This window comes from Paenibacillus sp. FSL E2-0190 (genome assembly GCF_037992965.1).
Lineage (GTDB): Bacteria > Bacillota > Bacilli > Paenibacillales > Paenibacillaceae > Paenibacillus_AQ > Paenibacillus_AQ odorifer.
In genome coordinates this window covers 2,825,408-3,056,093 of record NZ_CP150306.1, presented here as the reverse complement: position 1 = coordinate 3,056,093, position 230,686 = coordinate 2,825,408, and the positions used below count along the sequence as shown (strand labels likewise).

Annotated in this window: 223 protein-coding genes, 1 pseudogene, 1 riboswitch and 1 other annotated feature (2 of these 226 cut by a window edge); of the genes and pseudogenes, 63 read left to right on the top strand and 161 right to left on the bottom strand. The window is 43.8% G+C overall.

Annotated elements, in window-relative coordinates; genetic code table 11:
* On the top strand, nt 1-543 hold the final stretch of the coding sequence (locus tag NST25_RS13255) for a nucleoside recognition domain-containing protein (protein ID WP_339173818.1). 684 nt of this gene lie to the left of the window's left edge; only the last 543 of its 1,227 coding nucleotides appear in the window; the start codon falls outside the window, past its left edge; it ends in the stop codon at nt 541-543.
* Here NST25_RS13255 and coaD read toward each other — a convergent pair.
* The 8 genes from coaD to NST25_RS13215 form a co-directional block, all read right to left on the bottom strand.
* Nucleotides 521-1,033 (bottom strand): pantetheine-phosphate adenylyltransferase, encoded by a 513-nt coding sequence (gene coaD / locus NST25_RS13250; protein ID WP_339173816.1) that lies wholly within the window; start codon nt 1,031-1,033, stop codon nt 521-523. The two genes, NST25_RS13255 and coaD, sit on opposite strands and share 23 nt — an antisense overlap.
* The gene (gene rsmD / locus NST25_RS13245) at nt 1,017-1,625 is read right to left on the bottom strand and encodes a 16S rRNA (guanine(966)-N(2))-methyltransferase RsmD (RefSeq protein WP_076183712.1); all 609 of its coding nucleotides are present in this window, start codon (nt 1,623-1,625) and stop codon (nt 1,017-1,019) included. Before rsmD ends, coaD begins: the two co-directional genes overlap by 17 nt.
* Nucleotides 1,626-1,987: 362 nt before the next feature.
* Entirely contained in the window at nt 1,988-2,944 is a 957-nt protein-coding gene (locus tag NST25_RS13240) for an alpha/beta hydrolase (protein WP_339173814.1), read from the bottom strand.
* A 229-nt stretch (nt 2,945-3,173) separates the two neighbouring features.
* Nucleotides 3,174-3,278 (bottom strand): sporulation protein YjcZ, encoded by a 105-nt coding sequence (locus NST25_RS13235; protein ID WP_081389784.1) that lies wholly within the window; start codon nt 3,276-3,278, stop codon nt 3,174-3,176.
* Nucleotides 3,279-3,399: 121 nt separating this feature from the next.
* Nucleotides 3,400-3,822 (bottom strand): hypothetical protein, encoded by a 423-nt coding sequence (locus NST25_RS13230; protein WP_076183705.1) that lies wholly within the window; start codon nt 3,820-3,822, stop codon nt 3,400-3,402.
* Between the two features lie 112 nt (nt 3,823-3,934).
* On the bottom strand, nt 3,935-4,219 hold the full coding sequence (locus NST25_RS13225) for a holin (protein WP_076101776.1): 285 nt from the start codon (nt 4,217-4,219) through the stop codon (nt 3,935-3,937).
* A 20-nt stretch (nt 4,220-4,239) separates the two neighbouring features.
* Nucleotides 4,240-5,049, bottom strand: a complete 810-nt coding sequence (locus NST25_RS13220) for a glycoside hydrolase family 73 protein (protein ID WP_340394169.1) — start codon at nt 5,047-5,049, stop codon at nt 4,240-4,242.
* A gap of 990 nt (nt 5,050-6,039) precedes the next feature.
* On the bottom strand, nt 6,040-6,648 hold the full coding sequence (locus NST25_RS13215; protein WP_076126101.1) for a pentapeptide repeat-containing protein: 609 nt from the start codon (nt 6,646-6,648) through the stop codon (nt 6,040-6,042).
* Nucleotides 6,649-6,771: 123 nt separating this feature from the next.
* Here NST25_RS13215 and NST25_RS13210 point away from each other — a divergent pair, with 123 nt between their 5' ends.
* Nucleotides 6,772-7,152 (top strand): PilZ domain-containing protein, encoded by a 381-nt coding sequence (locus NST25_RS13210; RefSeq protein ID WP_076126099.1) that lies wholly within the window; start codon nt 6,772-6,774, stop codon nt 7,150-7,152.
* 114 nt (nt 7,153-7,266) lie between these two features.
* On the opposite strand, the gene NST25_RS13205 is transcribed toward NST25_RS13210, so the two are convergent.
* The 5 genes from NST25_RS13205 to NST25_RS13185 are packed head-to-tail and all read right to left on the bottom strand — an operon-like array spanning nt 7,267 to nt 10,776.
* On the bottom strand, nt 7,267-7,995 hold the full coding sequence (locus tag NST25_RS13205; RefSeq protein WP_340394167.1) for a hypothetical protein: 729 nt from the start codon (nt 7,993-7,995) through the stop codon (nt 7,267-7,269).
* A complete protein-coding gene (locus NST25_RS13200; protein ID WP_076126093.1) occupies nt 7,989-8,690 on the bottom strand; it encodes an ABC transporter ATP-binding protein in 702 nt (233 codons plus the stop codon). Before NST25_RS13200 ends, NST25_RS13205 begins: the two co-directional genes overlap by 7 nt.
* Before the next feature lie 13 nt (nt 8,691-8,703).
* Complete coding sequence (locus NST25_RS13195; protein WP_339190795.1) at nt 8,704-9,078, bottom strand: GntR family transcriptional regulator; 375 nt, start codon at nt 9,076-9,078, stop codon at nt 8,704-8,706.
* Nucleotides 9,079-9,080: 2 nt separating this feature from the next.
* On the bottom strand, nt 9,081-9,827 hold the full coding sequence (locus tag NST25_RS13190; RefSeq protein ID WP_340394166.1) for an ABC transporter permease: 747 nt from the start codon (nt 9,825-9,827) through the stop codon (nt 9,081-9,083).
* A complete protein-coding gene (locus tag NST25_RS13185; RefSeq protein WP_081383247.1) occupies nt 9,820-10,776 on the bottom strand; it encodes an ABC transporter ATP-binding protein in 957 nt (318 codons plus the stop codon). The genes NST25_RS13190 and NST25_RS13185 overlap by 8 nt, the downstream gene beginning before the upstream one ends.
* A gap of 195 nt (nt 10,777-10,971) precedes the next feature.
* On the opposite strand from NST25_RS13185, the gene NST25_RS13180 reads away from it, so the two are divergent.
* The 3 genes from NST25_RS13180 to NST25_RS13170 all read left to right on the top strand — a co-directional run bounded on the left by NST25_RS13180 (nt 10,972) and on the right by NST25_RS13170 (nt 12,804).
* On the top strand, nt 10,972-11,343 hold the full coding sequence (locus NST25_RS13180; RefSeq protein ID WP_076126089.1) for a hypothetical protein: 372 nt from the start codon (nt 10,972-10,974) through the stop codon (nt 11,341-11,343).
* Between the two features lie 151 nt (nt 11,344-11,494).
* Entirely contained in the window at nt 11,495-11,866 is a 372-nt protein-coding gene (locus tag NST25_RS13175) for a hypothetical protein (RefSeq protein ID WP_076126088.1), read from the top strand.
* Between the two features lie 101 nt (nt 11,867-11,967).
* Nucleotides 11,968-12,804 carry a sulfurtransferase gene (locus NST25_RS13170; protein WP_340394164.1) on the top strand — a complete coding sequence of 279 codons (837 nt, stop codon included), beginning with the start codon at nt 11,968-11,970 and terminating at the stop codon, nt 12,802-12,804.
* A 209-nt stretch (nt 12,805-13,013) separates the two neighbouring features.
* On the opposite strand, the gene NST25_RS13165 is transcribed toward NST25_RS13170, so the two are convergent.
* Nucleotides 13,014-13,706: a Crp/Fnr family transcriptional regulator gene (locus NST25_RS13165; RefSeq protein ID WP_076126085.1), complete on the bottom strand. Its 693-nt coding sequence runs from the start codon at nt 13,704-13,706 to the stop codon at nt 13,014-13,016.
* Between the two features lie 171 nt (nt 13,707-13,877).
* On the opposite strand from NST25_RS13165, the gene NST25_RS13160 reads away from it, so the two are divergent.
* The 6 genes from NST25_RS13160 to NST25_RS13135 all read left to right on the top strand — a co-directional run bounded on the left by NST25_RS13160 (nt 13,878) and on the right by NST25_RS13135 (nt 17,946).
* The gene (locus NST25_RS13160; protein ID WP_076126083.1) at nt 13,878-14,216 is read left to right on the top strand and encodes a cupin domain-containing protein; all 339 of its coding nucleotides are present in this window, start codon (nt 13,878-13,880) and stop codon (nt 14,214-14,216) included.
* Nucleotides 14,217-14,232: 16 nt separating this feature from the next.
* Complete coding sequence (locus NST25_RS13155) at nt 14,233-14,580, top strand: cupin domain-containing protein (RefSeq protein ID WP_076189939.1); 348 nt, start codon at nt 14,233-14,235, stop codon at nt 14,578-14,580.
* A 13-nt stretch (nt 14,581-14,593) separates the two neighbouring features.
* A complete protein-coding gene (locus NST25_RS13150) occupies nt 14,594-15,349 on the top strand; it encodes a class I SAM-dependent methyltransferase (RefSeq protein ID WP_340394160.1) in 756 nt (251 codons plus the stop codon).
* Nucleotides 15,350-15,474: 125 nt separating this feature from the next.
* Nucleotides 15,475-16,494: an MqnA/MqnD/SBP family protein gene (locus NST25_RS13145; protein ID WP_076308089.1), complete on the top strand. Its 1,020-nt coding sequence runs from the start codon at nt 15,475-15,477 to the stop codon at nt 16,492-16,494.
* Entirely contained in the window at nt 16,466-17,227 is a 762-nt protein-coding gene (locus tag NST25_RS13140; protein ID WP_076126075.1) for an ABC transporter permease subunit, read from the top strand. Before NST25_RS13145 ends, NST25_RS13140 begins: the two co-directional genes overlap by 29 nt.
* Before the next feature lie 11 nt (nt 17,228-17,238).
* Nucleotides 17,239-17,946 (top strand): ABC transporter ATP-binding protein, encoded by a 708-nt coding sequence (locus NST25_RS13135; RefSeq protein WP_248548146.1) that lies wholly within the window; start codon nt 17,239-17,241, stop codon nt 17,944-17,946.
* A gap of 116 nt (nt 17,947-18,062) precedes the next feature.
* Here NST25_RS13135 and NST25_RS13130 read toward each other — a convergent pair whose 3' ends face one another.
* Nucleotides 18,063-18,530: a hypothetical protein gene (locus NST25_RS13130; RefSeq protein WP_340394158.1), complete on the bottom strand. Its 468-nt coding sequence runs from the start codon at nt 18,528-18,530 to the stop codon at nt 18,063-18,065.
* A gap of 84 nt (nt 18,531-18,614) precedes the next feature.
* On the opposite strand from NST25_RS13130, the gene NST25_RS13125 reads away from it, so the two are divergent.
* Complete coding sequence (locus tag NST25_RS13125) at nt 18,615-18,995, top strand: hypothetical protein (RefSeq protein WP_312147788.1); 381 nt, start codon at nt 18,615-18,617, stop codon at nt 18,993-18,995.
* Here NST25_RS13125 and NST25_RS13120 read toward each other — a convergent pair whose 3' ends face one another.
* The 3 genes from NST25_RS13120 to NST25_RS13110 form a co-directional block, all read right to left on the bottom strand.
* The gene (locus NST25_RS13120) at nt 18,996-19,454 is read right to left on the bottom strand and encodes a hypothetical protein (RefSeq protein ID WP_076126068.1); all 459 of its coding nucleotides are present in this window, start codon (nt 19,452-19,454) and stop codon (nt 18,996-18,998) included.
* 113 nt (nt 19,455-19,567) lie between these two features.
* The gene (locus NST25_RS13115) at nt 19,568-19,753 is read right to left on the bottom strand and encodes a hypothetical protein (protein ID WP_312147790.1); all 186 of its coding nucleotides are present in this window, start codon (nt 19,751-19,753) and stop codon (nt 19,568-19,570) included.
* Nucleotides 19,754-19,965: 212 nt separating this feature from the next.
* Nucleotides 19,966-21,921: an AraC family transcriptional regulator gene (locus tag NST25_RS13110; RefSeq protein ID WP_312147792.1), complete on the bottom strand. Its 1,956-nt coding sequence runs from the start codon at nt 21,919-21,921 to the stop codon at nt 19,966-19,968.
* Between the two features lie 374 nt (nt 21,922-22,295).
* On the opposite strand from NST25_RS13110, the gene NST25_RS13105 reads away from it, so the two are divergent.
* Nucleotides 22,296-24,359, top strand: a complete 2,064-nt coding sequence (locus NST25_RS13105) for a methyl-accepting chemotaxis protein (RefSeq protein WP_076280766.1) — start codon at nt 22,296-22,298, stop codon at nt 24,357-24,359.
* A gap of 165 nt (nt 24,360-24,524) precedes the next feature.
* Here the strand turns inward: NST25_RS13105 and NST25_RS13100 are convergent, their stop codons facing one another.
* Genes NST25_RS13100 through NST25_RS13090 form a run of 3 tightly spaced genes read right to left on the bottom strand, consistent with a single transcriptional unit; the run spans nt 24,525 to nt 27,130 of the window.
* Nucleotides 24,525-26,663: a M56 family metallopeptidase gene (locus NST25_RS13100; protein ID WP_312147909.1), complete on the bottom strand. Its 2,139-nt coding sequence runs from the start codon at nt 26,661-26,663 to the stop codon at nt 24,525-24,527.
* Nucleotides 26,566-26,766 (bottom strand): hypothetical protein, encoded by a 201-nt coding sequence (locus NST25_RS13095; RefSeq protein ID WP_312147918.1) that lies wholly within the window; start codon nt 26,764-26,766, stop codon nt 26,566-26,568. The genes NST25_RS13100 and NST25_RS13095 overlap by 98 nt, the downstream gene beginning before the upstream one ends.
* A complete protein-coding gene (locus tag NST25_RS13090) occupies nt 26,750-27,130 on the bottom strand; it encodes a BlaI/MecI/CopY family transcriptional regulator (protein ID WP_254847611.1) in 381 nt (126 codons plus the stop codon). The genes NST25_RS13095 and NST25_RS13090 overlap by 17 nt, the downstream gene beginning before the upstream one ends.
* Before the next feature lie 200 nt (nt 27,131-27,330).
* Here NST25_RS13090 and NST25_RS13085 point away from each other — a divergent pair, with 200 nt between their 5' ends.
* The 5 genes from NST25_RS13085 (at nt 27,331) to NST25_RS13065 (ending at nt 32,395) form a co-directional block, all read left to right on the top strand.
* Nucleotides 27,331-28,821: a 4-hydroxyphenylacetate 3-hydroxylase N-terminal domain-containing protein gene (locus NST25_RS13085; protein ID WP_076280768.1), complete on the top strand. Its 1,491-nt coding sequence runs from the start codon at nt 27,331-27,333 to the stop codon at nt 28,819-28,821.
* A 214-nt stretch (nt 28,822-29,035) separates the two neighbouring features.
* Nucleotides 29,036-29,695, top strand: coding sequence for a response regulator transcription factor (locus tag NST25_RS13080; protein WP_076135640.1), 660 nt, complete (start codon nt 29,036-29,038; stop codon nt 29,693-29,695).
* Nucleotide 29,696: 1 nt separating this feature from the next.
* Nucleotides 29,697-31,070: a HAMP domain-containing sensor histidine kinase gene (locus NST25_RS13075; protein ID WP_340394156.1), complete on the top strand. Its 1,374-nt coding sequence runs from the start codon at nt 29,697-29,699 to the stop codon at nt 31,068-31,070.
* Between the two features lie 60 nt (nt 31,071-31,130).
* Entirely contained in the window at nt 31,131-31,937 is an 807-nt protein-coding gene (locus NST25_RS13070) for a hypothetical protein (RefSeq protein ID WP_340394154.1), read from the top strand.
* Between the two features lie 80 nt (nt 31,938-32,017).
* A complete protein-coding gene (locus NST25_RS13065; protein WP_076126051.1) occupies nt 32,018-32,395 on the top strand; it encodes a PilZ domain-containing protein in 378 nt (125 codons plus the stop codon).
* Between the two features lie 133 nt (nt 32,396-32,528).
* Here NST25_RS13065 and mnhG read toward each other — a convergent pair whose 3' ends face one another.
* The 7 genes from mnhG to NST25_RS13030 form a co-directional block, all read right to left on the bottom strand.
* Nucleotides 32,529-32,927: a monovalent cation/H(+) antiporter subunit G gene (gene mnhG / locus NST25_RS13060; RefSeq protein ID WP_076275808.1), complete on the bottom strand. Its 399-nt coding sequence runs from the start codon at nt 32,925-32,927 to the stop codon at nt 32,529-32,531.
* On the bottom strand, nt 32,902-33,195 hold the full coding sequence (locus NST25_RS13055; protein ID WP_036686407.1) for a Na(+)/H(+) antiporter subunit F1: 294 nt from the start codon (nt 33,193-33,195) through the stop codon (nt 32,902-32,904). Before NST25_RS13055 ends, mnhG begins: the two co-directional genes overlap by 26 nt.
* The gene (locus tag NST25_RS13050; protein ID WP_076126047.1) at nt 33,195-33,668 is read right to left on the bottom strand and encodes a Na+/H+ antiporter subunit E; all 474 of its coding nucleotides are present in this window, start codon (nt 33,666-33,668) and stop codon (nt 33,195-33,197) included. Before NST25_RS13050 ends, NST25_RS13055 begins: the two co-directional genes overlap by 1 nt.
* A gap of 4 nt (nt 33,669-33,672) precedes the next feature.
* Entirely contained in the window at nt 33,673-35,151 is a 1,479-nt protein-coding gene (locus NST25_RS13045) for a Na+/H+ antiporter subunit D (RefSeq protein ID WP_076189930.1), read from the bottom strand.
* Nucleotides 35,148-35,483, bottom strand: a complete 336-nt coding sequence (locus tag NST25_RS13040) for a Na(+)/H(+) antiporter subunit C (protein ID WP_036686402.1) — start codon at nt 35,481-35,483, stop codon at nt 35,148-35,150. The genes NST25_RS13045 and NST25_RS13040 overlap by 4 nt, the downstream gene beginning before the upstream one ends.
* Entirely contained in the window at nt 35,483-38,347 is a 2,865-nt protein-coding gene (locus NST25_RS13035; protein ID WP_076126230.1) for a Na+/H+ antiporter subunit A, read from the bottom strand. Before NST25_RS13035 ends, NST25_RS13040 begins: the two co-directional genes overlap by 1 nt.
* Nucleotides 38,348-38,474: 127 nt before the next feature.
* Entirely contained in the window at nt 38,475-39,113 is a 639-nt protein-coding gene (locus tag NST25_RS13030) for a universal stress protein (RefSeq protein ID WP_232061321.1), read from the bottom strand.
* Between the two features lie 345 nt (nt 39,114-39,458).
* Here NST25_RS13030 and NST25_RS13025 point away from each other — a divergent pair, with 345 nt between their 5' ends.
* The gene (locus tag NST25_RS13025) at nt 39,459-39,791 is read left to right on the top strand and encodes a metalloregulator ArsR/SmtB family transcription factor (protein WP_076280772.1); all 333 of its coding nucleotides are present in this window, start codon (nt 39,459-39,461) and stop codon (nt 39,789-39,791) included.
* 51 nt (nt 39,792-39,842) lie between these two features.
* The gene (locus NST25_RS13020) at nt 39,843-40,379 is read left to right on the top strand and encodes an SRPBCC domain-containing protein (RefSeq protein ID WP_340394150.1); all 537 of its coding nucleotides are present in this window, start codon (nt 39,843-39,845) and stop codon (nt 40,377-40,379) included.
* Nucleotides 40,380-40,442: 63 nt separating this feature from the next.
* Here the strand turns inward: NST25_RS13020 and NST25_RS13015 are convergent, their stop codons facing one another.
* The 7 genes from NST25_RS13015 to NST25_RS12985 all read right to left on the bottom strand — a co-directional run bounded on the left by NST25_RS13015 (nt 40,443) and on the right by NST25_RS12985 (nt 46,141).
* Nucleotides 40,443-41,195, bottom strand: coding sequence for an alpha/beta hydrolase-fold protein (locus NST25_RS13015; RefSeq protein WP_312147815.1), 753 nt, complete (start codon nt 41,193-41,195; stop codon nt 40,443-40,445).
* 11 nt (nt 41,196-41,206) lie between these two features.
* Nucleotides 41,207-42,007 (bottom strand): alpha/beta hydrolase-fold protein, encoded by an 801-nt coding sequence (locus tag NST25_RS13010; protein ID WP_248548138.1) that lies wholly within the window; start codon nt 42,005-42,007, stop codon nt 41,207-41,209.
* 19 nt (nt 42,008-42,026) lie between these two features.
* Nucleotides 42,027-43,031, bottom strand: a complete 1,005-nt coding sequence (locus tag NST25_RS13005) for an iron ABC transporter permease (RefSeq protein WP_076279113.1) — start codon at nt 43,029-43,031, stop codon at nt 42,027-42,029.
* A 25-nt stretch (nt 43,032-43,056) separates the two neighbouring features.
* Entirely contained in the window at nt 43,057-44,073 is a 1,017-nt protein-coding gene (locus tag NST25_RS13000; protein ID WP_076310429.1) for an iron ABC transporter permease, read from the bottom strand.
* A 13-nt stretch (nt 44,074-44,086) separates the two neighbouring features.
* A complete protein-coding gene (locus tag NST25_RS12995) occupies nt 44,087-45,103 on the bottom strand; it encodes an ABC transporter substrate-binding protein (protein WP_076310428.1) in 1,017 nt (338 codons plus the stop codon).
* Nucleotides 45,104-45,322: 219 nt separating this feature from the next.
* The gene (locus tag NST25_RS12990; RefSeq protein WP_081392446.1) at nt 45,323-45,775 is read right to left on the bottom strand and encodes a hypothetical protein; all 453 of its coding nucleotides are present in this window, start codon (nt 45,773-45,775) and stop codon (nt 45,323-45,325) included.
* A 27-nt stretch (nt 45,776-45,802) separates the two neighbouring features.
* Nucleotides 45,803-46,141, bottom strand: coding sequence for a winged helix-turn-helix transcriptional regulator (locus NST25_RS12985; RefSeq protein ID WP_076126032.1), 339 nt, complete (start codon nt 46,139-46,141; stop codon nt 45,803-45,805).
* Between the two features lie 164 nt (nt 46,142-46,305).
* On the opposite strand from NST25_RS12985, the gene NST25_RS12980 reads away from it, so the two are divergent.
* Nucleotides 46,306-47,034, top strand: coding sequence for an SDR family oxidoreductase (locus tag NST25_RS12980; RefSeq protein ID WP_340394147.1), 729 nt, complete (start codon nt 46,306-46,308; stop codon nt 47,032-47,034).
* Between the two features lie 171 nt (nt 47,035-47,205).
* Here NST25_RS12980 and NST25_RS12975 read toward each other — a convergent pair whose 3' ends face one another.
* The 7 genes from NST25_RS12975 to NST25_RS12945 form a co-directional block, all read right to left on the bottom strand.
* Complete coding sequence (locus tag NST25_RS12975; RefSeq protein WP_340394146.1) at nt 47,206-48,597, bottom strand: alpha/beta hydrolase-fold protein; 1,392 nt, start codon at nt 48,595-48,597, stop codon at nt 47,206-47,208.
* Nucleotides 48,598-49,110: 513 nt separating this feature from the next.
* Complete coding sequence (locus NST25_RS12970) at nt 49,111-49,833, bottom strand: sensor domain-containing protein (RefSeq protein WP_076183547.1); 723 nt, start codon at nt 49,831-49,833, stop codon at nt 49,111-49,113.
* Nucleotides 49,834-49,987: 154 nt separating this feature from the next.
* Nucleotides 49,988-51,127 (bottom strand): toxic anion resistance protein, encoded by a 1,140-nt coding sequence (locus NST25_RS12965; protein WP_076279087.1) that lies wholly within the window; start codon nt 51,125-51,127, stop codon nt 49,988-49,990.
* A 24-nt stretch (nt 51,128-51,151) separates the two neighbouring features.
* Nucleotides 51,152-52,840, bottom strand: coding sequence for a VWA domain-containing protein (locus NST25_RS12960; RefSeq protein ID WP_076279088.1), 1,689 nt, complete (start codon nt 52,838-52,840; stop codon nt 51,152-51,154).
* Between the two features lie 13 nt (nt 52,841-52,853).
* Nucleotides 52,854-53,597, bottom strand: a complete 744-nt coding sequence (locus NST25_RS12955; protein WP_076217794.1) for a hypothetical protein — start codon at nt 53,595-53,597, stop codon at nt 52,854-52,856.
* Nucleotides 53,598-53,749: 152 nt separating this feature from the next.
* On the bottom strand, nt 53,750-54,991 hold the full coding sequence (locus tag NST25_RS12950; RefSeq protein ID WP_339190749.1) for a molybdopterin-dependent oxidoreductase: 1,242 nt from the start codon (nt 54,989-54,991) through the stop codon (nt 53,750-53,752).
* A 49-nt stretch (nt 54,992-55,040) separates the two neighbouring features.
* Nucleotides 55,041-55,919 carry a LysR family transcriptional regulator gene (locus tag NST25_RS12945; protein ID WP_036686616.1) on the bottom strand — a complete coding sequence of 293 codons (879 nt, stop codon included), beginning with the start codon at nt 55,917-55,919 and terminating at the stop codon, nt 55,041-55,043.
* 115 nt (nt 55,920-56,034) lie between these two features.
* Between NST25_RS12945 and NST25_RS12940 the strand changes: the two genes are divergently transcribed.
* A complete protein-coding gene (locus NST25_RS12940) occupies nt 56,035-57,324 on the top strand; it encodes an adenylosuccinate synthase (RefSeq protein WP_340394145.1) in 1,290 nt (429 codons plus the stop codon).
* Between the two features lie 142 nt (nt 57,325-57,466).
* Here the strand turns inward: NST25_RS12940 and NST25_RS12935 are convergent, their stop codons facing one another.
* Both NST25_RS12935 and NST25_RS12930 read right to left on the bottom strand, forming a co-directional pair.
* Nucleotides 57,467-57,655 (bottom strand): hypothetical protein, encoded by a 189-nt coding sequence (locus tag NST25_RS12935; protein ID WP_036686376.1) that lies wholly within the window; start codon nt 57,653-57,655, stop codon nt 57,467-57,469.
* 119 nt (nt 57,656-57,774) lie between these two features.
* Nucleotides 57,775-59,016, bottom strand: a complete 1,242-nt coding sequence (locus tag NST25_RS12930; RefSeq protein WP_340394142.1) for a stalk domain-containing protein — start codon at nt 59,014-59,016, stop codon at nt 57,775-57,777.
* A 167-nt stretch (nt 59,017-59,183) separates the two neighbouring features.
* Between NST25_RS12930 and NST25_RS12925 the strand changes: the two genes are divergently transcribed.
* Nucleotides 59,184-59,720, top strand: coding sequence for a GNAT family protein (locus NST25_RS12925; RefSeq protein WP_076275817.1), 537 nt, complete (start codon nt 59,184-59,186; stop codon nt 59,718-59,720).
* Nucleotides 59,717-60,433, top strand: a complete 717-nt coding sequence (gene thyX, locus NST25_RS12920; RefSeq protein WP_038570515.1) for an FAD-dependent thymidylate synthase — start codon at nt 59,717-59,719, stop codon at nt 60,431-60,433. Before NST25_RS12925 ends, thyX begins: the two co-directional genes overlap by 4 nt.
* A 53-nt stretch (nt 60,434-60,486) precedes the next feature.
* Here thyX and NST25_RS12915 read toward each other — a convergent pair whose 3' ends face one another.
* The 8 genes from NST25_RS12915 to NST25_RS12880 all read right to left on the bottom strand — a co-directional run bounded on the left by NST25_RS12915 (nt 60,487) and on the right by NST25_RS12880 (nt 70,181).
* Nucleotides 60,487-61,893, bottom strand: a complete 1,407-nt coding sequence (locus tag NST25_RS12915) for a GNAT family N-acetyltransferase (RefSeq protein ID WP_081391841.1) — start codon at nt 61,891-61,893, stop codon at nt 60,487-60,489.
* An 81-nt stretch (nt 61,894-61,974) separates the two neighbouring features.
* The gene (locus NST25_RS12910) at nt 61,975-63,540 is read right to left on the bottom strand and encodes a PQQ-binding-like beta-propeller repeat protein (RefSeq protein WP_340394141.1); all 1,566 of its coding nucleotides are present in this window, start codon (nt 63,538-63,540) and stop codon (nt 61,975-61,977) included.
* Between the two features lie 700 nt (nt 63,541-64,240).
* Nucleotides 64,241-65,248 (bottom strand): ROK family protein, encoded by a 1,008-nt coding sequence (locus NST25_RS12905; RefSeq protein ID WP_340394139.1) that lies wholly within the window; start codon nt 65,246-65,248, stop codon nt 64,241-64,243.
* Nucleotides 65,241-65,927 (bottom strand): N-acetylmannosamine-6-phosphate 2-epimerase, encoded by a 687-nt coding sequence (locus tag NST25_RS12900; protein ID WP_038570497.1) that lies wholly within the window; start codon nt 65,925-65,927, stop codon nt 65,241-65,243. The genes NST25_RS12905 and NST25_RS12900 overlap by 8 nt, the downstream gene beginning before the upstream one ends.
* Nucleotides 65,928-65,935: 8 nt before the next feature.
* Nucleotides 65,936-66,853 carry a dihydrodipicolinate synthase family protein gene (locus NST25_RS12895; RefSeq protein ID WP_340394137.1) on the bottom strand — a complete coding sequence of 306 codons (918 nt, stop codon included), beginning with the start codon at nt 66,851-66,853 and terminating at the stop codon, nt 65,936-65,938.
* Between the two features lie 58 nt (nt 66,854-66,911).
* Complete coding sequence (locus NST25_RS12890) at nt 66,912-67,799, bottom strand: carbohydrate ABC transporter permease (RefSeq protein ID WP_051491452.1); 888 nt, start codon at nt 67,797-67,799, stop codon at nt 66,912-66,914.
* Nucleotides 67,800-67,811: 12 nt separating this feature from the next.
* Nucleotides 67,812-68,660, bottom strand: a complete 849-nt coding sequence (locus tag NST25_RS12885) for a sugar ABC transporter permease (RefSeq protein ID WP_052097471.1) — start codon at nt 68,658-68,660, stop codon at nt 67,812-67,814.
* 129 nt (nt 68,661-68,789) lie between these two features.
* The gene (locus tag NST25_RS12880) at nt 68,790-70,181 is read right to left on the bottom strand and encodes an extracellular solute-binding protein (RefSeq protein ID WP_076183515.1); all 1,392 of its coding nucleotides are present in this window, start codon (nt 70,179-70,181) and stop codon (nt 68,790-68,792) included.
* Between the two features lie 262 nt (nt 70,182-70,443).
* Between NST25_RS12880 and NST25_RS12875 the strand changes: the two genes are divergently transcribed.
* Nucleotides 70,444-72,072 (top strand): response regulator, encoded by a 1,629-nt coding sequence (locus tag NST25_RS12875; protein ID WP_340394135.1) that lies wholly within the window; start codon nt 70,444-70,446, stop codon nt 72,070-72,072.
* Nucleotides 72,073-72,077: 5 nt separating this feature from the next.
* A complete protein-coding gene (locus tag NST25_RS12870) occupies nt 72,078-73,883 on the top strand; it encodes a sensor histidine kinase (protein ID WP_076304193.1) in 1,806 nt (601 codons plus the stop codon).
* A gap of 2 nt (nt 73,884-73,885) precedes the next feature.
* On the opposite strand, the gene NST25_RS12865 is transcribed toward NST25_RS12870, so the two are convergent.
* Entirely contained in the window at nt 73,886-75,457 is a 1,572-nt protein-coding gene (locus NST25_RS12865; protein ID WP_340394134.1) for an ABC-F family ATP-binding cassette domain-containing protein, read from the bottom strand.
* A gap of 167 nt (nt 75,458-75,624) precedes the next feature.
* Between NST25_RS12865 and NST25_RS12860 the strand changes: the two genes are divergently transcribed.
* Entirely contained in the window at nt 75,625-77,946 is a 2,322-nt protein-coding gene (locus NST25_RS12860; RefSeq protein WP_340394132.1) for a hypothetical protein, read from the top strand.
* Between the two features lie 1,216 nt (nt 77,947-79,162).
* Here the strand turns inward: NST25_RS12860 and NST25_RS12855 are convergent.
* Together NST25_RS12855 and NST25_RS12850 are read right to left on the bottom strand one after the other, a co-directional pair.
* Entirely contained in the window at nt 79,163-80,284 is a 1,122-nt protein-coding gene (locus NST25_RS12855) for a DUF4179 domain-containing protein (RefSeq protein WP_076301841.1), read from the bottom strand.
* Nucleotides 80,277-80,813, bottom strand: coding sequence for a sigma-70 family RNA polymerase sigma factor (locus NST25_RS12850; RefSeq protein WP_036686352.1), 537 nt, complete (start codon nt 80,811-80,813; stop codon nt 80,277-80,279). The genes NST25_RS12855 and NST25_RS12850 overlap by 8 nt, the downstream gene beginning before the upstream one ends.
* Nucleotides 80,814-81,038: 225 nt before the next feature.
* On the opposite strand from NST25_RS12850, the gene NST25_RS12845 reads away from it, so the two are divergent.
* Nucleotides 81,039-81,422 carry a winged helix-turn-helix transcriptional regulator gene (locus NST25_RS12845; RefSeq protein WP_076125996.1) on the top strand — a complete coding sequence of 128 codons (384 nt, stop codon included), beginning with the start codon at nt 81,039-81,041 and terminating at the stop codon, nt 81,420-81,422.
* Nucleotides 81,423-81,572: 150 nt separating this feature from the next.
* Here NST25_RS12845 and NST25_RS12840 read toward each other — a convergent pair whose 3' ends face one another.
* A complete protein-coding gene (locus NST25_RS12840) occupies nt 81,573-81,998 on the bottom strand; it encodes a hypothetical protein (RefSeq protein WP_036686349.1) in 426 nt (141 codons plus the stop codon).
* A gap of 197 nt (nt 81,999-82,195) precedes the next feature.
* Nucleotides 82,196-82,478 (top strand) — a binding site (T-box leader).
* Between the two features lie 102 nt (nt 82,479-82,580).
* On the opposite strand from NST25_RS12840, the gene trpS reads away from it, so the two are divergent.
* On the top strand, nt 82,581-83,576 hold the full coding sequence (gene trpS, locus NST25_RS12835; protein WP_076183504.1) for a tryptophan--tRNA ligase: 996 nt from the start codon (nt 82,581-82,583) through the stop codon (nt 83,574-83,576).
* A gap of 69 nt (nt 83,577-83,645) precedes the next feature.
* On the opposite strand, the gene NST25_RS12830 is transcribed toward trpS, so the two are convergent.
* From NST25_RS12830 to NST25_RS12820, 3 genes are all read right to left on the bottom strand, one after another.
* Nucleotides 83,646-84,878: an aminopeptidase gene (locus NST25_RS12830; RefSeq protein ID WP_076189916.1), complete on the bottom strand. Its 1,233-nt coding sequence runs from the start codon at nt 84,876-84,878 to the stop codon at nt 83,646-83,648.
* 104 nt (nt 84,879-84,982) lie between these two features.
* A complete protein-coding gene (locus NST25_RS12825; RefSeq protein WP_076310416.1) occupies nt 84,983-85,441 on the bottom strand; it encodes a hypothetical protein in 459 nt (152 codons plus the stop codon).
* A gap of 103 nt (nt 85,442-85,544) precedes the next feature.
* The gene (locus NST25_RS12820) at nt 85,545-85,892 is read right to left on the bottom strand and encodes a hypothetical protein (RefSeq protein WP_076125990.1); all 348 of its coding nucleotides are present in this window, start codon (nt 85,890-85,892) and stop codon (nt 85,545-85,547) included.
* A 152-nt stretch (nt 85,893-86,044) separates the two neighbouring features.
* Here NST25_RS12820 and NST25_RS12815 point away from each other — a divergent pair, with 152 nt between their 5' ends.
* Both NST25_RS12815 and NST25_RS12810 read left to right on the top strand, forming a co-directional pair.
* Nucleotides 86,045-87,181, top strand: coding sequence for a VanZ family protein (locus tag NST25_RS12815; protein ID WP_076306324.1), 1,137 nt, complete (start codon nt 86,045-86,047; stop codon nt 87,179-87,181).
* Between the two features lie 87 nt (nt 87,182-87,268).
* Nucleotides 87,269-88,708 (top strand): serine hydrolase, encoded by a 1,440-nt coding sequence (locus tag NST25_RS12810; RefSeq protein WP_340394128.1) that lies wholly within the window; start codon nt 87,269-87,271, stop codon nt 88,706-88,708.
* A 67-nt stretch (nt 88,709-88,775) separates the two neighbouring features.
* Here the strand turns inward: NST25_RS12810 and NST25_RS12805 are convergent, their stop codons facing one another.
* Entirely contained in the window at nt 88,776-89,540 is a 765-nt protein-coding gene (locus NST25_RS12805) for an exodeoxyribonuclease III (RefSeq protein WP_076219164.1), read from the bottom strand.
* A gap of 191 nt (nt 89,541-89,731) precedes the next feature.
* Between NST25_RS12805 and NST25_RS12800 the strand changes: the two genes are divergently transcribed.
* Together NST25_RS12800 and NST25_RS12795 are read left to right on the top strand one after the other, a co-directional pair.
* Nucleotides 89,732-90,877 carry an MFS transporter gene (locus tag NST25_RS12800; RefSeq protein ID WP_340394127.1) on the top strand — a complete coding sequence of 382 codons (1,146 nt, stop codon included), beginning with the start codon at nt 89,732-89,734 and terminating at the stop codon, nt 90,875-90,877.
* A gap of 162 nt (nt 90,878-91,039) precedes the next feature.
* The gene (locus tag NST25_RS12795; RefSeq protein ID WP_076125983.1) at nt 91,040-91,327 is read left to right on the top strand and encodes a hypothetical protein; all 288 of its coding nucleotides are present in this window, start codon (nt 91,040-91,042) and stop codon (nt 91,325-91,327) included.
* Nucleotides 91,328-91,387: 60 nt separating this feature from the next.
* Here the strand turns inward: NST25_RS12795 and NST25_RS12790 are convergent, their stop codons facing one another.
* On the bottom strand, nt 91,388-92,248 hold the full coding sequence (locus tag NST25_RS12790) for a helix-turn-helix transcriptional regulator (protein WP_340394125.1): 861 nt from the start codon (nt 92,246-92,248) through the stop codon (nt 91,388-91,390).
* A 127-nt stretch (nt 92,249-92,375) separates the two neighbouring features.
* Between NST25_RS12790 and fabF the strand changes: the two genes are divergently transcribed.
* Nucleotides 92,376-93,614 carry a beta-ketoacyl-ACP synthase II gene (gene fabF, locus NST25_RS12785; protein ID WP_340394123.1) on the top strand — a complete coding sequence of 413 codons (1,239 nt, stop codon included), beginning with the start codon at nt 92,376-92,378 and terminating at the stop codon, nt 93,612-93,614.
* Nucleotides 93,615-93,698: 84 nt separating this feature from the next.
* On the opposite strand, the gene NST25_RS12780 is transcribed toward fabF, so the two are convergent.
* The 4 genes from NST25_RS12780 to NST25_RS12765 form a co-directional block, all read right to left on the bottom strand.
* Nucleotides 93,699-95,165, bottom strand: a complete 1,467-nt coding sequence (locus NST25_RS12780) for a family 43 glycosylhydrolase (RefSeq protein WP_340394122.1) — start codon at nt 95,163-95,165, stop codon at nt 93,699-93,701.
* A 189-nt stretch (nt 95,166-95,354) separates the two neighbouring features.
* Nucleotides 95,355-96,422, bottom strand: coding sequence for an ABC transporter ATP-binding protein (locus NST25_RS12775; RefSeq protein WP_076125977.1), 1,068 nt, complete (start codon nt 96,420-96,422; stop codon nt 95,355-95,357).
* Nucleotides 96,423-96,561: 139 nt separating this feature from the next.
* Entirely contained in the window at nt 96,562-97,101 is a 540-nt protein-coding gene (locus NST25_RS12770) for an HXXEE domain-containing protein (protein ID WP_340394120.1), read from the bottom strand.
* Nucleotides 97,102-97,168: 67 nt separating this feature from the next.
* Nucleotides 97,169-98,167: an aminoglycoside phosphotransferase family protein gene (locus NST25_RS12765; RefSeq protein ID WP_254848944.1), complete on the bottom strand. Its 999-nt coding sequence runs from the start codon at nt 98,165-98,167 to the stop codon at nt 97,169-97,171.
* A gap of 144 nt (nt 98,168-98,311) precedes the next feature.
* Here NST25_RS12765 and fabV point away from each other — a divergent pair, with 144 nt between their 5' ends.
* On the top strand, nt 98,312-99,502 hold the full coding sequence (gene fabV, locus NST25_RS12760) for an enoyl-ACP reductase FabV (protein WP_340394118.1): 1,191 nt from the start codon (nt 98,312-98,314) through the stop codon (nt 99,500-99,502).
* Between the two features lie 19 nt (nt 99,503-99,521).
* Here the strand turns inward: fabV and NST25_RS12755 are convergent, their stop codons facing one another.
* The 6 genes from NST25_RS12755 to NST25_RS12730 all read right to left on the bottom strand — a co-directional run bounded on the left by NST25_RS12755 (nt 99,522) and on the right by NST25_RS12730 (nt 104,782).
* Nucleotides 99,522-99,779 carry a DUF2164 domain-containing protein gene (locus tag NST25_RS12755; protein ID WP_076306328.1) on the bottom strand — a complete coding sequence of 86 codons (258 nt, stop codon included), beginning with the start codon at nt 99,777-99,779 and terminating at the stop codon, nt 99,522-99,524.
* A gap of 72 nt (nt 99,780-99,851) precedes the next feature.
* Nucleotides 99,852-100,823: an aminoglycoside phosphotransferase family protein gene (locus NST25_RS12750; protein WP_340394117.1), complete on the bottom strand. Its 972-nt coding sequence runs from the start codon at nt 100,821-100,823 to the stop codon at nt 99,852-99,854.
* Between the two features lie 5 nt (nt 100,824-100,828).
* Nucleotides 100,829-101,797 (bottom strand): sugar phosphate isomerase/epimerase, encoded by a 969-nt coding sequence (locus NST25_RS12745; protein WP_340394115.1) that lies wholly within the window; start codon nt 101,795-101,797, stop codon nt 100,829-100,831.
* A gap of 34 nt (nt 101,798-101,831) precedes the next feature.
* The gene (locus NST25_RS12740) at nt 101,832-102,902 is read right to left on the bottom strand and encodes a Gfo/Idh/MocA family oxidoreductase (RefSeq protein WP_340394114.1); all 1,071 of its coding nucleotides are present in this window, start codon (nt 102,900-102,902) and stop codon (nt 101,832-101,834) included.
* Nucleotides 102,903-102,924: 22 nt separating this feature from the next.
* Nucleotides 102,925-104,022, bottom strand: a complete 1,098-nt coding sequence (locus tag NST25_RS12735) for a Gfo/Idh/MocA family oxidoreductase (protein ID WP_340394111.1) — start codon at nt 104,020-104,022, stop codon at nt 102,925-102,927.
* Complete coding sequence (locus NST25_RS12730) at nt 104,015-104,782, bottom strand: sugar phosphate isomerase/epimerase (protein WP_076125967.1); 768 nt, start codon at nt 104,780-104,782, stop codon at nt 104,015-104,017. Before NST25_RS12730 ends, NST25_RS12735 begins: the two co-directional genes overlap by 8 nt.
* A gap of 277 nt (nt 104,783-105,059) precedes the next feature.
* Here NST25_RS12730 and NST25_RS12725 point away from each other — a divergent pair, with 277 nt between their 5' ends.
* The gene (locus NST25_RS12725; protein WP_076125965.1) at nt 105,060-105,878 is read left to right on the top strand and encodes an AraC family transcriptional regulator; all 819 of its coding nucleotides are present in this window, start codon (nt 105,060-105,062) and stop codon (nt 105,876-105,878) included.
* A 105-nt stretch (nt 105,879-105,983) separates the two neighbouring features.
* Here NST25_RS12725 and NST25_RS12720 read toward each other — a convergent pair whose 3' ends face one another.
* Together NST25_RS12720 and NST25_RS12715 are read right to left on the bottom strand one after the other, a co-directional pair.
* Nucleotides 105,984-106,715 (bottom strand): class I SAM-dependent methyltransferase, encoded by a 732-nt coding sequence (locus tag NST25_RS12720; RefSeq protein WP_339248404.1) that lies wholly within the window; start codon nt 106,713-106,715, stop codon nt 105,984-105,986.
* A 61-nt stretch (nt 106,716-106,776) separates the two neighbouring features.
* A complete protein-coding gene (locus tag NST25_RS12715) occupies nt 106,777-106,983 on the bottom strand; it encodes a hypothetical protein (RefSeq protein ID WP_076125962.1) in 207 nt (68 codons plus the stop codon).
* A gap of 162 nt (nt 106,984-107,145) precedes the next feature.
* Here NST25_RS12715 and NST25_RS12710 point away from each other — a divergent pair, with 162 nt between their 5' ends.
* Nucleotides 107,146-107,826 carry a TIGR00266 family protein gene (locus NST25_RS12710; RefSeq protein WP_036686316.1) on the top strand — a complete coding sequence of 227 codons (681 nt, stop codon included), beginning with the start codon at nt 107,146-107,148 and terminating at the stop codon, nt 107,824-107,826.
* Between the two features lie 73 nt (nt 107,827-107,899).
* Here NST25_RS12710 and NST25_RS12705 read toward each other — a convergent pair whose 3' ends face one another.
* Nucleotides 107,900-108,379: a transcriptional repressor gene (locus NST25_RS12705; RefSeq protein WP_036686314.1), complete on the bottom strand. Its 480-nt coding sequence runs from the start codon at nt 108,377-108,379 to the stop codon at nt 107,900-107,902.
* A 318-nt stretch (nt 108,380-108,697) separates the two neighbouring features.
* On the opposite strand from NST25_RS12705, the gene NST25_RS12700 reads away from it, so the two are divergent.
* Nucleotides 108,698-109,354 (top strand): S-layer homology domain-containing protein, encoded by a 657-nt coding sequence (locus tag NST25_RS12700; RefSeq protein WP_339248402.1) that lies wholly within the window; start codon nt 108,698-108,700, stop codon nt 109,352-109,354.
* A gap of 95 nt (nt 109,355-109,449) precedes the next feature.
* Here the strand turns inward: NST25_RS12700 and NST25_RS12695 are convergent, their stop codons facing one another.
* The 3 genes from NST25_RS12695 to NST25_RS12685 are packed head-to-tail and all read right to left on the bottom strand — an operon-like array spanning nt 109,450 to nt 111,774.
* Nucleotides 109,450-110,202 (bottom strand): amino acid ABC transporter ATP-binding protein, encoded by a 753-nt coding sequence (locus NST25_RS12695; protein ID WP_076189904.1) that lies wholly within the window; start codon nt 110,200-110,202, stop codon nt 109,450-109,452.
* 13 nt (nt 110,203-110,215) lie between these two features.
* Nucleotides 110,216-110,884, bottom strand: a complete 669-nt coding sequence (locus NST25_RS12690) for an amino acid ABC transporter permease (RefSeq protein WP_076125956.1) — start codon at nt 110,882-110,884, stop codon at nt 110,216-110,218.
* 53 nt (nt 110,885-110,937) lie between these two features.
* Nucleotides 110,938-111,774 carry an amino acid ABC transporter substrate-binding protein gene (locus NST25_RS12685; RefSeq protein ID WP_076183478.1) on the bottom strand — a complete coding sequence of 279 codons (837 nt, stop codon included), beginning with the start codon at nt 111,772-111,774 and terminating at the stop codon, nt 110,938-110,940.
* 222 nt (nt 111,775-111,996) lie between these two features.
* Nucleotides 111,997-112,100, top strand: a riboswitch (TPP riboswitch).
* 198 nt (nt 112,101-112,298) lie between these two features.
* On the opposite strand from NST25_RS12685, the gene NST25_RS12680 reads away from it, so the two are divergent.
* The 6 genes from NST25_RS12680 to thiE are packed head-to-tail and all read left to right on the top strand — an operon-like array spanning nt 112,299 to nt 117,121.
* Nucleotides 112,299-112,994, top strand: a complete 696-nt coding sequence (locus tag NST25_RS12680; protein WP_179088165.1) for an ABC transporter ATP-binding protein — start codon at nt 112,299-112,301, stop codon at nt 112,992-112,994.
* The gene (locus tag NST25_RS12675) at nt 112,975-113,751 is read left to right on the top strand and encodes an ABC transporter permease (protein WP_081383239.1); all 777 of its coding nucleotides are present in this window, start codon (nt 112,975-112,977) and stop codon (nt 113,749-113,751) included. The genes NST25_RS12680 and NST25_RS12675 overlap by 20 nt, the downstream gene beginning before the upstream one ends.
* Nucleotides 113,748-114,785: an ABC transporter substrate-binding protein gene (locus NST25_RS12670; RefSeq protein ID WP_340394106.1), complete on the top strand. Its 1,038-nt coding sequence runs from the start codon at nt 113,748-113,750 to the stop codon at nt 114,783-114,785. Before NST25_RS12675 ends, NST25_RS12670 begins: the two co-directional genes overlap by 4 nt.
* 41 nt (nt 114,786-114,826) lie before the next feature.
* Nucleotides 114,827-115,621: a hydroxyethylthiazole kinase gene (gene thiM / locus NST25_RS12665; RefSeq protein WP_076183472.1), complete on the top strand. Its 795-nt coding sequence runs from the start codon at nt 114,827-114,829 to the stop codon at nt 115,619-115,621.
* Nucleotides 115,622-115,644: 23 nt separating this feature from the next.
* Nucleotides 115,645-116,475, top strand: a complete 831-nt coding sequence (gene thiD / locus NST25_RS12660) for a bifunctional hydroxymethylpyrimidine kinase/phosphomethylpyrimidine kinase (RefSeq protein ID WP_340394105.1) — start codon at nt 115,645-115,647, stop codon at nt 116,473-116,475.
* Nucleotides 116,465-117,121, top strand: coding sequence for a thiamine phosphate synthase (gene thiE, locus NST25_RS12655; protein WP_081383238.1), 657 nt, complete (start codon nt 116,465-116,467; stop codon nt 117,119-117,121). The genes thiD and thiE overlap by 11 nt, the downstream gene beginning before the upstream one ends.
* On the opposite strand, the gene NST25_RS12650 is transcribed toward thiE, so the two are convergent.
* From NST25_RS12650 to NST25_RS12585, 14 genes are all read right to left on the bottom strand, one after another.
* Nucleotides 117,102-117,794 (bottom strand): pseudouridine synthase, encoded by a 693-nt coding sequence (locus NST25_RS12650; RefSeq protein ID WP_340394405.1) that lies wholly within the window; start codon nt 117,792-117,794, stop codon nt 117,102-117,104. The two genes, thiE and NST25_RS12650, sit on opposite strands and share 20 nt — an antisense overlap.
* Before the next feature lie 109 nt (nt 117,795-117,903).
* Nucleotides 117,904-118,086 carry a DUF3934 family protein gene (locus NST25_RS12645; protein ID WP_340394403.1) on the bottom strand — a complete coding sequence of 61 codons (183 nt, stop codon included), beginning with the start codon at nt 118,084-118,086 and terminating at the stop codon, nt 117,904-117,906.
* Nucleotides 118,087-118,202: 116 nt separating this feature from the next.
* Complete coding sequence (locus NST25_RS12640) at nt 118,203-118,601, bottom strand: hypothetical protein (RefSeq protein ID WP_340394103.1); 399 nt, start codon at nt 118,599-118,601, stop codon at nt 118,203-118,205.
* A gap of 121 nt (nt 118,602-118,722) precedes the next feature.
* Entirely contained in the window at nt 118,723-119,808 is a 1,086-nt protein-coding gene (asd, locus tag NST25_RS12635; protein WP_036686293.1) for an aspartate-semialdehyde dehydrogenase, read from the bottom strand.
* Nucleotides 119,809-120,428: 620 nt separating this feature from the next.
* Complete coding sequence (locus NST25_RS12630; RefSeq protein ID WP_036686291.1) at nt 120,429-121,031, bottom strand: response regulator transcription factor; 603 nt, start codon at nt 121,029-121,031, stop codon at nt 120,429-120,431.
* Nucleotides 121,031-122,167, bottom strand: coding sequence for a sensor histidine kinase (locus NST25_RS12625; protein ID WP_076125940.1), 1,137 nt, complete (start codon nt 122,165-122,167; stop codon nt 121,031-121,033). The genes NST25_RS12630 and NST25_RS12625 overlap by 1 nt, the downstream gene beginning before the upstream one ends.
* 158 nt (nt 122,168-122,325) lie before the next feature.
* Complete coding sequence (locus tag NST25_RS12620) at nt 122,326-123,390, bottom strand: fatty acid desaturase (protein WP_076125939.1); 1,065 nt, start codon at nt 123,388-123,390, stop codon at nt 122,326-122,328.
* A gap of 143 nt (nt 123,391-123,533) precedes the next feature.
* On the bottom strand, nt 123,534-124,730 hold the full coding sequence (locus NST25_RS12615) for a hypothetical protein (RefSeq protein ID WP_076125937.1): 1,197 nt from the start codon (nt 124,728-124,730) through the stop codon (nt 123,534-123,536).
* A gap of 14 nt (nt 124,731-124,744) precedes the next feature.
* Entirely contained in the window at nt 124,745-126,343 is a 1,599-nt protein-coding gene (locus NST25_RS12610) for a response regulator (protein ID WP_076183463.1), read from the bottom strand.
* A gap of 17 nt (nt 126,344-126,360) precedes the next feature.
* Complete coding sequence (locus tag NST25_RS12605) at nt 126,361-127,680, bottom strand: extracellular solute-binding protein (RefSeq protein WP_340394100.1); 1,320 nt, start codon at nt 127,678-127,680, stop codon at nt 126,361-126,363.
* 62 nt (nt 127,681-127,742) lie between these two features.
* Nucleotides 127,743-129,467, bottom strand: a complete 1,725-nt coding sequence (locus NST25_RS12600) for a sensor histidine kinase (protein WP_076125934.1) — start codon at nt 129,465-129,467, stop codon at nt 127,743-127,745.
* Nucleotides 129,468-129,550: 83 nt separating this feature from the next.
* Nucleotides 129,551-130,414, bottom strand: coding sequence for a carbohydrate ABC transporter permease (locus NST25_RS12595; RefSeq protein ID WP_038570403.1), 864 nt, complete (start codon nt 130,412-130,414; stop codon nt 129,551-129,553).
* Nucleotides 130,411-131,364: a sugar ABC transporter permease gene (locus NST25_RS12590; RefSeq protein ID WP_036686279.1), complete on the bottom strand. Its 954-nt coding sequence runs from the start codon at nt 131,362-131,364 to the stop codon at nt 130,411-130,413. The genes NST25_RS12595 and NST25_RS12590 overlap by 4 nt, the downstream gene beginning before the upstream one ends.
* A 103-nt stretch (nt 131,365-131,467) precedes the next feature.
* Complete coding sequence (locus NST25_RS12585) at nt 131,468-132,826, bottom strand: extracellular solute-binding protein (RefSeq protein WP_076125933.1); 1,359 nt, start codon at nt 132,824-132,826, stop codon at nt 131,468-131,470.
* A 270-nt stretch (nt 132,827-133,096) separates the two neighbouring features.
* Between NST25_RS12585 and NST25_RS12580 the strand changes: the two genes are divergently transcribed.
* Nucleotides 133,097-133,309 carry a hypothetical protein gene (locus tag NST25_RS12580; protein WP_076125931.1) on the top strand — a complete coding sequence of 71 codons (213 nt, stop codon included), beginning with the start codon at nt 133,097-133,099 and terminating at the stop codon, nt 133,307-133,309.
* Nucleotides 133,310-133,387: 78 nt separating this feature from the next.
* On the opposite strand, the gene NST25_RS12575 is transcribed toward NST25_RS12580, so the two are convergent.
* The 4 genes from NST25_RS12575 to NST25_RS12560 all read right to left on the bottom strand — a co-directional run bounded on the left by NST25_RS12575 (nt 133,388) and on the right by NST25_RS12560 (nt 136,966).
* Nucleotides 133,388-133,549 (bottom strand): hypothetical protein, encoded by a 162-nt coding sequence (locus NST25_RS12575; RefSeq protein ID WP_172628809.1) that lies wholly within the window; start codon nt 133,547-133,549, stop codon nt 133,388-133,390.
* Between the two features lie 229 nt (nt 133,550-133,778).
* Nucleotides 133,779-134,585, bottom strand: a complete 807-nt coding sequence (locus tag NST25_RS12570) for a polysaccharide deacetylase family protein (protein WP_340394097.1) — start codon at nt 134,583-134,585, stop codon at nt 133,779-133,781.
* A gap of 138 nt (nt 134,586-134,723) precedes the next feature.
* Nucleotides 134,724-135,317 (bottom strand): TIGR00730 family Rossman fold protein, encoded by a 594-nt coding sequence (locus NST25_RS12565; RefSeq protein WP_076125930.1) that lies wholly within the window; start codon nt 135,315-135,317, stop codon nt 134,724-134,726.
* Nucleotides 135,318-135,406: 89 nt separating this feature from the next.
* Complete coding sequence (locus NST25_RS12560) at nt 135,407-136,966, bottom strand: hypothetical protein (RefSeq protein WP_340394095.1); 1,560 nt, start codon at nt 136,964-136,966, stop codon at nt 135,407-135,409.
* Between the two features lie 194 nt (nt 136,967-137,160).
* On the opposite strand from NST25_RS12560, the gene NST25_RS12555 reads away from it, so the two are divergent.
* Nucleotides 137,161-137,832 carry a tetratricopeptide repeat protein gene (locus tag NST25_RS12555; protein WP_076310406.1) on the top strand — a complete coding sequence of 224 codons (672 nt, stop codon included), beginning with the start codon at nt 137,161-137,163 and terminating at the stop codon, nt 137,830-137,832.
* Nucleotides 137,833-137,913: 81 nt separating this feature from the next.
* Here NST25_RS12555 and NST25_RS12550 read toward each other — a convergent pair whose 3' ends face one another.
* From NST25_RS12550 to rpiA, 5 genes are all read right to left on the bottom strand, one after another.
* Nucleotides 137,914-141,075: an MMPL family transporter gene (locus NST25_RS12550; protein ID WP_339810724.1), complete on the bottom strand. Its 3,162-nt coding sequence runs from the start codon at nt 141,073-141,075 to the stop codon at nt 137,914-137,916.
* Nucleotides 141,072-141,527, bottom strand: coding sequence for a MarR family transcriptional regulator (locus NST25_RS12545; RefSeq protein ID WP_038570382.1), 456 nt, complete (start codon nt 141,525-141,527; stop codon nt 141,072-141,074). Before NST25_RS12545 ends, NST25_RS12550 begins: the two co-directional genes overlap by 4 nt.
* A gap of 171 nt (nt 141,528-141,698) precedes the next feature.
* Nucleotides 141,699-142,139 carry a GNAT family N-acetyltransferase gene (locus tag NST25_RS12540; protein WP_076125920.1) on the bottom strand — a complete coding sequence of 147 codons (441 nt, stop codon included), beginning with the start codon at nt 142,137-142,139 and terminating at the stop codon, nt 141,699-141,701.
* Nucleotides 142,140-142,142: 3 nt separating this feature from the next.
* Entirely contained in the window at nt 142,143-142,568 is a 426-nt protein-coding gene (locus NST25_RS12535; protein WP_339810727.1) for a VanZ family protein, read from the bottom strand.
* A gap of 47 nt (nt 142,569-142,615) precedes the next feature.
* Nucleotides 142,616-143,296, bottom strand: a complete 681-nt coding sequence (gene rpiA, locus NST25_RS12530) for a ribose-5-phosphate isomerase RpiA (RefSeq protein WP_139331057.1) — start codon at nt 143,294-143,296, stop codon at nt 142,616-142,618.
* Nucleotides 143,297-143,377: 81 nt separating this feature from the next.
* On the opposite strand from rpiA, the gene NST25_RS12525 reads away from it, so the two are divergent.
* Entirely contained in the window at nt 143,378-143,575 is a 198-nt protein-coding gene (locus tag NST25_RS12525; protein WP_076125917.1) for a hypothetical protein, read from the top strand.
* 152 nt (nt 143,576-143,727) lie between these two features.
* Here NST25_RS12525 and NST25_RS12520 read toward each other — a convergent pair whose 3' ends face one another.
* The gene (locus tag NST25_RS12520; RefSeq protein ID WP_076279787.1) at nt 143,728-144,183 is read right to left on the bottom strand and encodes a hypothetical protein; all 456 of its coding nucleotides are present in this window, start codon (nt 144,181-144,183) and stop codon (nt 143,728-143,730) included.
* A gap of 231 nt (nt 144,184-144,414) precedes the next feature.
* On the opposite strand from NST25_RS12520, the gene fsa reads away from it, so the two are divergent.
* Nucleotides 144,415-145,062, top strand: coding sequence for a fructose-6-phosphate aldolase (fsa, locus tag NST25_RS12515; RefSeq protein WP_036686257.1), 648 nt, complete (start codon nt 144,415-144,417; stop codon nt 145,060-145,062).
* Between the two features lie 56 nt (nt 145,063-145,118).
* On the opposite strand, the gene NST25_RS12510 is transcribed toward fsa, so the two are convergent.
* From NST25_RS12510 to NST25_RS12500, 3 genes are all read right to left on the bottom strand, one after another.
* Nucleotides 145,119-146,432: an MFS transporter gene (locus NST25_RS12510; RefSeq protein ID WP_081383235.1), complete on the bottom strand. Its 1,314-nt coding sequence runs from the start codon at nt 146,430-146,432 to the stop codon at nt 145,119-145,121.
* 132 nt (nt 146,433-146,564) lie between these two features.
* A complete protein-coding gene (gene helD / locus NST25_RS12505) occupies nt 146,565-148,916 on the bottom strand; it encodes an RNA polymerase recycling motor HelD (protein WP_076308123.1) in 2,352 nt (783 codons plus the stop codon).
* 219 nt (nt 148,917-149,135) lie between these two features.
* The gene (locus NST25_RS12500) at nt 149,136-150,179 is read right to left on the bottom strand and encodes an aromatic acid exporter family protein (protein ID WP_076125912.1); all 1,044 of its coding nucleotides are present in this window, start codon (nt 150,177-150,179) and stop codon (nt 149,136-149,138) included.
* Between the two features lie 184 nt (nt 150,180-150,363).
* Here NST25_RS12500 and NST25_RS12495 point away from each other — a divergent pair, with 184 nt between their 5' ends.
* Nucleotides 150,364-150,867 carry a hypothetical protein gene (locus tag NST25_RS12495; RefSeq protein ID WP_076183438.1) on the top strand — a complete coding sequence of 168 codons (504 nt, stop codon included), beginning with the start codon at nt 150,364-150,366 and terminating at the stop codon, nt 150,865-150,867.
* A 68-nt stretch (nt 150,868-150,935) separates the two neighbouring features.
* Here NST25_RS12495 and NST25_RS12490 read toward each other — a convergent pair whose 3' ends face one another.
* The gene (locus NST25_RS12490; protein ID WP_340394092.1) at nt 150,936-151,577 is read right to left on the bottom strand and encodes a phosphatase PAP2 family protein; all 642 of its coding nucleotides are present in this window, start codon (nt 151,575-151,577) and stop codon (nt 150,936-150,938) included.
* A 111-nt stretch (nt 151,578-151,688) separates the two neighbouring features.
* Between NST25_RS12490 and hfq the strand changes: the two genes are divergently transcribed.
* Entirely contained in the window at nt 151,689-151,910 is a 222-nt protein-coding gene (gene hfq, locus NST25_RS12485) for an RNA chaperone Hfq (RefSeq protein WP_036686247.1), read from the top strand.
* A gap of 136 nt (nt 151,911-152,046) precedes the next feature.
* On the opposite strand, the gene NST25_RS12480 is transcribed toward hfq, so the two are convergent.
* The gene (locus NST25_RS12480; protein WP_076217722.1) at nt 152,047-153,153 is read right to left on the bottom strand and encodes a lactonase family protein; all 1,107 of its coding nucleotides are present in this window, start codon (nt 153,151-153,153) and stop codon (nt 152,047-152,049) included.
* Between the two features lie 207 nt (nt 153,154-153,360).
* Here NST25_RS12480 and NST25_RS12475 point away from each other — a divergent pair, with 207 nt between their 5' ends.
* Together NST25_RS12475 and NST25_RS12470 are read left to right on the top strand one after the other, a co-directional pair.
* The gene (locus tag NST25_RS12475) at nt 153,361-153,696 is read left to right on the top strand and encodes a hypothetical protein (RefSeq protein ID WP_036686243.1); all 336 of its coding nucleotides are present in this window, start codon (nt 153,361-153,363) and stop codon (nt 153,694-153,696) included.
* A gap of 185 nt (nt 153,697-153,881) precedes the next feature.
* On the top strand, nt 153,882-155,039 hold the full coding sequence (locus tag NST25_RS12470) for a peptidylprolyl isomerase (protein ID WP_076125905.1): 1,158 nt from the start codon (nt 153,882-153,884) through the stop codon (nt 155,037-155,039).
* Between the two features lie 84 nt (nt 155,040-155,123).
* On the opposite strand, the gene NST25_RS12465 is transcribed toward NST25_RS12470, so the two are convergent.
* Entirely contained in the window at nt 155,124-155,318 is a 195-nt protein-coding gene (locus NST25_RS12465; protein WP_036686240.1) for a hypothetical protein, read from the bottom strand.
* Between the two features lie 71 nt (nt 155,319-155,389).
* Nucleotides 155,390-155,989, bottom strand: coding sequence for a nitroreductase family protein (locus NST25_RS12460; RefSeq protein WP_076125903.1), 600 nt, complete (start codon nt 155,987-155,989; stop codon nt 155,390-155,392).
* Nucleotides 155,990-156,261: 272 nt separating this feature from the next.
* Between NST25_RS12460 and NST25_RS12455 the strand changes: the two genes are divergently transcribed.
* Nucleotides 156,262-157,659, top strand: a complete 1,398-nt coding sequence (locus NST25_RS12455; RefSeq protein WP_076189892.1) for a metallophosphoesterase — start codon at nt 156,262-156,264, stop codon at nt 157,657-157,659.
* A gap of 97 nt (nt 157,660-157,756) precedes the next feature.
* On the opposite strand, the gene NST25_RS12450 is transcribed toward NST25_RS12455, so the two are convergent.
* The gene (locus NST25_RS12450) at nt 157,757-159,274 is read right to left on the bottom strand and encodes a copper amine oxidase N-terminal domain-containing protein (RefSeq protein ID WP_076125900.1); all 1,518 of its coding nucleotides are present in this window, start codon (nt 159,272-159,274) and stop codon (nt 157,757-157,759) included.
* A 92-nt stretch (nt 159,275-159,366) separates the two neighbouring features.
* Nucleotides 159,367-160,035, bottom strand: coding sequence for a TraX family protein (locus tag NST25_RS12445; RefSeq protein ID WP_076125898.1), 669 nt, complete (start codon nt 160,033-160,035; stop codon nt 159,367-159,369).
* Nucleotides 160,036-160,508: 473 nt separating this feature from the next.
* On the opposite strand from NST25_RS12445, the gene thrS reads away from it, so the two are divergent.
* Nucleotides 160,509-162,422, top strand: a complete 1,914-nt coding sequence (gene thrS / locus NST25_RS12440; RefSeq protein ID WP_076125897.1) for a threonine--tRNA ligase — start codon at nt 160,509-160,511, stop codon at nt 162,420-162,422.
* A gap of 80 nt (nt 162,423-162,502) precedes the next feature.
* Here thrS and NST25_RS12435 read toward each other — a convergent pair whose 3' ends face one another.
* The 12 genes from NST25_RS12435 to NST25_RS12380 form a co-directional block, all read right to left on the bottom strand.
* On the bottom strand, nt 162,503-163,492 hold the full coding sequence (locus tag NST25_RS12435) for an aldose 1-epimerase (RefSeq protein WP_076183424.1): 990 nt from the start codon (nt 163,490-163,492) through the stop codon (nt 162,503-162,505).
* An 84-nt stretch (nt 163,493-163,576) separates the two neighbouring features.
* Nucleotides 163,577-164,293 (bottom strand): MgtC/SapB family protein, encoded by a 717-nt coding sequence (locus NST25_RS12430; RefSeq protein ID WP_036686231.1) that lies wholly within the window; start codon nt 164,291-164,293, stop codon nt 163,577-163,579.
* Between the two features lie 181 nt (nt 164,294-164,474).
* Nucleotides 164,475-165,266, bottom strand: a complete 792-nt coding sequence (locus NST25_RS12425) for an SDR family NAD(P)-dependent oxidoreductase (RefSeq protein ID WP_076105002.1) — start codon at nt 165,264-165,266, stop codon at nt 164,475-164,477.
* Nucleotides 165,267-165,378: 112 nt separating this feature from the next.
* Nucleotides 165,379-166,491 carry a rhamnogalacturonan acetylesterase gene (locus NST25_RS12420; protein WP_340394090.1) on the bottom strand — a complete coding sequence of 371 codons (1,113 nt, stop codon included), beginning with the start codon at nt 166,489-166,491 and terminating at the stop codon, nt 165,379-165,381.
* A gap of 57 nt (nt 166,492-166,548) precedes the next feature.
* The gene (locus NST25_RS12415) at nt 166,549-167,388 is read right to left on the bottom strand and encodes a carbohydrate ABC transporter permease (protein WP_038570347.1); all 840 of its coding nucleotides are present in this window, start codon (nt 167,386-167,388) and stop codon (nt 166,549-166,551) included.
* A 3-nt stretch (nt 167,389-167,391) separates the two neighbouring features.
* A complete protein-coding gene (locus tag NST25_RS12410; protein WP_076105030.1) occupies nt 167,392-168,312 on the bottom strand; it encodes a sugar ABC transporter permease in 921 nt (306 codons plus the stop codon).
* Between the two features lie 143 nt (nt 168,313-168,455).
* The gene (locus tag NST25_RS12405) at nt 168,456-169,784 is read right to left on the bottom strand and encodes an extracellular solute-binding protein (protein ID WP_248548093.1); all 1,329 of its coding nucleotides are present in this window, start codon (nt 169,782-169,784) and stop codon (nt 168,456-168,458) included.
* A gap of 127 nt (nt 169,785-169,911) precedes the next feature.
* Nucleotides 169,912-171,480 (bottom strand): response regulator, encoded by a 1,569-nt coding sequence (locus tag NST25_RS12400; protein ID WP_076279781.1) that lies wholly within the window; start codon nt 171,478-171,480, stop codon nt 169,912-169,914.
* Complete coding sequence (locus NST25_RS12395) at nt 171,473-173,239, bottom strand: sensor histidine kinase (RefSeq protein ID WP_076279809.1); 1,767 nt, start codon at nt 173,237-173,239, stop codon at nt 171,473-171,475. The genes NST25_RS12400 and NST25_RS12395 overlap by 8 nt, the downstream gene beginning before the upstream one ends.
* 223 nt (nt 173,240-173,462) lie before the next feature.
* The gene (locus tag NST25_RS12390; RefSeq protein WP_076125889.1) at nt 173,463-174,257 is read right to left on the bottom strand and encodes an ABC transporter ATP-binding protein; all 795 of its coding nucleotides are present in this window, start codon (nt 174,255-174,257) and stop codon (nt 173,463-173,465) included.
* Entirely contained in the window at nt 174,250-175,173 is a 924-nt protein-coding gene (locus tag NST25_RS12385; protein WP_036686219.1) for an ABC transporter permease, read from the bottom strand. Before NST25_RS12385 ends, NST25_RS12390 begins: the two co-directional genes overlap by 8 nt.
* A gap of 62 nt (nt 175,174-175,235) precedes the next feature.
* Complete coding sequence (locus tag NST25_RS12380; RefSeq protein ID WP_076125887.1) at nt 175,236-176,306, bottom strand: ABC transporter substrate-binding protein; 1,071 nt, start codon at nt 176,304-176,306, stop codon at nt 175,236-175,238.
* A 324-nt stretch (nt 176,307-176,630) separates the two neighbouring features.
* Here NST25_RS12380 and NST25_RS12375 point away from each other — a divergent pair, with 324 nt between their 5' ends.
* Entirely contained in the window at nt 176,631-177,566 is a 936-nt protein-coding gene (locus NST25_RS12375) for an NlpC/P60 family protein (RefSeq protein ID WP_076301815.1), read from the top strand.
* A 90-nt stretch (nt 177,567-177,656) separates the two neighbouring features.
* On the opposite strand, the gene NST25_RS12370 is transcribed toward NST25_RS12375, so the two are convergent.
* Together NST25_RS12370 and NST25_RS12365 are read right to left on the bottom strand one after the other, a co-directional pair.
* Nucleotides 177,657-180,353, bottom strand: coding sequence for a calcium-translocating P-type ATPase, SERCA-type (locus NST25_RS12370; RefSeq protein WP_340394400.1), 2,697 nt, complete (start codon nt 180,351-180,353; stop codon nt 177,657-177,659).
* A 126-nt stretch (nt 180,354-180,479) separates the two neighbouring features.
* The gene (locus NST25_RS12365) at nt 180,480-180,893 is read right to left on the bottom strand and encodes a DUF2500 domain-containing protein (protein WP_254848946.1); all 414 of its coding nucleotides are present in this window, start codon (nt 180,891-180,893) and stop codon (nt 180,480-180,482) included.
* Between the two features lie 183 nt (nt 180,894-181,076).
* Here NST25_RS12365 and NST25_RS12360 point away from each other — a divergent pair, with 183 nt between their 5' ends.
* Nucleotides 181,077-181,439, top strand: a complete 363-nt coding sequence (locus NST25_RS12360; protein ID WP_076125882.1) for a hypothetical protein — start codon at nt 181,077-181,079, stop codon at nt 181,437-181,439.
* 593 nt (nt 181,440-182,032) lie between these two features.
* Here the strand turns inward: NST25_RS12360 and NST25_RS12355 are convergent.
* The gene (locus NST25_RS12355; RefSeq protein ID WP_340394086.1) at nt 182,033-182,266 is read right to left on the bottom strand and encodes a hypothetical protein; all 234 of its coding nucleotides are present in this window, start codon (nt 182,264-182,266) and stop codon (nt 182,033-182,035) included.
* A gap of 180 nt (nt 182,267-182,446) precedes the next feature.
* Here NST25_RS12355 and NST25_RS12350 point away from each other — a divergent pair, with 180 nt between their 5' ends.
* Entirely contained in the window at nt 182,447-183,307 is an 861-nt protein-coding gene (locus NST25_RS12350; protein WP_076125880.1) for a YitT family protein, read from the top strand.
* 1,634 nt (nt 183,308-184,941) lie between these two features.
* On the opposite strand, the gene NST25_RS12345 is transcribed toward NST25_RS12350, so the two are convergent.
* The 4 genes from NST25_RS12345 to NST25_RS12330 all read right to left on the bottom strand — a co-directional run bounded on the left by NST25_RS12345 (nt 184,942) and on the right by NST25_RS12330 (nt 190,088).
* Nucleotides 184,942-185,229, bottom strand: coding sequence for a stage VI sporulation protein F (locus tag NST25_RS12345; RefSeq protein WP_036686212.1), 288 nt, complete (start codon nt 185,227-185,229; stop codon nt 184,942-184,944).
* 66 nt (nt 185,230-185,295) lie between these two features.
* Complete coding sequence (gene recG / locus NST25_RS12340) at nt 185,296-187,347, bottom strand: ATP-dependent DNA helicase RecG (protein ID WP_340394083.1); 2,052 nt, start codon at nt 187,345-187,347, stop codon at nt 185,296-185,298.
* A gap of 9 nt (nt 187,348-187,356) precedes the next feature.
* Complete coding sequence (locus tag NST25_RS12335) at nt 187,357-188,220, bottom strand: DegV family protein (RefSeq protein ID WP_036686209.1); 864 nt, start codon at nt 188,218-188,220, stop codon at nt 187,357-187,359.
* A gap of 83 nt (nt 188,221-188,303) precedes the next feature.
* Nucleotides 188,304-190,088, bottom strand: a complete 1,785-nt coding sequence (locus NST25_RS12330) for a DAK2 domain-containing protein (RefSeq protein ID WP_076183402.1) — start codon at nt 190,086-190,088, stop codon at nt 188,304-188,306.
* Between the two features lie 190 nt (nt 190,089-190,278).
* On the opposite strand from NST25_RS12330, the gene rpmB reads away from it, so the two are divergent.
* The gene (gene rpmB, locus NST25_RS12325; protein WP_036686205.1) at nt 190,279-190,467 is read left to right on the top strand and encodes a 50S ribosomal protein L28; all 189 of its coding nucleotides are present in this window, start codon (nt 190,279-190,281) and stop codon (nt 190,465-190,467) included.
* 102 nt (nt 190,468-190,569) lie between these two features.
* Here the strand turns inward: rpmB and spoVM are convergent, their stop codons facing one another.
* The 16 genes from spoVM to NST25_RS12245 form a co-directional block, all read right to left on the bottom strand.
* Nucleotides 190,570-190,650, bottom strand: coding sequence for a stage V sporulation protein SpoVM (gene spoVM / locus NST25_RS12320; RefSeq protein WP_020431362.1), 81 nt, complete (start codon nt 190,648-190,650; stop codon nt 190,570-190,572).
* 176 nt (nt 190,651-190,826) lie between these two features.
* On the bottom strand, nt 190,827-191,492 hold the full coding sequence (gene rpe / locus NST25_RS12315; protein WP_340394082.1) for a ribulose-phosphate 3-epimerase: 666 nt from the start codon (nt 191,490-191,492) through the stop codon (nt 190,827-190,829).
* A 4-nt stretch (nt 191,493-191,496) separates the two neighbouring features.
* A complete protein-coding gene (rsgA, locus tag NST25_RS12310; protein WP_036686201.1) occupies nt 191,497-192,402 on the bottom strand; it encodes a ribosome small subunit-dependent GTPase A in 906 nt (301 codons plus the stop codon).
* 96 nt (nt 192,403-192,498) lie between these two features.
* Nucleotides 192,499-194,760, bottom strand: a complete 2,262-nt coding sequence (gene pknB, locus NST25_RS12305; protein WP_340394080.1) for a Stk1 family PASTA domain-containing Ser/Thr kinase — start codon at nt 194,758-194,760, stop codon at nt 192,499-192,501.
* On the bottom strand, nt 194,760-195,533 hold the full coding sequence (locus NST25_RS12300) for a Stp1/IreP family PP2C-type Ser/Thr phosphatase (protein WP_076129149.1): 774 nt from the start codon (nt 195,531-195,533) through the stop codon (nt 194,760-194,762). Before NST25_RS12300 ends, pknB begins: the two co-directional genes overlap by 1 nt.
* Nucleotides 195,534-195,539: 6 nt before the next feature.
* Nucleotides 195,540-196,580, bottom strand: coding sequence for a 23S rRNA (adenine(2503)-C(2))-methyltransferase RlmN (gene rlmN / locus NST25_RS12295; RefSeq protein ID WP_036686196.1), 1,041 nt, complete (start codon nt 196,578-196,580; stop codon nt 195,540-195,542).
* Between the two features lie 151 nt (nt 196,581-196,731).
* Nucleotides 196,732-198,063: a 16S rRNA (cytosine(967)-C(5))-methyltransferase RsmB gene (gene rsmB / locus NST25_RS12290; RefSeq protein ID WP_256715957.1), complete on the bottom strand. Its 1,332-nt coding sequence runs from the start codon at nt 198,061-198,063 to the stop codon at nt 196,732-196,734.
* Between the two features lie 137 nt (nt 198,064-198,200).
* Nucleotides 198,201-199,136 (bottom strand): methionyl-tRNA formyltransferase, encoded by a 936-nt coding sequence (fmt, locus tag NST25_RS12285; protein WP_076129147.1) that lies wholly within the window; start codon nt 199,134-199,136, stop codon nt 198,201-198,203.
* Between the two features lie 5 nt (nt 199,137-199,141).
* On the bottom strand, nt 199,142-199,621 hold the full coding sequence (def, locus tag NST25_RS12280) for a peptide deformylase (RefSeq protein ID WP_036686193.1): 480 nt from the start codon (nt 199,619-199,621) through the stop codon (nt 199,142-199,144).
* 85 nt (nt 199,622-199,706) lie between these two features.
* A complete protein-coding gene (priA, locus tag NST25_RS12275) occupies nt 199,707-202,238 on the bottom strand; it encodes a primosomal protein N' (RefSeq protein ID WP_076275857.1) in 2,532 nt (843 codons plus the stop codon).
* Nucleotides 202,238-203,473, bottom strand: a complete 1,236-nt coding sequence (gene coaBC, locus NST25_RS12270; protein WP_076280821.1) for a bifunctional phosphopantothenoylcysteine decarboxylase/phosphopantothenate--cysteine ligase CoaBC — start codon at nt 203,471-203,473, stop codon at nt 202,238-202,240. Before coaBC ends, priA begins: the two co-directional genes overlap by 1 nt.
* 216 nt (nt 203,474-203,689) lie before the next feature.
* Nucleotides 203,690-203,890: a DNA-directed RNA polymerase subunit omega gene (rpoZ, locus tag NST25_RS12265; protein WP_036686188.1), complete on the bottom strand. Its 201-nt coding sequence runs from the start codon at nt 203,888-203,890 to the stop codon at nt 203,690-203,692.
* A 51-nt stretch (nt 203,891-203,941) separates the two neighbouring features.
* Nucleotides 203,942-204,511, bottom strand: coding sequence for a guanylate kinase (gene gmk, locus NST25_RS12260; RefSeq protein ID WP_076129144.1), 570 nt, complete (start codon nt 204,509-204,511; stop codon nt 203,942-203,944).
* Between the two features lie 19 nt (nt 204,512-204,530).
* Entirely contained in the window at nt 204,531-204,791 is a 261-nt protein-coding gene (locus NST25_RS12255) for a DUF370 domain-containing protein (RefSeq protein WP_006209218.1), read from the bottom strand.
* Nucleotides 204,792-204,839: 48 nt separating this feature from the next.
* Complete coding sequence (locus NST25_RS12250; protein ID WP_076129143.1) at nt 204,840-205,733, bottom strand: YicC/YloC family endoribonuclease; 894 nt, start codon at nt 205,731-205,733, stop codon at nt 204,840-204,842.
* 38 nt (nt 205,734-205,771) lie between these two features.
* Nucleotides 205,772-207,640: a bifunctional homocysteine S-methyltransferase/methylenetetrahydrofolate reductase gene (locus NST25_RS12245; protein WP_076306354.1), complete on the bottom strand. Its 1,869-nt coding sequence runs from the start codon at nt 207,638-207,640 to the stop codon at nt 205,772-205,774.
* Between the two features lie 185 nt (nt 207,641-207,825).
* Between NST25_RS12245 and NST25_RS12240 the strand changes: the two genes are divergently transcribed.
* A complete protein-coding gene (locus NST25_RS12240) occupies nt 207,826-208,083 on the top strand; it encodes a hypothetical protein (RefSeq protein ID WP_036686181.1) in 258 nt (85 codons plus the stop codon).
* Here the strand turns inward: NST25_RS12240 and NST25_RS12235 are convergent.
* The 5 genes from NST25_RS12235 to NST25_RS12215 all read right to left on the bottom strand — a co-directional run bounded on the left by NST25_RS12235 (nt 208,056) and on the right by NST25_RS12215 (nt 215,982).
* A complete protein-coding gene (locus NST25_RS12235) occupies nt 208,056-209,156 on the bottom strand; it encodes a GerAB/ArcD/ProY family transporter (RefSeq protein WP_076129140.1) in 1,101 nt (366 codons plus the stop codon). The genes NST25_RS12240 and NST25_RS12235 overlap by 28 nt on opposite strands.
* A gap of 22 nt (nt 209,157-209,178) precedes the next feature.
* The gene (locus NST25_RS12230) at nt 209,179-210,465 is read right to left on the bottom strand and encodes a Ger(x)C family spore germination protein (protein ID WP_081383232.1); all 1,287 of its coding nucleotides are present in this window, start codon (nt 210,463-210,465) and stop codon (nt 209,179-209,181) included.
* Nucleotides 210,383-212,044, bottom strand: coding sequence for a spore germination protein (locus tag NST25_RS12225; RefSeq protein WP_076280822.1), 1,662 nt, complete (start codon nt 212,042-212,044; stop codon nt 210,383-210,385). The genes NST25_RS12230 and NST25_RS12225 overlap by 83 nt, the downstream gene beginning before the upstream one ends.
* 147 nt (nt 212,045-212,191) lie before the next feature.
* Nucleotides 212,192-213,028 (bottom strand): diaminopimelate epimerase, encoded by an 837-nt coding sequence (gene dapF, locus NST25_RS12220; protein ID WP_076129138.1) that lies wholly within the window; start codon nt 213,026-213,028, stop codon nt 212,192-212,194.
* 137 nt (nt 213,029-213,165) lie between these two features.
* The gene (locus NST25_RS12215; protein WP_076189874.1) at nt 213,166-215,982 is read right to left on the bottom strand and encodes a calcium-translocating P-type ATPase, SERCA-type; all 2,817 of its coding nucleotides are present in this window, start codon (nt 215,980-215,982) and stop codon (nt 213,166-213,168) included.
* 291 nt (nt 215,983-216,273) lie between these two features.
* Between NST25_RS12215 and NST25_RS12210 the strand changes: the two genes are divergently transcribed.
* The gene (locus NST25_RS12210; protein ID WP_076219511.1) at nt 216,274-218,163 is read left to right on the top strand and encodes an NFACT RNA binding domain-containing protein; all 1,890 of its coding nucleotides are present in this window, start codon (nt 216,274-216,276) and stop codon (nt 218,161-218,163) included.
* Nucleotides 218,164-218,250: 87 nt separating this feature from the next.
* Here NST25_RS12210 and NST25_RS12205 read toward each other — a convergent pair whose 3' ends face one another.
* The 10 genes and pseudogenes from NST25_RS12205 to NST25_RS12160 all read right to left on the bottom strand — a co-directional run bounded on the left by NST25_RS12205 (nt 218,251) and on the right by NST25_RS12160 (nt 227,542).
* On the bottom strand, nt 218,251-219,138 hold the full coding sequence (locus tag NST25_RS12205; protein ID WP_340394398.1) for a PHP domain-containing protein: 888 nt from the start codon (nt 219,136-219,138) through the stop codon (nt 218,251-218,253).
* Between the two features lie 72 nt (nt 219,139-219,210).
* A pseudogene (locus tag NST25_RS12200) lies at nt 219,211-219,663 on the bottom strand (GNAT family N-acetyltransferase); the annotation flags it as partial.
* A 23-nt stretch (nt 219,664-219,686) separates the two neighbouring features.
* Nucleotides 219,687-220,586 carry a selenium metabolism-associated LysR family transcriptional regulator gene (locus NST25_RS12195; RefSeq protein ID WP_076129135.1) on the bottom strand — a complete coding sequence of 300 codons (900 nt, stop codon included), beginning with the start codon at nt 220,584-220,586 and terminating at the stop codon, nt 219,687-219,689.
* Between the two features lie 161 nt (nt 220,587-220,747).
* Nucleotides 220,748-221,185, bottom strand: coding sequence for a hypothetical protein (locus NST25_RS12190; protein ID WP_076129159.1), 438 nt, complete (start codon nt 221,183-221,185; stop codon nt 220,748-220,750).
* A 164-nt stretch (nt 221,186-221,349) separates the two neighbouring features.
* The gene (locus tag NST25_RS12185) at nt 221,350-221,613 is read right to left on the bottom strand and encodes a YlbG family protein (RefSeq protein WP_036686170.1); all 264 of its coding nucleotides are present in this window, start codon (nt 221,611-221,613) and stop codon (nt 221,350-221,352) included.
* Nucleotides 221,614-221,653: 40 nt separating this feature from the next.
* Nucleotides 221,654-222,091 carry a YlbF family regulator gene (locus NST25_RS12180; RefSeq protein ID WP_076129134.1) on the bottom strand — a complete coding sequence of 146 codons (438 nt, stop codon included), beginning with the start codon at nt 222,089-222,091 and terminating at the stop codon, nt 221,654-221,656.
* A gap of 20 nt (nt 222,092-222,111) precedes the next feature.
* Nucleotides 222,112-224,037, bottom strand: coding sequence for a helicase-associated domain-containing protein (locus NST25_RS12175; RefSeq protein WP_076304156.1), 1,926 nt, complete (start codon nt 224,035-224,037; stop codon nt 222,112-222,114).
* Nucleotides 224,034-225,746, bottom strand: a complete 1,713-nt coding sequence (locus tag NST25_RS12170; protein WP_076280364.1) for a DNA repair helicase XPB — start codon at nt 225,744-225,746, stop codon at nt 224,034-224,036. Before NST25_RS12170 ends, NST25_RS12175 begins: the two co-directional genes overlap by 4 nt.
* A 119-nt stretch (nt 225,747-225,865) precedes the next feature.
* Nucleotides 225,866-226,297 carry a CBS domain-containing protein gene (locus tag NST25_RS12165; RefSeq protein ID WP_076129131.1) on the bottom strand — a complete coding sequence of 144 codons (432 nt, stop codon included), beginning with the start codon at nt 226,295-226,297 and terminating at the stop codon, nt 225,866-225,868.
* 63 nt (nt 226,298-226,360) lie between these two features.
* Nucleotides 226,361-227,542 (bottom strand): M20 family metallopeptidase, encoded by a 1,182-nt coding sequence (locus NST25_RS12160; protein WP_076301804.1) that lies wholly within the window; start codon nt 227,540-227,542, stop codon nt 226,361-226,363.
* 239 nt (nt 227,543-227,781) lie between these two features.
* Between NST25_RS12160 and NST25_RS12155 the strand changes: the two genes are divergently transcribed.
* Entirely contained in the window at nt 227,782-228,129 is a 348-nt protein-coding gene (locus tag NST25_RS12155; protein ID WP_036686159.1) for a YugN family protein, read from the top strand.
* Nucleotides 228,126-229,367 carry a putative lipid II flippase FtsW gene (ftsW, locus tag NST25_RS12150; RefSeq protein WP_081388260.1) on the top strand — a complete coding sequence of 414 codons (1,242 nt, stop codon included), beginning with the start codon at nt 228,126-228,128 and terminating at the stop codon, nt 229,365-229,367. Before NST25_RS12155 ends, ftsW begins: the two co-directional genes overlap by 4 nt.
* Before the next feature lie 88 nt (nt 229,368-229,455).
* Here ftsW and NST25_RS12145 read toward each other — a convergent pair whose 3' ends face one another.
* Nucleotides 229,456-229,821 carry an Asp23/Gls24 family envelope stress response protein gene (locus NST25_RS12145; RefSeq protein WP_019911482.1) on the bottom strand — a complete coding sequence of 122 codons (366 nt, stop codon included), beginning with the start codon at nt 229,819-229,821 and terminating at the stop codon, nt 229,456-229,458.
* A 154-nt stretch (nt 229,822-229,975) separates the two neighbouring features.
* Between NST25_RS12145 and cax the strand changes: the two genes are divergently transcribed.
* Nucleotides 229,976-230,686, top strand: partial view of a calcium/proton exchanger gene (gene cax, locus NST25_RS12140; RefSeq protein WP_076304153.1) — the 5' portion only. The gene runs 360 nt beyond the window's last position; the window shows 711 of its 1,071 coding nt (coding positions 1-711); it begins with the start codon at nt 229,976-229,978; its stop codon lies off the right edge, out of view.

Genomic DNA, 230,686 nt, shown 5'->3' with positions numbered 1-230,686 from the left:
GTGCAAAGTCTGATGGTCGTGGGCGGTTACATGATTATGTTCGCTGTAGTCATCAATATCATCACTACTGTACTTCCCGCATTGCCAGCTGCTCTGCCAGCAAGCTTGCTGGAAATTCATTTAGGCGCCGACGCAATCAGCAAAGGGCTAGCAAGCATAGGAACAGGTCCCTCTAGTATGTTTGGGATAGCTTTGCTGTCTGCTGCACTGGGCTGGAGCGGACTCTGTGCGCAACTACAGGTGCTGACCATGCTCAAACAAGCCAGAGTCAGATTTCTACCCTACGCTACGGTTCGTCTGATGCATGGACTTTATGCTTTTCTGTTAACTTTATTGCTCTGGAAACCATTGCTGGCTATCCCTAAAGCTGCTTTACCAGCACTTGCAGACTCACACCCGACTCCAAGCGGCACCATTAATATAACGGACATATGGAGCTCTTTTCCACAGCTGCTAAGTCTGCAAGCCCTTCTGCTCATCATCCTGTTGGGATTATCTGCTGGAACGTATCTAGTAAGTACTATTCGCCATCGGCTCGGTTAAATTTACGCTTCATCGCTTGTTCAACCTCAGGCGTCACAAAATCAGTCACATTCCCGCCGAAGTGAGCGATTTCTTTAACAACGCTGGAACTTAAGTAGGAATATTTCGGATTAGTCATCATAAAAATCGTTTCTGCATCGGGATCCAGGCTATGGTTGATCGATGCGTTTTGCAGCTCATATTCAAAGTCAGTAACGGTACGGATACCCCGAACAATGACTTGAGCATCTTTTTGACGAACATAATTCACTAACAGATCACGGAAGCTGTCAATTTCCACATTGGGAATATCAGAGGTCGCCTGTCTTAATAGCTCTGTCCGTTCATCAACAGTAAACAGCGGGTTTTTACTCAAATTATTAAGCACCGTTACAATCAAACGGTCGAATTGCTTGGATGCGCGCCGAATAATATCCATATGTCCCATAGTCACGGGATCAAAGGTACCTGGATAAATGGCAACACGTTCTTTTCTAATTTGCTGACTCATTCTCTACCTCCTCACCAGCTTCACTTTCCTCTGCAGGATTAGTTTCATACTGGTAAATAGAAATTGTCGTTTCTCCGTATACGGCCTGACGCAGCCTATAAAATCCTGGAATGTCTTCAGGATAGGCATAACTTGATTCATGCTCCAGAACAATAATTGCGTCCTCTTGCAGCATTCCTTTTTCGACCATCATAAGCATAAGCTCATCCCCGTGCTTCAAGCGATAGGGAGGATCCAAAAAGACCAAATCAAAAATTTTCCCCCGCTTCTCCAACGCACTTAGCGCTCTCCCAGCTTCATTACGGTACACCTGCGCTTGTTCTTCCAGCTTAGTAGCCTTCAGATTGGCGCGGATCGTGTCGATACTTTTAGGATCCATATCAACAAATACGCCGCTTTCCATGCCTCTGCTTAAGGCTTCGATCCCCAAACCGCCAGTACCGGCGAATAAATCCAGCACCGCTCCACCTTCGAAATATGGGCCTACCATGCTAAATACAGCTTCCTTCACCTTATCGGTCGTAGGCCTTGTCCCACTTCCCGGAACACTCTTCAGTGGCCTTCCTTTTGCACTTCCCGATACCACTCTCACTGTTATTCACCCGCTCTATATCTCTGTTTGTTATGCCCAAAAAGGCATAAGTCCACGCCTATCGTAACACATTTGCGCGATGAAATAAAAAATTTGTCTAGATATGAAATAAGAAGGCGAAACAGCTTATTCAGAGAAATAAGTCATCTTAATGTATAAGATTGGACTTCCAGGGACATCATGTAATTATCGACACCACAAATGTCGTAGACAACCGCGGAGCAGGCTTACGTTTCCCCATAAGCTCTTCGTCCGGTTTCTCCTCTCCCATGAAAGGGGCCCTAGAGATAGGGCCCCGAATTTATGTTTAACGGTATTATAAGCACGAAAAGACTACCTTTCGGCAGCCTTTTCAGCAACAACTATTTCACAAATCTTCCGATAAACTCAGAAACTACGCTCTCATACTTAACCGGATCCATGCGGAAAGCTTCTCCGTGACCCGCATTAGGAACGATGTAAAGCTCCTTCTCGACCGGACTATTCTCATATACCGTATGAACCATTTCCGTAGGAACAAAAGTATCATTATCGCCATGAATAAACAGGGTTGGCGTTTTAGATTTCTTCACCTGTTCTAAGGCTGAGGCTTCACCAAAGGAGTAACCTGCCCGAATCTTTGTTAGCATACTGGTCGTATCTACAATTGGAAAGGCGGGGAGATGGTACATTCTTTTTAATTGAAAGGTAAGCTCGTCCTTCACTGAGGTATAACCGCAATCTTCCACAATTGCTTTAACATTAGCTGGTAAATCCTCACCGCTTGTCATCATTACGGTAGCTCCCCCCATGGAAACACCGTGCAGTATAATCTGTGTATCCTCACCGTTTGCTTTCAGAACGTTCTGTATCCACTTCAAGTAATCCTTACGTTCTGGCCATCCAAATCCGATATAGTCACCCTCACTTTCTCCATGTCCTCTGGCATCCGGCAGCAAAATATTATATCCAAGTCTCTCATAATACATTCTGGCATACCCGCTCATTTGAATTGCATTTCCAGCATACCCATGAGCAATAATCACTGTCTTATTGGAATGTTCAGGAGCAGCTAAATAGTATGCTTTAAGCTCTATTCCGTCATCAGAATTCATCTCCCATCTATCAAAGCTCTGGGTATCCCACCACTCTTGGTCTGCCTTCGAGGTATCTTTAGATTGTTCTACCTCTGGACTGGACTGCAGGTCAGGGCTTTCATTCAAGAAGTCCTTTGAAGCACGTGCAATAGCAACATGATAGAAATAAAAGCTTCCCACAGTTACAACAATGATTAAAAGTACAATAACAGAAGAAATTCCGATCATCATTTTTTTCTTCAAACTAGCTCTCTCCTAAATAAAATTTAACAGTATTAATCTATGTTATCAGATTAAGATAACATGTATATTTGAATATTCAAAATCATAGTATTGTAAACTCATGTTATTCACTACGTGATTAGTATTCTTTTAACTTAATATTTTATATAGCCTTAATGGACAAAATACCTACAAAAAAAAAGCCCCAAGTCGGCAAAATGCCAACATGGAGCTCTGCTATTTTAGTGAATTAGAATATGCATGCGCTTGTAATAATTACTAATAAGATGAACAAAACTAAGATTGCGCCTGTAGAAGTAAAAGCACCACCAACATGACCAAATTCAGCACCCATGAGAAGACCTCCTTCGTATTTAGAATACATCATAAGATATGTAGATAACCCCTTAGAAGATTGGGCGTACGGTTAAAAAAAAGACCCCACTGGGTTACCAGCGAGGTTTAGGGCTATACAATTAATCAGAAACTAAAATACCATCAAAGCTTTCTGGGCCCACACGTACTGTACCGAGAAGATTAGAAGAAACAAATGCTGTATAAGTGAGCTGAGGAGTAATCGCGGGTAAGAAGTCATCTGCCGAAAAAGTTATTACTTGTGGAGCCAATATACTAAGACCAAAAGTTGAAGTAGCAGAATACACTTTTGGATCAGTAGCCAAGGTTCCTCTTACAATCGTAATTGTGATACCCACTAACGCTAGCGGAAGTGTCACTGATATCGTTCCTTTAAGGAGAACACGTGGATTGGTAGTCACTCCAGCCGTTAACAACCCAATCTGTCCAAAAAGCTGCGGCGTGTTAAGTACCGTAATAGGAATCGCTATAGAGTTGGCTAGGCTGGCATTTTGAGATGTTCTTGCATCAAGGTAAGTTCCCATCGTTGCACCCCCTTTATAAATTGGCATACCATAATATATTAGTGTTCTCGACTGAATGCATAGCCACATTACCAGTGTAAAACGATTGTTTTATAAAACTCATAGGCAAGATCTATTTATCATCTTTTTTCGTCCCATCCCTTTTATTAAAAGCCAGTTCAAACAAACCGGTCGCTGATAGCCCCGCAAGCCCCCCCGCCCAGAGTCGCAGAATCAGATTCATATCAGTGAACGGATAGGCAACTGCTCCAACCAGCAAGCCAATAGCCAACCCCACTACTGGCACAATGTTCCGCGGAAGTTCAATGCTATTCTTCACAAGTTGTACAAGTGCCATTACAAAAACAGCTAGGACTGAAGCAAAGGCAAGCACACTGTTGAGAGCATCGTTATACATGTTTTTTAATCCTCCTTATTTCATTTTTTACTTCCTGTTACAAGTAAACCTGCACGGTTCAGCACCGTTAATATGCGATAGAAATCGTAACTGCCACCCGATGGAGTATCGAGAAGTCCTGCCGCAGTCGCTGCTTTCACAGCCGCCTCAGCCCATGCAGGGACATTCATGACTGCCCGATTTTCAATGAATGTTACCCGATCCGTAAGCTTATTAATCGACTGCCCCTGTTCTTGCACACCTGTTTTCAGCGTATCCCTGCTATCTGTAAGAGCTGCTATAAGAGCACGCAGTTCCTTTACTTCCGATTCTAGACTAACAAGCTTTTGCTTATCCTCTGCTGACATCTCATCATCTCCTCCCATGGATTTGTCGTCATATTGATACAGATTATAGGTATTCATAATTTGAATCAGCTTAGCTGCATAGTTCGGATCAGTAGCGTAACCAGCTGCGGCAATCTCTTGTGCAGCCTCCTTGCCACTTGCACCGAGAACCTTGCTGTAAAGGTTGCGATTCCATGAGACTCCATTCACAATCAAGTCGGAGTGATCCGCGATAGATTCTCCCCAATTGTTATAGGCTCGAAAAGGGGCATTAACTTTAACAGCTTTACCGTTAATATATTCAGTAGTTTGTACAGTAATGCTGCCAGCAGGTCCACTTCCTTTGATCCCAAACAAATTATTCGCTTTGATAGTCAATCCACTGCTGCCCCAGCCTGACTCCAGAGCCGCTTGAGCAATGGTTAACGAAGCAGGAACCTTAGTGAGCTGCATGTCCTTTACAGCAAAATTCGCAATCTTCGCTATAAACTCGCCTTCTGTCATCTCATCACATCCTCTCCATTTATTAAATGCGGGGCATCATAAAATGACTGTGCTTATCCCCTTCTAACATTGTGTTTTTACTAGATTCGAATCCAACTCGGCAACAAAAAAAGCCATCCCATTACCCATGAAATGACTGCTGGAGTAGCCTCAATGATCTGAACATCTAACTTCCTAATTACATCTCATTCGCTTACGAATCCGCTATCGGACTCAGCCGACCTTAGTACGCGGCTTTAGCTCACATTTGGAATGTTAACGGACCCCATAGACGTAATTAGCACCAAAAGCACTCAATATCAAGCTCTTCATATGGAATAATGTCTCTGGGGTCCGAATCCATGCTCAAAAGGTTAAAAACATGCTAATAACGTCATCCGGGTCCTTAAGCTTCAGTAGACTGAATATGACTCGGTGGTGTAAAAGCAGCAATTAACAATCCCAAAAAAAGGAGTAGTAGTTCTCCTATTATTAGAGAACTACTACTCCGTTGTCTTTCATGACATCGACCACTCCTATCCACTATGACGTGGAGCGTCTATGTAAAATGGAGGGGTGCACTTCTCCGTAGCTCAAGCGGTGCCTTAAGTCCTGCATAATGCATCCTCAACTCCTTTCACCCGGACAATATGTAATTATTAGTAAATCTAGCTTGTGAATCCCGTAGAATTAGCGTAATATATAGTAATAATTTACTATATAGGAGGGTCTAACAGACTATGCCTTCATATTATTTTAAAGAAGTATGGACACCCTTGCGCTGGGTAGGTATAAAGTTTTTTCGTGATGATGATGGATTCTTATGGATTAAATGGTGGGCAAAATCCAGAAAACGGTTACGTTAACGCATACTATTACATATGCAATAATAAATAGGTTTAGCAGTTAGAGTACTCATAATAATCTGCGCTGCCACCCCCTCCGCTTCAAGCATTGATTTGCTAGCGGAGGTCTTTATGATCCACGCTAGCATCTGATGCCGTCAGTTTACTAATTCCCTACTTTTGCCCCAAATGAACGTGCCAAGAGTACCGCCTGTTCAATATCCATCCGCACTCCCTGCAGATCCAGACTCTTTAAATCAATTCCTTCAACAATCGCTTCCCGCATATCCGCTCCCTTAAGCTTGCATTGAGACAATTGTACACGGCTCAAATCCGCTCCGCGTAAGTCACTTTTTTGCAAATTACAGCCCATTAAATCCGCTTCTGTAAATCGAATCCCTCGCAGATCCTGTCTGCTTAGATTAGTATGTCTTAGGTTCGTGTACGACCAGTCCCCTCCGAGTAGGGAGATTCCGTCCAAATATGCATTTGAGAAATCCGATCCAACCATCTTGCAATCTTCGAATTTAGATACAAACAGGTTCGCTCCCGTAAATTTACAATTGGTAAACGCTGAACCTTTATGGTGAGACGCATTAAGCATGGCTCCAGTAAAATCACAATCAATAAATCGGCAGCCAATAGAGTTCATCTCTTCCATAGAAGTGCCTTTGAAGGAGCATTGCTCGAATGTACAGTTATTTAACTCACCATCCTGCAAGCTTCCTTGATCAAAATTGTGATTACGGAACGTTTCATTAAGGTATTGGTACATATAAATCTCATCACCTTCGTTAGTATTAAAAAAATTAATTCTTAATTAAAAATAGCACTTTAGTAGATTGTTCTCAACATTCCCTTTCGATATAATAGCAAATAAACAATGGGGAGGAAAATTATGGATGTGTCCAGCAGGAAAGAACCATTCCGTTATGTTATGAACCATCCGCTTGAATGCTGGATTGAAGTTCCGCTTAACAATTCCGGTCCAGGTGCTGGAAAGTTAACAGAGGCTGTATTACTCGATCTTAGCCGTTCGGGTTGTAAGGTACGTACTCCTTTGAATCTTCGATTCACTGCAAGAGATACTAGGCTTATTATTCATCTTCAATTAAATGAAGAGAAGCTTCAGCTCTTATGCAGCGTCCGGTGGGGTTGGATGTTTGGGCTTGGCCAATATCAATATGGAGTTAAATTCCGCTTGGACGAAAATGAGGAAGAACGCCTAATAAGAGAGCTTGAAACATGGACCGCCACCCTTCGGGTTGAAGGTCTGTAGAACTTACCCTAACAGATGCCCTTCACTTAGAAGGACGTCTTTTTTTTGCACAAAAACGAAGCCAAAGCTAAATCACTCTGCCTCCGTTCAAAAAACTATTCCGCCAAGTTGTGGCTAAACGTCCACTCTTTTATTAACGAGCTTGATGATGACCGCTATAAGAAGAACTGCTATCACCGCTTCAAACAGAAGAGGAGCTAGATTCAAATGACCCTGTATAAGCTGTATCCCATTTGCGGTATCCGTCTCATCTATGACCTCGAACTGGAATACACTTTCCCAAGCAGTGAAGTTACTTTTGAAAATAAAATACTCCAAATAGAATATTCCATTCTGTAACAAATACGCAGTGGCCAGCCCAATCCATACTCGCCCCTTAAATTTCACACTTCGTGCAACCGTAATGGAGACCATCAAGGTAAGCATGATATAACCGGTAAACCAATACGCCTGCAAGAGAACTAACAATCCCACTTTCCAGAAATTCTCCGGAAGAAATGAGGAGGGATACATTGAAAGATACACACCAAAATGGATCAAAGCTATTAAAATAATACCCAGCATTAGAGCTAAATAGAGCACTAACGGAGAAAGGACTGTGTTCAAAGTTCTTACGGGCACTAGGCGACGATTATAGGAATTTATATTGTTAAAAAAGGTTTTTGCTGCCATGACAAGAAAGATCAGTCCTGCAATAACATAAGCTATTCCGTTCAAAGTAAACCGTTCATAGTCATGCAGTTTGGTAAATCCTAACCCAATCTGTGCCAGAATTATGATTACAAAAACTGCAAGAAACTTATCCCTATCCCGTCTAAAATCATACTTCACTAGCTTTAGCATTCTGCGTACACCTCTCTGAACAGTTCGTCAATACTTTTGCCATGGCGTAGCCGAATATCCTCCACCGCAGTATGCATCAGAATTTCTCCTTCTTTTATAAAAATCACATCATCAAAGATCCGCTCAATATCCGATACTAAATGGGTTGATAAGAGAATGGTACTGTCCTCTTCATAAAACTCTACTAACGCGTTAAGAATTTTTGTTCTAGCTACCGGATCTACACCACCAATGGGTTCATCCAGCAAATAAAGGCTAGCTCGGCGTGATAGGGCAAGTGTAAGCTGTAAACGTTCGTTCATCCCTTTGGACAGGTCCTTTACCTTATCTTGCGCTCTTAGTTTCATAAACTCCAACATTCGCGAGGCTTTAGTCTGATCAAAATCCGGATAGAAGTCAGTTTGGAATTTCAGAGCATCAGAAACACTCATCCAGGATTCTGTAAGCGGCTTATCAGGCATAAACGACACCACCGCTTTACTTTCTGTTCCTACAGAACCCCCAATGACGGATACACGACCAGAGGTAGGTTGTGTCAGTCCAGCGATGATTTTCATAAGTGTACTTTTGCCGCTGCCGTTACTGCCCAGCAGTCCTGTGATCTTACCCGCACTCAGATTAAAAGATACCTTGTGGAGGGCATGCTTGGATCTATATTTTTTTGTAACTTCATGAACCTCAAGTATATTCCCCAACTTGTTTATCCCCCTATTCTTTATCCTTGTTACGGATATTCTCCGCAACCACCGCTAAAATATCTTCGCCTTGAAAGCCAAGATCCTGCATACCACGAATGAAACGATCTAGCACATCTTTGGCCATTTCTTTTTTGATGGTCAGGATAGTACCTTCATTACTTGTGACGTATCTTCCCATTCCACGCCGGGTTTCCACGATTTCTTCACGCTCCAGTTCCTGAAAAGTCCTTTGCACCGTATTCGGATTAATCTGCAGTTCACTGGCAAGTTCTCGTACTGAGAGTATTTTATCTCCCGGTTTCAGCTTGCCTGTGACGATTTCACCTTTGATGTAATTCATGATCTGTATATAAATCGGCAGGTTGTTATCGAATTCGATTGTCATGATTAAGCAACATCCCTTCGTCTAAAGACGGAGAAACCTACGAGAAGAAAGACAGCTGTGTATAAGACAAGCATCACGACAGAAAAGGTCAGTGTCATTCCAGGCATTGGTGCTCCTCCACCTTCATAAGCAGATAAATTTAAGTTTGGAAACAGAACATATTTGTAAAAATCACGAGAAATAATCAATTTGTCTATCATTAATGCAAACATAGTAGCCCCAATCGTTACTCCCGTTGAAGTGGTCAATATCCCCAGCATAAAAGCAAGTGTTCCATACACAACCGTACTAACGAGATTATACAATAGGTTTGTAAGCATCTCACTCATACCCGCTTCTCCACCACTTAGTCCAAACCACAAAGCTCCTGTTCCAAAAACGGCTATACCTCCGATGACAGTCAAAGTCAAAGCATACAACAGTACAACCACATATTTGGATGCGAGGATTGCTGTACGGCTTCTGGCGCGGATAAGCAGGAACTTAATGGTTCCTTGACTATACTCTTTTGAGACAATACCTGCTGTTCCGATGATCGCAAGAATTGTAATCACTTGCCCAATCCCTTGAGAAAGCAGCATCATAGCTGAAAAATCATAAGCTGATTCAAACAGGTCAGGTGAGACAGAATGAACTATATAACCTAACAGCAGGGATAATAGAATTAATATCAGATATGGCATAAAAAATGTGCGTTTTTTTGAGAGCTTGAGCCATTCATTCACAATCAGATTATTAAAGTTACGCAATGCGGTTTCCTCCTGTCCATTTCAAGAAATCTTCCTCAAGACTTTGTTTATTCTCCGTAATCCGAAAAATCCCCACACCTTCATCACTAAAAGTAGATACAAGCTCCGGTACTCTGCTATCAAGCAGACTTACTGTCACTTCAGATCGCGCGCTATCCATAGAGATCAATTCCGCATAATCCAAGCGCTCCAAGATATTTATAGCGGATTCGATTGATCCTACACGGATGGTGAGCTTCACTTGTGCGGTTGCTTCCTGCTCCTCACCAATCGTAGTTACGGTCACCAGCTTACCATTCTGGATCACAATAGCCCGATGGCATATTTGTTCAATTTCAGTAAGTAAATGGCTGGAAATCAGAATAGAAATGCCTTCCACTTCGGCGATGGTACGCATATAATCACGCATTTCCCGTATTCCGGCCGGATCAAGTCCGTTCGTAGGCTCATCTAAAATCAATAACTTCGGCCGATTGAGAAGCGCCTGAGCAATCCCAAGACGTTGGCGCATCCCCAGCGAATAAGCCTTTACTTTTTTATTCATCGCTTCTTGAAGTCCTACCAGTTCTACAACCTCATCTATTCTGCCAGCCTCAATGTTATCCGTCATTCTTTGATACTGCTTCAGATTATCAAGTCCAGTCATATAGGGATAAAACTCTGGATTTTCAATTATCGCACCGATATGGCCAATCGCCTGCTTAAAATCCTTTTTTACACTGTGGCCTTGGATAATCACATCGCCTTCGCTCATCCTTATTAAACCCGTCATCATTCGAATCGTTGTGGTCTTTCCTGCACCGTTTGGACCTAGCAATCCAACAATTTCACCCTTACGGATATCAAATGTCAGCTTATCCACAATTGGTCTTCCTTTGATGATCTTACTTACCTCATTCATTTGCAGAACGATTGAATCTTGCATTTCTACACCACTCCCCTGTTTCATGCGAATCCTCCCTGCCAACTAATGTATTGTTCATTTTTTATATTGTGTCAGTGTCTTAGTTAAATAGTACACTAATATATTGTTGGAGTAAAGCCCAAAATAATAAATTCATGCAAATAAGGGCTTTCTATTAGACTATCAGCCAAGCCAAAAAGTTATATGAACATAGATTAGATAACAAAGGAGGAATTACAAATGAAAAAAGAAGTTCACATTTCTCAGACTTTCCCTCGCTTGACCGTGTACGATGAAGAAAACTTCAATGGACGCCGTAGAGTATATACTGGCAACCTGGGTATTCGTAATACGGACAACATCCTCGATGGTATTGAGAGCCTTCGGTTCTTCTCTACTAGCAGCAATGCTACACTGGTACTCTTCACAAGAACCCGGTTTAGAGGAAATTTCCGTGTTCTTCGCGGGAACCGCAACATTAGGGATCTGGATGATTTCATTTCAGGTAATGACGTGGAATCCATTATTTCTACTAACCAACGCTTAACCCTCGAACAAATCCGTAATATCCGCAGCAGCGGTAACTTGCCTTCGGGATATCGTTTGATCTAGGAATTGCTTACAACAACAAAAAGGAGTAATCCGGAGCCTAGCGCCCAGGTCACTCCTTTTTCCAGTCGAAACTACCGCATTCATTTATGGTAAATCTGGCGGCGAGTTGTCGAAAACGACAGTTCGTCAATCGAACTTGGAGGGATTAACCATGATTACAAAAAAAGTAACATCTGTAATATATCCTAGGCTAAGAGTGTTTAGTGAGGAGAACTTTCGGGGGCTTCGCAGAACTCTTCGCGGCAACCTGGGCATTGCAGATATAGATTCAGTCCTTACAGGAATAGAAAGCTTGCGCTTCTTCTCCACAAATCCGAACGCTACGCTTGTGTTATTCGATCGTTCTGCCTTCCGCGATAATTTCGTCATTTTGCGTGGTAACCGCAGCATCCGCGAACTGGACGACTTTCTGCGAAGAGGAGATGTCGAATCGCTCATTTCAAGCAATCAACGGCTGACCCCGGCGCAGGTTCGCACCATTCAACGTACCGGCAGCTTGCCATCAGGATATCGTTTGATCTAATTCAATGAGGACGCAGTTTAAGCCATAAGCTTAAGGTGCGCCCTCTTTTATTTTCCGCTATAATGACTCCATACATATTAAACAGGAAAGAAGGCTACTTTATGGAACCGATCGTTTCTACTCGATGGCTGCTTGCTCGGTTATACGAGCCTGAACTTGTTATAGTCGATTGCCGTTTTTTACTCACGGATCCGGAAGCTGGGCGTAAAGCCTATACGGAAGATCATATTCCCGGAGCACTTTATCTACATCTGGAAGAACAGCTTTCCGCTCCAGTAAGCGCACACGGTGGACGCCACCCACTGCCTGAGATCTCGAAGCTAACCACCGTTCTTAGCAAGGTTGGCATTAACAGAGATAGCATTGTCGTTGCTTATGATGATCAAGGTGGAGCTTACGCTTCCCGTTTATGGTGGATGCTCAGTTATTTAGGGCATGAACGTGTGTATGTAATGGATGAAGGCTACTCTGCTTGGAAAAATGGTAAATTTCCCGTCAGTGATCATCAAGCGGTTAGGATTCCTAGCCAGTATGAAGCAGATGTTCAGAAGAAGATGCTTGTTAGCATGGAAGATGTGCAAAATGTAGTTAACGACGGTGGCGCACTATTGATGGATTCCCGCGAGTCCCGCCGCTATGAAGGACTTGAAGAACCCATTGATCCGAAGGCAGGTCATATTCCCGGAGCGATCAATAAGTTCTGGAAGGATGTACTGGATGAGCAAGGGCGCTGGAAATCAACTGAGGTGCTGAAAGAGCATTATGAAGGAATTAATCCTGAGCAAGAAATTATCGTGTACTGCGGTTCAGGCGTAAGTGCCTGCCCAAATGTGCTCGCACTAGGCAAAGCCGGGTACAAGAATGTGAAGCTGTATGCAGGAAGCTGGAGTGATTGGATTTCATATGAGGAGAATCCGGTGGCTACTGGAGGAGAGTAAAATACAAGAGCCCGCGTCCGACGCGGGCTCTTGTATTTATGAGTAACTCCGATAGATAGCTAAAATCAACAAATCAAAACTCAAGTCAACAGTTAGCTAACTTTAACTACGTCTTTTATGCTGTTTAGATCGGTCAAATCCTTTCCCAATGCGCTTTCTAGCTGATTATTCCCTCTGTTTACTCCTTTTCAATGTTTGGAGAAATTATTCTAAAAATCGCTGATCCGCAGCTGATTCTCCGCGTCCAACAGCTCGAATTGATTTCGATTAAACCGGATCAGCCCGTCCTGTGCCATTCGCTGCAGTTCTCTGGACAAGGCGCTGCGGTCAACAGTCAAATAATCAGCCAGGTCGCTGCGGGTAAACGGAATTTCAAAACAGGCGGAATTGTTTTTTTTGGTCTGGAGGGCCAAATAATGCAGGATACGGTCCCGCAGCGATTTGTGGGAGACCAGATCCAGCTTTTGATAGATAGACCGGTTGTTCTCAAGTAGCAGGGCCAACATATTCTCAATGATCCGTCCCCTTAAATGGCAAGTGTCCTGGCCGGGCCGGACGATTTTATTTATTTTGATAAACAGAATCCGGCATTCCGATCCCGCCACCGCTTCATAGCCGCTGTGCTCTTGGACAAGGCGAAGCGCCGTTTCGCCAAAGATTTCTCCATCCCCGAGTTCCGAGAAAATAAATCTCATGCCTGAGATATTATCTTTGCACAGCAAAACATTGCCATGGATAATAATGCCCACCGAATCCAGAATATCGTCTTTTCTAAAAACAACCTCCTTCCGCGCAAAATCCTTGATTGTGCCCTGCAGGCAGCTCAGTGCTTGCTGCACCTCCCGGTCCGCGAATCCCTTAAACAAAGTGGTGCTCTGTATCCTGCTCAGATATTTCTGCAATTTTCTCAGCCTCCTGTTGCCATGGCAACAGAGTCATGATGAATACTCTGCTACAATAAAATAAATGAGAATAATTCTCATTAGTCATTCTCATTATATCAAATTGCAGGAATCATTCAATCAAGCAATTTGGAAATAATCAAAACACTGTACTTTGAATAGGGGGATCGTATGAGTGGAATTACAGCAGGCAAGGTATTTTTCTTAACAGATATGATCAGCGTCAAGCCGCACCGGATTGCGAGCCGAACGCTGTCATTACCCGTAGCTGCAGCCGAAACAGCAGCACAACCGGAATGGGTATTGTATGCCATGGATCAGGAGGAGACTATCAGTTCGGAGACCTCCCCCAAATCTAAAATCATCCATGTGCTGGAAGGCGAGCTTCATCTGCTGGTGGCGGCAGAGCCCTATCAATTGACAGCCGGCGCATCTGTTATCGTCCCAGCGGGCACATGGCATGATTATTCCGCCCACAGCAGCTGCAAATTTTTGCAAATCAGTATATAAAACGGAGGTATTCAAAATGGAAACAGGTTTATTTATTAAAAAACTGCCGCAATCCGCAGTCATAGATTTGAAAGAAATCATCACAATAGAGGAACAGCAGGTTTCCAGTCTGACCCTTGTACAGCGGCCAAATCTGGCAATGACCTTACTTTCGCTGGATAAAGGCTCGTCGATTGGGGGCCATTCTTCCCCGGGCGATGCCATGGTCAACATTTTGTCCGGGCAAGCGGAAATTACAATTGGAGAAGATAACTACACAGTTCATGCGGGGGAGACCCTAGTTATGCCGGCCAATATTCCGCATGCCCTATACGCAACAGAAGCGTTTCAGATGCTTCTGGTTGTAGTCAAGCCGGATAAGTAATGGGGTGAATGCGATGAAAAAGGAAGTAGGCCATAATTTTTTGGCGCGGCTGGGAAAAAAACGTTTGCGGCCCGGCGGCGTTGCAGCAACCAACTGGCTGATCCAGCAAGCCAATCTGAGTACGGACAGCCAGGTTTTGGAGGTAGCCTGCAATATGTGCACCACCTCCATTCAACTGGCCGGGAAATACCACTGTCAAATTACCGGCATTGATATGGACCCGCGGGCGCTGGAAAAAGCAAACCGAAATATTAAAAATGCCAATCTGGAAAACTATATCCATGTCCGGCAAGGCAATGCGATGAAGCTCCCTTTTGAGAATGAGAGCTTTGACGTTGTCATTAATGAAGCCATGCTCACGATGCTTAACCAGCCTGCGAAGGAAAAGGCAGTCGCCGAATACTATCGGGTACTAAAGCCTGGCGGCATTCTGCTAACACATGATATTACCTTTGCCAAGGAAAATATGGAAGAACATCTAGCCGAGCTTCGCCGCACCATTCACATCAATGTCGAGCCGCTGTCTGTTGGGCATTGGGCGGGATTGTTCCACTCCGCAGGCTTTAAGCAAGTAGACAATGCTACCGGTCCCATGTCCTTAATGAGTATCAATGGACTCATTCGCGATGAAGGGGTTATCGGGGCGCTGCGTATTGTGAAAAACGGGCTCAAGAAAGAGAACCGGGAACAGTTCAAAAAGATGTTTACCTTTTTTAATACGACGGGTAAAGATCTGAATTATATTGCCGTTTGCAGCAGCAAAAAATAGTTGGGCGCAGGCCTATCATGTCTTATGATAGGTTTTTATTTTCACTGTAATTGAGAATAATTATCAATAAAATTCATCAATATTACCATCTAGCTGTCAAAATAACCGCTTGAAAGGAACTCACGATGAAAGCTAAATCTGTTTATGCCTTGTGCCTCAGTTTACTGTTAAGTTTATTTTTTATGTTAAGTGCCTGTTCGCAACAAAAAAATGAAAATTCGCCCAAATCCGCCGCTCCCTCCGCTGGCCCGGCAGAAACACTGAATATCACGGTCGGCGGCCCTCCTTCTCCGCCTTCTCTGCCTATTCTGAGGCTAATTGAATCCAAGGCGTTGGGAGAATCGGTCAACATCGAGTTCAAAACCTGGGAGTCCATCGACACGCTGACCGCGCTGGCTAAGGACAATCAAGTAAGCTTCTTAGCTCTGCCGCTGAACAATGCCGTCGTGATGTATAACAAGGGAATGGATCTTTCCTTGATGAATGTGAATACCTGGTCAGTGATGAGCATGATTACAACAGATCCGTCCATCCAGAGCTGGGAGGATCTTAAAGGAAAAACGCTGTATGTGCCTATGAAATCCTCGCCTGTCGATTATATTACGCAGACCTTTTTGAAGCATAACGGACTGGAGCCAGGGAAAGACATCACATTGCATTACACCCAGCTGGCTGAGGGAGCTCAGCTGTTGTTATCCGGCAAGGCCTCCACAATTGTGAGCATTCAGCCGCAAATTACCGCGATACAAATGAAAAATGATCAGGTGCGCACGATCGTGGATTACAAAAAGGAATGGCAGCAGGTTACCAAATTAAACACCGATCTGCCCAACGCCGGACTCGCAACCAAGCAGTCAGTAATTGCCAGCCAGCCGGAACTGGTCGCCCGCTTCCAGGAAGCATATCAAAAAGCGCTGCAATGGACGCTGGACAACCCCAAAGAGGCGGCTCAGTTGGCCAACAAGTATTTCAAGCTGGATGCCGGTGTGGTTGAGAAAGCGATTCCGCATATGGCGCTGGATTTCGCCTCCGCTTCCGAGAGCAAAGAGGTTCTGTCAACGTATTACCAGACGCTGATGAATTACAGCAAGGACAGCATTGGAGGCAAGCTTCCCGATGAACAGTTCTATTATCAGCCTAAGTAAAAAAGCCATATCCCTGTTGGGCATTGCCTTGCTGTGGCAGCTTGTAGCTATGCAGATGGACCCTTTTGTCCTGCCTGGCCCGCTGGAGACGATGCGCACGGTCCTGAGCTATTTCGGTGATCCGGAGTTTTATTATGCAGTTTATCGCACGCTGCTCAAGCTGCTGATCGGCATGGTCTGCGTTCTGCTGCTGGGCGGCTGTCTGGGGCTGCTGCTTGGACTTTATCCGCGTTGGAAGCCTTATCTGGAACCAGTCATCGATATAATGCAATCCGTGCCGCCGATCGCCTGGCTGGGCATCGCGATCATTTGGTTTGGGCTTACGGATCTGCCTGCAATTTTTATTATCGTGTTGTCCACTACACCGGTTTTGGTGGTCAATCTGTACGAGGGATTTGCGGCGATCGATGGCAAATTGATGCGGATGGCCAAGGTCTATCATGTGCCCGGCAATAAGATTCTCCGGCATATCATATTGCCTTCGCTCAAAAGTTATCTGAAATCAGGCATGATCACCTCAGCGGGACTGGGCTGGAAGCTGGCCGTAATGGCGGAGCTGTTGACCTCCGTCGACGGGATCGGCAGCCTGCTGTCCGATGCCAGAACAAATCTGGAGACCGATCGCGTGTTTGCCCTGGCATTGTTTATGGCTATTTTCTGGAATGTGATCAAATCTTGCATTACATTTCTGTTCCGCAGCAGGGTAAGCCTGCCGACGCATTTGAATAAATAAGGGTGGGGCTTATGCTTATTACACTACAAGAAGTTTCCAAGCACTATTCGGGAGTTCCTGTCCTGGAAAAAATCAGTTTTGAAATCCAGATGCCGAAAATCATTTGCATTCTAGGCCCTTCAGGTGCGGGAAAGACAACGTTGCTGAATATCCTGTCACAGTCCGAAAACGCCGATTCTGGCAGGGTCACTGTGCATCCAGAGCTGAAGCTGTCCTATGTCTTTCAAGAGAATTGTTTGCTGCCGTGGTCTACAGTTGGTGAGAACATCAGCTTTGTTAAGGAGGCTTCTCCGACCTCTGCGTCGGAAATCGAAGCATTTTTGGAAGAGGTCGGGCTTGCTGCCTACAAGAATCATTATCCTCATCAGCTGTCAGGAGGCATGCGGCAGCGCTGCTCCATTGCCCGCGCTTTTTATCACGGCGGAAATATGCTGCTGATGGACGAGCCTTTTCACTCCCTGGACTATCATCTGCGGTTTGATTTAGTTCAGAAATTAATCGCATTGTGGGAGCGCAAGAAATGTGCCATCGTTTTTGTGACACATGATATTGATGAAGCCCTGCTGTTGGGGGATGAAATTATGATCTTGTCCCGACATCCGGGCAGGATTGTAAAAATTATTGAAATTGATACTCCACAGCGCAGCCGTTCGCTGAAAGAGCTGAGCCTGCTGAAGATTCGCGCCGAAATTTTGGAGCAGCTGCTGACGGCACAGTAATTGCCTGAATGATGCAGAGCATTTCAAAAACAGGTATATAGAAAACGCGAGTCTGGGCGGCATTGCCCTGAACTCGCGTTTTTGTGCTAAGTGATTCGGTTATGTATTTCTAGCGCCTATTTTGCCGGGTATCGTTTCAACTGCTGCTCAAACACGGTATTATAGTAAAATTTTCGCGGATAGGTATCCTCCTTCAACAACTTGTAAAGCACGGATTGACCTTCTTCATAACGGACCGCAAATTCACATTCATCATAAAAACGCCGGGACAGCTCACGGATATTGTCTTTCTCGGACGAACAGCGCCATCCGAAATAAATCATGTCTAGCTGGTCCAGCGGATCACGGTAAGTGTCGAGGACAATACAAGCGTTTGGTTGCTCTGGATTGCTGTAAACGAGCACATGTCCGGTGTGAACAGGGTTGGCAAAAAAATGTTCATAAATCTCAGCAACGGGTACTGTAATACCCAATTGATCCATGATGATCTGAAAATTCGGGTGCGGAATATAGGTATCACTCTGCTCATCCGGGTACTCCACCAATTCTGTAATGGATGCCATGACCCCAAATTCATACTTCATATAAACATCCTTCCTGTTGATTGCTTGAAAAATATCCCTATGCTTGCTATGATAACAAAATTATTAGGATGAGAGGCGATTTTCATGAAAAAAAAGCTGCGTTCTATCACGCTCAGGGAACTGGAATACAGCTATATATTGGGCATGAGAATCCATGACGAACGGAGTCTGCTTGAATTAAAGATTTATCATAAAAATGTAAAGCTCCACCCCCTCCGCATCCAACTCCTAACATGGGATGATCCTATTGCCGGTTGTCCGCTAAATACAGGCTATCTGCTGCAAAACCATAAAAAGGGTTTTGAAGATGTCTATAATCTAAATCATCCACAGCGTATCCGCGAATGGATCGAATATGGAACGGCTAAAGGCTGGGACGGCACCCGGACAATAGAGATCATAGATGGATTGGATGCTATGCAGGAAATGGGCTATGATATTACTTCATTGCGCACCTCTATATAATCAGTCGAAAACCTGTTCCAGTGCTTGCGGATAATAAGGGCTGATAATTTTATAGGCATTCAAGTGAGGATTGCTTAAATCATTATCATAAATGATCATATGCTGTCTGCTTTTTAAAATAATATCAAATCGTTGCTTGCAGTCAGCCTGAACTATCGTAATATAATAGCTGAAGTTTTTGTCAGAACTGACATTTCGGGCCGATTTCATTAATTGAACATGAGAGAAATCAGCAAAAATCCGCTCAATAACAGCAGGATCAGTAATAATGATGTCTTTCTTTTCACCGGGAACTGAAGACAATCGCGAGATTTCTAGAGAGGCGATTTCTTCCAAACGGATGGTATTGGCTACGATTCGTTTAAACGAAGTATAGCGGCTTGCTGTATAGGCCATCAAAGAGACACCTACCCCTGTCAGAAGCGCACCGACAAGCATATATTTTCTATTTTTATCCATTTCCCCATTCCTCCCAGTAATACGATTAAGTAAACTACAATTATAAAACTATATAGACACCGGTGCAAATTCAGAAACATAAAGTTCAAACGGTACAAAAGGGCGGTGAGCTCCTAATCCTCAAGCTCGTCCAGCTTCGCTTCCAATTCAGCCAGCTTACGATTCGCTTGATCCAATATTTCTTGAAGCTTTGCAGCTTCTGCTCGTTTTATTTCTTTTTTAACGGCCTTAATCTGCTGCTCCAAATAAAGAATATCGGCTTCATTTCCTGAGTTGTTCCAGATCTGTGAGTAAGTCATAGTTAGCCTCCGTTTATCTATGTCGACGATTCAATCATAACCCGCATTCCACTTCTTCAGATTAATCGATGCTACTCTTGGAGTCTAGCTAATCAACAAAAAACAATGACCGATTACTATTCTATATTCAGCACTCTTTACTTTATAAACAAAATAAAGAAGCAGCGAGTTCCTCCTCTGCTTCTTTGTTGCGGATTAACCTGAGATCTCATTTATTTAGCCAGCAGTTTAGGGAACTCATCCAGCAGCATGCTGCTGGTCAACATATCGTCATAATTCCATTTAGTCTCCACAAAAGTAACTTTTCCGCTCTTTACAGCAGGGAGCGAGCTCCACAACGCAGTTTTCATTAACTCATTAAAGGAATTTTCCGCATCAGCATTGGCCGGATAGATGACAAACAAATGGTCACCAATAAGCATCTTATGCATTAGCTCAGGGGAGACCTCAATATAGGGTGCACCTTCTGCCGGCTCGATTTCCTTCACTGCCTCGGACATTTTGTAGCCCTGCGGCTGATACAGCAGTGCAGGAATACCACCAGTTTTCATCAAATACATTGTCTTGTTCCAATAATAAATCAGCACTACCGCTGTTTCTCCTTCGGCAAGTTTGCCTTCCTGACGCAATCCGCTCCACATATTCTCGGCCTTGCGATTATATTCGGACAACAGTTGCTCTGCTTCAGCCCTTTTACCCACTATCTCACCAATGACAGGCAGACGCTCAGACAAGGGTTTACTCTGGTCAAATACAACAGTAGGTGATATTTTGGACACTTCTTCATATTGTTTGTCCATCACATAACCCAGCATTGTCAAATCCGGTTCCAGATCCAAAACAAGTTCCAGATTTGTAGGAAATCCAATATCCTGTGCCGGGGTTGTCTCCTTATCCAAATAGACTGATTCTTCAATAAACCGGCGGTCGACACCGACCGGCTGAATCCCGAGTGCCAGCAGGTCTCCGATCGAATTACCTTGCAGCACAATCCGCTGTGGACGCTCTGGAATATCAACCTCATGCCCCTGACTGTCTTTATATACTCTTGTAGATTTTGAATTGGTGGCTGAGTCCGGTGGACTTGTCTCTGTTTGCACAGAGGATACCGGACTAGGGCCAGCATTCACAGAATTAACAGGACTGTTCCCTGAAGAACAAGCACTAAGCATTAAAACCAGACATAACAGCATCGCTGCTCCCATTGACATTTTTGTATTTCTAACCATCGGTAAATCCCCTTTTCTTCTATATTGATAATGATTATCATGATCATTAACAATATAACTTGGCTCAGCCCATCCTGCATTAGACAATCTTAGCCTGATTTTAGGACGATCTGATCCTTTGGCAGAGCCTAGGGCCAATGACTTAAAATTACCCGGAGTCACACCGGTTGTTTTCTTGAAAATACGGATGAAATAGGATAGGTCCGTGTACCCCACTCCGGCGGCAACCTCCTGCAATGATGCATCGGTATTTAGCAGCAGTTCCTGCGCCTTATCTATTCGCGTCCGAATAAGAAAATCAATCAGACTGGTACCCGTCTTGCTTTTAAACTGCTTCGCCACATAGGCCACACTATAATTAAGCTGCTCTGCAATAGAGGATAAGGTAATAGGCTGACTGTAATATTCTCGTATGTATCGAACTGCTTGCTCCACCAGATCCGGCTTGACGGGATAGACTCCATATGCCTGTCTCTGCCGCTCAACTTCGTAGACAAATTGATAAAGCATTGCTTTGATCTGAATCCGTTCAAGTGAACTTGAGTCCAGCCATTTCCAGTGCATCTCCTTTACTTGTGACAGCAAAGCCACTGGAGCATTCGGAGCAAATTCATATTGTTTTTGAAAAGGACTGTTTCTTTCAAAAAGTCTACGTACACCTGATCCGGACGTTAGCGAAAGTGAGGCTTTATAGAAAATAAAATAAAACTCCATTTCCTCCCTGACCCAATCAATATCCAGTTGCCCTCCTTTTCCGCTGTGTAGGATATGAAAACGTTCTGCAGCATGTTTATTTCCATTGAGCCGAAAAACCACGTTGCCGCGAACCATATATAAAAAACCTGCAGCCGGGAACCTATAGGAGTTCAGCTTGTCTCCTGCCTTAAACAACATATGGCGAATATCAATCAGCCGGATATGTGCATAATCCCAGAGCATCAAATTATCATCAGCGTTTAAAATCTTTACTCGCCTCCTTCCTATCGGAAGTATAATTGATAATCATTATCAACCGCAAGAGCTGGAAGCAATCTACAAACAAGAAGTCTGATAAAGGCAGTTAAGCATCACCTAAAAAAACAACAGTTCGCCTTGAATCAGTAGATGCAATGTGCCAAGCTACAGGCTAATTGTTAAGATCTCCCTCTCCCCCCACCATCTTGAAATCCCGCACCAGTCAAGGATTTATTCTGTGCATCATCCATTTTAATTTAATTTTTTCATTCTCAAAATTACTATTTCGAAAATCTCACTATCTTCCGATATGTTCTTATGAGCTATTTGCTCAGAGACAACTTGGGGGAGATGGTAGCATGTTACAACAACTAAAAAAAAGGCGGTTTGGTTCATCAAGCATAGCAAATACTTTGTCCATTGTACTTTTAGTTATTATTGTTGTCGTCTTCTCAATCTTGGGAACCTTTATGTTTTCCAGCACTCGCAGCATACTTGTGAAACAACAAGAATCTATGCTTCAGACCAAAACACAGGCACTTGTCAGTCAATTTGATGCACTATTTAAGGAAAAGGGTTCACTGGTCAAGCAAATGTCAACGAATAACTTATTCAAACAATACATCGAAACCACCGAAGCTCCTGAAATGGCCAAGACTTCTCCGCATGCCGCTGAAGTAGCAAAGACACTAGCTGACATAGTAAAGGTGGAACCCACTTTTGCAGATGCATGGATTGCGAGTACTGCCGGCAAAGGTTTTTATATCCTCAACAATGGTACGACATCAGATGCTGCTTTTAACATTAAAGAACGGCCGTATTATAAGCCAGCAGTCGAAGCAGACGGCCTGTACTACTCCGATCCTTATATTGACATCACTACAGGTGATATGCTGATGGGTATTTTCTATCCGATAAAAAATGACAACAATACATTAATCGGTTTTGTCGCGGTTGATATAGCGTCTAAAAATATCCCTGAGATAATGGAAAGCTATAAGCTAGGCAGCACAGGTTATTCCATTCTCGCCTCCAAAACAGGTGATATTCTGTATCACCCAGACCAGTCTAAGGTCACAAAGGAAAAGATTAATGAGCTGCCAGGTGATCTTGGGGGAATCGGCAAGAAAATGATCGCTGGTGAATCCGGCGTACATCTGATTAATGACAACGGAGAACGCCGTTACATCGGCTATGCTACAAGTAAAGATACCGGCTGGTCCGTAGGTTTAACTATTTCAGAGCGGGAAGTGCTCTCCGAATTAAAAAAGTTCACCTGGATTACGATTGGCGGGTTTGTTGCAGCGGCGATTCTGCTCGTTCTATTTTCGTATATCACGCTCCGTTATCTGCTCAGATCTATACCGAAGCTGCTTACCAAAATCAAACGGGTGGAAAATGGGGATTTGACGGTTCAATTTGATGCCTATTCCAACAACGAAATTGGACAAATCTCCAACGGAATATTCAACATGGTCCAGAAAATTCAAGGGATGCTCCAAATAGTGGGTACCTCCGCTCAGGTATTAAACCAGTCCTCAAAGGATCTGCAATCTATTTCTTCCCGTACAGCTATAACGATGAACGATACAGCCACAGCCATTAATGAGATTGCGAATGCAACCAACTATCAGTCGATCGAAACGGATACGATTTTGCAAAAAACCGGATCATTATCTGGTCAAATTGACGAAATCGCTAATGATGCCATAGCCATAGAGACGATGGTGCAGGCTTCTGCCGACCAGAGCGAACTGGGGTTGGGTGTGTTGGATCAGTTATCAAAATGGGCAGAAGAAAATCATAACTCCACTCATTCGATATCGTCTGCCATCCATGATATTGATCAAAGCCGTCATGAAATTTCGAGCATCGTGGACACGGTACATCAAATCGCTACGCAAACCAATCTGCTGGCACTAAATGCTTCCATAGAAGCAGCACGTGCGGGAGAACAGGGACGCGGATTTGCCGTTGTTGCCGGAGAGGTTCGCAAGTTGGCGGAGCAGACTGCACAGGCTACACAGGAGATTGGCAGAAAGGTTCATGAAATCGAAGAGAAAACTAGAGCATCTGTGGAATACACAGCCCAAGGACTTGAAATTGCCGAAGAAAATGCAAAATCCGTGCAGGCTACGAAACAGGTATTCTTTAGCATCAACAGCGATTTGGAGGCTTTAAGATTACGTATGATTCAAATCAGCAGCAACACCTCCAAAGTCCATAAACACAAAGATGAAATCCTACAGGCACTCGAAATCATTTCTTCAACTACAGAAGAGAATTCCGCTTCAACCGAAGAAGTTAGCGCAAGTACGCAGGAACAATTGGACAGCATTGAACAGGTTGCCGAACTGTCCCTGCAGCTCAATCAGTTGTCCAAAAAGCTTCAGGACGAATTAAACCAGTTCCAGGTCGAATAGTCCTTTAGTCATCCGTAATTTGCACAGTCGTAAGACTGTCCTCCCTTCTAGAAAAATTAAGCAGCCAGTGCATGCCGATAATCTATCGGCGCGTACTGGCTGCTTTTAGTTTCAATTCGCTAGTAATGGTCTCTTCAATAATACGGTACAGACCTTGAAACTTAACTATTGATACGGGTCAGGAATTTCCTCCCACTGACCAGTAAAGACATCTACTTTAATCGTGAATTCCCTGCTTCCTTGCCTAACATCACTGAACAAATAACCATCCCCGATAAAGCCTGAAATCAAGTCCGTATCTGTTGGCTTGAAACCCTCTGTATCAAAGATTGGTTGGAGTAACTTATACAGTTCCTTCTGGTATTCTGTACCGTTAGAGATGTTCCACAGATCTATCGCTTCTCGGTTTACAAGACTTCTCAGTGGACTGCCAGAAGTTACGTCATGAACCGTTCCGGTAAGCGGATTTATTTTATAGCTATTGCCTTCCCCTACGCCATTCAGTGGATCTATATCCACCCTATACTGATCTCCGTCTTTGCTAAAGGTCCAACCACTTGCCGGAAGCTGTTTTTCCATCATGGACTTGATATCCTGTTCACTGAGTGGTAGAGATATAAACGATCCATAGTACATCTGTGCGCTCTCAAGGGTCAGATTCTTCCCGTAAACGGCAATAACGTCGAGCGGAAACTCAGACATAGACGCCGCACCGGACATATGGGCTACAATTTGGTCATCTATCAGTTCGTATGAAACTATAGAGCCAAATCCGACCTTCTCTCCCCAAGCTCCCTCCGTGTAATCATACACTTTGGTCAAATGCTTTCCGTCCAGTTCAGCAGATACATAAGTGTGGTTATTTCGATGTGTAATGGATGATTTCAGCTTCTGATTCAACGTTTCGATCGGATCTTCGACCACAAGCTCTTCCAAGCTAGCAGGCTGGAGCACATGAATCTCACTCATAGAAAGTCCAGTACCCGTGCCGGTCGTAATGCGTATGAAAATTTCTTTCGTTCCATCTCCGTTCACATCTGCTTCTTCAATCAATGGAGGCCGAGTTTTATCTTCTCCTGCATTCCACAAGAACGTACGGCTTACTTCACCACGCACATCTACCGTGACTTTATGCAAAAGTGTATTCTCCCCAGTGGGATTAGCAAATACCGTGATTCCGTTTTTTTCCGCCAAAAGAGTGCCTTTAACCCCGGAAGCCGTGGTATTTTTATCCTGCACTTCTGCCTGAAAAGTAGCAGGAGCGCTCATTGCCGGAGCTGATGCAGAATTCAGCTTTGCTCCTGTAAGGGTACAGCCACTTAAGATCATAATTACAGCGAGGCCCAGCATTGAGCTTTTTGCCGTAAATTTTTTGTGCCTGGTGATCATAATAATCCTTCTTTCCATTTCCTTTTTACTGCTTGAAATGCCAGCTGTACCTGCCAACCGGATCGGATCGGGTAAGGTTTCTAACAATTTAAGAAGTGTCAAGGCATAACTTCTGTGGCAAGCTGGTTCAAGATGCTTCAAGGCCAGAGCATCACAGGCAACCTCTTGATCCTCTTTCATTTGGCGTACGGCATACCACAACAGAGGATTAAACCAATGCATGGCCAGCAGCAGACCTGTCAGCAGATTTAGCGAAATGTCATGGCGCTTCACATGTGCCAGCTCATGAAGGAATATATGACGGAGTCCGTTCGTCTCCAGAGTGTGTAAAGTAGAGGTGGGCAGCAGCAACTTGGGCCGCATAACGCCAAGTAGTGTCGGTACGGCAATCTGCTTCGTCCCGATCAGCTTGACTGGGCGACGCACCTGCATCTCCTGCTTACAGGATACGAACAACCGTTGGATTTGTGAGGAATGGATCTCCGTTTCCTGTCGAACCCGTGCGGTAAATCGCAGTTGCGCTCGAACCGACATGCCCAGCACCACCGCCGCTCCGCCAAACCACACCAAAACCAGTACATGTATCGGCTGCCATCCTGAATCGGTTTGCGGATTGACTTGTGCCATAACATCCGATGTCGATTCTCCCGGCAAAGGTCCAGTTTTTGCAATTCCAGTAACTGACGGCGGTTCCTTTTCCCCTCCGGTCAACTCTGGGACATAAGTAAAGCCAACTTCCGATTGCGCTGACGGAATAAAGGAACTCTGCGCCGTTTCTTTCTCCAGCGGCAACAGATTAAAAATACTAAATGTGCTTTCAGGTGCCCAAGGTATAGCCAGCCTCACGATCAATGGTATCCACAGAAGATACGTCCAGGTAGGTTTCAGACGATCCTTGAACAGAAAGCGGGTCAATAAGATCAGCAGAGCCAGCACGCTCGCCATGGCAGACAGCGACAATACCTTGACGAACAGATTGTATGCAGCTTCCAGCAAGCGGCTCAGTCCTTTCGTTCATCCAAAATTCTCTTCAGTTCTTCAATATCTTCCCGGGACAACTTTTCATCCTGCAAAAAATTGACCAACATCGGGCGCAGAGTTCCACCGTAGATCCGCTTCAGAAAGGATCTTGTCTCCGATTGGACACATTCCTCTTCCCGCACCAGCGGATAATAGGAATACACCCTACCTGTCTGGTTATAACCAATAGCCCGTTTCTCTGTCAGACGCTTAATCAACGTCCGTACCGTCTTTGGGTTCCAGTCCCTGCTGCCTTCTAGTGCTTCAACAATCTCACCTGCAGTGCGTGGGGCACTTGCCCACAGCACCTTCATCACTTCCCACTCGGCATCCGAGATCTTTGGAGTTTCCGTAGACATCATTCTATCCGCCTTTCTTTCCTCTGTATGACTACACTTGTAATCCAATATCCAAAATATACAAGTCAGCATCGTTTATGTCAACCCTAAACTCCCAGCTCACCACGGTTTATGGACAATGTACACGGAGATTCATGATTACGTACATTAATAGCAATAATACGGCTTTATTAGTCAAAGATGACTTCAAAGAGGTGGAACCTATGCCTATAAAAACAGGTAATCAATACATCGAACGAATCGACCGGCAAAAGATCAATATCTGGTACAAAGGAACACGTGTTGAAGGTCCTTTATCCAAACACCCTGCCTTTCAAGGTCTCTTACAAACACAAGCCGAAATGTATAACATGCAGTGTGATGAACGTTATTTGGCGCAGATGACCTATCCTTCACCTGATACTGGAGATCCGGTTGGTTTATCTTTTCTTCCACCCAAAAATGCTGAAGATTTAGAACGCCGGAGAAAAATGATTGAACTCTGGTCCAACAGACATCACGGATTTTTAGGACGTTCCCCCGATTATATGAATACGGCCATCATGTCTCTGTTCACAGCTGCTGATATCCTTGAGGATCATAATCCGAAATATGCTGAGAACCTCAGAAAATACTATGCCTACTGTCGAGATCATGATATTACCTTATCCCATGCTTTCATCCAGCCTCAAGCCAGCAAAATATCCGGCCAGATTGATGCTACAGAGGATTCTATCGCTGCAAAAGTCGTAGAAATCAATGATCAAGGGATGTTTGTTACCGGTGCTTTTATGATGGCAACACAGGGAGCTACATGCGATGAAATGCTTGTATTCCCAACTCCCTCACCCTCACTTGTGGATGATGATAATCCCTTTGCGTTTGCCTTTGCGGTGCCTAATGATCTGCCTGGGATGACTTTTTTTTGCCGTGAAAGCTACGCTGCCTCATCCACCTACGACCATCCGTTAAGTTCAAGATATGAAGAAATGGATACCCTTGTTATCTTTGACCGCGTACTGATCCCTCATGATCGTATATTTTATTATGGCGATGAGAGGTACTGTTCCCGATTATTCGGCGAGAGTAACTTTCATACGCATATGGCCCACCAAATTATCACCCGCTATATTGCAAAGACCGAGTTTTTTCTTGGTATGCTAGAGTCTTTGGCGGAAGAACAAAATGCTGTCCTTGAGGCCTACACGATTTTGCCTATTTCCAGAATATTAACCTATTTAGAAACTTTCAAAGCCTTAAGACTTGCAGCGGAAATAGGGGCTTCGCTCGACAAATTTGGATATCTCGTTCCAGATAAAGGTCCACTGTTGGCTTCAACCATTCACTTTTCAGAGTTTTATCCAGAGATGGTTGAAATGGTTCAAAACCTCAGTTCAAGCGGGCTCATCATGATCCCCTCTGAAGCCGACTTTACATCAAGCGCTGGTTCGTATCTTTATGAGTATTTGAAGGGAAATGTCTCGGATGCGTGGTATCGAAATGCCTTATTCCGGCTGGCTTGGGAACTAGGAGCGGGTGCATTCGGAGGTCGTCAAACCCAGTTTGAGCGGTTATTTTTCGGCAACTCCCAAACAGTGGCCTGGCGTATGTACAACAGCTATGATAATCACGAATATTTTCGTCAAATCGTTCACGAATTTATTGCCCCTGATGCCCACTTGTCTAAGTCAACAACAGATGGAATTTCCAATTAATCAAGAGTTGCGAAGGTTTATAATGATGTTTTTCAGGATTGATTAAGAGACTGCTTCCGCTCTCTTTTTCAGTCCTTTTTGAGCTTTATCAACAAACCAAATTAGGAAGAACTAGATGCTTTTCCATACCTGCACTGGACAATTCTGTAATAAGTTGTTTATAGTTTATTAGCATTAGGAAGTGATTTGCTAGCTTAGGAGGGAACAATGAACTATGGGACATATCATAGTCGTAGAAGATGAACGTGCAATCAGTGACTTAATTACTATGAATCTAAAATTAGTCGGACATACCTATAGCAAGGCTTATCGCGGGCTGGAGGTTATTGAACTGCTGGAACGTGAAAAGGCTGATTTAATTCTGCTCGATATAATGCTGCCCGAACTGGACGGTTTTGAGATCATGCAGCGGATTGCTCACTTACAAATTCCGGTGATTCTGATCACCGCAAAAGATTCACTGGCTGATCGCATCAAAGGCTTTGAGCTGGGCGCCGATGATTATATCATTAAACCTTTTGAAATCCTTGAATTGTTGGCAAGAATCAATGTGGTGTTACGCAGGAGCGAAAAAGGCATTTCCAATTTTCTCTGTGAAAACGTTGAGGTACGTTATCTTGAGAGGCTTGTGATGGTGGATCAGATACCCGTAGATTTAACCGCTAGGGAATTTGAGCTGCTTGAGGTCCTTATCCGCAACAGAAATATTGCTTTATCAAGGGAAAAGTTGCTGGAATTAGCCTGGGGCTATGATTTTGAAGGAGATACCCGTACCGTAGATGTTCACATCAGACAGCTGCGCAAAAAACTAGGCTGGGAAGAACGAATTAAAACCGTATTTAAGCTTGGTTACCGCTTGGAAGTTCAGGTCTAGTATGAGATTCTGGCATAAAATTCTGCTGTCAGTCCTCGCTTTCTTCATCGTCGCCCTAGATGTGAGTGTAATCATGATTATGAAAAAAAGCTGGCAGCTGAACATGGACAGCGAAATGCAGCGTGCTTCAAGCGAACAGCTATTAATTGCAAACAACATTTATGAAAATCTTGAATCGATTCAGACCCGTGGGGCCACACTTACCTCTACTTTAATCTCAAGTGTGGCTCAATCCTATGGTGAATTTTATCATAAGCAGGGAATCGGACTACAGCTCTGGGAGAATGACCAGCTGGTTTATCCGAATGTCGGAGTCCCATCAGTCTCAACACCGGAGTCACATTCTATTCAACTCTCTACTGAGCTCCCTGCTCCCTATCAAGCTTTGTCGATCGTTTATCAACGTGATATCAGTGACCTGTATGCTAAGCAGCATGAGCTGAACCGTTTTTTTGTAATGATTAACTGGATTATCGGTCCAATTCTGCTCCTATTACTCTACTTGCTGATCCGGCAGTTGACCAAACCACTTAAACAGCTTTCAAAAACTACAAAAACGATCGCTGAAGGCAAATATACCGAGCGCGTGCAGTTGCGCAGTAAAGATGAATTTGGTGAGTTGGCCCTGAACTTTAACCGAATGGCAAACGCAGTGGAGCAGCACGTGATCGAACTGTCTAATATGGCCGATGAAAAGCAGAGAATGGTCGATAACCTCGCCCACGAACTGCGCACACCTTTAACCAGTATGCAGGGATTTGCTGAATTTCTGACTTCCGCGAATATAGGCCAGGAAGAACAGCAAATGGCTGGTCAATATATCCTTAGTGAAACCTTACGCCTGAAGAATTTAGCCTTCAAACTGCTGGATTTGTCCGTCCTACGGCATCATCCTCTGACTCTGAAACAAGTAGACATATCAGATTTGTTCAAATCGGTTAAACAGATTGAGCAGCTTAAATTGGACGAAGCAGGCATCAAACTAGAAATGGATTATTCCATCCCTGCGGTTTGGGGTGATCATGATCTGCTAACTTCCTTCTTGGTTAACCTTGTCGAAAATTCCATTCATGCCTCTCCGCAAGGGAGCACCATCCGCTTGCTTGCCTATGTATTACAAAATGAAGCCATATTGGAAGTATGTGATTCAGGATTTGGGATGACACCGGAACAGAGCGCGCGTGTTTTTGAACCCTTTTATCGAGGTGAAAAATCGCGCACACGCGAATACGGAGGTGCGGGTCTTGGTTTATCTTTATGCAAGCAAATCGCAGATGCGCATCAAACTAGAATTTCACTGAATTCTACTTTAGGTCAAGGAACAAGTATCCGCATCTTTTTACAACTCCATAACATCTGTTCACCTACTCTATAACATCTATAGTTTAAGGTTAGGAAGATTCAGCATCATCCGAAGCAAATGGAGGATATTCAAGTGAATAACAAATTCCCCACTACTTTAGCTATACTCCTGTTCTCGGGGAGTCTGCTAATCGTCAGTGCAGTCATTCAAAACACCACCCATTTAGCTTTAACCAGCACCAAAACCCCAGGGGTGAAGTTGGAAGCACCAACGCCGGTGTCCACAGTGAATGACGATCTGCAACCGCAGATGAGTCCTAAAGAAATACAAACCATTAACAATTTCATAGACATGGCGGGTCATGAGACTTCTGAATCCAAACGGACCACTGTCACACCGCCTGCTGCAGAGAATTTGAGTCAGACTGATGCCGTTATTCTGGCTGCTTCAAGCGTACGCAAATTATTCGATGTGGACATTGCCAAGCTGCAGATGCGGGTTATTCTGAGTGATACCCGAACCTCGCTGCCGTGGACATGGGCTGTACATTTCAGTCCATATAACGCCAAGACCCTAGAAGGGCAAGGTAAGGAATTCTGGGAATATGATGTACTAATTGATCCCATAAACGGTATGGTAGTGAACACGACCGCGATTAATATTGCTCTGAAAAGAACACCAATTAGCGCTTCTGCTGCCAGCACTATCTATAAAGATGCCCGTTGGATCAATGCGGCCATAACTATCCTTACAGATAAACAAAAAGAAAACCGGAAAATTGCTACAGCAACACTGATCAACACTGACACCAATGATAAACGCGGCATGGTCGCTGTTCAGATGATGCTGGAAGATGGCAGCAGCTACACGGCAGAAATGCGTTATCCTGATCAAAGTCTACGCTGCCTTACCTACGAGACTGCTCAAGTAGTGAAATAAATCAAAAATGGAATCAGCTCTTCACTAATCCTACTTTTATGTCGATAATTTATATTACATGGAAAAGTATGGAGGAGCATATGAACACTAATCGCAGAACCGAACCTTTTCGATATACCCTTAAAGAACCTGTAACATTTGATCTTCATATTCTTACTATTAACGGAATCCAGGTTCCTTCCAAGCCTGTAAGGGCTGTATTGTTCGACATCAGTCGATCGGGTTGCCACTTATCGTTACCCCTCAATATCAACCCAGAAAATAACCTAGTACGCATTGGCATGGAAATGAATCTTACGGATGAATCTATGTACATAGAAGGAATATTGAAATGGAACAAAGAACAACAAGGCAGTTTCCACTACGGCATTCAATTGGACATCCCTGAGAATGATGGTGATCGACTCCCAAGGGTACTTCGCATCCTTGCTGGAGAAGGCAAAATATTAGTTCGTTAAGATAACAAAAAAGAGTAGTTTTAATCTAAAAAAGCAACAACCCCGCGTTTTCATGCAGGGTTGTTGCTTTTTAGCTATTGCGATCCAAACTTATTGTTGTAATCCGAAATCGCAGATCACCATTTCATGGATTTTATTCTTGAGGCACATCCCGTTCAGGGGATGCTGCTACAGCTTTTTCTTTCTCCAGTACCTCTCTTAAATCATCTTGAATTCTGCGATTCCATAAGGGAACCCCTGAGCGATAAGCAGCTCTGCCCGTCAAATGCGCAGATAAAGGTGAGGTCATAAATACAAAGACAATCCCCAGTAGCAGCTTAGCACTTATATGATCTAGAAAAAATGCAAAATATAGAAAGGCCCCGCTCAGAACACATAAAACTCCAAGGGTGGCACTTTTGGCAGCGGCATGTGATCTCAGATAAACATCAGGCAGCCGAATCAGACCATAAGCACTTACAGCACTAAGCAATGCCCCCATCAGTATTAATAAGGCAAACAGCAATTCACCGACTATCTTGATCGTTTCCATGTTCAAGCACCACTCCCCTTTCGATGTATCTGGCAAATGCCGTCGTGCCGATAAAGGAAAGAATGCCTATTAACAAAATAATTTCGATAAAAGCCTGCGTTCGGAGTAAAACAGAAAGAACGGCTACCATGGCTAACAGATTAATTCCAATCGTATCCAGTGCCGCTACCCGGTCGGGCAAAGAAGGTCCCTTCAACAACCGCCAGGCACATACACCAATCGCCAGCGCCATAATCGTAAGCGAGAGCATAAGAATAAAATGGATCATTAACGGGTCACCTCCAATATCGCACGCTCAAAGGTGTCACGGATATTCGCTCTGAACTGTGCGGGATCCTCAACATCCATGGCATGAATATACAAAGTCCGGTTATCATCCGATACTTCAAGTACCACAGATCCGGGAGTAAGGCAGAGCAATGTGATCAACGTAGCCACTTCCCAATCCGATTTCAGCTCTGTAGTATATTTCAAGATTGCCGGACGTATATTAAGCTCCGGTCTCAGAACAGCTTTTACCACTACATAACTTGAAACGACCAGCTCCCGCAGCAGCAACAGGATTAGCTTAATAATTGCCCACACTTTTCCTAGATATAATCTGGGCCAAAAACGTCGCATTCCGAGCAGAATGAGGATACCGATCAAGAAACCAATGACGAAACGTGGCCCAGTCCAGTCATTGTGCAGGAACATCCACAGGAATGCTATCATGAAATTCAATAATAGTTGAAAAGCCATAGTATCACTCCTTCATGACAGCGTTAATGTATAGTGCTGGATCAGCCAGTACAGCTCCGGCTTGGCTGACAAGTCCGTTTACCGTCTCCGCACCCACACCCATCAGAATTACAATTGCGAACAGAACAGCTGCCGGTGCCATCATAGCTTTATAATGAAGTGGTTTGACTTGTTCTTCCCTTTTCTCGCCACCCCAGAACACTTGCTGGAATACCTTGATCAAGGAATATAACACTACGAAGCTGGATGCAAGTGCAATCAGCGCCAGAGCCACGTGATTCTCGCCAAATCCACTCCGCACCATCATCACTTTTCCAGCGAAACCACTAAGGGGCGGAACACCAACCAATGCCAAAGTCAGTACAAAAAACATCCAGCCGGTCCACGGATAACGTCGGATTAAACCACCCATTTCTTTTAAGCGGTCAGTGCCTGAAGCTGAGATAATCATCCCACCCAGAAAGAATAATAATGCTTTGGCAACCATGTCATGCATTAAATAAAACACTACACCATTTAACGAATCCTGAGTCGCGACAGAGATCCCAAAAGCAATAAATCCTACACTGATGATGATATTATAATTAAATATTCGGCCCAAATCGTTGTATGCCAATGCCCCGATTGCCCCAAGTATCATCGTCGCCCCCGCCATCCAGGCAATCAATGTATGGGTGAGTCCCGGTTCTTGAATAAAAATCAAAGTAAAGGTACGAGTAATTGCATACAATCCGACCTTGGTTAGCAAAGCCCCAAACAGGGCTCTAACAGCCAATGGTGGTGCACTATAAGAATCGGGAAGCCAGAAAAAGAGCAGTAAACCTGCCTTAATCGAAAATACAATTAGCAGCAGGACCGCAATGACGTTCATTACACCGCCTTGTCCCGCCTCTGCTACACGCATAGATAGATGCGCCATATTCAGTGTTCCTGTCGCGGCATATAAATAAGCAATCGTCGCCACAAACAAGGAAGAGGAAATCACATTAATTAATACATACTTTAATGTCTCTCGCAGTTGACCCTTGGACCCACCAAGTACGATCAAAGCGTAAGAGGCAACTAACAGCACCTCAAAGCAGACAAACAAGTTAAACAGGTCCCCAGTGAGGAAAGAGCCAAATACCCCGGTTAATAAAAAATGGAAAAACGGATAGTAATAAAACCGTTCCCTGTCTTCCCCAATGCTAGCGAAGGAAAAAAACAGACAAGCCGCGCCAACAATGGCCGCAGTCAAAACGAGCAATGCCGAAAACATATCGGCAACAAACACAATGCCATAAGGTGGACGCCATCCCCCCATATATAAGGTCTGGATACCGTTTGTATTTACCTGATACACAATGAATCCTGCAACAAAGATATTTACAAACACACTGACGGCACTTATGATTCGTTGCAGACGTACTCGTTCTTTCAAAAAAATGAGTATAACTGCCGTAATGGCCGGAATCAGCAGAGGCAGCACTAACAAGTTGTTCATCGTCTCTCCTCCTTGGTTCCTTCCACATCATCGGTACCCGTCGAGCGGTAAGTCCGGTATGCCAAAACAATAAAAAATGCTGTTACTCCAAAGCTAATTACAATAGAGGTCAAAATGAGCGCCTGCGGCAAAGGATCGACATAAGCTTCCGCTTCCTCACCCAGCAATGGTGCAGCACCTGTCTTGAGGCCAGACATTGTCAGTAACAACAAATGAACGCCGTGCGTTATTAAAGTGGTTCCCAGAAGGATGCGCAGCAAGCTTTTGGAAAGAACTAGATAAACACCTACGGAAAACAGTACACCGATCGCCAGGGCAATAATAAGCTCCATTAGCTATCCCTCCCGATCGTAAATATGATATTCATAGTGACACCAATAACAGCCAAGAAAACACCGAGATCAAAGAACATTGCTGTGGTCAGTTCTGTTTTGCCCATAAGTGGCAGTTGGAAATAGCCAAACGCTTGGCTCAGAAAAGGTACATCGAATAAAAACGAACCTATTCCTGTAAGAAAAGCTACAGATACCCCAACCGCGATTAACTTACGATAGTCGATAGGCAATACCTTCTCAACCATATCAATCCCAAAAGTAATGGCGAGCAGTACCAATGCGGCTGATGCCATCAATGCTCCAATAAATCCGCCTCCCGGATTATTATGTCCGGCGAAAAACAGATAAAGCGAAAATATTAGTATCATAACGAAGGCTACTTTAGCTACCGCTTGTAGTAACACATCATCACTTACAGAAGAACGTGGTTTATTATCCTTCACAGCCCGCTTCAGTGGGGCAATAGTTCCATCCGTATCCAACTGCAGTTTGATCATGGAATAAATAGCAAGTGAGGCAAGGCCAAGCACTGTAATTTCAAACATGGTATCAAAGCCGCGGAAATCAACGAGCAGAACATTAACAATATTTTTACCGCCACCCAAGGTATAGCTATTCTCCACATAATATTTCGAGATGGATTCGAACGGACTACTGCCTAAAGCAGCAAGTGCAACCAATGTCATAGTTATTCCCATCCCGATGGAAATAATTAGCTTAGGCAAGCGGGACCGAAGTTTGAGCGGCTCTTTCTCCAGCTTAGGCAAATGCCGAAAACATAGCAGGAACAATGTAACGGATACTACTTCGACAATCATCTGGGTAAGCGCCAGATCAGGTGCCCGGAACAGAACAAAGAGTAAAGTAACCATATAACCAACCATTCCTGTTAACAAAATGGCTGTGATTCTGGAACGAACAAAGGGGATAGCCAAAGCGCCCACAAGCATAACCATAACAACAATAACTTCAAACAAAGAAAACGGAGCATATTCAGTTGTCCCAAGCGTTATTCCATCGGTATACCACACGGCTCCACCAATGGCTACGATCAGAAAAGCGAAGATATACATCAAGTAATGGCGCATGGAACCTGTCATATAGGTGCCAGTCAACGCCCTAGACGATTTCTCGACCAGCCGGATTACTCCGTCATAGACTTGATTTAAAGTGTAGCCACTGCCCCATTCTTTATCGACCAGACTCCAGCGGCCATAGATTCGGTATACAATAATACCAAGAATCACAACACCAAGTGTCATCCATATTTCTGGTGTAAAGCCGTGCCAGAAATGAATATTCACAACAAAGGGTTCTCCGGTCTGCAAGATAGGGTGAATAGCATTCATTGCAGGGATAATAAGTGTTTTGGATAATATATTCGGGAAAAAACCGATAAATATAGACAGCACTGCTAGCAGGCACGGGGCAAGCAGAAGTCCAAATGGGGCTTCATGCGGTTTTTTGTCCAGCTTCTCAGGCTGATATTTTCCGAAAAAGGTGTGGAAAACCAAAATCATACTGTATGCAAAAGTAAACACGCTGGCAATCCAGGCCAAAACCGGGAAGAGCGTAAACAACGAGGGAATAGACAATATATCCAGGTTTCGGATATTCAGAACAGCCGTAAAAAACATCTCTTTACTTAAAAACCCGGAAAATGGCGGCAAACCAGCCATCGAGAAACTGCCGATCATCGCTACCGTAAAGGTAACCGGCATAATGGAAATCAATCCGCCCAGCTTTCGCAGGTCGCGGGTACCCGTCTCATGGTCAACTATACCGACCATCATAAACAAAGAGCCTTTAAAGATGGCATGGTTAATAAGGTGAAAGATAGCCGCTGTTGTTGCAGCAGTGTAAAAGACTGAATCTTCCCCTACATAAAATGCCGCTGCCGATCCCATTCCCAGCAATCCCATAATCAGTCCAAGTTGACTAATCGTTGAATAGGCTAATAGAGCCTTCAGGTCCGTCTGCTTCATCGCCTGGATGGAGCCATAAATCAAGGTGATCAAACCGACGCCTGACACAACCCAGAACCACTCATATTGCCCCGCAAAAACAGGGCTGAAACGGGCGACAAGATACAATCCAGCTTTAACCATCGTTGCCGAGTGCAGATAGGCGCTGACGGGTGTCGGTGCCTCCATGGCATCCGGCAGCCAGATATGAAACGGGAACTGAGCTGATTTGGTGAAGGCGCCTAAGAGAATTAGTAGCATCGCCGGAATAAATAAAGCATGCCCGCTAATATCGCCAACCTCACTCCAAATTTCCCGGATACTAAAGGTGCCTGTCATTACATAAAGCATTAAAAAGCCGGCAAACATCGCTAAACCACCAAATACGGTAATCAACATAGATTTGAGAGCACCATACCGCGATTTTTGCCGCCGATGCCAAAAGGCAATTAACAGAAATGACGAAACACTTGTTAATTCCCAAAAGCCGTATAACACCATCAAGTTATCCGAGAGCACAACGCCAAGCATCGCCCCCATAAACAACATTAGATAAATATAAAAAGGGGTTAACGCTTCTTTTCGCCGGTCCAGATAATAAATTGAATAGATAATTACAAGACTACCCATCCCAGTGATTAGCAAAGCAAACAACAAACTTAATCCATCCAGATGGAAAACCAAATCAATTCCTAGTGAAGGAATCCATGAAATGGTTTCATATCCCAAATCCCCACCTTTAATAACGGGAATCCGGGTTAAGAAATAAACAAACAAAACGAGTGAACCAGGGAAAACAAGCCATCCTCTATGAAGGTTGGGTGCTCTCTTGGACAAAAGTGCGATTACTAAGGCCATTAGAAACGGAACAAGTATGATTACATGCAGCAAAGGCAGTCCTCCTTTTCCACTTGAGCTTATCAAGTTGTGAACTTTAGTACTTACTTTTTTACCAAAAGCCAAAGATCATATGATTGGTAGGGCCTTTTATACAAGGCCCCAAAGTTGATAAGGGCAAGCCCGATTATAAAGAATCGGTCAATGTGCCATCACAAATATGCAGATATCTAGCCTTTCCATCTTCTTGCTCAATTCTGAATAAACCGTTCTCAAATTCTGTGTGTAGTTCGTGAAAGAACTTTCCCTTAAGCGAATACTCTCCCTGAGGTTCATCACTGAGCTGGTACTCAGCCCCGTTTTTGACCAGGTAAGCGATAACGCCTTCCTCATGGGTTTCTTCCAGCCCTGCACGCATCCGCTGCACAGCCACGACATGCAGATCCATCATTTTCATTTTACCAATGAGTTCATTGATGAAATTACGTTTGGTAAGCTCCTGCCACCGAGTTTGAGCAGATTGTCCAATGACGATCTGTGTAACCTCATTCTCTTCAGCAACTTCTACAATAATATCTGTTGTTTTTCGGCCTTCACGTTTCCGAATGATAAACTCTGCGCCAGCTTCATCGGCAAGACGTTTCCAGACCGTCATATACATTTCTTTGCTCTGATTATATTCATCAATATCCGAACTATCGACATTTAATACAAACAATGGCGCCCCTATAATTTCAGATAGTTGGACACCACGCCGGATTAAACGCTCCCCATGCGGACCATAATGAACACAAACCATAATCTTTTCATTGTGTATGACCTTCACCCTCCTGTAACATGGCCAAGAAATACAAAAGGAGCCCACTGGCGTTAGGCCCCTTGCGTAATTCTAAAACCCGATAAGTTATACTTAATTATATCTATTCCTATGTTTTTTGTAAAGTTTGTTGGTTATCATGGAACATATTTCTTTTTAATGCTTGTATCATGCCCTTCTCTAGCAGTTGTCATACAATCGTTATTATATATTCCTTTACAGGAATATTCCCTCCGTGGTATATTATCATCACAAACAGGAAATACCAAAAAGGAGGCGCTATAGAGCCGCTTAACCAGAGTATGTCATAATAGAGATACGAATGAATTTAATGAATCGAAGTGATCCTTGTTTATGAATACTAACGTTATGAGTGCCTTAGCTGAGCCCCACCGCATGCAGATCGTTGAACTATTACGCGAGAATCCTCTAACCGTTGGGGAGATTGCAGAAAGTCTTCAGCTACGGCAGCCTCAAGCGTCCAAGCATTTGCGCGTCCTTAGTGAAGCGGGCTTAATTGAAGTTCAAGCTGTTGCTAACAAGCGCATTTGCAAGCTCCGTCCTGATCCATTTAAGGAAATAGACGATTGGTTAGACTCCTACCGCCATATATGGGAAGAACGATACGATCGACTGGATGATTATTTACAAAAGCTACAGAGAAATGAAAACAATAATAAATCATAGCCTCAGGTCGAAATTGGCAGGAAGCAAACAAATTTGAGGAGGATCTATCCCATGACAAATTCTAACCCGTCCAACCAAGTGGTATCCAAAGTTGTTGATGGCAACACATTAGTATTAGAGCGCGTATTCCAAGCTCCACGTGAGCTAGTATTCAAGGCTTTTTCTGAGGCTGAGCATTTGAAGCACTGGTGGGGTCCAAAAGGTTGGACGCTTCCCGTATGTAATGTCGATTTCCGTCCAGGGGGTACTTGGCATTATTGCATGAAGTGCGTGGATAAGAATCAAGGGGATTTCTACGGTATGGAGTCATGGGGCAAGGCGTTGTATAAGGAAATTACAGTCCCAGAACAAGTCATTTATACAGATGGATTCTCAGATGCAGAAGGTAATATTTCAAAAGATTTGCCTGAAACGCTTGTCCAGCTAGATTTTATCCACCTGGAGGGTCAAACGAAGCTGGTGAATACCGGTAAATACACTTCTCCGGAAGCCTTGCAACAAGTGATTGATATGGGGATGTTAGAGGGGATTTCCCAAACCTTCGATAATTTGGACGCCCATCTTGAGAATTTACAGAAGAATAACTAGAGCAGCTATCACACGATAAGTAGGACGATGCAAGGATACTCTCTCCTGCTCGTCCTATTATGTTTATTTTGCAGGAAATAAGAACCTGATACTATTCGGAAAATATTGCAGGAAAAACGTGTCATTATGCGTGCCCAGCGGATCCGTCTCAAACTTCACTCGCTGATCCGTTCCAACAATCTTCTCTTTTAAAATATCATAAGCACGTTTGCTGTTAGGCACCATGTCCTTCTGGGCGTTTGTCTTGTGGATCCCTTCCTGTTCACCAACATACATATAAATTCTGCATTCCCTATCTAGTCTTGATGTCTCCATGAAATGAATGAAATCTTTAAACCATACAGACGCAGATATCAATATAAAATTTCCAACAGTAGCTTCAGTCTTGTACATCGCATACAGACTTATTAATCCACCTAGTGAAACACCACCCAAAGCCAATTTCTCCGGCTCGTTGGAGATGCGATAGGAGCTTTTGATATAGGGTACAAGATCCTGATAGACATAATTCAAATAATCATCGCCCTTGCCCCCAAAGGACCAATCCTTAAAAAGAGCAGGCATTTCCCAAGGTGTATATTCATCATTCCGCAACTGAGAATCAATCCCTATAAAAATAACCGGTTCTGTTACTCCCTCTTCCATATCTTTCTCTATAGCTGTAATCGCCTCTTTGAACAAAAAATCTCCATCCTGTAAGAAAACCGCTGGGAATAACCGCTCCGGGAATAAATGGTATTCTTTCGGTAAATACACGGTAATCTGACGATCCATATGTTCAAAAAGCACAAGCTCGCCTGCCCTCATTTGGGTCATATCCCCACTCCTTAACAGTTCAGTACTCGAAACGCTCTACTCATAATCGTTGGTACTACAGAAGCGTGATTTTCATTGGGTGCGACATAGTGCTTAACCTCTAAATTAGGCAAAGCATACTCATTCAATTTTGAAAATAATATTGCTGCGTCATCGACCATAAACGACTCTTCACTCCCTACGGTAATCAATAACTTTTGTTTATCGGCCGTCAACTCTTGACCCTTGCTATAGAACTGCTCCGCATACGTCAGGATTTCATGATCATTCCACCAAATGGATGGACTAGAGGCCAAATAATACTGGAATAGCTTCGTACGAGTGAATAACGTCCAGAGGACAAATAGACCGCTGAGAGAGTGACCAAACAAGGCTTGTTTATACTGATCCACATTATATTTCTTGTTGATTGCTGGCATTAACTCTAATTCTAAAAAAGCCAAAAAATTCTCAGCCCCACCATGTGGACCTATGTCAGCATTTTTCAATCGGTCCGGATATACATAATGCTTCGCTGGAGGTGTGAAATCATAAAATCTTCTTTTAGAGACCTCTTCATCTGAACCATAATGTCCAATGCCAATCACAATTGCTGGTGCAATAAAAGTTTTCGGGGCATTTCTTGACTGCAATTTCACAACATCCCGACCCAATTGAAAATATGAATTACCATCGAGCATGTAATACACGGGGAAGCCCTTTTCTGGTGCTGCTTCTCTGGGAAGAGAAACCTTTATATCGTACGTGTAACCCATATACTGAGATTCAAGTTTCCATGATTCTGTGTGTTCGAGCTCTACTTGTGTTGTCATTTTTTCTGTACACTCTCCCCTACACTCTTGACTTTGCTAATAAATATAAGAAATAAGGAATTCCAATAATCGAAACGACTATACCCACGGGTAACTCTGCCGGCTGAAATATTGTTTTGGCAAAATAATCCGAGATCACCAGCAAAAACATCCCTACCACTGCACTGGATAACATAATATAGCGGTGATTAATCCCTACTAATCTTCTGGCGATATGAGGAGCCATCAAGCCTATAAAACTTATAGAACCGGATACAGATACACAAACACTTACGATCCCCACACTGCATAACAGAAAGATCAGCTTTTCTTTTTCTACAGAGATCCCTAAGCTCTTTGTACTGGAATCCTCCAATTGAAAATAATTGAGTAAATAGCTTTTTCGATACATTATAAATCCTAAAATAAGCACCCAAGGTGCGATCGTAATGATATAAGTCCAGTTCGCGCTGTAAATACTTCCGACACTCCAAACCGCAGCCATCTCATAATCACTTGCATTCATTTTCAGAGAAATATACAACGACAACGCACCAAAACCACTGCTAATCGCGATCCCTGTCAAAATCAAGCGTTGCATATCGAGTGCACCATTCCGCCATGAAAAAATAAAGATAATGACAACTGCGGCAAGCCCACCTACAAAACCAAACAGCGGCATGGCTAGTATCGAGAACCAGCTTTCTTTAAAAAAAGTAACTCCCGACATCTGAAAGAAAAACATAAATGCAACGATGGCAGCTCCTGCGCCTGCATTAATCCCAAGGATACCTGGATCAGCCAGCCCGTTACGGGTAATCCCTTGAATGACAGTTCCCGCCATCCCCAGACCTATTCCTACTAATGAGGCAATAATGATCCGTGGTAACCGAAACTGAAAAATAACCAGGTCAAATTTAGCATTAGGATCTATTCGCAGCAGTGTTTTTATCACGTCCATTACAGACATATCAAACACGCCATTCGTAAGATGAAAATACCCGGCCACAAGGGTTAACAGGATAAAAACTAATAGTGTAAGCATATAGCGGCTAAACTGTACTTTACTTCTATCCACGCTGCTCTCCCCCTTTAACCCGAATTAAATAAAGGAAGAAAGGGATGCCAATAAAGGCTGTTACAACACCAATTGGCGTCTCAAACGGAAAGTTAATATAACGGCTTAAGACATCGCAAAACGCTAAAAAAACAGCTCCAATCACCGCTGAGCAAGGAATGATAAAGCGATAGTCTATACCTACGATAAAACGTGTAATATGAGGAATGATTAGACCCACAAAGGCTATCTTGCCGACTAAAGCTACTGCTGTCCCGGTCAGACATATAACAGATATAATACTGACAATTTTCACCCATTTTGTTCGTTGACCCAAGCTAATCGCGGTTTCATCCCCCAGGGAAGCAACCATTACTGACTTAGAAATACTAACCGCCAAGAGCAGTCCAACGATTATAAAAGGAACTGATAATATTAGCATATCTGGATTAACGGTATGTATTTTCGAGCTATACCAGACGCTAACATTTTGTGAGACTTGAAAAAACATCGCTACTGCTGAGGCGATACTACTTAAAAAAGTACCAATTACAGTCCCAATAATAGCTAACCTGACTGGTGATAAACCGTTTTTAACCAATGAACCAAATCCGAAAACCAAACCTGCTCCGATGGCTGAACCCACCATAGATAAAATAATCATCTGAACATTCGATAATCCCGGATAAAACACCATAGCCAACGTAATAACAAATGCCGATCCGTCATTTACTCCCATAATCGATGGTGATGCAAGATAGTTACGTGTAATCCCCTGCATTAACGCCCCTGAAACAGCCAGAGCCGCTCCAACTAATAAAGCGGCGATTACACGCGGAAATCTAGATGTCATAATAATGTTGTGGTCCACATTATTAGCATCGAAGTGTGTAATCGCCTGCCATATTGTCAATATTCCAATATCTTTAACACCATATAAGACGGATACAACCATTGCTAATACGATGAATAATGGAGAAGTTGATAGGATCAATATAACTTTCCAATTTTTTGTATTCATCTTATTCATCGCACCTTCGGTTTTACTTCAACAGGTTTTCAATTGCCGCATCCAGGAATCTTACTTTAGACCAAGCCGTTCCACCTTGTGCCAACGGATCAATTGCATTTACAAACACATGCTTATTTTTGACAGCAGTTACGCTTTTGAAGATCGGATTCTTGAGCAAATCATCAAGTGCTGTTGCATTATCAGTATTCTCACTAGTCTCAAACTGCAAGAAAATATAGTCCGGATTAATATCCGCCAAAGCTTCTAATGAAAGCTCTGCTTGTGCTTCTGTAGAGGAGATCACCTCAGGAATGGCAGCACCCAGATCTTCATAAATAACCGGATTCAAATAAACGCCAGCAGGATACACACACATACTGCCCTGACGAATACGAATGACTAGAATGGATTGATCTTTCAGCTTTTCTCCAATTTCAGCCTTTGCACCCGCAGCTTTAGATTCATAATCACTAATAATTTTTTCTGCATCTGTGGTCTTACCGGATAATTGGCCTAATAAGAGCAAGTTATCTTTCCAGTTTGTTGAAATATGTGAATAAGGAATCATCGTTTGAATTTTATTAAGTGCGCCGGCCACATCTTCCCCAAACTTGGAAGACCCTAAGATAACATCTGGATCCAGTTGCAGAATCGCTTCATTACTTGGAGCAAATTTATCTCCCACTAAGGATGCACCCGCTAGGTCAGTTGACAGATAACCTGGAATAGCATCAGCTATTGCAAGTACACCTACAGGTTTCACTCCCAGTATGGCAGCATCTTCCATAGATTCGAGACTTGCTGCTACAATATTATTAATCTTTGCAGGCACGACATAATCCTTGCCCAAATATGTAACGGTTTGTTCAGTGGCAACAGCCTCCTGAGCCGCATTTCCATTGTTATTTGCAGTTCCTTCTGCTGCTACTGCAGCATTATTTGTGCTTTTTTCTGAAGCTGTCTTATCCTTTTCATTGTTACCGCAAGCTGCCAAACTCAAAGCTAAAACTGCTGATACCCCAGCTAATAAATATTTTTTCTGATTCATAATCAATCTCCCCATCTATATTTTATTTATCATTCTTCAAACTAAAGTAATGATAATGAGAATCGTTATCATATTAAATCATATGAGAATAATTATCAATACTTTTCTTTGATTATATGAAATCTTGTAATTTAACAGTTGCGTTGAATGATTAGTGAACATGCAGAAGAACCCGCACCAAATGCGGGTTCTTCTGCACTATAAATATGAGTCCATTTTTTAATCAGCGTTATAAAACTCAGATAAGTCACGGAACAATAATCCGCACGCCTCTAGTCTATTAAGTTCCTCATCCACATCAGTGAGCAAATTGCTTTCTCTCTCATGGGCTGTATTGATTAGCCACGGTTGTCCCTGTTTTAGAAAACAAAGATCATCAGGCAGCCTGGTCTGTACCCACGAGTACAAGCTGGTGGAATAGGATAAAAGAATATTGACCGCTTCAGGTGAACAATCAAAAAAATAAACATCTGCATAATGCCCCATAAGCCGAGTCCCCGGCCAATAGTCATCTTTTATGACCTTTTTGAGAAAAGGTTCCAGCTGTTCAAGCAGTTCATATCCTTCTGGCTCCAACTCCATCTGATCACGTTTTACTAGAATAAATTCATCACATACTTCCATAGCTACCTGTACCAGCGTCTTGTAGGTCTGACCCGTTGGTTCCTGCAAAATAGTATGAATAATAATGTACCCCCTCTACTTACTTGTATTATTCAAATATTCTTTATGCATCCTACCCCAGCCACACATGCTATCCAAAACTGTAATTAGGGATTTGCCATGTTCTGAAATACTATATTCCACCCTGAGTGGAAGCTCATGATAACTCACCCGGTCGATAAGCTGATCCTCTTCAAGCTCCCGTAATTGTTTAGCTAACGTACCTTGGGAGACATCTGGGATAATCCGTCTAAGTTCACCAAATCGTTTTGTGCCATCTATCAATAAAATAAATAAAATGAGCGGCTTCCACTTTCCACCGATCTTTTCAAGTGTTGTAAGAACCCCGGTTAATCTCGGCTCCAGCAAATCCATGCGATCCCCTCTTTCGATAGTTATATAACTGTATGTTCGAACCAGCTAGTACGAAAAATCGTACCTAGTACGAAAAAAGTGCGTACTGTGCAGGTTATATTTTATAGCTAATAATAAAAACAAAACTTAATAAGTCCAATTAACTATGAACGGAGAAGATAAATATGTCCACTATTTCATTAAAAAACCAGCGCATCGTCATTATCGGAGGAAGCTCCGGAATAGGGCTTGCGACTGCCAAACAAGCGATTGAACAAGGCGCAGCTGTCATAATCGCTGGGCGTTCACAAGATAAATTAGAGAAAGCTCAACACCTTCTGGGATTCGATTCTGTTGAAATTCATTCACTAGATAATCAAAATGAACAGGACTTGAAGGATTTCTTTGAAAAAATCGGCGTTTTTGACCATTTGTTCACTCCGGGAGCCTCCTATGTTAGAGGACCGATTACTTCTAGCTTGGAGATTGCACACAGTTGCTTTAATGCAAAGTTCTGGCCGCAATATAATGCTGTAAAGCATGCCATCCCTTCTATCAACCCAACAGGCTCCATTGTTCTTATGTCCGGCGCATTCAGCCAGCGTCCACTTGCAGACGGTGCCTCCTATGCAGCTTGTAACGGCGCGATTGAAAGTCTGGGAAAAGCATTAGCAGTAGAATTGGCTCCGATTCGGGTAAATGTCATCTCCCCTGGAACCATTCATACCAACTTTAATTGGGAAGGCGCAGAACAGGAAACTAGAGACAAGGCTTACGACGAATATACGAATATCAATATCCTTGGGAGGGTTGGTCATGCCGACGAAGCAGCACATACAACGATTTATTTGATGACCAATAGCTATACAACAGGAAGTACTTTATTTCCGGATGGGGGATATATTTTGCGATAAAAAACAGCTGAGTCAATAAGTTGGAAACGCTACTTATTGACTCAGCTTCTTTAGTTTAAAGAGTCAGGGAGAAATTCCCTGATTATCAGCCAGGGGATCATTTCCCCTTAGTTACGATCATAGTAAATTCAAAAAAGGAGCATAATCTCAGTTGAATTTTAATTTCTATGACTACTTCGTAGTAAAGATTATACGAATTACATCCTCCTGAGTCTCCTTAATTTTATATATACCGATTTTTTCAGCAGCGCTCACTAGCGCTGTGATATACTCAGGAGTTGAATTTATTTTTCGAGCAGAGGCCTTCAGATTAATGGAGAACTCATCCCCGTTCTCGTCAACATCAAGAGATTTCACATAAACTTTAAATACCTTTACATAATGCTCATAGTTAACCAAATGTTCTTCAGTAACACCTTGAAATGAAACATTTACTTTCAAGGATTCCGGCTTCAGGAAGCTCACCTTACCTGCCTTGTCTACCTGCCCTACTTCAGGATTCAACACTTGATATTCAACTCCATCAAGGATTGTAAAATCCATCCCATTATCCATAGTGACTAGTAAATTAAGACGTATATCGATAGCTTCTGGTCCGATTAATGTCAGATAGTCACTTACTTCATGCTTGATCGTTTGTCCAGCCTCTTTCCCGGCGAACATAATCAATGGACTATGTACACGTCTATTCCATGACTTCTCTTCATGTGTACCCAAAGGGTCCATCTGAAAGAATAGATCCTTCCCTAATACAAATCCCTTCGACTTTAGTACAGTCACAAGCGGATCAATTGGCATTCCTTCGGTTACGCCCATGTCGAGCCAAATCTTCAATGCAGGCTTCCCGGACTCTTTCGCCAACTCATCCAATATACGTCCATTGCTTACCCAAGTGGCAGGGGATAAAGCCCCTATCGCTGAGAAGGTCTCCGGGTGCTGATACCCCATCCATAAAGCCTGAATAGCACCGAATGACGATCCCATTATCATCCGGTGATCCCGATCGGGAATGGTCCGGTAAGCACCATCAACATAGGGAATAACTGTATTGATAAAATATTGGGTAAATTCGGCTGCACTCGCTCCATCCGAAGGAATAGACTCATCCGGAAATGGAACATACTCCATTCCCCGTTCTGATCCATCACTTGAAGCGACTCCTATCACGATAACCTTCTCCATGGTTCCATCAGCAACGAGCTGATCAATAATCTCCTCAACTCTCCATTCTTTGCCTAAAGAGCTGGTATTTGTATTGAAAATATTCTGCCCATCGTGCATATACACAACAGGATAACGCTCACTGTCAGCTTCATAACCTGCAGGTAAATAAACAAATATTCTCCGCTCACCTATATTTTCTATGTGCACAGTACCTTTTGCCGCCCCCACATTGGTTGGGTTCTCCGATGCATTAGAAGTATTGCTTATCGTTGGATTGGGGGTTGGTGATGTAGCAACTTTTTCATTTACATTTTCGTAACTGGAACATCCCGAAAGCGCTAACAAAACTAATACTGCAAACCCCAAAAAGCTCCATCTAAATAATCCATTTGAATGCATAGAACCCCTCCTGATTTTTTGTTCAAACGTTTTCACAACTCTTATTATACAGGATTTATATGGGATTATGAACATTTTTTCACAAGTTGGGGAGCGTTATAAAGCGCTCAAGTTTAATTGTATTTCATACAACTATAATCAAACAGAAGGCTCGATCACTGGATATAAGTGTATTTCGTGCAGTTATTTTCTGAAATTACTCCCTTATAAGTAGATTCTCTAGTTTTTAGTTGTATAAAGTACAGTTAAAGTCAGGATTATTCTTTGGGCACTCGAAATAACTGCACAAAGTACAGCTATTTCGCAGATTCCTTCAACATCCCACACCAACATCCGACACCAAAAAAATCAAAGAAGCAATCAGTCAGCTTCCACTAGCTCATCATTTGCAAAAGCAAACCTCCCCGCAGACCAAAAACACCAGACAATGATTCTTCACGAACTGAAGGATCATTGTCTGGTGTTTTATTCTGATTCAGAAAGGGTTGTTTTGAGACAATCTCTTCTTTCCAATTAGTACTGTTGTCTTTCCTCGTAGGATACGAACAGCATTCTACGTTGCACATCCATAAGCATACGAATCACCCAACTTGCTAACAAGGCAACAACAAATCCAGCTACTACATAGGAGATATATTGTTGGGATAATGTCCAGTCGATCTGGAACAAAGCAAACACACTATTCTCTAAAATGTTCAAATCCATGGTTTGCAAGAAAATCTGGTGCAGCACAGGTAGTGTAATCAGGCCCAGTGCAGCCGCTACTACAGTTACTGTTATTGAAAAGAAAATAATGCTGGATACGAATCGCCCCATAATCAGCATGACGTTACGGGCAAACTTCGCTCCATGAAAACCTAACTTCATTCGTTGCAGGAAGCCCGCTCCCTCTAGCTGCATATCCGATCTGGCCTCTTCACTAGGTCTAGGAATATCTAACAATGATCTGACCAGCTCTTGCTCAAATTGTACGATGTAATCCAATCCCTTAGCTACTGCAAAAAACAAAGGAATTCCGATGAATAATGGGGTTAACGCAATGGATAACGTCAGCCCTGTCACCATAAACACGAAATATACAATCGTAAGCGGCAAAGAGATTAAGAAGTATAAAATACTCCGATATGTCTTTGGACTTGCTCCACGTTTGCGCGTTTTGGATTGGGGTTGTGATTCTGCTGGAATATGCATGGAATCAAGAGCTCCCATCGGCATAGTGTATAACTTATCATTCATTTCTATTGTCCTTCCTCTCACGTTTTTCAATTAATCTCATTATACGTGGGAAAAAGAAGGCTCAAAACAGTCTTGGGGCTGGAGTCATACCAGACTAAAGGCTAGGATTTGTTGCTCAAGGCGCATAATTAACCGGATTTATGATTTTGCTAGGCTACAGCCCCAACTTATTTCCCTTTTCCAGCCGCACAATCTGCTGTTCGCCATTATCTGCCAGCTCTCTGAACTGATTAATGGTTTCACGCATTTTGGGGAGAGCTTCCTGCTTATAAGTACTGATGGAATCGAGAGCGGATAGCACATCTGTAAAAGCTTGCTTTAATGTATCCACTGAAATACTTGATTCTAACGACTGTTTATGGATTTCCGCCCCTTGGTTTTTCAACATTTTTGAGGTACCGCTGATCAGGCTATCGGTGGTTTGATTTAAAAGTTCGATCTTTTTCAAAACAATTCGTTGATTATACAGCGCACTAGCTACCGTAACCGATATTTTCAAGGCAGACACGGTAACATTTCTAGCTCTGTCCACCCCTCTGATCAGCTCTTTATTATTTCGAATAACCACCTCTATGGCCATAATTCCTTGTTGATTCACTACAAGCATCTGTTGCAAATCCATGACACGCTGCCGCAACGGAAAAAGCACTTCTTCTGTAATGAACCGAACTTTCTCCTCATCCTCATCACGCAGCTTAGCCGCTTCCAGTTGCGTCTCTATCTCCTGATCCATCAGCATGCCGAGCTGAATTTCTTTTTGTAGCTTTTTTGTAAGTTCCCGAAGTGCCTGTTGCTCAAATTCCAGCGTAGTATTATCGTTCTTCAAAACGGTCTTACCCTTGTCTAAAGAAATTATAATATCTGAAATGACAGCATCCGCCTTTTGATATTTAGCAAAATAACTACGTAATGGATTAAAGAACTTCCCAAGAAAACCCGTCTTGGCAAAATCTACTGCACTGGGATCCAAATCCTTCAGCTGGAGATTAAGCTCCGTCAAACCTTTTGCTACTTGGCCGCCTTCATCCCCTGTCTTTGATAAATTCCCCACTGAAACCTGCAACAGGGAGTTTTTGTCCGAAGAGGATCTCATCGTTTCCATACCGAAGCTATCAATGGATTGCAGCACCGCTTTCCGCTTATCCAGTGACTCTAAATTCAGATCCAGAATGGCGGAGACATTGTTTACTGCCAGTGTTTTCAGTTGTGATACTTCCTCAGGCTCAGGTTTGACCTGCTCTTCAATTACTGATTTCAGCTTTTCCTGACTTACGACTTCCATGGTAAACGACATAGAACCCCTCCTATAAAAAATAGCTTACATTTGAACATTGAGCAGGTTGCCGATTTTATAGACTACATCATCTGTATCTGCATTGATGTTGGCCGCTTCATTTATACTCGAAATACTCTCAAGCGCCTTAATATTCGCATTGTAGCCAATCGTGTAAATCGGGATTTTGTAGGTCTCAATAAGACCTCTGATATCATTCAAGGAATGCCCTTCATTGGTCTCTCCATCACTTAATACAAAGATCAACGGCTTCAAATCCGGATTTAGCTGTAATTCCGTTTGAAGCATATGGATGGCTACCGCGATCCCGTCAAAAGTAGCCGTCCCCCCATTTGCTTGTAGACTGTCAATCGCACCAACAAACATGGACTGCTGGTTCGTGTCATATTTTCCAATCGGAAGATTGATTGTAACGTTATCAGAGTAAGAGACAAAACCAATGCTGTTATCCTTGCCCAAGTACTTCTGGCCTGTTAATAAAGATTGCTTTAAGCGGTTCAAGGGTTCCCCGTTCATACTTCCTGAGACATCTGCCACAAATACTGCGGCGATAGGTTTATTGCCATTTTTCTTCTCTTTCCACAGCTTCTGAGCTGAGGATATGAGACTGCCATCCACTGTACTAAGCTCTGATTGGTAATCATTAAGACCATTGAAGCCTTTTTTCTCACCCAGCTCCTGGTATTTATCCTGTTCAACAAACTCAGCAAACTTCTTAATAATATCGAGTTTTTCCTGAGGAAGATCACCTAAAGCATAAAGCGGGCTGTCATGTCTTACACCAAAAGGAGTGAATACATACCCCCCTTTCAAATCTGTTGCATTCAAAAAGATCTGGTATTCTAAGACAAAAGCATCAAGCTTACCGGTTTTTGCAGCCTCTCGCATCTGTAAAGTGGTTGAGGCAATAAAGGGAACATTTGCTTGGAATTTCTCAAAGCCCTGCACCGCTTGCTCACCAAGTAAGTCTGAACCGCCAAACGTCCCAAGCGCTGTTACCAGAAAGTTTAAACCCGTAGAACTGGCAAAAGGGTCGGTATAGCCCATTGATAATTCATTATTTGCTATGGCATCTGTAACCGTCTTGACGTTTAAAGAACCGTATTTCTCTATTAGTTCATCATATTTCGCCTTACTGGTAACAATACCAGCTACATTACCTACAAGACGTTTAGTGATTAGCTGAGTGTTCATCCCGTTTGCTTTTACCATTTCGCCCCACAGCTCATTTGAAGGGGTAAAGGCATCTGGCACATACTTCCCAGATCTTATGTAATCTGTCGCTGTACCTGAAGCAATATTACGGATTTTCACAGAAACATGACTCCCGTTCACCTCAATATTAGAGTTGTTAAAATCTGTAGCAACTTCATTTAGCCAACCATCATTACCCGTTCCTGATTTCTCTGTAGAAGAAAATATCTCTACAAAGCTATCTGTTGTATTGTCTACGGATACAGGAAACTTTGAGATATCTGGTAGTGAATCCCCAATCGCGACAGGATCCAGATCAATCTGGCCTTTGATTTGCTCAGCAGTGGTCACGTTTATGTTCTTATATAGCTTCTCAAGCTGCTTCCCCGCATCTTCGGAAGAAATCTGGGTTTTGGTTTTTCCTATATTAGAAGTCAAGGTGATTCCAAAATACACGAGAGCAAAAACTACCACCGTAATGGTCCCTAAAACTGCTACTGTTTTTCCTTTATTAGCCATACACATCTCCCCTTCATTGCTTATAGAATTTCGTCTGCTTGATCAGCTCATCGATTTCCTTCATACAAGGCATCTCTTCAACATCTGTATAATCTGTACTGTCAAGTAGCGATATTTCCAGCAGCAGCTTATCCAGCTTCAGCAGAATCTCTTCATTTGCCCCAAGATACCCTGTTACGTAGGCTAAATATTCATTGTACAAAGCTGTCTTTTTTTGCACCAGTTTATCTGAGAACTGCGAGGGTCTATGCTGGCTGGAGAAAAGGGTGAACTCTGAGGCATCAAATACACTGAGTTTATTCAGAATCCCTCGAATGTTCAGGTAAAAAAGCTTTGCTACTTCATAACTGACTGCATTAAATTTTTTGAAGCTAAGTTCAGTGGATTCGAATCTCTGACCTAAAACATCTAACAAGGTACTTCTCTTCTTTTCCATCCGGGATATCTGATCTAGAGCAAGCGCAATGTCTTTTTTCAGCACTTTGACATTTTTGTATTGAGTAAGCGCGGCTATATAATCCTCATAAGATTTCAGTGTTTTCACAGCAGGGATAGATGAAGGTTTAAACAATAAAATATAACTTCCGTAAAGAACAACAAGTAGACTAACAAACAACAATGTCACACCTAAAGCTATTTCAAATACACTGGTTCCTCCGATTTCCACCCCTAATAAACCTGGTGACAACACGATAATGTTCAGTAGTACCACACCGAGAATAAGTCCCAACAGCTTTATGGCTCTAACCCCGTTCATCACAACCACCTCCTGCATCCCAGTCACTTCTATTGTATGGAGCAATTTCTGTTATTACGTCTCTTCATTTGCTATATGCTAAAAAAATAAGGAATTAATCAACAAAAAAACCTTAACAGGCAATAAGCCCATTAAGGTTAACGATCCCTATTTTATACCCACGCATCATTTGAATACCCGCGTTGCTCCCAATATCCCGTATGATCGCCTTCGATCAGCTCAATCCGGTTCAGCCACTTCACAGACTTGTATGCGAACATCTTCGGAACGATTAACCGTACAGGACCGCCGAGATCGCTAGGAATCGGCTTTCCATCATGCATTACCGCGACCAGCACATCATCCATGTCGGCTTGTTCCAATGTGAGCGTATCCGTGTATACACCATCACCCGAATAGAATTTCACAGTCTTAGCTGTGGGCTTCACACCGGCCTGACTCAAAAGATCTTTTAGCTTGATTCCTTCCCAGGTATTCTTATAGACTGACCAGCCTGTCACACAGTGAAAATCACTCACCTGAACGGTCCGCTTCAGCTTTACGAACTGTTCCCAGTTCCACTTGAAATTCTGCTCCACAAGCCCATCTATCGTAAAAGACCAATTGTTGTTCGTAAACTCTGGAATCGGAGTGACTGTGTAAACACGGAATTGTCCTTGCGCCCCTCCTCCGAGAGGGGGTGAGGATGCCGCCAGTGGCTGGGGTGCAGGCAACAACTGATTACGATCACTTTCGATCAGCTTATCAATTGTTTCGCTGCCTCCGATATTTCCAATTGAACTGCCGAGCCATTTTATAAACGATGGACCTATAGTTACCGCAAGCCCAACACCAATCGATCCGCGTATGAAAGCTCTACGTGTATAAACCGGCTGCGGGGTTTCCCGATGATTCGAAGGGCTGCCTGTCTCAATGCCACTTTTCACTATCCGCCGGCTCGGTTCTTTAAGCCATTTTACCCGAGTCAAAGAATGATAAATAATATAAGGAAGGCCTATCCAGGTCAATAAGTCATGGACGATCAGAGCAACGTTCGATACATGTGGACCCACCACGCGGAATTGCCAGAGTAGTACTCCTGAAACGAACCAGCCGAGCAGCAATGAAAGTACAACGATTACATTAAAACGTTGCCAAGGCCGCTCCTTCAGTTGTTTCCAATGTTTCCCTGCCAGCAGCAAATAATAAATAACCGGAATGATCGAAGCGACACCGACCACGATATGAAGCCCTTTGATCCATACTCTGCCTTCCCCTAAGAAGCCACGCCAGAAGCCACCTACAAGTACAAGTCCTGTGAGTGTGAGCAACACAACCAGCCAGCCATTCCAGGTATGAAGCGCCCGAAGCTTTTTCCCGTATCCCTTGCGCAGCCGAGCCAGTAAAGGATTCATTACCTTTCCTCCTCTTCACTATGTATGCTCTAATAGCTCTTTCCTGATTCTACTCTAATAATGTTAGAAAAGACTTTGAAGCAGCTGTAAGAGGAACTCCACGCAGGGTAGCAATTCCTATGTTACGTTCTGGCAAAGGTGGGTCCAGAGGAATCTCGACAAGCTCACCTTTCTTCAATTCTTCGGTTACGTAATCACGAATAACAAAAGCAAGGCCAAAACCACGTTTCGCAAACTGAACAAGCAAATCCACACTTCCCAGTTCAAATTCAGGTGTAATCGTCAGATGATTAGAAGCTAAAAACTGATCCATATACTTTCTGGTGCTGCCACCCGCTTCTAAGCATAACAACGGATACTGTTGAATGTCTGCAAGCGGCATGGTCTTGTCCGCCAAATGACGAAAACCTTTGCCCCCTACCAGGCAATCTTGAAGCTGAGTACTTTTGCGAAAATCAATCTGTTTATCAGATGTCGGCAAGCTGACGATACCAAAATCAATTTTCCCTTCTTTTAAAAGCGTAAGTGTTTCTGGTGTCGTACGATTCGTAATATGAATGCGGATATTGGGAAATTGTTCATGAAATTGCTCCAAAAAAGGTAACAGATAATATTTGCATAAGGTGTCACTTGCTCCGATATGAATCTCGCCGCTGTTCAGATTGTTCATATCTGCGATCGCTCTTTCGCCCATGTCTACATGATGAAAGGCTTGCTCAATAAAGCTTAGCAGTACTTTTCCTTCTGTTGTTAAATCGACCCCGCGAGAAGTGCGAAAAAATAACGGGCCGCCCATTTTTTCTTCCAATTGTTTAATCGTGTGACTTACTGCCGGTTGTGTAATATTGAGTCGTTCTGCCGCAGCAGTTAAACTCCCAGTATTCGCTACCCAATAAAAAGAGCGATACCACTCCAAATTAATGTCCATCCCCACGTCATTACTCCACCTTATAATAGATATAACTTATATCAATTTTTCTAATGATTTAACTAGCATTATACTTAGTCCTGTAGCCAAAAACAAGCTTGGGAGGCGAAAACGCGTGACCGTAATTGCAATTGTAGGAGCAAACTGGGGCGACGAAGGAAAAGGAAAAATGACGGATGTGCTAGCTGCACAATCTTCCTTTGTCGTTCGTTTTCAAGGTGGTAGTAATGCTGGGCATACCATCATAAACCAATATGGAAAATTTTCATTGCATATGCTGCCATCTGGGGTATTTTATCCTTCCGTTACAAACATTATTGGACCCGGAACAGCACTTGATACAGAAGTCTTAATAATAGAATTGAAAGCTTTAACGGATAGAGGTGTGCCAAAGCCTAGATTATTCGTATCCGAACGGGCGCAAATCGTGCTTCCAATCCATCGTTTGTTTGATGAACTAGAAGAGGAACGTCTGGGATCTCAAGGATTCGGTTCAACAAAACGGGGAATTGCACCATTTTACGCAGATAAATATGCAAAGCTAGGCATACAGGTAGCGGATTTATTTGATACCGCCCGACTTGAGAAACGTCTTGAACAATTACTCGCTTCCAAAAATATTTTACTTGAGCATTTATATAAGAAAGCGCCGATCCAAATCTCGGAATTAATGATTCAGCTGCAAGAAGAAGCTGCACAGCTAGCGCCTTATGTAGCCAATACAACAGACTTGCTGCAAGAGGCTTATGCTAAGGGAGAGACTATCTTACTTGAAGGTCAGCTTGGGGCTCTGCGTGATCCTGATCACGGTATTTATCCTTACTCCACCTCCTCTTCAACACTTGCCGGGTTTGCACCTGTCGGTGCCGGTCTTCCTGCAGCAGCTATCACGAATGTCATCGCTGTAACCAAGGCCTATTCCAGTTGTGTCGGCGCTGGACCTTTTGTTACGGAATTAGAAGGGCCCGTTGCGGATGAACTTCGTACAAGAGGTGGCGATGCCGGGGAATTCGGGGCTACGACTGGCCGTCCTAGACGTATGGGCTGGTTTGATGCTGTAGCTACTCGTTACGGTTGCCAAATGCAGGGTGCCACTGAAGTCGTGTTGACTAATCTTGACGTGCTTGGTTATTTGGATGAGATTCCAGTTTGTGTGGCTTATGAGCTTGAAAATGGAGAGATCACCGACAAGTTCCCGGCTACGAATAAACTGAACTCTGCAAAACCGATATTCACGCATTTATCTGGCTGGAACTGCGATATCTCTCAGATCACCGACTTCGAAGATCTGCCAGAACAAGCTAAGCTTTACATTGATTTTATTGAAACCTCTATTGGCACGCGTATTACTACGATTTCCGTGGGTCCTAGACGCGAACAGGTCATTAATCGGATAACGAAATAATCATATACGTACTAAATCTCTGTAGAATTTAAAAGAAGCGCCTCTCTTATTAGAGAAGCGCTTCTTTGTTTTATTCATGAGAAGGGCTGCCTCATACGTAGAAAAATCCACTTTTGAGACAGCCTCTTTTTGTGTACTCTTTTTAAATCAACACGGCATCCACTTTCGTCTGCGGAGCCTTGTCACAGCGTTTACAGACCTTAACGACTGCTCCATCCGTTTTTTTCTTGGGATAAAGCAGCTTAATACGGGTGTTCTGACAGATTGGGCAAGTGCCCCTGCCCCTTGATGGTAAATTCCAAAGTGCATGTCCACGTTTTGACTTTGCCATGAATAAACCCCTCATTTCGGCCAACAATAGTCAACACTTTAATTCTGAAAGTGCTTCTCCAAAATGATATGTCGCAAAGACAGGCTCTATGACTAAAGTAACGCAGAAGTTAGGAAGAATTAATTCGTATAAATCATGGAGACAACACCGTTCGTAAAGGTAACATAGTTATAATTACCATACTGCCAGGTCTCCACTTGAATGCCACTACCTGATAATGTGGATTTACTTATTGGCTTACCCCAACTAAACTCCACTTGCTGCTTGGTCATCCCAGTAGCAACTATGCTCTTTTTAATCTTACTCCAAATCGCATCTGACCACTTATAGGTCTTAAATGGATCCGTTGTTAAGAAATATTCTTTATTTCCTAATGTACGGATCAACTCATCCCCCGACATTGTATAAGAGTTAAGAATTTGCCCCGTTGATAAAACCTTAAATGAAATGGCGAATTCACCTTCATAATCAGGTAGAATATCTACAATAGTGACTTTTTGGAACTTATAATCGGAGTCGAATTGATTGAGCCAATATGTTTTTCCAATGAACTTAACGAGGTTTCCTTGTTCTTCCTTCTTAAAAATCTGCGCAGTTTGTTTCGTATAGGCGAACAACTCTGCTTTGCCGAAGTAGATCTCCATCGTCTGATAATTTCCATCCCAAATTAACTCTGCTGACAGTGCAGTTTTTAAAAGCGTGGCAGGAAAAACTGTAGATCCGTCGATCTTTTGCACTTTACCACTCATTTTGACCTTCGCACCATTCACCATTGCAATATCGCTTCCGAGTTGAAGCTGTATTGGCAAATCTCCTAGGCGAATGCTAAAGATTTTAGTTGCTGTATTAACTTGGACTGTTGCTCCCAACGTTTGAAAAACCGATTGAACCGGCAAATACATTGTTCCATTAACAAATGCACCTTGATCAATATCATGGTCCGCACTGATCGAAACTTTTATTGTTTTGGTATCTGATCCTGAAATGACCGTTACGTTCGTTTCTCCTACCGCTAAGGCTTTCATTGTGCCATCGGCTTGCTTTTGCAGCAAATAAGGTTTTTCAATTACGACATTTGCTTGAGCTAACGGAACGCGTTCAGATATGCCATCGGCATCTTTAGCATAGATTTGTACCGGAACATTGTCCCCAACAGTGATTTCGGTCGCATCCATCTGAAAAATCAAATCTTCAACCTGCGGATTGCCTTCATTGTATGATGACGAAACTGAACTGGCACTCCGTAAAATACTACCTTGATCGTAATCGACGTTACGCGTATCTGCCGCCTTCACTGTATGTATTGGACCCAACATAGATACTGCTAACGCTGCAGTGATGCTCCATTTAATAGCTTTCATTTTCCTTACATCCCCCTCTAAATATATAAACCTTAATTACTGTATCACAATTCCACAATTTTACTAGAGAAAAATTTACAGAAATATTTTTTTGTATTTCTAGTGAATTTACTCCGTGATAATTACAGAGTCTTCCATTATAATCATGGATTAGGAGGTATTAACTCATGGAAATAATAGCCGACAGATTGATATTAAGAGATTATACAAGCGATGATTTTTCTTTTTATGAAGAACTGGAACTTAATCCTTTGTCTCACAAATATGAAAACACCGCACCAGATGCAAAACAAATTAAAGAGAACTTCCTTTCGATTCTGACTCAGACTACCAGCGATCCGCGTGAGCATTATGATCTAGCAGTATGTACAAAGCAAAATAGAACCCCCATAGGCAACGTAAGTATAAAGTTAAATTGGGAAGAGATCAGAGAGTGGGAGATTGGCTGGGTCCTACTGCCGGAATACTGGAAAATGGGCTATGCGACAGAAGCCGTCAAAACACTGATAGGCTACGCCTTTAGCTCTCTTAATGCCCATAGAGTCGTTGCCTATGCCAATGCAGAGAATCTTCAATCTGAAAAAGTTATGATTAGAGCAGGAATGATTAGGGATGGAATCCTCAGAGAGACTAGATTTTGCAATCAACAATGGTGTGACGAACTCATTTACTCTGCTTTGGAAAAGGAGGCTACATTAAATTGACAACAATCAAAGTTTTAAATGAAGGTTATGTAAGATTAGTAGATCATATGGGCTCAGATTTAACGGTTGCTAACGCTGCGCGTGTTTCTTATGCAAAACAATCTTTTGAGCTTAGTGATCGGGATATTAAACTAATAAAATTCCTTGCCCGTGAAGGACATACCTCTCCTTTCCGCCATGCCATCACACAATTTGAGGTTTATGCCCCATTAATGGTTGCGAGACAGTGGTGGAAATACGTAGTCGGTTCTGCTCATTACGAAGGTACTGGAGATAGCTTGGAAGCCTGGAACGAATCCAGCCGCAGATACATAACAGAAGAACCCGTTTTTTATCAACCTGCTGCGGGAGAATGGAGATCCAAACCAGAGAATTCCAAACAAGGCAGTGGTGACATCATTGCATGGGAGCTTGGTGAAAAATACACCCGTGAGCTTCAAGAATACACCGAGTTAGGATTATCTAAGTATGAAGCAGCTTTAGCAGATGGTATATGTGCTGAACAAGCAAGACTGTTTCTACCTGCTTATGGATTATTCGTTCGTTGGTACTGGACAGCTTCAGTTCAATCTGTAGCCCATTTTTTAAATCAAAGACTGGAGCATGACGCTCAGAAAGAAATTCAGGAGTATGCAAAAGCAATTTTATCGCTAATTGAGCCACTATTCCCTGTCTCTTTTGATCAGCTGCTGACAACCGGCTCTGTAGATTAATTTATTTCCTAATATAAAAAAGAGCCGCCAAACCCTTGGCGGCTTTTCCCTTTTTACACTACCAACCCTCGTATAACTTCAAACTCGTCCCTACTGACTTCAACGAACCCGAGTGATGTATATAAATTCGTAGCACGTTCGTTTTCGATCCGATGGCCAATAACGATTTTGTCACAATGATGTTCTGCTTTAATATAACGAATTAAGGTATCCATACCCGTTCTGCCTAAACCCCTGTTCTGATATTTCTGGTCAATCATAAAAGCCATAATCCAATAACTTCCATCCTCAGGATCTACGCTATACACAGAGAAACCTACCAATTCTTCATCTGCGTATAAAGCGAGCGGGGTCATACCACAATAAGCTGCTTCTGCTAACCAATAGACCACTGGTACAGGAAAAATAGCCTTTTGCTCATCCGATACTTCTAATTGAGTACAAGCGTACCAGTTTTTTTCAGTGATATCCTTCAGCACTATATGTGCTTGAAAGCCGGTTCGTAATCGGTCACAAACTCTTTCTAATTTCAGTTTAAGCTGTTTCGCCCAATCCGGGAAAATAGAATCATCCGTATTCTCCATACACCGAAGTAATCTAGCAAAACTGTATAAGTCTGCAAATCTTTGAAATTCAGGTATCAACTTCATATACTCATCATCTAGCTGCTTAACCGATCTATATCCATTAATAAAATGGTCAATGTTTCTTCTACTCTCATTATCATCCGATTCCGTCAGGTCTCTTAACGCCGATGTAATATCCATCGCAAACCAGTGATACATAGAGTCATCAAAATCGATGGCACTGTAGCGGGATTCTTCTTGCATATAAAAGATATTATCCATCTCAAAATCATAATGTACGAGCCCAGTATGCCCTACTCCAAAAGGAAGCTCTGATAGCCAAGCTTCAATCCGCTCATATTCCTTAAGCGCCTTATGCTCCTCAGGATGCCTGCTCAATACGGAATAAATAAAATTCAATGAATCGACCCAGCTTTTGCGATAAGGTGTGCTCGGTGCATAGGTTTCCGAAAAATTATGCAGACGTGCAAGCGATTGGCCCCATTGATAAAAATGAGGTTCCTTCATCTCATCAAGTGAAACATATTCACCCTGGGCCTGTTCAAAAACTACCCCGTGGTATCGCCCGTGATCCGTTAACAACGTTTCAATCCAATTGCCAGACTTAGAACGCACTGGAGAGACAGTCTCATAACCTTGTTCTAATAAATACATCATAAAATCCAGCTCTGCCTGGATATTGTCTGGAGAATTATCCTCTTCATGAGTAAACCTTAAATAAAAGCGGTTACCATTCCACTGAAAGGTATAAATAAAATTGCTGCTGGCCCTTACCATCTTTAAGGTTCCAGGCTCATGATTCCAATACTTAATCATCTCTTTAGCAGGAAGATCGTTCTCCGTTCCCCGCACCATGTTCATTAAAGTCATCATTGTCCGATAGTGCCTCCTGCTTCATGACGGATTTGATTCTGGGTTCCCCCATTAACATTATCGGTAAATTATTCTATTAAATCAAGGGAATTTGATAGGCTCTATTATTTCTGAAAAAAGAAAAGTGTTCAGCTTAAACTTCAGTTTGTCATACTTGATTTCAAACTCAGCATGATCTCCGATAGCATGAGAAATCTGCACACTTATCCCCAGCGTATTCTCCGTCAAGTACCACCTTATATCCGCTTCACTAGTATCTGCGTGCTGAAGTGAAGTCAACAATTCCTCATCTGATCTTTCAGTAAGAATATTCTTTTGCTCAATAATATCGGATTGAAGTTCGCTTTGCTTCAGCTCCTTCAAGTTAGACAAAGATCTGGCGCTTTCACCAATCGTTTCCCAGTTGAATTTCTCCCCCAGTACTGTTGTCCAACCTTGGGACTGCCCGATGGAGATTTGCAAATGAAGTTCCCATTTAGGCTCCATCTTAGCCGTCCAATAGGAGGACAGGACGTAAATCACTTCATCATTTGCCAAAATCACCGAATGAATGGAACCTTTGATTGCGGTCTCTGCTAAATGCACTCCTTTTTGGAAAAAAATATCAACAACGGAGTAGCTTTCAATCGAGTTATCCATTAAGCGACTTTGAATAACGTTGCCGCATCGGCCGAGAATTGGCTGAGTTATTGCAAAACCTTTAGTTTCCGCTCTCCATAGCTGTTCACCGTTTCGCGTTAAACAAATGAATTCCCCGCCGGTCAAATTTACGTGTAAATTACCGTCTGCGCCCAGGGAAGGGCTGGTGTCAACGTAGCTTTCCTCCGGTTGGTATATCCATTTCACTTCGCCATCCGGAGCAATGGCATATAACTGGCTAGAAAGACACCCATACATAACCCCATCCTGATCTATGACAGGGGGACGGTGCCCTTCTCCTTGACCCATCGGTTTCTCCCACAACAACTCTCCATCAGGACTAAAAGCATAAAGTTTGGAATTCACATTTTGACCAATATATATGATTTCTTCACGGGAAATAACCGGATCGCACCAAAATATGGACGAGCACTTGTAAACCCATCTTATGGTTCCATCCGCATCAAAAGCATAGAGTCTCCCAATAATTTGTGACTCATCTTCATATGTACACAGGTAAATATACCCTTCGCTGTTTACCACCGGCCTGCCATACGGTACACCATCCACTGCAGTCTTCCAATTTATCTGGCCGTTTTCGTCAACCGAAATGAGCTGATTATCTCGAATGCTATTGGTCGCAACTAAAATGGAGGCTGGGCTGATCAGCAGGGGAGACATAAGGGATGCCTTAGTCTCCAATAGCAGCTCCACAGTGTCAGATTCAAAGCAAACCCGAAACAGTTTGCCGTATTGATGATTAAGCTCGAAATCACCCTGCCCCACAGCCAAAATGGCTCTCCTTTGTTCATTCACTGTAAACGAGCTTAATCCATATGAAAAATCCGGCCGCCCCGAGTCAACAACTCGCTTCAAAACTGAAAGCGATGTTGGAGCTCTGAATCGGGATTGTCTGGTCCAATTCGCCTCAATGGGATGAATGGCTAATGGACGATAGCTGCCTTGTTGAAAACCGCCTATTCCTTCGTTGTTATTATAATCGACCATAATTTTCCCATCCTTTGTTATATAAGTTAAGGGATACAAACTGGAAAATTTGTATCCCTTAAGCCTAATTAAAATCTTGCTAGGCTGGTTTGGTCAAACAAGTTATCCGAGCCGGACCAGTTAAGGTCGAATTTCCCCGAGTCTTTGGACACATTGAATTCGTCGTAGCGATATCGTGTGATATGCTCACATTAATGAATCATCATCATAAATTCAACGTAAAAAGCGAAAAACTGCTTCCCATAACATGGATTAGATGTGTTGATGGTTGAACGAAAGGTTTATTCGGCAGTGGGTACTGGGGCGGGCTATAACTAATAAAAGAAACCACATGGAGTATTATTCACATGTGGTTCTAACTAAATTATTTAAAAATTTAACCAATCCCAAAACACTAATCAATCTTCAATGGTTCAATTGTTTTTACCGCACTCAGGGGAATCTGAGAAATAGAATAAATGTATTCTATACAGTTATTTCGTAGGCGAATGCAATCATTTTGACTTTAGTTGCATTTTCTACAACTAAAAACACGAGAAGCCACCACTAAGGCTGTAAATCAAGAAAATAGCTGTACAAAATACACTTATACCCATCGGCTGGAGGGATTCGAGAAATATAGTTGTACGATGTACAATTAAACTCGCTTCTACGTATTGCTCCCCGTGATTTTCTATACAGATAGATGGTGAATAGCCCCTTATAACTCTGCTCTCTTTACTTTATCGGGACTATACTCCCACATCTGCAGCCCCGCACCGATCATTCCACATAAATTACCATGATAGGCTGCTTCAATACGAACATTTTCCAGCATCGATGGCATTACTCTGCCCTTTACTTCCCTTCTAATGCCTTCAAACAAAAGTTCGCCTGCTTCAGCAACTCCACCGCCAATGACGATGACTTTAGGGTTAAAAATATGGATTAATGAAGCAATCGCGGATCCGAGCGCAGCAATCGTGTCTTCCATTAACGCTGTAGCCAGAGAGTCACCTGCCCGCCATCTCGCTATCACTTCCCGTGAGTCTACATTCTCTGGGGACTGGTTATGTAATAAAAGCTTGTCGCGCATGCGACGTGCGATACTTGTGCCTGAAGCATACTGCTCTAAGCAGCCTGTTCCACCACAAACGCATGCAGGCCCTTTGAAATCTACGGACATATGGCCTAACTCTCCAGCCCCACCCCAAGAACCGTGGACAAGATGGCCGTCTACGACTATCGCTCCACCCACGCCCGTACCAAGGGCAAGACAGATAAAATCTTTTACCTCTTTGCCTGAACCTAAATATTTCTCTGTTATTGCTAATACATTCACGTCATTATCAACGATTACTGGAAGTTGAAATTGTGTTTGAAGCAACTCCTTCAAAGCTGTGCCAGCATAGCCAGGGATAAGCTCCGAAGCGGAGCGGATACGCCCCGCCTCCCAATCCATTTGCCCTGCCGATCCTACGCCAATTCCTTGGAGCTGAATTCCCGCTTGTTGTGCTGTTATTTCATCCATTAATGTCCGAATTGCTAGTATAATACGATCCATTGTTTTCGTCTGTCCAGCCAATGTGCTTAGGCTTACAGTATGTAAAACGTCCCCTTGTGAAGAGACGAGTCCGGCATTAATTTTCGTGCCGCCAATATCTACTCCGATCGCATATTCTATATGAGGATCATACCCTTCCATCGCGGACTCACCTCCGTCAGTCATTGAAATTGCTCACGGCCTTAACATATCTCGAAGTGATCAATTGCGGCCTAGTAATTGCACTTCCTACAACAACATAGGATGCCCCCGCATTCTTAGCTTTTGCTGCGTCTTCCGGTGTCCATATCCGTCCTTCCGCAACAACAGGAATGTTCACTAATTTGCTTAATTGTTGAATTAAGACAAGGTCCGGTCCTTCCTGCTGTGTACTGTATGGGGTGTAGCCTGAAAGCGTGGTACCGATGAAATCCACACCTAATTTCTCAGCGGCAAGCCCTTCCTCAAATGTCGAAATATCCGCCATAACCAGCACACCTCTCAGATGTGCATATTCTATTAATGGCTTTACTGACTCTAAGCGTTCTTCCCGATTCGTTACATCAAGCGCAACAATCTCTGCTTTTGCAGAAACAATCGCCTTCACTTCATCTAAGGTTGGTGTTATAAATATGGCTGATCCGGGAATATCCCGTTTAATAAGTCCAATGACCGGTACATTTACTTCTTTTTTGATAGCTACAATATCTGGAACACCATTTGTCCGGATTCCTATAGCTCCTGATTGAACCGCTGCTCTTGCCATTTTAGCCATTGTATCCCCACCATGAAGCGGCTCATGCTCAAGTGCCTGACAGGAAACAATCAGACCTTTCACCGGAAAGATATCACTTATTCGAGTCATTATTAACCCTATCCTTTCGCTTCAAGAATATAATCTAATATTCTATTGTTCAGAGCTTCCACCCGCTCCTGATCGGAATCCTTAATCGGTAAAAGCGGCATTCTTGGCTGACCTGTTTCAAATCCGCGCACACTAAGGATCGCTTTACACGCACCATATAATGAAGGAAAGGATAGCAATTCAACAATGAGATCATTGATGATAAACTGCCATTTCTGCGCCTCAGCCATCTCTCCTTGCACATAACATTGTTCCACTTTTAGGAATAACTCTGGCATCACCCCATAAGTTCCACCAATCCCGCCATCTGCCCCAATACTGCGGCCCGCCAAATACTGCTCATCAGGTCCATTTAAGACTAGAAAATCCTTCCCGCCTGCGGCTTTAAATTGCTGAAGCTCAAACGTGCTCTCCGCCGAAATTTTCACCCCGATCACTTTATCCTGAGCTGCCATCTTAATCAGCAAGCTTTTCGATAATTGAAAGCCTGTAGTTTGCGGGATGTGATAGATAATAAATGGAAGCGCTGTACTATTAATAATTGCCTGCCAATGACTTTCAACACTGTCCGGAGACAGACGATAATAGATCGCAGGAACAGCCGATACGGCATGTGCGCCAACTTTCTCAGCATGGATAGCTAGTTCAACACTGTCTCTTGTAGATGGAGCACCCACGTGAGCAATGATTGTAAGCTCTTTTCCAACCTCTGCTATAACTGCCTCGAGCATTTGTTTGCGTTCTTCTACAGATTGCAGCATACCTTCGCCAGAGCTTCCGCCAATATAAAGACCTTTTACTCCCGTAGAAGCATACTGACGAGCTAATTTTCGGGCTGCTTCTTTATCGATTTCCCCCTCAGCATCATAACTGGAGTACATAGCAATAATAATGCCTTTAAAGGATTCAAGATCATATAATTTCATAAATTACAGCCTCCATCGTTTAATTCATTACTATTAATTTTCGTTGTTATAAGAATAACTAGCCTTTTACAGCCCCCATAGTAATCCCTTGGGTAAAGGCTTTTTGGAACATTAGAAAAATTGCAATCATAGGAATAGAGGCTAACGCAGCACCCGCCATAAGCAATCCATAGTTTGTTGTGAATTCACCCCGAAGAGTCGCTACCCCAAGTGGTAATGTCATCATTGAAGTCGATCTGGTCATGATCAGCTGACTGAAATAATCATTCCAAGAAGTGATGAAAGTAAAGATTGCCAGTGCCCCTATTGCAGGCTTTAACAAAGGTAAAATGATGGTTCCGAACAAACGAATTTCAGAGCTGCCATCTATTTTGGCTGCTTCAATTAATTCTCCTGGAATCGTCTGCGCGAACTGCTTCATTAGGAAGACTCCAAATGGCCAGCCAATCGCCGGTAAAATAAGCCCTTTATACGTGTTGACCCACCCAAAATCTGCAAGCATCGTAAACAGCGGGACAAGAATAACTTGCTTAGGCAATGCCATAGCGGCAACAAACATCGTAAAGATAATGCCTCGGCCAGGAAAAGACTTTTTGGCTAGCACATATCCAGCACAGGAAGAAACGATACAAATCGCTGCCATTTCACAAAAAGCAATGATGAAACTGTTAAACATCCAGCGCTCAACGGGATTCTTAAATAACTCGGTCCAGTTTTGCAGAGTCGGCTTAGCCGGAAACCATTCCGGGGGGATCGTTGTTGCCACAGTCTGAAGCTTAAATGCCCCTGAAACCACCCAATAAAAAGGGAAGATAAAAAACAACGTTGCTAGAATCAACAGGATGGTCGCTAATATTTTTGGAATCGTCAATTCTTTTTTCCATTTGCTTACTTTCTTAGATTGGCCAATAGGTGCTCTCAGTTCTAACGGATTCGTAGAATTCATGATGTCCCCTCCTTAATACTCAACATCACTGCCAAAGTATTTGAATTGAATGATAGAAATGATCCCGATCACAATCGCAAGGATGACACCCATCGCCGAGGCATATCCAAAATGACCGAGCATAAAGGCTTGTTCGTAAACGCCATACATAACAGTCGATGTGCTATACACAGGTCCACCCGAGGTGAGCAACTGAATTAGTGCAAAACATTGAAAGGTGTTGATCGTGGTAATCACGATAATATATAAGTTCGTTGGCATTAGCATTGGCCATAATATTTTCCGGAAAATCTGCCAAGGCGTCGCTCGATCAATCTCAGCTGCTTCTATGTAAGAAGTAGGAATGTTCCCAATAGATGCCACATATAAAATGATCGGCTGCCCTACAGAGGTCGTTATCAGAACCACAATAATAGCAAGCAGTGCAGTCCTCGTATCTCCTAACCAGGATATAGGCTCCATTCCCAAAAAGCTGGTCAAATAATTTAGAATCCCATAGTTCGGATGATAGATCCAGCCCCAAACGACTGTGATGCTTACGACCGAGGATACAGCCGGCAAATAGAACACTCCGCGGAAAAACGATCTGGCAAACTCTTTTTTCTTATAAATATTCATAGAGATAAATAACGAGAAAATAATAACGATGGGTACGGTGATGAGTACAAGCAATAATGTATTTCCCATCGACTTCCTGAAGTTATCATCTTTTATTAAGGAGATATAATTATCGAGGCCAATAAAGCTGAAATCTCTCAAGGAGTAATCAAAGAAACTAATATAGACCCCTTTCACCATCGGATAAGCTACAAAAAGCAGGAAAAACCCAAATGCCGGCACTAAAAAGAGATAACTCATCATCCAGTCACGAATCACATAACCTTTTATTTTGCGAACCGTTGTCCCCACAGTCCTTCCCCATTTCTTCGATGATTTAAAAAGAAAAGAGTGCTTCCCGCACTCTATTCTTTTGGACACCATTCACTTTTTTTATTTCATTGCAGCCTTTGCTTTCGTAATCGCTTCGTTTGCTTTTGCAGCAAAGCTGTCCAAAGCTTCTTTACCGGTTGCTCCTCCAGTTAAAGCACGTTGTAATTCAGGGAACCAGAAGGTACGAATATCAGCATATCCATCGGCAATGGTAGGTGCATCTGTTGTGAATTTACGAGCATACTCAGCGTATTTGTACTCTGCATCATCATAGAGGCCTGTAATCGAATTACGAACAGACAAACCACCTGTTTGAATCAAGTTTTTCTTCCCCCATACAGGATCATTAGCAATAAAATCAATCAGCTTCTTAGAAGCTGCAATCTTAGCTTCATCACCATTATTGAATACAGCCATACCGCCGAGGTAAGGTTCAAGCTTAGGTTCCGATCCATCTAAAGTAGGGAATGGAAGCAGAACATCTTCGAATTCAACCATTTTTTTAGATACGTTCTGAGCTTTAAGTACTGCAGAATAGTTGAGTGTAAAGGCTAATTTCCCTTGTAAAAATAAGTCGTTCACGTCAGCAGCCGCAAGGGAAGCCGCACCAGAAACGCTAAGTTTATCTTTTGTAGCTTGAACGATCCAATCCAACGCTTTTGCAGCATTATCAGTATTGATAGCGACTGCGGAATTATCTTCATTTAGAAATCTGGATACACCTAAGTTAGCAAGATATGCACGAGTTCCTTGATCTCCAGCCTGGCTCTTCGCGAAGAATCCGGTAGGAATAACATCAGGTGCTTTTTCTTTAACAGCTTCCAGCGCTTTCTTATATTCTTCAAACGTCCAAGTTCGGTCTTCCTTATCCAGAGGAAGCAAATCTAGCGCGCCAATCTTCTCAAAAACGGTCTTGTTTACCGCCATCATAAAAGGAGCTGTATTGATCGGATACATAAAGATCTCTTCGCCAACACTAGACTGTTTCCAAAAGGCTTCCGAAATATCATTTTTCACTTCATCGGTCACCATATCATTAAGAGGTGCTAATAAGTCCTTTTTACCCCAGTCAATAATCCGTCCAGGAGCATCATAAATTACATCAGGTGCGGTATTCGAAGCAATTGCCACATTCAGTTTTTCAGGGCCGCCTTCAAAGGTGATCATCTCAAGGTTGACTTTAATTTCCGGATTCTTCTCATTAAAAGCTGCAATGATTTCCTTCTCATATTTGCCAACTTCACCATCTAAAGCTTGAAAGCTCGGAAAATTCCACCATGTTATTTCTACTGGTTTAGCAGCAGTCTCAGTGGCCGCGGGCTCACTCTTATCAGTATTATTACTTGGTTCATTAGCGGAATTCGCTGTATTCGTATTTCCGCATGCAACTAACTGTGTACCTAAAAGTGCGACACCAACAATGCTCATTAGCCCTTTTTTCATTGCTCTCATGTGCTACCCCCTATTATTTTTGTGGAATAGAATGCTTTCTCATTCCTTGCGCTAATCATAAATCAATTATAAATTCAGGAGAATCCCACTCCTTTTACATTTAGGGTCGTATTCTGACCTATACCTTCTTTCAGCCCCTCTTCAATGTTATAATACATTACATATTTCACCTATAATTATTTTAATTTTTAGCTTATAACTTACATTTGATGATATCGTTGTTGAAAAATCCACTATAAATCTAGTCTTCCGGAGGGATTTCATGTACAAGCTTATGATTGTAGAGGATGAACCGTTAATACGGACGGGATTAAAACATTACTTTTCGTGGCAGGAGCTTGGTGTTCAGAGTATTGTTGAAGCGGAGAATGGAAAAGAAGGCGTCGCTACCGCACTACGTGAGCAGCCAGATTTAGTGATCACTGATATTCGCATGCCCGAAATGGATGGTCTTCAGATGATAGAAGAGCTTCGCCAATTCCTTCCTGATACTTTGTTTATTATTTTGACAGGATTTAATGATTTCGAATACGCTCAACGAGCCATTAAACTTGGGAGTGTGCATGCTTTTTTGCTCAAACCTCTGGAATATGAAGAAAGCCTAACCGTGATTCAAGAATGCATGAACAAGCTGCAACTTAAACAACAAGAACAAAGGATACGTTCTACTCTGGAAGGCTCACAACTTATAAAGCTACTACTCGAAGAAGAACAACCTGCAATTGACACTAATTTGATCGCTGAATTATGTAATTTTAAAAGTAAACATTATCTGTATCTCCCTTTTGTTTTGGCAGGTTTCCCTATCAGAGAAACACCTTCACCATCCACAAGGTGGATGCGAGAACAGGCGACTAAGTTCATACATCTTGCAACGGAGGCCTATCTCCCGGCGAGTCTGCCACGATCTATTTTTACATATGCTGCTAAATCCAAACTCTACGGGCTAATAGTCATGGGATCACAGACTGCAACGAGCATTGTCCCTTTTGAGACCCAAGTACTTACTGAACTCGATCAGCATTTGAACAAGCTTACGTTAGAACGTCATCTTGCCCTTTATCTTGCCATAGGTACAGTGACGAACGAACTGTCTCAAATCACTTCATTACTTCACGAGTCTGAAAAGCTGTTATATCAACGCTTCTATCAGAATGAACAGAATATATTCCATATCTCTTCCATAAAGGCAGGCGCCACAGCTACTAAACCAATGCTTATCCAACTAGATGACAACGATAAGAAACGAATAATCTCCTGCATCGAAAATGCCAATAAACAAGAAATTCTACAATTAATGCAACGATTGGCACAAGATATTTTGCATAAAGCAGATTTCCCTTCACCTGATCTATGGCTTGCGTATGTACAAGAAATCATAAGTGTCATTATCCGCTTCGCTAATAAAAACCACATTCATAGGGATGGTGTGTACAGCGATAAACTATTAAACCTTACTTTTGTTGAGGATTTTCACTCCCTTGAGGTCATGTTCGAGTGGCTGGGGAATTGGATGGTTCATCTGGGGAACATATATACCGAAGGTCTGACGGATAACCATCAGCAGGATGTGATTATCTTTGAACATATTAAATCCTTCATTAGAGCTAATATTGATCAAGATATTACTCTACAAATGGTAGCGGATCGCTTTTTCTATAACCCTTCTTATTTAAGCCGTCTGTTCAAAAGAAAACTCGATAAGAACTATATGCGATTTGTAACCGAAATCCGTATGGAATACGCGCAGGAATGCTTAAAAAAACCGGAAATTCTAGTGACCGATGTCTGCACAATGTGTGGTTACAAGAGCTATAAGCATTTCGTTAAAACGTTCCGGCTCTTCACCAACATGACCCCATCAGACTATAGAAAACAATCGGGGTGGTAAGCAAAATGATGCAAATAAACCAGCCAAAAAAACGCTATCGGATGCGGCATGTCAATCGGCAGATTTTTGTGCTGATGATCCTGACCATTACTATTCCTTTGCTGATTATATCCGCGATTATCTATATTTTTTCAAATCAAGCCGTCAAAAATGAATATCAAAGCAGCTCTAATCTCATCCTTAATAATCTTTCTTTCAACATCGACCAGTATCTGCAAAGTATTGAAAAAGGGACCCTTAATGCCCAGGTAGATAGTCAATTACAAACCGCTCTCGAGCATTGGACTATCAACAAAGATAATATCGGGAATGATCTAAGTATTCAGTATGGAAACACGATTGAACAGTTCATCAGCGGGATTGAAATGACGATTAAAAATGTCGACAGTGTGCAGATTTTCGCGGGGTCACGTGTATTCTACTCCGCCAATTTCAATCGTGCGGATTATGATGTGAAGGACTACACCCAAGAGGATTGGTATTTACAGACGCAGCAAAAAAAGGGGGGCGTAATCCTGTTTGGAAGTCATCTCCCCTTCTATCGCACCAATTCCAAACAATCCGTCATCTCCATCGCCAGAGTCATTAATAAAAAAGGAAGCAAGCAGCCCTTAGGTGTCATGTTAATCGATATCCGGCTGGATTCATTACGGGAAATCTTAAAGCTGTCCGAGAATAGCAAGCGGAAATTTATTATTTTAGACGATAAGGGGGGCAACGTTTACAGCTCAGATTCATTGGAGACGAGTCCTTTAGAGCCAGTCCCTATCGACAAACAGGCGCTTAACACTTTTATGAACAATGACGCCGGGAGCTTATATGGTACTTTTGATGACAAGGATTCGTACATTAATTTTGTTACCTCTCCTTACTCCAACTGGAAGGTCATTCAATATATTGATGAAAAAGAGATGACTAAGCAGGCTTCTTTTCTTGGCAAAATCATTTTAACCTTGGCGCTCTTATCGCTTGTCACTGCACTCTTATTTATGTATATCCTCTCTGAACGCGTAACCAAACCTATTATTCTGTTAAGCCGGAAGGTGAAGCTGGTGGGGATGGGGAATTTCGATGTGGATTTGTACAGTAATCGTCAAGATGAATTTGGGGTTCTATATAATGGAATTCGTAAGATGGTTAAGGATTTGCAAAACTATATTGAGCGATCTTCGATGGCCAAGGCTCAACAAAAAGTAGCCCAGTATGGTGCGCTCAAAAGCCAAATCAATCCGCATTTTCTGGCAAATGTCCTTGAATCTATTCAAATGAAAGCCATCATCAATGGACAAAGAGAGATTGGCGAGATGGTGGGGATCGTGGGCAGATTGTTTCGGATTCATATCCAGACTGGGAAAATCACCGTTACCCTGCGCGAAGAACTTGAGCATGTCCGGCTATATGTGAAGATTCAGCAGTTGCGTTTTGGGGATAAATTACAGTACATGGAGCAGCTAGATCCGCAATGCGAGATCGTTAAGGTCATGCACTTCTCCTTGCAGCCCATCGTAGAGAATGCTATCGTACATGGCCTAGAAAGCCGCAGTGAACCAGGTCTGCTTGAGGTATCCTCGGTGATATCGGGGGAGGATATGCTGATTATCGTTAAAGATAACGGCATTGGCATCGAGGAAGAGAAACTTAAGCAGCTGCGTTTCCGTCTCTCTCAACCCTCAGATACCTTAGATGAAGAACATATTGGCATTAAAAATGTTCATGATCGCATTCAATTTCATTTTGGCGAAAAATATGGAATTGAAATTTCCAGTTACGTAGGTGAAGGAACGACAGTGATCATCCGACTTCCCGTGTAATCCTAGACATTTTGCTCAGTAATGCCTAATTCAGGATCAAAGGTGAGCATTTTCGTCGCTATTTTATCAATAAAAAACCGATCATGACTAACTGTTACTACAGCGCCAGGAAAATGAATCAACGCCTGCTCCATCACCTGAATACTGGTTAAATCCAAATGGTTAGTGGGCTCATCTAAAATAATGACAGCAGCTCCGGAGAGAAGGCATTTCGCTAAAGCCACTCTGGCCTGCTGTCCGCCTGAAAGGCTGCCAATCGTTTTACTCAGATCCATTTCCGAGAATTGCAGCATCGCTAGAAATTTATTCACCTTCTTCCGCGGTGCGTCCAGTCCCAGTCCATAAACATTTACGGCATGGCTGACGGTATCTTTATGATCCAGCTCATCCCACATCTGATTAAAGTACGCATAACCGCCCCCGCGTTCCCAAGTCACTTCCCCCGATTCCGGTGCTTCTTGTCCAGTCAGTACTTTGATTAGTGTCGATTTTCCGCTGCCGTTCGGACCTACGATAGCTATCCGGTCTTCCTTTTGAATATCGAAGCTAATGTTCTGGAAAATGGAGCGGCCATCATAACTTTGTCCAATCCGCTTCACTTCCCCCAGCTTGTCAGGAAAACGTAAATTACTATAAATATCAGTGATTAATACGTTAACTGGATGAGGTTCCACTCGTTTTTTCATATCCGTTAGCTTACGGGATAGACGGTCCTTAGAAGACTTCTTACTACCACGGTTTTCAATGGCCTCGGACTCCATAAGGAGAAGTTCTTCTTCCCACTCAAATTGCCGATCGAGCACTTTTTTACGCATCTTCTTTTTACGAACGTAATCGGTATAATTGCCTTCATATTCCTGAAAATGATAGTTCTCGATTTCTATCGTCCGCGTGACCACTCTGTCAATAAATTGCCGATCATGAGAAACCAGAAGCATCGCCCCATTGAAACGGTGCAGCCACTGCTCCAACCATACGATCCCTTCCATATCCAAAAAATTAGTAGGCTCATCGAGCAATACAACATCGGGCGCTTCAATTAAGACTTTAGCCAGTGCCGCGCGGTTCCTCCAGCCTCCGGATAACTCCTCTACAGGTTGATGCCGCGATCTCTCATCGAATCCTAATTTAGTCAGCACCGTATTGATTTCCACAGATACATTCCAGCCATCCAAATGCTCCATTTGTTCAAAAAGCTCAGCTTGGCGCTCTAAAAGTGCATTCATCTGGACATCATCCGACACCTGCCCAAGCTGTTCTCCTATTTGGTTAAGCTCCTGTTCAATGCGTGCTACCTCTTCGAAGCAAAGTTCTAACTCTTGTTGTACAGACAAAGACCCGGAAAGCTCCGAAAATTGAGAGAAGTAGCTGATCTTCACATTGGGATCTAACTCTACTTTTCCTGCCGTTGGCTCCTCTTTTCCCATGATTAGCTTAAAAACAGTAGATTTACCTGCTCCATTTCGTCCGATTAAGCCAATACGTTCACCCTTGCCCACGCGAAAATAAATATCTCGAAAGATCAATGTATTCTCATATTTCTTAGTTACGTTCTCCATTCGGATTACGCTCAAGTCTATCACTCCTAGTTCGTATAGATCAGAATTCATCGTTGAATACCCAAAAAGCTATTATAGCACTAATTAAAAAAAGGACTTTATAATCATATTATTACTTATATTTATTTCCGATATATGTATTTATATTAATATAAATTTATAAATACATAAGGAGGATTACAATGAGTTTGCTAAAATCATTCAAGAAAAATGCTAGTGTTATTATGTGCATTACCCTGCTCTTTTCTCTTTTTATTGTGTATCCGGCAAGTGCTTCTACCTTCTTCCAAGACCGCTTTGAAGAGGGCGATAATCTATGGACATCCACTAGTGGGAATTGGACTATTGTTGAGGACGAAGGCAACAGCGTATATTACCAATCTGCCACAAAAGAAGGACGTACTTCTGCAGGTGATCCAGCCTGGAGCGATTACACTGTGGAAGCGGATGTAAAAGTTGTTGATTTTAATGGCTCAAACAGAACTTATGTTGCAGGCAGATACATAGATGGAAATAATTTTTATGCAGCTTCTTTGTATAATAATAATGATGGCATGCTGGAAATCAGAAAGAAAGTTTCTGGATCTACTACAACTTTGTCCAGCAAACCTTACGCTCTGCAAACAGGAGTTTGGTATAACGTAAAACTCGAAATGAGCGGAAATACCATCAACATGTATGTAAATGATACGCTGGAGCTCTCAGCTTCCGATTCCAAATTAAAAAAAGGTGCAGCAGGGCTCGTTACCTTTAAGACAATTACGATGTTCGACAACGTGACCGTTTCTGACACCATTGGCACTACACCGACACCAACACCTACTGCTACGCCATTACCGACTGCTTCACCGACACCGACTGTTACACCAACACCAACTGCTATACCGACTCCGACTGTTTCACCAACACCGACTGTTACACCGATACCGACTTCTTCACCAACACCAACTGCTATACCGACTCCGACTGCTATACCAACACCTACTGCTACACCGATACCTACTGCTACGCCGATACCTACTGTTTCACCAACACCGACTGTTACACCGATACCGACTTCTTCACCAACACCAACTGCTTCACCGACACCTACTGCTACGCCGATACCGACTGTTTCACCAACACCAACTGCTACGCCGATACCGACTGCTTCACCAACGCCTACACCGGTTCAGGTTAGTGAATATGATTTGGCTGGGTTTGCCATAGGAACAACAGGTGGTGGAAATATCCAAGAAACCAGTCCACTCTATAAAAAGGTATATAGCGCAGAAGATCTTGCCACTGCACTGAGAAAAGGATCCAAAATAAAGGTTATTGAAATTATGAACGACTTGGATCTGGGATGGAATGAAATTTCTGATGCGGCAAAGATCTCCCCATTTAGCGCTCATAACAGTGCTTTAACACATCCCGTATTAATAGAGACTGGTGTCAGCAAAGTGTCTATAGACAACTTCGACGGTTTGACCATTTTCTCAGCTAAGGGTGCAACCATTAAACATGCCGCTTTTACTTTTAAAAGAAGCTCTAACGTCATCATCCGCAACCTTGAATTTGATGAGCTGTGGGAATGGGATGAAGCAACCAAAGGAAATTACGATAAAAACGACTGGGACTACATCACCATTGAGAACAGCAACAACATATGGATCGACCACTGCACCTTCAATAAATCTTATGACGGAGTTGTCGATGTTAAAAAAGGCAGCAACGGCGTCACCATTTCATGGTCATCCTTCTTAGGGGATGATAGAAACGCAAACAGCTGGGTTACTCAGCAAATTAATGCTATGGAAGCCAACAAGGCTGCCTATCCCATGTACGCTTATTTAAGAAGCAGCTCAGTTGGCCTAAGTAAAGACGACATCATTGCGATTGCCGCTAGTCAAAAAAAGGGCCACTTAATAGGCGCAACAGAGTTTGCAGCTGATAATGCGCTTCTTTCTGTAACGCTCCATCACAACTACTATAAAGATATACAAGACCGCATGCCCCGCCTTCGTAGTGGTAATGCGCATGCCTATAACATTGTAATGGACAACGAAGATACTAGATTGGCTAAAAAACGTCTAACTTCCGCTATGGAAAAAGCGATCTCAAGCAAGGGGTATCATTTCGGGGTTACAAGTAACGGAGCCATCTCTACAGAAGGAGGAGCTGTATTACTTGAAAGGTCTGTAATCATTGATGTAGTGTATCCTCTTCGCAACAATCAAGCGGATGCAAGTAATAGCAAATATACGGGTGCAATCGCAGCTTTAGATACGATCTATTCACTAGATGGAGCAACGTTCAGAGGAGACAGTACATCTAAGAACAGCCCTCTCTCCCCTGTACCCGCTGCCGTTAAAGCATTTGCATGGAACGGATTCACAACACTACCTTATAGCTACACTTCAGATGACCCAGCTAGTCTAAAATCTAGACTTACCGCTGTTGACGGCTCAGGGGCAGGCAAATTGTCCTGGTCAAACGAGGAATGGTTGAAAACAAATTACTGAACACATATCCCATTACTACAACGAGAAAAGTTACTAACTTAGTTGTCACACTAGCGCCACCTTTGCACCAAATTAGCGACATATTAGTGCTACTAGCGCCATATTAACGCCACATTAACACCACTTTTGTACCGCCGAAATTGCTCAGACGCTCAGACGGTGATTTTACAGTTTACAGTGTAATATTTACGAGGTCAGACGACAATTTTAGTTTACAGTACAGTATTTACGAGGTCAGACGACGATTTTACAGTTTACAGTGCAGTATTTACGAGGTCAGATGGTTCGGACTCAGGAGCCCTTATTTCGAAGAATCCGGGCATTTCGCAGTGCTATCGGACTCAGATGCAGCTATTCATCCCAATATGCTCATTTTGGGTGTGGATTTAGACCAATAAGAGCTATACAGTCCGAAAACTCAGCAAATTGGTCAAAAAAGCCAAAATAGTTGCAATACAGTCCGTTAGGAGTGTTACGCGCGTGAGGAACATGAGGAGCATGAGAAACCTGAGGAGCATGAGAAACCTGAGGAGCGTTATTAACTTAGTTGCCACATTAGCAACTCTTTTGTACCGCACTAATGCCACTTTTGTTCTGCCGAAATAGCTAAGACGCTCAGACGGTGATTTACAGTTTAAAGTGCAGTATTTACGAGGTCAGATGGCGAGTTTACAGTGCAGTATTTACGAGGCAGATGGTTCGGACACAGGAGCCCTTATTTCGAAGAATCCGGGCATTTCGCAGTGCTATCGGACTCAGATGCAGCTATTCAACCCAATATGCTCAATTTTGGTGTGGATTTAGACCAATAAGAGCTATGCAGTCCGAAAACTAAGCAAATTGGTCCAAAAAGCGAAAATAGCTGCAATATGGTCCGTTAGGAGTGTTACGCGCGTGAGGAACATGAGAAACCTGAGAAACGTGAGAAGCGTGAGAAGCGTGAGAAACATGAGGTGCCTGAGGAACATGAGAAGCCTGAGAAAAGTGTGAAGCCTGAGGAACATTAAGCGCCTATAGCCCCCGTGAGGAGCATTATGCACATACAGTCCCGATAGGAGCATCAGGAGTTTGTTCTCATTTAACAAGTGGCGTGTTTGGTGTTAAAAGGTAACTCGCAAAGTTAGTATAATGTCCCAACAATAACAAAAAGGCCGCAACCAGCGGCCTTTTTCTATATTACAACTCCCAACGCATATTCACTAATATCGCTTACCGCTCATTTTTTCAGAATATCAATATACTCTTCTTTCTCTCGATCTGCCCCCGCATTAAGTTTCAGTCGCAGTGACTTCGGGTGATCCAACACATTACTGCTGAAGTAACTTATAAATCCATCATCAGATCCACTACCAGAATTCGGATTAATTTTAATGTCGCGCTTCCCAACCTGCGCTGTTAATTCATAGGGGAGCTTTTGAAACAGTTCATTTCGGACGATCCAATCCGTTTTCAATTCCTCATTTATCGTAAATTTGAGCGCTATGCTTAACGGAGAAAGCTCGACTTCGGCTAGTTTTACTTCCTGTCCGTCAATTATGAAGGGGTGGTCTACAACTAATGTCTCCGTCTTCTGCTCCCAAAACTTAGGATCAATAGAGAAGTTCACTTTTAAACGATCAGAATACCGCATGTCGGATAAAACCGTTCCTGTTTTCGGTTTACTTAACATTCCCGGGTCTACAGAGGCAATCTGAAAATCCGCCACTACGTCTGTTGGCCTTGGTTTATTTCGGTCCAGTGAGAATACAGTTTTACCGAGCCAAGTATATATGGTTCCCTCTGCGTGTGCTCCCATTCCGCCCCTATTCCCATTCTCCTCCATTACGTCTCGTCCAGTTTCAGCTTCTGTCAGCTTCACACTATTAACACTGTACACTTCCTGACCATCACTTGTTGTCCCTGTATACAGCAGCATGATTTTATTTTCATCAGCAAGCACAGCATTTAGCGTAATTTTATATCCATTTGATTCAGCACTCTTATTAACGATTTGTACATAATCATTCCGAATTGCAGACTCTAGTGTAAGAGCATCAATATCAGCTGCAGCCAATGTTTTAAAAGGCTCCAATACGCCCCAATCGAACGTATCAACACTCGAAGTCCCTTGCTGTGGCAACAGCTGGGTTGGATTGAAGAACAGCAAGCCCGCTATCATCACTGCAGCCGCCAGCACAGACATCGCACTTTTTGTGAATATTAACCTTCTGCCACGTTTCTTGCCTAATTCCAAACCTGCTTGGATCGCATAGATCTGAGCGGCTGCATTCTCTATTTTTTGTTCTTGTGGGATACGTTCGGCATCGCTTAACATGGCAAGCTCCTCTTGACTACTCATTGTTCCATTCACCCCGATTCTTTATGATGGTTCGCAACTGCTTCAGCCCCTTATGCTGCCAAGTCTTAACCGTCCCCTCGGGTTTATTCATAATGTTAGCGATCTCAGTCAAGGTCATATCGTTGTAGTATTTTAGCAGCAGCACATGGCGATACTTGGGCTTAACCTGCTCGAGTGCCCACAGCATTTCCATCCGATGATGGCCAATGTGTGTGACCTGTTCTCCTATTCTTTCATCTACCAGCGGCATGGAACGTTTTCTCCGTCTTTGTTCATCTATACAGACATAAATTAGAATTCGAATAATCCATGATTTGAATGCTTTGGGGTCCTTTAAAGTTTTTCTTTTAATCCAAGCCCGGCAAGTCATTTCCTGCATCGCTTCCAGCGCATCGTTTCGGTTACGCAAGTAACTATAAGCAATACTGTACAATTGTTCTCTATGTACCAATATCGAATCGTAAAAATCTGTCTCGCTCCGAGTATCAAGAATCGTTACTTTTTTCATTTCTGCATTAGTCATCGTCATATCCTTCCTTAGCCTCCTCTCTTCAACCTTTCATAGATTAAGACGGGGGAGGTATAGAAACGGTTTTTATTTCATTTAACTTTTTTTCGCCCAAAGCTCTCTAAATTATAGCATTCTATAAAAATTGAACGAAAAATGTTATGATGAGTTATATTGGACATAATCAATAGTACGCACTCAAAAGTGCCATAGGTGCTAAAAAGTACCCATACCTTGGAGGTTATCATGACAACAACATCTACAACAACTGTCAAGAAAAAATACAATATTTCTGTTGAAGCCACCCTAGAGGTCATCGGAGGGAAATGGAAATGCGTAATTCTATGTCATTTAACTCATGGCAAAAAACGCACCTCCGAGTTAAAACAGTTGATGCCGGGCATTACTCAAAAAATGTTAACCCAGCAGCTACGCGAGCTTGAGGCAGATGGAATCATCAACCGAATTGTTTATAATCAGGTTCCACCAAAAGTAGAATACGAGCTTAGTGAATATGGGGATAGTTTAAGCGATATTTTGACTGCATTATGTAATTGGGGAGAACAACATATCATTAAACAATACGGTGATAAATACGCTGTTTTAGAGGATAACATCTTAAATAAATAAACCGCTATATCAAGGAAATGGTTGGAGATTTATGCTGTGAGAGTTGTACTTCAATTATATGCCCACGAAAAAAGGACAGCTGAATCAGATCGATTCAACTGTCCAAAGCTTTGATTCACCCGTCCCTTGAATGGCGCACAGGAACATAACTTAAATTACGCCCTCTCCTCCAATAGCAGTTGCTGTGAATGATATGGGTCCAAATAGATTAATAGGCAAGTTGCTATCATTCTGAATTACCAATTCATAGTTGTGGACTCCAATATAAGCACCATCGACCCACTGAGCACTTAATTGAATATCAGTAATTGTAGTGAAACGATAAAAGGATCTATAAATATCGACTCCAGCTCGTCGGATGATAACAAGAAATTGGCTATTAGCAAGTGCAGTAAGACTAAAACTTCCATTTAACTCGACTCTACTGGAGAAAGAAGCCGGATTAGCCGGACTAATATTTACTTGCGCTGTAGCTAAACCCGCTCCAGCTCCAGGAATCCCTGCAACCGTTATAGCAGTAGTAAACGGATCTAACGGGATTTTTGCCTGTGACCCATAACTTATTATTGTCGCCATTTATCATCACTCCATTTCAAGGTTATAGAGTAGTATATTGTGAATCCACAATGATAGATTGGACTTAATTCCTGATGATTATATACATTTAAGGTATACTTTGCTAGATCATATAAACCTAGATACCTCGTCAATCACCATACGATTTCTACTCATTGACAACACCCCTGTTCAGAATTACAATAATTCACATATCATGAACAACGATGACAAAGGGTAAGTAGACAGACGAACATGGTCTTCAGAGAGCCGGTGGTAGGTGCGAACCGGTGACCAGCGTATGCTCGAATGGCCTTTATAGTTGTTTTTCCGAACTATCTTAATGGATGCAGTAGGGAAAACCGGGGTTCCCGCCGTTATCAAGGGACCTGTATCGAGAATAAATTCAACCTCTCCGTACAGGTAAGAGAAGATCGAAAGCCAAGAATCGTAAGGTGACACGATCATTTAAGGTGGTACCACGACAACTTCGTCCTTATTGGATGAGGTTTTTTTGTCATTTAAAGGAGGTGATGGCCATGGATGATGGCTGGTGGTGGCGACTCGAGTGTAACCAAATGCTAAATAACAGGAGGAATTTATATGATGAACGAACGTGTCTTAACTGGAGATCGAGTGACGGGAAAGCTTCACCTTGGCCATTACGCCGGCAGCTTGCAGACCCGAGTAGCCCTTCAGGAGCAATATGAAACTTTTGTGTTTTTAGCGGATATTCAAGCCCTAACGACCCATTTTGATCGTCCACAGCTGCTGGGTCAACATCTGCATGAGATCACACTGGACTATTTATCTGCGGGTATAAATCCGGAGAAAACAACTATATTTATTCAATCGATGATCCCTGAAATCGCAGAGCTGACCCTCTTGTTCTCTATGTTTGTTACTGTGAATTCTTTACGGCATAATCCCACGATTAAAGCCGAATCGAAAAATTCGAGCTTAGATGAATTGTATTACGGTTTTCTTGGTTATCCAGTTAGTCAGACTGCTGACATAACATTTTGTAAAGCAACGATCATTCCTGTAGGGGAAGACCAACTCCCTCATCTGGAATTAACCCGCAAAATCGTCCGCAGATTCAACGAGCTGTACAGCCCGATACTGGTGGAACCCAAAGCGCTGATCAGTGAGACGCCGAGGCTTGTGGGTACGGATGGCAACGCTAAAATGAGTAAAAGCCTTGGCAATGCCATCGAGCTGGACTCCACTAAGGAAGAGATTATCTTTAAGATACGAAAAGCCACAACCGATCCAGCGCGTGTGCATAAAAATGATCCTGGACATCCAGATATCTGTCCTATTTTTGCTTATCATGGTGCTTTTCGCTCAGCGGGGGTAACCGAAATTCGTGAAGGCTGTGAGCGGGGTACCATGGGTTGTTCTGCTTGCAAACAGTTGATTTCGACAGCTCTAGATCAGCTTATAGAACCGATGCGAGAGCTTCGTTCCTATTATGCTACTAAGCCAAAGCTTGTGCAGGAAATCTTAATCTCTGGAACACAGCATGCCCGCAGCATTGCTCAAGAAACAATGGCCGAAGTACGTGAGGCTATGAGTCTTAACTATTTTTCAATCTAAAAATGACCAGTATAGGGACTCAAAAAAAGCCGGAATCTCATTGGAAGAGATCCGGCTTTTTTCTTCTCCTTACAACACCCAATTTCCCTTACGGAATACGGGTTCAATCGTGCCGTCCGCCAGCTCTCCGTCAATATCCAGCTCTGCTGAACCGATCATAAAATCGACATGAGTTAAGCTGACATTAGCTCCTCTAGCCACAAGCTCTTCGTTCGTAAGCTTTGTGCCGCCTTCAATATTTACAGGATAAGCACTTCCTAGCGCGAAATGGCAGGAGGCATTCTCATCAATCCCTGTATTGTAAAAAATGCGGTTCAAGCGAGAGATTGGAGAATCATGCTGCACTAAGGCTACTTCTCCTAGATAAGATGCACCTTCATCCGTTGCCAGCAGTGAGGTTAAATGTTCGCGTCCGGATTCAGCTTCATAAGCTACGACTTTCCCTTTTTCAAAAGTGAATGAAAGTCCTTCAACTAACCGTCCATTCAAATTAAGAGGGAGCGTGCTTCTAACTGTGCCATTAACGCCAGTACGATGGGGCATGGAATAAATCTCTTCCGTTGGCATATTAGCTACAAAATAAACGCCTTTATCATTCTCACCGCCACCCCCGCGCCATAAATGGCCTTCCGGAAGCTCTACATGCAGATCCGTTCCCGGAGCACGGTAATGCAAGCTTTTATAACGTTTAGCGTTCATTCTGTCCTGACTTTCTTTCAACTGACCAATATGCTCTCTCCAAGCAGCTACCGGATCATTGCTGCCCACACGATTCATCTGGAATACAGCTTCCCACATCGCCTCTACCCGCTCTTCTTCAGGAAGATCGGCAAAAACCTTGTTCGCCCAAGCACGTGTTGGCGCTTTGACCAGAGACCAGCTAATTTTGCTGTTCCGAGTATATTTGGAGTAGTTCTTGCGAGCAACAGCCGCTGCTTTGACTGCTCTAGATACCTTAGAAGAATCAATGCCATTAAACAGTTCAGGATCAGGTACTTTAATATGTAAGATGGCACCATTCTCTTCCGCGAATTTCTCCATCATCTCAGCCTGCCACTGTGGATAGTAATCGAAAGAATCCTCTGGGGCTTTTTCATAACGGATCCGTGTAGTTGCTTCATCGTCCCAGTCAACAATTACATATTTAGCTCCCGCTTCATAGGCTTTCGCTACAATCAAGCGAGTAAGTTCTGCGGTTTCTATCGGTGCATGTACCATAAGGACTTGTCCAGGCTGTACATTTACTCCTACTTTTACAACTAGGTTCGCATATTTCTCCAGCATTACTTCAAAATCTTTCATGAATTCTCTTCCTCCATCTCTAGGGTTGCTATAAGGACTCGGTCAGCTTCACTTCTTATTTTAACGCAAAACGAGGATAGTTGCGATTCGATTTAGATTCTCAGCTACTTCACTTCAGGTATTTCGCCTGTATAGACACCTAGATCATTCTTATGAATCTCTACATTGGACGTTCCGATCTGCTTATCATTATGGTAAGCAATCACTGTGATCTTGGTATCCTGAGGTTCATCTATTTGCTTATTCTCCCCATCCATTGGACTCCAATAAATTTGATCTCCAGATTTGATTTTCAGCTCAAGACCTTTGTTATGCACCTTGTAGTCAGGGGGGTTCCATAACAATAAATTGCCGGATGTAGCCTGTATCTTAATAACATCCGCCCCTTCAGCAGTTATAAGTATATGTAATCCTGGAGCACTACTATCAGTCACCCTGTATTCCGTTGTTGGGAACATAACATCCGGTTTTACCTCAAGTGATTGATTATTATGCCGCAAAATAAAGAAGAAAAAAAGTAAAATCGTTAAGCCCATGACGCCTCCGATGATTATTTTTTTCACTATTCAACCTCCCTTCCACCCTAATACTGTAACATATTTCCTTAATTTGGACAGTTATGAGCCAAATAAAGCGGCTCCCACGAGGAACCGCTCACTTCAATCCCTATTTTTTATCCACCTGTAACAGTGTCACTGTCTTCAAAGCATAAGTATGCATGATTTTATCCTCTGAAATTACATTCAACTTGGTCAAGCTTGCCACCTTTGCCGGATCTGATTTGGAGAGCAAACGCCACACTTCGGGGTCTGATAAGGTCTCATATAACTTTGCATCATCGTATTCTTTGCGGTTTTGCACGACCAGCTTCACTTTATAGCTGCCAATTTCAGTCTCGTTAGTTTCCTGCTGACTACAATAATTTAAAATATCCTGACGAAGCTCGGCCAATTCTTTTTCAATATCCTTTTGTTTTTGCTTGAGCCGATAATACTGCTGAACCTTTTTCTCCATCCACTTCACGCTCCTTCATAGACATATGTATGCCGGAAACGTTCGATAAATTAGTTGAGTTCCCTATCATAAAAACTTATAATGAGCCGGGGATAGCTTATTTCCAAGTAGAGTCAATTTTCTTATAAAAACAATTCCACGGCAGGTGACTTATGTTTCATTCGTACTTTTTTCCAATTTCGTATGCGTTCATGATGTTTCCAATAGCAGCGCTGGTCTTCACACTACCTTTTCTTATCGTACAATACCGCAGACATGGCTATATACATAAGCTTAGAGCTTTAATCCTATATCTGCTGCTGCTCTATCTGATGAACGCTTATTTTCTTGTCTTGCTTCCTTTTCCATCCTCCCGGCACAATGCAGCACCTTCTGGGAGTGTCGTCCAATTCATTCCCCTTCAGTTTATTCAGGATATTGTGGATGGATCGTCAATCATCCCTGAACAAATCTCGACCTACTGGTCATTACTGCGTGAGCCTGCATTTTTACAGGTCATTTTTAACGTTGCATTGACCGTACCGTTTGGAATGTTTCTGGGCTATTATTTTCGTACACGCTGGGTCGTGTGCATTCTACTATCCTTTGCCTTTTCCTTGTCCTTTGAGATCACGCAGATTACAGGAATTTATGGTTTCTTCGATCATCCTTACCGTCTTTTTGATGTCGATGATCTCATTACCAACACAATCGGAGGGATTTTTGGATTTCGAATTTCCATTTGGATCTCCGGGCTATTGCCACGTATAGAACAACTGGATACAAACATTGACCGCTCTGCCAAAAGAGTCTCCTATACCCGCAGAGGAATAGCTTTTCTAATCGATAGTATGGTGTGGAGCATTGGGTTTGGGGTACTCTTCGGATTCGATATAAAAGCTGCCTTCTGGATTGTAACTGGTATTTACTTCATGCTTGTTCCGGCTCTCACGGGCGGACGGACCTTAGGGAAATGGATGGTGCGGATTCGGGTGAAGAGCAGCGGGAATCATGCTTTTTTCTGGGCTCTGATGATCAGATATGGCCTGCTATATTGGGTGCTGCTTGGGATTCACGCTCTTTTGCTTGATTCCGCCCTTCTAGGGCATCTTTCCTCCGTATGGAATATGCTTATTCATCTGTTTGTTCTATTGATAGACTTGGCTTTCTTTATTCATTTAGTCATTAGTATATTCAAAAAAGAAACTCAGCTAATGTATGAGAAACTAAGTCGAACTTCTCATGTTATTTCTTGGCCAGAGAAACGGCTCCAATCTGATGTATCCAGCAACAGCCCTGTAGAAAGCTAAACTAGTTATTATTTAAATGGTATTTTTACATTGGAAATTATTATAGAATTAGGAGGTGAGCATTCTCAAAATTTAGGAGATGAGCGTATGGAAACTACAAGCAGCTTGCAGTTATCTAGAAGTCTTCCAGAAGAACAGGGGATTTCATCAACCGCAATATCCTGCTTTATTAGTGCAGTAGAAGAACAAAATTTAGGCCTGCACAGCTTTATGCTATTACGACATGGTTATGTGGTCTCTGAAGGCTGGTGGGCTCCTTACAGGTCCGTTCTTCCGCATATGTTATTTTCCCTTAGCAAAAGCTTCACCTCAACCGCAATCGGGTTAGCTGTTACTGAGAAACTTGTCACCCTCGATGATTCTGTCCTCTCCTTTTTCCCTGAAGAGGCTCCTTCGACTATCACGGAGAATCTATCCAATATGACAATCAGACATCTATTGATGATGGGTACCGGGCATGTCGTGGATACTATGGACACCCTTCGCAAAAGTACCGACGGGAATTGGGTGAAAGCTTTCTTCTCCGTCCCCGTCGAGAAACAACCGGGTACACATTTCCTATATAATACCGGTGCTACTTACATGCTGGCCGCGATCCTTCAACGGGTTACTGGCCAAACACTGCTAGAATATTTAGAACCGCGCCTCTTCGTTCCTCTGGGCATTCACGGTGCAACGTGGGAGTCTTGTCCACGTGGAATTAACACAGGGGGATTTGGCTTAAACATTACAACCGAGGATATCGCTAAATTCGGCCAGCTATACTTACAAAAAGGAATCTGGAATAATCAACGGGTTCTGCCTGAAAAGTGGATTAATGAGGCTACTTCCAAACATATTTCCAATGGCGAAGGTGATCATGACTGGGCAATGGGATATGGGTATCAGTTCTGGCAATGCCAGCACGGTGGCTACCGGGCAGATGGCGCCTTCGGTCAACTCTGTGTTGTGCTTCCGGAGCAAGATGCCGTAATTATTACTACTGCTGCATCAGACAGTATACAAGGAATGTTGAATGCTGTGTCGGAACATCTGCTTCCCGCGATGAAGCCAGCTCCCTTGCCATTAGAGCCGGCTGCTTCTGCCCACTTGGTTGAACAATTAAAGAATTTATCTATCCATCCGCCACAACTGCAGCCCTCTTCATCACAAGAAGAACGAATAAACGGCTTAACCTATAAGCTCGATGACAACCAATTTGCCTTGGACACCTTCTCTATCTCTTTCAATAACAACGAAGCTGCAGTTACTTTACAATTTAAGACTGGAGAGGATTCTGTGATCTGTCTTGGTCGAGGGGAATGGCTCGAAAGCTTCGCACAGGTCATTGATGCTTCCTTGAACCGAATCATGTCCAGCTTTACTTGGGTTGCTGATGATCAGCTACAGCTTACTTTATTGTTTATTGAAATGCCTTTCTGCATAACTCTTGAAATAATCTTACTAGAGAATCAGCTAATTCTTAAACAAAAGTTTAATGTGAATATGGGACCGACTGAATTCCCTGAGATCATTGGCAGACTATAATTCTTAATGAATCCAAAAGACCGCTTCGTCCTTTAAAGAGACTTAGCGGCCTTTTAAATATTCGATTCTAGTCTGTGAAATCAGCAAGCTTGAGGATGACCGGGCAATGATCGCTCCCCATAATGTGGCAATCGATTTGGGCATCCAGCAGATTAGGTGCAAGTCTAGAAGAAGCTAGGAAATAATCAATCCGCCAGCCTACATTCCGTTCTCTCACCTTCGGCATATAAGACCACCATGAATAAACGCCTTCAAGCTCTGGATGAAAATATCTAAAGGTATCTATGAAGCCGGACTCCAGCAGCGTACTCATTTTTCCTCTTTCTTCATCGGTAAAGCCAGAGTTTCCGCGGTTAGCTTTAGCATTTTTGATATCAATATCCTGATGGGCTACGTTCATATCGCCGCATACAACGACTGGTTTTAGCTTGTCCAGTTCCAGAAGGTAATTGCGGAAGCGGTCCTCCCATTCCATTCTGTAATCCAATCTAGCCAGATCTCGTTTGGCATTTGGTGTATACACATTCACTAGATAAAAATGTTCGAACTCCAGCGTAATAATCCGGCCTTCCGCTTCATCATCCTCTTCCATTCCGTATCTCACAGAGATCGGCTTGATTTTGGTGAATATAGCTGTGCCTGAATACCCTTTTTTCACTGCATAATTCCAATATTGATAGTATTCTTCACCCTGTTCCAGAACAATCTGCCCTTCTTGCAGCTTCGTCTCCTGTACACAGAAAATATCTGCTTCTACTTCCTTAAAATAATCATCAAACCCTTTTTTCACACAGGCCCGAAGACCATTCACATTCCATGATACCAACTTTATCATTAACGTTTCTCCTTGCATTTTGCTTTAATAGTAACCAGTTTATCATATTACGGCCAGAAATTTATAGAGGGTTAGGGTCATCTTAAGCAGTTCCGCGAATAGATTTATATCCTAATCATTTATTATCCATGATACAATAGCAAAATTGACTCTATACAAATTTTCTAACACGTGAGGTAAAAAAACTTATGAATGCACCAAATCTTTTACGAGGGTTTAACTTTTTGTATTTTGCTCTGCTAGCCATGTTTATTCCCTTTCTGCCAGTCTATCTAAGTGAACAAGGTCTAAGCCCATCGCAAATCGGCTTCATTATTGGAACTGGTGGTTTTGTTATCATCGTTGCCCAGCCTTTATGGGGGATGATCAGTGATAAAACCAAAACCATCCGCAAAGTGCTGTTAGCTCTGCTGTTATGCTCAGCGGTAACCGGATACTTTTTGTTCGATTCCAGCAGTTACGTTGTTCTCATTCTTTTTGCTATGCTGCTGTATTTCTTCTTGATGCCCATTGATCCGCTGACAGAAAGCTTGAATTTCCGAGTCTCTGAGGCGGCTGGAATTAGCTATGGTTCTATCCGTACATATGGTGCGCTAGGTTATGGTGTAATGGCTCTGATTACTGGCTATGTGCTTGGTTTTTTCGGCTCTCATGGAATAGCTCTTCTGTTTGTTGCCATTTGCCTTATAAGCTTTATAGTAAGCTGGAACATGCCAGATGCCCCCGTCACAGGTAAGCCGGTCACGCTGGATAGCCTCAAGCACTTTTTTGGCAACAAAAAGACATTGATGTTTCTGGTGCTCATATTTATTAGCTCTGTACCCGCACGAATGAACGATACATTTATTGGAGTTTATATTCGTGAGCTTGGTGGCAGTCCTCAACTGGTAGGCCAATCATTTTTCCTCGCGGCAATAAGTGAAATCATTGTCTTTGCATTAAGCTTCTGGTGGTTGCGAAAAGGAAAAGAACTGATTATCATATCGATTTCCGGAGCCTTCTATTTCCTTCGTTTCTTGATTTCAGCTTGGATCATTGATCCACACTTGTTAGCGTATTTGCAGATTCTGCAAATTCTTACCTTCCCTGTGTTCTACTCCGCTGCTATTCAATACCTCTACAGCATTGTACCCGAGGAATGGCGTGCTACAGGGCAAACCGTTCTTGCACTATTGTTCTTCGGTGTATCAGGTATCCTGGCTTCTTATGCTGGTGGGGCATTATATGATGCCTTTGGGGGTAAAGCTCTTTACTTAACGATCTCCGCAATGTCGTTTGTCGGCATGCTATTCGGATTGATACTGTATCTGATTTATCGTAAAAAAACGGAATAAGCGTACGAAAATAAACCGGGGATGTCCCAGCCGCTTTCTAAGTGGCTATTGGACATCCCCGGTTTTTTCTATTAAAAAGTGCTAATTCACCATGGCATTCGCTCTAGCATTAATAGATTTTCAACATAGAATATCCTATCAAACGAAAAGGAGGTCGTTACTATGGCCATCGTATTACCGCTTCAATATTTCAATTTAGCCCCTGTCATTGGTAAATCTTATTATGAAAACCTTGCAGGTGGAATTAACGCTGCTGTTACTGTGAACAACAACTCCAACTTCCCAGTAGATTTAGTAATCACTCGTGTGAATGCTCCAGTTATCACATACACGATTCCAGCATTCAATAGCCTTACGCTCGCAGTTCATGCCCTTTTGGTAGCTGCACTCTTAAGCACTCCTGCTGGCACCACATTCGGAACTATTGAAATTTCAACATCAGATTTCTAATAGTGTAGCATTAGGCATCTCTAGCTGGAAGTTCAGCTAGGGATGCTTCTCTATGTGAATCTAGCTTAATCCTTCTATTGTATGCTGCTCCATAAGCTGCTTCAGCTTGGTTTCAGTATTCGAATCTCCCGCAGGAGTATAGATGCTGCAGCGTAAATCTGCACTGCCATGAACCTTCAAAGAGGTTAGATGAAATAACATTTTTCCCGCCTTGGCATGTCTGAATTCTAGTAACACATCCGGGGCCGAGCTAACCCGACTTTGCTCCCACATCTCATTAAAAGCCGGATGCAATTCTTTCAATTCCTCTATAAATTCATCATACCAATGATCCTCTACATACTGTCCGTAATACGCTCTGAAGATAGAAAGATAACCGCTGACGAATTGTTCCCAATTCACTGCTAAGCGCCTAAACTCCTTACGAACAAATAACAATCGGATCATATTCCGCTCTTCGATAGGCAGCTTTGAGAAATCAAGAAAAACATGGGCGGCAGCTTCATTCCAACCGACGATTCCGCAACGTCTATCAGAAATTATCGTAGGACAATATTTAAGTTCCTGTAAAATTTTCTGCAGCGAAGGACTAATTACGGAAGATTCATCTTGCGGATAGGGTGTGGTTCCGGTTCCAGTTTCTAAAGCCAGTGCAAAAAGATACTTCCGCTCATCTTTAGTCAGCCTAAGTGCAGTGGCAATACAGTCCAAAACAGAGGACGAGACTTTTATATCTCTGCCTTGTTCAAGCCACGTATACCAGGTACTGCTTACCCCTGCAAGCTGTGCAACCTCTTCCCTGCGGAGTCCTGGCGTTCTTCTGCGTGTGCCTTCTGGCAAGCCTACAGAGCTTGGTGAAATTGCAGCACGACGTGCTTTCAAAAAATCGGATAATGCTTGTAATCTTGTTTGATTAGCCATAAGCTACCTCCACTTTGGGATTCCTGTTCCTTTAGTATAGTACAAATTATACTAGGATAAACGATAACTTGTAATAGGATAAATAAAGTGGAAAAATACTAGTATACACTAGCTGAGGAGGTTCATTATGGAACGCGTAGTGATTACAGGCATGGGCTTAATCTCACCACTTGGAAATACAATCGGGCAATTTTGGGATCGGCTAATTTCTGGTGAATCGGGTATATCCCCGATCACTTCATTTGATACAACAGGTTTTAAGACGAGAATTGCCGGCGAAGTACGTGATTTCGATGCCGAGGGCAGATTTGGGCGTAAAGAGGCACGGCGAATGGACAGATTCAGTCAGTTTGCCCTCGCAGCTACTGAAGAGGCTTGGAAACATTCTGGCCTCCAGCTTGATAAGATTGACAAGGAGAGACTTGGCGTTTATGTAGGATCTGGTGTTGGAGGAATTCAGACCTTGATGGATCAAGGTACGGTCCTGAAAGAGCGTGGACCTGATCGAGTCAGCCCTACCTTAATTCCCATGATGATCTCCAATATGGCTGCGGCGATGATCAGCATTAAATTTGGAGCTCTCGGCCCGACCATGTCTCCAGTAACAGCTTGTTCTATTGGAAATACTGCAATTGGCGAGGCCTTCCGTTTAATTCGTTATGGCGGTGCGGACATCGTTATAGCCGGGGGTTCTGAGGCTGCTATTACTGGAATCTCGCTGGCCAGCTTCGGGAATGCCACCTCTTTATCTACACGAAATGAAGAGCCTACTAAAGCGAGCCGCCCTTTCGATGGAGGACGGGATGGCTTTGTAATCGGTGAAGGTGGCGGCATAGTCATTCTTGAGTCACTCTCCCATGCTCAGCGTAGAAACGCCAAGATTCACGGTGAAGTGATCGGGTATGGTGCTAGCTCTGATGCTTATCATATGGTTGCCACTCATCCAGAGGGGATTGGTGCCTATCAAGCTATGAAGTTAGCGCTAAATGAAGCTAATCTCCAGCCCCACAACGTAGATGTAATCAGTGCGCATGCGACAAGTACAGTAGTAGGAGACCATTCTGAAACCCTAGCGATTAAAAAATTATATGGCGAGCATGCCTACCACATCCCCGTAACCGCTAATAAGTCCATGACTGGACATGCTTTAGGGGCCGCTGGCGGCTTAGAAGCCATCGCTTTAGTTAAGAGTATCCAAGAAGGGATCATTCCTCCTACCATCAATCAGGACACGCCTGATTCCATCTGTGATTTAGATTACGTACCTAACAATGCACGAAAAGCTAATCTCGAAATAGGCATCTCCAATTCATTTGGCTTCGGCGGCCATAATGCTGTTATTGTGATCCGAAAGTTCGTAGACTAATCCTACATTATAAAAGGGGTTTCAACTTAGCCATTACACATGACTAGTTGAAACCCCTTCTGCTGTTAATCCTTTTAAACTATCTTATTCCGAAGGTGATACCTGACTTCCCCAGATAGAGATCCCTTCATTAGAAACCGCGGTGAACGTCATAACATTACTGGCTGTAGCTTCATTCCACTCTTTCAGGAACACACCCTTATAAGTAGAACCACCTATCGTTAACTCTGCAGTATGATCGTCGATAAGCTTCCACTTGCCCTTTACTGCGCCTTTGATTTTACCACTCTTCGTCAATTGAATTAGCTCCGATTGCACGATATCTGCCGTAATTTCTTTATTATGATTCACATATTTGTATTCGCCTGCGATTTGCTCTTTCGTATATTTATCAATGGTCTCGCCACCATAACGGTGTGGTGCGACCACCGGCCAGCCATCAGCGTTCATGAACATCTGGTGTACTCTAACCTCATGCTTTTCACCACGATTCGGGAACCGTGTATGGAAGATCAAATAATACTTGCCAGTCTCTTCATCGTAAAATGCGGAGTTATGTCCTGGTGATACATATCCTTCCCCACTTACTGGGAGCTCATCGTCATTATTCAGGAATTCGAAATTCCCCATGAGTTTAACTCCGTAAGGAGCATAAGCAGGATCATCAAACAATACGCCAGCTGTGCCCTGTGAATCGATCATATCCTGGCCCTCAGAATCTTCAAATGGTCCATCAGGTGTCTTCGAGCGAGCTACACGGATGTTATATCCGCCATCAGCAGCCAGCCCCCCGTAGGATAGGAACAGGTAGTAGTAATCCGTCTCAGGACTGTACAGCATATAGGGAGCTTCTATCCGCGCATGATTTGCGCCTAGAAGCTTTTTGCCATAACCTTGATCTGGCAGTGGGAATCCTGTGCTTGTATCCAGTTCCATAATAAAAATACCACCGGAATAAGAACCATACACCATCCACAATCTGCCTTCTTTATCAAAGAACACATCCGGATCTACAACATTCGGCTTTTGTGTGGCATCATAAGTTTCTCCGTCATCGCCTACACCCACCATACCTGACTTTAAGAAGATCCCTTTGTTCTTATAAGGTCCTTCAATCTGGTCTGACACGGCTATACCAAGTGCTGATAATGGGGAATCACCTTTACACGCGTTGTAATACATATAATATTTACCATCCGCCAATTGAATGACATCCGGTGCCCATAAAGTGTCCGTCTTTCCCCAGGTTAAGGCCTCTTTTAATTCCTCTTTGACATTCGGGATGAGTACGTTTCCATCAACAACTCCAGAGGACAATTGAGTCCAGGACATCAGGTCGTCGGATTTAGCAGAAGCCAAATGTGAGCCAAACACATAGTACTTATTATCAGCCAAAATAATGGAAGGATCATGTACAGAAACATTCTTGAAGACAGGCTGAACAGGCTCAGGTCCGCTGTTTGTGTTGCCAGAATTAGCCGTGTCGTTGTTGCACGCGGTTACAGCTAATAATGAAACGCTAAGTAAAGTAGTAATAATTATCTTCTTCATCGTTATACCCCCTATGTATGCCTTTTCATTTTGAGATGAAAACGATAAATAGTCAACCCTTTTATTTAATTAAGTTCGTATTAATTCATATTTATTTAAATAATAGTGAACGTTGTAGAAAATAAAAAAAACGCTAAGCCAACTAAATGGCCTAGCGTTTCCTCTTATTATTTAGTTAAAACAAGTTGCTTACTTAGCGCCTTCTTGCACTAAAACTGGCTCTGGATAAGCGTTCTTAAGTATACGTTGTCTATTCTTAACGACTGTTGGTGGTTCCACCTTAGGTGCCATCGGATGCATTAACCAAGACTTCACCATATGGGTATCCGAAACCTTATACATTGGAGGCTCTTTCTCCATATCGATTTGCATCGCATAGGTGCTGCGAAGTGCGAAGGCATCACCCTTAGGCGGTTTGATCAAATCTGGAGGGGTACCAGGAATAGCGGTAAGCAAAGAACCTTTGCTCTCTAAACTTGGCATGGACGCAAGCAATCCCCAAGTGTAAGGATGTCTTGGATCGTAGAAGATCTCTTCTGCAGTTCCCATTTCAACAATTTGTCCGGCATACATTACTGCTACACGATCCGCCATTCTTGCTACAACACCAAGATCATGGGTGATAAAAATAATCGCCGTATCAATCTTCTTCTGCAATTCCTTCATCAGGTCAAGAATCTGTGCCTGAATGGTAACGTCGAGCGCTGTAGTTGGTTCATCCGCAATCAGAAGCTTAGGGTTTGCTGCAAGTGCCATTGCGATAACGACACGTTGACGCATACCGCCACTGAACTCATGCGGATATTGATTGAAGCGGCGCTCTGGTGAAGGAATACCTACTAGCGTAAGCAGTTCAACCCCACGTTTATTGGCAGCTTCTTTGGAGATTTTCTCATGTTTGTGCAGTACTTCAGTAATTTGTCTGCCGACCTTCATCATCGGGTTCAAGGAAGTCATCGGATCCTGAAAAATCATACCGATCTCTTTACCACGAATCTTCTGCATTTGCTTCTCAGACTTACCGATCAAATCTTGTCCATCAAATAAAATTTGTCCACGTTTATATTCTCCTGGCGGCGTTGGAACTAACTTCATTACCGCTTGTGAAGTTACACTTTTACCGGAACCGGATTCCCCAACAATCGCTAGAGTTTCACCTTTATCTACATGGAAGCTAACACCACGGATCGCTTGTACTTCTCCACCGTGTGTTTTGAATGATATCGCTAGATCTTTTACCTCTAAAAGGCGCTCCATCTTGTCACCCTCTCATTTCCTCGTCAATTATGATAATGATTCTCACCAAGTTGTAAGCAATAAGTATTATTTTATCTAGTTCTAAGGGTTCTAGTCAAGATTTTTCTGAAAAAGATATGGCCAGCAGCAGCCTTATGTACTAGTTCTGTTTAATGCGAGTTCTATTCTTCACTAACAACCACAATATTGGCGGAAGCAGCAAAAGAACTAACAGCAGAGACCATCCGATATCTCCAAGAGATACCAAGTTGTCATTCAATAGTCGATAATACGCATAAAGAGAATAGGGAAGAACTACTAGTACTGCTGTAACTACCCCTGGTGTATATATCTTTAAATATATCGTCTGTCCTAGATGAGTAAATAAATGTAAGAAAAATACCGCAAGCACTGCCAAGTACAATAAGTAATTAGAAAAGAATACTGCAATACAAGTTACCGTCACTATAAAAATATACACGAATAATACGTCCATTGCAAAATTACGTGTAGTCATTTGTAACATCGAATGATACGTCTTGCGCATAAACGAAGGAATTGCGTCCTCTAACCTGGTTCTATACTTTGCCCCCCATGCTTCAATCGTTAATATTTCTTCAAAATCATGAAACATAAATAGGATCGGCAACAGCCACAGCAAACTTACGATATCTATATGTACACTTAGCCACTCAAACATGAGAATCCTCTCCCTTCTCCTGCTCAGCCTCCTTACCTTCTTATGTTGTAATCTTGCTGAAAATGTCCTAACCCATGAAACGTTCCCAACCTTCCAGCAGATTATCCTGTGCCCACTGGAAATGGCCTTGGCTATCGTATTTACGCGAATAACACTCAATGAAATAAATTAAATCGATATATAAGTCGTAGAGTTTTTTGCGTGCACATTCATTAGGGCTATCAAAGCTGTCCCCATAACCTCTACAGAAATGCTCAGAATCCTCAATATAGCGAAAATAATATTCCATAAGGTGATCGCCCCATAACGCCCGTTCCCAATCGATTAAGGCAACAATGCTTCCCTCTCGCACAAACACATTCCCATCCCATAGATCCCAGTGAACTAAACGTGGCTCAGTGACCACATCCATCACATGTATACGGCTGTTGATCTCCGCCTCAATCTTTTCTAAAGGAATGGGCATCTTTGCCTCTAAGCGCCGAGCATCATCAAGGAGGTTGCCAATCAAATTTTGAAAGGTTTCCCGCCAAGAAGTCCCCTTTATCTTCGAGGATACATTAAATAATCCGAAATGATCCCCTTGAATCTCATTGATAATCCGGCTATAACGACCTAATTCTTCCTCAATACAACTTCTTTGCTGCGGACTAAGCTCTTCCTTAATTTCATTATAGGGCTGGCCGATTATTTTCTCCATGAAAAAAAAGTCACTCGATATTAAATTTCTGCTGTTATCATAAGCGTATACCTCAGGCACAGGTACCGTTCCTTTAGACTTCATTAGCTGCATTGCCGCAACCTCTGTAGCCATGATATCGTGCTCGTAACTTAGCGTGTCTGTCTCATCGGATGGCGATATTTTAAGGATCGTAGCTCTGCCATCTGACAATAGGAGGTCATAAGCTGCGTTGAAATAACCTCCCGTCAATTCCGTACTTTGAATGATTTTCACATGGCTTCCAAAAGCAGCACCCACCAGGATGTCCTGCTGCTCAACCGTCAATTTTGTTTTAGTCTGACTTTCCAAGACTTCACCACCATACAGAGTTAAGTAAAAATGCAAAAATCCAACCTCATAAAAGCCCGGGATTCATTGTATTTGATATAAGAAAGATAAACAATCCTTCTCCATTGGAATGAAAATTGTTAAAATTAGAAATAACACGTATCATTAGCTGCTTTTCATGAAAGAGAGGAAACTATTATTATGATCATAAAACCTAGAACACGTGGCTTTATATGTACAACCGCACATCCGCAAGGCTGCGCTCGTCAAGTCGAGCGGCAAATTGAGTATATTAAGGCACAACCCGCGATCAAAGGACCCCGGAAGGTACTTGTCATTGGCGCATCCACAGGCTACGGCCTCGCCTCACGGGTTACAGCCGCCTTTGGGGCTGGAGCCAGCACAGTAGGCGTATATCGGCCGAGCAGCAGCAATGGAGCCCGTACAGCCTCTGCTGGGTGGTACAATTCCGCCGCCTTCGAACAACTTGCGGAGTCTGCAGGCCTGCAATCCTACAGCGTTACCGGAGATGCTTACTCCAAAGAGACCAAAGAAAGAACGATTCAGCTGATCCGCAGCGAATTAGGACAAGTCGATTTGGTCATCTACAGTGTTGCTTCTGGGCGCCGTACAGACCCGGAGACAGGTGAAGTATATAACTCTGTTCTCAAACCTATTGGCGACACCTTTACCAACAAAACTGTAAATTTTCATACGGGTGAAGTCACTCAAATCTCCATCGAACCCGCGACCGATAAGGAAGTTCATGATACCGTACGGGTGATGGGCGGTGATGATTGGCAGTTATGGATAGAAGCACTCCAGCAAGCCGGAGTATTAGCTGATCACGCAACCACTATTGCTTATTCGTATATCGGATCAGAGCTTACTCAAGCCGTATATCGCCAGGGAACGATTGGACTTGCTAAAGACCATCTCGAAGCTACGGCAAGAACACTTAACGAAGCGTTATCTGTTACTCACGGTAGAGCTTATGTAGCGGTCACAAAAGGTCTTGTCACACAGTCCAGCTCGGCGATTCCTGTCGTGCCCCTCTATATTTCCGCCCTTTACAAAGTCATGAAAGAGCACGGTCTTCATGAAGGTTGTATTGAGCAAACCTATCGGTTGTTTGCTGAACATCTCTACGCAGCGAAAGGAACTTCTCTGGATGAAGAAGGGCGTATCCGTATAGATGATTGGGAATTGTCTCCGGCAGTCCAGCAAGAAGTAATAGAAATCTGGGACCAGCTTACTTCAGACAATATCTACGACCTAACGGATCTGCATAGCTATAAACAGGAATTCTTCCAGCTATTTGGATTCGAGACTGAAGGTGTAGATTACGAAGCTGATACTGATCCAGACGTAACTGTTATAAATCTGCGCTAAAATTAATCGTGTTTTTGGATTATCTTCTGCCTGAGGATAAGGGTTGTTCGAGAGCATAAATCTCCTCTTCCAGAGAAATCATCTTTTGCTCAATCATTTTTCGTGCATCTGCCAACGCTTGATTGTAAATATAAGGCGAAAGTTCTTTGAGCATAAAATCGAGAAGGTTCTCGCTGGCTAATTGCCCAATTTCACTGGACAGCTCTGTGTCAAAATATTCTTGCATACTAGCTGTAATCTGAAGCTTATGTTCTCTCGGTATTTTTAACGGCTGCATGGTAATCCTCCAATCTAATTAGATACAGGAAAATGACGTGCTTTCGCACGTCATTTTTCACACCTATAACCTTCATTCACTGCTGCCTTTAAAACGGTTCCAACCCTCAGTCAAGTTATCATGCGTCCAACGGACATAACCTTCGTCTGCATATTTGCGTGAATAACATTCGATAGCAAGAATAAGATCAAGATAAAGATCATAAAGCTTCTTCCGCTGAATCTCGTTCGGACTGTCGTAGGTTGTTCCGTACCCCTTATAGAAACCGGCAGAATTCTCAAAATGCCTAAAATAATACTCCATCAGCACATCGCCCCACAGGGCTCTCTCCCAGTCAATCAGCGATACGATGACTCCATCCTTCACAAATACATTCCCATTCCATAAATCCCAATGCACCAGTCGTGGCTCGGTTACAGCATCTAATGCAGGGAGATACTTGGAAACCTCCTGCATTATCTCTTCACTGGACGCAGGGAGCTGTGCATTCAGCCTCTTGGCATCAGCAAGTACACTTTCCATCAGGCATGAAAAGGTCTCTCTCCACGAGGCTTTTGGCTCCTCTGAATCCGTTCCAAAAATGCCAAAACGTTCTCCGCGTATCTCATTGATTATGCGATTGTAACGCCCCAGCTCAGTTTCGATAGCGTCTCTCTCCGGAAGCGAAAGACTCTCCTTTACATCACTGTAGGGCTGGCCCTCCACCTTCTCCATAATGAAATACGGAATAGGAGTAAGCAGCAGACTTTCATCATAATGGTAGACGGCAGGCACGGGCACAACACCCTTATCTGCAACCATACGGAGAGCTTCCACTTCAGTTCTCATAATGTTCTTCTCGTAACTTAACGTATCTGTCTCTACAGCAGGGGCAACCTTTAGAATGACAGATTTCCCAGTGCTGAGTTCCAAATCATAGGCTGTATTAAAAAAGCCTCCCGTAAGTTCTGAACTAAGGTTAACCGCAGTTTCTGAACCGAAAACCGCTTTCACCAAAATATCCAGCAGTTCATCATTTAATTTAACTTTCGTGAAGCTCTCCATTTCGTTTAAACCCACCACATTTCTGTCAGTGGCTCCTCAATCAATACTTGTTGAAGGTTACTTACAGCTTTGGAGAAACCTTCTTCAATAGACATCAGCCCATCTTCATGCTCGATACTAACCACATAGTCATACCCAACCAAACGAAGTGCACTAATAATGTCAGCCCAAGTCTTAAGATCATGTCCAAAGCCGACAGAACGGAACTGCCAAGCACGGTCAAGCATCTTGGTATACGACTGCATATCAGTTAATCCGTGCATATTGACATTCACAGGATCAATAACGGTATCCTTCGCATGGAAGTGATGGATTGCACCTTGGCGTCCCAAAATATGAATCGCTTGCACAGGATCAATTCCTTGCCACCACATGTGACTCGGATCAAGGTTCGCACCGATCACTTCACCTGCTGCTTCTCTCAGCCGCAGCAGAGTACCTGGTGTGTGTACAGAGAATCCGCCATGCAGCTCAAGACCTACCTTTACATTTTGCTGAGCGGCAAAGGCACCCCATTCTTTCCAATAAGGAATAACCTTGTTCTCCCATTGCCAGTCCAGAATTTCTTGATAATCATTGGGCCATGGAGCTACAGGCCAGTTCGGATATTTAGCACCCTCATGATCTCCAGGACATCCAGAGAAGGTATTCACAACCGGAACCCCTAGCTTCTGCGCCAATTTGACCGAGTTTACGAAATCCTCATGATCCTTTTGAGCAAGTTCTTTTTGCGGGTGCAATGGGTTACCGTGGCAGCTCAAAGCACTGATTGTAAGTCCGCGAGATTCCACAGCATGTTTGAATTCATGTAAGGCTGTTTCATTCTCCAGCAGCATTTTAGGGTCGCAGTGGCTGTTGCCAGGATTGCCTCCCGTACCGATTTCTACCGCCTTTAGCCCTTTGGATACTACATAATCAAGAGCATCCTCCAGCTTACGACCTCCAAACAAGACCATAAATACTCCAAGTTTCATTGTAGGCCACCTCCTCTTGGAAATAGTTTATTTATTATTTATCGTAAAGATCAAAATTCTTCACCACTTGATTACTCTCAGCAGCTTCAAAAATAACTTCAATCAAATTCTGTACCCGCATAACCTCAGCGTTCTTAACGATAGGTTCTGCAGTACCCTCAATGACAGCAGCGAAATTATCATAAAAGCTAGAGCTTAACTCCGACGGCTGAGGTAATTCCTCAGTGATCGTTGCCCCCTCCGATGGAGGTGCCATAGTTTTAGTTAGTCCTACACCTGCACGAATCGGCTTCGGTTCGATTTTTTCGCCTGCATTATTTCTTGTCACCAATCTTCCAGTTAAAGACCAGTCTTCAATAATTCCAGTGCCTTCGATACCCTTCACATACCATCTTGGCAAAGTAATAAAGTTAGTCGTCCCAACCTCTACGATCGCTTTAATTCCATTCTCAAATTGCAGAATAGCTTCAAAACCGTCATCGACATCGTTTCCTAAAATAAAGCTTAAACTACTGCTCACACTGGTAATTTTGCTATCAATCATGAATAATAGCTGGTCCAATAAGTGAACGCCCCAATCCAGCAGCATCCCTCCGCCTTGTGCCTTAACATGACGCCAGTCTCCAGGAATTCCGTTCGCTCCGTGCACGCGGGATTCGATCTGGAATAGGGATCCAATCGTCTCCTCGTCGTACATTTTTTTGATGGTTAAAAAATCTTCATCCCAACGTCTGTTCTGATGCACCATAAACACACGTCCGGCTTTATCAGCCGCCGCCAGTATTTCTTGAAATTCAACCTTTGATAGAGCAACTGGCTTCTCACAAATGACATGTTTGCCAGCTTGTAATGCACGAATCGCAATTTCTTTGTGCACATCGTTCGGTGTGGCAATTAGAATAATTTCGACCGAAGAATCTGCCAATACTTCTTCATAACTTTGGTACGCCTTGTAGCCAGCGTCGTTGGAATTGGTACGACGTGCTTCAAGCACATCGTACGTTCCAACTACGATTAAGGTAGAGGTCTCTTTTATCAATCCTGCGTGATAACTTCCCATTCCTCCAAAACCAACAATGACTACAGAATGTCTGTTTGAACTCATGAACTTCACACCTGCTTCTCGTTTAGTTATCTGATGTTCCGTCAAAATACACAGCACGACCTGTACGGGAAGATTCGTAAATAGCCTCCAAAATTTGGGTAACGACAAGGGCTTGTTCAGGTTTAACTACTGGTTCTTTATCTTCCCGAACTGCTTCAAGCCACAAGCGAGCTTCACGATCGGATTCACTCTCTTGTCCTCCGTTAAAGAAAGCTACTCCCCCTGCGGACAAGTCAATTTTAGTCTCGTATAGACGGCCACCACGGTCACCATTTAAGCGTAACCCGTCCTTCATATCTGCACCACCCTCTGTACCTGCTAGGAGCGTCTTCGCTTCTCCAAATTCAGATACATTAAGAGCCCAGCTTGATTCCAGTACAATTGTAGCACCATTTTCCATGGTAATAAATCCAAATGCTGAATCTTCTACTTTAAATTGTTCAGGGTCCCATGGACCAAAGGCATTTCCGCCGTTTTTACGGTTACCAAGCTTATGGAAAGTCGAGCCCATAACACTACGCGGTTTATAATTGTCCATCATCCATAATGTTAGATCAAGCGCATGCGTACCGATATCGATCAGTGGACCGCCGCCTTGCTTTTCTTCATCCAGGAATACGCCCCATGTAGGAACCGCACGACGACGAACGGCAATCGCTTTTGCATAATAGATCTCACCAAGCTCACCGTTTTCACAAACGTCTTTAAGATATTCACTATCCGCACGATAACGGTTCTGATAAGCTACAGACAATTTCATGCCTGTACGTTTGGCAGCCTCTAACATTTCCTGTGCTTGAGCTGTAGTCTTCGCCATTGGCTTCTCACACATTACATGATTGCCAGCTTCCAATGCTGCGATTGTGATCACGGAGTGACTGTCATTCGGTGTACATACATGCACGATATCGAATCCTCCGGCTTTCAAAAGCTCTTGATAATCTGTATATACAGCCGCGCCTTCAGCACCATAGGTTTTTGCTGCTTCCTGTGCACGTTCTTCGACGATATCACAAAAGGCTACCATTTCAGCGTTTGCTTGACGTGACAAACTTGGCATATGTTTTCCATTAGCAATTCCACCGCAACCGACAATAGCAATTCTCAACTTTTTAGACATGAACATTTCCCCCTTGATTAGCGTATGCTTTTACCCATTTCAAACTATCTTCTACACTTCCTAATGGTGAACGGCTGCAATAATCCTGCTCCACTACCGCCCACTCTACCTTTGCCTGTACAGCCGCATCAAGAATTGCTGTAAGGTTTACTTCTCCTTCGCCTAGAACAACCGTTTCCGGTGAACCATCCTCATGTTTCTTCAAATCTTTCAGATGGATGATTGGCAACCGGCCAGCGTATTTATTGATATACTCTACGGCATCATAACCTGCGTGATGTACCCAGCATGTATCCATTTCAACTTGCAGCAAATCAGCCGGCACCTCTTCAAACAAACCGTCAAACGCTGTACGGTCACCATATCGATCAGTTAACTCAAAGTCATGATTATGGTACAAAAGAACCGCTCCACGCGCCTTACACTTTTCTCCAATAATCTTCAGATTCGCAGCAACTTCTTCATAGTTACGTTGTTCTTCTGACAGATACGGCACAATTAGATGATGATTTCCAATCTCCAGGTTGTACGCGATCTCTGCCTCTGTATCATTCAACAATGCGTCATAGGGACGGTGTGCGCCCAGCGCTACTAGTCCAAGTTCATCAAGCAATTGTTTGACTTCTGCTGCGCTACGGCCGAAGTAATGGAAAAACTCCACACCTTTATAACCAAGGGCTGCTACTTTACGCAGTGTCCCTTCAAAATCCTGTTCCAGTTCTTCTCTGAGCGTATACAATTGCAGGCCTATCTTCAGCATTTTCGAATCACTCCAATTGGATTTAAAGTTAGCTTTCTGTAGTGACAATCACTTGAACAATAATGCTGTAACAGAATTGACTAATCTGATTCACATCAGTTTCCTTAAACTGTCATTCTTGTAAGCACAGCTAATACCGACTGTTTCTAGCGTTGATGGTCGATTTCTTTCTTTATTGCTTAGCTACATAGTAATATGAAAGCGTATATATTAAAATGAATAATATGATTAAAACATGAACAATCTGCTTATCATTTCAATACACCCAGGAGGACCTATGACTCATTCTGCTACCTGTCACGTATTATCAGCCGGATTTTCTTTTCATCGCAAGCCTTTTCATATGTCTCAAAGTCAAGGGAACCAGAACTTTCTTATACGTCTGCAAACAGAAGGAAGGAGCCGTGCATTGATCGATGGTGTAATGTCACCTGTGGAAAGCGGGGATATTATGTTATTCGCTCCAAATGATCCTTACTATTTGATCATAGATAAAGAAGAGTACCCTGTGGGCAAGCCACGAATTGAAAGCGGAGATTATCATATCTTTTGCGGAGGAACATGGATTGATGAATGGTGGCAACGTTCACAAAGACCCACTCGCCTAAGTGTGCCGCTTAGTGAGAGTTTTCTTGGCTTGTTTCGCCAATTGATTCTGGAGCACCGTCGACTTTCCGACTTCTCTCCAGAAATATCTGCCTGCTATCTGCAAATTCTATGTATGGAAATCGACCGGCTAATTACAGATCAGCCAGCAATTACTCCAAAAGGTTATCTGGCATACCGAATGAAGCAATATGTTGAGGAGCACGCAACCCTACCCTTTCTATTGGAAGATGTAGCAGGTTTTGTGGGTATATCCGTCTCGCGGGCCGTTCATTTATTTAAGGAAGCCTTTGGGACCAGTATTATTAAATATGTAAACGATGTCCGACTGGAAATGGCCAGAGAACGGATAACCTTCAGTCCCATGCCGCTGGAGCAAGTAGCAGAAACTTGTGGTTTTGCGAACTACACCTATTTTCACCGGGTCTTCCGAAGTCGTTTCGGGATGTCACCAAGAGAATATCGTGTGCACAGCAGAGAACAGGTGTAAATGAAGAAAACCCGTTTCATTGCAAAAGGGTTGTCCTTTAGTAGAAAAAGCTACTTTTAGGACAACCCCTGCTTCTATATTCGAACATAACTCGTGAGCATGAGATTATTCTTTTACAGCCGAAATGATCAGGAACATCGGTCTACGCTCCTCATCCTTCATCCATAGATCATTACTCATTTCTGCTGAAGGCTTTGGTTCTTTAACCGCTTTAATAGTAAAGCCAGCTTCAATCAGGTCATTGAAATAGGTGGAAATCGTGCGATGGTATTTAATCACATTTTCTGTTAAGAATTTCGTTTCACGAAGTCCTTCTGATTGATAATGATCTACGGGCCAATGCAGGCGGTTTCCTTGTTCATCGGCATACCAGTCTTGCTCTTCACGTGAAGTAAAGATTGGATGCTCCACTGAAAAAATAAAACTCCCGCCAGGCTTAAGAAACGAATGCACCTTTCGGCAGATGGCTGCAAAAGATTCAATATAGTGGAAAGCCAATGAACTGAGAACCACATCAAATTGCTCGCTCGCAAAATCAATGTCCTCAATCGGCAGCTGGATATAAGTTATAGCAGGATCGTTCGTTTTTTCACGCGCCTGTTGCAGCATTTTTTCAGAGATATCCACACCTATAACTGAACTCGCCTGCTGCTCACGGGCATATAGGCAATGCCAGCCAAAGCCGCAGCCCAGATCAAGCACACTTTTATTATGTAAGTCTGGAAGAAGCGCCTTTAATACATGCCATTCTCCTGCTGCTGCAAGCCCTCCAATAGAACGGGGCATTTGCTGGTAGGCAGAGAAGAAATTCGAATCGTCATATTTATTTTGTTTCATCAGGGATACATCTCCTATATATTATTTCTTCAATTACTATACGCTGAGCGATGTTCTCTTATCAAATAGCCAATAAAAAAGGAGCATCATCTTGGAAGATCTGCCCCTTATATCTATTCTTATTCAATTGTTCCTGCTTGCTTGGTGTTAATCGTACATGCTGTGAAATGGCTCCATAATCACTATTCAATCTACGACTCTGTGCTGCGCACCAGGCTCCGGAGCGCTCTGCCTTACGCAAGGCTTTTTGTGTCTTGGTTCGTGCCATGTGACACCACTCTCCTATTCATGGGTGAATGATTATTGATCTTACATCTATAAGACAACTTCATTTTAACATATTCCAGACTATGAGCGAAGCAAGAATTCCGTTACACTTAGAGCAAAGCTAGTATTCTATCTTATCTAAATAGATGCGGAGGTTTAAAGGATGAATTACCAGGTTTTGTATGAAGGTGCTTTTGCTATGTTAAAGGTCCAACTAAATCCCGGTGAAAGCGTAAAGGCTGAAATGGGCGCAATGGTCGCGATGTCACCTAACGTAGAATTAAAAGGAACCGTGGATGGTGGTTTAATGCGCGGTCTCGGGAGAATGCTGAGCGGTGAGAAATTCTTCTTTCAAGAACTTAGAGCGACCCGTGGTCAAAGTGAGGTATTGCTGTCACCTGGCTCACTCGGCGATATTCAGGCGATAGAATTAGACGGATCGTATAAACTGTTAGTTCAAAAAGACGGATTTCTCGCCGGAACTGAAGGCATTCAAGTAAATACCAAAATGCAGAATTTAACCAGAGGGCTCTTCTCCGGTGAAGGCTTCTTCATTGTAGAAATCAGTGGCAGAGGAACGGTGTTCCTGTCTTCCTTCGGTGCTATCCATGCAATAAATTTAGGACCTGGTGAAGAAATGATTATCGATAACGGACACCTCGTAGCATGGCCAGACTATATGGACTACAAGGTGGAAAAGGCAGCCTCTGGCTGGCTTAACAGCATAACCAGTGGTGAAGCACTTGTCTGCCGCTTCCGTGGAGAAGGTGTAATTCTCGTTCAGAGCCGTAACCCTGGCAGTTTCGGAACGTGGATCAAATCCTTTGTACCTACTCGAAGCTAGACTTCCTAGAACGCAGTAATCAAAAAAGACACAGGCTTAGAGAAAGCCTGTGTCTTTAGGTTAGAAAGCAATCTTACGAGACTGCTTTATCTGCTTCTGCTTTTGCTTTTTTGCAGCCAGTACGTTTACATGTTCCATAAGTACCCTTGAAATCAAGGCGGTGATCCGTGACGTTAAAGCCATATTCACGTTCCACTCTTCTCTCCAGCTCCACAAGCCAGTCGTCCTTAATTTCCTCCAACCGACCGCATACGCTGCATATCAAATGATGATGCATATGCGAATGATCGTTCCCGCGCAAATCGTAACGGGCAACTCCGTCTCCGAAGTTCATCTTCTCTACAATGTGTAGCTCACATAAAAGCTCAAGTGTACGGTATACCGTTGCCAGGCCCAGATGTGGATAGCTGTTCTTAACAAGCATATATACTTCTTCTACGCTTAAATGATCCTTCTCATTGTCGAGCAGAACGTTCACTATAGCTTCACGCTGAGGCGTTAATTTATATTTTTGCGCCGCAAACAATTGACTGATATTTGATATTTGATCCATTTGGTCTCCTACCTTCCCGGAACGATTTAACATCCGTACCCTCTGAGACGCTCCTATTTATGCAGTTAAGACAAACCATAAATAGTAATCGTTACGATATAATCATAACAAAATTAACCACGAATGAAAAGAGCCTGACATCATTATATCATTTCATGCCACTTATCCAAAGTACTACACCCCAATCTGGCCTATATTTCTATTAAAATCTACTTTTTCGTGAAATAATACAGATTAGACCGCAACCTTTCCATAATTTACAACGTTAAAGGAGTGACAAAGGCTAAGGAGCCTATCCATACAACGAGGTGAAAAGACATGAACATGAAAAAAAGCACACTAGCAGTGATCACAACCGTAGCCATTTTCTCCTTTTCTTTGGGTGGTCAGATGTTTGCAGCTGGGAACACCTTTAAGGATATTGATAACATAAACGGCAAAGAAAAAATCATTTCTTTAAAAAATCAAGGGTTAATTAAAGGTGTCAGCGAATCTCAATTTCTCCCTGGCTCTAAGGTAACTACAGCCCAAGGGATTCAGTTTATCTCCGGCGGTCTCCAGCTCAGCCTCGCAGCCATTGACTTTAACAAAGCTCCTGTTGCCAGCGGCTTGTTCACAAAAGTAAAAGACAAAGCCTGGTACGCTGAAGCCTTTATCAATGCTTATTACAATCAAGTTAAGCTACCAAAAGACATTGATCCTAGCCTAATTATGACCAAAGAGCAATTCACTAACTATCTAGTGCAAGCGATCGAAGGCGTAGGTAATCTGCCGATGATCAATATCGTTCCAGTAGATATCGCTGATGAAGCGTCACTGACCCCTGCATATCAAGGCAGTATTCAGCGCTCCCTGAAATACAAGATCAATACTCTAGACGCTAACGGAAAGTTTAATCCAAAAAGCGAACTCACCCGTGCCGAAGCTGCGATTATGCTCTACAACGCTTTGGAGTTCCTGAAAACAGGAGTATAAGCCAAATTTCAGTTACTCTTCTCATTTGAATAATCTACACAAGAAAAAGCAGCTCCGGATGATTCCCGAGCTGCTTTTTCTTGTATATTGTCTTTCTACTCTTCTTCACCATTCAGTCTATTCAGAAATTGCAGAGCCCGGGGATTCTTCGGATGCTCCAGCACTTCTTGCGGAGTCCCTTGCTCTAAAATATGACCACCATCCATCAAAATGATCCGGTCCGCTACATCGGCGGCAAATTTCATCTCGTGGGTCACAATCACCATAGTCATACCTTCTGCTGCTAATTGTTTGATGACCTTAAGCACTTCCCCTACCAGCTCGGGATCGAGCGCCGAAGTGGGCTCATCAAACAACAGCACTTCTGGATCTACTGCCATAGCCCGGGCGATGGCCACTCTCTGCTGCTGTCCTCCTGACAGCTGATGTGGATAGTTATCAGCTTTATCAGCCAAACCCACCTTAGCCAGCAGTTGAAGGCCCCGCTTACGCGCTTCTTCCTTGGTTCGTTTCAAGACAGTTACCTGTCCCTCCATCACATTGCCTAGCGCAGTCATATGCGGAAATAAATTATACGATTGAAAGACCATCCCTGTTTTCTGCCGAAGAGCTAATACGGAATTCTGAGGAATTTTCTTATGATCTGTAAAATTGATGGTGATATCCCCAAGTGACAGGCTGCCTTGATCCGGGATTTCCAACAGATTAAAACAGCGCAGCAGTGTAGTCTTTCCGGAGCCGGATGGCCCAATAATGACAAGTACCTTTCCATGCTCCATTTTCAGATCAATACCCTTTAACACTTGGAGTGCGCCGAAGGATTTATGCAAATTAATGATTTCAATCACAAGTATCTCTCCTTTAGGTCGCAGAGTAACGATCGAGTCGTTTCTCCAAGTAATTTTGCAGCACCGACAGCACAGAACAGAACACTAAATAAAACAATCCTGCTTCGGAGTATACCAACAGAGGCTCATAAGTGGTAGAGGCTACCTGCTGAGCAGTTCTAAACATCTCCGTATAGGTGATGATCGCTGCAAGCGATGTATCTTTGACCAAGCTAATAAAAGAATTGGATAACGGCGGTACAGAAACGCGTGCAGCTTGTGGCAGAATTACGCGGCGCAGAGCCTGCCCACGAGTCATCCCGACTGAGAAGGCAGCTTCCCACTGGCCTTTATGTATCGACAGGATAGCAGCGCGTACGATTTCCGATGAATAAGCCCCTACGCTAAGGGTAAATCCAATGGTGGCGGCAATGAAAGGGTCGAGTACAATACCAACAGCCGGCAAACCATAAAATATAATAAATAGCTGCACTAACAACGGGGTTCCCCGAATGACCCATACATAAAAACGGGCGATTAGCTTCGGAATTACCCACGGTGAAAGACGTGCCAACGCGGTTAGGATCGCCAAAATCAATCCAAGCACAAAGGAAAGTAGCGCCAACGGAATGGTAAAAGCCACCCCGGCTTTAAGCAGGGGTAGCAGTGTATCTAAGAAAATTTGTATTTTGCGGTCATCCATTATTCAGACATCCTTTTTAGCTTCTAGGCTTAATTAGCCTTGCTAGCCTTGTATTATTTTGAAACGTCAGCTCCAAAGTATTTCTCGGAAATTTTCAAGTACGTTCCATCACTTTTCATCTCTTTAATCGCATCACTGACCGCATTCACCAGCTCATCATTGCCTTTCAGGAATACCGCAGCACTTTGTGAGCCTTCAGGAATCTCATCAACCACTTTAATTTTTGCATCTGGTTTTTGTTTTTTCAGATCCAGATAAGACAAGCCATCATTCACAGTTGCATCAATACGTCCCGAAGTCAGCAGATCCATCGCTTGATTGAAACCGTCCGTAGCTACGATTTCAGCACCGTTCTCACGAGCGATGTCGGATAAGTTACTAGTCAGGGATTGTCCTGCTTTTTTACCCTTTAGATCAGCAAAGGTCTTAATATCCTCATTGTTTTCGCTCACGATCAATACTGCCTTGGATACAATATAGGGTTCAGAGAAATCATATTTCACTTTGCGATCTTCGTTAATGGAAACTTCATTAAAAATGACATCAAACCGTTTCGCATCCATCCCAGCAAAAATACCATCCCACTGAGTTTCAAAAAATTCAGCTTCAACACCTAAACGTTTGGCTACTTCTTCGGCAATTTCCACGTCAAAACCCGTCAATTTCCCCGCAGTGTCATGATAAGTAAAAGGTGCATAAGTCCCTTCTGTACCTATCCGCAATTTGCCGCTGGCCTTCACAGCCTCCAAACTGTTTTGCGCTGAAGATGCTGCTCCACCATTCGTTCCAGCTGTTGGTTCAGCAGCCGTATTGGTATTCGAATTATTGCCGCAAGCCGCTACAAGGACCACGGTTAACGCCAATATAATAGTTAAACTCCATTTTTTCATTATTAAATCCCCTCTCTCTATCCGGTTTTTTTCCGGTAAATTGAATAGTACACTGCCATCACATGATCGTCAATACTTTTTTCCGATTATATACATCGGAATTGTAATATTAACTAGATTTCTACTTATATCTTACCCAATCTTGGATTAATCCTTCACTTCTTTCTCTCTTTACTTCTCAGAAAGATATGGTATATTTATAAACAAATTAATATGGACCTGTTATTTCACTAGGGGAGTCGGCCGACTGAGACGGAGCTTCAAGCTCCGGACCCTTGGAACCTGATCTGGATCATACCAGCGGAGGGAAGTGGAGCAGAATTTTCATCAAGCATGTTAAGTGTTATTATGCAGAATGAACTTTTTGACCCATTCATTTCCTCTGGAAATGGATGGGTCTTTATTTGTTTAGACGCTCCACAAAAATATTAGGAGGTTAGATCATCACGACCATTTTATCTATTCAAGGCCTAACCTACTCTTTTCCGGAAACTGAACAACCCCCTGTATTCGCAAATCTATCCATGGATATCAGGCAAGGGGAATTCGTCTCCGTAGTAGGTGCTAGCGGATGCGGGAAAAGCACATTTTTCAAAACGGTTGCCGGTTTACTCGAACCTACTCATGGAAAAATAAAACTCCCTACGCTCCCCTCAACCGCTAGTCGTTTAGGTCAGATCGCTTATATGCCTCAGCAGGATTTATTGCTGCCTTGGAGAACAGTGCTCGACAACTGCCTTTTGCCCTGGGAGATCAAGCCCAGATTTAGTAAACAGAAAACGATCACTCAGATTCGGGAAATGTTGGCCCGCTTCGGCTTAACAGATGTAGAGAAGGCTTATCCCCATGAACTTTCGGGAGGTATGAAACAGCGAGTAGCATTTCTGCGCACCTTAGTGGCTGGAGGCGGAAGTGGTCTTATGCTGCTGGATGAGCCCTTTGGCGCTCTCGATGCCATGACCAAACGTGAGATACACCGTTGGCTGTTGGAGTTATGGGGTGAACTGAATCAGACGATTATGCTCATCACTCATGATCTGGAAGAAGCCCTATTGCTCAGTGACCGGATTTATTTATTATCTGGCGGTACGCACAGCGAATTACAGGAGATCATTGTCGATCTACCAAAACCAAGACATTATAAGATGAACTATGAACCCCGGTTTATAGCACTACGGGCAGAGTTGGAGCGAAGATTGCATGCAACCTATACCTTTTAAAAAACATCTAGACAACTATGGTCCCTTCCTTCTTCTGGTACTGCTCATTCTTGTAATCTGGGAGTCAGCTGTTCGCCTTCACTTGATTCCAGCCTTTATTCTCCCTGCACCTTCATCTATTGGCATCGCATTGATCGAGCACAGGCAATTATTATTTGGACAGCATTTATTAGCGACCTTGCAGGAGATACTGGTAGGTTTTGTCCTTTCTGTGATTTTTGGTGTATTGCTGGGTATTGGAATGTTCCTGTTTCGCCCCGTAGAAAAGGCCATCTATCCCTTCCTTATCATTAGCCAGACGGTCCCATTAATTGCGCTATCGCCCATTTTTATTATGTGGTTCGGATATTCGCTGTGGAGCAAAGTGGCTGTGGTGTTTTTGACGGCTTTTTTTCCAGTTGTAGTGAGTACATATGATGGACTTCGTACAAGTGGCCAGACTTACAAGGACTTATTATTAACATTTGGTGCAAACCGCTGGCAGCTGCTTGTCAAAACCCAAATTCCACTGGCGTTGCCTGCTTTTTTCTCTGGCTTAAAGCTGTCCATTGTATACTGCGTCATCGGAGCTACTATCGGGGAATGGCTCGGCGGCAGTAAAGGACTCGGTTACTTCAGCCGCAGAATGGCCGGAAATATGCAGAGCGATGAAATGTTCGCGGCTGTATTTCTGCTGTCCGCGCTTGGTGTTGTGCTTTTTCTGGCGATAGCTTTACTCGAACAATTATTTTTAAAGAAAAGAGGATCTAACCAATGAATCATTTAAAATCACCACAACGAGGACTTATTTCTGTATTTCTAGTATGCACACTTTTGCTCTTAAGCAGCTGCGGGAAGGCAGACAAGCTAAATAACAACTCCCAAACCGGTTCCTCCAATTCCGAAAATAAACAGTCACACAAGCTGACGATTATGCTTGATTGGTATCCCAATGCCGTTCATTCCTTTCTATACGCTGCGCAACAGCAAGGTTTTTTCCAAGAGGAAGGTTTGGATGTCGAGATCAAAATGCCTGCGGACAGCAATGACGCCCTAAAGCTTGTAGCAGCAAATCAAATTGATCTAGCGCTCAGCTATCAGCCTCAGGTACTTATGGCACGCGGCGAGAAAATTCCTGTACGTTCGATTGCAGCTATCGTGCGGCATCCACTGAATCATCTGATGGTTCCTCAGGCAGGCAGTATTCATAGTCCCAAAGAGCTCGTGGGAAAACAAATCGGCTATTCCTCCATTCCGCTCTATGAAGCAATGATTCGGACAATGATCCAGAGTGATGGAGGCGATCCTTCATCCGCCAAGCTGATTGACGTAGGTTTTGACCTTATCCCTGCGATCTCTACAGGACAAGTGGACGCAATAATGGGCGGGTTCATCAACCATGAACAACTGATCCTTGAAAAAGAGGGACATCCGGTCACCTCGCTTAATCCAACGGATTACGGAGTACCTGACTATTATGAGCTTGTGCTGGTGGCCAGCGAACAAGGATTGCAAAATTCTGAAGCCTACTTCAAAAAATTTCTAAATGCCATAACAAAAGGACAGATATTTGTGGAGCAGAATCCTGAACAAGCCCTGGATTTACTGGTTGCACATGAAGATGCAACTTCACCGCTCGACAAGGAGATTGAGAAAAAAAGTCTTGAGATTCTACTGCCACTGATGAATGCTGGCGATCAATCTTTTGGTTATCAAGACCCGACATCTTGGGAAAAGGTTCAGCTGTGGTTATCCACCAACGATCTTCTACCAGAAGATATTAAAGCACAGGAAGCTTTTATCAATCTGTAACGTTTAGTTAGTTATTCATACAAGCTTGAGGAGGAATTATGATGAGTTACTTAGCCAAAGTACGGGAATCCAACCCCTTGATCCACAACATCACTAATATTGTAGTAGCCAATTTCTCAGCCAACGGTCTGTTGGCGCTGGGTGCCTCTCCCTTTATGGCGGATGCCCACGAAGAAGTGATCGACATCGCCGCTATGTCGTCTGCTGTAGTTCTAAATATAGGCACACTCAATGACTACGCCATTCAATCTATGTTGCTCGCTGGTAAATCCGCTAATAAACACGGGGTTCCCCTAGTGCTTGACCCGGTAGGTGCAGGCGCAACTTCTTATCGGACCGCTGTCACTCAAAAGCTAGTGAATGAGATGCAAATCACCGCACTGCGGGGGAATGTAGCTGAAGTCGCTAATGTCATTGGAGAGAGTTGGTCCATTAAAGGGGTGGATGCTGGCGAAGGTGAAGGCGATGTAGTCCTTTTGGCTGAAGCTGCTGCGAGGAAGTTAAGCTGTGTGGTCATCATAACTGGAAAAGACGATGTGATCACGAATGGAAAAAACACTTATATTGCCAGCAACGGTCACCCTATTCTCACGAAGGTTACAGGAACTGGCTGCTTGCTCAGCGCTGTTGTGGGTGCATTTCTCGCGGTAAGTGGAGGTGCCTCGTTGGAGGCTGCAGTGGAAGCCCTCTCCTTCTATGGAGTAGCCGCTGAAATCGCCGCTGAACTAACAACTGGTCAAGGGCCGGGAAGCTTTCAGGTTGAGTTTCTAAATCAACTGACATGGGTCACGCCAGAAGTCTTCCTAGAAAGATCTAGTATCAAACAGCTCAGTTAATGACCCTCAAAGGAGTGAAATCGATGATTATATCCAAAGCTCTAACCATTGCCGGCTCCGATAGCGGCGGTGGTGCTGGCATTCAGGCCGATCTAAAAACCTTTCAAGAGCTTTCTGTCTATGGCATGTCCGTCCTCACAGCTGTGACAGCGCAGAATACGCTGGGTGTCCAAGGGGTTTATCCAGTGACTCTGGACGCCATAATTCAGCAGCTTGATTCTATAGGACTTGACCTGCAACCAGATGCCGTAAAGACAGGGATGTTATTTAACAGCGACATCATCCGCATTGTGGCAGATAAAATTAAGTATTACGGCTGGTCTAATCTTGTAATTGATCCTGTGATGGTCGCTAAAGGAGGGTCCACACTGCTGCTGCAGGAGGCGGTTCAATCCTTAATCAGCCATCTGCTGCCCTTAGCATTGGTGACGACACCCAATATTCCCGAAGCCGAAATGATCACAAAGATGACGATCTCCACCATAGAAGAACGCAAAAAAGCAGCCAAAATCATTCATGGCATGGGCTCCAAATATGTAGTACTAAAAGGGGGACATGATACCTCGACCACAGCCGTAACCGATCTTCTATATGATGGTCACGAATATACCTTATTGGAGAGTAGCCGGATTCAGACCAGACATACGCATGGTACAGGCTGCACCTATTCAGCAGCGGTCACCGCCGAGCTAGCCAAAGGCAAATCCGTAGCTGAGGCCATTCAAACTGCCAAAGCATTTATACAAGCGGCGATTGAGGACGAGCTGGGCATAGGGGCTGGGCATGGACCAACCAATCATTTTGCTTATCAAAACAGACTGCGAGGGATAAACAGTGCAACGAATGAACAGTGAACATCTGCGAGATCTATTAAAAGTCTATTTCATAATGGGCAGCGTAAATTGCCGTAAAGCTCCCGTTAAGGTGTTGCAGGAAGCGGTAGCTGGGGGCATAACCATGTTTCAATTCCGTGAAAAGGGTACCGGATCCTTAAGTGATAAGGCACGACTTAATCTTGGCAGACGACTTCAAAAGATCTGTCATGCCAATGGCGTGCCCTTTATCGTGAATGACGACATTGATTTAGCGATCGCGCTTGATGCGGACGGAATTCATGTAGGACAGGAGGATACACCTGCATTGGCGATCCGCCAGCTACTTGGAGAGAATAAAATCATTGGTGTATCCGCTCACTCCTTCGCTGAAGCTCAGCAGGCGATTGCCGATGGAGCCGACTATCTGGGCGTGGGTCCCATTTATCCTACGTCATCCAAGGAGGATGCCAAAGCTGTTCAAGGCACTGCGATGATTGAAGAACTAAGAAATAAAGGCATTACCATCCCTTTGGTTGGCATTGGGGGAATCACGCTGCAAAATGTTGCACCAGTATTAACAGCTGGTGCGGATGGGATCTCTGTTATCTCAGCGATTGCCGGAGCTGAAGATATTACCACAACTGCCAGAGGCTTTGTTGACAAAGTCAGTTTAAGCGGGACATAAGCTCACACAGCTCTTCACTGCTTAAATGCCGCCATTGTCCCAGCTCCAAGCCGTCTAATGTAATATTCATAATTCTTATGCGCTCCAGCTTTAGTACTCTATATCCTAACTCCTTGCACATTCTGCGTATTTGCAGATTAAGACCTTGAGTTAGGATAATTCTAAACTGACATTCAGTGATCCGATAGACCTCACAAGGTTTCGTTGTGACTCCAAGAATGTTCACGCCGCTAGACATCTCTTGTAAGAATTCTGACGTAACCGGTTTGTCTACATGAACTACATATTCTTTTTCATGCCCATTCTCGGAACGCATCATTTTATTTACAATCTCTCCATCGTTGGTTAACAAAATGAGGCCTTCCGAGTTTTTGTCTAATCTGCCAATCGCAAAGATCCGTGAAGGATACCCTACAAAATCAATAATGTTCCCAGCCACATGTGGGGCTGCTGTACAGGTAATGCCTATCGGCTTATTCAAAGCGAGATACACTGGCTCCCCTTTACTGCTTGTTATCGGCTCCCCATCGATCCATACGATATCCTCTGGCTCTATAAGAATGTTCGCCTCACAGACAATACCGTTTACAGCGATTCGACCTGCTGCAATTAATCGTTTGGTTTCCCTTCTGGAACAAAAGCCTGTTTCGCTTATATATTTATCGATTCTCACTGCTGATCCTACTTTCATTCTATATACTTACCTCTAGTCATAAAAAAACACCTGATTTTAACGATCAAAATCAGATGTTAACCTTCAGGAATAACCCAGTTTAAGGGAGCTATTTGGTGCTTCCGCTTTTTTTCACGTTACTGCCCTTGCTTCCACCTGCACCTTTAGCACCTGGACCCGTCGTTGGGTCACTTTTAGCAGGTTTAACTGGTTTTGCTGTTTTGTTCCAGCGTGTCCAGCCTTTACTCCCCGTACCTCTGCCTGTGCCGCCACCTTTACTTTTTGCACCCATCATATCACTCCGTCAGTCATTCAGAATTCGTATAGTTTATACACTTTACCTATCTTACCACACTCTCAACCTTTCTGTTTAAGTAATAACAAATGCTTCATCTAACTAGCAACTGTTTAGAATTTAGCATCTTTATTCATTTCATGAATATCAAAGGTATCCTGATGTATTTCGATGGCGATGACGGTGTCCTTTTTTTCAAAAAATTGCACATGCCCTAACCGCTTGTCCTCCAGCTCTATCCATCCAGCATCGTTTAATTTATTAAAATAGCCGTCAGGCCGATAAAGACCTTGTTCTCCCCCTATATTATCCAATTCGTACTTTACACCTATTTTTATATTAGGATTATTTGAATTTGTTATCACTTCGATTTCTTTGGCATTCTTCGGAATAGGAATTTCGGCATTTATAGAGGACACTCCATACTCTTGTTCCTCTTGAGCTGACGATGTACAACCGCTTGTAAACAGGATTAATGGTAACCATATAAAAGCTAATAAATATTTATTCAATGGTATCCTCTCCTTCCATAACTTATTTTACCAAATTCAAAATTAAAATAAAAACACCCCACCAAAGACTAAGCTTTGATGAGGTGTCTATTCACATCAGCTTTGCAGCTCATGCATGGACTTATTTCGGTTGAATATAACCTTCTGCTTTCAGAAGCTCAGCGATCAGCACAGCACCGCCAGCTGCTCCGCGCAGGGTGTTATGGGAGAGACCTACGAATTTGTAATCATAGAGGGCATCTTCCCGAAGTCTGCCCGTCGATACGCCCATTCCGTTCTCGATATCACGATCCAGCTTAGTCTGTGGACGATTGTCCTCTTCAAAATAGGTAATGAACTGTTTAGGTGCGCTAGGCAGTTCAAGCTCCTGAGGACGTCCTTTAAAACTCTTCCAGAGATTCAGAATCTCTTCTTTGGACGGTTTTTTCTCAAAAGAAACAAATACAGCAGCCATATGTCCATCCGCTACAGGCACACGGATACACTGCGAAGTAATCGTTGGCGCTTCACTCTTTACGATACCCTCTTCTTGAACACTTCCCCAGATCCGCAAAGGCTCTTGCTCGCTTTTCTCTTCTTCGCCACCGATATAAGGAATCACGTTGTCCAGCATTTCTGGCCAGTCTGCAAAAGTCTTTCCTGCACCAGAAATGGCTTGGTAGGTGGTGACCACCACTTTAGATGGATTGAAGTCTTTGAGTGCATGAAGTGCAGGCACATAACTTTGAATGGAGCAGTTAGGTTTAACCGCAATGAAACCTGTCTCTGTTCCCAGACGTTTTCTTTGCTGTGCAATAACCTCAAGATGCTCCGGATTAATCTCAGGAATGACCATAGGCACGTCAGGCGTCCAGCGATGCGCTGAGTTATTGGAGATTACTGGCGTTCCAGTGCGCGCATAAGCTTCTTCGAGCGCTTTAATCTCATCTTTTTTCATGTCTACAGCACAAAAGATCAAATCTACATCCGCAGCTACTTCTTCTACCTTAGAAGCATCTTGGACCATAATATTCTTTACGTTCTCAGGCATTGGAGTAGATAACTTCCATCTGCCCTTGGCCGATTCTTCATACGTTTTTCCAGCAGATCTAGCACTGGCAGCAATCGCAGTTACTTCAAACCAAGGATGATTCTCTAGAAGGGCAATAAAACGTTGTCCTACCATACCTGTGCCGCCAACTATGCCGGCTCTTAGCTTTCTTGACATCAGAAAATACACTTCCTTTTGATTAACTGTCCTATTGTGGATAATAGGCCGATAATTAATGATATACGGCGCGGGAACATTTGGCGAGTGTTAACATCAAAATAACATTAAAAATTTTATTTTTAGCGGATTATATTGAATTTCACTAATGCTAATAAAAGAAATAGCTGCACTCAGTACAATTATAAGTCTATTTTCTGCTTAGACAACTCTTTAACTGCATTCTCTACAACTATTTCCCCGAAAAATAATGGAAATGCCCTCTAAGTGAACTTTTAGATGTAAGAAATGCAACTAAATCGCATCTGCAGAGCATTTTATAGCATATAGTTGTAGGAAATACATCTATTTGCGATTGGTGAGTATAAATCAGCAATCGGCAATCAGCGATCAGCAATCAGCGATTAGCGATTAGCGATTAGCAATCAGCAATCAGCAATCAGCGATCAGCAATCAGCGATCAGCAATCAGCGATCAGCAATCAGCGATCAGCAATTAGCGATCAGCAATCAGCGATCAGCAATTAGCGATCAGCAATCAGCGATCAGCAATCAGCAATCAGCGCTCTGCTATTCACGTTTACAAGCTGCTTCAACCAACTAATCGTTTCTTACCCCCGCTTACTTAAACCAACCTTTTTCCTTAAATCGAGTGATTGCCTCGATGCGGTTACCTACATCCAGCTTATCTAGAATAACTGAGATGTAATTCCGGACTGTTCCCGTGGTAATGTACAACTGGCTGGCGATCTCTTTTGTATTTTTACCGTCGGCAATGAGTCCAAGTACTTCCTTCTCCCGCTGAGTCAGAGGATTTACTTCACCGCTGTAGGCTTCATCCATTAGCTCCGGTGCATACATGCGTCGGCCTGCCATCACATTACGTATCGAAAGTGCCAGTTCTTCGCTAGGACTGTCTTTCAGCAAATAAGCATGAACTCCCGCCTTGAGCGCACGTTCGAAATATCCCGCACGGGCAAAGGTGGTTAATATCATCGTTTTGCAACCGCTATTCTTCAGCGCTTCCGCAGCGTCGAGACCACTCATCGCTGGCATCTCAATATCCATAATACAGATATCCGGCTTATGCTGCTGAACCATCGCTACAGCTTCTTCCCCGTTGCTTGCCCGGCCCACGACCTTCATATCCTCTTCTAAATCCAACAAAGATGCCAGCGCTCCAAGGAGCATTCGCTGATCCTCAGCGATTACAATCTTAATCATTATACGGTTACCTCCTGTTCCGGATGCTTAAATGCATTTGGGACCTTAATCACTATCGTAGTACCCTCATCTCGCACGATATCCATACAGCCATTTACAAATTCAAGACGTTCCCGCATACCTTGCAGCCCATGTCCTTTAAAATAAAGATCATTGCCCGGGATGCCGGTTCCATCATCTTTCACTTTAATGATGAGATCTGTGCGTGTGGGTTCAATGATAATTGCGCAAGATTGTGCATTACTATGCTTCACAACATTTGTGACAGCTTCCTTAATACACATGCTGAGCACATTCTCCGTAATCAATGAAGTGTTAGACAGTTTAGGATTGCCTTGCAAAACATAGTCGATCTCCGCAGCCGCAAGAAGCTGCTGAATATGAACGAGTTCGTCCTCAAGCCGAATGCCGCGCATTCGCGTAATCATCTCCCGGACCTCTTTCAGTGCACTTCTTGCCGTCTGGCGTACATCATTAATCTCGGCTTTTGCTTGCGTCGGATTACTGTCGATAAGCTTTCCTGCCAAATCACTTTTCAGACCAATTAACGAAAGCTTCTGACCTAATGTATCGTGAAGATCACGTGAAATCCGCTGGCGTTCCTCGAGCTTAACCAATTCTGAAATACGCTTATTAGCATCCTCCAATTGGTCTTGCAGCTTCCCTTGATTATTCCGGTTATAGGTACTGATTGGCAGCAGGATCACTGCAATCATACTGACAAGCACAAAGGGAAGCTGGCTGATAAATACGGGATTACGCGACAGCAGCTCATAATTGATCGTAATAATCGTAGTCAGCAAATGAATGGAGTACAGGGTGAAGAACCCTACTCGGTTCTGGATATTCCCAATAAAAAAGGCTAAAAAAAGCGCAAAATACATATATCCGAACAACAACGTCATCGTTATAGAGACCAGTATCTGCACGCTCGTCCAAAAATAAACTAACCAACCCTTGGAGACAAAAGAAAGCACATAACAAACAAAAAACACAGCGATCATCAAGATTCCCGAAACTACCTGGTAGGGAGAAGAGGACCGAAAGATGAAATAAAACGGTAGAATATAAAATACGACCCATACATAAGGGCTAAGACCTGTACTTTTATGAAAAATATGATGCCACTTCTGCATGTTCGCTCTCCTTTTTGCCATATGCCACTCACCTTATTCTAGCATAAATCCGGTAAAATCCGGTGAACCACAACGATAAAGAGAAAAAAGATTAGAGCGCGAATGAGTTCTCCGGCTCTAACCTTCCATTTTGCTGCTATTTGATTACAATGTAGCTATTATTCTCCCTGGAGTCTGGGCTTATGAACTTGCAGGACCTCGCCTGCAGTTTTCGGTTTATTTAATATGGACTTCATCTCTTTGAAGCTAATGAATCGTTTATTTTCCTCATCCCAAAGACGGAAATTAAGGGCCTTCAAGCTGGTACCAATCGTAATCGTTGTTGCTTTTTGTAGCGGTGGCGTCGCGTTATGCGCTTTTTCCAAATTATAGTTTGGCACCTTTGGACTTAAATGATGCACATGGTGGAAGCCGATATTGCCCGTAATCCATTGCAGCACCTTCGGCAGCTTATAATATGAGCTACCTTCAACCGCGGCCATCACATAACTCCATTCAGATTCATTCTCGAAATAAGAGTCTTCAAACTGATGTTGGACGTAGAACAACCATATGCCGAGAAACCCTGATACAAATGCTACAGGCAGCTGCACCATAAGAAATGCCTGCCAGCCAATAGCCCATATTAGCAAGCCATAAAGCGCTGCGATTGAAATATTCGTCAAATAGGTATTCATCCGCTCTTTGCGTCTAGCACCTTTAACATTGAAACGATACTGAATCATAAAAACAGCAATCGGTCCAAGACCAAACATCACGATGGGATTGCGGTAAATCCGGTAATATAGACGTTTCCAGAAGGAAGCCGCTGCGTATTCCTCGACCGTCATAATCCAAATATCGCCGATCCCTCTTTTATCGAGATTACTGGAGCTGGCGTGGTGAATGGAATGACTATGTTTCCACTGCCGATAAGGAACCAGTGTCAGTACACCTGTGATCGTTCCGATAATATCATTCGCTTTACGATTCTTAAAAAACGATCCATGTGTGCAATCATGAAAAATAATAAAGGTTCGAATTACAAATCCTGCTGCAGGAATAGCTAACAGAAGGGTGAGCCAATAGGAAACGGATAAAGAGAAATAAGCTCCGCCCCATAACAGCACAAGTGGTCCTAAAGTATTGATGAGCTGTCTTATACTTGCGTTGCGGTCATTTTTCTCGTAAGGGGCTACACTCTTTTTAAGGCTGGAGAGCTGTGATGTCTGTTTTGTAGTCATCTATATCGTTTCCTCCTTGATGTGTCCGGCTAAGGATCTTTTCATCTACTCTAAGTATAGAAGATAAAGTGTCATCCTATAAGTCATAAACATCAAGTAGAGAGTATGACAAATGTCATACTCTCCTTCTCATTTAAATTACGTTAGCATTGCAGCCAACATCCATCTTCCTTCACTTCGTATTGACCTTTGATCTCACCAATTCCATTAAGGATTAACGAATCTTTATTAAAAGTTGGAGGTTCATCTAGTACGAGGTGCAGTTTATTAATATTTCGAAGGTCAGCTGTATAGTAGCTAATCACTGGCTTTTCCAGAAAATACTCCGCATCATTGATTTGGATTCGTAAATTATTCTTATGAATGCATTTCTCATCTCCACCAATAATACCCATAGGATTAAAACCCGTAGATTTTATATCTCCTTCAATATACAGGTGGTACCCTTCAAGGCTGATAAAATCAATGAATTCCTTCTCCCTGATTGTTTTGACCGATTGCATAATATCTTCCGTTTCTTTGCTGATGGATATCTCCTCGAAGGGAATGATGACTTGATCCACAAATTGCTTAAAAAACGCATATAAACTTAACTCCGACTTCATAAACTCTTCTTTCCAATCGGTCCGAAGCTCATCCAGCAGCAAACATATAAACAGACCAGAACCGTAGCAGCTTCTTCTGATATTAGCCGAAGATTCAAGTTCATCTATTAAATACGAACTGAATTTGTGCAATACTTCCTCATTAGGTAGGGTGGATTTTTCGGCATAGGCATTTAATTCAACATACCATGCGGGTCCTTCCAGCGTTTCAATAAGATATTCATTTAGCACGTACTCCCCGAGCAGTTGTTCTCTTTGTTGACGGATGGCAATAAATCTGTACATTGCGTGATTACGCTCTTCAATAGTAGCTGCCATTACACTAAGATATAAATGATGTCTTTCTTGAATCCGCAATTCCATATTTTCGAGGGATAAAGGGTAGGTAATCATCAATAATTCATCTGCATAACGTTCATCTCCCATCAGGAATTGATAACCGTGAAATAATTCGTGTACACAAATGGCGTACAAGTCTTCGAATTCTTCATGTAATTCCAGATTAACGATGGCTGTAGGGTGATCCTCATATAAAATGATGGTATCTCCTGAGAATTCATTACTCCAAGGAAGCAAATGTGGATGATATCCTACCGTTTTGAATTTGGGATGATTGTACAGATACACGTTATCCTTATTATAAAATGCAAAAGAAACAGCCTCGAACCCTTTCCAATATTTCTGCAGCTTGTGGTTCGTTAAACACTTAACAATCATCTCCAAATGAAATTCCATCCCCTACCTCCTCGTTAATGGATCTGCTTAGTATGCTCTTCTCGGTATTCTGTTGGTGTTTGACCACTAGCCTTTTTAAAAACCTGTGTAAAATAACGTGGGTCCTGATAACCGACAAGAGGAGCTATCTGATACACTTTTACGTTGCTGCTCTGCAAAATATACTTCGCCCGCTCCATCCGGCAGTGTGTAACATACTCCAAAAAGGTATAGCCTGTTATTTGCTTATATAGAGTGCAGAAATGACTGATGCTGAGATCAGCCAGCTCCGCTACTTCCTCAATACTTAAATCTTTATGGTAATTACTCTCAATATAACGTTTCGCTTTCTCGATGGCGCTACGCGTATCCTCGCGGTTCACAGGCTTGTTCCCTTGCTCCAATCGCACACCAAACTCTTCTTTCAGAGCAGAGATCACTTCATTTAAAGTGCCGAGATTGTGCATCTTGCTAAGTAATCCATGCAAGGACCAATCTGAATTTATATTCAAATACTCATAATTTCTGTATAACACAACGATCAATTCAACAAGAAGACGTTCAGCCATATCCTTAGGAACAGCTTGTGACTCAATAAATAAAGCAAGCTCATCAAATAAAGACCACATCCGGTCTCTATTTAAGGTACGTATACTTTCAATCAGCGCGGTTTCCAGCTCTTTTGGGTATTTCACCTCTTTACTGCTTGGGAACGATATCTCTTCATCAATAAAGACCCCGGCAAGCCCCGAATAGAACCGTTGATATAAGGCCTTCGCGGCCAGAGGGTAAACCGTACTTAATTGATCAATGCCTTGTGTGGTGCGGCTGATGCCTACGGAACAAGACTGCTTGGAGTATCTCTTGATTCCCGCTATCAAATGTTCACCAAGTTCTCTCCTGCTGGCGCTTAAAGATCCAGGGAACAGTAGTATCCACTCTCCATTATGAAACGGGAAAACCGTCAGCACGCCATGCTCCAGTGACCATTCTTCCACAATATTGCGGATTGCAAACAGCCATAGCCGTTTTTCTTCTACACTCCATTGACTGCTCAGTGTGGTGTAGTCATCTAACTGGACAACAGCCATGAAATATCCGCTCTCCAGTTCACTGTTCTCCAGCCATTTCAGATGCTCAAGCGGCCTTGCATTTCCCAAAGTGATTTCTGCAAACAGACGTTCACGTGCAAGCAATGACAGCATCTGCACAGAATGAATCAGCTGATCATTTTGCTTCTGTTCATCCAGCTTGGTTCTGGCGCGGTTTAGCATTTCAACCAGTTCATCATGATCGATCGGCTTCAATAAATAATCAAAAGCACCTTGACGTAATGCTTCTCTTGCATATTCGAACTCTCCGTACCCGCTTATAAAAATAAACACCAGCTTCGGGTTTTTAGACAATACTTCCTTCATCAACGTAATCCCGTCAATTACGGGCATGCGAATATCACTAATCACGATATGTGGTGAAGTGTCTTCTATCAAGCGGAGAGCTAATTCTCCATTTCGGGCCTCTCCCACAATCTCCATCTGAAGATCATTCCATGGAATGGCTGCTTTTAAGCTACGAAGAATAATCGGCTCATCATCCACGATTATTACTTTATATTTCTCTTGTAACTCATCCATTCCCTGCACCTCCAGGATCATTGTACACTTGAGCTTTGGATCAAATTCCAATATTGAATGGAGGATGCCTGCACTTGCTTTAACGCTTGCTCAGCAGACATTTCTCCGTTAATCATCTGTTCTATAACACTCAGGAACGTTTTTTTCACTTCTGGTGACAATACATTATCATAAGGGACAAAGCTCTTGCGGTTAACTTCCATCATATTCATGACTTGCGCGAATACGGGTCCTGTCTTCTCAGGATCAAAGGCGATGCGCATAGACGGAATTCTCAACCCTTCATATACAATCCGAGTCTGAACCTCCTGGGTGTAAAAAGCTTTCATGAGATCGAGCGCAGCCTCCCGCTTCGCTCCGCTTAGTTCGGAGGAAAGGCCGATGCCAAATGTATAACCGCCGGCAATCGAAGGTTGTTCCCCCTTCTTCAATGTGGGAAACGGAATAACACCTACCTCATTTTGAAAATCCGTAGGAGCTGCTGTTCCTGCAAATAAATTGATATCCCAGTTTCCGTTCAGATACATCGCAGCCTTGCCGCTCGTAAATAATCCCACCGCATTTTCTGTGGATAATGCATTCGATTTCGTGCTGAAGGCACCTTCTTTGATCCATTGCTCCAAGTGCTGAAAAGCCTTTAAATACGCCTCATTCTGAAAGCTGGCTTGATCTTCACCAGTGATCAGCTTCTCGATCAAGTCGGCGCCGGCATAACGATCCATTAAATAATGTGCAAAAATTCCTGCGGGCCAACGATCTTCGTTGCCAAGTGCAAATGGAATATATCCTGCCAACTTCAGCTTTAGTATGGCAGCATCAAGCTCTTGCAGCGTTTCTGGCGGCTTCAAACCCAGCTTTTCGAATATGGTTTTATTAAAATATAAAGGTTCAGCATTCCCTTCAATGGGCAAGCCATAAATATGGTTGTCAAAGGTCCAGAGATCCAGATCCTTGAATTGATTGGTTAACGCATTCTCCCGGACGAAATCCGTCAGATCAATCAGACGCTTAGAGCGCACATAGGGCTCGATTTCCGCTCCACCGAACAAAACAAACATATCTGGCGGGGTGCCAGTAACCATCTCGTTCTTCAGCTTTTGATCACGGTGCAACGTCTGATCTAAACCTTCAAAGTTAACTTTCACATTTGGATGCTCTAACTGGTATTTGTCCACGATATCTTCATAAATAGTCAACAGTGGCCGATCATGCTCTTTAATCCAGAAATGACGGAAAGTTAATGTGATTTTCTCTGGTGAATCATCTTCAATGGGTTCTTGCTTTCCTAAAGTTATAAATAAAACCGCGCCCGAAATCAGCACTAGATATAACCACATCCAGCCCCATTTCAATAACCATTTTTTGATAACATTCTCCCCCTTTCTTTCCGTACGGTCGATTACGGCAGTATTTTTGGTATTCGGATTCGGATGGTTGAACCAAAGCCGGGGGATGAACACACTAGTATGCCGTATGGACTGCCGAACCGAATATTCAAGCGTTCATGCACATTTTTAAGCCCCACGCCGCTATCACTGTATTTCTTCTGAGCACTTCCCTCGTTATCCCAAAGACTCATCATCTTGGCAAGGTCAAAGCCGGGGCCGTTATCTTTTACGATAATGATCATATCCATGCCCATTTCATAGGCCGTAATCTCAATGACCCCTGGGTCCTCCATCTGCTCAATCGCATGATACAGCGCATTCTCAACAATCGGCTGAACGATCAGCTTTTGTGTCATGAACGTCCTAAGACCATCCGAAAGATCTATGATATACGAGAATTTATCTTCAAAACGAAACTTCTGGATATCCAAATAATGACGGACATGCTCGAACTCCATATGCAGCGGAATCAGCTCCTGATTCTGACTGATACTGATTCGCAGCAGCTTGCCGAGTGAGATGACCATTTTGCTAATATCTTTATTGCCTTGCAGCACTGCCATCGAATTAATCGATTCGAGTGAATTATAAATAAAATGAGGGTTAATCTGCGCCATTAGCGCTTGCATTTCTGCTTCCTTCTTACGTCCCTGCTCAGTCTCCACCTGCACAAGCAGTTCATTGATCTGCGTGCTCATCCGATTAAAGCCATCAATCAGCAAATCACTTTCATCATCAGCACGATAGGGTGTAGTGATCGGCGTAAATATCCCTTGCTTCACCCGCTTCATCCCGTTAACCGCACTATTAATACTATGAACGAGCCTCCGTACGAAATAGCGGTCGAACAAAATGGCGGACAACAGCGAAACTGTACTTAAAATAATCGCAATATTCCGGATGGATACAGATTCTGACGAGATGAGATTCATAGGTGTAATGGCTACTAAATACCAGGCTGCATTATGAGAAGGTAGGAAGGTTATGAGTGATTTTTCCCCCTGATAGTTGTCGATGTAATAGTCATGTTCCTTAGCATAATCATTCTGTAAAAAGGGGAACTCTGTGCGTTGTCCAATATGTTCACCGGATTTATTAAAAACGATATTGCCTAGCTTGTTGACCAGCAAAATATCCCCCTTCTTGAGGGTTGCTGCTTCCCAGAAAATCTGATCCAATAAATCAGGTTTTACATTAACAACCAGATATCCGATATCTTCGAGAGAATATGAATCTTTGATTACTCTTGCTTGTACAAGTACCGGATTGCCGGAGATCTCCGAGCCATTTTCTCCCGGTCCTGACCACACGGGCCGCCCTTCGGCGCCTTCCATCGCGTCAAACCAGCTTTGTCTCTTCAAGTCCTCAAAAGACATCGATGCATTGTATTGATAAATTAAACGATCTTTACTATAAAAACTAAATGAAGTAATCATTGGATGATCAATGAGATAACTGCTAAGCTCCTGCTTTCGATCATAAGTGATTACAAAATTCTTCTGCTTCAGTGATTGCTGAACAACCGGCTGCGTAATTTTTGAATTCGTGATCGAGGTGATTTCACTAAGCGCGAATTTAAGCTTTCGATCCGTTTCAAGCAGTGAAATCCAGTAGAAATTGCTTGATTTTTTCTCCATTGCATTAGAAAAATTAACGTAAGTGACGATCCCCATCAGAATAACCGGAATAAAGACGAGAAGAATAATAGCGAACAAGATTTTACGGCGGAGTTTCATGATATTCCCCTTCCCCCTGCTGTCTCTGTCCTCTAGTATTCTTCACAAAACCGCCTATTCCCTGTAAAGATCAAAAAGTAAGATCAGCTCTTAATAGCTCCTGAAGTAAGTCCAGCAATCACCCAGCGGCTAAATAACAGGAATACAATCAGCAGTGGCAAGGTTGCCGTAAACGTTGCTGACATGATCATTCCGTAGTCTAGACCATCGCGATTGGAGAACAGCTGCTGGAGCGCAATCTGAATTGTGAAATGCTCTTGATTCTTCAGTACCACTAAAGGCCAGAAGAAGTCATTCCAAACGGTCATAAAATTCAGTATACCTAGTGTAGCCATAGCTGGAGTAATGACCGGGATAGCGATGTTCCAGAAGATCCGGAAATGTCCGCCGCCATCGATCCGACCTGCTTCAATCAATTCCGTATGTACAGCTGTAGTGATATACTGCCGCATCCAGAAGATCCCGAAGGCATTAACCATCGCCGGAACAATAAGTGCCTTGAAAGAGTCTATCCAGTGGAGCTTGGCCATAATTACGTAAGTAGGTAATACACCAAGCTGCTGTGGCACAAATAATGTAGCAATTACAAAGTAGAACAGAAAATTTTTAAACGGAAATTCATATTTGGCAAAGGCATAACCTGCCAGTGTACAGAAAAACACGACTGATATTGTAACCATAGATGAGACAAATAAAGAGTTGCCCAAGGCTTGAAAGAAGTCTGTTTTGTCCAGTACCCGCTGGAAATTCTCAAAAAACTGGTCTCCAACCGTAAGCAAAGGTGGCACATGGAATACTGCGCCTCTGTCATTAGTGCCAACTACAAACATCCAATAAAAAGGAAAGATGGACACGAGCGCACCAACAATCAGCAGCAGATAAAATCCTAACTTGCCGATGATCCCTAGATCATCCGGATCTTTTTTAAATACACGCAGCGTACTCACGCTTTACCCCCTCCCGTATCTCCACCCATGCGATTTGAGACCAGCATATTGAGGACAGAGAAAATAATCGTGACCAGGAACAGCAAGACTGCCGTAGCTGCTGCCGTACCAAAAAATCCGTTGCGGAATGCTTCGCTATACAAATAAGTAACCATAGTGATTCCTTCCTGACGTGTAGATCCAGTTCCCGCTTGGCCCAAAAATACATAAGGCTCAGTGAACAGCTGCAAGGCACCTATAGTTGAAAGCAAGGTAACAAATACAATGAATGGCTTCAATAGCGGTAACGTTATAAAGGTTAGCTGTTGTCTTCTGTTCGCACCGTCAATACGTGCCGCTTCATATAGATCCGTAGGGATACTTTGCAAGCCTGATAGAAAAATAATGGCATTATACCCCGTCCAGCGCCACATAACCATCGTAGAAATGGCGATTTTAACGCCCCACCAGCCAGAGTTGAAGGCCATACTATCCAGTCCCAAGCCGTTTAGTATCCAGTTGATCATTCCGTTGTTGCCAAACAGTGTACTGAACACGAGCGTAACCGCAACGATAGACGTAATATTAGGCATAAAAAATAAAACCCGGAACGTCTTCTTAAAGCGAGTCATCGCCGAATTCAACAAAACAGCAATCAATAGAGCTAGTAATATCTGTGGAACAGTACCCATAAGCCCCATAATTAACGTGTTGCTAAAAGAAATCCAAAAGGTCGGATCACTTGTGACCAGATCATAGTTTTTCCACCCTACAAATTTCATAGGATTCAGGGCATCCCATTTAAAGAACGAGAGATAGATCGTGAAAAAGATCGGATATAGTCCAAATATCGAGAACAGAATAAAAAAGGGCGAAATAAACGTGTAAGCAGTGATGCGGCTCCTTCTTTGTTCAGTTAAAAAGCGGCGCTTGCTCTCGGCATGCGGACTTGAAATAACAGGTTGTGCCATGTCACACCTCCAGGTAATCTAACGTGTAAATCCGAATTCACAGAGAATGTTTCACTCTATGAATCCGGACCTTCTAGAAATTGAATTTCATAAGCTTGAAATCTTAGCTGCGTTCAGCCAATGTTTTCGCTTGTTTTACTGCTTCGTTCCATTCTTTGGTCGGATCTGCTTTTTTCTCCAACACATTTTTCAAGGCGTTTTTGAAGAAAGTATCGGTTTGGTCGTGAAGCGGACCGTAGTATACAGGTTTTACCCGGTTTGCTGCTTTACCGAATTCTACAGCGGTTTGTTGTCCACCGAAGAAATCATCTTTGAAATCTACGAATGCAGGATCTTCATACAGGGCAGGAATGGAAGGCATAAGGCCTTTGGTTTTGAAAGATTCCAGTTGGTTTTCCTTGTTATCCATCCATGCGATAAAGTCATAAGCTTCTTTCGAGTGTTTGCCTTCTTTTGGCAGCGTCAGGAACGAGCCACCCCAGTTACCAGCACCTTCAGGGAGCTGAGCAATTTTCCATTTGCCAGAGGAGTCTGGAGCATTACTCTTAACATTTCCCGCCATCCAAGCTGGTCCCATAACTACTGCAAATGAACCGTCGTTCATGCCTTGACCCCATTCAGGAGACCAGAGCATAACATTGCTGATCCAGCCTTCTTGAATACCTTTAACCGTGAAATCATAAGCTTTTTTGACTTGCGGATTGGTATCTCCGATAAAGCTGCCATCAGCTTTGCTGAAATAGATTTCATCAGCAGATTGGTCACGCAAAGCATTAAAGGTAAGATCCGTAAGGTCTACAAATGGTTTGCCTGTTTTATCTTTAAAAGCTTTGGCAACAGCTGCGAACTTATCCCAAGTATCAATAGCAGCGCCGAATCCTTCTGAATCACTTGGCAGTCCAGCTTCTTCAGCCAAATCTGTGCGGTAATATACAACCGTTGGACCGATATCTGTTGGAAGACCTAGCTGGAAGCTGCCATCTACGGAAGAAGCTTGTTTCCATTTCCAATCCAGATAGTTGGCTTGAATATCTTTGGCACCCAGATCATTCAGGTTATAGAACTTGTCCTGAGCGTTGATGAAACGTTCCATGAAACCGATTTCAAGTTGGAAAATATCAGGCGCACCCGATCCAGCCGACAAAGCAGTGGTCAAATTATTATGGTGAGCGGTTTGGTCACCGGTATTTTGCACTTTGATCGTAATGTTTGGATGTTCCTTAGTGTACTCCTTCGCTAAATCCTCGTAGTTCACGTTGCCCAGTGTCCAGAAAGAAAGTTCGATTTTCTCAGCCGGTTCTGTTCCCTCATCCTTAGTAGGTTCACTTGTGCTTGCTGCGTTGTTACCTGCATTTTTGTTTGATGTGTTGTTGTTCTCGGCGTTGTTGCCTCCGCATGCTGCCAGTGAACCTACGAGCATGATAGCGACTAACGATAGCGCCAAGTGTTTTACTTTATTCATTCCCCTGTACCCCTTTCAAAGGTTTCTCTTACAAGAATTAGTGTACAGGGTTTAAATTCTTTTTTTGAGGAGGTAAACTTCCGATTTATGGTGGAAATAATTACGAAACCATTCATATCTATGTTATGTCTAAGGAGGGAGTATAAAATTTCGTCCAAATATGTTCCTCACAGAATACGTGTACTTCATCTTAAATTGGATTTCTTGTGCTTCCGCAGGTATACTATTTTTATTTCTTACTTCATTACATGATCAAAGGAGTTATTACCCATGCCCATTAACCGCCCGCTGCTAAGCGACAGCGATTTCCAAGAAGCCGTTGACCGCAAATTACCTGTTCGTGTATTTCAGGACGATCATTTAGTAAATTCAGGAGCAACCGTTGTCCGCTTCACTGATTTCGATGTTGTTATTCAATCTAGAGTTAGTGATCTGACTTACTACTCACGCAAGAGCTGCGAATTTTTTGAGGTCAGACCCTAAAGAAAGCCGGAATGCAATGATCTCTAGGATCATCGCGTTCCGGCTTTCTTTAACAGACATAGGGTATAGCTTTCATCTTTAATTTTTGTTGTAGGTGCTGTACGCTTTCATTTTCTCATTCAGAACTTCCTGGAAACTCATTCTCTTCTTGTCTGCTTTTCCTTGCTTGGGATTGACCACGGGCTGAGGTCTAAAAAACTGATGATTGTAAGCCATAAGATTATGTACGATCACATTCATTGGATTTCAACCTCCTTCCGTGATGTTCCTGAAATTTGCATTTCTGCTTGGTTACTTACGGCTTATTTACCCAGCTTCTCCAAAGTTTAAACAGTTTTATCAGATTCATATTAAAAAATGAAAAAGTGCAGCTTTTAGAATATGCTAAATACATCTTTGTAAATCACGTATGTCTTTCCACGAAATAAGTTTAATCTCCTTATTAATAATCAATTCCTTAATTTCAATATCATTTAGAAGACGATATTCCAATTCTTTCTGTATAACATTTCGTTATTGCTATTAATTGATCTGTTATTTTAGATGGATGTATAGTTAACTGTGTTATTCCAGGTTTTAAATTCTTTAACAATTCAGTTAATCTCATTTTCATTTTGCTATATTCCGCAGCAGGGTAAAAACAGTAAGGAAGAGAAATTATATCATCGATTAATAAAATCCCCCTTTCTTTTGCTGAAGAAATTCTTTTTTGAAACAATCTCAACTGATCATTATTAAAAAAGGGTTGTTCTAATATCCTAATAGGTAAATTAAAGGGCAGGCGGTACTTTTCACACAAATCAAATATTATTTCTATAAAATCTCGCCCAGTGTATAACCCCATGATACTCCCCCCATGACTATCCAGATGAGTTGGATCAATGTCTTGTACGATTGCACTTTGGATTTGCGATTCTAACTCTAATCTAATCTCGTCATCAGCAGCGTTTCTTTCCAGAAGAGTGGCATCTTGATGAAAATACCCTTCCCCCGTAATTAAGCTACTCAAGATTTTTTCTTTGAATACTGGTTGATACGGATATTTCTCGCCACTCGTTAGCGTTAGATGAATTCCAATATTCTTTATTCCTTTCCAATTAATTATCTTTATAGCGTCATTTGAGTCTGGGCAAGGCATCATAATAGATGTGGATGTTATAGCTTGTCCTTCAAATAAGTTAACAATAGCTTCATTAGTTCCTTTAGTTATTCCGAAATCGTCGGCATTAATTATTAACAGACGGTCGTCAGCCGCAAAGCCTAATTTTCGAATCATAAGCCTTCCCCCTATTACTAAATGATTTTACAAAAAGAAAAAAAATAAGAACGTAGACACCGTGAAGTGTTTGCGTCCTTATTTTGAATAGCGTGCTAAACCAATTATTCGCACCTTAGAGCAGTGGAAACCTTGAATCTAGCGCTGAGACGGGAACCTTGCTTTCCCCTTCTCATCATTATTATGATCCACTCGCCCTCTCATCAGTTCAAGCAGATATTCGGGTTCTGAGTTCATATGCAGCATTTGAAGTGCAGTTTTTGGTGCAAAACCTTCAGCCACACTATGGGAGATCAAGGCTTGCAGTGGATTAAAATAACCTCGAACATTCAGCAGCCCTATAGGCTTCTGATGAATACCAATCTGCATCCAGCACAGAATTTCAAATAGCTCATCGAAGGTTCCAAGACCTCCCGGCAAAGCAATAAAAGCATCCGCCATACCGCTCATTACCGCCTTACGTTCATGCATACTAGAGACCTCAATCAGATTCGTCAATCCGGAGTGTCTGATTTCATCTTGAAAAAGATCCACTGGCATAATTCCTACAGCTTCGCCACCATTAGCGAGTACCCCGTCCGCAACCTGTCCCATAAGGCCATTCCGCGAACCTCCATAGACCAACCTACAGCCTTGTGCCGCTATATGATAACCTAATTCCCTAGCCATTTCCGTATATTCAGAGTTAAGACCTGGATTCGATCCGGCAAACACACATATTGTAAAAGCCATTCCTATCACTCCAGACTGGTTATTATGGTGAAATTGAGATTAATTCACTTATTGTACCTCAGAATATTAATATATGTGTTAAATGTAAGTCATCTTTTTGTTTGTAATGTTAATTGGTACAGCGTACTATTCCACTCCGCAGATAGACCTGTAGCTTTGGCCAAAGCCGCTGCTGGCACTAGAGAAGTATAGCTTACTTTAATGGATTCTGCTGATGGTAATGAAATTTTCTTCCCAGCTTTCGTCAACGTCAGTTCCCCCTCCAAAGACAGGGTATATCCCAGACTTTCTGCTACATCCCTAATCGGTACTTTTACACTTCCATCCATAAAAATAGCAGACTGTGCGGAATCCATTTTTTGACCATCTACAATTACAGTAACAGGCTTTAAAATAGGAGATATAGTAAAAGGACGTGAATCAACCGCGCTAATTCCGAGTTGACCAAACCTATTTGTTCCCCAAGCCACAGCTGTTCCATCCTTCAGGACTGCATACTTACTATTCTCACCCATGGCAAAAGAAACAGGATCACTCAATCCTTTTATTAACTTAGGCTGCGTAAAAACTAAACGGTTGTCGGTTGATGGTTGGGTACTCCAAGTCCACACGGTGCCATCTTTTTTAACAGCTGCAAAGTTGTCTAAATCCAGCGTAAGTTTTGAGATCGATTTTACGGCTGTAATCTTTTGCAGACCTTGTAGTGAGGTACCAGCTTTCCATACCCAGTATTCTCCTTTTTTATTGCCAACAAGATTGAACCCGTTTTTCGTCTGGACAGATTCAATATCCGTAAGACCTGGCATCTTGCTCATCGTGACTTCGTTATAATTATTGCTGTCAATTGTTCCCCAGACGCTCCCGCTCTCGGTTAAAGCCAGTATACTGCGATCGCTCATAGAGACGGACTTTACATGGTATAAATCCTTAACTGGGGTCGGTTTCTTCATCACATTCGTGTTCTCTGTTTGCGGGATAGCACTCCAAATCCACAGCGTACCGTTAGTTCGAATGGCGGCATGATAAATACTGCTTCCGATCCACTTCACTTCGCTCAAACCCTGTACCTTAGTGGCAGCAGGCAGCTCTGTATAGCCCACATCTGATGCTTCTGGAGGATTCCACTGGAGTAGACTTCCATCGTTTCTCAAAGCTAATGCACTATGCAATCCTGACGATATACTAACCACATCACTCATTCCTGAGATCCCTTGAGGAAGCAGAACCTTGTGTTGTTTAGCACTTGCCCCATTGCCAGCTTCTGCTACACTCTTATCCCGATAATCTCCCCAAGCCTTAACCGTACCGTCTTCGTTCAGCGCTACATAGTACGCTTCGCCGATCGCCAGCTGTTTCGTATGTTCAAGCCCAGCTATTTTATGGGGAGTAATCGTCCACCCCTCAGGCCCGGCGGTACCATTAGCAAATTGACCAAAAACATTACTCCCCCAGGACCAAACATCTCCGTCAGTTCCCACCGCAAAAGAGCTTCCACCCCAAAAACCAGGCGAAGCAACAATCTCCTTAATCCCACCCAACTTCCCAGGTGATGGAGCTGCACTTATAACTTGAGGGACAGACAATGCAGTCACCAGACTTGAACAAACCAACAAACTAAACAGCCTTAGCTTCCTTGAAAATAAGTGCATCTTGATTTTCCCTTCTTATGATATTATTGTAATTATTATTTCTATTACACTAAGACGCTATAAAGCTGACAAAAGTTGTAGTTTATCTTAAATCCCGGGATTCAGATTGGTTTGAATTATGATATAATTACGCTGCCTTAGATCTACTCTTATTCAACCGCAATACCGGAACCAAATGATCATGGAGGGAAATCATGCTTAAATTTATAGGTATTATGATGCTTTTCAGATTAGTGGGCAACCCTTTTCTGGCTTTATTCATCCTGCTTGTTATCTTATATTTCTTAGATCGGCGATACGTGGGAATTTTCCCTAGTATTACAAAGCCCTTCAAACGGGTGCGGCAAATCTCCAAGCTGCGCACAACAGTATCATTGAATCCAAATGATGTTTCTGCTAAATTTGATTTAGCCCGGAATCTGTCAGAACGTAAAAAATACAAGGAAGCCAAGGATATCCTGCTACAGATCGAAGACCGTTACGAACAATCTGCAGAATATTGGCTGGAGCTGGGTCATGTGAATCTTAAGCTGGGCGCTTTGGAAGAAGGCGAAGATCAGATGCTTCGAGGTCTAGAAATCAACCGAAAAGCCCAATATGGTCAGCCATATCTTCGGTTAGCGGAAACCTTTCGCCATACAAATCACGATAAAGCGTTGCATTACGTTACTCAATTTCAAGAGATTCAATCTTCCTCTAGTGAAGCCTATTATTTAGCCGGCTCCATGTACAAAGCACTGGGCAGAACTGAGGATGCTAAACGTGCTTTCGACGAATCCACCGCCATTTACCGTTCGCTACCCAAATATAAAAAACGGCAAGAACGCGGCTGGGCGTTACGTAGCTTTTTTGCCAAAATGAAATAAACTTTGTACTTATATTTTCACAAAAAAACCTCTAGCCGCCTATTTAGGCAAACACTAGAGATTTTTTGCTGTGTAGAGTGATTACATATTTACATCTTGTTTAGTGGGTTCTCCACTTTGTTTGACCGCAAATGGCCACCAGTTCCCACGGCCGAAGATCCGCACCATAACAGGAACAAAAAACGGCAAGAAGATTAGTGCATACAAGGCCAACCCTACAAGCACCACTGTTGCAATCTGCATCATCGACAATACCCCTGAAGGGTACATCGATGCGAAGGTGCCGCCCAAAATAACTACCGCCGAAAGAATGACTGTTCCCATATTGCGCATAGCATGCAGGATCGCTTCCCGTACATCCCATGTTTTATATTCGTTAAAGCGGGCCATTAAGAAAATACTATAATCTACACCAAGTGCAATCAGCATAACAAAGCTGAAGAATGGCGTTGTCCAGGTAATCCCTTCAAAGTGCAGAAGGTGAACGAATATAGCCTCTGTAACACCCAATGCTGAAAAATAAGTAATCAAAAGAGAAATAATAAGGTAAATCGGCATTACGATTGAACGAAGCAGCAACACCAAGATAATGAAGATCCCACCCAGCATCAAGATTACTGTACGTGTGTAGTCTTCGTTGGAAATATTACGCAAATCGTTCTGGCTGCTTGTAACCCCGCTGATTGCAGACTCTGCATTTTCCAGCTTCGTACCTTTCACTGCACGATCTACTGCTGCTTGAATATCATCAACACTGTCAATAGCTTCTGAACTATATGGATTCTCAGTGAATACTACATCCAGCGTCATTACCTTACGGTCGTCAGACAAGTAGGTATTAAATACCTGCTCTATGCCTTCAGCTTCAAGAGCCTCAGCCGGTACAAAGAATCCACTCAGCTCATCATCCTTAGCCGCTTGAATCTGATTCAAATAATCTTGTGCAGAGCCCAGCCCACTGGTAATTTGCTCCAATCCGTTTGCACTGTCGCTTAATCCAGTAGTTAAGGCTCCTATCTGCCCTGTTAATTGACCAAACCCATCCGCAAGCTGCTGCTGTCCACCTTGCAATTGATCTAGGCCACTAGTAATGGATGGAATTTTATCTACGATCTGTCCTTGGCCTGCTGCGGCCTGCTCCAGCCCAGATTGCAGCTGACCGATGCCCGCAACAAGCTTAGCTAAACCTTGTGCGAGTGCAGTTTGCCCAGCCGAAGCTTTGGCATAGCCAGCATTCGCCTCATTTAAGCCTGCTGCTGCTCCTTTAAGCTGCTCTGAGATCTGCCCAAGACCCGCTGCCAGCTGAGCAGCCCCAGTACCACTCTGCGTTACGGTGCCTTTAATGGTCAGATAATTAACATCCTGCAGAATTTCCGGATAACTGCTCTCAAGACCATTAAAAGAACCATCCAGTCCCTTCAACGCTTCTGCCACACCTTGCAGCTGCTGCGGAAGCTGCCCAAGCCCTTGATCCAGCGCAGTTAAACCGCTGCCGATTTTTTTATATCCCTCCAGTAGCTTCGTATTGGCATCCGCAAGCTGCTTGGCACTAGCAGCTGCCTGTTGAAGTCCTGCTTTGATCTCTCCTGCACCAGCTGAGCCGCTTTTTATTCCGCTCTCAATACGTGCCAGCCCATCGCCTAACGCGACGATTCCATCTTTCAGTTCTGCTGTGCCTTCCGTCAGCTTAGCGCTGCCTTGAGCAGCCTCTGTAAGCTTAGGTGCATTTTCACTCAGCTGTTTACTAGCTTCAGACAATCCCGTTTGAATCTTGGTCAATCCCTCACTGGTCTGATCCAGACCGTCAGATAAAGTCCCCACCTGATTCGGGATTAAGAAATCACTGATCAGCTCTCCCGTTGGACGAGACATGCTGCGCACCGATTTTACGCTGTCCACTTTTTCCAGCTCGCGGCTGATTTTTTCTGCAAGTCCAAGATATTCTGAAGTATCCATCCGATCATCATTTTTGATTACGATCTTGCCAGGCATGGATTCACCCGGCCCGAAGCTATCCGAAATGATGTTAAATCCTTTTACCGAGGCATATTCTGAGCCAATTTCCTCCAAGCTGTTGAAGGACAGCTTTCCGCTATAGGTAACAAGGAACGGAGCTACGATTACTGCAACAATTAGCAGCGCGGCCCATGGTCTTTTTAAGGAAAAAGAACCTGCTGCTCCCCAAATACGGCTCTCACTGTGCTCCAGCTTGCCGCGTGAAGGCCAGAAGAGCTTTTTGCCAAGTACCGCCATGAAGAATGGAACTATGGTTACAAGCGCCAGCAGCATAACCGCAATCCCCACGGCAACGGCTACCGCCGAGCGATACAGAATGAATTTGGATAATCCAATCGCTACAAAACCTACGAATACCGCAAGTCCGGAATAGAACACCGTTCCCCCAGCCTTACGGTAGGTTGCAATAATAGCACTTTTGGTATCTTCTGCTGTCATCATTTCTTCTTTAAAACGACTGATTAACAGGATACAATAATCCGTACCAATCCCGAACATGACCGCAACCATAAAGATTTGAGTAAATGTAGATAATGGAAAATCATAACGGTCCACTAAAAAAGCCACAACGGACTGAGAAACAATATAGCTGAGTCCTACCGTCAGTAGCGGAACAAACGGTGCCACGAACGAACGGAACACCACGAACAGGATAAGTAAAATAAAGACTACCGTAATATATTCCGATTTCTTAAGCCCGGCTTCCGAGCTAGCAATCATATCCTCAGTAATCAAACCCTCACTGGTTAAATAATGATCCGCCTTAACATCTGTGAGTAATTCATCCACTTTATCAGGAAGTGCGGTGACAGACTCTCCTCCGCCTTTGATAGACAACGCCACCATTATCGTCTTGCCATCCTTGGCAATCAACGTATCCTTAAGCTCACTTTGTGAAAAAGGATCGGTGATGGAATCGATCTGCAGCGTCTCCTTATTCGCAGCCAACTTCTCAACGCCCTGCTGGATACTAGCTGTTTCATTGGCTCCGATTCCCTCTGGATTATTGAATACAAGAGCTACCTGATGCAGGGTCTCTCCGCCCTTATCATTCGCCGCTTCCTTTAAGATTTCTGCCGCTCTAGATGAGGAATAGCCATCAGGTACAGTAACCTGCCCCTTCTCACGTACAAGATCAGAGAACGATGGGGCCGTCATGACCAAAACTACGGCCACAGCGAGCCAGATTGCGATAACCGCCCATCTTGCTTTTAGAATCGTCTTCATGGATTCTTCCCTCCATCATCATTCTGAATTAAATTCGCCAGCTTCTCGAACATCATGACGAACATTTCAATATCCTTCTCTTCAAAATGAAACAAATACGGGGAAATCACTTCATGAACCTGCGTCTCCGCTGCTTCAAAAACTTTTTTTCCGTGCTCAGACATCGACAAATACACCTGGCGGCGATCATTCTCGTCACGAGTTCGCTCGATTATACCCGCTTGCACCAATCTGTTGATGATTGCAGTAATGGAGCTTTTACCCACGCAAAAAGATTCAGCAAGATATGTAGACGTACATTGTTCCTGAGCATTAATCAACCGAAGAATTTGATACTGATCATTCGTTGTCTCCGCCGCAATACTATCTTTAATTCTTGCTGCTACTTGTCTTGTTACAATCAAATAAGCATCCATGTAGCGATTGATCCAATGTTGCACTTCGTTATCCAAAGCTTCCTACCTCCAATATATAGTTCAACTATCGAACAGTTTCATTGTCAAACTATAATACCTGCTTTTATAAAAGTCAATTGGCTTTTTTTCGGGCATTTAAAGGCAAAACGCAAAAAAAACAGGCCGAGATTCCTCTCGACCTGCCATTTTATGACCTTCAAAGATTTTTTAGTCCTCATCCTCGGTCTCTTCAACTTCGTATACACATCTTAACATTTCAATTCCGGCTTCATTCTCTCCTAAGCTGTACACCATGAACCCTAGACTACGATAAAAATCTGCGGCGATTTCATCCTCAGTCTCAGCTACCAGATAACGCGGCTGACGAGTAGCGAGCAGCTCCAGAATCATTCCCCGTGCATAACCTTTCCCTCTATTCTCTGGCAAGACGGCAATATGCCGAATGTCCAAAGAACCGTCTTCGGTTTCTTCGAAGCCTACAAGACCAAGCAGGAGTTCTTCTTCTTCCCAGCCATATAACTGCAGCCCGGCTTGTTCGCTGTACTCAGACGATGTCTGCTCCAACGCGTTGGGGTCATCAATGACCGCATACGTCAACAGCTCGTTCACCTCAGGCGAACCAATAAGGGATTTAAGATCTACCAACATTGTTCACATTCCTCCTTCTCTGTTGCTTCTGTACTCGATTCGAAACATACAGTAACCTGTCCATATCCCTAACATGTTTAACAATAGATCATCAATATCAAAGCTTCCGACATGCAGCAGCATTTGCAGAGACTCCAAAAGCAGGATGCAAGGAACAGCATATAAAGAGATTCTTTTCCAAGAAATTGGCCGTGTCTTTGCAAGTGGAATTAGTATACCAAATGGAATAAACACAACAACATTTCCAAGCAGATTCACAAACCGGCTGATCAGCGATACCCCGTTATTCATGTCGAAATAAAGTGACACCGTACGTAATGGAATCAAATTGTACTGCAGCGGGCCACCTGTATGGATCTCTCGCCCAAAACCGATAAACATCCAATAGATAACAGTAGCACTATACAGAGTCAGCCCTATCCGTGTCAATGCTCTCAGCTTCCGTAATCTGCTAGATTCTCCAGATCTACGAATGATCAATTGCCCGGTTTAACTTCTATAATTTCAATACTTCCATCTTTTTTACCCACAATAGCCATTGCTGCAATTCCAATAAATAAGCCGTGTTCCACAACTCCCGGAATACTTTGGATGGTCAGTGCCAGCTTCGGTGCGGACTCAATGACTTCGAACCGGCAGTCTGCGATGTAATTGCCGTTATCTGTCTTGTACAGCTCTTCTCCGCTACGACGCAATTCAGGATTGCAACCCAGCTTGGCAAGTTCAGCCACAGTCCATTCCCATGCAAAAGGAACCATTTCCACAGGCAGCGGGAATTTGCCAAGTGTGTTTACCACTTTACTCTCATCAGCAATAACGATCATACGAGTACTGTTACTCGCAACAATCTTCTCCCGAAGCAGCGCGCCGCCGCCGCCTTTAATAAGCTGTAGACTACTATCCAGCTCGTCCGCTCCGTCAATGGTCAGGTCCAGACTATCAATATCTCCAAAAGCTACGATTGGAATCCCAAGTTCACGCGCCTGTTCTTCGGAAGCACGGGAGGTTGCTACAGCGGTAATTTTTAGACCTTCACTGACGCGCTCACCAAGCTTGTTGATCGCCCAATAGGCTGTAGATCCAGTGCCAAGGCCGATCTTCATGCCATCTTTTACAAATTCCACTGCTTTTTCCGCGGCTAATTGTTTAACATTGATACTCATTTTATTACCCCCATGTTATCCGTTATAATGATCTATGATGATGTTGAAATCACCTATTGTTCAGGAGGATTCCGGATGAGAACCGAAAACCAAATTCAATCTAAAATCAACGAATTGACACTGCAGCGCAGATCTCTGGAATCAAGATTAGCTTCATTAACAGAGAACAGCCCACAGCAAGATAACCTACAAGCTCAGCTCACTAGAGTTGAAGATATGATCATGATGCTGGAATGGGTGCTTAATGCACCCGTAGGGAGATATCATGCCTAAGTGCTGACTGCCATCCATTATTTTACCAATCATTGTGCCGGTAGCTGTGTTTAACATAAAACACGATTGCTTCCGGCTGTTTGATTCTTTTTTATATCCAAATTTGTATTATGCTTTGCGCAGAGCAAAAAATCAATATTTTTCACCCTACTCTATGTATATTGTAAATTCACTGCATCCTCTAGATTGAGAATCATCTCTTTTTCTGTGTGATTAGCCGTCCTGTGTAAGTAGGCTTTATGCTCTGAATACGCATCCAAAGGCATTGGTCTACTAATCTTGTCAAGCATATTACGCTCGACATCAGCCAATAAGTAATCCCCTTTTCCCGCTGCAACTCTGCACAAAATAATCATAGCTACAGGCTTGTTCACAACAACCGCTCCATTCGACCGCGCAAATACAGTGTATTGAAATAACGGAATGGCCTCAGGTTCTTCAACACCAGCTGCACTAGATTGGTCAAAGATAGAATACATAAGGGAAGGATCACTTGATGAAGTACCGAGTTTCTTCTGATTAGACACCAACTTGCTGTTTTGGTAGGCAAGGAATCCCGCTGCTGCCAGCACAAGCACAAGTAAAATCACCAGTATCGCATACATCATCCCATCCCCACCTCCCACTCCAAAATAACAATTCCGGTTATATATTATCATGGAGGGAGGCCTAAGCCAATCTTATATTATCTGAAATTCAGCGCATACAGGTAATACTGATTCTATAAAGTTATTTTGAAATATTCAAAATAACAGTTGAAACTTTGATTTGCATGTCTCATAATGTAAATATGAATGTTGCTTGTCAATCCATATGGAAATCAAGGGAGGAAATTTAAAATGAAGTTTTTCTTGGATACCGGAAACATTGAAGAAATCAAACGTATTACTCGCCTAGGACTAGTGGATGGCGTAACGACTAACCCTTCGCTGATCGCTAAAGAAGGAAGATTGTTCAAGGATGTTATCAAAGAAATCGTTGCAATCGTTCCAGGACCTGTAAGCGCAGAAGTAATCGGACTTACAGCAGAAGAAATGCTTAAAGAAGCATACGAAATTGCTGAATGGGCTCCAAACGTTGTAATTAAACTCCCTATGACTGAAGATGGCTTGGAAGCTTGTTATGAGCTTACTAAAAAAGGCATCAAAACTAACGTTACACTAGTATTTTCCGCGGCTCAAGGTTTGATGGCTGCTAAAGCAGGCGCAACTTATATCTCTCCTTTCGTTGGTCGTCTGGATGATATCGGTGTTGACGGAATGAAGCTGATCAAGGATCTGAAGACTATCCTGACTAACTACAACTTGAAATCCGAGATCATTGCAGCAAGTATCCGCAACATTGCTCATGTTGAGCAAGCAGCTATTGCTGGTGCACACATCGCTACAATCCCAGGTTCACTTCTGCCAACCCTCTGGAAGCACCCGCTGACAGATAACGGTATTGAACGTTTCTTAAAGGATTGGGAATCTGTTCCACAAGCCTAAGAATATCTTTTATTCTTTTATCGAGAGGGCTATCCCACAAGCTGCGGCAACGCAGCTTAGGGATAGCCCTTTTTTCCATCCAGAGACATTGAGGAGGTTTGGCGAATACGTTTCGGCCAGATTGGAGGAATTACCTTCTCTGTGTCTTTAACGCCTGGCTCCCCCTTTTCCCCCTTACTCGGAGTTACTGCAAACAAGGTCAGCAATCCACCAATTGCCCCTACTGTAGCCATCAACGCAAACAAGACCCAATGCCCACTGCTTAGCAGCAACGATACCACCGGTGGCCCCAACGCTACCCCTATAAACCTCATACTACTATAAAGAGCGGTGATTGTGCCGCTGTTCTCCTTCTCAATCCCCTCCGTGATTAAAGCATCCATACAGGGAAGTACAATTCCGATTCCAACACAGCCTAAACCCATAAACCCTACTAAAAAATAAATGCCTTTGTTGAATCCCGCACAAATCATCGCCGCAGTCAGTAACACCATGCCCCCAAAGCCCAGCCATTTCATTAGCGTTTTATTCTGACCAATGATCTTTCCTGTTCCATAGGAGGACAGACATAAGAGGGCAAGCGGTATCGCCAGCACAAACCCCTTCGTCGCTCCGTGCATTTTATATTTAGTTTCCAGCATTTCTGATAAATAGAATTGGACACCAAAGGTCACAAACATACAGATGCCGCCTATGGCAAAAATAGCGTACAACCAACGTCCCTTTTTACGTAAAACGCTCACAATTCCAGATAAAAACGCCCGAAGTTCCTGTTTCTCAGGTTCATCCTTTGCTTCGGGTTTTCGGACCAGAAATAAGACTAACAAAAATGAAATTAGACATAGAATGGGAATTGCAATAAAAGGAGCAAACCAGAGCCATATCCCAAGATAGGCACCAAGAATTGGACTGAGTACTTTACCAAACGTATTGGAGGTCTCAATGATTCCCAGACTTTTGCTCACATCTTCTTCTTCCTTGAACAAATCGCCTACAAAGGGGATTACAATTGGAAAAGCACCCGCTGCACCAATTCCTTGCAACAGACGCCCCGCTAAGATCACCCAATAAGCGCTAACCCCCTTCATAAACCAAGCAGCCACCACGCAGACAGCACCACCAATTGCAGCAATGATTAAACTCGGAAGAATAACCTTCTTTCGCCCAAAACGGTCTGAGAGATAACCTGCAATAGGGATCATTACAATTGCCATCAATCCATACACGGTAATCAGCATACTGACTTGAAAAGCGCTAATGCCGAGTTCTTTGGAGATCTGCGGCAGAATAGGCAGCAGCATGGAGTTACCGAGGGTCATTATTAGTGGGATTGATGCTAAGGCAAGCAGATCCCATTTTCTTTCCTTCATGAACTGACCACCTTTGTCATTGTGTACAACATTCTTTATTGTGGTTTGTTCGCCCTTCTTTATTCATGAAAACAAAAAGACCGTCCCTCCGCTGCTGCGGAAAGGACGATCTTAAAATGAAGAAATCTATGCTTACAGCGACCCAGCGCTTAAAGATGCCACATTAGCGGACGGTATAAAATGGCTAGGTTCACCCAGACTAAAAATGTGCAGCAAGTGCATAGCCCGAGTGCACGCCGTATAAAACAATTTGCGTTCACTTTCTCTGCCATATTGATCAGCCGAGCCATCATAGATGACGACCGCATCAAACTCCACGCCTTTGGCTAAATAAGCAGGCAGAACCAGTGTCCCCTTCTGAAAATTCGGTGTTTCCTTTGTAACAAGTCTCACCGGCAGGCTACGATTCAGTTCAGCATGAACCCTTGCGCTTTCCTCCGCTGTTTTGCAGATGACCGCCACATAATGATATCCCTCAGAATGCAGCTTGCGGATATCCTGTTCCACAGCATTCAGAAGCTCCTTCTCGCTGGATACCACACTTATCTGGGGTTCTTCTCCCCGCCGATTAAAAGGTACGATTCGTTCTCCTCCAGGGATCATTGACCGCGTAAACTCCACGATCTCATAAGTTGAACGGTAGCTTTGGGTTAACGAGATCACTTCTGTGTTCTCTTCACCATATATACTTACGAGACTAGACAAATCCCCCAGTACCTCACCTTGCGCATAAATGGCCTGGTTCAGGTCCCCTAATACGGTCATTTTTGCTCTTGGAAATAAACGCCGCATGAACTCTAATTGGAATGGAGAATAGTCTTGTACCTCATCTACAATCACATGACGGATCAGTGTGTTGGTTCGGAAGCCTTGGCTTAACTCCTTCAGATAAAGGAATGGCGTAGCATCCTCATAAGCAAGCTCGTTCACTCCAATGGATTCCAATGTCTGCTCACAGATATCATCCCACACCTCTGGTAAAGGATAATCTCCATTGAGGCGCGCCATAAGCTCGCGATCTGTAAATAACGTGCTGTACAAGCCCTTAACGTCCACAAATCGACCCCGTTTAGTCCAACCACGCAGGGGTTTGAGCCGCTGGCTGACTACATAACGAGATAACACTTCTTTTTCCGTATCAAAATCATCAAAGCTATCCTGCGAAGCTTTCTTCTTCCGACGCAACATCTGATATGCACGGTGATAATCGCTGGAATCCAGCAGCTCGATCTGATCTTCGACCCACTTCGCATTTCTTTCCTCATGAGTAAAATCTGCAATTTTCTTAAGCAGCCAGCGGATCATCAAATCCACACGATTTGCAAGCTTTATGGCAGGATCGTACGCGTAGAACTGGCGTTCCATTTCTTCTTTACTGACCACTGCTTTCCCTTGAAACATTAAAGGCTTAAAAAGCATACCCTCCTGTTCCAACAACGTAGCATACCGCCGAATCACATCAAGGAAAGGGACGGACGATTTATAGGCAATGCCTTCTCTACGTATAGCAACCTCAGGACCCTCAGGAGCATTAAGTAAACTTTCGGTCTGACTAAAGACATCTTCCAGCAGGAATTCATGTCCAAGACGATGTTCTAAATACATTTGAAACGTTGTTTGCTGCATATTTTCTTCGCCTAGCTCCGGGAGCACTGTAGATACATAGCTGTTAAACAGCGGATTCGGTGAGAACAGCAGCATTTGATCTGCTGATAATACTTCACGGTATTTATATAGAAGATAAGCTACCCGCTGCAATGCAGCAGAGGTTTTTCCGCTTCCCGCTGCTCCTTGCACAACTAGCATCCGGCTTTTGTCGTTGCGGATTATCGCATTTTGCTCTTTTTGAATTGTAGCAACAATACTTTTCATTCGATCGTCAGCGCTATGACTTAGCACCTGCTGCAGCAGCTCATCCCCGATCGTAACCCCAGTGTCAAACATAACTTCAATTACACCGTCAGCAATAACAAACTGGCGTTTAAGATTCATTGTTCCGGAGACTAATCCTCCAGGTGTTTCATAAGCTGCAGGACCTGGTGCTCCGTCATAATACAGACTGGAGATAGGCGCACGCCAGTCATAGATCAAAAAGGTGCCATCATCCTCCATCAAAGATCCAATCCCTAGATAAATCTTTTCCAGCCCGCCCGTTGGTTCCTCTGTGAAATCAATTCGGCCAAAGTAAGGAGAGACAACCAGCTTTTTATATTTTTTCAGCGCCTTGCTTGATTGCAAATGATGACGTTCCCGTTCATTGAGGATTTGGGACTGTTGGCGAAGACTTGTTGAGGTTTCTCCCAAATCATCCGGGCTACTGAAGTTTACGGTTACCTCTTCCCAGAAGTCTTTCCGCATATCCACTACATCACTACGATGAAGTCCAAGCTCCTCTGATAAATTGCGAATATGGGCGGACAAAAGCTTGGTTACTCCGTCAACCCGTTCCTGTTCCTCTTTCCACTGACTTTCATTGTTATCCACTACATTTCATCCCCTTTTGGAAGGTTGACATTCCATTTGAATCATGATATGATAAATTTGCATATTTATGTTTTTAAATGCATACTTATTCGATATCTTATCATTTTAGCAATTTCAGTTTGAGATTTCAAGTATTCTCTTAAATAGATGATCCGGTCCCTGTGGAACCGGATTTTTTGCTGTTACAAAGCTTATATGTTGCTCTTCACAAGGTTATGTTTAGGCTTCATGCACAGATTCTTTATCCTCCGCTATACGATTCATCTGATCGGCCACTTTATCTAAGCGCTCCAATTGATATCCGTAATCATAAATTGCAGCAGCCACAACATATAAACGCAGCTGACCTATTTTCTCTGCATTATACCCCAAAATCGCGGTATTCAGGAATTCATCATTGTCTTCTCCCAAGGGTTCAGATTCATTGGCATTGGGCTTTAATTTGTCTTCAAACTTAAGTAAGATGTGCTGATGATATTTGATTAAATGTTCCAAATGATTATCAAATAGAGCATCTGTATGTTCGGTCCGATCCGCCTGGAAATAATGCCGATCTACGGCCTCGAGAACATCGTAACCTTTTTGCAAAGAAGCTAACAGGTTCTTATACACAACCATTTGTCTTGTCTGGCTATACTTGGCCCGTTTTAACTGCTTCTGCTCCTCCTCAAACAATGCATACTTATCAGCCAACGATTTTATGGATGAATGCAAAGCATTTTTTTCATCACGAAATACACTTTCCTTCATCTCATGAGAAACCGCTGTTCTCAGCAATAAAGAGAGGCTTGAAAAAACATTCTCAATTTGCTTAATGTATTGCTTACGAGGTTTTGGAGGAACGACAATAATATTGATTAGAAATGCAGATACAATACCTGTCAAAGTTAATAAAAAACGATTAAGTGCGAATTGCCATTCACCCGAAGCCTCCATCACTGTTATTACAGTAACTAACGTAAGACTTATCGTATCCGCCCGGTTGATTTTCATACTGATCATAATGACTAGAATACAGACCAAACCGACTGCTATTGGGCTGTTGGATAACAGCATCCCTCCGAGTAAAGCCAGAACGGCCCCCATTGTACTAGTCGTGAGCTGGTCAAGAAAATAACGCCAAGAGCGATAAATAGAGGGCTGCATAGCGAAAATCGCCGCAATCCCTGCACCCACGGCAGAAGGAAATTGAAGCATTACAGCTAAATACAGGGCTAGCGTAACGGCCAAACCTGTTTTAAATATGCGAGCTCCTAAAGCCAAACCTATCCCTCCTAAAAATTAGCCCACGCTACAATATGAACATCAGCGAACCCTCGTACTTCTAATTACCCCAGCCTGGAGTTGATGAATTTTAAGAACATTTAAGCTCTCACTCATGTTTCTTTCAGCTTTCAGGGAATACTAATTCGAGTAGTGCCTATCACATAACATACGAGGTGAGTGAATGAATAACAATATCAAAAGATTAATGACTTTCACGACCGTTATTTTTCTCAGCCTGTCTCCAGCTCTTGCGCCAATCGGAAGTGCTTCTGCTGAGAAAGTAACCCCTACAGCCACCGCACCTGGTGCCCATCCTTCAGAGAAAGGTCACGGTCACCATCCAGGAAAAGACGGAAAGGTTAGGGCTGGTGGACATTTCATTATTTTTGAAACGGCTAAACTGCTGGAAATGGATCGTACAGAGCTAATCAATAGCCTGAAAGCAGGCAAAACGCTCCCGCAACTTGCTCTTGAGAAAAAAGGCTGGACGGAAGATCAATATATTCAGAAGCTCTGCGAATCGGCAAACCAACGGCTGGATCAAGCCATCACCGAAGGACGTCTGACAAAAGATGAAGCCCAAAAGCTTAAAGCAGGACTTCCTGCGATGCTGAAGCAAAGAATAAGCAAAATGGGGCAATTCCAGGATCGCAAAACATCTGAACAACATGTGACGACTCCTTAAACAATCCTCTTACACATAAAGACGGATATCTTCATGCGTTATGAAAGATATCCGTTTTTGTATCTATCCTACTTCTTACGCGAGCTCTTGTAGATTTGAAATAAACAAATGGACAACATCAGCCAAGCGCCACTAGCCATATATCCCCCAATTACGTCACTCGGGTAATGAACACCCAGATAGATACGGCTCCAGCCAATCCCCACGGTCATGAATACGGCGAACATTATTAATAAGACCCGTTCATGCCTCCGCCGCAGATGACGCCACAATAAAAAGGCAATAACGCCGTACAGAGAGAATGCTGCCATTGAGTGCCCGCTCGGAAAACTATAACCAATCTCTTCAACAATGCGATGTAAATTCGGACGTTCTCTGTGAAAACATAACTTCATTATTGTATTCAAGAGCTGTGAGCCTAATCCAACCCACAGGAACAAGATTAATTCAAATCGGTGTTTCAGCAAAAAATAGAGCAGTGCCATGGTAACGATAGATAGGCCAATAGCGATCTTAGAGGAACCAATCAGAGATAAACCTTTGGCGAATGAGGTCAACCCCGGTGATTCCGCTGATTGTACCCCATCAATAATATAGTTATCAAAGGTTGATACCTTATTCATACTTACAAGGACAGCTATAACGGCGAAACAAGCAGCAAACCCTAAAAAAAAGTGAAAAGCTCTAGACCAGTTCTGATAATAAAGCATAAATACCTCCATGTCTATTCAGGTGACTGTTGATCTCATTTCCAGTGAGGGACTAACCCATGTTATAATTATTGAGAGAAAAAAATTCACAGAAGATGGAGTGCTGCCAAAGTGGAGAGTTTAAAATTGCAAGAACGATTGTTGAACCAGTTCATTTCCACAAAGGTGCCTGTGACGATTTTTACGACGAATGGTGTGAAAATGCAAGGGCTCGTAACCTCGTACGATGCTTTCACAATCACTTTACAAGGTCAAGGTGATGGCAGGCAAAATGTACTATTCAAATCTGCAGTATCCACTATTGTACCTCTTAAGCCCGTTTCGCTCAAATAGTCTACTCCCTCATTCACCTCATCAACCAGATAATCACAGGCTTTTATTTTCAAAAAAAGGGAACACCGGACTTTATATCCGGTGTTCCCTTTAGCATTTCCCAAGATCACTGATTCACTCTTCAAATGGAGTAACTTTATACAGGAACATTTACGGGCTTCACACATACCGGTTTGGATACTTCAGCTGTATTTCCAGTAAATTCGAGTCGGCCACTTGCCGCTTCTATTGAAAATACAACCAGGTTATTCGCATCACGATTTGCCACGATAAGATAAGCTCCATCTGGTGTCAATGCGAAGTGACGTGGATGTCCCCCACGAGTAGATACATATTCCAGATGTGTAAGCTTAGCAGATGCATTATCCACAGCATACACAGCGATATTATCAGCCCCACGGTTTGAAGCGTACAGATATTTTCCGTCCTTGGAAATGGCGATTTCAGCGCAAGTATTCTCTTCGTTAAAATCATCAGGCAGCGTCGGCACTGTATCTACAGTATGCAGAGTGCCTGCGGCACTGTCATATGTAAACGATGTAATGGTGGAATCCACCTCGTTAATTACATAAGCAGACTTTCCGTCTGGATGAAAAGTGAAGTGGCGTGGTCCCGCTCCTGGATGCAGCGCCGTATCACCATGCACTTCTAGCTTGTTGGTTTCTCTATTGATTCTATAGGCACGAATTAAATCAAGCCCAAGATCCGATACAAACACATACTGCCCGTCCGGACTGAAAATAGCGGAATGGGGATGAGGGCGGTCCTGCCGTTCAGGATGCTGGCCATGACCTGAATGTACGGCCACATCAACTAATTGATCCGCAGCTTTCTCTTCATTTAATTTGATCAAACCAACGCTTCCACCATGATAACTACATACAACAACGTATTCATCATTCAAATCTCTATTGATATGGCAGGTGGTTGTTTGACGGTTGCCAGAAGCAGGCATGGAGGGAATGCGTTTCAGTTCACTCAATTTCCCGTCTTTTGGATCAATGGCAAAGGTAACAACCTCGCCTTCTTTTCCACCCTCACCATTCGGTTTTTCTCCTATAGCATATAGACGTTTTTCAGCGGTATCTACATTAACAAAGGTAGGATTAGTTAAGCCCTGCACCGAATCCAGCAGCTTTAGCGTACCACCTGCAGCTCCATCGAATTCAAACACCTGCACTCCGCTTTCCGCGGCACTTGCATAAGAACCTGTAAATAGCAATAACTTATTCTGCTCATTCATCTCTATATTCCTCCTCAAAAGTATTGCTACTTCACACTCATTAGATGTGATCATCTATATAATCTACAATTTTTAAACGTTAATTACAAACGATAAAGTTAGAAATGTACGAAACAATTCAAAAATGGGTCTTTCCAACGATTAACTGTTGTGATATAATGAAAGCGCTAACATTAGTCTTTTATTCCGTATAAAGGGGGAACATGAATGAGTAGCATCCTGCTGGAAGCCAGAAATGTGTACGAGGACTTCGAGGTGGAAACAGACATTCTGTTCTTTAAGGTCGGGGACCATGATTTGGTCATTTTTCACGGCAGAAACTATAACATAAAAAAGAGAATGACTGCCGAGCAATTAAATCGATTGTTGTCCAATTCAAGTTATTATCATGTGTACGGTGGCTGTTATGTCAACCTGAACAAGATCAGCTCTATCGCAGATGACTGCATTTATTTCGGTGAAATGGGCCTGTATGCTAAAAACGTACGTGTCCCAAGACGAAAACAAGAAAGCATTCGTCATCTTCTGAAAGGACTGAAGTAGACATCTTATTCCCATTAGCCGGAAGGGCATGTTACTGATGCCATTTCCGGCTTTTTGCTTTTTATTAATAGAAACTTAAAAAGATCCTGCCTTTTTTTATACTTTCTTAAGGTTTAGGATTAGGATTTCTGTTAAAGTTGTAAATAGACAAGCAACACCTATATTGAAGGGAGTCATTACTAATAATGGACAAAAAAGATCTGAATGGAAATGAGAACTTAGAAAACAACGGTACCACGGAAGAAGAATTGAACACTTCCGAGATTATCAATGAAGAGGTTGAAGTAGCGCAAGTTGCTGCTGAGGAACCTGTGAATACAACAAAAGCAGACAGTATTCCAGTAATGAACAAAGTCGGTGCGAACAACGCTACGCCACCTACACCTCCGACTGCTCCTAGAAGCAATAAAGCTTGGATGATTGCCTCTATCGTATTAGCTGCAGCACTAATCATTGTTCTGGTCGTCCAAAAAGACGACAGCAAAAAAGCTGTTGCAACAGTAAACGGAACAAAAATCACAAAAGAACAACTTTATGATAAATTGATCGAAGCAGGCGGAGAAAGCACGCTGCAATCTATGATTACAACTGAGCTTGTTGATCAAGAGGCTAAAAAAGCTAACGTAACTGTTACAGATGAAGACATCAACACTGAACTTGAAGATCTTAAAGCACAATTCGGCGGAGAAGCTGCCTTTAATGCTGCTTTGTCCCAAAGCTCAATGACTGTAGACGACTTGAAAAAGCAAATGCCGCTGCAAGTAAAGCTGCGTAAAATCCTTGAGCCACAAGTCACTGTAACGGATGATGAAATCAAAGAATACTATGACACAAATAAAGCTACTTTCAGTGAAGAAGAACAAGTTCGCGCTTCCCACATTCTCGTTGAGACTAAAGAAGAAGCAGATGCAATTCTGAAACAACTGAAAGAAGGCGCAGATTTCGCTACTCTTGCCAAGGAAAAATCCTCTGATACGGGTTCCAAGGATAATGGCGGAGATCTAGACTTCTTCAAACGTGGCGATATGGTAGCTGAATTCTCTGATGTAGCCTTTAAGCTAAAAGTTGGTGAAACCAGTGATGCTGTCAAATCCGATTATGGTTATCACATCATTAAAGTAACCGACCATAAAGATGCTAAAGACTATACACTGGAAGAAAAGAAAGATGAAATTCGTAAAACACTAGTTTCGCAAAAGGTTTCCACTCTGTCCTCCACTTGGATGTCAGAAACAACTGAAAAAGCAAAAATCACGAACACACTTACTGACGCTAAAGAAGATGCAGCTGCAACAGCTGAGCCAACTGCAAGCGCAGCAGCAGGAAATGAATCCACTAAATAATTGTGCCCGTCAAAAAGCAGGACAAGCGTTAATAAACGCTGTCCTGCTTTTTTTCATTTCTATGTTCAGGCCTTTGATTAAACCTTAATGGCCTTTTTTACGGATTTGTTTATCGTGGTTCTCCCCCCACTCTTTCGCCTGCGCTGTGGCAATTGAAATCGCCCGCCCCTCCTCATAACCATCTTCGAGGAGCGCATTCGCAATATCGATTGCCTTATTGCGAACAGGTGCTGTGAAGTTCTTCAATGATTCTGGATAATCCTCTTTGTTCCATGGCATACCAAAAACCTCCTTAACCAGTCTATATACATACTTAGCCTGGTTAAGGAGGTTTCAAACGCTTATTTCACTTATTTAAAGACTTTAACACGATCTTCAATCGGTTGGAATTGTTTCTCACCAGCAGGAGTAACTGTTTTACCAAATGGCAATTGAGCAATCAATTTCCATTCTTGAGGGATGCCCCATGCTTCTTTTACTTCATCATCAATCAGTGGATTATAGTGCTGCAAGGATGCACCTACACCTGCTTCAGAAAGTGCTGTCCATACTACAAATTGCAGAATACCAGAGGATTGGTTAGCCCAAATTGGGAAGTTCTCAGCATATAGAGCGAAGTTCTCTTGCAGGCTCTTCACTACCGTTTGATCTTCGAAGAATAGTACGGAACCGTAACCTGCTTTGAAAGACGCTAATTTTTGCGCTGTTCCTTCAAATTGTTCGGCAGGAACGATTTTACGCAATGTTTCTGTAGTGATATCCCATAGTTTATCGTGTTGTTCTCCAAGAAGAACAACGGCTCTTGAGCTTTGGGAGTTGAAAGAAGTTGGGCTATGTAGCACCGCTTGTTCAACGATTTCTACAATTTGTGCATCCGAAATCGTAGATTCTTTACTAAGGGCATATATGGAACGTCTTCCTTTTACTGCTTCAAAGAAATTGTTAGACATAAAATAACTACCTCCATTAATTTTAGTAACTTACTTTTGTATATCTTAGCACCTTTTTTCTGAAAACACAACAGTTATTCACAACTTATTTTGTCGGATATATTCGTTGCCAACTCTTATTGTCGCATTTATGGGCTTAATTATGCACTTGATCTATTAATCATTAATCACTTCAGGCGGGCTAGAAACTGCCCTCTTCCTTTTCCGATATACACCACGAGCTAAAATGCGCTACAATAGTGCAGCAAATGTATAGAAGGAAGGTTATAATCATGAAATTCCCAAGCGAGAAAGCCCTTGTTCGGCATAGAAAATCAGCCTTAATCTCATTATTGCTGCTCCTTTCAATGAGCTTGGCTCTAACTAGCTGTAAAGACACAAATTCGTCTAATTTAACCTCAACAGCACAAGATCCGAATGATCTTCACCCCCTCACTTTCTGGGTGGCAACGGACACTCACTTCTTAGATAAGAAGCTACAAGATGGCGGTACAGCTTTTCAAAAATATGTAACTGGCGGTGATGGAAAAATGCTGCCTTACAGTGATGAAATCCTTGAAACCTTGGTTTATGACGCTGAGCAGCAGAAGCCTGATTTTCTCATCCTGAGTGGAGATTTAACAAATAACGGAGAACGCAGCAGCCATCAGGAGCTAACCCAAAAATTAAAGCGAATCGAAGCACAAGGAACCTCTGTTTATGTCATTCCAGGCAACCACGATTTATTTAATCCTTGGGCCAGATCCTTCAGCGGGGATAAGCAGCTTGTTACGGATTCCATTACAGACAAAGACTTTACCAAGATGTATGAGGATTTCGGTTACAAAGAAGCTGTATCACGTGATAAAGAATCACTAAGTTACATCGTTAAGGCAGCGCCAAATTTATGGCTCCTTATGATTGACAGCAGCCAATATCATAACAATCAGAAATACGGTTTCCCCCAAACGGACGGACGCCTGACCGCCTCTACCCTATCATGGATAGATAATTCTGTTAAACTGGCTGCCAAGGAGCATGCTTCTGTTCTCACGGTTATGCACCACAATCTACTAAGCCACACCTCTATGTCTGTTTCAGGCTTTAAGCTTAACAACAGTCAGGAAACAATAAAGGTACTTCGTGAAAATGAACTTAATTTAGTCTTGTCAGGCCATATCCATATGCAGGACATCCGGGTAGACCCGGTAACTTCTTCGGAAGAAACGCCAATTTATGATATAGCAACAAGTGCAATGGCTGTCTATCCACATCAATACGGAGCGATGACCTTCGATCCCCTGAGCAGAACCGTCAATTATGAAGCAACGCCCTTAAATGTAGAGGGATGGGCTAAAGCTAATGGCAATACAGATCAGAATCTTTTAAACTTCAAGACCTATGCTGAGGATACTTTTGCTACAAACTCTTATAACAAAGCTATGGATGGTTTAAAGGAGAGTTCCTTTACGCAGTCTGAAAAGGCATCGATGGCAGAGGTAATGGCCAAGCTAAATGTAAGATATTTCGCGGGGACAGCCGGCAGCTCCTCAGAAGATATTAAAGCGATGCCAGGCTACAAGCTTTGGGAAGGCCTACAAGAAGGCTTCTTAGGTGGATACATCCAAAGTATGACAGAGGACAAAGAACTTAGTAATATAGCTTTAGAGGTGGTATTAACGAAGCAATAACTGGATTATGTATTCATATGAAAAACCCAGCCTCCACCTGCATTTATGCGTCAGATGGAAGCTGGGTTTATTGTGTTAATTAATCGTTAAGATACAACTATTTCCGTACAATAGTAATCCAACCATCTTCATCTACCGACACAGTAGCATGAAGCGCTTCAGCAAGCAGACGCAAGGATACATATGCATCGCCATACTCGTCAACAAATACAGGTTGGGCAAGCTTTACAGCCGTGCCGTTAATCAAGGCTTCGGAAGAACCGATTTTGAATACCAGTTTATCTCCGTACACACCATCAGTAACGTTAATTGCACGATTGGCCGTATCCCATTCTACAGTAGCATCTAAATCTTCTGCCAAATAACGCAGTGGGATATAAGTAGTGTTCTTGTCTACAATCGGGTAATAATATTCGTCATCAGGTTCGATAACAATGGTTCTCTTCGTAATGCCCAGATCATCCTTCAATATACGATATACATCAGAATCTGGGGCAAAGTTTCTCAAAGTCTCTCCAGGTGTAAGTCCGGAAGAAATATCAAGTGCACCTTCAGTGCTGATTGGATCAGCGGTTACAGCACCGCCAATGTTCCAAATCTGACTGGAAGCTTTAAGCGAGAGGCTCTTCAATGGGAAATCCTCGGTACCCGGAAGCGCCACTTTCAGATCAACATTCTGTTTACGCACATGCAGAGCACTATCAACGAAAATATCAACAGATAACTTCGTATCCTTACTCAACACGGTCTTCATCTCAGGAGTTGATTTGTAAAGACTGTCCACTTGATTGTCATATACTAGCAGCAATGCATCAACAGCCAATTTGGCAGCATCATGCAATACAGTTACGACAGCTTCTTTATCATCCAGTGGAATATCTCCGAATCCCAGATTGAAAATATCGCCAGAACCGTCTTCATCCATAGCTTTGATCACAGGGTACAGATAGTCGTAAAGACCACCCACCAATTCAGTAAAACCTTCTGTGTCTTTGGAAACAGACTTCAGGAAGCCTTTTAACAATGCAGGAAGCTCATCACCAGTCACTTCTGCATGCAGCTTCGTCATGTTCAACTGCTCACCATACACAGCATCACTAACCGGTGTAATGTTGATTACGCCAGGATTTGGAAGATTCTTAACAACGAATTTCGTCAACAGCTTACTGACATCTTCAGCTTTTGCCGTATCCAAGCCTACTTCACCTAAGATTTCATCGTATCCTTGTACAGGGAAGTAGAACGGTTGTTTTGCTCCTTCAACTGTAAAAGCAAGTGTTTGTTTGTCCATAAACAAGGTGAATGGAATATTCAATTGTTTATAACCAACAGTTCCTTGGGCCGATAAACTCCCATTATCTTGTAACTTAGCTTTACTAATATTCAAGGAAAAAGAATTAATAAGATCAACCATTTCCTTATCTTCCGCGCTAATTCCCTCTATGGGCTCAGCATTCATGGAAAAAGTCATACTGGATTCTGATGATTTAACATCAACATCCCCAATCAACGCCTTATTAACATCGAACCCCCCTACCGACTGACAGCCGGCAAGAACTAGCATCAGTGCGACAAAAGGCAAAAACCACTTCAATTTCGCTTTAACTCTACTCATAGCATGTCTCCTTCATCTTATTTTGTGAAATCAATCCATTATCTCAGCTAAGGTAAGTTTTGTAAATCAAAGTTCCTTTTATTGTAAAATGTTTAGATATTCAACAAACTTCGCCATTCGATCTGAGCCCAATCCTTGTAAATTACAGCCTTAACTATCGCCAACATCAGTAAATGTGCAGGATAAAATGACCACCACATCCAGCGCGGAACCCGGTGCCGCTCCAAGCGATCCCAAATTAAAGGCGTAAAAGCAATCAGCAAGGTAGGTAAAATACTGAGCATCTGTACAACCCAATAATTATAAAACATATAGAAAAGATTCAGTGCCAGATGGGCTCCAACAAGCCAGTACGATTTCGTATAACGAAAAATCAATACTAAGAGCAAACCGTACGCATTATAATCTATAGGGTAATAATCCATTAACACTATAGCAGCAATTACCACAGGTATACCAAGCCATAGTGAAGGCAGCTTGTCCAAAATTACCAGTACGATTGCTGACAGCAATAACGTAAACACCACGTTCCAGCCACCAGAATTTAGCGCTAGATTATAGGGAATCTGGGCAATAATCGCAATCAAGAGCAACCGAAATAAATATTTAGGTCTGGATGAAGTATGGATATGTCCCTGAACAAGCCCATAACAATAAATCGGAAAAGCTATTCTCCCTACATATCTCCAAGCAAGATTCTCCGGGAAAAAGATATAGCCAATATGGTCGATTAGCATCGTCAGCATGGCAATAATCTGCATTACAATCCCCCTTAAGCATGTTGAAATATAAATTCGCCAAGTCCATCCTCATTTCCTTTACCAATAAGCAAATGAAGACCGCGGAGAAACGATCATCCGATTTCTGTGCACCTCCCCCCTTGACTTTATCGAATACTATTGAGTAATATTAACTAGCAACAGAATATGGCAATGATCAAAGACATGATTTCCTACACGAACTGTCCAGAGAGAGAAGTCCAGGCTGCAAGCTTCTCCAGTTACCGGTTGTGAAGTTACCCCTTTGTAGCCGTGGCGCTGAATCCGTAGAACTTTGTTTTTTCGGTAGTATGCGGCACCGATTTATCCCCGATATCGGATACCAATGAGGTCCTGTCTATATGACAGGTCGAATTAGGGTGGAACCACGAGCTGAACGCACTCGTCCCTTTCTGGGAGAGATGCGTTTTTTTGCGTTCACAACTAACAATATTTGAGAAATGGAGGCTAAAATCATGAAGATCAAGGTAACACTGCAAGATGGAACAATTAGAGAGGTACTGCAAGGAACAACGATTAAAGAAGCAGCAGGTGCCATAAGTACCAGTCTGAAAAAAAATGCTGTAGCTGGAAAAATTGATGGAAAATCTGTTGATCTAAACCAAGCGATCGAACATGATTGCCGGCTCGATATTGTTACGTTGGATAGCAAAGACGGTCTTGAGGTTTATAGACACAGTACTGCACATATCATGGCGCAGGCCATAAAACGTATATATGGAGATAAAGCTGTCCAGCTAGGCATAGGTCCTGTTATCGAAGACGGCTTCTACTATGACATTGATATTGAGAAACCTCTATCCACTGATGATCTTGCTGCAATCGAACAAGAAATGGCGAAAATCATCCAAGAGAATCACCAGATTGTCCGCCGTGTGGTGAGCCGCGCAGAGGCCATTAAACTTTTTGAAGAGCTGAATGAGCCTTTAAAGCTGGAGCTTATTCATGATCTGCCGGAAGACACAGTATTAACTATTTATGATCAAGGTGAATTCTCCGATCTTTGCCGTGGGCCACATCTTCCCTCTACTGGCTTGGTCAAAGCCTTTAAGCTGTTGAATGTAGCGGGTGCCTACTGGCGTGGAGATTCCAATAACAAAATGCTGCAACGTATTTATGGAACTGCCTTTCCTAAAAAAGCGCAGTTAGAGGAACATTTACTGTTTCTTGAAGAAGCTAAAAAACGTGACCACCGTAAGCTTGGCAAAGAACTTGAGTTGTTCATGTTCTCTGAAGAAGCTCCAGGCATGCCCTTCTATCTTCCCAAGGGAATGACAATCCGTACAGAGCTTGAGAACTTTGCCCGGGAATTACAAAGACAGAGAGATTACGATGAAGTTCGTACACCGCTGATGATGAACAATCGGCTTTGGGAGCAGTCAGGACACTGGGATCACTACAAGGACAATATGTATTTCACAGATGTAGATGAAACAAAATTTGCCCTTAAGCCGATGAACTGCCCTGGGCATATGCTAATTTTCAAAAATAATCTGCATTCCTACCGGGAACTGCCTATCCGTATCTCGGAATTCGGTCAAGTGCATCGCCATGAATATTCTGGAGCACTGAACGGGATGATGAGAGTCCGCACTTTCTGCCAGGATGATGCTCACCTCTTCGTTTTGCCAGAGCAAATTGAGGATGAAATAAGACGGGTAATCTCACTGATTGACCATATTTATCAAGTGTTCGGCTTTGAGTATAAGATTGAATTATCAACTCGGCCGGCAGATTATATGGGATCTGAAGAATTATGGGATCAGGCTGAACAATCTTTACAAAATGTATTAGACAATCTCGGGATCGAATATCGTGTGAATGAAGGGGATGGCGCGTTCTATGGACCTAAGATTGATTTCCATATCTTAGATGCGCTAAAACGTAGCTGGCAATGTGGAACAATCCAACTAGATTGGCAAATGCCAGAGAAATTCGATCTTACTTACATCGGGGAAGATAATCTTAAACATCGCCCGGTCGTAATCCATCGCGCTGTTTATGGGTCGATCGATCGTTTTATGGGGATTATTACTGAACATTTCGCTGGGGCTTTCCCACTGTGGCTCGCACCTGTTCATGCGAAGTTATTGCCAGTCTCTGAGAACTATGTTGACTATGCACTGCAAGTGAAGCATCACATGGAGAAGGCTGGCATTCGTGTCGAAGTAGATATCCGAAATGAGAAGTTAGGCTACAAAATTCGTGAAGCTCAGCTTGAAAAAGCACCTTACATGCTTGTACTTGGAGAGAACGAAAAAAATTCCGACACTGTCTCTGTAAGAAAACGTGGTGAAGGTGATCTTGGTTCGAAGAGTATCCAAGACATCATTGAACAGATTAATGAAGAGATTATTAGTAAGAGATAAATTTAAGGGGCTGTCTAATCGTAGAAAAACTACGTTTGAGACAGCCCCTTCTTTATAACCTATTCATATTCACATGAACTCTATTTTACGTACAGGCGGCTGCTCTCTTCCCAATATTCGCCTGGTTTCAGGCTGAACAAGCCGATTTCATCAGCAGGAAGATCTACCATTGGCGCATTCACCAAGTTAATTTGTGGCTCAGGGCAGAAGAACTGTTCTGTAGCACCATTATTCCAGATCATCCATTGTTTGTACGAAGTCCCTACATCGTACACCAAGGTTACTCCAGCTTTGCTATCGGTAAGCTCCATCCGGTTGCGTCCGTTCTGAGGTACAGCCGTGTAGTGATTGTCCATCGATGCAAAATATGGATTCACACCTTCTTCACGAAGCTGAACTTCTCCTGGCTCCAACGCCTGGAATTTGCCTGTTGGCAGCATGCGGTCGTTGAGCTCCCAGCGCTCGCCAATAGTAGCTTTTACGCGGTAATCTTGTGCACTGCTTCCTGGTGCGAAAGGTGCGTTAATGGCAGTGTGGAATGCCAGCAAACAAGGCATCACATCTTCTCCATCATTGTGCACCAACACCTGTTGAGATAATCCTCCTTCGCCGAGGGTATAACGCAATTTGATCGTATACTTATGTGGCAAATACTGATAAGAAGGATGATTCTCATCCACCTTGATGAATACGGTTACGAAGCTTTCAGTCTTACCGCTGCCAAATTCTTCGACTTCCCAAGCTGCAGTATGTAAAAATCCGTGTAAATGGTTGCCCGTTGCAACTTCATTTACTGGGAATTGATAAGTTTGACCATTCCATGGAAATTTACCATCCTCATAACGATTTGGAGGAAATAATACAGGAATTCCGTGAATCCCCGGACTTGCCTTAAAGGCTTCCATCTCTTCAGCTCCAGGCTCATGCAGGAAGCGATATCCGTTTTCGGTATCACGGAAACAGATCAGGTTGCCGCCAATGCCTGGCAGAATAGCTGCCTCATAACGACCGGCTTTCAACCAGATAGCTGCTTCTCCTTCATATTGTCCTTCATACGCTGTGATTGACATAATATATTGTTCTCCCTTCCAGTGTCTGATAATTGTCTCCACTTGATAGATTACCACATCTAGTCATGAGGTGACATGCTCTTTTTACAATTGCTCCACTTCTACGCTCATTACATGTTCAATTTTCTTCACATCGTAATAGATTTCTGTTGCGTAATCCCGATCCGGTGCTGAGATCACCATATCGATCATTTGTCTGCCATCTTCCAAATCTTTAATTTTCATTCTTCGAATCGCTCGGGATGGACCTCTAGTACTACGCTGCGAGCTGACCTGAGGCCGCTCGATTTTTTGGATCACTTCTGTAAGCACAAAATTAGCTTCCATAATGATCCTCACTGAAACTTCATGTTTATTCAGTACTTCTGGTCCTAGCGAACGGATTAAATGAGGAACTAAATTCACAGCAAACATCAGCAGAATAACCGCATATGCTGCCTCAATATAGAATCCCGCACCCACAGCTATACCAATTCCAGAAGCTGTCCAGATGAGTGCTGCCGAAGTAAGGCCCGAAATGGCATCTCCGCCTCTACGCAGAATAACACCCGCACCCAAAAAACCAATCCCGCTGACAATCTGAGCCGCAAGCCGCATTGGGTCCATGTTTGGATGCTCTGGTCCTGCGAACTTATCAAAGGCATGGATAGACACCACTGTGACAAGACAGCTCGCAATGCTTATGACCATACTGGTCCGTATCCCCAGCGGTTTCTGCTTGATCTGTCGGTCAATCCCGATGAACAGCCCGAACAGCATGGCCACTAGTAACTTCATTAATGATTCCAATTGAAAATCCATATCGCAATCTCCTTTCTCCAGAGATACTCCATTATAACGGAAATTGGAGATAATGATTAGCTTTATTTTACAACAAAAAACGGCATAGCCATCCTCACCGCAGATGCTCTTTCGACCCGTGTGGTCCGGCATAGCGACGAGGATGGAATCCGTTATGAGAGGCCAAGATTATGTTGAAAAATTAACCATGCAGAAGCGACTCTGCACCGTCACAATAAATTTCCGTCCCCGTAATATGATCTGAATCTTCAGACGCCAGAAACAGCGCCAGCTTCGCTACTTGATCAGGTCGCCCCGGACCTTCTTCGAGCGGTTGATCTCCCTCAGGAAATTCTACTGGGATTTTCACTTCTTTCAGATCCTCTGATGGAAAAGTGTTGTCATCTATATTGGTCTTTATAGCCCCAGGACAGATCGCATTTACGCGGATTTGAAATTGAGCCAGTTCCAGTGCCGCCATTTTCATAAAAGCAACCTGTCCTGCCTTTGTCGTACTGTAAGCAGAAAAACCAACATTAGAAAATACACGATTTCCGTTAATGGAGCTGTTGATCAGGATGCTGCCTCCGCTTTCTTTTAGATGCGGTATCGCATATTTAACAGTCGCGAAGGTTCCACGCAGGTTAATATGAATGGTCTGATCCCAAGCTTCAATATCCATCGTTTCAATAGGCGTCATCGCCCCATTAATCCCTGCGTTGGCAAAAACAACATCAAGACGACCCCATTTCGCGGCCGCCTTATTTATCGCCGCTTCCACTTGTGGTGGTTCAGCAACATCACATTCGATAACTAGGGCTTCTCCGCCCTCTTTCTCCACTTGCTGTCTAACCTTTTCAGCGTTCTCCACAGTTCTGTCCAATAATACAACTTTGGCTCCGTTACGTGCGAACTCAAGCACGGTTGCCCGGCCAATTCCTGAGCCGCCTCCGGTTACAACTGCAACCTTACCTACAAGCTTTTTATCTGCCATATCGTTATATCCTCCTTCTAATCATGCAAGTCTTCCAGTTAAGTTCTTTCCTTAACCTTAACCTTGCATACAGAAGTTGAACCGACAGATATTTACTTTTCCTTTAGGATTATTATTCTCCCTGACGAAAATGAATGATGAGATCGTTTAATCCAACTTCCCGAATCCCTTCCACTATAAGCTCAGCTAGAAGACGAGCCCCTAAAATTTGAAAATGGGTATTATCCTGCACCCCACCTGGATGCGCAATAAATTCTCCTGGATAGCTCCACATGAATAAATCTTTTGAGCCCTCTGAGCCATAAGCTGCAAAGAGCTTGCGGCTCTTCTCGGCTAAATCAATCAGTGGAACCTGCTCGGTATCTGCGAGTTCCCGCATGGCGATTAAATAATCTCCATGCGTGTCTACAATTGCTTCTTCACTATCAAATCTTCGCCGATGTACAGAGCTCACAAGAACCGGATAGGCCCCCGCTTCTCGGGCGACTGTAATCAACCGGAGCAAATGTTCTTTATATGTAGTAAAGGGATCGGTATGTCTTAAATCATCAGTTTTGGAATCATTATGTCCAAACTGGATGAACAGATAATCTCTGGGTCTGATATCTGCGGCAATGCCCTCCAAATGCCCTTCCTCAATAAAACTCTTGGAACTGCGTCCAGAAAGTGCTCGATTATCTACAGCTATTCCGGCTTTGAAGCAGCGTGGCAGCAGTTGGCCCCACCCCGCATAGGGGTAACCTTCTTCCCCTTGATCGGTCACCGTGGAATCTCCTGCCAGAAATAAGACTAGCGCTTCATTGTCCATCTGAATGTCCAAGGCGTTAATACGCGGTGCCGCACCCGAGAACGATAGCTTTAGCTGCCCATCCTTAACCCTAATTGCAAAGGATTCGCGCAAATATTGGCCCGCAGGCACATTTAGCGTGTCCAATACGAACTTGCCTTCTCCAGCTTTGATAAATGTGCTGGTATCTGCCAGAGCATCACCCAACAGCATCGTAACACGGTAGATCCCATTCGGGAGATCCAGAAGAAAAACTGCTTTCTGTGGGATGCAGCAATCGCTTCGCAGTATATCTGTTCCCCCTCTGAAACGACCAAAGACGGAGGAATCAGAAGTGAAACCATACCCTATTCCCTTAGAATAAGATGTGTCCGGCCGAATTTTGGTGTAGCCAGGCTCAGCTTCCTTAATCCCAAAATCAAAACGATAGCTATCCAAATTCAGCCGCACCTTTCTTAATTAGAGATTTAAAACATTTATATTCGTTTGCTGAAATCAACCTTTCAAACCACTGGTGCTGATTCCTTCTACAATCTGCTTTTGGAAGATAAAGAAGATAATCATGACTGGTGCCAAACTTAGAACAGACATGGCGAACATTGGACCCCAGTTGGATACGGACTCACTGTCCAGGAACATTTTAAGCCCCATCGAAACTGTATATTTAGAAGGTGAGTTCAAGTACAATACCGGTCCAAGCAGGTCTTCCCAGCGCCAATAGAAGGAGAAGATCGCCGCAGTAGCCATAGAAGGACGAATAAGTGGAAGTATAATTCTGAAATAAAGTCCAAATTTCCCACAACCATCGATGGTAGCCGCTTCATCAAGTTCAACAGGAATGGTCCGAATAAACTGCAGCATTAGGAAAATGAAAAACGGGACACCGAAGAACTGTGGAACAACGATCGGTTTGATACTGTCGAGCCATTCCAATTTGGCATAGATAATGTATTGAGGGACGAGCACCACATCGGAAGGAAGCATCAGGGTCATCATCATGATTCCGAACCATAAGCCATGGCCTACAAATTTATTGCGGGCAAAACCGAAGGCAACCAGTGAAGATGAAATGACTGCGCCCAGTGTTGCGACAATAACAATTACAAAAGAGTTCTTGATGAAGACACCAAAGGAGTAACCTGCAATACCTTCCCAGCCTTTAGCATAGTTCCCCCATTCCCATGGATCAGGTATAAGGTGCTGCGCTGTAACAAACACAAGCCGGCTCTCTTTAAAAGAACTCATGATCATCCACAGAATCGGATACAGCATAACGATAGCGAGGCCACCTATAAGGATGTGATAAAGCGGCCATTTCAGTTTAATTTTCGCCATGGATTATTTTCCTCCTTCCGACTCGTAGAAGACCCACGATTTGGATGTCTTGAACAAGATTCCGGTCATGATGCCGACAAGCAACAACATTACCCAAGCCATAGCCGAAGCATAACCCATATTATTAAACATAAAGGCCTGACGGAATAAATAGAGAGAATACAACATAGTGCCGTCCATAGGTCCGCCTTCACCTTTAGAGATAATATAAGCTGGAACAAAGGTCATGAATGCGCTGATCGTCTGCATAACTAGATTAAACAGAATCACTGAACTTAAGAGTGGCATAGTAATCTTGAAGAACTTTCTGAAGAATCCGGCTCCATCCACACTAGCTGCCTCATACATTTCACCAGGAATATTTTTAAGACCTGCAAGAAAGATCAACATGGATGAGCCAAACTGCCACACAGATAGAGTTATCAACATGATAAGCGCAGCATTCGGATTGCCAAACCAACTTACCGGTCCAATTCCGAAAAAGCCAAGCATGCCGTTAATAATTCCTGTATCACTAAAAATATTACGCCACATGATGGAGACCGCCACACTACCCCCTATAATAGAAGGTAAATAATAAGTTGTCCGATAGGCTCCTACCATACGTGATTTCGTATTTAGAATCATGGCCACAAATAATGCGAAGGTTAGACGTAAAGGCACACCGATAAATACGTAAAGCAGCGTTACCTTTAGTGAATGCAAATATTTCGGGTCATTTGAGAACATTTTGATGTAATTATCAAATCCAATCCACTTAGGTGGAGCGAATAAATTGTATTTGGTAAAAGAAAGATACAGCGAAATGATCATCGGGATCAGTGTGAAGCAAAGGAAGCCAATGACGAACGGACTGATGAAGGCATATCCTGTAAGGTTGCTTCGTAACCGCCGGCCGGTGAGGTTCTTTTTCTTAACAGCCAATGGATTCGAAGGTAGGGGATTCGTTAATGCCAAGGGTCTCCAACTCCTTTTTATGTGAATAATATGGGAAACGGGATGCCGCCTAGCGAAATGGCATGCCGTTTCCCATGTGAGACGCAGTATAGTTATCTGTTACCCTACGATTAACGGCTGGAAAGAATAGAGTTCGCTTCTTTTCGGAACTGTGCCGCTGCTGCTGCTGGATCGATTTTCCCGAAGTTCATTTGTTCAGCAAGGTCTGTAAGCAGGGCTACAACCTCTGGTGATCCAACCGGTGGACTCATAGGTGAAGTAGTAGGCTCCATGTCAGCAACAAACTTAAATACTTGCTTACCGGAATCAGTTAATTGTGTAGCTACAGATTCTTTGATTTTGCTTGAAATCGGTACTCCGCGTTCGCCTTTGATCAGGTTGTTAGCTTCCACATCATTAATCCAGAAATCAACGAACTTCGCTGCTTCTTCCTTCACTTTAGAGTTAGAAGTAATTGACCAGTACATACTTGGCTGCATGTAAAGCCCTTTATCCATATCTGGACCAGGCATTTGTGCCAGCTCCATAGGACGATTTACAGCGATTTGCAAAGCAACGTATTGGTTCGACCATTGCCATACACCGATACCTGTCCCTTTAACAATATCCGACTCTTCAATAACCCCTTTATTTTGGCTCAGTTTGTCTTGTGATGGGACCGCTCCATCTTTAATCAAACCAGACAACATTCCGAAAAAGTCAGTGAACAACGCATCGTCCTCATAACCAAGTGCGGAACCATCATTGTTATAGAGTGCCAGCCCTTTTGTACGCAGATAATAGTTGAAGAACACGTCTGCTGCCATGGAACCGTCCATATACAGTCCAGCCGACTTAGCTTTTGCGGCGATTTCCTTGTATTGATCCCAAGTCCAGTTCTCTGGGATAGAATCAACACCTGCCTTTTTCAGCAATTCTGGATCATATTGAAAACCAAGTACGTTAACCCCTAACGGAATTCCGTATTGCTTCTCACCGATCACTCCAGTACTCAGCACGTTCTCATTCACATCGCCGACTTGAATCTGAGAGTTCAAATAAGGTTTCAAATCTTCGAGCTGTCCGTTAGATCCATATTGATTAATATAGGAAATATCCATTTGAACGATGTCAGGAAGTCTATTTGCAGCAGCTTGCGGAGCAAGCTTTTTCCAGTAATCATCAAAGGATGCATATTCAGGCTCAATGGTTACATTCGGATATTTGGCTTCATACATATCAATAACTTGTTGTGTATAAGAATGTCTTGTATCTCCACCCCACCATGCGATACGCAGGGTTACTGGTTCTGCTGAGGTCGTGGCCGCAGGTTTCGTCTCCGAAGGAGTATTTGTAGCGGAATCCGTAGCAGCAGCATTGTTATTGTTGTTACCTCCACAACCAGCTAACATCGACGACAACAATAATGGTACGGCTAGTAAAGCGAATCTCTTTTTCAATTTCATGTCCCCTTTTCCTATGATAGTGTAAAGGCTCTGATCCCTTTAGGTAGCGCTTTCATTGGTTAAATTTTCTCAAATATTCCGTGATTATTGAATACAAAAAACCGTCTTGTTTGTTCAATAATCAGTTCGCTTGAGGGGGTTTCATGAAATCTGTAGGGGTCTGGCCGGTTACTTTTTTAAAAACCTGACTGAAATATTGTGCATTTCCACCGAAGCCGAACATTTCAGCCAGTTCAAATACTCTTACATCCCCACTTCTCAAAATATGCTCCGATGCTTTAGCAATCCGGTAATTGGTTACATAATTCGAGAATTTCTCTCCGGTAATTTTCTTGAATATTTTGCCTAGATAGTCGGGATTCATATATAACATTTCAGCAGCGACCGAGCTAAGCGACAGCTCTGCATTCTTGTAATCCTCTGCGATAATTTTGAACATTTTGTCTACAATAAGCGATTGCCGGGAACTAAAATGTCGGTCATACATCGCTGTTAAGCGAACCGCTGCCTCTTTGACGTATGCTTTTAAACCTCCCAAGGTTCTAATTTCGGCAAGCTCCGCCAAGCCCGATGTGAAGCTATTTCTTTCATCAGGGACTGCTAAACGAATCATAGCGGAATATAACTGTAAAACATAAGAACGCGTCACGTTAATATCTAACCGTTCATCCGCGAGCAAGTTGAATAATCGTTCCAATTCCAGCTCCACCGTATTTTGATCGCCTGCTTTTATAAGTAGACAAATATGCTCTTCATCTAGCTCGATATCATTTCTTCCACTTAGCTCATCACTTGGGATATCACTCCCGGTAATCAAACCGCCCGCCTCCAAATAAAAACGATGGTTTAGGCACTGCAAGGTCTGACGATACAATCTCCGGGAATGAATCATAAGGTCAGCATCACTAATCGCGATTGTCACATCCATTTTATAAAACTTGCAGAATACCTCTCTTACTTCAGCGATACGTTTAAGCAAGGGGCTATTCTGCACCGTATTTCCTTCGTCTTCCAGTAATATTAATAAATGACCGCCTATCGTCGCACTCAGGAGTGTTTCCTGAAGTACGTCCTGGGCAATATTTTGCAGAGCGAACAATTGCTCATATTCGTAAGAACCTTCTAGTCGGAACAGGAGCAAGCGTACCGTTTTGTCATTGAGTTCAATGCCGAATAATTCCTGATAGTACTCTAGATCCTGACTTCCATAAGTTTTGTTAGAGATCCATTCCTTCAAAAATTGTTCTTTCACATGGGGCAATACCTTCTGAAGACGTTGTTTCATGCTATTTACGAATTCGCCCCGGCTCTTCTGTTCATCGAGCTCCGCTACCAGCTCAACCAATGCATCATGGATCTGATTCTCATTGCACGGCTTTAAAAGATAATGTTTAACCCCGTTCTGCATAGCAATACAAGCATAATCAAAATCCTTATAACCAGTCAGCATAACGAATTTCACGTCTGGAAATCGTTCACTGCATTTTTGCACCAGTCCCAAACCATCTAAACCAGGCATAGAAATATCCGTAATCACTATTTCAGGGCTAAGCTCCTCTATTTTCACCAAAGCCTCAATCCCGTTCCACGCCGTGCCTACAAGCTCTGTTCCCGCTCGTCCCCAGTCCACAACCTGCGATATCCCTTCCAGAATCAAGCGTTCATCATCCACCAACAGCAGTTTATACATTCTCTAGCACTCCTTTTAAGTAAGGTATACGCACATGTATAGTTGTTCCTTGACCCGGTTCACTTTCTATGGAAGTGCCCCATTCAGGGCCAAAGACGATTTGAATCCGTTCCGCGATGTTAGCTAAGCCGATGCCTTCTCCACGGGTCTTAACTCTTCCCAGCTGCAAATCTTTGATAAATTCAGCGCTCATTCCCGGTCCATTATCACTGACTCTGATATCGAGCCCCTGCTCATCTTCACTAACTGTTATAGAAATGGTACACGGTTCAATATTAGGCTCTAGTGCATAGCGGATAGCATTTTCGATTAAAGGCTGCAAGGTCAGCTTCGGAATCAAAGCGTCATGCAGATGTTCAGGTACATCCATCCGGAAATCAAGCCTCTCATCAAACCGTGTTTTCTGGATAATGACATAATTGCGCACGATAGTGATCTCTTTTTCAAGTGTAATCAGCGGATCCTTTAGACCAATAGAGCTGCGGAACAAGTAACCGAGCGCTTCTACCATTTCTGAGATTTTGGCTTGTTTGTTCATTTTGGCTAACCAGTTGATTGATTCCAGTGTATTGTACAAAAAATGCGGATTAATCTGGGCCTGCAAAGCTTTTAGCTCTGTCTCTCTAATAATCAGCTGCTTCGCATAGTTCTCATCAATAAGCTCTCTGATCCTGCGGATCATCATTTTAAAAGTCCGGTTTAGCTGACTAACCTCGTCCTGCGCAGTCTGTGAAACCACACCTAATGACTGTTCCTCCAGATTGTCCAGATCGCCTTTCTCGATTTGCTTCATTTTTTTGGTCAACTTAGAGATCGGACGTACAATACTGCGAGCAAGCCTGTAGCCTAAAAGGAGACCAATTAATAAGATTAGTGCGAATATGATGACGACCAGCTTTTTGACAAAAGTAATATGTTTGAACATCTCATTAAATGGAGTGGCATTGATGTAGATCCAATCTATATAAGATGATTTCGTCTTGGTTATAAAGTAGGTACCTTCTTGATATTTGGCCGTGCGATATAGCTCCGGACGTTCTGTCTCTTCTTTAAGCTCTTCTGGCAAAAGAATTGGCGCTTCAGGATAGATTGCCTGTCCCGTCGTGGCATCAACTGCGATTAATTGATCAGTATCGCTCGTACTATCCGCAATGATTAGATCGATCCGAATACGGATCACGAGTGTTCCCAGATCATCCAGCGTAAACGTTGACCCTGTATAAGATTTAATCTGCCGAACCGCCAAAAGTGAATTTCTGTTTCCTTGCGGATACCACACTATACTCCCGCTAGCTTCCGCAGCTAACGGCTTTAACTGATCCTGCAGATCCTGTGATACTCCTTCACGATTGCCCGCAGTCATTACTCCGCCACTCGTATCCATCAGCATCATGGAATAAACGTATTTCTCTGCCCCTGCAAAAGCAACCAGCCTGTTTATGATCTTGTTATGTAGAACTTGTCTTTCATAAGGCTGTGGATCATTCTGCAATTGGCGCAGGCATTCTTGAATTTGCTCATCAGACACCACTGTAAAAGAAAGCTGATCCAATTCTCTTAGGGCATTTTCGATGCTAATGGAGGACATCCCCAGTACCTCAGAGGCCTTTTCATAAATTTGCTTGTCATAGATACGATACACATATTGTAAAACGGTCAAAGAGAATAAAAAGGAAAGTAGAAGCAAAAAGGAAATAATCAGTATCATTTTGTTGAAAATGCCCGAACTTCTGTAAGCGCTAACATTTTTCCAAATCATCTGCATTCTCCGCTCCCTAAATATGATAATTTTCATTTATTATCACTATAATTCCATTATAAACCATAATGTTCCATTTGGGTAAATTTACGTGAACTGAAAGATAAGGATAGTATAATGGCTCGGCGAAAAAATTCCTATGTAAAAAAGGGCTCGAAATGAAATCCAGAATCAGACTTCACTTCAAGCCCTTATATTGAGCTACCTTCACACCTACAACTGACTAGCCAAGCATCATTCGGTCATCTGCCAATTTATGTCCGCTGATTGTCTCGAATTCTCCGAGCAGCCGTTCTACAGTAAGATCTTTTTTACGTTCCTCATCGATATCCAAAATAATACGGCCCTTATCCATCATGATCAGACGATTGCCAAGACGAATGGCCTGTTCCATGTTATGAGTAACCATTAGGGTGGTTAACTTCATCTCACGGACAATGGACTCTGTAAGTTTAGTAATCAGCTCCGCACGAGAAGGGTCAAGGGCTGCTGTATGTTCATCTAAAAGTAAAATTTGCGGTTGAGTAAAGGTCGCCATTAGCAGACTTAGCGCTTGTCTCTCTCCACCTGACAACAACCCTACTTTTGCCCGCAGGCGATCCTCCAGCCCAATCCCCAGACGGCTTAGCTCATTGCGAAACAAAGCTCTTTTTGCTTTATTTACGCCAAAGGTTAACCCTCTGCTTTTGCCTCTTTTATAAGCCATAGCTAAATTTTCTTCAATCGTCATATGTGGAGCCGTACCCGCCATTGGGTCCTGAAAGACACGGCCGATCCAGCGACTTCTTTGAAATTCCGCCAAATGGCTGATTGAATTTCCTTCAATGCTGGCTGTACCCAGATCCGGCTTCATGACACCGGAAATAATGTTCATCAGTGTAGATTTGCCAGCTCCATTACTTCCAATGATGGTGACAAAATCACCGGGAAGAAGCTCCAAGTCAATGCCGAGCAGCGCTATTTTCTCATCGGGTGTTCCGGGATTGAACAGCTTAGATACGTTCTCCAGTTTAAGCATCGATGGTGCCTCCTCTCTTGCTGCTTAGAGCCTGCTCAGCTAATTCAACGGAACGCCTCCGCGCCATATTCTTCTGCTTCAGGAAACGCTGAATCGACGGGAATACAAGAGCGAAAATAACGATAATTGCTGTGATCAGCTTAAGATCCGAAGCTTTCAGCCACGGTACCCGCAAGGCAAGTGCAACTACGATCCGGTAAACTATGGATCCGAGCACAACAGCCAATGTGGCCCGAAATACATTTTTAGCACCGAATATGGCTTCACCGATGATCACCGAAGCTAACCCGATTACAATCATCCCAATACCCATAGAGGAATCCGCAAAAGTAGAATACTGAGTGATTAGCGCCCCCGAGAGCGCCACCATTCCATTGGATAAACTGACACCAAGAATAGTGGTATTATCCGTGTTCACACCCAGACTACGGATCATTCTTGCATTATCTCCGGTAGCCCGCAGCGCAAGTCCAAGATCTGTACGCAGGAATAAATCCATTACTATTTTCACAAAAATAACTACAAACGGCAGTACGAGCAGAGGATCAATGGAAGTGAACAAGGTAGTGTCGCCCATTAAAGACCAGTTCGGTTTGCCACCAAATATCCGCAGATTAATGGAATAGAGTGCAATCATCATCAAAATCCCGGATAACAGTCCATTAATCTTGCCTTTCGTATGTAATAGGCCCGTACACATTCCTGCCAGCATTCCACCAGCAATAGCGGCCAGGGTAGCAAGCCATGGTGCATAACCGTTAGTAATCATAACAGCGGCAATGGCACCACCAGTGGTAAAGCTCCCATCTACAGTCAAATCAGGGAAATCAAGAATACGAAAGGTAATGTATACACCTAAAGCCATAAATGCGTAAAGCAGTCCCATTTCAACGGCCCCGAGCATCGAATTTAACATAGATGACTTCCTCCTTCGAGCGGAAAGGGGCGTTCTCACGAAATCGCCCCCTATATAATGGCTTATTGAATAATATTGTTAGCTTGATCGGCAACTTCTGCCTTCATTGCATCAGTCACTTCTATGCCTTGCGCTGCTGCAGATTTCAGGTTAAGAATGAGATCGAGTTTTTCTTGCATGGTTACTTTCATATCAGCTGGCTTTTTACCATTTTTCAAAATATCCACGGCCATTTGACCCACTTGATAGCCATGATCGAAATATTTAAAACCAACGGTGGCGAAAGCTCCCTTTTCAACCGTATCACGGTCACTGGAGAAGAAGGGAATTTTCTTGTCATTAGCTGTTTGAATAATGGTATCCACTGCACTTACGACTGTGTTATCCAAAGTAATGTAGAATGCATCTACACGACCCACAAGTGATTCTGCAGCTTGTTTGACTTCAGAGGTATTCGTGATGGCAGCCTTCACTAGCTCGATTCCATGTTTATCCAACTCTTTTTTAGCAATCTCAGCCATAATTACTGCATTTGGTTCACCTTCATTAATAACGATGCCCAGCTTTTTCACGTTAGGAAATTGGGTAGCTATAAATTGCATTAATCTGTTAATCGCTTCGGGATTGGTGTCCGATACCCCTGATACATTGCCACCTGGATGCTCCAGATCCGTGACAATCTTCGCGTCGAGTGGGTCAGTTACGGCTGCGAATAAAATCGGTGTATCCTTACTTGCTTTGCTGAGTGCTTGAACAATTGATTGAGCGGAAGGCGTTGCAATTGCCAATACCAAATCATTAGAGTCAGCGGCAATCTTTTGAGCAATGGACAAGTTATTCGCTTGATCAGCCTGAGCATTCTCAAGGTCAACCTTCAGGTTCTCACCTTCAACGATTCCTGCATCCTTCAAAGCAGCGAGAATTCCTTCACGTGTAGCATCAAGTGAGGGGTGCTCCACATATTGCGAGATCGCAATTTTGTACGTTTTTGAATCTGCTGCTCCTGCATTCGTAGGGGAATTACCGGAATTCGCTGCATTTCCTGCGTTTCCCGCAGTGTTATTGTTACCACAACCAGCTGCTACGAGCATGAAGCATAAGCTTAATCCCGCCAAAATGTTTCTCTTTTTCATCAAAGTACCCCATTTCATTAGTTTATTAACGCATACATCAAGGTGAGCGACTCAGCATTATCACTTTTATCGATAAAAGCATTAAAGCATAAGCTTACACGTACCTCACATTAATGATAGAAATCTATTAAACCTATATTATATGGAGGTTGTTTATCCGTCAATCACTTATCATATTTCCATAGATTTCAAATTCTGAAGAATATATGACATCAAAACAGGTAATGCTTGGTTGTCTCTTACAACGATTGCCTTCGTTTCTTTTACATAAAAAAAATCGCCCTGCACAAACTTAATTTACAGTTTGAAGATGGAGCGTGTTAAATGGCTAATAATCACAAAAGACTACTAACCACCGCTGCTGTATTGCTTGCTGTCGCTTTAACGAGTTCATCCTGCGGTTATTCATCTCAATCGCAAAAACCTAAGGTTAACGCGCTAACTCCTGATGGAACAAATGCCTCCAGTTATTATGAACAATCTGCAATTACTGACGCTCAGGGAAAGTACTGGATTCCACTTAAGCCTGCGGTTACTTCGCTCGGATATCGGATGAAAGATGATGGTTCAAGTGATGGATACACTAAAATCGGTTATAGCGATGTTATGTATATGCTGCGCCCTGGCTCACCACAGGTATTCTCACTTGGGGAAAAAATCACACTGCCACAGGCCCCTAGACGACAAGAAGGGCAAATCTATATCACCCCTTTAGCCTTGTCCAAATTTCTGCAAACAGAAGTAGGCTGGAATCCCCAGTCGGGTGAGATAAACATTGCTACACCGTCCGAACGTAAGACTATCGAAAAATTATCGACGGTCGAATCCACGAGTGAATCTAAATCTTTACGCATTCAAAGTATTTCTGAAGCGGATAAAAAGGAGTTAGTCGCTTTTGCCAAAAATTTCTTAGGTGTACCCTACGACTTTGGCGCTGGATCTTATGAAGAAACCAAAAAATTTGATTGCTCTTCTTTTACAAGGCATGTTTTCAAAAAATTCGGTGTCAGCTTACCTCGTTTAGCTAAAGATCAAGATAATTTAGGTACTCGTGTAAGTCGAAGCGAACTGGATGTAGGAGATCTTATCTTTTTTACCGTTCCCGGCCGATTTGAAAGTGATGCTATACCTGGTCATGTCGGTATTTACATTGGAGACGGAAAGTTTATCCACACTTGGGGTGAACCCGGAGTTCAGATCAGTGACCTCGACTCGGGTTATTGGAGTAATGTAATCCTCCACATGCAACGTGTTTTATAAGCTTTCCATACTTTAAAAGAAATCATTCAAAAAGCCTGAATCCCTATTGAAGGGATTCAGGCTTTTTGACTACAACTCTTAACCAAATTCTTAATCCCAGCTCTTGCCCCTTCCGCTTATCCGGACAAACAGCTTTACAAGTTCTACTATGACAATAATCGCTACAGCTGCTGCACATACTATTCCCCACTGTAATCCACTTAAATGTGAGACACCAAACCAGTCGTTTAAGCCCGGGATGATGATCACAAGCACAAGCATTAGTATAGAGATCAGCGACGCCCATAACATATACCGATTGCTGAACCAACCGATCTGGAATAGCGATTTTTTATTGGATCTGACGTTAAAAGCATGGGCAATTTGCAGTAATCCTAATGTGGCAAAGGCCATTGTAACCGCAATACCTTCATTGTAATGCGTATGCGCCCATTGGTACACGAATAACGTAAGCGCCGCTTCTATAATCCCTTGATATATAATCCCGATTCCTACGCCGCCAGCAAAAATGCTACTGCTTGCTTTACGCGGCTTCTTCGCCATTACATCCTCACCGGCTTTCTCAAGCCCGAGGGCAAGTGCAGGTAAAGTATCCGTAACGAGATTAATCCACAGGATATGGATCGGCTCTAGAATACGCCAACCAATCATAGTGGCAATAAATAATGTCAGCACTTCCCCAAGGTTAGCGGAGAGAAGGAACTGGATTGCTTTGCGGATATTGCTGTAAACTTTCCGTCCTTCTTCAACGGCAACAACTATAGTCGTAAAGTTATCGTCGGCAAGCACCATATCTGATACACCCTTGGCAACATCCGTTCCGGTTATCCCCATGCCCACACCGATGTCGGATGATTTAAGTGCAGGAGCATCATTTACACCATCTCCGGTCATCGCCACAATTTTTCCTTTTTGCCGCCAAGCCTTAACGATACGCACCTTGTGTTCAGGAGAGACGCGTGCATAAACCGAATAATCGGTAACCTTCTCCGCAAATTCCTCTTCGCTGAATTTATCCAGCTCACTGCCCGTTAATACACCTGATTCATCTTCAATAATCCCTAATCTTTTGGCAATAGCCGCTGCTGTATCACGATGATCCCCTGTAATCATTACAGGTCTTATTCCCGCTTTACGGCAGATGGCTACCGCATCCCGTACTTCCTCACGCGGCGGGTCTATCATACCAACCAAACCAATAAATACTAACTCTATCTCCGTGGTATCTGGTGAGAGATCGGTCGGCAGCTGCTGCTCATCTCGGAAAGCAAACGCCAACACTCGAAGTGCGTCATTTGCGAGCATTTTATTACTCTCCATGATATTCCGCTTATGTTCGTCTTGTAGAGGTACAATTTCTCCATCCACATAAATATGGCTGCATTTGGACAAAAGTACATCTGGTGCACCCTTTGTCAGCACACGATATCGACCATCTTCTACCTCATGAATCGTTGTCATCAGCTTGCGATCAGAGTCAAAAGGCAGCTCATTTTTACGTGGATATTTCTTTTCAAGCTCCCTTTTGTCAGTACCTATACTAAGCGCATAATCGACTAACGCGGTCTCCGTCGGATCGCCGATGATTGCTTTTCCGCTCTTGGTTTGGGGATCCTTGTTTCCAGCTTTTGCTTCAGTTTCACTAGGAGTCTTTCCTTCGTCAATGCTGGAGTCATTACAAAGCGTCATAGCTTGAAGCAATAACTCACCACCAGGAATCCCTTCAAGTCCTGCACTGGAATCAGTGGTCTTTCCGTTGACATGTACTTTTTCGACAGTCATTTTATTTAATGTTAAAGTACCTGTCTTATCGGAGCATATAATCTCTGTACTTCCGAGTGTCTCCACGGCAGGAAGCTTGCGAATGATCGCTTTTCGTCCCGCCATTCGCTGCACACCAAGCGCGAGAATGATCGTAACAATTGCTGGCAGCCCTTCCGGGATAGCCGCTACCGCAAGTGAGATCGAGGTGAGTAGCATATCCATTAGCTCTCTTCCCTCGAAGATCCCAACGGCAAAGATAATCACGCAAACGCCAAGAATAATAAAGGTGAAATATTTCCCTAGTTCATCCAGCTTTTTTTGCAGCGGTGTTACATCATTATCTTCCTCCGAGATATAACCGGCAATTCTACCGACCTCCGTCTGCATTCCTGTTGTTGTAACGACACCAACCGCCCGGCCATAAGTAACACTGCTGCTCATGTAAGCCATATTGGTGCGGTCACCGATTACAATGTCGCTGCCTTCAAGCACACCGGCCCGCTTTTCTGATGGCAATGATTCTCCTGTAAGCGCGGCTTCCTCCGTCTTTAACGATGCGGCTTCCAAAAGTCTTATATCCGCCGGAACTACATTTCCGGCTTCCAGTAATACGATATCCCCGGGAACGAGGTCTTCACTTTTTATCTCAGTAACCTGACCGGAACGTCTTACTCTGGCATGCGGAGAGGACATGCTTTTAAGCGCATCGAGTGCCTGCTCCGCCTTATTTTCCTGAATAACTCCAAGCACCGCGTTCAGAATGACTACAAGCAAAATAATAATCGTATCCGTCCATTCCCCCAAAACTCCTGACAATACAGCTGCTACTAGCAAAATAAAGATCATTACATTTTTAAATTGTTCGATAAACTTTTCTAATAGCGATTTAGTCTTCGCTTCTTGCAGTACATTCTTCCCATATCGCTCCAGAAGTTTAGCCGCTTCATCGGAAGATAAACCCTCTTTCCGAGTTTCCAGCCTATTCAGCACTTCTTCCTCGCTCAGTGTATGGAAGGGTACCAGCCCTTGCGATTGTGAATTATTTGAATTCAAGACCATAGCCTCCTTCCAGAATTGAGATCTGGTAAAACCTCTCATATGAGTTTTACCCAAAACAGGCATGGTGATTCTTGAATGGTATGTACTTTTTTAGAAATTTAGATGTTCTTTCTTCAAATCGCGATTGAAGCTTTTAAACCTAGTCCCTTGATATAGGAGTTCACCTCGGTCCCCTTCTACAATCAGGCCAAAATCCTGATCTCTTACCTGCAACTCTAAACGAGAGCCATCGGCAAACTCAAACGTAACGTAATAACTAGTATTTGCTCTCGATTCACCGGATCCACCCCATACCTCGGTTCGTTTGGTGACCGCTGTGCAGTTTGCTTTTATCAAAGGACTTGCGTTATTGGACATCCAGATTCTCACTGATTTAACAATTATAAAAACGAAAAGGCCAAGAAAAAGCAAAGCAAATAATTTAAAAAATAGTGGCATCTCATGAATGAAACTTCCGAAAAAGCTGCGCTCATCAAAACCGTTAAAATCCTGCCATTCGCTCAAATTTATCCCTCCTGACTGAAACTAGATAATAAAAGTTATCTATGCTGCGAAATACGTCATTTTTCCCGTTCGGTTTCATGTTTTCATCATCTATATATGAATTTTTTCACAAAACAATTTGGATTCAAAGGAAAAGGTATGGTATGCTTTTTATACTACATACAGTTGGGAGGTGTTATTTCGGTGCAATATATAGCGCGTTTATCACTACATTGGTTTCTTCGTATCGTCCTAATTCTGGGAATGATGTTCTCTTTTCCACCTGCCTGGTCTGGAGGATTATTCACTACGGAGCAAGAATCAACGACATCCGAAATTGAACGCTACGAGCGAAAGTTTACACCTCCCGTAAGGATTGCACCTCAAATAACCCCTCAGGTAGGAGCCATCAAAATAACTGAACAGTGGGGAGCGAAGTCACTTGCGGTAATTGCAATACTCCCTGTACTTTCTTTACTGTTCCGTCCAGTGATTTATAAATTCCTGCTTCGACTGCGGCTGTACCTGTTAAAATTCACGTCTCATTTTCTAATTTCACTCCACTAACGAAGTTCACCTCTGCCCTAAATGAATGTCGGCTGAAGGGAATTTAGAACTTCAATTGATAAAAATCTTAGGTTCATGAATTATAGAGATGCGGATTTCCCGGTGGCTATACATGCTCGCATTGCTCATCATCCACTGGAAGAAAGCAAGTATCTTGGCTGAACCATGTTCTGGATATCCGTTCCGGTGTACATTAGTAATATTCGCAGCACTATTCTTGATTGCTGGATTCTCCGAGAGTACTCGTCTAGCAGACAGAAGTTATTGGCGCACTACTAGTGGACTTGTCCTCACTGAAACCGAACATGTGAGACGAATTGAAAAGCTCGTGATCCTATTTCGTTATTTCTTAGGTGCCATCTTCTTCTTCAGCTTGAGACTGAGGTACATCCACCTACCTTAGGCGGTGAGGCGCTCTAAGCTCCCTTGCAGCAGTTGTCGTTACGCTGATTGGCAACTTCGTTGCAGGCTTGCTGGCCGGACGTAGCGTTGGTCACAGCCTTCATGCTTCATCTATCATTGGATGCCTAAAGTCTCACGGGATAAACTTTAAATTGTTATAGCCAATTTGGGTAAAGAAAGCGGAGTGCTGGCTAGTCTTCACTATTTGCAGCCATTTGCAGCCGTTCGCAGACATTCGCAGACATTCGCAGACATTCGCAGACATTCGCAGACATTCGCAGACATTCGCAGACATTCGCAGACATTCGCAGACATTCGCAGACATTCGCAGACATTCGCAGACATTCGCAGACATTTACAGCCTTTCGCAGCCATTCGCAGCCATTTACAGCCTTTCGCAGCCATTTGCAGACATTCGCAGACATTTACGTGCTGATCCATGTTGTCCTTGGACATTGTCTGACGAAGGAATCTAAATAGATTTATAAAATAATGGATAAAGTATTCAACTTTGAGAAACGACATGATGCACGAATATCTAAAAAAATCTGCCATAGCCACTGAAAATGAGTAAGGTCGTTTCCCCTGTTGAAGGAGGAAAAACTATGCAGAACAAAATAAATCAACGTCAACAGCTACAAAGAAGCTCTACCTTCCGAGTTCTCACAGTCATTGCCGGCGCATTGCTTGCTGCTGTAGGATTGGAATTATTTTTAATGCCACATGGCCTTGTTGTCGGCGGGATTACAGGTTTATCCGCATTATTCGCTCATACTACTGAAATGCAGCTTGGATTGTTTCTATTTCTATTCAATCTGCCCTTTATATTTATGTCGCGAAAACAAGTAAATCTCCGCTTTGCTCTTTACACTGTTTTGGGATTAACCTGCCTAACCATCGCGTCTCTTGCGCTGCATCGTTTTCCTGCTGTGATTAGTGATCCTTTACCTGCCGCAATGGCAGGAGGCATCTGTCTTGGAGTAGGTATTGGAATATCTGTGAGATTCGGCGGTGTAAATAAACAAGCCAGTGACCAGGGGTATTCTCTGCTGAGCGGCGGACCTCCAAAGTCAACGGAAGTCGTTATTATGATCCTGAACTGTGCAATTCTGCTTTTTGCAGGTACATTGTTCGGTTGGGAGCAAGCAATGTATTCTATTATTGCCTACCTGCTGGCTTTCGAAGGTGTTCGTATCTCACTACGGGGATTATCCCACTCCCGCACTGCTTGGATTACCAGCAGCCGATGTTTGGACATTCAGCAAGCAATCGCAAGCTCCCTAAACCGAGAAGCTGCGATTGCTGAAGGTTCAGGGCAAGATGGAGAGGTTAGCACGTTGTTTTGTCTGACGAACAGAATGGAAGAAGAGCATCTTCGGGCACTCGTTCTACAGTGTGATTCAGAGAGCCAAATTGTGTTTAGATCAGCCACTAAAGATCATAGACAAACACGCTTACACGAATAAAAAGAAGGGAGCGCCCTTAAGCCATGAATATGGCTGGAACGCTCCCTTCTTTTTGAATTTAGCCTTTGATCGCAACCAATTTTTCTGCGCGAGACCTAATTTCTTGAGCGAAGACTCCTTTTTTTTGTTTGAGACCCAAAACTTCTTGATCGAAGCCTCAAACTCCTTGTGTGAGGCCTCAAACTTCGCTTAATCTAACATGTTTGCGCGATTGAGGCAGCTATCGGACATAGGAGACCTTATACGCGAAATAATCCTGAATTTTGGATGCTATCGGACCCCATAGCTCCTATTGGCACAAAAAACGCCAACTATGAGCTTATTTCTTATGAATAACTGCACTGGGGTCCGAAACCTCGCTCCAAAGGCGATATATTTGCGAATAACGTCATTGGAGTCCGAAAGCCACAGCGGATGATCATGATTCGGCGGTAGCGACTTGCGGATGAACAAGATTCGGTGGTACCCGACAGCAGATGAACTTGATTCGGTAGCATCAGACGATGGATAAACATAATTCAGCGGTACCCCACGGCAGATGAATGGAATTCGGTGGCATCGGACACAGCGGACCTTATACGCGGAATTATCCTGAATTTTGGATGCTATCGGACCGCATAGCCCCTATTGGCACAAAAAACGCCAACTACGAGCCTATTTCTTATGAATAACTGCACTGGGGTCCGAATCCTTGCTCCAAAGGCGATATATTTGCGAATAACGTCATTGGAGTCCGAATGCCACAGCGGATGATCATGATTCGGCGGGAACAGACGGTGGATGACTATGATTCGGGGTCAGCAGACGATGGATGAACATGATTTGGTAGCATCAGACGATGGATAAACATGAATCGGTAGCATCAGACGATGGATAAACATAATTCAGCGGTACCCCACGTCAGATGAATGGAATTCGGTGGCATCGGACACAGCGGACCTTATACGCGGAATTATCCTGAATTTTGAATGCTATCGGACCGCATAGCTCCAATTGGCACAAAAAACACCAACTACGAGTCTATTTCTTATGAATAACTGCACAGGGGTCCGAAACCTTGCTCCAAAGGCGATATATTTGTAAATAACGTCATTGGAGTCCGAATACCTCAGCGGATGAACATAATTCGGCGGGATCGACTTGCGGATGAACATGATTCGGGTCAGCGGACGGTGGATGAACTTGATTCGGCGGCATCGGACAGTGGATGAACTTGATTCGGCGACATCGGACGGCGGGTGAATGTGATTCGGGGTATCGGACGGCGGATGACTATGATTCGCTGGTATTAGTAGTAGGATGGATATAATTCGGCGGGATTGGAAAGCGAATGATCATATTTCTACGGTATTGGACAACTGTTGACTATGATTCAGTGGCATCTGACGAAGGTTGACCATGATTCGGTGGCATCAAACGATGGATGAACATCATTCAGCGGTACCGGACGACGAATGACCACGATTCGGTGGCATCGGTTGTCCAGAATAGAAACGTATTGCAGCTTGCCGTAACTGCGACCAAAAACGCAAAGCAGCGATCCTCCAGTAATAGGAGGATCGCTGCTTGCAGACTGTCACATACGATGAAAAAAACATCTATGGACAACCCCTACTTTTCATTTAATCCGCTACTTAACGGAACATTCCCCACAAGCGGATCAAATGAAAGGTGTTGTTCGGATCGATTTTCTGCGCGATGATAAACTTTACAATTTGTTCTTCCTGTGTCGAGGTCAATTTCTCGTTCAATACACCTGACGCTTTTCGTACCAATCTGCGAACAACCGCAGGATCCTGCAGCTCCTGTTTCGAGATGCCCTCAATCATACTTTTGATACGATCCTTCACAGTCGAGTTTTTCATCTTCAGCTTGATGCGATCCACCAACTGAGGGCTAATTCCGAATTGTTGATAACCCAAGTGTAGCACCTCCCGTCATATCCAATCTTTCACAGTATATGAGCCTTCGGTGCTACATGTGCCTAGTTAGTCAATTAATTCTCCTTGGAAGATCTGTTCACTCTGTAAATAATGCCGAAGAGATGCATATTCAGGTGATGTCCAAAAGGCTTCATCCTTAAGCAGCTCAGCAACATCATCCCGCGCCTGCTCGAGAATTTCAAAGTCAGCCGTCATATCTGCCAGCCGAAACTCCGGTAATCCACTCTGCTTTGTCCCAAAAAAGTCCCCCGGACCACGCAGCTCCAAATCCCTTCGGGAAATCTCAAATCCGTCATCCGTATCGGTCATGGCAGTCATTCGCTCACGTCCGATTTCAGATTTTGGATCAGCTACCAACACACAAAAAGAGGCATGCTGCCCTCTTCCTACCCGTCCACGCAGCTGGTGCAGCTGTGACAGGCCAAAACGATCCGCATCCATAATGATCATCAATGTAGCATTAGGAACGTCTACACCCACCTCCACCACCGTAGTGGACACAAGCAGCTGCAGCTCATTGTTATAAAACGCCCGCATCACTTCATCTTTTTCAGCGGGAGTCATTTTACCATGTAAAAGCCCAACTTTATAGCTAGGGAAAGCTTGGCTCATCTGAATATGCAAATCAATAGCATTCTGCACATCCAGCTTCTCTGACTCTTCAATAAGCGGACAGATCAGATAAGCTTGACGACCGAGATCAATTTCACGCTTAATCAAATTCAGCACACGATCCATAAGATCATGCTTTACCCAGTAACTAGTTATTGGCACCCGGCCTTTCGGCCTCTCAGATAAAGTGGATACATCCATATCTCCAAAAACAGAGATAGCAAGCGTACGAGGAATAGGCGTCGCCGTCATCGTCAGTACATCTGGATTATATCCTTTACGCCGCAATACACCACGCTGATTCACACCAAAACGATGCTGCTCGTCAGTTACTACAAGACCCAGATCACGGAAAAATACATCCTCCTGAATCAAAGCATGTGTTCCTACCACGATATCAAGCATCCCCATTTGCAACGAGGCCAATAATTCTTTACGTTTTCGGCCAGTCACACTGCCCGTAAGGAGTCCTACAGTAATCCCGAACGGCTCAAACATTCTGGTAAGTGAACGCATATGCTGCTCTGCTAAAATCTCTGTGGGCACCATAAGTGCGCCCTGAAAACCAGATCTTACCGTAGCAAAAAGCGCCACTGCCGCAAGCACTGTTTTACCTGAGCCAACATCTCCTTGCAGCAGACGATTCATGCAATATGGTGAACGCAGATCATGTAAAATCTCCAGCTCTACACGTTTCTGCGCATCTGTAAGCTCAAAGGGCAGACTGCGTACGAACTGGCGTACCGTCGCGTTATCCACTGTGTGGACTACCCCATCCATCCTCCCGCGGTTCAGAACCCTGAACGCTTGCATCTTCAACTGGAACAGGAATAGTTCCTCATATACCATCCTACGGCGCCCCTGCTGCCCTTCACGAGTGTCCTCAGGCCTATGAATTGTGGCAATGGCCCGTTTACGCGGCATGAAGTCATATTCCCTCATAATAGAATGCGGTAAAATCTCTGGAATCAGATCCCCATACTGCTGAAGTCCCTGATTAATAACCTTCCTGATCCAGGATTGCGTGATCTTACCACCTACTGAATAGACTGGCTGCAGTGTTCCCGTCTTCCCTACACCACGATCCGGAAATTCATAATCAGTCACTGTAATCTGATTGCGCTTCTGATCCCATTTTCCGGTCAGCACAATTTCCCGTCCCACAGTGAGTTGCTCTCTTACGTAATGGCGGTTAAACCAGGTTGCTGTGAACATCCAGGGCTCTGCAACCATCTTACAGCTGAGACGAGACTTGCCGCCAAAGCGCTGCAGCACAGGGATACCGATCACTTTTGCCTCAACGGTCACTTTATCCCCGTGTTTAGTCTCGCTAAGCGAGCGGGGCCGATAATCCTCGTAGCGGAACGGATAATACTCTAATAAATCCTTTACTGTAAAGACGCCAAAGGCGTGAAGCTCGCTTTGCTTTTGAGCACTCACGCCAGTTATGTTTTTTACTTCAATTTGATTTAATGCCAGTGTCATATTTATCCCTCATTTTGCAGGCCAAATGAACACAGCTAATGTACCGTTACCGACATGGCTGCCCACGACAGGGCCGACGTTCGTCAGCACTTTTTCTTCCAAGGTGAAGTGTCCTGCAAGCTCATTCAGGAACTCTTCGCCGGAAGCCGGTTCAGCCGTATGACCCACGGCCACATTGATTTTGTTTACACCCTGCAGATCCCGCTTGAACAGTTCAATCATACGGGCGACAGCCTTCTTACGGCCTCTAACTTTCTCCACCGCATAAATAATTCCTTCTGCATCAATGGACAGGATCGGCTTAATATTCAGAAGTGTCCCCAGAATAGCGGAGGCTTTCCCAATTCTCCCGCCTTTTTGTAAATATTCAAGTGTATCTACTAAGAAGTAAAGCTTACGCGATTGACGTAGGCTTTCTACAGCCTCAAGTATCTCTTCAGGTCCTTTGCCCTCAGCAGACATTCTGGCAGCTTCCACTACCATAAATCCAAAACCATAAGAAGCGGAGAGAGAATCCACAACAGTGATTCCTTCTCCCTCTTCCTCCAGCATCGATTTAGCCAGCAATGCAGATTGATAAGTCCCGCTCAGTCCAGAAGAAATATGAAAGGAAAGGATAGAACAGCCCGGGTTACGCTCCAGAATACTGCGGTACACATTCATATATTCAACCGGTGAGGGTTGAGAAGTAGTCGGCAGCTGTGAGGTACGGGGAAGACGCTCATAGAACTGCTCCGGAGTCATATCCAGATTGTCCCTAAAAGCCTCTTCGCCGAACATTAAGGTCAACGGTACTACCTCAATTCCGTACGTTTCCGCCATTGCTGGCGGGATATCTGAAGTGCTGTCGGTGACGATAATGGTACGATTCATGGATTTTCTCCCCCAAGCTATAATTTTGCCAACTACGCAATAACAAATTTCTACTCCATTGTTAAAGAACCATTAATTCCTACCTATGGCTCTACAGAGAACAGATAATAATACAGGGGTTGGCCACCCTCATGAATCTCAACTTCCACATTCGGATAAGTCTCTTCCAGCCACTCACTCAAAGAATCAGTAGCCTCGGATTCTGTTTCTGCACCAATAAGGATCGTGACGATTTCGTCGCCATTCTCCAGCATGTTGGATAACAGCGCCTGACTTGCAGCCAAAAGATCATCTGCCGCAGCAACAATTTTGGAATTAGAAATTCCAATAAATTGGCCCGATTTAATCTCCAGCTCATCAAAGCTTGTATCACGCACAGCGTTCGTTACTTGTCCGGACTTCACATGAGAAATTGCTTCCAGCATATTCTCAGAATTAGTCTCCACAGCATCTTCCTCTTGGAACGCAAAAGCTGCTGCTATTCCCTGTGGAATACTTTTACTTGGAATCACCGTAATCTCACGTTCGCCTTCTAGAAGATCTTTAGCTTGTTGAGCGGCAAGAACAATGTTCGAGTTATTCGGCAAAATATAAACATGCTTCGCAGATATAGAAGAAATCGCGTTCACGAAATCCTCCGTGCTAGGATTCATTGTTTGACCACCAGCTAGGACTACGTCCACTCCAAGGCTTTTGAAAATATCAGCAATACCTGCGCCAGAAGATACCGCAATGAAGCCGTAAGGTGCCAAATCATCAGCTGGTGGTTCAGCAGGAGACATTTGCACTGCACTCTTCTCATTCGGCATATCAGCGAATACATCAGGCATTGGTGCAATATCCATACCCGCAGTCAGCAGGTCACGATGCTGCTCTCGCATATTAAGAATGTGAATCTGCGTGATCTCCCCATAAAGAAGAGCCAAGTTCATCACTTCACCCGGAGCTTTAGAGTGCACATGCACTTTAATCGTCTCATCATCCGAAATTACAATAATGGAATCGCCATTAACTGACAACGCTTTCCTAAAAGCTTCCTCATCAAAATTAGTTCTCACGTTAACGCCTAACTGGCGATTAATGAAAAACTCCATATCATATAGAAATTCTATATCTTCAGTAGATAGCTGTGACTGCGCAGAAGACTGTACAGAAAACAGTTCATTTTCAGGTTTCGTTAACACGGGGTTAGGCGCTGGTGCAACGGGTGTGTGGGTTTGTCCTTGCACAGATTCAGACAGACCGGTACTTCCGTTCGTCAGATGCTGGTGAAACCCTTCATAAATGTAGACCAAACCTTGACCGCCAGAATCTACAACACCGACTTGCTTCAATACAGGTAATTGCTCAGGCGTATAAGCTAAGGCTTCTTTTGCTTTGGCTAATACCTCTGTCATCAGCTCCACAACGTCAGTAGTACGGCGGGCATAATAAACAGCATGTCTTGCAGCCTCTTTAGCTACAGTAAGAATAGTTCCCTCTACAGGCTTTACAACTGCTTTATACGCAGCGTCCACTCCAGTTTGCAGCGCAGCAGCGAACTGCTGTGTATTAAGCTCATCATGTTGAGCCGCATACCTGCTAAACCCTCTGAATAACTGGGACAAAATAACGCCGGAATTCCCGCGAGCTCCCATTAATAAGCCCTTGGAGAGTACACCTGCACATTGGCCCACAGAAGTGGTGTTATTTTTCTTTAATTCATTCGCACCTGCGGTCATCGTCAAATTCATGTTTGTACCGGTATCTCCGTCTGGGACCGGAAAAACATTTAGGGAATTGACGTGTTCTGCATGCTGTTGCAGCTTATCCGCTCCAGCCAATACCATAGCGGTAAAATCTGTTCCGTTTATAGAACGCTTACTCAATTGAGAATTCCCCTTCCTAACTTCATGCCTAATCATTCTATGATTAACAGGACATAATGCACTAATTTACATTGTACTATAAGTATTAAAAGAAATAAATGTTTTTGAATCGGTTGACGTAGCAAAATTTGCTGTGATATTATAGATAAGTATTGTTTATGCAGGTGTTAGGAATAAGGAGGTGTAATCTATGTCCCGCAAATGTGCAGTAACAGGCAAGAAACCGAGCAGCGGCAACCACGTGTCTCACGCTAATAACCGCAACCGTCGTTCTTGGGGAGTTAACGTTCAGAAGGTCCGTATCCTCGTGAACGGTAAACCAAAACGCGTGTACGTCAGCACCCGTGCTTTGAAAGCCGGTAAAGTTGAACGCGTTTAGTCTTTAGCAATTTTTAAGACCGAACGATAACTTATATGAAGCAAAAAGCACCCTTTACATTTGTAAGGTGCTTTTTTTCATGTTTTCTTTTCTGTTAGAGGCTTAACTCTTCTGAAATGTGTTCAATATTGCTTTAACAAAACCTCCCAAAAACCTTGGCAGCTTAAACGTGTAAAATTTCATGATTTACCCTCCCATCAATTCATGCCGTACGCAGGAGACTTTCCTCTTGTCAATAACGGAAACGAACTGCAGTCCTCCCTGCCAAAACAAAAAAGGCTACATGAGATTTCTGCTCATGTAACCATATTTATGCACCGAGGACTTGGCCTATACCTCTAGTCTCAATAGCCTATTTTTTAACGCAGTGCTGATTCGGCTGCTTCTCGAATTCCTCGGATCGCCGCAGCACGATCACTCCGGCCAAAAACTGCATTCCCCGCTACCAAAACATCGGCTCCAGCTGCCACAACTAATGGTGCTGTCTCTTCCGATACTCCACCATCTACTTCGATCAATAAATCTGGATTCACTTCATTCGCCCATTCTCGAATTTGAGTGATTTTGCGCAAAGTGTTAGGAATGAATGCTTGACCACCAAAGCCTGGATTAACGGTCATCACCAGAATCATATCCACATCCTCCAGCACCTCACGCACCGCTGAAGCCGGAGTACCCGGATTAATTGCTACACTTGCCATCAGCCCCAGTTCCTTAATCTGATGAACCACACGATGCAAATGAACGCATGCTTCAGCGTGAACGGTGATCACACTTGCACCTGCTGCAGCAAAATCAGGGATATAACGTTCTGGTGACTCAATCATCAAGTGAACATCAAGTGGCAGCTTGGTATGTAACGATACAGCTTTTACAATAGGTGGACCCAACGTGATATTCGGCACAAAATGACCGTCCATTACATCCACATGTATCCAATCTCCACCACTGGCTTCCGCCTCTGCAACTTCTGGACCTAAACGCGCGAAATCCGCCGACAATAAAGATGGTGCTATTCGTATCATGATGTTAGTACCTCCGCTTTTTATCTTTCATTTCATTAAAAAACAGTTTGTAATGATCATAGCGACTATCCGCAATTTTCCCTGCTTTCCAAGCTTCTATTACACGGCAGCCTGGTTCATGCTGATGACTGCAGCCCCGGAACTTACAATCGGATGCGTATTGAGCAAATTCACGAAAACAAGTGGACAGCTCTTCTACACCAAGCTCCAAGAAATCAAGCTGACTAAAACCTGGGGTATCTGCAACAAAACCTCCACCACCAATATCCATCAGCTCCACATGACGGGTCGTATGACGACCACGCCCCAATCGTAAACTGATCTCTCCAGTCTCCAGTTTAAGCCCGGGAACAATACGATTCAATAAGGTGGACTTACCAACCCCTGATTGACCCGCAAAAACGCTAATACCACCAGTAAGCCGTTGTCTTAGCTCATCGCTTCCGGCACCAGTAAGTGAACTTGTAACCATCACTTCATATCCGATATCCTCATAAAGTTCTTTAACATAACGGGTAGCTTCACCATCATCATCCGCCAAATCCTGTTTAGTCAGAACAATTAGGGGTTCCAGACCCGAATGTTCAATATGAACTAGAAACTTGTCCAACAGATTCAGGTTCATATCGGGCTCCCGAACGGAGAATAAAAGCACTGCGAGCTTAACATTCGCTACAGGTGGACGAATCAGTTCAGATTCTCTAGGTAGAAGTTCATCCACCATTCCTTCTCCATGCTCAGTAAGTATATAAATAACCCGATCTCCAACTAGCGGAGCGATCCCTTTTTTCTTGAGAATTCCTCGGCCTCTGCATTGAACAGAATGCTCTTCAGTCGCAATTAACCCTTCGCGGAGCGGTTTCACATAATAATAACCGCTTAACGCTTTAACAATTATACCTTCAGGCATACATAGTGAGCCTTCCTCTCCTGATTTTGCGAAAATGACCCAAGTCTGATATCCCCGGGTCATTTCGCTACGCCAACCGTTCAGGTTAAATCCTGTTTAGTTGTTGTTTTTATCTTTAGATTTATCCTTGCCTTTATTATTGTTCTTATTATTATTGTGCTTGTTATTGCCATTATTAGTCGATTCACTGTTTACCGAACTATTGGTTACGAACCCTGTCTGATTCACCGCCCCGTTATTCCCTCCGTCATTCTCTGAACCTGAACCCGGCAAGATCTCCGGTTCAATCGTAGGTTCAATTGTAGGCGTAGGTTCAGCAGAAGGTGTTGGAGTTGGCTGTGGTGTTGCTATAACTGGTGGTTCAGGCTCCTGAACGGTTCCGTTCTTAGCATCGATATAAGGAATGACATAAGTGTCCAAAAGTACACCGTCACGGGTAACAATAACTGAACCATCTTTATTAGGAGCCAATACTAGATTCACAGATAACACTTGGCTTTTTCCAATGGTACGTGTTCCCCAATCCTGCTTCTCTCCATTATTGCGCGCATCCACGAATTCGATACGAATCTTGCTCTTTTTCCCATCCTGAGCAGGAGCGACTGGCACATTAAAGGTATAATTCAGGGCTTCAGGTGGATAACCTGTACTTAAGTAAATCGTAATCGCTGTTCCAGGTGGAACAGAAGTACCTGTCCCTTTATCAAATGCCCAAGTCTTTGTTACTTTACCTTCTTCAATGCTGAAGCTGGATTCTTTCTTCACTTCTCCAAGAACAAGCTTGGCACCTTCAAGCAGCGCCTTTGCCTCACTCTCCGTCTTACCGATGAGATCTGGCAACAGTACACTTTCTTCTCCTTTACTAACGTAAAGGGTGATTTGAACCGTCTCAGGATCGAATTCAGTATTTAATGCAGGGTCAGATTTTACAATGAGACCTTCATCTGTATTTTCGTCATAGAGAGGTTTATTATCAATCCTGTCCTGGGCTACACCCAGCGCCATCAATGCCTTAACCGCATCATCAAAGCTCTTGTTAACTACATCTGGCATCTTGGGTAGTGGCTTAGCCGTATTCACAGTGAGTATAAGGGACGCTCCTTTTTTCACTTTGACATCCTTTTCCCTACTTTGCTTAATGACCACATTCTCTTCAAAATTCGGACTGTAGTCATACAGAATAGGATCAGCAACCTCAAGCCCCAAATCCTCAAGCTCAGTTTGAGCTTGTTCTATCTGTTTACCTACTACATAAGGAACGGAAACTTCAGGAACAACTAGCTGTGATTTAACGTACCATACGAGACTGGCCATAGCCAACAGCAACAGCAAGGTAAGCCCAATCCATAATGTAGGTTTTGCCCATTGTTTTTTACCTTTGCTTGAAGGCACCGGTTCATCATCTTCATCACGAACCATCCGTTCCTCACGATGATTACGATTACCATTGCTTCTTTGAATCGGTTTTATCGCCGGGATAACCCGCGTACGATCCTCATCTTCTTCATCGTTGAACAGAATCTTCGCCTCACTGCGACGCTCCGGCAATAAGCATGTTTCCAAATCCTGCAACATTTCTTTAGCAGAGTCGTACCGCTCCTCCGGATTTTTACGCATTGATCTCAGAATTACATTCTCAACGCTTTGCGGAATGAGTGGATTCAGAAGTTTTGGCTCTTCAAACTCTTCTTGCAGATGTTTTAAAGCTACACTAATCGGACTCTCTCCCAAGAAGGGCAGGCTTCCAGTAAGCATTTGATAAAGTACAATACCTAATGAATACAAGTCAGACTTTTCTCCTGTAGAGACACCTTTGGCATGCTCTGGCGAGAAATAATGTACTGAACCAACCACAGAACCGGTCTGTGTTATGGTTGTTGACGTAACTGCTCGGGCAATCCCAAAGTCGGTTACTTTCACCCGTCCATTGCGTCCGATCAGGATATTATGTGGTTTTATATCACGATGAATAATTTGATTCTGATGCGCATGATCTAGGGCATCACAGATTTGTGAAGCGATCCGTACGGATTCATCAACCTGCAATGGCGCTCGTTCTTTTATAATTTCATTAAGATTCTGACCCTCAATATACTCCATGACAATGTAATGAATTTCGTCTTCTTGTCCTACATCGTATATGCTGACGACATTCGGATGAGACAAAGATGCGGCAGACTGCGCCTCACGCCTAAAACGGCGAATAAATTCCTCGTCATGCACAAACTGATTGCGCAATACTTTGATGGCGACATTTCGGTTTAAAAGAATGTCATGTGCTCTATAGACGAGCGCCATTCCACCTCCGCCGATCCGTTCGATGACTTGGTAACGGCCGCCCAATTCGTGACCGATCATCAATCCCACTCCTTTGTTTCGGGCACAGCGGCCTCTCCATGATGTTCTAACAAAGCGACGCTAATATTATCGCCACCGCCGGCGAGCAGTGCCAGCTGAAGTAAACGGTCCGCTCTTTCCTCTAACGATATCTCATGTATACCTGCTACTTTGCCTAAATGCTCATTTGTGACAAAGTTGCTTAAACCATCGCTGCATAGAAGCAAAATTTCCCCTGGTAGCAGAGCTATAGGCGCCATATCAACCTCAACCTCAGCGTCTGTTCCAAGTGCCCTCGTCAGCACATTACGACGCGGATGATTATCCAATTCCTCCACACTGATCTGACCGTTCTTGAACAGCTCATTGACTAGCGTATGATCCTCGGTTAGTTGAACTGCCGCACTGTCTTTTATTAAATAGGCTCTGCTGTCTCCGATATGGCCAATATATCCGTTTGATCCATTCAAAAGAACAGCAACGACAGTAGTACCCATATTATGATACTTATCGTCACCGGAAGCCTCCCTGAACACAGTGCTGTTAGCTTCCAAAATAGCAGCTGACAACGCATCACGCAGAGCTTCGTCTTGAAGTTCAGGCTCTAACCCGTCCAGGTTATTCCTCATTGTCTCCAAAGCGAGCCTGCTTGCGGTTTCACCAGCCTGATGTCCACCCATCCCATCGGCAATTATGCCGAGTGTATAACCGTGGCGCGTCGCGCCGATCCAGACCGAATCCTCATTGACAGAGCGCACTCGGCCAATATCGCTGGCATGAACTGTTCTGATCAAATATCCTCACCCCAACTCCATATGTTTGGCACGCAGCTGTCCGCATGCGGCCGCGATATCATGGCCTTGCTCACGGCGAATAGTAACATTCACCCCGTTATCAGCCAAAATACGTTGAAACTCAAAGATATCATTGCGTGAAGTACGTACATATTTTCGCTCAGGCACATGGTTTACCGGAATCAAATTGACGTGGCACAGCATGCTCTTAAGCACCCCGGCCAATTCCTCAGCATGCTCCGGTTGGTCATTTACCCCGCCGATCAAGGCATATTCAAAACTGACACGTCGTCCCGTCTTAGCTTGATAATAACGCAATGATTCAATTACATCATCAAACGGAAAACGGCGGTTAACAGGCATTAGCTTTGAACGCAAGGCGTCGTTAGGCGCATGAATCGAAATCGCCAAATTGATCTGGGTATCTTCTTCTGCAAATTTATAAATGCTCGGTACAATACCGCTGGTGGAAACAGTAATATGCCGTTGTCCGATATTTAGGCCCTTCTCATGAATCATAAGACGCAGGAATCTCATTGTTGCATCATAGTTCTCAAACGGCTCACCAGTACCCATGATAACAATGCTGCTGACACGTTCGCCGCGCGCATCAAGGATTTGTTGGGAACGAACAACCTGAGCTACAATTTCTCCCGCTGTCAAATCCCGTTTTAATCCACCGAGTGTGGAGGCACAGAAAGTACAGCCGATTCGGCACCCTACTTGGGTTGTTACACAAACGCTATTGCCATAATTATGTTTCATGATAACTGTTTCGATAGCATGATCGTCATGCAATCCAAACAGGAATTTTACAGTTCCATCTTTAGATTCCATTTTAGTAATTTCAGTTAGCGCTGCAATAGAGAATTGTTCATTCAGCTTCTGACGAAGCCCTTTGGACAAATTGCTCATTGCTTCGAAGTCATTCACACGTTTTACATACAGCCAATCAAAAATTTGTCCACCACGAAAAGCAGGCTCACCATTGTCTTTCGCCCACTGTTGTAACTCTTCTAAAGAAAAATCATATATTAAAGGTTTCATTATTATCTACACCTGTTCTTTCATAAGGATATGCGTATTATTTCTCATTCTTCCTATTTTAACACAAATTTCAGAGACGGTAAAAGAAAACGCCCGCCGTACGGTAGCCCGGCGGGCGGAGGATACTACAATTGTCAGAAAATTTGCTATATTACAAGACTCTCTGCAGCTTGGAAATATAGAACCCGTCGCTCCCATAATGATGAGGCAGCAGCTGAATTCCCTCACCCTCAGCCAGCGCAGTACCCTCCAGCCTGTCCCATAATGGGGAGGCAAAAGTTACAGCGGTGAAGTCAGGATTCTGCTTCAAAAAGTCAGCTACTACTTCACTATTTTCCGCTTGTTCAGTAGTACAGGTACTATATACCAGAATGCCACCCGGTTTCAACAGTTTAGAGACCGACTGCAGCAATTCCCGTTGCAATGACGCTACGCTAGCCACATCTTCCGGCTGCTTACGCCATTTGAGGTCTGGCTTACGGCGAATTACGCCGAGACCAGAACAAGGTGCGTCGAGAAGAATTCTATCAAAGGATTGATGCTCTAAAGTGTGCTCCAGCTCCAGCGCATCTGCACTGCCTGTAGATACGCAATCAAGACCTAAACGTTCTGCTTGATCTGAGATCAATTTCGCTTTATGCAAATGCAGATCATTAGCGTAAATTGATCCTTCATCTTTCATGAGCTCGCCCATATGTGCTGTTTTGCCCCCCGGAGCAGCGCAGCAGTCAAGTACCCTCATCCCAGGCTCCGGAGCTACCGCTTCAGCTACAAGCATAGAACTCTCATCCTGAACGGAGAGATATCCATCACGATACCAGGAGGTGAGCGCCAGGTTTCCGCCGCCTTTCACAACAATGCCATAGGGACTAACCTCAGATGCTGAAGCTTGCAGACCTTGTTCAATCATCTGGTTCAACAGAGCTTCACGACTGATCATCGTTGTATTCACACGTACGCTGACCGCAGGCGGCTCATTATTAGATGCACAAATCGCTTCCGCCGTGTCGACACCGTACTCGGTAATCCAACGTTCCACTAACCACAACGGATGTGAGTATAATATCGATATCCGCTGCGCTTGACTCAGCCCCTCAGGCAGAACCGGTAGATCACCAGCGCGCAACACACTGCGCAGCACACCGTTAACCATCCCTGAGATTCCCTGGTGGCCTTTTTTCTTCGCTATATTAACAGCCTCATTAACAGCTGCATGGGACGGTATACGATCCAGATACATAATTTGATATAAACTTAACCGCAGTAAATTACGGACCCATGGCTGTAGTTTAGCTATCCCTTTACTAACAAATCCTTCAAGCACATAATCCAAGGTGTTCATCCGCGAAATAGAGCCATAAACAAGTTCTGTGACCAGTCCGGCATCTTCTTTGCTAAGTGTCGCCTTCTGTAGACTGCTGTTGAGCAGCAAATTGCTATATGCACCTTGCTGCTCAACTTTAACCATTATATCAAGCGCGATTTCCCGGGCAGAAGCAGGGGCAACCTTACCCTTATTGCCAGCTCTGCCGTTGTTGCCAACTGCTTTGGAATTGTTCCCCTGTCTCTTCCCAGCGTTAGGATTTACTGCTGATCGGCCAACACCATTTCCACCGCCGCTCAACCTAACACCGTCCCTGGCTTCATAACAGCACCACGGCTAAAATCGGCCGCACTCATTGCTTTTTTGCCAGCAGGTTGAACCGTTGTCAGCAGCAGACTTCCGTCACCTGTTTTCACTTCGACACCTTGCTCGGTTACAGAAAGCACCGTTCCTGGAGCACTATCGCTTGCTTTCTGCTCTTCAGGCAGTTTAGAAGCCCAAGCTTTAAAGGTCTCACCATTCCAGAGCGTAAATGCGCCGGAAAAAGGAACTAATCCACGAATTCGATTATAGTTATCACGCGAGCTCGCGTTCCAATCCAAACGTTCATCCTCGCGATTAAGGTTAGGAGCATAAGTTGCCTCACTATCGTCTTGCTGAACAGCTTGAACTTTTCCACTCACTAAACGTGGCATTTCAGACTTTAACAGATCTCGTCCCGCTAGGCTTAGCTTCTCAAAAAGAGTTCCAGAGGTATCTTCAGCCTCAATAGCCACTTCGACACGAGAGATCATGTCACCGGTATCCAGCCCTTCCGCCATATACATCAAAGTAACGCCGGTCACTTTCTCACCATTGATGATACTACGCTGAATCGGAGCACCTCCCCGATATTTAGGAAGCAACGAACCGTGTACATTCACACAACCATTCCGCGGTAAGTCCAACACAGCTTTAGGCAAAATTTGACCATAAGCAGCCGTGACGATCAAATCCGGCTCATATGCAGCCAGCTCAGCGACTGCCTCAGGACGACGCATGCGTTCAGGCTGAAGCACAGGTAATCCGAGAGCTAATGCGGCTTCCTTAACTGGTGAAGGAGCCAAGATCTTTTTTCTCCCCTGCGGACGATCCGGTTGGGTGATGACAGCTACAACTTCATAGCCTTCATCTACCAGCATTTGCAAGCTTGGCACCGCAAAGGCTGGAGTTCCCATGAAAACAATCTTCATATTCCTCACTCCTCAGTCTCGTTAGCAGTCATCTCGTACACTTTTTCAGCGATATCTGTAAACAGAACTCCATTCAAATGGTCAATCTCATGCTGAAAAGCCCGGGCAAGTAAACCACTGCCGGTTATCGTAATCTCTTTTCCCTCACGGTTAAGGCCACGTACAGTTACAGTCTCCGCACGGCGTACATCACCATTCAAGCCAGGAATACTAAGACATCCTTCTGGCCCTAGCTGTTCACCTTCCATGCTGATGATTTCAGGGTTAATCATTTTGATCAATCCATGCTCTTCATCCGCATCCACCACAATTAGACGTTTCAAAATTCCGACTTGGGGTGCCGCCAGCCCTACTCCTTCAGCGTCATACATCGTATGTGCCATATCATCCAGCAATTTTTTAACATTAGGAGTAACTACTGCTACTTCTTTAGCTTTTTTGTGCAATACTTCATCCGGTTCCTTAACGATCAAACGTATAGCCATTACAAAACACCTTCCCGTTCTGAACATTTCTATATTTAAAGTCAATTGATAAAGCTCTTTTTTTACATTGTAACATGATACGGATTTACATCAACATCTGCGGATCCACATCAATGCTGATCTGAAGACCAGTATCCCGTACAGAATCCTCTAACTCTTCAGCCACTTGACGGACAAGTCCAATTACATCGATGGCGCCGCGCCATTTTATCATACACTGGAATCTATATCTACCCTTTAATCGAGGGATAGGTGAAGCCACAGGACCCAACAGATCTAACACATCACTGGTTAGCTTATCGAGACTTCCATACCATCTTAGCTGTCTGGCTTTTCCTTGAAGATTCAGAGCATAATTCTCTGCCATCCGCAGTAGAAGCGGCAGCTGTTCATGAGACAATGTGACCAGGATGAGTCTGCAATACGGCGGATAATGGAGGCCTCTACGATGCTTCAGCTCTTCACGTACAAAAGAGAGATAGTCATGTCCGCTGGCATGAATAATGGAATAATGCTCTGGCGTATAGGACTGAACGACCACTTCGCCTGGAAGCTGATGCCGGCCTGCTCTGCCTGCAACTTGTGTAAGCAATTGGAATGTCTTCTCTGCTGCGCGAAAATCGGGCAGGTTCAACGCTGAATCTGCTGTGATTACACCAACAAGAGTGACATCTGGAAAATCCAGTCCCTTTGCTACCATCTGAGTCCCCAGGAGAACATCCGCTTTTTTGTCCCGGAATTGGTTCAGCAGCTTCTCATGTGAGCCTTTTTCTGTTGTTGTGTCCACATCCATTCGAATCACTCTTATGCCTGGGAACAGCTTACCAAGCTCTTCTTCCACACGCTGTGTACCCGTTCCGAAAAACCGGATATGCTCACTCCCACACTCCGGACAAAGCTTAGGTGCTGGTTCAGCATGGCCACAATAATGACAACGCAAATTGTCACTACGGCTATGATATGTTAGTGAGATATCACATTCTGGACAACCGGCTACGTAACCACAGCTACGACACATGACAAAGGTTGAGAAACCTCTACGGTTAAGCAGCAGCACCGTCTGTTCTCCGCGTTCCAGCCTCTCTTCCAGTGCTGAATGAAGCTTTCGGCTGAACATCGAACGGTTGCCTTCTTTAAGCTCTTCCCGCATGTCTACTACGTTCACCTTTGGAAGTTCATTTCCAAGCGCACGGGTAGGCATCTCCAGCAGTACCGGTGAAAAATGAATATCACTCTGCGATCTTGCAGCATGATAGCTTTCCAGCGAAGGCGTGGCAGATCCAAGAATCACAGCTGCCCCACACTGCTCCGCTCTACGAATAGCAGCATCACGGGCATGATATTTCGGATTCTCCTCCTGTTTATAAGAGGTCTCATGTTCTTCATCCATAATAATCAGTCCTAAGTTGGAGAAAGGAGCAAACACGGCCGATCTTGCGCCTACAGCGACTGTGGCCTTTCCTTCACGGATTTTACGCCACTCATCGTATCGCTCACCAACAGACAGCCGGCTATGCATAACCGCGACCCCGCTGCCGAACCGTCCCTTAAACCGCTCCACCATTTGTGGCGTTAAAGCAATCTCTGGAACAAGAACAACAGCCTGTCTACCCTGATCTAAACAACGTTTAATACACTGCAAATAGATCTCTGTCTTACCACTACCCGTAACGCCATGAAGCAGAAATACTTCGTGAAGCTGCTCTTCTACGGTTCGAGAAATCCTTGTATATACGACCTCTTGTTCCGCTGTGAGCGGTAGAGGTGCGGTAGGTTTAAAATCTCGCCCTTGATAAGGATCGCGATAGACTTCAATTTCACTGATCTCGATAAATCCTTTTTCCTCCAAGGCCTTTACAGTACTTGCCGTTACTTGGAGTGCAGACAAAACTTCTTTAAGGGCCATGGGGAGTGTAGCTTCCATATCAACTAAAAAGCTCAGAACTTCCTTCTGGCGTGCTGATTTTTTCGGAAATTTGTTCAAAGCCTCCCGGGCAGCAGTGACACCTATCGCCAGATCGACTGCCTTGAGCTTTTTCTTGCCCATTTTATCCTTAATGGATTGACTCTCTATAAGTACTCCACGCCGCAGCATGAACTTCACCGTCTCAGCAGCCTCAGGAAATGCACGAGTAAGCTGCTTCATGGAAACTTCGCCACTACGTCCAATAAATTCTGTGATTAGCCGTTCCTCATCCCCTGTGTCCGCAAACATTGGGAACAATTCATCCTCTGGAAATGCTGTCTCTTCCTGCACATCTCCAAGTGAAATCAGCCGTTCTGCCTTCCCTTTTAGAGCGGTGGGCAACATCGCCTGCAGTGCTGAAATTCGTCTACATGCATATCTTTTACTCATCCAGTCCGCAAGCTCAACTAATTCAGGAGATAAAGGCGGGAGCAGATCCAACACTTCTTGGATTGGCTTCAGGCTAGGATTCACTAGTGTCTCGCCTGATTCTAAAGAAACTACAAAACCTTGGACTGTCCGGTGCCCAAACGGAACGGCTACCCGACTGCCCACTTCAATCCATAATTTCAGGGATTCTGGAATACTATAATCAAATGGCCGGTCAGTGCTGCGTACAGGCACATCCACAATGACCTTGGCGATATCCATTATAATGAAGCTCCAGTAATTCGCTCTGCCACGAGCGTCAGCAAACGACGAGCAACCTCATCCTTCGACAATTGTGGCAATTCAAGCACCAATCCATTCACATCATATATCGAAACGATATTCGTATCCGCTCCAAATCCGGCTCCTGCAGCCGCTACATTGTTAGCAACGATGAGATCGCAGTTTTTGCGGACCAGCTTGTCCTTAGCATAAAATTCCGTATTGCCCGTTTCCGCAGCAAAGCCAACCAAAAACTGCTTGTTTTTGTTCTTACCGAGTGTTTCCAGAATATCCGTTGTCTTCACAAGCTCAAGCGTCATCGTCTCTCCGCTTTTTTTAATCTTAGAAGGCTCACTATGCTTCGGACGGTAATCCGATACAGCCGCCGCCTTGATCATAATATCGCAGCTGTCCCACTGTGCGGTAACTGCTTCATACATTTCCTGTGCAGATTGAACACGAATGACTGAAATCTCTGGATCCTGTGGAGGGGCCTCATCTGTACGCGCAGCAATCAACGTTACCTCAGCTCCCATTGCGCGCGCAGTACGTGCTAATGCGAAGCCCATTTTACCTGATGAATCATTGGAGATATAACGTACTGGATCAATGCGTTCTACCGTTCCACCCGCTGTGATGACGATTTTTTTACCCACAAGAGGTTTGGATGCGACGCTTGCTTGATGTGCAAAAAAATTCTCAACCACACTCACAATAGCCTCTGGCTCTTCTAGCCGACCTTTGCCAACGTATCCACATGCCAGCAGTCCTTCACCAGGCTCAATAAATTGAATGCCCCGAGTAGCTAGAATATTCAAATTATTAAGTACAGCTGGATGCTGATACATATGAACATTCATAGCTGGTGCAACCATAATAGGAGCCGTAGTAGCTAGCAGCGTTGTAGATAACATATCATCGGCGATCCCGTGCGCCATTTTGGCAATCATATTTGCGGTCGCGGGTGCTACCAGCACAAGATCCGCAGCATCTGCCAGATCAATATGTGAAATGGAGGATGGATCTCTCTCCTGGAATGTATCGCTGTATACTCGTTGCTTCGATAGTGACTGTAGAGTTAATTCTGTAATGAACTGCTTCGCCGAAGCTGTCATAATGACATGGACCTCGGCACCTTTTTGGACAAGCTTACTGGTCAAGGACGCCGCTTTATAAGCAGCAATTCCTCCTGTGATCCCAAGTAAAATAGTCTTCCCCTTCAAGCTCTTCAACATGATCTCCCCCCTGTTCCCTACTCTTACAACGAATGGCTATCTTTACGACGAGAAAAAAATAACAACCTTCCGGTTGTCATAAAGAGCCCGGTTCTGGGCTTTCATCATAAATTTAAGACCCGTAAATGCTCCATAACCCAAGAAGAAACGGCAGCGCCTCAAAACAAATAGGCGGCATCCGTTTCTACAATAGGTCATTATTACTTATGCTTGAGACTACTCTTCACCGCGGGTTAGAGTAATGCGATCTTCGTAAATTTCCTCAAGAGCAACACCAACAAATTTATGCGATCTAGGATTCTTCACATCTGTCTTGCCACCCTCACGCAATTGTCTAGCACGACGTGCAGCAGCGACAACGAGCGAATACTTACTGTCAACCTTAGTCATCATTTCATCAATGGATGGATATAGCACTGGGACACCTCTTCATAGTTTACTGTTAATACATTTGACCTTCAGCATAAATTATCTGACTTTACAATGTTCGGCGATAATAATGCTTTCTATTCTCTTACAAGCCAGATCAATCTCATCATTCACAACAGCATAATCATAATGCTGCATTAAGTTGATCTCATCCTCCGCTACAGTCATGCGGTGATCGATCACATCTGGATGCTCAGTACCCCGTCCGCGAATACGGTCCTTCAACTCGTCCATGGATGGAGGAAGAAGGAACACAAAAATCCCTTCAGGAAATTTCTCTTTAACTTTGAGAGCGCCTTGAACCTCAATTTCGAGAATAATGTCTTTGCCGCTATTGAGAGTTCTCTCCACAAAATCACGTGGAGTACCGTAATAATTACCTACGTACTCCGCGTATTCAAGCAATTGATCGGCTTCGATCATTGCCATAAATTCATCTTTGCTTTTGAAAAAATAGTTGACGCCATCTTCCTCACCCGCACGCGGACTGCGAGTAGTAGCAGAAACTGAGTAGACAAGTTCGGGCATCTTCGGACGTAGTGCTGTACAAACAGTACCTTTACCTACGCCGGAAGGTCCGGATAATATGATGAGCAATCCTTTTGACATAATACACTCCATTTAGTTGTTATTCGTCGTTGTCGTCATCTTTACTGGATAAGCGATGCGCCACAGTCTCCGGCTGTACAGCCGATAGGATGACATGATCACTATCTGTAATGATTACGGCACGAGTCCGTCGGCCATAGGTGGCGTCGATCAACATATGCCGATCACGTGCCTCCTGGATAATACGTTTGATTGGTGCAGATTCCGGACTGACGATAGAAATAATGCGGTTGGCAGACACAATATTTCCAAAGCCAATGTTAATAAGTTTGATTGCCATGTTCCGGTAGTTCCCCCCATAAAGTTCTATGCTATTACCTATTCCCGATTACTCTATGTTCGCAGCTTGTTCTCGAATCTTCTCCAGTTCTGCTTTCATATCTAGCACAAGACCCACGAGAGTTAGATGATTGCATTTCGATCCGATTGTATTCGTCTCACGGTTCATCTCCTGAATGAGAAAATCCAGTTTGCGTCCTACCGGTCCTTTCCCCTTCAGGAGGGCTCTGCATTGCTCGAAATGACTATACAACCGGGTCAACTCTTCATCAATATTACAGCGATCTGCAAAAATAGCGATCTCCATCCCAAATTTATGCTCATCAAAAGCGAACGTCCCATCATTTAGTTCATTTAACCGATGTCGAAGTTTCTCTCGATATTCAATGATTACGACAGGTGCAAGTTCAACCATTTCAGCATGCATGTTCTCAAGATGGTTCAGGCGCTGTTCAATATCAGCGGCTAGAAAACTTCCTTCACGGGCGCGCATCTCCAGCAGAGACTGCAAACACTGCTCAAGTCCCGCCTCCAATACTTCGGAGTAGTCTTCTAATGTCGCAGACACGGCACCCGCAGCCTCGTCTTTGCTGTCCATAATACCGGGTATAGAAAGTATATCACGTAAAGTCAACTCACCACTCAAACCATATTCATTCTTAAGCTGCTCTGCTGCCTTTAGATAGGTCATTACAGCAGAGTGATTCAGAACCGGTCTAACAGTCGACTCATCGTGCTCTCTATTGATGGTAACATCTATTCTTCCCCGTTTGATGTGCTGTTGAACCTTTCTTCTCAACACATCCTCATAACCCGTCCAATCCCGGGGCATCCGCAGTACAACTTCGCAGTACCGGTGATTCACCGATTTCACTTCGAACATAATCTTGTAGCCGCCGAATTGCAGGGACGATTGACCGTATCCGGTCATGCTAAATGACAACGGAATCACATCCATTACACTATTGTAATTGATTATTACTAGCGAAACAAGGGGGACAATTTGCGTCCTGATTTCTCCCACACATACTCCATTAGCTGTGCGCTCATATCGTAGAACATGAACGGAGTCATCAGATAGATCCCATTAAAATGGGCAGTAGCAACATCTAACAGTTCCTTAGCGATAGCGACACCTTCTGCTCTTCCAGCTTCCCCTTCAAGTCCCTTCATCCGGTTGCGGACATCGTCCGTAAGCTGAATACCGGGAACCTCATTATGTAGAAACTCTGCATTTCGTCCGCTTGCCAGTGGCATAACCCCAATGAATACAGGGATTTCCAGATGTGCTGTTGCCTCAGCTATCTTCACGATAAGTTCCTGATCATAGACAGGCTGGGTCATAATATAGTCGGCACCAGAGGCGATTTTCTTCTCCAGACGTTGCACTGCCTTATCCAAATATTTAACATTCGGGTTAAACGCAGCTCCGATTACAAAATTCGCTTTCTGTTTCAAAGGTTTACCTGAGAAGGAAATCCCGTCATTCAGCTGCTTGATCATTCTAATTATCTCAAAAGAAGTTAAATCATAAACCGAGCTTGAGCCGGGAAGATCTCCAAATTTCGCAGGATCACCTGTTACGGCCAGCACATGATCAATTCCAAGCGCATCAAAACCCATCAAATGGGATTGAGTACCAATCAAATTACGATCCCGGCAAGCAATATGCACTAGCGGACGAAGTCCGGTTTTAGCGTGCACCAAATGCCCCAACGCCATATTGCTCATCCGTGTAACAGCCAGAGAGTTGTCGGCGAGTGTCAACGCATCCGCGCCTGCTCTTCTTAGCGCTTCTGCACCCTGCATAAACTTTGCGATATCCAATTCACGAGGTGGATCAAGCTCAACAATAACCGTATGTCGTTCCTTTACCAGATCAACCAGGTTCGGCTCTCTACCCTCTCTACCATCATCGCCAAAATTATCTTGCAGCGATACACGCTCCACAGCAGGTGGCAACGGTTTAGGAAGCGGTTGCGGTACATAATTCTTCAGTGCAGACGAGATTTCTGCGATATGCTGCGGAGTTGTACCACAGCAACCACCGATTATCCGGCAGCCCATCTCCGCAAAAGTCTGCGCCATTTGCCCAAAATATTCTGGAGAAGCCCCGTACCGGTATTCTCCGTCTACATAATCCGCTACACCCGCATTTGGATACACAGAAGCTGGCAAAACCAGACTCCCTTGTACAGCTTTGAGCGCCCGCTTCATTCCGTTCGGGCCTGTGTTACAGTTAAATCCGATAACATCAGCACCATCGTTTTCCAGGATACGAAAAGCTTCCGGCAAAGTTAATCCATCTAATGTGCGTGCTGTTTCATCGACAGCTAATTGGCAAACTACAGGAAGCGAGCTGATCTTGCGGAGCGTTCTTAGAGCTAAATGCAGTTCCTCAACATCGTAGAAGGTTTCCAGCATAATGCCATCTACGTCCTCTTCTAACAATGCAGCAATCTGCTGTGTAAAATATTTTTTCAGCTCTGTGGAAGAGAGATTCGCACGTTTGCCCGCGCGAATAGATCCTACAGCTCCTAATACATACCCATGATCTCCAGCAGCCCGGCGAGCGATTCTAACCCCGGCTCGATTGATTTCCTCAACCTTAGATTCTAGACCATATTTAGAGAGCCTGTCATAGTTCGCCGAGAAGGTGTTGCTCTCCAGCAGCACTGCCCCTGCCTCAATATAGCTGCGGTGAACATCTTCGATTACCCCCGGAGAGGTCAAATTCAATTCTTCATAGGAAATGCCGACCGGGAAACCCTTCTGATATAAGTAGGTGCCCATCGCTCCGTCTCCGACTAATACTTTATTTCCCCATGCGGAACGTAAATCCGGCTTCACAACAAGATCCTCCCCTGCCACATTAGTTTCTAACTTTAGTTTCATACTAATGTAACATAAATCGGTATGGATGATAAGCTTTCCAAAAGAAATGCATTTAGCCCAAAATATCCACCATGCATGTTCATCTATAAAAAGCTTCATACTAACGTTAATGCTGATATTTCCATAAAGGAGAGAATACTTTGAAGAAAAAAACAAGAAAGTTTCTGATCCGAAAATACGCTGTAACTTTACTGCTAGCCACTCTCTGCTTATTGTATATTTATTTGCTAGATTGGCTGTATGGCTATGGGCTGGGTAACGTCGGCTATATCCTTAATTATCTATTCTATACCGCCTCTGAGAAAGCAACGGCTTGTATTTTGCTGCTCTGCTTGTTCATCCCCGATATCTACTACTGGAAAACAGGACATCAACCAGAACGTGGCGGGGAAAGATGACTTCTTATCGCCGCAACAATGACAAGAATTACAGGGATCAACACCATAAAGAACGGGAAAATCGTATATAACAATCTCCCTCCCTCATTAATATGTTCAGTAAAGCTCCGCGCGTTCAACATCGAGCTGAACAGAATGATCAGAGCACAGGGATAGACCATTCTCCGGTAAGGAATTTTGAACAATTCGGAAATCCCTATAAGTGCCGCCGCAAAAAACACTGACATTTTGAAAAAAACGCCGATAATCAGCACCATAACTACTAGAATATCCACACGTTGAATAAAATCAGAGATTGAAATCTTGCTAATCGTGGGCATCAGAGGGAGGGGTGAACGTTTCACAATATCTGTGCCCAGCACGGAGATATTCAGCATCATAGTCAGACTTAAGAGCAAACCTGAAACAAATATCCCTGCTCCGATGACCCAAGGACCTTTTTTAACATTATTCAGATAGGGCATTAGCATGGTAAAACAAATCATTTCACCAAAAGGGAACATATAGTTCTGACGAATGACAGATTCGATCACAGGCTGGAACCCATTCTCAAAAACAGGAAGCAATCGATTCAAATTAATGGAGCCCGATAACATCAGCATGATCGAGCAAAATATACCTATCAGCATTACGAGAGTTGCGAATACCAATGAAGTTCGGGATAACACCTCTACTCCTTTATGCAAAACATACGCAGAAGATAATATCATCAATGTAGATATGATAAACAACGGTGTGCGGTGCATAGTAGCCATAACCAGCATGGAACTGCCATCCCGTAAATCACGACCCGCTAAATTGAGAAAAAGGATAATGTAGAGAACGGAAATCACCGTACCTAAGGATCTTCCCAGCAGCTTGCGGGTATATGCCGTTAAGGGGAGATCCGGAAACTTTCTGTATAAATAAGTGTACCCCGAAAAAATAATCAAACCGATCAAATTTCCGAGCAGTATGGATATCCACGCATCTTTACCAGACTCCATCCCAAGATTCACTACCAGTGCTGTTCCAAGTTCAAACAACAAAGTCAACGTGAAAAATTGGAGTAGTCCTATTTTTATTTTTCCCATAGCTGCTCCTCCTTTATCGTCATTACTTATACTTGGACTGAAAGGAATCACTCCGCATATCCGTATGCCTGATCACAGCATCCGTATTGATATTAATCTGGCAGGTTTCAAATATACGATCCCAATGATCTTTTACTTGTTTCCAGCCACGTGGATTAGCTCTTTCTGCTGCTTCACCAAAACCTAGATAATCACTTTTTAACGAACGGGCAGTTGTTATGGCAGCGCGAATCTGTTCTTTAATATTCTTTTCCAAAAGCTTCGAAAGATTATTTAACACCGTTGGATCTGTTAGATCCAAGCCATTGGGCGATTCCTTTAATCCAGCCTGCTGAGTGACGTTAATCGTGAAGATAGGATGCTCTATGTCTTTCGCATCAGCGTGGATATGTACCTGTGATAAATACACATTAAACGATATATAATCATTCTCACCTATCGAGACCAGTACCGGCATCTGAGAGATTTTATTCTTAAGCAAAACGGTACCGATCGCCTCCTCCCCTTGCAGCCACCCTTTAAGCTTGTCTTCTTTAAAAGCTGCAAGACCCGTAACTTTTATTATGGCCTCCGGTCTTATTTTTTTTAAATTATCATTACTTTCCCTCTGCTCCAAATCTCCAGTCACTAGCACGCCATTGATCACTGGCCCCCCACCAGGAACCTGTATCCCCCGGATAATATCATCCACTTCCATCCGATAGTTATATCCGAATTGTTTAGAGGTCGTCTGCAGCTTTTCCACCAAATCGTTGGATGGAATTCTTCCGAACACGGTCATAGTCGTCATACATTCACTAGCAGGCTGTCCCTTGGAAATAAAAATCAGGCTTGTCAGCCGGGTTTCACTTTCCCTTTCCAGCACATCCATGATATCCTTGATGCCTTCTTGCGCGAACTTCTCGGAAATGATGACCACCCGAATATGTCCTAAAGACAAAAAACGTGCAGTCTGACGCGAGGCATTGGCTAATGCTTCAAACATAGAGCGGCCGCTACCTTTATATACCGAAACAGGTGAAGTCCCTCTAGCGTTCTTCCCAGAGATTTCGTCAGCAACGATAACCTGAAAGGATACTACGTATTTCTCTTCTTCTGTAGGTCCTCTATCTATGGACACACCCGAAACGATGGCTCTTCTGTTTAATTCCACACTATCCCAGCAGCCTGTGAGACTAAGACAGATCAATACGCAAGGTAAAAGTCCTGCTAAGAAAAAATTGCATTTACTCAGAATCTTGCTTTCCTTTCTTATGCGACTGTGTCCCTTTAGTCTTATCAAGAATTTTTGGAGATAGGTTCTGTTCATGTCCGGTTGTGATCTCCTTCCCTTCTGAAATGTTCCCTTGCTGCGCAGTAGCAGGAGCTGGTTCTGCTGTGCCAAGCGCCCACAAAGGCAGCCTTAAGACAGCATCCTTCTGACCTCTGGATGACAAAGGCACGATTGGAGACAAATAAGGAACGCCAAAAGTCCGCAGACTGTTCATATGTGCAACCAGTACGATTAAACCCAATGTAATCCCGTAAAAACCAAACATACCGGCCAATATCAAAAAACCAAAGCGGATAATTCTGCCCGCAATCGCCATGTTATACGCTGGAATGGCAAAGCTCGCAATCCCGGTCAACGCGACCACAATCACCATAACGGGCGTAATAATTCCAGCCTCTACCACGGCCTGACCAAGAATCAGAGCACCTACTACAGATACGGTCTGCCCAACTGCACGTGGCATTCTTACTCCCGCTTCCCGGATGATCTCAAACGCACCTTCCATTAGAATAGCTTCGACAAAAGCGGGGAAAGGCACATTTTCTCGTTGCGATAACAGGTTGATCAGCAAAGTCGTAGGGATCATCTCATAATGAAACGTCGTCAAAGCTATATACACGGAAGGCCCTAGAATAAGCACGATAAAACTGATATACCGAATAATTCGCATCAGAATAGCAATATCGAACCTTTGCGCATAATCCGAAGCTGACTGAAAAAAAAGAGTGAAAACCGCAGGCAAAATCAATACAAAGGGGGTGCCATCAACGACAATCACTACCCTCCCTTCTAACAGATTCGTTGCAGCCACGTCTGGCCGCTCGCTGTTATTGATCGTTGGAAAAGGGGTAAAGGTCTTATCCTGAATCAGCTCTTCGATATAACCGGATTCCATGATGGCATCTACATTAATCTGTTGCAGCCGTTTTCTAGCTTCTTCAACCAGCTTCTCGTCCGCAGTATCCTTGATGTACATTAAAGCCACATCGGTCTGAGTTACCGACCCGATCTTCACATGCTCGAGCCTTAGTTTGGGTGATCTTATTCTTCTGCGTATTAATGAGACATTCGTAGCCAAAGATTCAACAAAACTATCCTTTGGACCACGCACAACTAGCTGAGTCGAGGGTTCGGTGACAGAACGAGCTTCCCCTCCTTCAGTCTCACACATGATGCCACTGTCATAACCTTCAATGAGAATCAGTGTCTTCCCAGAAAGAATTCCGAGCAGCACCTCGTTCCAATCCTCCTGCAGCTGCGCTTCACCTATTTCCAGGGCACGGTTTAAGATGAGGTCATTCAGATTATTTGCTGCAGTATTACTTTCCTTGAGCATCTCATCCGTAATAGAGAGCAATGAACCCATTACAAATTGATTAACGGTTTCTGTCTTAGCTAGACCATTAAGATGTACCGCAGCAGCCTCAACAAAGGATTGCTCACCAAGCTTTACCTGGCGGATTCTAAGATCCGGACTATCTCCCAGCTCGGTAATGATATTGTTTAGTGTCTGCTCCAGATGAATGGTTAATCTGGCTCCAGAACCTGAACCCGCCGGGTCTGCTTGCTGTCCCTTACCGGATTTATTTCTTTTAGTTAACCCGTTGATGTTCAACAAGCTCCCCTCCTTTCTCTCATAAACATTGTAGTATTATTCTCGGTTACTCCTTCCATTATTCGGCTGCTTAAAGTCACATCAGGTTAGAAACACAAAAAAGGCAGTCCAAGAATGCGCTCTTGGACTGCCTTTTTTGTTATTTTTTTATATTGCTACACTGCCCGTGAATACGACCTCAGCAGGTCCAGTCATATACACATGATTATCCTCTTCATTCCATTCAATATAGAGATCGCCGCCCTTTAGACTAATCCAAGCTGCCCGGTCTGTAAGATCGTTCAGCACAGAGGAGACAAGGGTTGCACAGGCTCCAGTGCCACAGGCAAGCGTAGGTCCTGCCCCACGTTCCCAGACACGCATATCCACTCTCCCCCGATCCAGTACCGTTGCGAATTCAACGTTTACTTTTCTCGGGAACAAAGGATGTACCTCAAGCTTAGGTCCCCATGTGGCAAGATCAAAATTCACTGCATCTTCTACGTAAATCACGCAATGAGGATTTCCCATGGATACCGCTGTGAACGTAAATTCGGTTCCGTCCGCTTCAATCGGCTGAGAGAGCACTGGCTCTGCATCAATAGATACTGGAATTTGCAGACCGGACAATACAGGTTCGCCCATATCTACGGTTACAGTCTCCACAACACCGTCTTTCACGTTTAATGTAACCTTTTGTTCTCCGGCACCAATCGTTTCTATTACAATCTGCTCTGAGCTTACCAGTCCGTGGTCATATACATATTTAGAGACACAGCGAATGGCATTTCCGCACTGCTCCGCCTCCGAACCATCAGAATTCATAATACGCATCATGAAATCGCCACGCTCAGAAGGAAGGATATATACCAGTCCGTCAGCACCGATTCCAAAGAACCGGTTGCATAGGGTTACAGCAAGCTCCGCTGCATTACTTGGCAGCTCTTGCTCACCGAAAACAACGATGAAGTCATTACCGAGGCCGTGCATTTTTGTAAATTCCATTAAAAGTCCACTCCTAAAGGTTATGTTATGTTAGCATTCGCTTAAGCTTAAGGTTCTGTGTAATTTAGCATTTCGCAAGCATATGAGCGGTTAACTGCAACAAGTATACCTTTAGGAATGGAGCATTAGTATTGACTTTATGCTGAAATTTTTGTACTTTTTATCATCGTACTGCCGCTGCGCCCCCGATTACGTTTGCCGCCCCAAACACTGCCGGCACCCATCAAGAAGGTTGGGATTCCGGCTGTTACAAACACCAGACACCATTCGCGGAAATTGAGCGGCACTGTTTTGAAGACAGGCTGGAGCACAGGCACGTACATTACGGCCAGCATCAGTAAGACTGATGACAATACGGCAAGCACTAGATACTTATTCTGGAACGGATTGCGGTGGAACACTGAGCGCGAGCTGCGGCAATCGAAGACGTGGATCAACTGTGCCATAACGAGTGTCGCAAAAGCCACCGACTGTGCGCGAATCAATTGTGCAGGATTCTCTGGTGCTATACGTAAAGTTAGCCAAAATGCTCCTAGCGTACATAAGCCAATTAAGAGTCCACGGCTTATAATTTTCCAGCCTAAGCGGCGGGCAAAAATATTCTCTTTCGCACCACGCGGTTTATGCTCCATCAAATCCTTCTCGGGCTGATCCACGCCAAGGGCCATCGCTGGCAGTCCGTCTGTCACCAGATTGACCCAAAGGATTTGAATGGGAACGAGTGGCAATGGCAGAGCGAGCATCATGGCAAAGAACATTGTCAGAATTTCTCCTACATTGGATGCCAACAAATAACGAATGAATTTACGAATATTCTCATAGATGTTTCTGCCTTCTTCGATGGCAGCAACGATCGTAGAGAAGTTATCATCTCCGAGAACAAGTGATGATGCTTCCTTGGTCACATCTGTGCCTGTGATACCCATGGCTATTCCGATATCCGCAGCCTTAATGGCTGGAGCGTCATTCACTCCATCTCCGGTCATAGCCACTACGTGACCATGACGTTGTAGCGATTTAACGATCCGAAGCTTATGCTCTGGAGATACGCGGGCGAATACATACACATTGTCCGATACCTTATCCAGCTCATCATCATCCATCCGGGTTAACTGAGCACCTGTCAGCACCGTTCCACCACGCTGCAGAATTCCCAGCTGGTGAGCAATAGCCTCGGCAGTTGTTCCATGGTCACCGGTAATCATAACCGTCTTAATCCCGGCCCGGCGTGTGACGCTGATGGCATCGCGGACTTCACGACGTGGCGGATCAATCATTCCAGCCAAACCAATAAAGACTAATTGATTCTCCGCATCCTTTTCACTATTCACATGTTCATTTGGACGCATATCCCGGTAAGCCATACCTAGCACACGAAGGGCTCCAGAAGCCATCTGCTCATTGGCATCAAGCACCTTTTGCCGCAAAGTCGGCGTACAAGGCACAACACCGCCCTCCCAAAGCATGTATGAGCAGCGATTGAGCAGTACATCGGGCGCACCTTTTGTACATACCATCCGTCCTCCAGGATGGCCTACGATCACAGACATCAGCTTCCGTTCAGAATCAAACGGAAATTCCTGTTCACGAGTGTAGGTTACAGCAAGCGTCTGAGCGGTCAGACCCATCTTTCCTGACAGTGCCACGAGTGCTCCTTCAGTCGGGTCGCCCTTCAGTTCCCAAACGGAAGTGTTGTCTGCAGACTTTTCAAGAATAGCATCCTTATCCTTCCCTTTGCGTTTGCCTCGCACTTCAGACTGGAAGGTCTCGATGATTTCCGCGTTACTGCATAATGCGCCGACCTGCAACATCCGCCGTAAGCTTTGATCATGTTTTAGATCCACTGCTTTACCTTTCTCCAGAACCTGTCCATTTGGAGCATACCCTTCGCCTGTTACCTCAAGACCACGTCCACCCGTCCATAATCGGGTCACCGTCATTTTATTCTGCGTTAAAGTTCCTGTCTTGTCTGAACAGATTACCGAGGCACAGCCCAGCGTTTCCACTGACGGCAATTTACGAACGATAGCTTTACGTTTGATCATCCGCTGCACACCTAGCGCAAGCGCAATAGTTACAATAGCGGGGAGCCCTTCCGGAATCGCGGCAACTGCCAAGCTCACACCAGCCAAGAACATGGAGGTGGCAGGCTGTCCATGCAGAATACCTGCTGCCACAACTACAATTGTCAATCCCAGAGATACGTAGATCAGAATCTTTCCTAGTTGCTCAAGCCGGTGCTGCAAAGGTGTTTCCTGAGAATCCGTATTTTGGATTAGATCTGCTATCTTACCCATTTCCGTATTCATACCGGTACGGATTACAACAGCTCTCCCTGTTCCTCTGGTTACCATAGTGCCCATGAAGCCTAAATTCTTCTGATCACCAAGCGGAATCTCTTCTGCACGGATCGCTTCCGAATGCTTCGAGACAGGCAATGATTCCCCAGTAAGTGCGGATTCTTCCACATATAGAGCACTGCATTCCAACCAACGTACATCAGCAGGAATCCGATCACCACTCTCCAGCAAGACAATATCGCCTGGCACCAACAGCTTGGCTGGGATAATCTCGCTATTCCCTCCACGTAGCACTTTCGCAGAAGGTGCGGAGAGCTGCTTTAAAGCTCTGAGCGAACGTTCGGCGCGAAACTCCTGAACAAATCCAAGCGCTCCATTCAGTAGGATAATCGCGATGATCGTGATGGCATCCAAGTATTCGCCTAGCAACCCGGATACAAGCGTTGCACCCATGAGCACAAGCACCATGAAATCCTTGAACTGGTTCAACAGCAGGGTAAACGGAGATACTGTCTTTCCTTCCGACAGCTCGTTGTACCCGTTCTCCTTTCGTCTCTCCGCGGCTTCCTCATCACTGAGGCCCGTCCTTGGCTGGACATTGAACATTTTCTGCAGCTCTTCTGCACCGAGACGGTGCCAACTGTTTTGTTCCATGACTTTTCTTTCCCTCCCGGTCGTTTCTTTACTTCCGGCGGCGCACAGCTTTTCCACCTGTTCATGACAAATGTATTCAAGGTCGTCCAATAATATCACCCCTATCCAATTCCCCTTTTGCGCGAATGTCCTAAAGTATGGCATCATAGAGAGGTAAGCATAAACGTCTTTGGCGTCCTTATAAGGACAGGTAGGCGTTTGAGCGAGAAATATAAGACATAAAGTATTGTGTGAAACTTTTACTTTCTTATATTTAAGAAATTCATTTCACGGCGACAGGAGAGCTTTATCATGGCATTAGACGGCATTGTTACCAAAGCTATCGTGCACGAATTGCAATCATTCATAGGTGCACGTATAGGAAAAATATATCAACCGAACAATCACGATTTAATTTTTAACCTGCGCGGCGCAGGTGGCGGCGGCAAGCTGCTGCTCTCTGCTAATCCTACGTATCCTCGGGTGCATTTTACCGAAAGAAACAGCATTAATCCTTCGGAAGCCCCCATGTTCTGCATGCTTATGCGGAAGCATTGTGAGGGAGGGACCATTGAAAGCATTACGCAGGTAGGCATGGAACGAATTATTCACATAAACGTCAAGACTAGAGATGAGCTTGGTGACGTATTTGCCAAAAAGATCATCATAGAGCTCATGGGTCGGCACAGTAACATCATTCTTACTGATCTCAGCTCTGGAACGATCATAGACGGCATTCATCATGTAACTCCATCGATTAGCAGCTATCGGATTGTGATGCCCGGCATCGCCTACACAGAGCCGCCTCAGCAGCATAAGCTGAACCCTTTGGAAATCGGCCAGGAGCAATTTCTCAATTTAATCTCGGCTGCTGAAGAAGCTGCGCTGATAGAGGATGTTGAGGAGGAAGCTGAGCCAGAAGAAATCATTGAGGGAGAGCTTGCTAATCTGATCACAAAAGAAGCAGTAGAGCAAAAACCTGACGGCTCTGGCGGTCCATCTCCCTCAGCTGACCCGGTAGGCTGGATGGTACATGCTTTCAGCGGAATGAGCCCGCTGATTGCTGGTGAAATTGCTCTTCGTCTGAGAAACACCTTGGATAAAGGCGAAGTTACAGAAACCGAAGCAGCGTTTCCAACAAAATTATGGGTTGCCTTCCATTCCGTAATGGGACCCGTATGCGATAACGAGTTTTCTCCTGTTGCAGGTGCAAACGCAAAAGGTAAAATGATTTTTTCTGCGATCCCCTTAACACTTCTGGGTGAGAGTGCGAAACATTACAACTCCATCAGTGAATGTATGGAGGATTATTACGGGGATAAAGCCGAGCGCGATACTGTAAAGCAACGGGTGAGTGATTTGATCCGTTTCCTCAGCAATGAACGGAGCAAAAACGTTAAAAAACTCGCTAATTTGCAGAAGGATCTCGACGAAGCTCAGGATGCTGATCGTTACCGCATTTGGGGTGAGTTGCTTTTCGCTTCATTACACGCGGTATCCAAAGGGGATAAAGAAGCCTCCTTGGTCAATTATTATGATGAAAATCAGGCGGAAATGGTGGTTCCGCTCGATCCGTTATTAAATCCTTCGGACAATGCACAACGTTATTTCAAAAAATACAACAAATATAAAAACAGCCTGCTTGTTATTAATGAACAGCTTTTGAAGACGCATGAGGAAATTTTGTATATGGAGAGTCTGCTGCAGCAACTTGCCCACGCTTCCCTCAACGACATTGAGGAGATCCGCGACGAGCTTGTAAGCCAAGGTTATCTGCGTGACCGGAGCAAAAAGGGTAAAAAGAAGAAAAAGGCCACCAGACCCACATTACAGGTCTTCACCTCTTCGGAAGGAATCGATATTTATGTCGGCAAAAATAATTTGCAGAACGAATACGTCACCAATCGGCTGGCTTCTCCGAATGATACTTGGCTGCATACCAAGGACATCCCCGGATCACACGTGGTCATCCGAAGTGAGCAATTTGGAGATGCAACGCTAGAAGAAGCCGCTCAACTTGCCGCTTATTTCAGCCAAGCCAAACAGTCCAGCAGTGTGCCTGTGGACTGTACATTGATCCGCTATGTACGTAAGCCAAGCGGTTCCAAGCCGGGATTTGTAATCTATGATCATCAAAAGACACTGTTCGTAACACCTAATGAGGAAAGAATTAAGAGTCTTCCAAATACTTTGAGAAGCTAACTACTAGATATAAAGAAACCTCCAGCTGCAGATGTTGAACATCTAAGGCTGGAGGTTTTTATAATTCGCTCCGCAAATCGACTAATTTCATGCCTTCTTGTTTAAAAACTTCAGTACTTCTGTAGAAACCGTAACACTGCCGATATCCCCGTGAAAAATTACGCCTTGACGGGCACCATGAAAGTCAGAACCTCCGGTTATTAACAGATTATAATCCTCAGCCATAACTTGATAACGTTCTTCTTCCGCAGGTCCGTGATCAGAGTGATAGACCTCAATCCCTTTAAAAGCGCCTTGCTCCAGAATATCTCGCACCAGAAGGTCATCCCCGTACAAGCCCGGGTGGGCTAATACTGGAGACCCTCCTGCCTCAATGATCCACTCGCAAGCTTCCTCCGGTGTGATTCTGGGAGGTGACACATAGGCTGCTGCACCCTCGGCCAAATACTTGTTGAAGGCATCTCTCATATCGGTAGCTGCCCCAAGCCGAACCAGCTCGTCGGCAATATGTGGCCGGCCGATGCTTTCGTCAGGCTTCAATTCCCGCCCAATCCCCGCTATAACCTGTTCCAAGGTAATCGCAATCCCAAGGTCTTGCAGCTTGGTAATTATCGCTTCATTCCTAAGTGCCCGGGTATCTCTTAGCCCTTCCAAACGTGAGAGAAATTGTTCATTCTCAGGATCAACATAATAGCCCAGCACATGAATGTCTTTGCCACCAGCACGCGTACTGATCTCTACACCAGGCACAACGGTTATTCCGTACTTTTCTCCTGCTTCACAGGCTTCCTTCACGCCAGCTACTGTATCATGATCCGTAATGGCAACAGCGCTTAGCCCCTTCTCCTTAGCAAGCCGTACATTCTCCGCTGGCGGCTGCATGCCGTCAGAGGCTTGAGTATGGGTATGGAGGTCGCATACATCCTTAGCAGATAGGTTACCTGAATTCTCCCACTCTTCCCGCAGAATCCCCATTTTTATGGCATCATAGTATTCTCCTCGCACGATTCGTGCTTTACGGACGCGAGCTTCCTCCACCATGCCACATTTCGCTGCCAACCCGATCATTCTTTTATTCCCTGACCAGGTGCCTATTCCAAGACGGACTGTATCAAGAGAATTAAATAAATAATCTATCCACATCTTAAACGCTTCCGTACCGTAACCACCTGACCAATAACTAGAATCAAAGATTACTATACCAATCTCCATCCAGTTGGTTTCTTGCGATATCCAGTAGCGCCCTACTTTGCCCTTTACCTTGCCGTCTATTTCTATGATCAACAGGTTACGCGGGGTTTCCGTCTCAACTAACGCCAAATGACCTATGTAGTCCTCGGTAAACTTTTCGAATCTTTGATGTGCCAGAGATTTATAGGGACCATCCCATTTCAAGTGTTCACGGTCTTCAGCTTCATGATAGTGATAATAAAGCTTCTGAAAATCAGCCTCTGTAATATCGCGCAATACTAGCTTTTCTCCACGTAGAACAATTGACATTGTAATATCCCCCGCTTTAACTATCAGATTTGATTCGAATGCTCACGCAAATAAGTCAGGAAGGTTACTGCAGAAATTGGCAGCAGTGTTGATTTTAGATGAATGGCGTAGAATTGTCTTTTAAAAGAGGCATCGGAGATATTCACAATTTTCAACAGTCCCAGCGCAACTTCATGCTTGACCGAAGAGGTCGATATGATCGTTATGCCAAGACCTGCTTCCACCGCTGATTTCACAGCTCCCGTACTTCCAAGCTCCATCACGATCTTCATAGTTCCCGGATCAAGTCCCTTGGAGAACAGCTGCTCCTCCATCACACGCCGCGTTCCTGAGCCCTGCTCACGCAATACAAAAGGATGCTGAAGCACTTGCTCCAAGGTAACCTCTTGCTGCTCCGCAAGTGGATGATCATGTGGCACGATCAACTTTAGCTCATCCCCCATCACGGGCTCGATCTCCATGTCTGGATGTGTGACCGGAGCTTCAATTAAGCCGAAATTCAGTTGATGCTTGAGGATTTCCTCCATAATTTGCGAGGTATTCATCACTTTCATCATAATTGAAATGTTAGGATATTGCTTTCCGAAAGGGCCTAACAGCCGTGGCAGCACGTATTCTCCTATCGTAAGACTCGCCCCAAGCTGCAGCCGCCCCTCCAGCATATGTGTGAATGCTGACATCGCTTGATCCGTCTCACGCATCAGCTGAATACTGCGCAGCGCGTATGGCATCAGGGTGTGCCCTGCTTCGGAGAGTACGATTTTTTTGGTGGAACGGTTAAACAATTTGGTGCCAAAATAATCCTCCAGTGCCTGTACCTGCATGGTCACAGCTGGTTGAGTCATATGTAAAGTCTGCGCCGCCGCCGAGAAGCTTCCCCGCTCGGAGACCGTATAAAAAATATGCAGCTGATGAAAGTTCATGCTTCGCAACTCCTTATATTACAAAAAAGAACGTCCTTTAAAGACGACAATCGTTTCTCGTAGAAACTTAAGAATATTATAATCGTGCAGTATATAAATTCTTATATTTTTAAAAAGGACATGCAGACTCGCCGCATGCCTCTTGCCCGTTTCTTTATAGACTATTTGCGTCTTCGTTTCTTCTTCGACAGCTTTGTGCGGTGAGAATTGCGCAGCAGTGAAAAATAGGTCTTTAAATCTCTCAACTGTGGCATCTCCGAGATTCTCCCAAGAAACGAAACGATGATCATAGAATATAATGGCTGGCCTGAGAGATCTCTCTCACCTGTCAATTCCGTAAACTCAGCGATTACTACAGAGTCATCGTCAATTAAATATGCGTTATAATCACTGCTTGAAAAGGGCTTGATCCGATTCTGCATTAGGCACTGCCACATCCATGCAGCGACCTCTTCGGCATTGCTTGCACCATTGCTGATGCGGTCCATATAACGGCTCTTCGCATGATTGGTTATAACGATATCAGCGACCCTGTAATCGTTCAGCATGATGTGGAAGGGCTCATAAGTGCTGGGCCAATCCGTCCCCTTGTTGCGCATCATCATCACACTCCACCATAAGGGTCTTAGTATGCACTTAATGTTGTCATCTTACCTCATTGCCGAAAGTTGTACAAGTTTCTACCGTCGAGAGTAATGGCGTTTTTTTGTAAATAAGCATAAAAAAAACAGGCGCTGTTTAAGCGCCTGTTTATCTCCTGGAATCACATACTGTAATTACGGGACTTGTCCGGTCCATTACTAGTATACTCTGTCTTAATTTCGTTACGATAAGATCTTTCAATCTTCCGCACATAGGAGAGTCTGCGGACATTCTTCATAACTTCCTCGGCCCGTTCTGCATTTACATACATAACTGCATAATGCATTTTCCGAGAAACATAATGTAATGTTCCGTATTTCTCAAGGTTACGTGCCGCTTTAACGTCACTTACCCAAATGATGTATCCTGTCCGTTCCGCAAACATAAGCTAAACCGCCTTTCTCTCTCTAAATCCTAAGGGAAGCTTATCCGCAGGAGCATTTTCCCCCGCTGCCGCATCCACCTTTAGGGGAAGGATCATTACTTGGTACTTTAATGCTATCGGATACTGAAAAAGCAATCGCTTCCGACATGGAATGCAGAATGTCGTCAAGGGTCTTCTCTGCCAGCTTGAAACGAACAACTTCTTCGAACCGCTCCAGTTCCGCTTCTACTGCCGAAACCTCATCCTTTGCTGAATGATAATTCGGGTGGAAATGTCCGAATCGCTGTGTTTCTTCAAACAACTCCTTCTTAGTCTGAAGTCGTTTGACCATGGCCTGAATTTCGGGGTTCGTATCAACCCGTCCTTTCCAGTATAAGTAATCCGACACCTCGGCGGATTGATTAATCATATCGCCTAATTCATAGGCGTATGTCAGCACTTCAGCCATATCGACCGTATTTATTTCAGCTACGCTCATGAACTCAGCTCTTTTCTTCGTTAATGATCTACCGATTCAGTAGACTTTTCTATCATACCATAATCACTCGCTTGAGCAGAAGAGGAATTTCTTCGTCCTTTGGGAATAACTAACTTCATTTCCTTCCAGTCTTCCGGAGTGAGCTCTATATCTTCAACCGTTTCACCATCGTGATAGAGCAGCTGTCCGGAAACTCTCCATGGATTTCCGCTTATGCGGGAAGGGATAAAATCTAACATCTGATCTTTTAGTGCAAAACGCACCTTGACTCCCCATCTTAACCCTTGCTCCATCACCTTTTGTGCAGTCGAGCTATGATAATGCCGCCATTCTTTGCTCCAGATCTGCGGTACATTTTCTCCACCGAAGAGAATCTCCTCCTCTTGTTCAGGAGCAATAACCGGCAGGTTAAGAAAAGGATTCCCTTTGGACAGCAATCCTAGTTCTACATTCAGCTCTGGAAGAACATACGTAGCTTCGGGGTTTCCTGTTTCATCAGGAAACCAACACCACCCTACGTTTGTATCCTCCACCTGTCCTCCAATGATTCTGGAAGGCGCTAGCCCCGCGGAGTACAGTTCTTTTCGTATCTGTTCCATATATTCCGGGTCCACTATGAAATGTAAAGGACCGATACGTTCAAGATTCTCCTGTAAACGCGGATGAGCTGCGATAGCAGCTCCATCGGCTTCCGTCTGACAGGTCAAGAGAATTACTTGCGATAGTGAAGTACGGCCAATGCTTTTTGCCCATTGCTCAAGGGACATTTGAACCACCGAAGGAAGCCCGCCCATTGCATGCTCACTTATCCAGGAGATGATGTCATTCGGTGACATTCCACGCTCAGCTGCAAGTTCCAACCTCTCTTTCGTCAGCCGGAAGCTCCATATCGTATCACTTTGCTGGAGCTCAGCGCAGCCAGCCAGTGTCCATCGTACAGAATAGGGGACCTCCGGTGGAACCAGCACCTCGAAATCCGGCTGCACAATAAACTGTTCCTGTGTATCTCCAGACCCAACAGCAGCGAATGATCCCCTCTCAGCAGATAGCATTGGCTTAGCAGCGGTCCAGCGAAAACACAACATGCCCTCAGCGGTTTCTCCCAGTTCACACCAGCCAAAGCCTGTTAAACAACGTAACCAGTTCAAGCTTGACTTCTCAAGCTCATTACGGGCAACGTTACCTGTGAGATTAGAAGCCATCATCCAGTCTAATAGTGCGGGCAGCATTATCCATTTCCCGGGGATAAAATCTGCATTAGAAATTATATAACGAAAATGTTGATCGGCTGGCCCCACGCTTCCAGAGCGATTAATTACTATCCCATAAAGAATGTCACTCATCGTCGCTTCAGGAAGCTGCAGCCAACGATCCAACAGCTCCAGATCAAGCGTGTATCCGGTGTTCTGCCTGTGGATAAGTCCAAGACACAGCAGGATGTCTACCGTCACAATGACAGAAAGAGTTTTCTGTTCCTCTAATAGAGAACCTACGGAGAGCCCTTGCAAATGCTCCTCCCCAAAAGAGAGCTGCGCCGCTAAGCGGTTAAGATGCTTTTTATGAATAATCCCCTTGGCTGTCAGCGGCAACCCTTCCCAAGCGGTGAACAGCAAAGCCCGAAACAAATCTATCGCCAGTCCGGCTCCTGCTTCCATGGTAAGACTCACTAAATGCCCGGCAATGAATTGCGGCTGATACGGGAAAAATTCTTGTTCAATTGCCGGCAGCTGATCAACAGGAATCTGGTACAGCTTTTCGCCTAATATTTTATGCCTTGCAGTTAACAGCCCCTCGCGGCGCAATTCGTTCATTGCAAGCTTTTGCTCAGCACGACAAAGCGCCACAGGGCGCAATCGTTCTTCCTTCCCTTCCTCAAACGGCTGGGCAGCATAAGCTGCACATAATCGCTTTAAGACCTCTAATGCTTCTGTAGACAGCTGGTTCAATGGATGGTTCTCTCCTCTCCACTCGGCATCTTTTTAACGACATATTCATAGCCCTGCTCAGTCAAAAACATCCGGCGTCGCAAAGCGAAATCCTGTTCCCGGCTATCTTCAGATACCAGTGTATAGAAATAGGCTTTATTCTCCCCCGCTTTGGGACGGAGGATTCGACCTAGTCGCTGGGCTTCCTCCTGCCGTGATCCATAAGCTCCCGAGACTTCAATAGCAATTGACGCGTCAGGTAAATTCACCGCGAAATTCGCTACTTTTGACACCACCAGTACCTGTATATCTCCCTCGTTAAAAGCCGCATATAGCTCGTCTCTTTCACGCTGCTTCGTTTTGCCGGTAATTAAAGGCGCCCCGATCCTGTCAGCCAGTTCACTTAACTGGTCGAGATATTGTCCAATAACCAGCACCGAAGAACCTGTATGGACCTTTAGAAGCTTGGCTACAATTTCAGCTTTGGCAGGATTGCAGGAAGCCATACGAAATTTTTCTTTTGCCGCCGCGTACATATATTCTTGTTTAAGCTCCGGATTCATCGGCACAATGATCTCTACACATTCCACTTCAGCGATCCAGCCCTGCTGCTCCAGCTCCTTCCAAGGCAAATCGTAGCGTTTCGGTCCGATTAAAGAGAACACATCCCCTTCCTTCCCGTCTTCTCTAACCAAAGTGGCTGTAAGCCCCAGTCGACGTGTAGCCTGAATGTCTGCTGTAGCCCGAAATACAGGCGCTGGAAGCAGGTGAACCTCATCATATATAATCAAGCCCCAATTGCGTTCGTTAAACAGCTTCATATGGAGAAACGGACCGTCTTTGGACGAACGATGCGTTAATATTTGATAGGTGGCAATGGTGACTGGCCGCACTTCTCTTTTTTCACCCGAATATTCACCAACTGCCTCCCCAGCCAAATCTGTTCGCTCCAGCAATTCATCCATCCATTGCCTTACGGACGTTGTATTTGAAGTTAAAATCAGGGTTTCACATTGGAGACTTTCAAGTACTGCTACTCCTACAATTGTCTTCCCTGCGCCACAAGGCAGCACCACCACACCGCTTCCCCCTTGTCCTTCTGTCCCTTGAAACAGCTGAACGGCCTCCTGCTGATATTCACGTAAGCCAAATGAATCGTTTGCCGAATCAGCCTTGCAGGTATCGAGATTCTCCTTCCAGGTCAAGCTAAGCGCTTGCCCTTCATGATATCCGGCGTAGTCGAGAACTGGATACCCCAATCTCATCAGCTCTTGTTTCAAAAGCCCTCTATTCTCCGCGGGGCACGAGCATTCCAGAGGATTTATTCTCAGTAGACCCAACGCTTTTAGACCTTGTACATCACTCAATTCATTCAAAAGCTCAGGAGCATCCGCTCTTAACATAACGACCTCATTCTGAGTCTCTTGGCCATGAAGAGTCAGCTTTCCATATCTGGACAAAAGAGTTTCAATTTCCTCCTCCAATCCTGTGGGAACACCCCAGCGTGCAAGGTGATGCAGGCTAGTGATAATCTCCTCAGCAGTATAATTAAGCGCAGCTGCATTCCAAAGAGATAAAGGGGTAATTCGGTAGGTATGGTAAGCAGGAGGACTTTTTATCAGCTCCGCGAAGGTCCCTAGCTTTTTCCTTGCCACCTCAAAATCCGGATGAGCACATTCCAGTAAAATTGTCCGGTCCCTGCGTACGATGCAAGCTCCTGATCCATTCATAGCTTTTCCTCCCTAGTGTTCAAGTGATTTAAGCTTGCGCTATGTAATTTTGTTTATTTTCATATAACAGGAAAAAGCCCATCCCCGCATAACGGTCATGAGCTTCCCTATCTGACTATTTAATGTAAGTGCTGCTGCGAAATATCATGGAGGGCTTCACCAGCTTCATCCGCAAAAATGTCGCGCACAGCCAGATCTCCAATCGACACTACGCCCACCAGCTTCTGGTCACGTGTCACCGCCAGCCTGCGAATTTGCCAGCCAGCCATTAACTCTGCAGCCTCATCTACTGAAGTATTCTCCGAGACGGCCTGAATCTCTTTACTCATTACAGTTTCCACTGAGGTTGAACCAGGATGTTTAGCCGCATAACCTCTAATCACGAGATCGCGGTCAGTAATTACACCGAGCAGTGTCTTATGTTCTTCATTATCAACAACAGGTATAAATCCAGTGTCATAATCTCGCATTTTCACGGCAACTTCATACACATTATCTTGCAGCGTAACCGTTGCAGGCTCCTTCGTCATAACCTCTTTCACTGTCTTCAAGAATGAACCCTCCTAATCATGGTCTCCATGTTATGGGAATAGGTTCTCCTCTATGAAACGAAATTATACGATTGTGTTCTCACGCATACAGGAATTCGCCATAGCAATGAGCAGCTTCATTCCGTGCAGCATGGCATCTTCGTCAAAATCAAATTTGCTATGATGATGTGGATAGTCAGCCTCTTTATCCGGATTTCCGGCACCCACAAACATAAAGCAGCCTGGAATCTCCTTAACATAATAGGCAAAATCCTCAGCTGGCATCAGCTTTTCCATCCGAATCACTTCAACAGATTCTCCTAAAGCCGCTGGGGCCACCTCGAAAAACCGCTGCACTTCACCATCGTGATTTACGAGGGGAGGATATCCCATAACGTAATCTATCTTAGCTTCTGCCCCGTAAGCGCTGGCAATAGAAACGGTCATTTCTTCGATTCGCTGGCGTATCAAATGCCGTGTCTCCTCGTCGAATGCCCGTACTGTCCCTGTGATCCTGCATTGCTCGGCAATGACATTTTGGGCGAATCCTCCTTGGATGGTCCCTACACTGAGTACAGCGGGCTCCAGCGGGTTCACAGAGCGGCTTACAATGCTCTGGAGCTGGGTCACCAGCGCCGCTCCCGCCACGATGCTATCAATGGTACGGTTCGGCATGCCGCCGTGTCCGCCTTTGCCAATGATATCTATAAAAAACTCGTCCGCAGATGCCATCAACGGTCCCGGAGCACTCCCTACAGTTCCCATAGGCAATGGAGTCCACAGATGCAGACCATACACCGCATCCGCTCCTTCTAACATGCCTTCGGCAATCATTCCCTGCGCCCCTCCTGGGCATACTTCCTCTGCGGGCTGAAAAAGAAAACGCAGCTCGCCTTCCAGCTCCTCAAGCCGGCTGCTGTAGTAAGAGGCTACACCGAGCAGTATGGAAGTGTGGCCATCATGTCCACAGGCATGCATTACCCCTTCATTTTGCGAAACGTAATCCTTCTTATTCTCCTCTTTAATAGGTAGGGCGTCCATATCCGCGCGAAGAACAACGGTTTTCCCCGGCCGCTTTCCCCGTAGTATGCCAAGCACACCATACCCTGTCCCGCTTCTTCTGACTTCAATTCCGAATTTGGCTAACTTATCTGCTATAAATGCTGACGTTTCCTTTTCATGAAAAGACAACTCCGGATGACGATGCAAATGGCGTCTCCATTCTACGATCTCCGGCATGAGCGAATCAACCGCTAAGCTCTTCATAAGTTCTCCATCCCCTTCTCGATAAACCCGCATCCATAGCAAGCGATAGCAGTCCTGTTCACTTTGTTCCAGCCGCGAACGACTATAATTCTTTTATTGTAGCAGAAACGCAAAAAACTGGGTATTGTTAGGCACTGCCTACTCTTGCACAACCTTTAGAAACATACTATCATGAGGTAGAACATCAGCAATCGGATCAGAAATTCATCATTATACTTCATAAGGGGGATATGCGTGCTATGATTTTTGAGAACACGGGCCTCGTAGGATTGAAGAGTGATCTTCTCTATCTGGACGAGAGTGCCACAAAAGCTGGCTTCATCCGCTGGCAATGGGAATACTATCGTGCCACTTACGACTGCAAAATTGAAGACCCACAGGATGGTGGCGAATACTTCCTACGCATTAACACTCGCGCTGTCGAGGGAAAGCTAGAGAAGTCTGATGCCGTACTTGCAATTGAAGCCGTATACTTAGGAAAAGCAACCTTCCCTCATGGCCTGGAATATGAATCTCCGGTGCCAAAACCAGTATTGGACACTGCTGCTAAGCGGATTCTTGAATTAAAGCAGCTGTTAGAGGCTTGAGTAACAGAAAGGGAACGACGAAACAAAATGTCAGCCTGCCCAAAAGAGGAACACCCGATTTCCAACTACTTATCTTAACACTACTACTTGTGGGTTTCGGTCTAGTCATGGTCTTCAGTGCTAGCTCAAGCTTAACCTTAGCAAGCTCGAAGTTCGGTAATGACCCTCTATATTTCATTAAACGCCAAGTGATCTGGATCGTACTCGGAACCGTTGTTATGTTTATAGCTATGAACATTCACTACAGTAAGTTTAAGAAGTGGTATGTACCTATTTTTATCATCACCGTTATACTTCTGCTCGTGGTAGCCTTCTCTGAAAAAATTAATGGTGCCAAGAGCTGGCTTAGTATCGGAAAACTTGGAATTCAACCCACCGAATTAGCCAAAATATCGATTATCCTGTATATCTCAGCACTCATCACCAAAAAAGGTGAACGGTTTAGAGATTTCCGTACAGGATATATCCCTGTAATGGTCATCGTGGGTATTGTTGCCGGACTTATAATGATGCAGCCGGATTTAGGTTCTTGCCTCATTCTCGTAGCTACCAGCGGACTTGTTATTTATGCCGGCGGTGCCAGCATGAAGCATATTCTGGGCTCTATAGCACTGCTAGTGCTGGGTGTAGGACTAGTTGTAGGCGCCAAAGCAGCGATTGATTCCTTATCTCCATCCGATAAAGCCACTGACACTCAGGATTATAGAAAAGGTCGTATCGTTGCCTTTTTAGATCCTTATCAGGTTGCTGAGGGTGATGGTTATAACATTATTCAATCCTTAACCGCTCTTGGCCAAGGTGGAGTAAGTGGTTCCGGCTTCGGCAAAAGCATTCAAAAGCTGGACTATCTAAAATACCCTTATACGGACTTTATCTTCCCCGTAATTGGTGAAGAGTTCGGCTTTCTTGGGACCTCCATATTTTTGATGTTATATTTGTATTTTATCTGGCGAGGTATTCTAATCGCTTTAAGGTGTAAGGATCCCTTTGGTACGCTCGTCGGAATTGGGATTATGGGCCTCATAGCCATTCAGGCCTTTGTCAATATCGGCGGTGTAACCAATACAATCCCTCTTACCGGCGTTACCTTGCCGTTTATCAGCTACGGGGGCTCTTCACTCCTTGTCAGCATGCTGTGCATGGGAATTATGCTAAGCATCTCAAGAGAAACCAACCTTCCTGCCAAAGAGGAAGTAACGAAATCTGTAACAACGGTTAGACAGGTTCGTTCCCGGTAAGCTTTATAAAGCCGGAGGTTAGGGAATTTACACATAAAAAAGCAGCCCAGGGAATTAACCTTGGACTGCTTTTTTGTGTACAAGTTTTTTAAGAGATTTCATCATTCTTGAAAGCTACGCCTTCAACTTTGACATTTACCTCAACAATATGAAGTCCAGTCATGCTCTCCACAGCTTCACGTACGTTCTGCTGAAGCATCCGGCACACTTCGTGGATCGGTGTTTCATAGAGAACGATAATTCGTAGATCTACTGCTGCTTCCAGCTGTCCTACTTCAACGGTAACGCCCTTCTGAACGTTCTTACCGCTTAGACGTTTCGCCCAGCCTTCTGACAGGCCACCAGACATGGCTGCAATTCCCGGAGTCTCCAAGGCAGCCAAACCGGCAATTTTTGAGACGACGTCATTTGAAATTCGTATATTTCCCATTTCCAGTTGAAGTTGTTCTGCCATGCCATATCCCCCCTACACTCATTATCAATTATTGTAATTCCAAAACAGGCTAAAAAGCAAATCACTTTATCGCTTTCTCGTTTACACCTAGGAACAATTTGGGTATATTGATTATGAATTCAATCTAAATACATAGATAGGAGTGTCCTTTACATTGAAAAAATGGATTTCACCATCACTGATGGGTATCGCCTTTATCCTTAGTGCGATCGGCCATTATGCCGATTGGGATCATACCCTGCAGTTCATTCTCTCAGCAATCGCTGTGGTGTTTGTGGCTGGTTTTCTCGGCCGGGCCACTGAAAGTGTAGCTCATTATGCCGGACAACGACTGGGCGGCTTCCTAAACGCCACCTTCGGCAATGCTGCTGAGCTAATCATTGCCTTCTTCCTGGTTAAGGAAGGATTGTTCGACATGGTCAAAGCCAGTCTTACCGGTTCTATTATCGGCAACCTGTTGCTTGTTCTAGGATTGAGTATTTTCGCCGGCGGGATGAAGTTCAAAGTTCAGAACTTCAACGTAACCCTTGCCGGAATGAATGGCTCCCTGATGATCGTTGCCGTCATTGCCTTATTTGTTCCCGCTATGTTCTTTACCACCCACTCTATTACGGAGAAGGATACCGATGTGCTCAGTTTAATCGTTGCCGGGCTGCTCATCGCTTCGTACATAGCTTGGCTAATCTTCTCCATGATCACGCATAAGAAACATCTAGAGGACGTTACAGAAGAGGGTAAAGAAGAATTAGCTCATGAACATGCCCCTGCTTGGTCCAGAAACAAATCCATCCTTTATCTCGTGCTTGCCACTGTAATGGTAGCCTTCGTGAGTGAGTGGCTGGTAGGAACGTTAGAGACTTTGACA

Coding starts and splice junctions, on each gene's coding strand:
- coaD (WP_339173816.1), bottom strand. CDS start 1,033: ATGAGTCAGCAAATTAGAAAAGAACGTGTTGCCATTTATCCAGGTACC.
- NST25_RS13235 (WP_081389784.1), bottom strand. CDS start 3,278: ATGGGTGCTGAATTTGGTCATGTTGGTGGTGCTTTTACTTCTACAGGC.
- NST25_RS13230 (WP_076183705.1), bottom strand. CDS start 3,822: ATGGGAACTTACCTTGATGCAAGAACATCTCAAAATGCCAGCCTAGCC.
- NST25_RS13225 (WP_076101776.1), bottom strand. CDS start 4,219: ATGTATAACGATGCTCTCAACAGTGTGCTTGCCTTTGCTTCAGTCCTA.
- NST25_RS13220 (WP_340394169.1), bottom strand. CDS start 5,049: ATGACAGAAGGCGAGTTTATAGCGAAGATTGCGAATTTTGCTGTAAAG.
- NST25_RS13215 (WP_076126101.1), bottom strand. CDS start 6,648: ATGTACCAATACCTTAATGAAACGTTCCGTAATCACAATTTTGATCAA.
- NST25_RS13210 (WP_076126099.1), top strand. CDS start 6,772: ATGGATGTGTCCAGCAGGAAAGAACCATTCCGTTATGTTATGAACCAT.
- NST25_RS13205 (WP_340394167.1), bottom strand. CDS start 7,995: ATGCTAAAGCTAGTGAAGTATGATTTTAGACGGGATAGGGATAAGTTT.
- NST25_RS13195 (WP_339190795.1), bottom strand. CDS start 9,078: ATGACAATCGAATTCGATAACAACCTGCCGATTTATATACAGATCATG.
- NST25_RS13185 (WP_081383247.1), bottom strand. CDS start 10,776: ATGAAACAGGGGAGTGGTGTAGAAATGCAAGATTCAATCGTTCTGCAA.
- NST25_RS13180 (WP_076126089.1), top strand. CDS start 10,972: ATGAAAAAAGAAGTTCACATTTCTCAGACTTTCCCTCGCTTGACCGTG.
- NST25_RS13175 (WP_076126088.1), top strand. CDS start 11,495: ATGATTACAAAAAAAGTAACATCTGTAATATATCCTAGGCTAAGAGTG.
- NST25_RS13170 (WP_340394164.1), top strand. CDS start 11,968: ATGGAACCGATCGTTTCTACTCGATGGCTGCTTGCTCGGTTATACGAG.
- NST25_RS13160 (WP_076126083.1), top strand. CDS start 13,878: ATGAGTGGAATTACAGCAGGCAAGGTATTTTTCTTAACAGATATGATC.
- NST25_RS13155 (WP_076189939.1), top strand. CDS start 14,233: ATGGAAACAGGTTTATTTATTAAAAAACTGCCGCAATCCGCAGTCATA.
- NST25_RS13150 (WP_340394160.1), top strand. CDS start 14,594: ATGAAAAAGGAAGTAGGCCATAATTTTTTGGCGCGGCTGGGAAAAAAA.
- NST25_RS13145 (WP_076308089.1), top strand. CDS start 15,475: ATGAAAGCTAAATCTGTTTATGCCTTGTGCCTCAGTTTACTGTTAAGT.
- NST25_RS13140 (WP_076126075.1), top strand. CDS start 16,466: ATGAACAGTTCTATTATCAGCCTAAGTAAAAAAGCCATATCCCTGTTG.
- NST25_RS13135 (WP_248548146.1), top strand. CDS start 17,239: ATGCTTATTACACTACAAGAAGTTTCCAAGCACTATTCGGGAGTTCCT.
- NST25_RS13130 (WP_340394158.1), bottom strand. CDS start 18,530: ATGAAGTATGAATTTGGGGTCATGGCATCCATTACAGAATTGGTGGAG.
- NST25_RS13125 (WP_312147788.1), top strand. CDS start 18,615: ATGAAAAAAAAGCTGCGTTCTATCACGCTCAGGGAACTGGAATACAGC.
- NST25_RS13120 (WP_076126068.1), bottom strand. CDS start 19,454: ATGGATAAAAATAGAAAATATATGCTTGTCGGTGCGCTTCTGACAGGG.
- NST25_RS13115 (WP_312147790.1), bottom strand. CDS start 19,753: ATGACTTACTCACAGATCTGGAACAACTCAGGAAATGAAGCCGATATT.
- NST25_RS13110 (WP_312147792.1), bottom strand. CDS start 21,921: ATGCTCTGGGATTATGCACATATCCGGCTGATTGATATTCGCCATATG.
- NST25_RS13105 (WP_076280766.1), top strand. CDS start 22,296: ATGTTACAACAACTAAAAAAAAGGCGGTTTGGTTCATCAAGCATAGCA.
- NST25_RS13095 (WP_312147918.1), bottom strand. CDS start 26,766: ATGAACGAAAGGACTGAGCCGCTTGCTGGAAGCTGCATACAATCTGTT.
- NST25_RS13090 (WP_254847611.1), bottom strand. CDS start 27,130: ATGATGTCTACGGAAACTCCAAAGATCTCGGATGCCGAGTGGGAAGTG.
- NST25_RS13085 (WP_076280768.1), top strand. CDS start 27,331: ATGCCTATAAAAACAGGTAATCAATACATCGAACGAATCGACCGGCAA.
- NST25_RS13080 (WP_076135640.1), top strand. CDS start 29,036: ATGGGACATATCATAGTCGTAGAAGATGAACGTGCAATCAGTGACTTA.
- NST25_RS13075 (WP_340394156.1), top strand. CDS start 29,697: ATGAGATTCTGGCATAAAATTCTGCTGTCAGTCCTCGCTTTCTTCATC.
- NST25_RS13065 (WP_076126051.1), top strand. CDS start 32,018: ATGAACACTAATCGCAGAACCGAACCTTTTCGATATACCCTTAAAGAA.
- mnhG (WP_076275808.1), bottom strand. CDS start 32,927: ATGGAAACGATCAAGATAGTCGGTGAATTGCTGTTTGCCTTATTAATA.
- NST25_RS13055 (WP_036686407.1), bottom strand. CDS start 33,195: ATGATCCATTTTATTCTTATGCTCTCGCTTACGATTATGGCGCTGGCG.
- NST25_RS13050 (WP_076126047.1), bottom strand. CDS start 33,668: ATGGCTTTTCAACTATTATTGAATTTCATGATAGCATTCCTGTGGATG.
- NST25_RS13045 (WP_076189930.1), bottom strand. CDS start 35,151: ATGAACAACTTGTTAGTGCTGCCTCTGCTGATTCCGGCCATTACGGCA.
- NST25_RS13040 (WP_036686402.1), bottom strand. CDS start 35,483: ATGGAGCTTATTATTGCCCTGGCGATCGGTGTACTGTTTTCCGTAGGT.
- NST25_RS13025 (WP_076280772.1), top strand. CDS start 39,459: ATGAATACTAACGTTATGAGTGCCTTAGCTGAGCCCCACCGCATGCAG.
- NST25_RS13020 (WP_340394150.1), top strand. CDS start 39,843: ATGACAAATTCTAACCCGTCCAACCAAGTGGTATCCAAAGTTGTTGAT.
- NST25_RS13015 (WP_312147815.1), bottom strand. CDS start 41,195: ATGACCCAAATGAGGGCAGGCGAGCTTGTGCTTTTTGAACATATGGAT.
- NST25_RS13010 (WP_248548138.1), bottom strand. CDS start 42,007: ATGACAACACAAGTAGAGCTCGAACACACAGAATCATGGAAACTTGAA.
- NST25_RS13005 (WP_076279113.1), bottom strand. CDS start 43,031: ATGCTTACACTATTAGTTTTTATCCTGTTAACCCTTGTGGCCGGGTAT.
- NST25_RS13000 (WP_076310429.1), bottom strand. CDS start 44,073: ATGAATAAGATGAATACAAAAAATTGGAAAGTTATATTGATCCTATCA.
- NST25_RS12995 (WP_076310428.1), bottom strand. CDS start 45,103: ATGAATCAGAAAAAATATTTATTAGCTGGGGTATCAGCAGTTTTAGCT.
- NST25_RS12985 (WP_076126032.1), bottom strand. CDS start 46,141: ATGGATTTGCTGGAGCCGAGATTAACCGGGGTTCTTACAACACTTGAA.
- NST25_RS12980 (WP_340394147.1), top strand. CDS start 46,306: ATGTCCACTATTTCATTAAAAAACCAGCGCATCGTCATTATCGGAGGA.
- NST25_RS12975 (WP_340394146.1), bottom strand. CDS start 48,597: ATGCATTCAAATGGATTATTTAGATGGAGCTTTTTGGGGTTTGCAGTA.
- NST25_RS12970 (WP_076183547.1), bottom strand. CDS start 49,833: ATGAATGATAAGTTATACACTATGCCGATGGGAGCTCTTGATTCCATG.
- NST25_RS12965 (WP_076279087.1), bottom strand. CDS start 51,127: ATGTCGTTTACCATGGAAGTCGTAAGTCAGGAAAAGCTGAAATCAGTA.
- NST25_RS12960 (WP_076279088.1), bottom strand. CDS start 52,840: ATGGCTAATAAAGGAAAAACAGTAGCAGTTTTAGGGACCATTACGGTG.
- NST25_RS12955 (WP_076217794.1), bottom strand. CDS start 53,597: ATGAACGGGGTTAGAGCCATAAAGCTGTTGGGACTTATTCTCGGTGTG.
- NST25_RS12950 (WP_339190749.1), bottom strand. CDS start 54,991: ATGAATCCTTTACTGGCTCGGCTGCGCAAGGGATACGGGAAAAAGCTT.
- NST25_RS12945 (WP_036686616.1), bottom strand. CDS start 55,919: ATGGACATTAATTTGGAGTGGTATCGCTCTTTTTATTGGGTAGCGAAT.
- NST25_RS12935 (WP_036686376.1), bottom strand. CDS start 57,655: ATGGCAAAGTCAAAACGTGGACATGCACTTTGGAATTTACCATCAAGG.
- NST25_RS12930 (WP_340394142.1), bottom strand. CDS start 59,016: ATGAAAGCTATTAAATGGAGCATCACTGCAGCGTTAGCAGTATCTATG.
- NST25_RS12925 (WP_076275817.1), top strand. CDS start 59,184: ATGGAAATAATAGCCGACAGATTGATATTAAGAGATTATACAAGCGAT.
- NST25_RS12915 (WP_081391841.1), bottom strand. CDS start 61,893: ATGATGACTTTAATGAACATGGTGCGGGGAACGGAGAACGATCTTCCT.
- NST25_RS12910 (WP_340394141.1), bottom strand. CDS start 63,540: ATGGTCGATTATAATAACAACGAAGGAATAGGCGGTTTTCAACAAGGC.
- NST25_RS12905 (WP_340394139.1), bottom strand. CDS start 65,248: ATGACTGACGGAGGTGAGTCCGCGATGGAAGGGTATGATCCTCATATA.
- NST25_RS12900 (WP_038570497.1), bottom strand. CDS start 65,927: ATGACTCGAATAAGTGATATCTTTCCGGTGAAAGGTCTGATTGTTTCC.
- NST25_RS12895 (WP_340394137.1), bottom strand. CDS start 66,853: ATGAAATTATATGATCTTGAATCCTTTAAAGGCATTATTATTGCTATG.
- NST25_RS12890 (WP_051491452.1), bottom strand. CDS start 67,799: ATGAATTCTACGAATCCGTTAGAACTGAGAGCACCTATTGGCCAATCT.
- NST25_RS12885 (WP_052097471.1), bottom strand. CDS start 68,660: ATGATGAGTTATCTCTTTTTAGTGCCGGCATTTGGGTTTTTCCTGCTT.
- NST25_RS12880 (WP_076183515.1), bottom strand. CDS start 70,181: ATGAGAGCAATGAAAAAAGGGCTAATGAGCATTGTTGGTGTCGCACTT.
- NST25_RS12875 (WP_340394135.1), top strand. CDS start 70,444: ATGTACAAGCTTATGATTGTAGAGGATGAACCGTTAATACGGACGGGA.
- NST25_RS12870 (WP_076304193.1), top strand. CDS start 72,078: ATGATGCAAATAAACCAGCCAAAAAAACGCTATCGGATGCGGCATGTC.
- NST25_RS12860 (WP_340394132.1), top strand. CDS start 75,625: ATGAGTTTGCTAAAATCATTCAAGAAAAATGCTAGTGTTATTATGTGC.
- NST25_RS12855 (WP_076301841.1), bottom strand. CDS start 80,284: ATGAGTAGTCAAGAGGAGCTTGCCATGTTAAGCGATGCCGAACGTATC.
- NST25_RS12850 (WP_036686352.1), bottom strand. CDS start 80,813: ATGACGATGACTAATGCAGAAATGAAAAAAGTAACGATTCTTGATACT.
- NST25_RS12845 (WP_076125996.1), top strand. CDS start 81,039: ATGACAACAACATCTACAACAACTGTCAAGAAAAAATACAATATTTCT.
- NST25_RS12840 (WP_036686349.1), bottom strand. CDS start 81,998: ATGGCGACAATAATAAGTTATGGGTCACAGGCAAAAATCCCGTTAGAT.
- trpS (WP_076183504.1), top strand. CDS start 82,581: ATGATGAACGAACGTGTCTTAACTGGAGATCGAGTGACGGGAAAGCTT.
- NST25_RS12830 (WP_076189916.1), bottom strand. CDS start 84,878: ATGAAAGATTTTGAAGTAATGCTGGAGAAATATGCGAACCTAGTTGTA.
- NST25_RS12820 (WP_076125990.1), bottom strand. CDS start 85,892: ATGGAGAAAAAGGTTCAGCAGTATTATCGGCTCAAGCAAAAACAAAAG.
- NST25_RS12815 (WP_076306324.1), top strand. CDS start 86,045: ATGTTTCATTCGTACTTTTTTCCAATTTCGTATGCGTTCATGATGTTT.
- NST25_RS12810 (WP_340394128.1), top strand. CDS start 87,269: ATGGAAACTACAAGCAGCTTGCAGTTATCTAGAAGTCTTCCAGAAGAA.
- NST25_RS12800 (WP_340394127.1), top strand. CDS start 89,732: ATGAATGCACCAAATCTTTTACGAGGGTTTAACTTTTTGTATTTTGCT.
- NST25_RS12795 (WP_076125983.1), top strand. CDS start 91,040: ATGGCCATCGTATTACCGCTTCAATATTTCAATTTAGCCCCTGTCATT.
- NST25_RS12790 (WP_340394125.1), bottom strand. CDS start 92,248: ATGGCTAATCAAACAAGATTACAAGCATTATCCGATTTTTTGAAAGCA.
- fabF (WP_340394123.1), top strand. CDS start 92,376: ATGGAACGCGTAGTGATTACAGGCATGGGCTTAATCTCACCACTTGGA.
- NST25_RS12780 (WP_340394122.1), bottom strand. CDS start 95,165: ATGAAGAAGATAATTATTACTACTTTACTTAGCGTTTCATTATTAGCT.
- NST25_RS12775 (WP_076125977.1), bottom strand. CDS start 96,422: ATGGAGCGCCTTTTAGAGGTAAAAGATCTAGCGATATCATTCAAAACA.
- NST25_RS12770 (WP_340394120.1), bottom strand. CDS start 97,101: ATGTTTGAGTGGCTAAGTGTACATATAGATATCGTAAGTTTGCTGTGG.
- fabV (WP_340394118.1), top strand. CDS start 98,312: ATGATCATAAAACCTAGAACACGTGGCTTTATATGTACAACCGCACAT.
- NST25_RS12755 (WP_076306328.1), bottom strand. CDS start 99,779: ATGCAGCCGTTAAAAATACCGAGAGAACATAAGCTTCAGATTACAGCT.
- NST25_RS12750 (WP_340394117.1), bottom strand. CDS start 100,823: ATGGAGAGCTTCACGAAAGTTAAATTAAATGATGAACTGCTGGATATT.
- NST25_RS12745 (WP_340394115.1), bottom strand. CDS start 101,797: ATGAAACTTGGAGTATTTATGGTCTTGTTTGGAGGTCGTAAGCTGGAG.
- NST25_RS12740 (WP_340394114.1), bottom strand. CDS start 102,902: ATGAGTTCAAACAGACATTCTGTAGTCATTGTTGGTTTTGGAGGAATG.
- NST25_RS12735 (WP_340394111.1), bottom strand. CDS start 104,022: ATGTCTAAAAAGTTGAGAATTGCTATTGTCGGTTGCGGTGGAATTGCT.
- NST25_RS12730 (WP_076125967.1), bottom strand. CDS start 104,782: ATGCTGAAGATAGGCCTGCAATTGTATACGCTCAGAGAAGAACTGGAA.
- NST25_RS12725 (WP_076125965.1), top strand. CDS start 105,060: ATGACTCATTCTGCTACCTGTCACGTATTATCAGCCGGATTTTCTTTT.
- NST25_RS12720 (WP_339248404.1), bottom strand. CDS start 106,715: ATGAAACAAAATAAATATGACGATTCGAATTTCTTCTCTGCCTACCAG.
- NST25_RS12715 (WP_076125962.1), bottom strand. CDS start 106,983: ATGGCACGAACCAAGACACAAAAAGCCTTGCGTAAGGCAGAGCGCTCC.
- NST25_RS12710 (WP_036686316.1), top strand. CDS start 107,146: ATGAATTACCAGGTTTTGTATGAAGGTGCTTTTGCTATGTTAAAGGTC.
- NST25_RS12705 (WP_036686314.1), bottom strand. CDS start 108,379: ATGGATCAAATATCAAATATCAGTCAATTGTTTGCGGCGCAAAAATAT.
- NST25_RS12700 (WP_339248402.1), top strand. CDS start 108,698: ATGAACATGAAAAAAAGCACACTAGCAGTGATCACAACCGTAGCCATT.
- NST25_RS12690 (WP_076125956.1), bottom strand. CDS start 110,884: ATGGATGACCGCAAAATACAAATTTTCTTAGATACACTGCTACCCCTG.
- NST25_RS12685 (WP_076183478.1), bottom strand. CDS start 111,774: ATGAAAAAATGGAGTTTAACTATTATATTGGCGTTAACCGTGGTCCTT.
- NST25_RS12680 (WP_179088165.1), top strand. CDS start 112,299: ATGGATATCAGGCAAGGGGAATTCGTCTCCGTAGTAGGTGCTAGCGGA.
- NST25_RS12675 (WP_081383239.1), top strand. CDS start 112,975: ATGCAACCTATACCTTTTAAAAAACATCTAGACAACTATGGTCCCTTC.
- NST25_RS12670 (WP_340394106.1), top strand. CDS start 113,748: ATGAATCATTTAAAATCACCACAACGAGGACTTATTTCTGTATTTCTA.
- thiM (WP_076183472.1), top strand. CDS start 114,827: ATGAGTTACTTAGCCAAAGTACGGGAATCCAACCCCTTGATCCACAAC.
- thiD (WP_340394105.1), top strand. CDS start 115,645: ATGATTATATCCAAAGCTCTAACCATTGCCGGCTCCGATAGCGGCGGT.
- thiE (WP_081383238.1), top strand. CDS start 116,465: ATGAACAGTGAACATCTGCGAGATCTATTAAAAGTCTATTTCATAATG.
- NST25_RS12645 (WP_340394403.1), bottom strand. CDS start 118,086: ATGGGTGCAAAAAGTAAAGGTGGCGGCACAGGCAGAGGTACGGGGAGT.
- asd (WP_036686293.1), bottom strand. CDS start 119,808: ATGTCAAGAAAGCTAAGAGCCGGCATAGTTGGCGGCACAGGTATGGTA.
- NST25_RS12630 (WP_036686291.1), bottom strand. CDS start 121,031: ATGATTAAGATTGTAATCGCTGAGGATCAGCGAATGCTCCTTGGAGCG.
- NST25_RS12625 (WP_076125940.1), bottom strand. CDS start 122,167: ATGCAGAAGTGGCATCATATTTTTCATAAAAGTACAGGTCTTAGCCCT.
- NST25_RS12620 (WP_076125939.1), bottom strand. CDS start 123,390: ATGACTACAAAACAGACATCACAGCTCTCCAGCCTTAAAAAGAGTGTA.
- NST25_RS12615 (WP_076125937.1), bottom strand. CDS start 124,730: ATGGAATTTCATTTGGAGATGATTGTTAAGTGTTTAACGAACCACAAG.
- NST25_RS12610 (WP_076183463.1), bottom strand. CDS start 126,343: ATGGATGAGTTACAAGAGAAATATAAAGTAATAATCGTGGATGATGAG.
- NST25_RS12605 (WP_340394100.1), bottom strand. CDS start 127,680: ATGTGGTTATATCTAGTGCTGATTTCGGGCGCGGTTTTATTTATAACT.
- NST25_RS12600 (WP_076125934.1), bottom strand. CDS start 129,467: ATGAAACTCCGCCGTAAAATCTTGTTCGCTATTATTCTTCTCGTCTTT.
- NST25_RS12590 (WP_036686279.1), bottom strand. CDS start 131,364: ATGGCACAACCTGTTATTTCAAGTCCGCATGCCGAGAGCAAGCGCCGC.
- NST25_RS12585 (WP_076125933.1), bottom strand. CDS start 132,826: ATGAATAAAGTAAAACACTTGGCGCTATCGTTAGTCGCTATCATGCTC.
- NST25_RS12580 (WP_076125931.1), top strand. CDS start 133,097: ATGCCCATTAACCGCCCGCTGCTAAGCGACAGCGATTTCCAAGAAGCC.
- NST25_RS12575 (WP_172628809.1), bottom strand. CDS start 133,549: ATGAATGTGATCGTACATAATCTTATGGCTTACAATCATCAGTTTTTT.
- NST25_RS12570 (WP_340394097.1), bottom strand. CDS start 134,585: ATGATTCGAAAATTAGGCTTTGCGGCTGACGACCGTCTGTTAATAATT.
- NST25_RS12565 (WP_076125930.1), bottom strand. CDS start 135,317: ATGGCTTTTACAATATGTGTGTTTGCCGGATCGAATCCAGGTCTTAAC.
- NST25_RS12560 (WP_340394095.1), bottom strand. CDS start 136,966: ATGCACTTATTTTCAAGGAAGCTAAGGCTGTTTAGTTTGTTGGTTTGT.
- NST25_RS12555 (WP_076310406.1), top strand. CDS start 137,161: ATGCTTAAATTTATAGGTATTATGATGCTTTTCAGATTAGTGGGCAAC.
- NST25_RS12550 (WP_339810724.1), bottom strand. CDS start 141,075: ATGAAGACGATTCTAAAAGCAAGATGGGCGGTTATCGCAATCTGGCTC.
- NST25_RS12540 (WP_076125920.1), bottom strand. CDS start 142,139: ATGTTGGTAGATCTTAAATCCCTTATTGGTTCGCCTGAGGTGAACGAG.
- NST25_RS12525 (WP_076125917.1), top strand. CDS start 143,378: ATGAGAACCGAAAACCAAATTCAATCTAAAATCAACGAATTGACACTG.
- NST25_RS12520 (WP_076279787.1), bottom strand. CDS start 144,183: ATGATGTATGCGATACTGGTGATTTTACTTGTGCTTGTGCTGGCAGCA.
- fsa (WP_036686257.1), top strand. CDS start 144,415: ATGAAGTTTTTCTTGGATACCGGAAACATTGAAGAAATCAAACGTATT.
- NST25_RS12510 (WP_081383235.1), bottom strand. CDS start 146,432: ATGAAGGAAAGAAAATGGGATCTGCTTGCCTTAGCATCAATCCCACTA.
- NST25_RS12495 (WP_076183438.1), top strand. CDS start 150,364: ATGAATAACAATATCAAAAGATTAATGACTTTCACGACCGTTATTTTT.
- NST25_RS12490 (WP_340394092.1), bottom strand. CDS start 151,577: ATGCTTTATTATCAGAACTGGTCTAGAGCTTTTCACTTTTTTTTAGGG.
- NST25_RS12480 (WP_076217722.1), bottom strand. CDS start 153,153: ATGAATGAGCAGAATAAGTTATTGCTATTTACAGGTTCTTATGCAAGT.
- NST25_RS12475 (WP_036686243.1), top strand. CDS start 153,361: ATGAGTAGCATCCTGCTGGAAGCCAGAAATGTGTACGAGGACTTCGAG.
- NST25_RS12470 (WP_076125905.1), top strand. CDS start 153,882: ATGGACAAAAAAGATCTGAATGGAAATGAGAACTTAGAAAACAACGGT.
- NST25_RS12465 (WP_036686240.1), bottom strand. CDS start 155,318: ATGCCATGGAACAAAGAGGATTATCCAGAATCATTGAAGAACTTCACA.
- NST25_RS12460 (WP_076125903.1), bottom strand. CDS start 155,989: ATGTCTAACAATTTCTTTGAAGCAGTAAAAGGAAGACGTTCCATATAT.
- NST25_RS12455 (WP_076189892.1), top strand. CDS start 156,262: ATGAAATTCCCAAGCGAGAAAGCCCTTGTTCGGCATAGAAAATCAGCC.
- NST25_RS12450 (WP_076125900.1), bottom strand. CDS start 159,274: ATGAGTAGAGTTAAAGCGAAATTGAAGTGGTTTTTGCCTTTTGTCGCA.
- NST25_RS12445 (WP_076125898.1), bottom strand. CDS start 160,035: ATGCAGATTATTGCCATGCTGACGATGCTAATCGACCATATTGGCTAT.
- thrS (WP_076125897.1), top strand. CDS start 160,509: ATGAAGATCAAGGTAACACTGCAAGATGGAACAATTAGAGAGGTACTG.
- NST25_RS12435 (WP_076183424.1), bottom strand. CDS start 163,492: ATGTCAATCACAGCGTATGAAGGACAATATGAAGGAGAAGCAGCTATC.
- NST25_RS12430 (WP_036686231.1), bottom strand. CDS start 164,293: ATGGATTTTCAATTGGAATCATTAATGAAGTTACTAGTGGCCATGCTG.
- NST25_RS12425 (WP_076105002.1), bottom strand. CDS start 165,266: ATGGCAGATAAAAAGCTTGTAGGTAAGGTTGCAGTTGTAACCGGAGGC.
- NST25_RS12415 (WP_038570347.1), bottom strand. CDS start 167,388: ATGGCGAAAATTAAACTGAAATGGCCGCTTTATCACATCCTTATAGGT.
- NST25_RS12400 (WP_076279781.1), bottom strand. CDS start 171,480: ATGTATAAACTGCTGTTGGTGGATGATGAACGCTTGATTCTGGAAGGG.
- NST25_RS12395 (WP_076279809.1), bottom strand. CDS start 173,239: ATGATTTGGAAAAATGTTAGCGCTTACAGAAGTTCGGGCATTTTCAAC.
- NST25_RS12390 (WP_076125889.1), bottom strand. CDS start 174,257: ATGCTTAAACTGGAGAACGTATCTAAGCTGTTCAATCCCGGAACACCC.
- NST25_RS12385 (WP_036686219.1), bottom strand. CDS start 175,173: ATGTTAAATTCGATGCTCGGGGCCGTTGAAATGGGACTGCTTTACGCA.
- NST25_RS12380 (WP_076125887.1), bottom strand. CDS start 176,306: ATGAAAAAGAGAAACATTTTGGCGGGATTAAGCTTATGCTTCATGCTC.
- NST25_RS12375 (WP_076301815.1), top strand. CDS start 176,631: ATGGCTAATAATCACAAAAGACTACTAACCACCGCTGCTGTATTGCTT.
- NST25_RS12355 (WP_340394086.1), bottom strand. CDS start 182,266: ATGTCTGCGAATGTCTGCAAATGGCTGCGAAAGGCTGTAAATGGCTGC.
- NST25_RS12350 (WP_076125880.1), top strand. CDS start 182,447: ATGCAGAACAAAATAAATCAACGTCAACAGCTACAAAGAAGCTCTACC.
- recG (WP_340394083.1), bottom strand. CDS start 187,347: ATGACACTGGCATTAAATCAAATTGAAGTAAAAAACATAACTGGCGTG.
- NST25_RS12335 (WP_036686209.1), bottom strand. CDS start 188,220: ATGAATCGTACCATTATCGTCACCGACAGCACTTCAGATATCCCGCCA.
- rpmB (WP_036686205.1), top strand. CDS start 190,279: ATGTCCCGCAAATGTGCAGTAACAGGCAAGAAACCGAGCAGCGGCAAC.
- spoVM (WP_020431362.1), bottom strand. CDS start 190,650: ATGAAATTTTACACGTTTAAGCTGCCAAGGTTTTTGGGAGGTTTTGTT.
- rpe (WP_340394082.1), bottom strand. CDS start 191,492: ATGATACGAATAGCACCATCTTTATTGTCGGCGGATTTCGCGCGTTTA.
- rsgA (WP_036686201.1), bottom strand. CDS start 192,402: ATGCCTGAAGGTATAATTGTTAAAGCGTTAAGCGGTTATTATTATGTG.
- pknB (WP_340394080.1), bottom strand. CDS start 194,760: ATGATCGGTCACGAATTGGGCGGCCGTTACCAAGTCATCGAACGGATC.
- rlmN (WP_036686196.1), bottom strand. CDS start 196,580: ATGAAACCTTTAATATATGATTTTTCTTTAGAAGAGTTACAACAGTGG.
- fmt (WP_076129147.1), bottom strand. CDS start 199,136: ATGAAGATTGTTTTCATGGGAACTCCAGCCTTTGCGGTGCCAAGCTTG.
- def (WP_036686193.1), bottom strand. CDS start 199,621: ATGGCTATACGTTTGATCGTTAAGGAACCGGATGAAGTATTGCACAAA.
- priA (WP_076275857.1), bottom strand. CDS start 202,238: ATGGATATCGCCAAGGTCATTGTGGATGTGCCTGTACGCAGCACTGAC.
- coaBC (WP_076280821.1), bottom strand. CDS start 203,473: ATGTTGAAGAGCTTGAAGGGGAAGACTATTTTACTTGGGATCACAGGA.
- gmk (WP_076129144.1), bottom strand. CDS start 204,511: ATGTCAAAAGGATTGCTCATCATATTATCCGGACCTTCCGGCGTAGGT.
- NST25_RS12255 (WP_006209218.1), bottom strand. CDS start 204,791: ATGGCAATCAAACTTATTAACATTGGCTTTGGAAATATTGTGTCTGCC.
- NST25_RS12235 (WP_076129140.1), bottom strand. CDS start 209,156: ATGGGAAAAATAAAAATAGGACTACTCCAATTTTTCACGTTGACTTTG.
- NST25_RS12230 (WP_081383232.1), bottom strand. CDS start 210,465: ATGAACAGAACCTATCTCCAAAAATTCTTGATAAGACTAAAGGGACAC.
- dapF (WP_076129138.1), bottom strand. CDS start 213,028: ATGGAATTTACAAAAATGCACGGCCTCGGTAATGACTTCATCGTTGTT.
- NST25_RS12215 (WP_076189874.1), bottom strand. CDS start 215,982: ATGGAACAAAACAGTTGGCACCGTCTCGGTGCAGAAGAGCTGCAGAAA.
- NST25_RS12210 (WP_076219511.1), top strand. CDS start 216,274: ATGGCATTAGACGGCATTGTTACCAAAGCTATCGTGCACGAATTGCAA.
- NST25_RS12205 (WP_340394398.1), bottom strand. CDS start 219,138: ATGGGGATTCTGCGGGAAGAGTGGGAGAATTCAGGTAACCTATCTGCT.
- NST25_RS12195 (WP_076129135.1), bottom strand. CDS start 220,586: ATGAACTTTCATCAGCTGCATATTTTTTATACGGTCTCCGAGCGGGGA.
- NST25_RS12190 (WP_076129159.1), bottom strand. CDS start 221,185: ATGCGCAACAAGGGGACGGATTGGCCCAGCACTTATGAGCCCTTCCAC.
- NST25_RS12185 (WP_036686170.1), bottom strand. CDS start 221,613: ATGTTTGCGGAACGGACAGGATACATCATTTGGGTAAGTGACGTTAAA.
- NST25_RS12180 (WP_076129134.1), bottom strand. CDS start 222,091: ATGAGCGTAGCTGAAATAAATACGGTCGATATGGCTGAAGTGCTGACA.
- NST25_RS12170 (WP_076280364.1), bottom strand. CDS start 225,746: ATGAATGGATCAGGAGCTTGCATCGTACGCAGGGACCGGACAATTTTA.
- NST25_RS12160 (WP_076301804.1), bottom strand. CDS start 227,542: ATGAAGAGCTTAGCGGTTGATTCGCTCATGCCGGAGATCGTAGAATGG.
- NST25_RS12155 (WP_036686159.1), top strand. CDS start 227,782: ATGATTTTTGAGAACACGGGCCTCGTAGGATTGAAGAGTGATCTTCTC.
- NST25_RS12145 (WP_019911482.1), bottom strand. CDS start 229,821: ATGGCAGAACAACTTCAACTGGAAATGGGAAATATACGAATTTCAAAT.